The sequence below is a fragment of the Emticicia aquatica genome (genome assembly GCF_923079645.1).
Classification (GTDB): Bacteria; Bacteroidota; Bacteroidia; order Cytophagales; family Spirosomataceae; genus Emticicia; species Emticicia aquatica.
In genome coordinates, this window is the sequence record NZ_CAKLPY010000001.1 from 519,045 (window position 1) to 749,730 (window position 230,686).

The following is a 230,686-nucleotide window of genomic DNA, read 5'->3' on the forward strand; positions in this document are numbered from 1 at the left end:
GGTGGACTAAACATTAGTTTCTAATATTTAGCAGGTTATGTCTCATTAAATTTGAAAAAGCATAACAAGACTCTTTATTAATTTACTTAAAGCAATTTGATAAAATGAATAAAAATATAAAAAATTGGCTATTTGTTGGAGCATCTGTTGCATTGATGACAGCGTGTGATAGCCGCTTAGATGTAAAACCAACACAATCAATTGAAGAATCAACGGCACTTGCTACTTCGCAAGATGTAGAGGTAACACTCGTTGGGGCTTATGACGGACTTGCTAGTAACAACCTTTATGGTGGTGCAATCCAATATTCTGGAGATTTATTAGGGGATGAAGCCGAAGTTCGTTTTGGCGGTACATTCTCTACTTTGGACGAATTATGGCGTAAAACTATGACAACCACGAATACTCAAACACAAGCATCGTGGTTACAGGCTTACAACGCTATTAATCGTGCAAATAATGTTTTGGCTTCGCTTGATAAAGTAGAAGCGAGCAAGAAAAGCAGTATCGAAGGAGAGGCTCGTTTTATTAGAGGCTTAATCTATTTTGATTTAGTAAGACTTTGGGCTAAAGCGTGGGGCGATGGTGATAATAACACAAATTTGGGTGTGCCTTTGGTTACAACTCCTACTCGTGTAGTTGGCCCTGAAGATAACCGTTCAAGAGCAACTGTTGCTGCGGTTTATACACAAATCTTAGAAGACTTAACAAAAGCAGAAAATTTGTTAGGAAATATTACAAATGCAGGTTTTGCTTCAAAAAATGCTGCTCAAGCAATTTTAGCAAGGGTATATTTGCAACAAGGTAATTATGCTGCTGCCCGTGATGCTGCTAATAAAGTAATTGCTAGCGATCAATTTGCCTTGACAGAATCTTTTGGTGAGGCTTTTGATGATGCAACAAATGATAGCGAAATTATTTTCAAAATTATTGTTACCGACCAAGATGGTTCAAATGATTTGAATACATTTTATGCTCCATCAACTTTTCAAGGGCGTGGAGATATTCGTATCCAAGCGAAACATCTTGCACTATACTCAGCAGGCGATACACGTGGTTCTTTCTTCGTAAAGGCTTCAAATAATAATTACACGGCAAAATTCTTAGACCAATACGGAGATGTGCCAGTAATTCGATTGGCTGAAGTATATTTGATTCGTGCAGAAGCTAACCAACGTTTGGGTACAAGTGTTGGTGCAAAGCCATTGGACGATGTTAATCTTATTCGTGGAAGAGCAGGTGCAAGTGCATTAGCATCGGCTGATTTGAATGCAATTTTAGCAGAACGCAAATTAGAATTAGCATTTGAAGGCCAACAAGTGCATGATGCCAAACGTCTTAAGAAAAATGTAGGTACATTAACATTTAGCGATAATAAATTGGTTATTCCGATTCCACAACGTGAAATTGATACCAATAAATCTTTAGTTCAAAATCCAGGATATTAATAATTGGATTGATAAAAAAAGCGGCAAGTCATAATGACTTGTCGCTTTTTTGGTTTTGAGAATAAAAGCTATTTTTTGAATTTTAAAACTCTTCCATCTTTAATAACTCCTTTCCAGTTCATGCCGAAGCCAAAATCGTAACTGTTTCCTGCCAAATCTTTGTAAACATTCATATCGAAAGGCACGTCTTCTGCTTGTTTTTCTACAGTTTTCATATCAATTGGCATTTGCATTGGCAAAAGTGCGGATGGTTCTGATTTTCCTGAAATAATTTCAAAAAGAACTTGGTCTTGTACGCCAAAATTAACCAGAATAGCAGAAGCATCTTTTTCAATTTCACCAAAAACCATTGGATTTGAAGTGGTTATTGATACAATTACGGGCTTGCCTTTCATCTTTGCTTTCGTTTCAACAACCAATTGAGCATCAGTAATATTAGCTGTTTTGGTTGATTTGTTTTTATAACCACGGTCAGTAAAGTTTTCTAGTGGGTCGCCACCAGCTATACTTTTTTCACGAGCTTCGGTTGCTGTATAATCATTGTATTGTAAACTGATTGGGAAATAACCATTGCCACCTTTTTTCAAATCTTCTTTATCATAACCAATTGTAGCAGTCGGATTTAGAATAAAAACAATAGAAAAATCAGCTTCATCAGGATTTTCGGTAACATTGAAATATTTTTTTACTAAGTCTAAATTAACTGGCAAATCAGTTGAAGCAGGCGTTTCCATACCTAAGAAATTACGACTTGCTGGACTGAAACGTTTAGGAATATAAACCGTCTTTTTTGTATTAATCGGTAAAGTATTGCTTTGATTTTTAAGCATTACTACCGATTTTAATTGTGTTTCGTAACCAATTTTCATGAATTCAGGCTTACCAACTATTGTTTTTGTTTCCTCTGGATTCAAATAAGGGTTTTCAAAAACACCTACTCGGAAGATATTTTTCAATAATCGTACTGCTGATAGTTCCATTCTGGCTCTCATTTTTGCTTCTCCAAATTGCTCAACACCTTTTTTATAGGCTGCAATGATTGGTTTAGCATCATTATTTCCTCCGAATTGGTCAACGCCAGCCATTAGAATTTTATAATGACGGTCTATTTCAGATAAATTTTCGGTTCCCCAAGGGCGTCCATCCAAAAATTGGTCAAGTACTTTGTGTTCTGATGTAATACCCCAATCGGTACAAACTACGCCATCATATTTGTATTTTGTCCGTAACAAGTCATTGATAATGTATTTATTGTAGCTGTTACCTACATTTTCGCCATTTTTTATATCCTGATTCCAAGAAATGGTATAATAAGGCATAACGGCAGATGCCATTTGTGTTTTGCCTTTTAATTTGAATGCACCTTGAATAAAAGGAATCATGTGAGCATTGAAATTTTTACCAGGATAAACCGCAAATTTACCTGAGCCAAAGTGTGCATCTCGTCCACCTTCACCAGAACCACCACCTGGCCAATGTTTTACCATTGCATTGACACTTCCAAAGCCCCAACCATTGGCAATTTCTTTTTTTCCGAGTGAAGTTTGAAAACCATCGCAATAAGCTTGACCCATAGCTGCCGAAAGTAAAGGACTTTCTCCAAAAGTACCGTTAAATCTCGCCCAACGTGGTTCGGTTGCAATATCAACTTGTGGCGAAAGGGCTGTTGTAATACCCAAAGCTCGGTATTCGGCAGCGGCAACTTGTCCAAATTTTTGAATCAAAGAAGGGTCGAAAGTGGCAGCCATTCCTAGCGAACTAGGCCACATTGAAATCTCTCCACCTGCAGCGGCATCATATTCGGCTTTTGATTTTGTTGCATGGCGTGGGTCTGTGCTATTATTGGCAGGAATCCCGAAACCGACGCTTTCACAAAAAGCTTGTAATTTATTGTTCCATTGAGCTGCAATTTCGGGTGTTTGAACTGTCGTAATCAATACATGGCGAAGATTATCTTCTTTAAGAAATTTTTTCTGCTGGTCGGTCAAATCACTTGGGTCAGTTTCTCCTGGCTTAAATGGTTTTCCATTGTATGTACCAGCAAAATAACCACCTGCTCTTGCTGGAATGGATTGGTGAGCAGAATAAAGCATCAAACCTGCAATTTCTTCAACACTAAGTTTAGTAGCCAAATCTTTGGCTCGTAAGTCGGCTGGTAACCGCCAATCCTCAAACTTATCAAGTTTACCGTTTTTATTCAAATCTTTGAAGGCAAATCCATTGATTGTTAGCAATTTAATGCCAGATATTGGTGAATAACCGAGGGTTTGACCTCCTTGATTTTCGACGAGATTAAAAGTTCCTTTAGGCGTTTCACTCCATTTTTTTTGGGCAAAAGCAAGCGTTCCTAAAAAATATAGAAAGCTAAATGCTATAAATGTTTTTTTCATTGTTTTAATTTATTTGTTCAAAACCTATTTTATATGAAATTATACTTTTTTGGGTGATTGAGTATGTAGTTTCGAGATAAAAAAAAGCCCAAAAACAGCCAAAGAAGCTGCAACCCAAAGAAAAGCCGAAGGGTCGATTTTATCAGAAAGAATACCAGCAATAGCTGGAATAAGTACACCTCCAACAATTTCGGCAATAGCAGTGATAAGACCGATTGCTTTGGCTTTTAAATGGTCAGGAACAGATTCAGAAGGCACAACAGCGGCTACAATAGGCAACAATCCCATCATGAAATAAGTAAGAAACATCGCTGGAAGATGAACTACCGTTCCTGCTAAATAATAAACTGCGAAAGGATAAAATATACCTATTATCATAAAAATATTTAATACTTTTTTACGTCCGATTTTATCTGAAAGTGCTGGAACAAAAATTGAAGACAAAAGCCCCGAAACACCCAAAAGTCCCATCGTTTTTCCCATTTCATCGGCTGACATACCTTGAGTATTAACAAAATAATTTGAAATAAAAGGCAAAGTGGCAAACCACCAACCAAAAACACAACAAGCTGCTCCAATGCCCCATTTAATATTATTGTATTGTAAAAGTTCTGTAAAATTAGTGGTTGATTGTTCTTTAGAAACTGTACTTTCTGCTGTTGATTTTTTTATAAATTTCCATGCTAATAAACCAAGCACTAAACCTGGAATACCAGCCACGAAAAAGGCATTTCTCCAACCGATATTTTCAGCAATTTGTACCAAAACTACAGGAGCTAATATTGACCCAAACAAAGCTGAACCAAAAGCTTGCAAGATACCTGCATTCAAACCCAATCGATTGGGAGAAGATTCTCTTTCAACGAAATTTTGAGCCAATGGAATGATAGGCCCTTCTGAGAAACCCATTACGAGTCTTGCAAAGAGCAAAGTAGCAAATGAAACAGCCCAACCAGATCCAACTGAGCAGAGTGAAAATGTAAAAACAGCGGCAATGAAAACCAATTTTTTTCTATTATTAGTTTCAGCCCAAGCAGTTGAAAAATAGCTCGAAAATGCCCAAGCTAATGATAATGCACCTGCCAAAAGCCCGATTTGGGTATTATTTAAGTTTAAATCTTTGGCTACGTAAGGCATCAAAAAATTGAGTGCTAAACGGTCGAAAAATAAACAGCCGAATGTGAGTGCCATAAGTAGCACGATGCCATTTTCGTAGGTGAAAAATCCTTTTTTCATGTTTGATTAGGTTTAGGGTTATGGTTGATTATAAAGGAGGTTTAGTTAGCTGTTTTATATTGTAATACACCGTCAATTCTCTTCACACTCAAATCCATGAAAGGATTATATTTTGTGTTTTTTACAACTTTATATAGGTCAAATAGTTGAGGTAAAAACAAGCCCCAATTGCTTATTTCTGTACCTGCATGTTTTGCCCAAATCATTCCTTGTTCGTGATTTTCAGATTTTTTCCAACCAAAAGCGTTAGATTTTCCAATCACACCTACTGAATTAGAATTTTGTACATCACTTTGCCACTGATGTATTCGATAGCCAAGGGGCTCTTTCACATGCAAGCTTCCTTCGCCAAAACCCAAGCCCGCCACAATGATACAATGGTCATATTCGATATATTGCTTTATGGCATCGGGAACTGAATTAAAATCTTCAAAGCGAATATACAAATTTTGTCGTTTTCCGTCCGACCATGTTTGTGGAGCAATATGAACTGCTCCAATTAAATTTCCGTGTTTGGGTGGAATTACCCATTGCAGCGGTTCATGTTCTTCTGGATGCCAAAGTAAAAATCCTTTTTCCATATTTGACCAAAACCAATCTATCATTTCTGGGGAAACGTTTTTATGTTGCCAGTCGAGGTGCGTACCATTTTGGTCTTGACTTATGCTATATTGCATTATTATCTTATTCTTGAGTTAGAATTACAGGCCTTTATTTGCTTGGATTATCTGCTGATATTCATAATAACTTAGCTTTGGCGTGCGTTCTTGTGTTGCAAAATCGACATAAATTAATCCTAAACGTTTAGTATAACCAGCTACCCATTCAAAATTATCCCAACCACTCCAAACTACATATCCATTCAAATTTGCTCCTTCTTTTTTTGCTTTTAATGCCCATTCCACATGGCGTTTGATGTAGTCTGCACGCATCGGGTCATTGATTTTATTATCGACTTTTACATCCTCAGAAACATAACCAGTGCCATTTTCGGTGATAAAAACCTTCGGATTTCCATATTGGTTTTTTAAACGCATCAATATTTTGTACAAATATTCAGGTCTTACTGGCCCTATATTCGATTTCACAGCATCAGGATTATTGTCCAACCATTTTAATGACATCGGTGTATCTTCGCCTTTTACGATGGAAGGAGCATAAAAGTTTACGCCTAAAAAATCAGGTTTATTAGCTGCAATAAATGCCATATCTTGTGCAGTTGCTTTGAAACTTGGATTATATTTTTTGAGCGAATCTAATGCTATTTTTGGATATTTTCCTTTGTAAAGTGGGTCTAAAAAAAGGTCATTTATCAAAATATCTTGAAACTTTGCCGCTTTTACATCGGCTGATTTTTTTTCATCCCAAGGAGCAGCTGGATTTAGATTTAGGACTATTCCAATTTCACCATTAAGTTTCAAATCGTGGTAAAACTTTATAACAGTTGCATTTGTCATCATTTGTCGATGTGCTTTTTGCATCTGACTCATATAATATTCTTTTGCAGGTAATTTGTTTTCCTGAGCATTTAGCATATTTTCTACAAGAAAAAACTCAATATAAGGTTCATTAAAAGTGATAAACTTCTTCACTTTATGTCCATATCGCTTGATAACAGTTGTGGCATAATGAATGTACCAGTTTGCCATTTCAGGATTACCCCAACCACTTTTTTGTAATAATACAGCAGGATAATCGAAATGGTAAATTGTAACCAATGGTTCGATACCCGCAGCCAATAAATCGTCTATCAGTACATCATAATGTTTGAGAGCTACTTCATTAACAGCACCAGTTCCATCAGGAATAATGCGACTCCAATCTAATGAAAAGCGGTAAGCATTTATACCTAATTCTTTCATTAACTGAATATCCTTGAGGTATTGCGTACGGTCGTACATATTAATAGAAACATTGCCAGTTTGTTTTTCGCCAATCGTAAATTGAGTTATTCCTACTTTATTAGTCAGAAAATCCCATTTGGATTCTCCTTTGCCATCAGTCTGATATGCACCCTCAACTTGATAAGCAGCCGTTGCAACACCCCACAAAAATGGTTGTTTCTTTTGTTGTGCCATTAGTGTTTGTAAGAAACACAGCGAAACGAAGGTTAAAATGAAGTTTTTCATTGTTTTTCTAGAAAATATTTACTATTGAATATTGATAGTCATTTAACAGTAAATAGAGGCAACTTTCAAAGCTGTCTCCGTTTACTGTTATAATGAACTAGAAAATATAATTTAAAGTCAAAAACACTCTTTTGTTAAAGTGTATTCTGATGAATCTTGGAAAGCAAATTTCAGATTAATTTCATTAACTTATGAATCAAAAAAAAGCCAATTTGATTCAAAATCAATCATTGTGAATTTGCTATTTTATTTAGTACAAATTATTCTAAAAGTTTTAATTGATTTAAGTAGAAAATAAAAGGCAAGCCATCAAATATTTGATAGCCAGCCTTTTTTGAATATGGTTGTTATTTTACTTCAAAGCTATATTCACCCGAAGCCAAAGTCATTTTTACTTGACCATCTTCAAGCAAAATATTACTTATACCATTAGTAGGCGTAAGTGTTTTGCCATTTTCTTTGACTTGAACAATGGTTTTTGCTGGCAAATATAATGTAGCCATAGTATTGGCAGGAATTGTAGTTTTATAAATCAACTTTGCACCTTCATAACGCCATTCACTTGCTATTTTTCCATAAACCGACTCGTAGAATCCTTTTGCCCAAGTCATCACTTTGTCGGGGTCAGGAGTAGGTTTTAAGATAAAATGTTTGAAAGCGGCTTTTTCGGGACTTCTTTGAATGCCCAAAGAATAATTATACATCCATGATGAAACTGCCCCAAAAGAATAATGATTGAACGAATTCATACTATTATTTCCACCAAAGCCATTTTCAACAGTATAAGAGTTGAGGCGTTCCCAAATTGAAGTTGCTCCATTAACTACCGAATATAACCACGAAGGGTAACTTTTTTGTTGTAAAAGTCGGTAAGCATTCGCATGATTGCCATTTTGAGAAAGTGCGTCCGAAATAGAAGCTGTACCAATAAAACCAGTCATTAATGAATATTCTGGTCGTTCAACACCTTCATCGTCTTTGTTTTTTCGTAAAATAGTTTCATTCAAATTTTTAATCGCAAAAGGCTTATTTTCTTCATTAAATAAACCCAAAGCCAATGGAATAGCGTAAGAAGCCTGTGTGTCAATCAATTGGCCTTTATCCGTTTTAACTGCTACTTGACGTTCACTTGGAGGACCCATTCGAGCTGCAACAATGCCTGATTTGATGGTTTTGTGCGTTGTTTTATCAACGTAAACTTCGTTAAAAGTTTTCTTAATTTCAGCGTATTTTGCTTTGAAAGCGGCTGCATCTTCGGTTTTATTTAGAAGCGAGGCAACTTTGTTCATAATTTCCAAATCATAAGCAAAATAGGACATCCAAAATAAAGTATTATCATTTTTATTGCCTTCTGGACTCAACCAATCGCCCAAAGGTCCTTCGTTCAAAATACCATTTGTTTTATCAATTTTAGTTTCTAAAAATGCAATGTATCGTTTCATAGCATCATAATGTTCTTTCAATAACTGCAAATCTCCGTATTGTTGATAGGTTTCCCACGCCACCACAATACCCGCACTTCCCCAAAGTGTACCACCGAAACCACCACCCATCGGAGCCACATCGGTAAATCTACCACTTTCGGCTTGAACATCTCTCATGCCCAAAAGGTGTCTTCTAAGAAACAAATCAGCATTGGTAAGATAAGTTGCTGATTTTGAAAAAACCGAAATATCACCACTCCAACCCATGCGTTCGTTACGAGCAGGAGTATCGGTTGGAATAGAAAGAAAATTACTTCGCAACGACCAAGTGATATTGCTCCAAAGTTTATTAACCAAATCATTTGATGTTTCGTAGGCCGAACTTAATTCTGTTACCGAACTGATAACTAATCCTTTCACATCAGATGTCGGAATAGCCTCGTCGATTCCTGTAATTTCCAAATAGCGATAGCCATGAAAAGTAAATCGTGGTTGAATCGTTTCGTCGCCACCTTTCAAAATATAAATATCTTGTGTGAGAGCCGCTCTGATATTTTCAATCATAATCATGCCTACATTGGCACTATATTCTTTCAAATCAGGATATTTTACTTCGGCATAACGCATCGTAATTACTTGACCTTTTTTGCCATTTTTAATGAATATTTGAGGCACACCAACCATATTTTGAGCCATATCATACACAAAAACTTTTGGACGTACTTCTTCAACTTTTTGGGCAATCATTGTTTTTACGATGGTGGCATTGTTGCCCATTTGACCAATGATTTTGAAGTCTTTGTAATCTAAAGTCGATTTTCTGCCCATAAAATCTGTGAAAGTTCCTTGATACGATGTGCCTTCCAATGGTACTTCAACAGCGGCTTTCCAGGTGTTTTGATTATATTCGGCAGTTGCCCAACCTTTAATTAAGTCCTCTTTGGTAGCATCATAAACTTCACCTTGAAAATAACTGCCATATCGAATCGGACCATCATTGAAAAACTTCCAGTCCGTAGGGTTCGATGTGATAACTTGCTCTGAATCATCAGAATACGTAATGACCAATTTACTCAAAAGTGATTGTCTGTCGCCAAAATAATTCCAACTTTCACCGCTATACGTTATGTTTCCACTCCACCATCCTTCACTCAGCCAAGCTCCAATGGCATTTTTTTCGCCCCTTTTCAATGCACCAGTTACATCGTAAGTCTGATACATGTGATTTTTATTGTATTGCGTTAAACCTGGGTTGAAATAGTCATTACTCACCCGTGTACCGTTGAGATACATTTCATAAATGCCTCTAGCAGTAACGTATAAACGAGCATTTTTGATTGGTTTTGCTTGAGTTGAAAAAGTTGTTCGGAGCATTGGGGCAGCATTTTTGCTCGGATTTGCTAAAATTAATGCTCCGCCTTTGATTGAATAACTACCGTTTTCAATGGTTAATTTATCTGATTTGAAAATGCCTGAATAATTATTATTAGATAATTTTTCAGTAAATAAGGTATTGGATGGAAAACGAAAATTTTTGATTACTACATCCGAAAAATAAGCAATTTGGTTATTGTTTGTTTGAAAACCAATGTCAGCGAGCATTGGAAAACTGATAAAATTATTGCCACTACCAACTGGATTTAGATTGAATCCACGAGGTGCAAATGGTGAAGTATTGCTTTCAGTTTTTTCTTTAAGTTTGTTTTCGGCTTTATTTCCGTCAACAAAAACCTCAAATATGCCAAAATTACATTCTACAAAAAAAAGATGTTTTTCGAACTTATTTGCTTGATTAATGAGCGTTTTTGAAATTTCAAGGCTTTTGATTGGAGTTTCTTTGCTATCATTTTTATCATAGCCTACGCGATAAATATTTAATTTTGCAACGCCATCGTTAGCGTCAGAAACGTTTGAAATATCCAGTTCAAATGCCACATAACTTTGGTTGGTTGTATTTTCTACTCCTTGAATATTCAAATCTTTATCTAATAAACGATAATCGTTTCCGCCAAAAACAAAAGCAGCTTTGGTTGAGTTGGAGGCTTTGTCGAGCTGGATGCCATATTGAAATTTATAAACAGATAAATAATGCGAATAAAAAACCAAGTCATCATCACCGCCACCAATCCACTTTGCACCTGACCAAGCTGATAAATCGGGATTTGGATTCATTAAACCTGTTTCAAACCAAGAAGTACTTGACGTAACATTTTTGGTATTATCCCAAACGATTACTTCCCAAGTATAACGAGTAGTTGCTTTTAGTGGAATTCCTGCGTATTCGATGCCGTGTGAAAGATCGGAATTTACTTTTTTTGAATCCCAAAAGATTTGATTTTTAGCGTCAGTAACGATTATTTCATAGGCAATTTGGGAGTATCCTCGTTTGGCATCGGATGCAATCATTTGCCAACTAAAATGAGGATTTGTGATATCAATTCCCAATGGTTTTTCCTGATAATCTACTTTCAGATTTTCGAGAGAAATATTGGCAAATACATTGCTAATGATTGAGAATAGCAGCAAAAATGTAGGCCAGAATCTTTTGTGACTAAGCATTGATTTTTTAGGTAAAGGTTAAATATGAATCCATAAAGATAGTAATCCTATGTTAAGAAACCTTCCTGTACAATCTTGTCTTTGGAAAATCTTATTTTTGAAACGGTATCTCTATGTATTAATTACAAAATGGTTTAATTTAGGGTTGTTGCAAATTTTTAAAAATTTGATTAGTATGACTGCGAACAAAATTGCCGATGGTAGCATCAAATGGTATCATCAAAAAGGAGCTTAATGATTAAAATATATAACTTTTTGAGAGAATAATTAAAAAATATCTATGTGGAGGAAATGTAGGTTTTGTAAATTTTAAGAGAGGAACATTGTTTTTTTGATAGTTCTAATATGAAAAACCGCTTATTTTTTGCAATTTTCAACTGTAAAAGCAAAATTCATAAAATATTCATCTAAACCTAAATACTATGGAAAATCAATCTATTTCAAAAGGTCGTTTGTACACTTCGTATGGTCTACAAGGTATCTTATCAGTTATGTTTCTTATGGGAGCCGCCAACAATCTTTTACAAACTGAAATGGCAGTAAAAGGAGCTACCGATTTTGGCTATCCAGAATCTTCGGTCTTATACCTTGGTATCATTTTATTGGTTTTTGTATTACTATTTGCTTACCCTAAAACCAGCATTTTAGGTGCATCATTGCTAACTGCGTGGATGGGTGGAGCAGTTGCTACCCATGTTATTCACAAAGATTCTTTAGGAATGATTTCAGCTCCAATTGTATTTGGTATTTTGATATGGGTAAGTATTTGGTTGCGAGATGACCAATTACAAGGACTGTTTCCGACGAAAAAGTAATATTTGGAGAATTAAAATCGAGAACCATTTTCGGTTCTCGATTTTTTTAAACTTATGATTTAGGCTGTTCGGACATAAATGGCTGATTATAATACCTTTTACCAGTAGTTTTAAATAAAGCATTAGCAACCGCCCCAAAAACTGGTGGAAATGGTGGTTCGCCAAGTCCAGTAGGGTCGATGTCATTTTCTACGAAATGAACATCAATTTTTTGTGGAGCTTCGTTATGACGAATCATTCGATAATTATGGAAGTTATTTTGCTCGGCTGCACCATCTTTGTGCGTTAAAGCTCCATAAAACGACTGGCCGATTCCATCAACTACTGCACCTTGCACCATATTTCGGGCCGCATCTGGGTTTACAACTACACCACAATCAACTGCTGAAGTTACTGATTCTACATACGGTTGTCCGTCTCTCATAACCATATCAACTACATGACCAGCATAAGAAGCATGGCAGAAATAAGCTGCTACGCCACGTTTTTTGCCAGCATTTTCTGGTTTTCCCCAACCAGATTTTTCTTTCAACAATTCTAAAACGCCAATATATCTACTTGCATCATAATCGTTGTTTTTTCCAACTGGATTTTCTTTAGCTCTTTTCAACAAATCAAGACGGAAGGCTATTGGGTCTTTACCCATTGCTTCGGCAACTTCGTCCAAAAACGATTGCTCTGCTGCTGCATTGAAGTTTGAACGTGGAGCTCTAAAAGCACCGATTGTAATGTTTGATGGAATTTCCCAACCATCGGCTAAATAATTATCAACTGCACCCGCAGGGAAACGATTGGCATGAACAGGGTTTTCTGGAATACCGCCACCAGTTACATGAAAGCCAATCAGATTTTTGTTGGCATCGAGAGCCGCTCGGTAAGTTGCAGTATACATTGGGCGATAAATCCCGTAAGTCATATCGTCTTCACGGGTATAAATCAATTTTACAGGAGCTTTGAGTTTTTGTGAGATACGAGCAGCCTCATAGACATACGACCCATAAGCTCTACGACCAAAACCACCACCCATGCGGGTCATTTGAATTTCGATTTTATCAGCAGGAAGATTCAATAATTTTGCAAGCGTTGGTTCCATCCAACCTGGTGCTTGCAATGGTCCAGCCACTAAGGCTTTGTCATCTTGCACGTGAGCAAAAAAATTCATTGGCTCCATTGTATTATGTGCCAAAAATGGAGCATTATATGTACGTTCGATAATCTGAGTAGCGTTTTTGAAAGCTGATTCTGGGTCACCGTCTTTTCTTAATTGTGTGGCTGGTTTTTTAGCATATTCAGCCATCATTTCAAATTGGCGACTAGTTGTTTCTAATCTACCAGGAACAGTTATTTCTCTTTTTCCACCTCTACCGTTCATCGTATCTTTTACGTCGCCAGCAGCTTCCCATTGTATGTTAAGTTTCTTTCGAGCATTCATTACTTCCCAAGTAGAATTACCGACAACAGCAATCATTTCATTGAAAGCACGTGTATCGAAACCACCTTGCTCGAAACCATCATCGTAGAGTTTGAAGCTAAAAATATCTTTAATTCCAGACATTTTTTTTGCTTCGGTGGCATCAAAAGATTTTAATTTCATGCCAAATGCAGGTGGATGCTGAATCATGGCAATCAACATACCGTCAACACGATAATCCATTCCAAAAAGTGGCTTGCCCGTAACAACTTTTACTCCTTCTGTATTTTTCTTTGAATTTCTTACAATCGAAAAATCTTTAGGAGCTTTCAATTTTACATCTTTTGGAACTGCGATGGTAGCAGCTTTGGCAGCCATTTCACCATATCTAGCCGATTTTCCGCTTGAATGAGATAAAATACCCGCTTTTGTTGTGATTTCAGATGTAGGAACGCCCCAAGTTTGTGCTGCTGCTTCGATGAGCATTTGACGAGCCGCTGCCCCAGCATTTCTCAAAGGCTTCCAGTACATTCTTACTGAATTACTTCCACCTGTAAATTGTGGGCCATATTTCACATTATCGTGCGTACCCATTTCTACCACCACATTTTTCCAGTCGCAATCCAATTCTTCTGCCACCATCATTGGTAGAGAAGTCATTACATTTTGTCCAAATTCTGGGTTTGGAACTAAAATTTTAATTACATTATCAGGTGTAATTTTGATATAGGCTGTCAATTCAGACCATTGTTCAGGAAAGCTTAATTGGGCTACTTTCTCAGCAGCTTTTGCTTCCGAAAACCAACTGAAACTTAGCAACATTCCGCCACCTGCCAAAGCCGAAGATTTCAGGAATGAGCGTCTATTATATGTTTTTGTATTTTCCATTTTTCAAGCTTTTTAGAAGATTACTTTTTAGCCGCCGTTTTGATAGCTTCTTTAATTCTTAGATAAGTCCCACAGCGGCAAATATTGCCACTCATGTAAGCATCAATTTCTTCATCGGTCGGATTTGGATTGCTTTTGAGTAAAGCTGATGCAGACATGATTTGTCCTGATTGACAATAGCCACATTGAGCCACATCGTGTTCGAGCCATGCTTTCTGCACTGGGTGGTCAGCTTTTGCTGAAAGTCCTTCGATTGTTGTAATACTTGATTTTCCAACTGCTGAAACGGGTAAACTGCAAGAACGCACCGCATTTCCATCAAGATGAACTGTACATGCACCACACATAGCCATTCCGCAGCCAAATTTGGTTCCTGGCAAATTGAGGTGGTCGCGTAAAACCCAAAGAATGGGCGTTGATGGGTCAACATCTATTTGTTGCGTTTTCCCATTGATTTTTAAAGAATATTTTGCCATAGTATTGTATTTACTTCATTTAAAATTTAACAAAAATATATAAATAAATCAGTAAAAAATAATGCTTTTCAAATGAAAACTTACGAAAATCAAACAATTTGTCAACTACAAACTTTCGCCAAAAGGCTGATTGTAAAGACGTTTACCAGTTGCTTTATAAAGTGCATTCGCCAAAGCTGCATAAACTGGCGGATAAGCTGGCTCGCCCATACCAGTTGGGTCAATGGTATTTTCTACAAAATGTATTTCTATCTGTTTTGGTGCTTCGTTGTGGCGAATCATGCGATAATTGTGGAAATTATTGACATCTGGAACGCCCTTTGTGAAAGACATTTTGCCGTACATGGCTGCTCCAAGTGCATCAACAATGCCTCCTTCTGCCATGTTTTTGGCGGCTGTTGGATTTACAACGATGCCACAATCTATGGCACACCAAACTTTGTTGATGATTGGCGAGCCTTCTTTCATTTCCAAGTCAAGTATATGGGCCGCATACGAATCATGGCAGAAATAGGCAGAAAAACCCAATTTTTTGCTCGTTTTAATGCTTTCCCAATTTGATTTTTCTTTGACCAATTCCAGCACTTTTGCAAAGCGTTCTGGTTCATAATCATTGTTTTTACCGACTGGATTTTCTTTGGCACGTTTCAGTAAATCTAATCTGAAAGTGATTGGGTCTTTGCCTACGGCTTCAGCAATTTCATCAAGAAAAGATTGCTCGGCGGCAGCCATAAAATTTGAATGTGGGGCTCTATATGAGCCAACGGTTATGTTGGTGTCAATCATAAAATCTTCTGCCAAATAATTATCAATTGCTCCTGCTGGGAAGCGATTTGCCGCCAATGGCGACTGTGGCATTCCGCCCACTTTTACATGAAAACCTATCAGATTATTATTGACATCGAGTGCAGCACGATATTTTGCTGAATATGAAGGACGATAAATTCCTGCTGTCATATCGTCTTCACGGGTATAAATGAGTTTTACGGGTGCTTTTACTTTTTGCGAAACCAAAGCCGCCTCAATCAACCAATGAGCATAAGAACGACGACCAAAACCACCACCCAAACGTGTCATTTTTATATCAATTTTCTCCAGAGGCATTCCCAAACGAGCCGAAAGAGCTTGTTCGGTAAATTCGGGTTTTTGGAGTGGACCTGAAAGTTCGGCTTTTTCATCGGTCACATGAGCAAAGAAATTCATGGGTTCCATGCAATTATGAGCCAAAAACGGCACATTGTAGGTACGCTCAATAACTTTTGTTGCATTTTTGAAAGCCGTTTCAATATCGCCATCTTTTCGGCGAACGGTGCCACCTTGAGCCATTCGTTCTGCAAATTTGGTGGCATGGTCGGCCGAATTTTCTAAACCTGCAGGTATGTTTAGCACAGTTTTTCGACCCATCATATTTCTATTTTCAGCATAAGCCTCTGCTTCTTGCCAGTCTATTTTTAAGGCTTTTTTAGCTTGCATTACTTCCCAAGTGCTGTTGCCCACAATCGCAACCACTTCATTAAATTGGTTGGTGTCAAAAAACGTTCTTTCGTAGCCATCGTTGAATATTTTTATATGAAAAACATCTTTAATACCTTTCATTTTTTTGATGGCTGCATCGTTTTGTATTGCCTTAAATTTCAATCCCATTGCAGGCGGATGCACAATCATGGCTATCAACATTCCTTCTTTTCGGGTATCAATTCCAAAGAGAGGTTTGCCAGTTACTATTTTCTCTAAATCAACATTGCGTTTGCTTTTTCCTATGATTTTGAAATCCTTGACGTTTTTCAGTTTTACGTCTTTCGGAACAGGAATCTGTGCTGCGGCGGTTGCCATATCGCCATATTTGGCTGATTTCCCAGAGTTTTTATGGTACAAAACACCCAATTCGGTGCTTATTTCTTCAACAGGTACATTCCATGTTTTGGCAGCGGCTTCACGTAGCATTTGGCGTGCGGTTGCACCTGCTGTGCGAAGGCTTTGCCAACCTTGATGAATCGCTTGACTGCCTCCGATAAATTGTCGAGTAAAATGTTTGGTATCTAAATCTGCTTGTTCAATGATAATTTTAGAAAAATCAACATCCAATTCTTCTGCCACAATCATCGGCATCGAGGTTTTCACACCTTGTCCACCTTCGGGATTGGGCGACATGATTTTAATGATATTATCAGCCGTAATTTTTACAAAACCATTTATTTCGTTGAAATCGAGAGGTAAATTAGTAATTTGGGTGGCTTCAAGCGGCTTTCCAAGCGGCTTGAAACTTGACAAAAAACTAATACCAAGCATAAATCCTCCGCCCGAAAGAGCTGATGCTTTTAGAAATGAACGACGGCTTTGGGTCTGCATATTTTTTGATTTTGAAATCAAATTTACAATTAATTATTCAATCAATTTCATTGATACATAACAAATAAGTAATCTACTTATAATCAACGATTTAATAAAGAAAAACAACTCATTTTTTACTCATTACCAATTTCCACATAAACAAATATAGCCATAAATGGTTTTCGTTTGGTTTAATTATTTACCCATCCATATTCACTCATCCATTTTACAATAGCTGGGTCACGGTGGCTAAAAAGCAAACTTTGCTTGGTATCTAAAATTTGGATAGCCTGCATATCTTCATCAGATAGCTTAAAATCAAAAATATTAATATTTTCAAGCATCCTTTCTTTATGTGCTGACTTAGGAATGGCAACCACGCCTCTTTGTGTCAACCAACGCAAGATAACTTGTGCAACTGTTTTATTATACTTTATAGCAATAGCTGAAAGGACTTCATTGGTAAAAACACCATTCATTCCTTCGGCAAATGGCCCCCAAGCTTGAATTTGTACATTATTGTCTTGTAAAAACTGATGGGTTTCGTGCTGCTGATGAAATGGGTGAGTTTCGATTTGATTAACTGCTGGCGTAAAACTACTATTAACAATTAAGTCCATCAATCTATCAGGTAAAAAGTTACAAACTCCAATTGCTCTAATTTTTCCTGCATTGTATAGCTCCTGCATCGCACGCCAAGAGCCGAATATATCGCCAAAGGGTTGGTGAATTAAATACAGGTCAATATAATCAAGTTGTAGAGCATCAATAGATTTTTGAAAAGCAGCCATTGTCTTTTCGTAACCCGCTTCTTTACTCCCAAATTTGGTTGTTATAAACAATTCTTCACGAGGGATACCACTTTTTTTAATCGCATTTCCAACTGCTTGCTCGTTTCCATAAAGTTCAGCGGTATCAAATAAACGATAACCTGCTTCAATTGCATTGATAACGGCTTCCTCACATTCTTCACCCATCAACATCATAACGCCAAACCCCAGAATTGGCATTTCAACGCCGTTGTTTAATATTACTTTTTCCATTATTTTATGCCACTATTTTTAATTTTATATTCTTTCAGATTGTCAATTATTTAGTTTGGTCCCATTAGTTTTGAAAATGAAAGTGAACCCATTTTCCATTCATTTCCAACCTTAACATAAACTTCTGTAACCATAAATGGATTACTCACTTCAGTATTGGCAACAACTGCAAAAAGTGTAATTCTATTTAATAAAATAACCGTATTTTCGATAATTATTGGCGTGAAAACCTCGTGAATATCGGCTTTTTTGTAGTGAATGAAACCTGTTTTAATAATTTCTAACTCACGTTCTTTGCCCCAAGAGCCGCCCATGTGAACAAACATTGATTGGTCGTCGAACAGTTTTCCGAGTTTATCTACATCTTTATCTGCCATCCATTGCCATTTATCTTTTGAAAGGGTTTTGATTTCTTCGGCAACCGTATTTTGGGCAAAAGTATTCATTGAAAATAAAATAAAAGTTAAGATTCCAAAAATTGATTTTTTCATTTTTGTATTATTAAAAAGGTATAATTATTTCTTTATCTGATGCGTATCTCTCACGCTACTGAAAGTCAAAGCCAGCATTTTCCAATCTTTCTTTTGTTTTTGATAGACTTCTGTTACTGTAAATTCAGTTTTGGCTTCATTACCTCTTACCATAGCTATGAGTGTAATTCTGTTCCAAACGATAGCAGTTTTCCCAGAAACTTCTATTGCCGAATCATGCACTTTTGCTTCTTTGTACCAAATGCTTCCAGTTTTGATAATTTCGAGTTCTTCGTCAGTTTTCCATGTGCCGCTCATGTGAACAAACTTAGCTTTGGCATCAAATAAATCTTTGAGTTTATCTACGTTTTTATCTGCCATCCATTGCCATTTATCTTTGGATAATTGCAAAACGGTTTCTGCATCTTTTGATGATTGAGCAAAAGCTGAAATAGAACAAATAAGAAATAAAGCTAAAATTTTGATGTTTGTTTTCATTTTTAGTAATGTTTTTGTTTTATTGAAGCACAAATTTCGATGAACTTTCTTGCTTTGATAGTATAAAAATTACTGCTTTTTCTACCATTTTTACTGTTATGAAAAAAGACTACCAAAGAACTATTAAATTTGTTTCGAGATTCTACTATTAACAGGGGTTTTCAACAAAAACTAATATGGAAAAAATTGTAAGCTTAGATAATGTCAGCGAGTACAACGCTGCTAATAACCATAAAACGCTACACCCATTGGTGAGTGTACTTGATTATTCAAAAGCTAATCCGAGAGAATGGGGCGATGCAGATACAATTAGATTTCAGCATGGTTTGTATAGTATTATCTTAAAAGATGTAAAGTGTGGCGATATGCGATATGGTCGTCATTATTATGATTATCAGGCTGGTACGCTGGTATTTGTTGCACCTAATCAGTTTACAATCATTGATAACCCTAAGGTAATTTACCAACCATCGGGCTACGGTTTGGTTTTGCATCCTGATTTTTTAATTGGAACACATCTGGGAAAAGTGATACATACCTATAAGTTTTTTGAATATCAAACGCATGAAGCACTGCACCTTTCAGATGACGAAAGACAACTTATTTTAGATTGTTTTGCCAAAATAGAATTTGAACTAAAACAACCTATCGACAAACACAGTAAAAAATTGATAGCGAGCAATATGGAGTTGTTTTTAGATTATTGCCAACGCTTCTACGACCGTCAGTTCATTACAAGAGATGTAGCTCACAAAGGTATTTTAGAGAAATTTGAAGGTTTGTTGAATACCTATTTTGCATCAGATAAGCCACATATCATTGGTTTGCCTTCGGTGGCTTATTTTGCTGATGAACTCCATTTATCGGCTAACTATTTTGGCGATTTAATAAAAAAAGAAACAGGGCAATCGGCAAAGGATTACATTCAAAACAAAACCATTGAGGTAGCAAAAAATATGGTGTTTGAAGGCGATAAAACTGTTAATGAAATTGCTTATGAGTTAGGTTTTAAATATCCGCAGCATTTCACGAGGCTGTTTAAAGAAAAAGTAGGCTATACGCCAAGTGAATTTAAAAATTTGAACTAGATATGCAAATAGTGAAACTAAACAACGGCATCGAAATGCCAATTCTGGGCTTTGGTGTATTTCAAATTCCAGATGCCAACGAATGTGAGAAATGCGTAATTGATGCTATTGAAGTGGGTTATCGACTTATTGATACTGCTGCATCTTATCAGAATGAGCAAGCGGTAGGCGATGCCATCAAAAAAAGTGGAGTTAAGAGAGAAGAACTTTTCATCACAACCAAGCTTTGGGTACAAGATACTGGTTATGAAAATACGAAAGCAGCATTCCAAAAATCGCTCGACCGCCTACAACTCGAATACTTGGATTTATATCTGATTCATCAACCTTATGGCGATATTTTCGGTTCTTGGCGAGCAATGGAAGAATTTTATGAAGCTGGAAAAGTAAGAGCGATTGGTGTTTCAAATTTTCAGCCTGACCGTGTGATAGACTTGATGATGTTTAATAAAATAGTTCCTGCCGTCAATCAAGTAGAAACACATCCGTTCAATCAACAAATTGATAATCAGGCATTTCTACAAGAAAACGATATTCAAATCGAATCTTGGGGGCCATTTGCAGAAGGGAAAAACGATATATTCAAGAATGAATTATTGGTATCGTTGGCAAGAAAATACAATAAAAGTGTCGCTCAAATTATTTTGAGATGGCTTATTCAGCGTGGTGTTGTTGTTATTCCAAAATCGGTTCGTATAGAGAGAATGAAAGAAAATTTTAACATTTTTGACTTTAAACTCAATACTGAAGATATAGAAAACATTAAAACCCTTGATACGAAAACAAGTCTTTTTTTTGACCACAGAAATCCTGAAATTATTAAGTGGATGGCAACTAGGAAGTTGGAGATTTGATAGGTTTTCTTCTTAATATCAAGTATTTTTTACTTAATATTCCCTCCTACACTCAAGCCACTTGGAACTGTTTTTGGTATTGACCTGTCAAATTTTTCATCTGTTAAAGCATCAATAAACGCCATAATCGCAGTCCGTGAATTATTATTAGGTCTTAAAATTGTGGCGAGAGGGTCGATTTTAGTATTTGGAACATTTGGGTTTTGTGACTTTGAATTTAAAATTAAATTGTAAAAGTCAAAAACTTGGTCTAATGTTTTGAAAACCCCACTGTGCATATAAGGTGCAGTCAATTTGACATTTCTTAAGCTCATGGTACGAAAAGCATAAGTGCCTTTGCTGCCATTATCAGACTCACTTGCTTTTGGATTATCAGGTACAGAAAGTACATGTAATTGATAATCAGAAAACATATTGCCAGTATGGCATCGCCCACAACCATTTATCTGAAAAAAGCTCATACCTTGAATCTGTAAATCTGTCATGGCACTTGTTTCGCCACGCATATAACGGTCGTAAGGAGCATTCATTGCTACCAACGAACGTTCAAAAGCAGCAATAGCCTTAGCTAGATTTGCAGATGTAATGGGTTGTGGCTGTCCACCAAAAATTGTTGCAAACAAAGCTTGATATTCTTTAATATTTCTTAATCGTGCGAGAACACTATCTATTGCAACTTCTTCTGAATAAATATCAGCACGCATTTCTACCGCAGATTTGATAGGTATTAATGCTTGTTCTTCCAAACTTTTGGCTCTTGAATCCCAAAACATAGGTGCATTGGCGGAATCATACTTGCCATTTGCATCCATACCATTAAAAGCCGTATTGAGAATGGTCTGAGATTTTCTTTTAGTAAATGAAGATATTAAAAATTTTCTATTTGGACCTAAGCCAATTCCATCAACACCTATTGATAAATCACGGCCATCGGCGTAAGCAAAATCAGGATGATGGCAAGTTGCACAAGCAACATCTTTTTTTCCTGATAATATTGGGTCATAAAAAAGCAATTTCCCCAAATACTGAATCGTAATGGGTATCTCTTTATCAATATTATCGTTAATTGTTTGCTGAATTAATACTTGTTCCTCTTTTTTACAAGCAAAAAAAGCCGAAAACGAAAAGCTAATTAAAGCAAAAACTAAAAGCTTTTTTTTCATAAGTAGTTAAAATAATCGGCAATTTGTTTTTTTTATCTTTATGGATATGTTACAAATTTATTAAATTGACATCAAAGGAAAAATTAACTTTTGAAGATTTTCTATATTAAAAATGCAATATTTGGGCGAGGGTTGAATTAGAAAATGCCACGAATTTTACTAGAATTCGTGGCATTTTTCCATAAAAAACTTACTTAATTGACTGAGAAGCCATCTATTCCATTAAAGAAACGGGTTTGCCGTTTAGTCTTACATAAGAACCATCAAAATCTTTAAATACTTGATTGGCGTGTGAGTATATCCAAGACCAATGCCCATTGAAATAATAGCTTTCGCCACCAAACATACCCGATAAATCAGTAACATGGTCGAAAAAACTAAAATACACATTTTTTGCACCAGCTTTTTTCAGTCTTTCATAAACAGGAACTGCCGTTAATAATGGGTCGGTAACTTTATCGTCTTTGGCTTGGATAAACCAAATCGGCACATTTTTTATGCTATTTATCTGAGCATCTGTTATGTATTGCGATTGATAAGCCAAAGCACTGATATAACCTGCTGCAAAATACTTTGGCTCTTTCAGAATCAATTTCAATGACATATAACCTCCGTTAGAACAACCGCCAATGTAAATTCGCTTGGTGTCAATCATTGGGTTTTTGCTTACATAATCTTTTATTAATTTCATAAGTCCCACATTATAAACATCTTCGCCATTTCCTGACTGCGTTTTGCCATCTTTATCGTGCATCCACGCACCAGGTGTTTGTGGTACAAGTACATAAGCTGCTCCAAAATATTTTTGAATATCAGGCGAAGCATAATTAAAAGCTTTGTTACCAAGCATTGCAATGCTAGGGTCGGTGCCACCCTCACCACCTCCATGGAGCCAAATAATAAGCGGCAGTTTTTTACTATTATTTTTTGGTGAATAACTGGCGTAAGTCAAATTCTTGCCAGCTTCGTATTCATATTTTCCTGTTAAATCAAATTCATCAGCCAAAGGCATCATGCGGTTTTTCTCTTTGTTCCACACTTGGTTGGTTTTGGTGTTTGTAACAGTTACTTTGTAATCTACCCATTGATTGCCACGACAAGCTGCTTTTTGAGAATATTGAAATGCTGAACAAATTGGCGAATTAGGTGCCACGTACAATACCAAAGTAACAAAAGAGCCTTCTTCAACTCTATTGCCCTTATTATCAGATACATACGCAAAAACAACGGTTCTATTTCCTTTGGCAAAAGCAGCAGGAATTTCAGCACATTTATGGCTTCTCTCAGCCATTACGTTGTAATCTTGCATCTCAACTGTTTTGGTTGGAGCATCTAAACCAACGATAACTTTATTGACCATTGGCCCCCAATCGAAACCTTCAATCACTAAGGTATATTCGGGATTGGCTGTATTATTTGAATACGCAAATTGGCAAATACCCAAAGCAAAAAGCAATAGGGTTAAGAATTTTGTAAATCTCATGTTTATTATATTGTTAAGGTTTTTTATGCAAAATACGTTTATTAATGGTTATAGCCAAAGAAAATCATGTACTAAATTGAAAAGATGATTTCAACATAAATTGGAATTTATTTCGAAAATAAATTCATTGTTTTTTTCTAAAATTATATCACCAAACAGATAAGTTTGATATTGTGAAAATTTATAAAAAAACTTGCTCAAATGTTTGAAAAACTTTTGAGCAAGTTGAGAACAAAATTAATCAAAGTCCTGTCGATTTTTCCATTGCCTCTGTATATCTCGTTCCTATCACTTTCACAGCTTCTGAAGCTGCTGTTAATTCAGTTAATTCTGAATCTGTGAAAGAAATATTTATTGCTCCATTGTTTTCTGTCAGTCGATGCAGTTTAGTTGTGCCAGGAATCGGTACAATCCATGGTTTTTGAGCCAATACCCAAGCCAAGGCAATTTGTGCATTTGTGGCATTTTTTTCGTGGGCAAAATGTTCAATAACATTTAGAAGGGCCTTATTAGATACACGAGCTTCTTCTGTGTATCTTGGCAAAATGTTTCGAATATCACCTTCGGCAAACTTAGTAGTTTCATCGATTTTTCCTGCCAAAAAACCTTTTCCGAGCGGACTAAAAGGTACAAAACCAATTCCCAATTCTTCTATTGTAGGAATAATTTCGGTTTCGTGTTGGCGTGTCCAAAGTGAGTATTCACTCTGTAATGCAGTTACGGGCTGAACAGCATGTGCTTTACGAATCGTACTTGCACCTGCTTCCGAAAGTCCAAAATGTTTTACTTTCCCTTCTTGAATCAAATCCTTTACTGTTCCAGCCACATCTTCTATTGGCACATTTGGGTCAACACGATGTTGGTAAAACAAATCTATGACATCAATTTTAAGTCGTTTCATCGATTCTTCGGCCACTTTTCTGATATTTTCAGGGCGACTGTTTACGCCTACCATTTTTCCATCTTGCAAATTAAAGCCAAATTTGGTCGCTATTACAATCGGAAGACCATTCGCCTTTCCTTTGAAAGGAGCTAAAGCTTCGCCGACTAATTCTTCATTAGTATAAGGGCCATATACTTCTGCTGTATCAAAAAAAGTAACGCCTTGCTCAACGGCAGCACGAATAACTTTTATCATTTCACTTTTTTCTCCAGCGGGGCCATAGCCAAAACTCATACCCATGCAACCTAGCCCAAGGGACGATACTTCTAAGTTTTTTCCTAATATTCTCGTTTTCATTGATGTCATTTTTAGTTTTTATTTTGATAAATATCAAGCATTCCGAAACTTTACAGGACTTTTTTCAGTATGCTTTTTAAAGAAATTATTAAAATGTGTAACTTCAGTAAATCCCAAAGCATAAGCAATTTCGGCAACATTCCATTTACTATGTTGAAGCATTATTTTTGCCTCTTGCAAAATCCTTTCAGCAATAATTTGGGTGGTAGTTTTTAGCGTGCTTACTTTAACTGCTCTGTTAAGATGATTGACATGCACATTCAATTGATTTGCAAAATCGGAAGCCGAACGCAGACTAATATTGGGATGATTTTCATCAATTGGAAATTGACGTTCTAAAAGTTCCAAAAAAAGCGTAGAAATTCGCTGAGAGGCATTTATCTGTTGTTTATCAAAAGTTGTAGAAGGCTGCATTTTCATAGCAAAATGAAGGAGTTCAAAAACTGTATTTCGCAGCACATCATATTTGTGAATATATTCTGAATTGATTTCTTCAAACATTTTTTTATAAATGCCACTAATAAATTCAGCTTGTTCGTCCGACAACTCAAATACATGGTTACCATTTGGTTGAAATACTGAATATTGGTTCAAATCACCGAATTTATGAAAAAAATGCTGGTTGAAGATACAATAACAACCTGTTTGGATTTTTTCTAAGTTCTCACATTTGTATGGAATCTGCGGATTTGAGAAAAATAGTGCCTGTTTTTTTACTGAAAATACTCGGTCTGCATAACACAAGTCAATTTCTCCAACGACGAGCATTATTTTAAAGAAATCTCTTCGTTTATAAGGAAGAGATTTCGTTTTTCCAGGTTCAATTGGCTCATGCTTAAATACATTGAAATGCCCGATTTCATTTTTAATGTTTTCAGGAATCCAATCGAATTTTCTTTTATAAAAATCCTCTAATGATTCTATTTTCTCCATATTCTTGTGAAGGGTGAAATTAACTTATCAAAGTTACAAAATTCAAATATTGTATTGCTAGTTAATAAGAATAAATTAAACTCACGTTCCAAACAAAATCTTTACTAGGAATAGTTGACTGTATTTTTTTATTAACAATAGATTGTATCGCTAAAGGCAGTTTTTTCTTTGTCAACGTAAATGCGGATGTAACATAATAGCCATGATTTGTGTCCATTTGTAAATAATATATCTGTGGAGAAACCCTCAAAGAAATGTCATTGGCTATTTTTATATTTGAGAAATTTCCACTCAGAGCCACAAAATTTGTATTTTTAGTAGCGTCTGCTAAGCCTCTAGAATATAAATAATAGATACCAACACTTACATTTTTTGAAAGTAAATAAGTAGGAGAAATCTCACTTGCCCAAAAACGTCGAACCGTAATCAAATCTTTTGCTACGCCATTGACAGTTGCCGCAGTATTCCCGAAAACCGTTGATGGGTGAGCTCCCACGCCAATTTTGAGCTTTTTATTATCAACTAACTTATATCGCAACCAAAAAATAAAAGACCAAGGTTTAAAATCTTGTATGGCAAACCTAAATTGTGGCTCAAAACTGAAGCGTTTTTTGCGTATAGTTAAATCAAAAATAGTGGCGGGTTTACCTAGCATAAAAGTAGGAATAACCGAAATGCCATTGTTTGTAGCGGTGAAAGCTCCAGAAACAGTAGTTTTATATTTTAGACTATCGTTTTTTTGCGAAAAGCCCGTTGTTGATAAAAACAGAAAAAATATGGCGAACAAATTAATTTGGAGAATTTTCGAAATCATAATAAAAGGAATATGTTAATAATATGAATTAAATTTCACGATGCAAAATTATGGGAAGTGTCGCTAATACTTTAACAAAATTCAAATTATTTATTACGAAATTCAAACAATTACTTTTTAGTTATTAAGTAATTTATATATTTTCCTGCAATTAAAATTTAGTGGTTTATTTGGTGTTGAACAAAGTTTTAATTACTTCAGTAGATAAATTTTGGCGTTAGTTATATTGCCTTGTTTTTTGCCCTTTGTTTGGATATTTTTGCAAACCTATTTTTTGAAATTTACCGCATTTTATACCTTCGACCCATAAAACGAAACCCTTTTCTGATGAAAAATAAACTTCAAACATTCTTACTTATTTCAGTTTTAATTATCCTCCCTTTTTGTGGAAGTGGACAAAATAATAATCCATATTTAATAAAAAAAGGTACTGCCACACAATTGATTGTTGATAATAAACCATTTATTATTCTTGGAGGCGAATTGGGCAATTCTACTGCTACAACCGCACAAAATATGCAAAATGTGTGGCCGAAACTCAAATCTATGAATCTAAATACGGTACTTATGCCAGTTTATTGGGAATTAATAGAGCCGCAAGAAGGAAAATTTGATTTTTCGTTGTACCAAGAACTGATAACGGATGCACGAAAAAACGATATGAAAATAGTGCTTCTTTGGTTCGGAAGTTGGAAAAATAGTATGAGCAGCCACGCTCCTGCATGGGTAAAACTTAATCAAGAGAGGTTTCCAAGGGTGAAAGACAACACAGCTAGAAGTCAAGAAATATTGAGTTCGTTTAGCGAAAATGTATTAGAGTCCGATAAGCGTGCTTTTGAAAATCTGATGTCTTTCATCAAAGATTTTGATAGTAAAAACCACACCGTTATTATGGTGCAAGTAGAAAATGAGATTGGTATGCTACCTTCAGCGAGAGATTATCAATCGTTGGCGGAGGAAGCTTTTAAAAAGCCAATCCCAGATGATTTGATGAATTATTTGCAACAAAATAAAGAAAAGCTCGTGCCAGAATTCCTGCAAATTTGGAAGGCAAATGGATTGAAAACAAAAGGAAATTGGGAAGAGGTTTTTGGCAAAAGTTTACAAACAGATGAGATTTTTATGGCGTATTTCTACGCAAAATTTTCTAACAAAATAGCCGAAGCTGGCAAAAAAAAATATATTTTACCGATGTTTGTCAATGCTGCTCTTAACCGAATAGGAAGAGAACCTGGCAATTATCCAAGTGCTGGGCCGTTACCGCATTTGATGGATGTTTGGAAAGCCGCAGGTACTTCGGTAGATTTTCTTTCACCCGATTTTTATAACCCCGATTTTAAACATTGGTGCGACCTTTATACTCGTCAAGATGATGTATTATTTGTTCCCGAACACGTTTTTGATAATACGGTTGCTGCCAAAGCACTTTTTACGATTGCCAATTATGAAGGCATCGGATTTTCACCTTTTTCGATTGAATCAACTCAAAAACCTGAAGACGAACCTATAGGTAAAATGTATGGATTAATCAAAGAATTGAGTCAGTTGATAACTACTAACCAAGGTCAAGCCAAAATCAAAGGCGTTTTATTAAGTAAAGGTGACGCCGAAACAGTCATTAGAATGGGTAAATATGAGCTTTCTTGCAAACATGATTATACATTAAGTTGGACTCCAGGAGCTAAAACCGACACTTGGCCTTTGGGGAGTGCCATAATTATTCAAACGGCAGAAGATGAGTTTTTTGTGGCAGGAACTGGCGTAGTTATTACTTTCAAACACCGTGAAAACAAAGACCTAAACGTGGGATTATTAAAGGTTGATGAAGGTAATTTTGAAAATAATGTTTGGAAAGTAAAACGACACCTCAATGGCGACCAAACCCATCAAGGTCGCCATGTGAATATTGCAACAAATCAGATAAGTGTTCAAAGAGTAGAATTATATTTATATAAATAATTTTTATTATGAAGCAGTTTATTGCAGTGTATTTTCTACTTATTTCTCTTTATTCAAATGCTCAAATTCGCTTACCAAAGTTGATTAGCGATGGACTTATTTTGCAAAGAGAAACGCCATTGAAGGTTTGGGGTTGGGCTTCGGCAAATGAAGATATTAAATTGGTTTTTGATGGAAAAACTTTTCATACTAAAGCTAATGCTAAAGGTGATTGGTCTATTAAATTGCCTGCACATGTTCAAGGTGGCCCTTTTGAACTAGATTTTACGGCAAGCAATGTGGTAAAAGTAAAAGATGTTTGGTTTGGAGATGTTTGGCTTTGTAGCGGGCAATCGAATATGGAGTTGATGATGGAGCGTGTAAAAGACAAATATCCCACTGTTGTCGCTAATGCAAATAATCCAAAGATTCGACAATTTACGGTGCCTGATGTATATGATTTCAATGAAAAAAGAAACGATTTTGTTGGCGGCCAATGGGTTTCGGTAAATCCTAAAACCATTTATTCTTTTTCGGCTGTTGCCTATTTTTTTGCGAATGAATTGTATCATAAATATCAAATTCCGATTGGTATCATCAACGCAGCCTTAGGCGGTTCGCCAATTCAGGCCTGGATTAGCGAAGAGTCTTTGAAGCAATTTCCAACGCATTATGAAGAAGGTTTGAAATTTCGTGATAAAAATCTTATCGAACAAATAGAAGCTAGCAACCGAAAAATTAATGCTGATTGGTACGGATTACTTAATAAATCTGATGAAGGCTTGAAAAATAATTGGTACAGTACCAAGCTTGATGATGAAAATTGGGGGAAAATGGAAATTCCAAATTATTGGTCAGATGTTGATGCGACAATCAAAACAGGGTCAGTATGGTTTAGAAAAAACTTTGATTTATCTAATTCACAAGCAAAACAAACTGCCCGTTTATTTTTGGGAAGAATTGTCGATGCAGATTCTGTTTTTATCAATGATAAATTTATTGGCACAACTAGCTATCAATATCCACCAAGAAAATACCAGATTCCGAGTGGAGTTTTGAAAGAAAAAGGCAATACAATCAGTGTTAGAATAATCAATAGTTTAGGCAAAGGAGGTTTTGTGTCTGATAAACCTTATCAACTTATTTTTCCTGATGATACTGTATCGCTCAAAGGAACTTGGAAATATAAAGTAGGTACACAAGTACAATCTATTGCCGAGCAAACTACTATCAGATGGAAACCGATGGGGCTATATAATGCCATGATTGCTCCGCTGACTAATTTTACAATTAAAGGAGCGTTGTGGTATCAAGGCGAATCGAACACTGATAATCCTGAAGATTATAATAAACTTTTACCGACTTTGATAAAAGATTGGAGAAATCAATGGAAGCAGGGAAGTTTTCCGTTTTTATATGTTCAATTAGCTAATTATTTAGAGAAAAAAGAACAGCCATCAGAAAGTAATTGGGCGGTTTTGAGGCAGGCACAATTAGAGTCTCTTTCAGAACCCAATACGGGTATGGCGGTAATTGCTGATTTAGGAGAATGGAATGATATTCATCCACACAATAAAGAAGATGTTGGGAAAAGACTAGCATTATTGGCTAAAAAAATGGCTTACCACGAAAATAAGCTTGCATTTTCAGGACCAATTATTCGTGCTGCTCAATTAAAAAATAATCAAATAATACTTAGTTTTACTGAAGTTGGTGGAGGATTGATTGCAAAAAATGGACAAGAATTAGCCCATTTTTCGGTAGCTGGTGAAGATAAAAAATTTATTTGGGCAAAAGCTAAAATTAAAGGAAACAAGGTTGTCGTTTGGAGTGATGATGTAAAAACACCAAGTTATGTGCGTTATGGCTGGGCTGATAATCCTGAAAAAGCCAATTTGTACAATAAAACTATGTTACCTGCATCGCCTTTTGAAATAAAAGTAGAGAAATAGTAATACTATGGTTCGTTCTTTTAAAGCAATGCAGTTATAAAAGAAGATTTATCGTCCTTTATAACTGCATAAAAACTTTTTATTTTACTAAATAAATCTTTACGTCTCCTATTAAACCCGAAGGTAGTAGGGGTGAGTTTGCCTGATAAAAAGGCATTGTCGTAAAAGTAGTTTTTGTTTTTATGTTGGGTTGAGCATCGCCAATGAGTCGATTTACCCATAAATTGGTCACATTTACTTGAATCGTATTCTCACCAGATTTTACGGCTTCTGTAATATTTATTTTGAATGGAGTTTTCCAAACAACACCCATATTTTTGCCATTCACAATTACTTCAGCGATATTTTTTACATTGCCTAAATCAATCTCATATTTAGCTGATTTATCAATCGAAGCTATTTTTAATGTGTTTTCGTAAGTGGCAGTTCCTGAGAAATATTTAACGTCAACATCAGCATTATCAGACCAAGACGTTAATTTGTCAAAAACAACATTTTTATCATTGAAATGCACTTTCCAAGGACTTGCTATCTGAGCTAACGTCGTTTCTTTTTTTATTGGTTTCTCATAATTAACTAGTGCATTTTTTGTAGTATTGAAAACGATAAAAAACGCATCCCAAGACTCAAATGTTAGAGGAATGATTGTTCTTCCATTTTTGATTTGATAAGCAACTTTTTCGGTTTTCCCTGTAATAGGATTCCATAATTCGGGAGTTTTGCCAGAAATATTAAAACTAACTTCTGAACTAGTTTGTTTTTCGCTTCGGTTGTTTAACCAATAAATATCTTGCTCGGAAGTTTGACGATGGCGATAAAGAATTTTTGAAGTAGCATTTTTAATGATAACATCTTCATTTATTTTTAAGGCTTTCAAGGCATCAGATATTGAGCCTTTCAGAACTTTTGAATTATTCCAAATTTCGTTGACAATTTCTTGAAATTCCACTGGATTATCGCCCAAACTTGGCGATTGTTCGGGTTTTGAACCAGCAACTTTTGCTCCTTCTTTTACAAGTGTTTGTATTCTTTTCAAAACTGGTAAAGTCATGTATTTTGTCGTTTCATCCAAAACTAACAGGCGGTAAGAATTTCCACTTTTAGCAATTAATTGGCCATTTTTAACTTGAATAGCATTGATTAAAGCCGATGAATTGACAAAATCGAACTCAAACCCTGCTGGGATATTTGGTAGTTGTTCACGGCAAACCCAAGTGATATTGGTATTTTCACCATATAGATAAAGAATATCCGCCACGTTTTTGCCTTGTTGAAGCATATATGAACTTCTACCCAAATAACTCATCCAAGCTTTTGCTCCAGCTTCCGCCCAAGTTTCTTGACGAGTAAAATATTGACCGAATGGACCAAGTGAAAAACCTGGTTTTTTATCGTCAAGTGGTTGATGAACCGACGTATGAATCACAAAACGATTTAACCCAGAAGCCATCTCCAAATCGGCTGTGCGTTTTAGTTTTTCTGGATGCCAAGAAAAAGCATTTTGAATAGCCGTCATTGATTCGGCTGCTACAATGTTTTGTCCATAAATATTTGCAACTGATGCTGCTTCACGAATATCAGCTTCACTACGTACTTCTTCGTCATTTCCGCCTGCTAAACTTCCTGGTGTCCACATTGCTGACATCGGAATTTCAGCATTGCGTTTAACATCCATACCATCGGCTAAGTAGATACGCCCGCCTTCGTGCGACTCGGTATAGCGTTTCATTCCTCTTTTGTGTAGTTCTTCTCCAATGAGGTCATAATGGTTTTCTGCAATCATTTCTCCAATAGTTTTTCTGAAATCCCACAAAAACTTTTCACTCGCTTCAAGGCTTTTCACAACTCTACCTGTTAATACAGGAATCCAAACTTTAATATCATACCCACGACGTTTTTGAAATTCAGCAGGGAAATCTTTCGTCCAGTTCATGTGTCCAGCTTCGTAACTATCCAAAACCATATATTGAAGTCCTTTAGCCCCCATCAAACCGCCTGTTGCATCTTTATACATATCAAGATAAGTATTGATGTATCTTCGTACAGCCGCTTTATCAAGTTTATCAACTTCAAGACCTGTAGCTTCTGGAGAAGCTGGGTGATTTTGACGACCTGTAAGCGAATACCCTAAACGAACAACCATCCAATCTCCAGCGGGAACATCCCATTCGATATTACCATCGGCATTCATTTTTTCGCTTAAATCAACAATATCTTGTGTCGGTATAGCGTCAATATCTTCACTTCCGCCTAGTTTCCCTTCTTCTTTCCAAGCCGAAAAACCTGCTTTGTCTTCCGCTTGGTCAATACGTGAAGTGTTGAAAAGTACAAACTCTGAAATGTTTGTACCACTTGGCTTAGGTATTTCGGTCATTCCCATCATGGCAGCAATTGGACTGATTGTAGCAGGAAGTGTTTCAAAACATATTCTCCAATATTTAGCAGTAGTTGCAGGAATTGCAGTTGTAATAAATGGCAATGTGCTATTGGAAACCTTAGCAACGGTTTTAAAATTTACACCGTCATCACTCACTTTTAGGCTACGATTAGTAGGACCTCCGTTAAATTCTGCTAATTCACCAGCTTCGCCCATACCTACTGCAAATGCCTTGAAGGTTTGAGGAGAATCAAACTCATATTGTATCCACATATCTTTGCCAACTTCCATTGGCGGTAAAAAATACGTTTTACTTATATCATGGTTGAGCATCACTTTTGTGTCAAAATCGCCACCACTTTTGGTGAATTTTGGGTTTAAATCCATCAGATGTTTTTCATTTGATGGCAATTTATAGGCTATCACCATTGCATCAGCAGCATATTGTGGTTTTGGGCCAATAAAACCGCCCATTACACCACCCGCTGATGTTGTTGCATCTTGGTACTTTCCAATAACATCGGGCAATTTGGGTAACTGAATGATTTGCTTTTTTCCACCCGAAATCAATGCTTCTGTCCAAACATATTTTTTCATGGCATCTTCTGGTTTTACCCATGGACCGCCTGTTACACTCCAACCAGGAGAACCAGCAATGGCCATTTCAAGTCCTTTTTTATCAGCTAATTCGGTGGTAAACTTAAAGGCATCTTTCCAATCAGGTTGCATAAACACCAATTTTTTTGGTACAACAACAGGCGTAAAAAGATTAGCGTCGAAGTTCTGAAATCCACCAATACCAACTCGATTCATCCATTCAAGATCTTTTTGAATACCATCTTTGGTAATATTCCCATTCATCCAATGCCACCAAACCCGTGGTTTTGCCGAATTTGGCGGATTCTGAAAACTGTTCTGTAAATCGGTTTGAGCTTGGCTATTTATCAAACTAGCTATTGATATAGCGAAACTTAGACCGATGGCTTTTAAATATTTTTTCATTTTAATACATAATAGGGGGTTAAATAATGAAATCTTTATTTTACAACTGATAATCTATTTCTAGGAAATCTTCAATATCTTTTTGCCAAAAATTATCTATAAAAGCAATGTGTTCGGGGTGATTTGAATAAAAATCGTATTGTTCTTGTGTATCAAACTCCATCGAAATGCCATATTCAAACTTATTTTTTAAACTAATCTGCTTTAAAACTTCAAATTTTTGAACATTTGGAATTGCTGCGAGCTTATCAACAGCATCGAAAAATGCTTGTTTGCTAGTTTCACTTATTTGGTCTTTAAATTTTAGAATTACAGCGTGTCGTATCATGTTATTTATATGTTTAAATCAATAAGGGGAAACTCCCACCGAAACCCATCCGCCATCAACCACTAGGTTTTGTCCCATGATTTGTCTGGATAATGGCGAAACCAGAAACAAAGCAGCATTGGCAATATCGTTGATGGTGGATGGTCGACCTGATGGCGTAATTCGAGACCAAGTTTCGATATATTCAGTATCTTCGAGTGTGCGTTCGGTTAAAGTTGCTCCTGGTACAACCGTATTTATATTGATGTTGTGCGGTGCTAAATCAACGATCAAATTTTTTGCTAATTGGTCGATAGCGGCTTTCGTCATGCCATAAGCGGCCAAGTTGAGATGTGCTGCATGAGCCGTTACCGACGAAGTCAGTAAAATACTTCCTCCATTACCCTGAGAAACCATTTGTTTGGTAACAGCTTGCGTCAGAAAAAAAGTGCCGAAAAGATTTATTTGTAATAGTTTTTGCATTGATTCGGGTTGATATTCCCAAAAATTACCAAAGGTTGTAACGCCTGCATTGGCAACCAAAATATCTAATTTTCCGAAGGTATTTACTGTAAACTTGACAATTCCTTTGATGATTTCCATTTCTGAAATATCTCCAATAAAAGTTTCACATAAACCACCTTGTTCTCTAATTTTCAGGCCTGCCGATTGAGCTAAATCACCACTAATATCATTTAAAACGACTTTTGCTCCTTGTAAAGCTAATTGACGAGCCACTTCAAAGCCAATGCCTACGCCTGCTCCTGTAACGATGGCTACTTGATTATCGAAAAGTTTATTTTGCATCATAATAAATTGAGATTATACTTTATTTTCTTGCGAATTTATTCATATCTCATTTCATTTTACTACTTCATTCAAAAAATCAATCACTTTTATTCTTATCTCTTCTACATATTATATTTTCCCAAAAAGAGCAGCTTCTTTTACAATCGATAATTGTCGTACAAAAACGAAACTGCTTAGTTATAATCTTGTAAGATGGCAGTAAAAATGGTATTTTGTGTAAAATCACAATAAATTGGAGCTATGGCAAAACCGTTATTAGCCAATTTATCATTGTCCATCCAACCGACACTTTGAATAATAGCTATGAGGTGGATGCCGCCCGAAAGCACTTTTTCTTTGGCATTTGCAGGCAGATAAATATCAAGCAAATAATTTTTGAGTGTATCTTTATTATACGGAATATTGCCATGAATAACCGTGCCTTTTGGTAATCTTCCATGCATAGGACTTGCAGTTGGTATTTGGGCAACACATAAATGCAAGGCGAAGATGAGGCGTAGTTGGTTCATTGATAATATTTAGTTTATGAGGCTAAAATTTATTAAAAAAATGAAATAGAAAGGCAGGGAACTCTACCTTTCTATTTGGTATTGTCTATGATGGAATATTAAAACTTATAACTAATAGTCAAGAAATATGCTCTTGGAGGCAAACTTAAAGTCGAATAAACTGCATTCGGGTTTGCTTCAAGTCTAGCTTTTGTAAATCCTTGACGGTCGAGAGCTGCCGGGAAACCACCAGGTGCCGACCATCCCATAATTCCGTTTTGATTAAATAAGTTATTTATATTAGCTTGCAATTGCAATTTAGAGCTAATGTTATATCCTACGTTCAAATTTGTTTGGTTAAATGCAGGTAATGAAAACGCATTTGGAACATTGGCTGCACGCTTACCCATGTAAGAAAAATCAATAGACGAATAAAATTTTCCTTTATTATAAGTAGGAGATAATCTGAAAATAGTTCTGGCATTATTATCGGTTTCGTTGCCTGAAAAATCTTGAATTTTATCATCTGCTTTACCATTATTACCCACTATCCAAGTTTGGAAAACAGTAGCTGTTGACTGTTGGAAAGTGGCAACCGCACGCACACTAAATTCTTTGGAGAAGTTATGATTTGCTTCGATTTCGATTCCTTTTGTCGTTATTTTATTATATAACACAGGTAGTGCATAAGTTGAAGCTAAATCAGCCGTTTCTTGACCAATTGTTTGCTGTGGTACGTTGCTCAAAATACTGAAAAATGGCGTTACAAACAAATTAGTATTACCCGATTTTAATTTATATCCCACCTCTATTTGTTGTACTTTTTGGGCAATTGGATTCAAATTTGCTACCCCAAATGCTGTATTAACGTTAATAAACATATCTAAATCTGGAGCTTTGCTACCTTGTGAAAAACGTGCATAAATTGCCTGATTATCAGAATATTTATAGTTCAAACCTGCTGAAAATGAAAATGTACTTACTTTCTTGTCTTTATAAGCGTACGTAGCCGTGATTTTACCCGAATTATTATCATATAAAGTTAACGGGTTTCCATCAAAACCGCCTGTAGTCGAAGCAACGGTGCTTGCCACTTGGTTTGTACCATTATAACCTACGTTTTCATAGCGAAGCCCCCAATCAAAGTTAATTTTTGAGTTGATAGACCAGTTATGCCCGAAGAATATAGCAGTTTGCTTTTGAGTAGCATCTTGAATATTAACAGGAGCAGAACTTCCTGCACCACCAATTACTCCATCAGTATTAGTAACTTGATAGGTTTTGCCATCAAAACCATTTAAGGTGATTTTTGTAAGTGTTGGATAAGGAGAAGTCATTTGAGTAAAGGCAATTCCAGCACCAGTCGAGTTTAGTCGATTTAATGAAGAGTTTGCATAAAACATACCTGCCGTAAAACTCATGTTTTTAAGTTTCTTTGAAATTGTAAATTGATCAATCAACTCTTTCATGTTGTTTTCCATAAAGAAACATGGATTAAAGAACAAAGAGTTTTTCTGAATGGAAGTACCAGGAAAGTTACTGCCTTGATCGATAAAATTGAATCCAGCAAAATTTCCATTGATTATATTTGGTGCTTGTGTGATTTTACCGAATTGTGTACCAGTTGATTGGTCCATGAAATTATAAGTTCCAAACTGTCCCAAAAGTCCAGGAATTGCGTAAAATACCAGCCCATCCGCTGCAAAAGGATACGCTACGGCTGTTGTATTCCAAGCTGCATTTTTGCTCGAATAACGTATTTTATTATCAATCGTCCAACCATCACCAAAGGTTTGCTCCCAGTTTAAACCCATTGCATTATCCTTTGAGTGTATTTTGTCACGAGAATCATAGTGCTTTTTTACACCAGTATCATTGACCGTAAAGTCTGAAACTACCGATGGAATCAAAACAGAATTTGTTTGTTCAACACCCGCTGGTAATTGTGGATTAGTGAAACCAATTGTTGGCAAAAACTCAAACCAAGCATTGTGGTCATTTAGCACTTTAGCATATAATTTTATACTGCCAGTTTTATAAGTTTTCACAATATTGGCCTTTAATTGTCCACCATTATTCATTGGGTAGCCTGGGTATCTTGCCCCATCTGATTGACGGTAAAAACCACCAATATTATAAGTGATAGACTTATCTTTGCCCAATGGTCCTCCGAAGTTTACATCAGTACGGTAAAATGGATTTTTGCCATTTCCCTCTAAACCTACTTTTGCACGTACTTCTCCTGCAAAAGTTTGGCCACCCGTTTTCGATACATAATTAAAAATTCCACCTGGTGCGTTATTTCCTAAAATTGAGGCAGTTCCACCCCTAACCGCTTCTAATTTACCTAAAGTAGCATCAGTACGTAAAAAATAATCGGGCCCATAATTGCCATAAGTAGCATTCGTAACAGGCAAACCATCTTCTTGCATTGAAACATAATAATAACCCGAAGCACCATCATTTGACCCCACCGAAACCCCACGAGAATAAACCGTATTACGAATTTCACCTAATGATGAATTGACAAAAACACCTGGGATATTTTTTAATAAATCGGCAGCACTATTTACGGCAATTCTATCTATTTGTTTTGTATTTAAAGTCGAAATCGCAACGGATGACTCCATACGAGTACGCTTATCGAAAACCCCTGTTACAACCACTTCATCTAGAGTTTCGGCATCTTCTTCTAAACTTACGTTGATTGTTGTTTGACCACCAACAGAAACTTCTTTGGTTTTATAACCCAAAAAACTAAATATCAAAATAGATTTTGTATCGGGAACATCAATCGAATAATTACCGTTTGCATCACTTACTGTACCTTTTTTTGTGCCTTTTATCATAATACCAACGCCAGGAAGTGCTTCTCCCTTTTCGGCAGAAACTTTGCCTTCAATGCTTATTTCTGCCGATACTACGTTTGGGAAATTTTTTATACTTATTGGTTCTAAAGTTGATACATTTTTTGTTAAAACAATGTATTTTCCTGAAACTTCATAGTTAATTTGAAGTGGTCTTAATACTTTATTTAATGTTGTTTCGAGCGTTTCTTCCTTGACCGATAAGGTAACCTTATCAGTTGAGGTTATCATTTGTGGTACAAAACTAAATTTTACGTTAGCCGTTTTTTCAATTTTTGAAAGCACATCCTTGAGTTCTTGATTACTTACTTGAATCGTAACTCGACGATTCAATAGTTCTTGACCAAAGGTATCTTTGGCGATACTTAAACCAAAAGTTAGCATCACAAGAAATATTGGAAGGCACGAGATTTTCATAATCGTCCACAATGTTTTGACAAATAGTTGATTTTTTTTCATAGATTTGAATTGTTTTTATTAGTTAATAATAGGGAATTGGTAAAGACAGACCCGAATATCTTTGCAAGAGAGTTTTCGGGGGAAATTTTAGGTTTAGTCGGTAATGTTGCAAGCATTGCCGACTTTTTTTATGCTTATTTTAATACTTTAATAACTGATGTTTAACATCCTCGTCCATTGATAACGATTTGACTATCAATTACTTGGTAAGTTGCACCGATGGTTTTACAAATGATTTTTAATTTTTCAAAAAGGTCTTCATCTTCCAATCCTACTGTTAAAGAGCAGCCCTTAAAAACTTCTTCATCAAACACAATATCAACGCCATAAGCGTCTTCTAGCAAGCTGAAAACGTTTTTGATTGGTGTGTTTTCAAAAGTAAAATCATATTTTTTTGGTGATGAATCGACTAAAACTGGGTTTTCAACAAGCGATTTATTAAGTCTTTCTTCATTTCGTAAATAAATAGCCTCTTGGTTAGGCGTAAGCACAAGTCCCGAAAGTGTTTGGTTTTGTTTTTCTTCAATCAAATCAAATTCATATTTGGGGAAAACGGAAACCCGTCCTGTACGAACCGAAACCGTTATGTTTTTATCATTTTCGTAGGCTTTTATTCGGAAACTCGTTCCTAAAACCTTTGTTACGATTTCATTGGCAAACACCAAAAAGGGCTTTTCAGGATTTTTTGTAATATCGAAAAAAGCTTCTCCTTTCAAGTATACGATTCGTGTCTGAGCATTAAAATCTTGAGAATAACGTAAACGACTATTTCGTTCTAAACTTACCACACTTCCATCGCTTAAATGAATTCGCATTACTTTTCCAGTATTATTAACTTCCTCAATATCTTGTATTTGAGCGTTTTTGCTCATAGATCGCAAGACTAAATTGGTCGAATCATTAGAAAAAAATTGGTAAATAAACCAACAACCTATTAATAATGCCACTGATGCAGCAACCCTAAGAATGTTGAATCTGAAACGCAAAATTTTTGATTTTTTTGGTAAACTTGTCTGAATGTTTTTCCAAATAATATCTGCCGTTTGTGTGTCGTTGGTGGTTTTTTGTGATTCTCTTAAATCAAGAATCAATTGTTTGGCAATGAAGACTTTATTGGTCTGATTGGGAAAATTGACGAGGTAGTTTTTCCAGAAAATACTATCGACAGAATCAGGATGAAGCACCCAATTTTTGAATGAATCGTCCGATAAAAAATCTTCAATTTCAAAAGTAGAATAATCGCCTGTCATTAGATAAAAAGTTTTCTTTATTACCTAATGGAAGGAAACTATTATTTTAATCCTATTTTTTTGAAAAATTTTTATAAAAATTTAAAACCAATTAAAAATAAATGGAAGAAAGATTGAGTATTTGATATTTTCTTTCAAAAATTTAAGAGAAGAATAAAGTAATTTACAAGCAGATTGATAGTTCAAATCCATCATTTGGGCAATTTCTTCGTTAGAAAAATCATGAAAATAACGCAGATTGATGGCTTCCTGTTGGCGTTTGGTAAGCTGAGAAATAGCAGTTTTTAATTGTTCGATATGCTGTACTTGTGTTTCATTTTCGAGCATTTGATACTCAAAAGATTGTTCAAACAATAATTCATAAGTATCATCAATTGAGTCAAAATGTTCATGTTGAAGAAGCTGTGTGAGTTTGTTTCTTAATGCCCGAAATAAATAAAATTTAATCGAATCGGTTTCGCTTAATCTTTGGCGGCTGTTCCAGAGTTCAACAAATAAGTCTTGAATTGCATCTTGAATCAATTGTCGATTGGATGTTATTTTATAGCCATAATTGATTAATGCTTGAATATAATTTTGATAAATCTCACCAAAAGCATGCTCATTTCCAGCCTTAAAAGCCTTCCAAAGCAAGGTTTCATCAATTCCTGTTTTATGTTTAATTGTGAAATTCATTCATTTTGATCTTTTAATTGCAATATTTCAATAAAAAACATTGTAAAAATAATACTTGCTATTTTAAGTATGTGAATCAAAAATAAACTAATACTATTCAAAATCAATACTTTATGAGGTACTCTTTTGGAGTCGTTCCTGTTTGATTTTTAAAAAATCTCGCAAAATTACTAGGTGTTTGATTACAGAGTTTTACGGCTATTTCGGCAACTTGTAAATTTGAATATTTTAGTAATGTTTTGGCTTCCAAAATTAACATTTCGTTGAGTAAATCTTGTGCTGTTTTATCAATACTATTTTTTACACATTTATTCAAATAATTGGGCGAAATATGCAAAATTTCGGCATATTCGGTGATACTTTGTTTCTGATAAATATTTTGTGCTAAAGCATTTTTATACTGTTCGGTTACTTGAAAAAATGCGTTTTTGGTCTTTTTGGTTTGGTGTGGTATTTCCTTTTTGATTTCCTCAAAAAGTGTTAATAAATAGGCTGCTGTAAGGTTGGTATCAATGTCATTTTGGTCTTCATAAAGAGATAATAATCGTTCAAAAATACATTCAATTTGTTTTTGAGTATTTGGTGAAAGTTGGATTATTGGATTTGATTGAAATTGAAAAAAAGAAAAGTGTTCATTGAGGTAATTTTTAGGCAAAAACTGAAATATTTTTTCATCAAAATGACAGAAAAAACCTTCAATATCTGGACTCATCATTTCATGTTGTGTAATCTGATAGGCAGGTAAAAAGAAAATGGTCGATTTGCCAAATTCATAACTATTGAGTCCTTTGCTACGTTTAGTTGATCCTTTTTTTAAATACAAAAAATCAAAAATTGTTTTGCGGTGAGGCGGCAACGGAAACTTGATTTTATGTACAAAGTCTTCTAAGCGATTGACATGAAAAAACTGGTGTTTTGTATTTGAAATGACAGGCTGCCAATCAATCGAATGTGAATGGAAACCTGTCATTTCTGAAGGTTGAAGGGTAGGTATTTTTTCTGCTTGACTCATTTTAACGTAGGTCAGTGGTTTCAAAAATTCTATGAAATTTACCAATTCTTCTTATTCAATAATTGCTACGGCTCTTGTCCATCCTGCACTTGCACCTTTGATTTTTGCAGGAAAACAAGCTACTTTAAACCCAAAAGGAGGCAATTGCTCCAAATTAGCTAATTTTTCAATCTGACAATATTCTTTTTCAATACCTACATAATGTGCTTGCCAAATAACGCCGTCTCTCGGATTAGCTTTATAATCTGCAGCTTGAATGTGCAGTGGAATATCCCAACCCCAGCCATCTGTTCCCATGACTTTGATGCCTTGGTCGATGAGCCAATGCGTTGCTTTTGCCGAAGCTCCTACGTGAATTTTTACAAAATCATCATCATGAATCCTTTTGTCAGCATCACAACGAATCAAGACAATATCGAAGGGTTTTAAAGTATAATTAATGGCCGCTAATTTTTCTATCAAATCTTCGGGTTCAAACATGTAGCCGTCAGGTTTATCGGTAAAATCCAAAACAACGCCATCGTGAAAAAACCAATCCAAAGGCATTTCATCAATCGTGCGAGAAGGTTTTCCTTCGCAAGTTGGATAATAATGGTACGGTGCGTCTACGTGCGTTCCGCAGTGACTTGTTACTGTCAAAAATTCGCCAGCAGGGCCATTTCCATTAATAAAAACTTCTCCTGCAATGCCTTCAAAGAGTTTTCCTCCCATTTTTTTTGCTCCTTCTTTGTGGTCTTCATACACAATTTTAGTTGGAAGCGGTTCTTTTATTTCCTCTGAAATTGTTACAGATAAATCTATTATTTTCATATAATCGTTCTCCTTATAATAAGGTTTTTTTTAATTTTTAGTGCTTATTATTATTTATTACTTTAAAAGTCTTCCACCATCAACAGTAATAATATTTCCAGTAGAAAAAGTAAGTTGAGTCGCTACCGAAAATACCGCATTTGCTACATCTTTTCCTAAAGCAAACCGCTGAAGAGGCGTATTATCCATTTGATTTTTCAAGAAAACGGGGTCAAAATTCTTGGTATATTCGCCTTCCACAAAACCTGGTGAAACCGACACAACCCTAATTTTTGGGGCTAAAGCTCGACCAAGCGACCGAGTCATTGAATCAATAGCGGCTTTTGAGGCACAATAAGCTACATTCGACCCGATGCCATAAATACCTGCAATCGAAGAAATATTTACAATGAGAGCGGTCTCTTCACTTGATTTAGTCAATAAATCTTTGAAAGCACGTGTCATGGCAAACGTTCCACGAAAATTTGTTTGCATGATTTTGTCAATCCATTCGTCGGTCAAAGCATCCAAATTATCGTGCGGAACGGGTGTTGTGATGCCTGCATTATTAACTAAAACATCTATTTTTCCATACTTTTTTGTAACAAACTCTTGCAATTCGGCAACTTTTTGAGCGTCGGTTGTTGGTGCATGAAAAATTGAATGATTGCCATTGGGTAATTTTTTCAAAAGCTCTTCGGCTTTTTGTGCATTTGAATTGTAAGTAATGATTACATCATAACCATTTTGTGCAAATTTTTGGCAAATGGCCGAGCCAATTTCGCCTGCACCACCCGTAACTAATACAGTTTTCATATCGTTTTTTTATAGCGTCTTACTCTTATATCTGCTTGTTCTTTATGCCCAGCAAAATTTTCAATGGCACAAAGTCTTGAGCAATATTCACCAATTAATGCACTAGCTTCGGGTGTTCTGACTTCTTGATAAGTGCAGGTCTTCATGAATTTCCCAACCCATAAACCGCCCGTATATTTAGCACCGTGCTTGGTTGGAAGCGTATGATTTGTGCCAATAACTTTATCGCCATAAGCCACGTTAGTGTATTTTCCGAGAAATAATGCTCCAAAATTGGTCATTTTTTCAAGAAAATAACGAGGATTGGCCGTCATTACCTGTACGTGTTCGCTAGCAATCAAGTCAGCTTCAGCAACCATTTCGTCGATACTGTCAACCAAAATAACTTGTCCATAATCTCTCCAAGAAACACTGGCAATATCTGCAGTTGGTAAAACCGTTAATTGACGCTCTACTTCTTTGATAGTTTCGTAAGCTAGCTGCTCCGAATTTGTCAACAAAATAGCAGGTGAAGTTGGGCCGTGTTCTGCTTGTCCAAGTAAATCAGTTGCACAAATTTCAGCGTCGCTTGTATCGTCGGCAATAACTAAGGTTTCAGTTGGCCCAGCCAGTAAATCAATACCAATTTTGCCAAATAATTGTCTTTTAGCTTCCGCAACGTAGGCATTTCCAGGGCCAACAATCATATCAACCGATTCAATTGTTTCTGTTCCCAAAGCCATTGCTGCAATGGCTTGTACGCCACCAAGCAAGTAAATTTCGTCCGCTCCCGCCAAGTGCATGGCTGCAACTGTTGCCGCTGGAATTTCTCCTTTAATGGGCGGCGTACAAGCAATCACTCGTTTTACACCTGCAACTTTGGCGGTTAAGACGCTCATGTGAGCAGAAGCAACCATCGGATATCGACCTCCTGGCACATAACAGCCGACACTATTTACGGGAATATTGCGATGACCCAAGAAAACACCAGGAAGAGTTTCAACTTCAATATCTTTTAGAGCATTTTTTTGATGCGTGGCAAAATTTCTTATTTGCGTTTGGGCAAACTTAATGTCTTCAATGACTTGTTCGGGCAGAGTATTGATGATTGATTCAATTTGTTCATTGGATAATTTAAAGCTTTCGGGCGACCAATTGTCCAATTTTTCTGAAATTGACCTTACGGCAGCATCGCCACCCATCTTAATTTCGTTCAAAAGGTTTTCAACAGTTTCTCTAACTTTCTTGTCGTTCGATTCGGCTTCAAACAAAGCAATTGCTTCTTTTATGATACGTTTCATTGTAGTAAATCAAATTAAATTAAAATGTTCGGCAACAGGTGGATTTTGGAAAAAAGGCGACAAAATAGCCCTCCACTCAATAAATAAAGGTGATTGGCGAAAGCCAATTGTGTGGTCTTCGAGTGTTTCCCAATAAATAAAAACATTAAATTTGGTTGACACTTCAATACATTGGTGTAATTCGACGCTAATAAAGCCTTTCGACTGTGAAACGACGAGTTTAGCTGCTTGAAAAGCCTCTTTTAAAGCTTCTTGGCTTCCTTCTTTGATATCTAAAGTTGCAATTTCTAAAATCATAATTCTTGGTTATCAATTTATTTACTTGCAAAAATCATTTTTTTTAATAAAAAAGTCCAATATTTGTTTCTTGAGTTTTTAATAAGAAATAATTATTGGAAATTGTGAAAAATGTAGAATCAAGCGTTTTAACTTAGAAAAGTATCTTAAAAAGCTGTTTAGAATCAAATGATTTGATGATGATTTTGAGATATTTTTGTTTAGTTTGTCGATAATATTTCAAATGATTCAAAGAGAGAGGCGAACCGAATTTGTCGATAAAAACTGCCGAGTTATCGACAAACTGAAAGAATTAAACCCATCGGTCGAGTATTTTAATGGATGTGTATAATTACTAAAAAACATTCATTCTCAATAACTAATTTTGGCGTTATAAAACAACAATTAGTTACTGAACAAATACTAAAATGATAAAATTGATTTTCACGCTACCACTATTATTGTTGAGTCTTTGGGCAAATTTTAGCTCAATAAAAACGACTCATCAACCTGCTGAAATGACTCTTTGCGTGTCAATGCCAAATGAGGAGGCAAATCAAAATCTAAGAAAAATTTTGGATAATGATTTTAATTCGTTTGAAAATGACTCTACAAAAGCTTATACAATGCCCTTGCTTACTCAAACACCAAAAGGCGATTTAATGCTTTCTTGGACCGAAAAAGATGAACAAGGAAATACTTCTTTTTGTGTGGCTTTTTCGAGTGATAAAGGTAAATCTTTCGCAGAAAAGAAAACTATTTATTCAGGAAAAGGCATATCCAATAGCAGAATGATGCGTGCCAAAGTGCTTGCAAAAAAAGATGGTAGTTTGGTTGCAGTTTTCTCAAATCGCTCAGATGCTGCCCCAAGCCAATCGGGGAGGGGTAGTTCTCGTTCGGCAGATATTGTTTATTGTGTTTCAAAAGATGGCGGTTCAACTTGGACAAGTCCAAAATCAGTTGATGCCGACCCAACTCAAGGAATTGTTAGAGGTTTTTTTGATGCCGCTTTGATGGCTAATGATGAAGTAGCCGTGGCATATCTGAAAGATGTAGCCAATAGCAAAAAGTTTGAAGAAAGGGATTTACGACTTGTAATTACTAAAAATGGTGTGTTTCAACCTGAAAGAGTAATTGACCCAGTGGTCTGTGACTGTTGCCCAATAAGCCTTTTATTAGATGCAAATGGTGCGTTGAATGTGTATTATCGTGATAATAACGACAACATTCGTGATATGGCAAAAATGACTTCAACAGACAATGCTGAAACATTTTCAAAACCGCAAATTTTACACAACGACCAATGGAAAATTAATGGTTGCCCACACAGCGGTGCAATTTCGAGTACCTACGGCAAAAGTGCATTAATTGTATGGTTTTCGGGGGCAGAAACAGAATCAGGATTGAGATTAGTTACGCAAGAAGGCAAAAAACTTTTTGTTCTGAGCGACGTTTCTGCAAAAAATGCGTATCTATTGGAAGCACCAAAAGCCTCAGTTATGCTATGGGAACAAAACAAAGGCGAAAACAATGTTTCTCAAATTGCATTCAGAAAAATCAATAATGATAAAGTTTCGGAAACAAATTGGGTAAACGGCTCTAGCAATGGTACAAACTCGTCTGGCTTAGTGATTGATAATCAGTTACTTATAGCGTATGAAGTGAAGCAGGCAAACAAAAAAAATAGCATCAAAATAAGTACAGTTACTTTATAATTTTTATTAAACCCTTAATTTTATCTTTCTAATCATGAAAAAAACTAGTTTAATTTTTGCATTTATTTTCATTTCAAGTCTTTCTTTTGCCCAATGGTCAATCGACAAAGGTCACACAAAATTTGCATTCATCGCCGAGCATCATGGTTTATCGGAAGTGGATGGCTATTTTAAGAAATTTGATGGTAAAATAACGACTGCAAAAGATGATTTATCAGATGCTGTTTTTGAAATTTCAATAGAGTCAGCAAGTATTAATACTGACCTCGAAATGCGTGATAATCATCTCAAAAGTGAAGATATGTTTAATGTAGAAAAATTTCCTGCCATTACTTTTAAAAGCACTTCTTTTACTAAAATAGCTGGAAATAAATATAAAATGCTTGGAGATATGACTATCAAAGGTGTAACGAAACCAATCACGTTAGATGTAACGATGAACGGCCCAATGGCTCATCCAGACCCAAGAAACAAAACTCCACAAATAGGAATTAAAGCAACAACAACAATCAAAAGAAGTGATTTTGGTATTGGTGGAAAATTAGCAACCGTGATGGTTGGAGACGAAATTGCGATTCGTGCGACTGGCGAATTTCAGAAGAAATAATTTTAAGTTTTTTAAGATTTTTTGCCGTCGATGTATTCTTCAAAATACATCGACGGCAATTTTTTAGAAAAATAAGTCATTACAAATCTTTCACCAATGTAGTTAATGCTTGGATTGTTGGCGTGCTTGTACTTGTTTTGTAGCAAATGGCTTGTTTGATTGATACTTCTTTGTATGGCGAACCGTCGACATTAACGATTTCTTTGCAAACCACACCTTGTACACGGCTGGCGTCATAAAACGATGGCACAAAGGCTATTCCAACGCCCAAACTCACCAAGCCGCCCAATAATTCAATCGATGAAACTTCTTGAACGATGAATGATTCTCGGCTAAAACCTGCATTTTTACACATTCGTTCGATGTCTTCAAAAACGGTATGAATAGATTTATTGATTTCAATCCATTTTTCGTTTTTGAGTTGTTCTAATCGAAGATTTTCTTCTTTTGCCAATGGGTGGTTTTCGGAAAGCATGACTTTTAAATAACCAGTTTTGAAAGGTGTTTCGGTCAATTGGTTGTATTTTAATGGTAAAAGTGTAATTCCGATGTCAATTGTTTCATCGAAAAGTCCATCTTGAACAGCCAAAAATGTGGGTAATTCAACTAGTTTTAATTCAATATCAGGAAAGTTCTCTGAAAAAATCCTGATAATTTCCAAAATTCGGGTTCTAATCATCATTCGATAAACACCCAATTTTATTACTTTTTGCTGTAATCCTATTCTTCGAGCAGTTTCGATAGCTTTGTCGGCAAGTTGTAAAATATTTTTTGCTTCAATTAAAAATACGCTCCCTGCTTCGGTCAATTCAACTTTCCGCTGCTGTGTGCGTTTCACTCGACTAAACAATTCAATACCGATTTCATCTTCCAATAAATGTATCTGCTGACTTAAAGCGGGTTGCGAAACGTACAGTTTCTCGGAAGCCCTTCCAAAGTGCAATTCGTCTGCCACGCCAACAAAATACTTTAATTGTCTTAATTCCATTCTTCAATAAGTTTTTCTAATGACAATATTAAAAATAAATATTAGATAAAATAAAGAATATTTTAGATTTTTGAGGGAAATATATTTTTTTGGAATGAAAGTAATTATTGTTGGTGGTGGAATTGGCGGACTCACAACCGCTCTTTGCTTACATAAAATCGGAATTGAAGTCAAAGTTTTTGAATCAGTTAGCGAAATAAAGCCTTTGGGGGTTGGTATCAACTTACTTCCGCATTGCGTTAGGGTACTTACAAATTTAGGTTTAGAGCCTAAAATTGGGAAAATAGCAGTAGAAACACAAGATTTAGTGTATTTTGATAAATTTGGAAAGAAATTTTGGGAAGAACCTCGTGGACGATTTGCTGGCTACAAATGGCAACAATTTTCGATTCATCGTGGCGAATTTCAAATGCTTTTGTTTGAAGAAACCCAAAAAATTATTGGAGAAGAAAATATCAAAACAAGTCACCACTTACAAAGTTTTGAGCAAATTGGCGAAAAAGTTGTAGCTCATTTTACAAATAAAAATGCTGATAATCAAATATTTACGGAAGAGGGCGATTTTTTAATTGGAGCTGATGGTATCAATTCGGTGGTTAGAAAACAATTGTATCCAAATGAAGGTCCACCAAAATTTTCACAAAATGTGCTTTATCGTGGTACGTCATTGATGAAACCGTTCCTTACTGGTGCATCAATGGCAATGATTGGGCATTTACGCCAAAAAATGGTTGTCTATCCAATTGGGCCAAAATTAGATGAGAATGGGGATCAATTGATTAATTGGGTTGGCAATTTGAAAGAAAATGACCGGATGGGTTTTCTTGAAAGAGATTGGAATAAACGTTCGGATAAGAAAAGATTATTGGAAATTTACAAAAAATGGCAATTCGATTGGCTCAATGTGCATGATATGATTGATAAATCGGAAGCAATTTATGAGTTTCCGATGTCAGACCGTGACCCATTGCCACAATGGACTTTCGGAAGAGTAACACTTTTGGGTGATGCCGCACATCCCATGTATCCAATCGGTTCAAATGGTGCTTCTCAGGCTATTTTAGATGCAGATGCACTCGTAAATGCCATTGTGGAGGAAGCAGATATTGATGCAGCTTTGCTACGATATGATAAAGAAAGAGTGCCAGCTACGGCAAAAGTTGTTTTACAAAATCGACAAAAAGGCCCAGATGAAATCATGGATTTGATGGAAGACCGTTTCCCAGAAGGATTTACTGAAGACCAAATTCCGCACCAAGAATTAGAAACAATCATGAGCAGATATAAACAAATTGCTGGTTTTGACGTGCAATCGCTCAATCAGAAAAATTAAGTTTTTTGATTGAGCGAACAACATATTAGAAAAAAATAATTTAATTGCTCAATCAAGTAACATAAATTTTCAAGTCAACCTAGTTCTATATGAAAAAATTATTTTTATTCTCAGCCTTATTATTTTCAATGAATCTTTATGCCCAAAGTACAACTGAGGCAGTAGCACCCGCTTTAGAATTTGTTTGTGAACTAAAAGTAAAGCTAAAAGCTCCTTTTGTAGTTGGCGAAACTCCGCACGGTCTTCGCAGAATTATTCCGATTGTTGGTGGCTCTTTTGAAGGCCCAAAAATGAAAGGTGAAATTTTGGATGGTGGAGCAGATTGGCAAATTGTCAGAAAAGATGGTGTTGCCGAATTGGAGGCTCATTACCAAATTAAAACCGACGATGGCGTAATTATTTATATCAAAAATACAGGTTTGCGAGTTGCAACGCCCGAAGTTGCCGCTCGAATCGGTAGAGGAGAAATTGTTTCTGCCAATGAATATTATTTCAGAGCAGTACCAAAATTTGAAGCACCTGCAGGAAAATACGAGTGGATGAATAATGCCATTTTTATCTGTAAAGGCATCAGAAATCCTGATAATGTAACAATTCAAGTCTGGAAAGTGCTTTAATATTCGTTCCAAAATACTATTCAACCCTAAACTTATGAATTTAAAAACGTCTTGGTACGCTGTCTTTATTCTGACGCTTGCCAATATTTCGTCATTTATTGACCGTCAAATATTGAGTTTATTGGTAAAGCCAATAAAAAGAGATTTACATCTGAGCGACACCGAAATGAGCCTTTTAATGGGGCTAAGTTTTGCAATTTTTTATACACTTTTTGGAATGTTTATTGGTCGTTTAGCCGACCGAAAAAGCAGAAGAAACATTATAATGGTAGGTATAACTGTTTGGTCAGCAATGACTTCGCTTTGTGCGGGAGCAGTTTCATATTTCCAGTTTTTTATGGCTCGAATGGGCGTTGGCGTTGGCGAATCAACACTTTCACCGTCGGCATATTCGATGATTGCCGATATGTTTCCTAAAAATCGTTTGGCTACTGCTATGAGTGTTTTTTCGATGGGAGTGTTTTTGGGTTCGGGCTTGGCAACACTCATTGGTTCGGGAATCGTGGCCAGTTTACCAACCGAAGGAATGGTTACTGTACCGATTTTAGGCGAAATTTTCCCATGGCAATTAATTTTCTTGTACGTAGGCTTACCAGGATTAGTCATCGCACTTTTACTTTTCACAATCAAAGAGCCAACCCGCAAAAATATGCTCCAAGTAGATGGCAATTCGGTTAAACTTTCGCTATCAGAATCATTAAAAATTATTTTTAAATACAAAAAAGCCTATTTATTAATTTGTTTTACCATTGCTTTTCAAGCCTTAATTAATTACGGTTGCAATGCTTGGGTTCCAACTTTTGTCGCCCGAACGTATGGCTGGGAAGTACCTCGAGCGGGGGCTTTTTATGGAGCCGTTGTAGTTATTTCTTCGGTTTTGGGTGTCATGTTTGGCGGTTGGTATGCCGATAAACTAACAAAAGAAGGTAAAACTGACGGACGTTTAAGGGTAGGAGTTTTGAGCGGATTTTTGGCTCTCATTTCTTGTTTTATTCCACTTTTACCTAAGGCAGAATTGGTTTTAATAGCGATTTCAGTGCCAGTTTTTGCATTATCCGCTCCGTTTGGAGCAGCCACAGCCGCTTTACAAGAAATTATGCCTAATCAAGTGAGAGCTCTGGCGTCTTCTATTTTACTTTTTATCATCAATTTAATTGGTATTGGTTTGGGGCCAACTTCGGTAGCATTATTTACTGATTTTGTTTTCAAAGACGAAAATATGATTCGATATTCATTGGTGTTGCTTTACATTATTGGTGGTGGATTAGCATTTCTACTAAGTTATTTGTCTTTGAAACCCTACCGAAATGCCATTGAAGATATGAAACAAAATACCATTTCACTTTAAATTACACTTTTAAAACTCAAATGAAAACTCCTGCATCACTAATAGTTGAACAAAAAGACGAGATTCTTTTGGTTAAAATCAATCGCCCAGAAAAAAGAAATGCTATCAATGACGAACTCGTTTTGGGTATTGAATCCGTTTTTTCGACGATTCCAGCAGGTGTGAAATGTGCAATTATTTATGGTGAAGGACAACATTTTAGTGCTGGACTTGACCTTTCTGAATTGAAAGAAAGAAATATTATTGAAGGTTTGCATCACTCACGAATGTGGCATCGAGCTTTAGAAAAAATACAATTCGGAACTGTACCAGTAGTGGCGGTGCTGCACGGTGCTTGCGTGGGTGGTGGTTTGGAAATTGCTTCGGCTTGTCATATTCGTGTGGCTGAACAGAGTACTTTTTATGCTTTACCAGAAGGACAAAGAGGGATTTTTGTGGGTGGTGGTGCGTCAGTACGATTACCAAAATTGATTGGAATGGCTCGTATGGCCGATATGATGTTTACAGGAAGAGTTATTTCGGCAGAAGAAGGAATCTTGATGGGCTTTTCTCAATATTTGGCTTCGGAAGGAAATGGTTTGGAAAAAGGTATTGAATTAGCAAAAAAAATCGCTCAAAATGCAGAAACTACTAACTATGCTTTGATGCATGTTTTACCAAGAATTGTTGACTCAGGTCAAACAGAAGGCTTAATGATGGAATCTTTAATAGCCACCATTTCATCGTCATCTCCAGAAGCAAAAAAACGACTCAACGATTTTTTGGAAGGTAGAGCGAAAAAAGTTGGCGAGTAAATTTGACCTATGTTGACTAAAATAAGCAACCAAACCAAAATTAAAAATAAGGATGTTCAAAAATACACATTTCGGCCCAATTTCTACAAAAAAAACTGTTCGTGCAGACGGGTCGATTTTGCTTAAACTAGAACAACAATTAGGCGATTTTCCTGAAAAAATAACTGAAAAATTAATTTATTGGGCTGAACAAACACCCGACAAAATATTCATTGCTCGACGAAATAAAATAGATGAATCTTGGGAAACATTAACGTATAAAGAGACATTGAGTAAAGTAAAAAAGATTGCTCAATATTTGCTTAATCTTAACTTTTCGAGCGAAGAAACACTCGTTATTTTATCTGATAATAGCGTTGAACACGCATTGTTGGCTTTGGCAGCTCTCCATGTGGGAATTCCTTATACACCGATTTCGCCTCCATATTCGTTGGTTTCAAATGATTTTGGCAAGTTGAAACATTGTTTGGAATTGATGACGCCAAAGGTTGTTTTTGCTCAAAATGGAAAAATGTATGCCAAAGCACTTCATCTTGCCAAAGAATTATTTCCAAATATAACAATCGTAACAGTTGAAGAAAGTATCGAAACAGATTTTTTGGAATTATTAAATTTTGAAGCAAGCAATGAAGTTGATATTGCTTTTTCAAAAATTACGGGCGAAAACGTTGCGAAAATTTTATTCACTTCGGGTTCAACAGGTTTGCCAAAAGGTGTAATTAATACGCATCAAATGTGGTGTGCAAATTTACAGCAAATCACACAGGTTTTTCCGTTTATGCAGCATAAACCGCCAGTTTTTATTGATTGGTTGCCGTGGAATCATACTTTTGGTGGGAATCATAATTTTGGATTGACACTTTATAATGGTGGTTCACTTTATATAGACGAAGGAAAGCCGACGACCAATGGCATTGAAATGACCGTTCAGAATTTAAGAGAAATTGCTCCAACGGCTTATTTTAATGTACCAAAAGGTTTTGAAATGTTGATTCCTTATTTAGAACGAGAGCCAGCGTTAAGGCAAAATTTCTTCAAGAATCTAAATATATTCTTTTATGCAGGAGCTAGTTTGGCTCAACCAGTTTGGAATCGTTTAGAAGAGTTGGCAATGGAAACCATTGGTGAAAAAGTGCCTATCATTACGGGTTTAGGCTGTACAGAATCAGGCCCTTCTGCGATGTTTGCGAGTTGGGGAGGTAGTTTTTCGGGGCTTTTGGGCGTTCCTGTGGCAGGAATGGAAGTGAAATTAGTGCCAGATGGAGACAAAATGGAGGCTCGTTATAAAGCTCCAAATGTAACAAAAGGCTATTGGAGAAATGAAGAAGCAACGGCCAAATCATTCGATGATGAAGGCTATTATAAAACGGGCGATGCCGTAAAATTTGTCGATGAAAATGAGCCAAGTAAAGGTTTAGTGTTTGATGGTAGAATTGCTGAAGATTTTAAGCTTTCAACAGGAACATGGGTAAATGTAGGTGTTTTGAAAGCAAAAATTATTTCGGCAGGCTCGCCAATTGTACAAGATGTGGTGATTGCAGGCTTGGATAAAGAATATATTGGTGCAATTTTGTTTTTAAATGCTGATGCTTGTCGAAATTTGATTGGCGAAAATCTGAACAATAAAGAAGCTTTTTTACACCCAAAAGTAAAAGTTTTTTTGGATGAAATGCTTGAAAAATTTAATGCTAATTCAACAGGGAGTTCGACTCGAATTGCGAAAATAATTATTGCAACAGAGCCGCCATCAATAGATTTAGGAGAAATTACAGATAAAGGTTCGCTCAACCAAAGAGCAGTTTTGAAACATCGAGCTGCTTTAGTTGAACAACTTTATTCATAAACATATCAAAACTATGATAATTGAAAATAAGACATTTTTGGTAACTGGTGGAGCATCAGGTTTAGGCTTTGCAACTGCGAAAATGATTGTTGATAATGGCGGGAATGCAGTTATTTTAGATGTTAATGCCGAAGCAGGAGAAAAAGCCGAAGTTGAATTGGGGCAAAAGGTGAAGTTTGTAAAGACTGATGTGGCAAACGAAGCACAAGTGCAACACGCAATAGACATAACCATAAGCCATTTTGCAGGAATTCATGGTGTTGCTAATTGTGCTGGTGTTGGGCCTGCTATGAGAGTTGTAGGTAAGAACGGACCACATTCATTAGATTTTTTCTCAAAAGTTATTAATATTAACCTTATCGGTACTTTCAATGTGATTCGATTGGCTACAAACGTTATGCAAAACAATCAACCAAATGAAAGCGGAGAAAAAGGTGTAATTATCAATACAGCATCAGTTGCGGCATACGATGGTCAAATCGGACAAGCGGCTTATTCGGCTTCAAAAGGTGGAATCGTAGCAATGACTTTACCAATTTCAAGAGAATTAGCTCGCATGGGAATCAGAGTAATGACGATTGCACCAGGTATTTTTGAAACACCACTTTTGGCATCATTACCGCAAGAAGCCCAAGATTCACTCGGTCAACAAGTGCCTTTTCCACCTCGTTTGGGAAAACCATTTGAATATGCAAATTTAGTAAAACACATCATCGAAAACGTGATGCTCAACGGCGAAGTAATTAGGCTAGATGGAGCAATTAGAATGAATGCGAAATGATTACAATGAATCATTAGTAGTGTTTTACATTGTTTTTAATTGAGTTAATAAAAATCTTTTCACCCTTTATAATTAAAAATATGAAACTCCCTTTTCGTGCCGACCACGTTGGTAGCTTATTAAGAACGCCAGAAGTAAAAGAAAATCGTTTGAAATGGAAAAACGGTTTAATTTCTGCCGAAGAACTACGTGAAATTGAAAACATTGGCATTGCCGAAACAGTAAAAAAACTCGAATCTACGGGAATGAAATCAATCACAGATGGAGAATTTCGCCGTGATTACTTCCACCTTGATTTCTTGAAAGAATTAGATGGCGTAACCGTCACTGGAGGGATTGATGCAAACCCAAATGCAAAAGCTGCTGAAGATGGTTTTACTCCACCAAAATTGAGTGTAACTGGCAAACTAAAACACGTAAAAGATATTCAAGTGGCTGATTTTAACTTCCTAAAATCGGTCGTAACCCAAACGCCAAAAGTTTCTATTCCATCGCCTACAATGGTACATTTTAGAGGTGGACGAAAGTCAATTGATATAAATTCTTATCCTGATATGGATGAGTTTTTTCACGATTTATCGAAAGCATATCGTGAAGAAATTGACCATTTATACCAAAATGGCCTACGTTATTTGCAATTAGATGATACAAACTTGGCTTATTTATGTGACCCCAAAATGCGTGCTGCTGCCATTGAACGAGGCGAAGACCCGAACGAATTGCCAAAAACTTATGCTGCTCTAATCAATTCGGTTATTGATGGACGTCCGAAAGATTTAACAGTTGGGATTCACTTGTGTCGAGGTAATTATCGCAGCACTTGGTTTGCCGAAGGTGGTTACGAACCTGTGGCCGAAATATTGTTTAATTCAATCAATGTTGATGCCTATTTCTTGGAATATGACGATGAGCGTTCGGGTGATTTTGCTCCACTTCGCTTTGTTCCTAACAATAAAAGAGTGGTTTTAGGTATTATTTCTTCTAAAAAAAGAGAATTAGAAAATATTGATGATTTGTGTAAACGTATTGATGAAGCTGCACAATATATGCCACTTGAAAATATGTGCGTAAGTCCACAATGTGGCTTTTCTTCGACTCACCACGGAAATGATTTGACGCATGATGACCAATGGCGTAAAATGGAATTGGTTGTAAATACTGCGATTAAAGTTTGGGGAGAATCTTAAAAAAATCAAAATGAAAAAAATCTTATTTTCGATTTTATTGATTTCCTCATTGAGTTCATTTGCCCAAAACAAGGAAATTGATGCCAACAAAACGGCTATTGAATCTTCAAAATATTGGTTAGATATTGATTATGTAGGCGATGGCATTGTTGGCCATCGCTTAGACATTCATCTGCCTAAGCATGGGCAAGAACCTTTTCCAATTGTAGTGTCGATTTATGGAAGTGCTTTTTTCTCAAACTCTTCCAAAGGTAATACTTTTAAAGATGGACTTGGACAAAAATTATTGGAAAATGGTTTTGCGGTGGTAAGCATCAATCATCGTTCGAGTAGTGATGCAATTTTTCCTGCAACAATTCAAGATGTAAAAGCAGCGATTCGTTTTATCAGAGCAAATAGTGCCAAATTTTCGTTGGATAACTCGTTTATTGGCATCACAGGATGGTCTTCTGGAGGTCATTTATCGGCTCTCACTGGTACAACAAATTCGACTAAAACTGATAAAATTAATGGTTTGTCGGTCGATATTGAAGGTAATGTAGGAACTTTTACTCAAACCAGTAGCCATGTAAATGCTGTAGTTGATTGGTTTGGGCCAACAGATTTTTTGCTCATGGATAAGTGTGGTAGTAGCATGAAACACGATGATGTAAAATCGCCCGAATCATCATTGATTGGTGGAGCAATTCAAGAAAATAAAGAGAAAACATCATTGGCAAATCCGATTTCTTATGTCAATAAAAACAACCCGCCTTTTTTAATTTTTCATGGCGATAAAGACCCACTTGTGCCACATTGCCAAAGTGAAAAGTTATACGAAAAACTTCAAAAAGAAGGCGTAAAAAGTGAATTAGTGATTATACCAAATGGCGGTCATGGGCCTGGCGTTTTGATTGATAAATACTTTGAACAAATGATAGTTTTTTTCAAGGAAAACTTAAAATTGATTAAAAAATAATGTAATCTCAATAATGAAAAAATACCTTGTTTTTCTATTCTTTTCGTTTTTGTATAACCTCACTTTTGGGCAAGATTCTTCCAAAGACAAGCTGCTTTTTGGCGTTGCATATTATGATGAATATATGCCTTATGAACGTCTCGAAAAAGATGTGGCAATGATGAAAGAAGCTGGAATCAACGTAGTCAGAATAGCAGAATCTACTTGGAGTACCGTTGAACCACAAGATAATGTATTTAATTTTGTTCATATTGACCGAGTGCTTGATGCCATGCACAAAGCCAATATCAAGGTCATTATTGGAACACCCACTTACGCAGTTCCGACATGGTTGGTCAAAAAATATCCTGAAGTTTTGGCAACAACGTCAAGAGGGAAAAACCAATATGGCGTTCGTCAAAATATGGATATTACGAACGAACACTTCCGTTTTCATGCCGAGCGAGTGATTCGTAAAATCATGGAACATGTCAAAAATCATCCTGCAATAATTGGTTATCAAGTTGATAATGAAACCAAACATTACAATACCGCTGGTGATAATGTGCAGCAAGCATTTGTGTTGTATATGAAGGAAAAATTCAAAACTTTAGATGCAATCAATAAAGCATTTGGCTTAGATTATTGGAGCAATCGAATCAATAATTGGGATGATTTTCCTTCGACAAATGGCTCAATAAATGCTAGTTTGAATGCCGAATTTTCTAAGTTTCAGCGAAAATTAGTGACCGATTATTTAGCTTGGCAAACCAAAATAGTGAAAGAATATGCGAAACCTAATCAATTTGTAACACAAAATTTTGATTTAGAATGGCGTGGATATTCGTTCGGAATTCAACCCGATGTTAATCATTTTGATGCATCAAAAGCTTTAGATGTTGCAGGAATTGATATTTATCATCCGACGCAAGATAATTTGACAGGCATCGAAATTTCGTTAGGAGGAGATATTACTCGCTCAATGAAAGGAGGAAAAAACTATTTTGTGATTGAAACCGAAGCACAAGGTTTTCCACAGTGGGTTCCGTATCCAAATCAGTTGCGTTTACAAGCATTTAGTCATTTGGCTTCGGGAGCAAATATGTTGGAATATTGGCATTGGCACTCGATTCATAACTCGGCAGAAACTTATTGGAAAGGGCTTTTAAGTCACGATTTTGAACCTAATCCAACATATAACGAAGCCAAAACGATTGGTAAAGATTTTGAAAGATTGAGTAATAAACTCGTCAATTTGAAGAAAAAAAATGATGTTGCAGTGCTTTTCAGCAATGAAGCTCTTACTGCATTTAATGCTTTTAGTTTTGGTTGGGGTGCTAGAGAAAATTACAATGATATTTTACGACCGTACTATGATGCTCTTTACAAAATGAATGTCGGAACGGATTTTATTGACCCATCGGTGAAGGATTTTAGCCAATATAAACTCATTGTTGTACCCGCACTTTACGCCGCTTCGGATGAGTTACTTAATAAATTAAATGCTTTTGTGAAAAATGGTGGACACGTGATTTATACTTTTAAAAGTGGTTTTTCCGATGAAAATGTGAAGGTAAGAAGCAGCATTCAACCAGGAATTATCAACGAAGCGTGTGGGATTTCTTACAGCCAATTTACCATTCCAAAGGATGTTTCTTTAAAAGGAAATCCTTACCATGTGGATGAAAATCAAAATAAAGTTCACACTTGGATGGAGCTAATCACACCCACAACAGCTAAAGTTTTGGCATATTACGACCATGAAGCTTGGGGAAATTATGCTGCAATCACCCAAAATCAATTCGGAAAAGGTTTGGCAACTTATGTCGGATGTATGACAAGTGCTGCATTGACCGAAAAAATTGTAAAAGATGCTTTACAAAAAGCTGATTTATGGAAAACAGACCAAGCTTTATCGTTTCCGATTATTACTAAAACTGGTATCAACCAACAAGGTAAGTCTATCCGTTATTTTTTCAATTATTCGGCCGTACCCCAACAGATTAAATATACTTTCGGAAAAAGTACTGAATTATTATCAAATCAAGATTTTTCAGGTAGTAATACGATAAATATTGAAGCGTGGGGTGTGAAAATTTTTGAAGAAAACTAATCTGAATATCAGCCGAATACGAATAAAAAGTTGTCAAATTAGATTTTGAAATCAGTCATCATTAGTGTACCAAAAACAACAAAAATAATGAAAAAACTTATTCTATTTTTTGTATTATTGTGCTTAGGAAAAACTTCTTTTGCCCAATCAGGCAAAATTGTAAGCTTTATTTTAAACTCAAAAGCCCTACAAAATACTGGTGGTGAAAACCCTAATCGTAAAGTTTCGGTTTATCTTCCACCCAATTACGAAACGAGCAATGAACGTTTTCCTGTCATTTACTATTTGCATGGTTTTATGGGAAAAGACAGTATTTTTCCACAAATGAAAAATATTTTAGATGCAGGAATCAGCAAGCAAAAAATTCGACCATTTATCTTCGTTCAAGCTGACCAATACACACTTTTTGAAGGAAGTTTTTATTCAAACTCCTCATTAACTGGAAATTGGGACGAGTTTGAAAGCAAAGAATTGGTGGAACATATAGACAAAAATTACCGAACGATTGCCACTCGTGAAAGCCGTGGTATTGCGGGGCATTCGATGGGTGGTTATGGAGCTTTTAAAATCGGGATGCTTCATCCAGAAGTTTTCAGCAGTATTTATGCATTAAGTCCAGGTTTATTGGCGATGGTGAAAGAATTTGGCCCTAATAGTAATTCCTATCGAGAAGTACAAAATGTCAAAACTCATGAAGATTTAAAGAAAACCTATTATCCAAAAGTGCTAGTTGCGGTGGCACGTGCCTGGTCACCAAATCCTAATAAACCACCGTTTTTCTGTGATTTTCCATTTAGTTATGAAGGTGATAAAATGATTGTAAATCAGTCAGTTTTGGATAAATGGGAGGCAAATATGCCAGTTTATATGGTTGATAAGTATGCCGAAAATCTTCGAAAAATGACTGCCATAAAGCTTGATTGGGGTAGAAATGATTCGCCACGTTTTCCTGTACAAATCGGAATGTTGAGTCAAAGATTAGAAAATTTAGGCATCAATCATTTTTCTGAAGAATACATCGGTGACCACGGCAATAAAATTTGGACGAACGACGGTCGAGTTTTAAATGATTTATTGCCATTTTTTAATGATTATTTAAAATTTTAGTCAAACAAGTTTTTATATTCAACCCTAAAATTAAATTCCAATGTCAATCAAAAACTTTTATTTGATATGCTTATTTGCTTGCCTTTTTGTTAGCTTCAACTCTAATGCTTCAACGGTCGATAGTTTGGACATTCCGAGTGTAGCGATGAATAAAGCTTATAAAGCAGCAGTGGTTTTACCCGCTTCATACGCAAAAAATCAGGCTTCTTATCCAGTTTTATACCTACTTCATGGAGGAGGGGGGCATTTTCGTGATTGGCTTTCTTCTACACCCGACAAAAATCTTGTAAAAAACCTTGCTGATAAATACAATTTAATAATTGTAATGCCTGAAGGAGAAACCTTTGGTTGGTATATGGACAGCCCTTTCGACCAAAATAATAAGTTTGAAACATACATTACAAAGGAAGTCATTCAAAAAATTGATGCTACTTACAGAACCGTGAAGAGCAATAAAGGAAGAGTAATTACTGGACTTTCGATGGGTGGACACGGAGCAATGTATCTTTCAACTCGTCACCCTGATTTATTTGGTGCTGCAGGAACAATGAGCGGAGCAATGGACATGAATTATACCAAATTTAAAGTTAACGCAGATTTCACGAAGTCATTGAAAGACCGTTTTGAAAAACTTTTAGGCACTTCTGATGTTTCGCAGGAGGTTTATGTGAAAAATTCCATTGTAAATATGGTTGATGCTATCAAGAAAAACGCCATGCCAATAATTATTGATTGCGGCGTAGATGATTTCCTGATTGATGCTAATCGAGAACTACATAGCCGATTACTTTACAACAACATTGCTCATGATTATACTGAAAGACCAGGAGCTCATACTTGGCCATATTGGGAAAATTCGCTTCCATATCATGTGCTTTTCTTCCATAATGTATTGAAAAAGAATGGTGTAACAGTAGAATAAACCTTTTTAACCTAACAAAGATGAAAAAGATAATCTTGAGTTTTCTTGCAATTAGCTTAGTTGCGGTTGGATTTTTTGCTTTCAAACCAAAGCATCATGCAACGAAACGCCCAAATATTGTCTTTATCATGTCGGATGACCATGCTTATCAAGCAATTTCGGCTTATGATACAAGGCTTACACAAACCCCAAATATTGACCGAATTGCAAAAGAAGGGATTTTATTTACGAATGCATGCGTAACAAATTCGATTTGTGCCCCGTCAAGAGCGGTTATTTTGACAGGAAAACATAGTCATCTCAATGGTAAAATTGACAATTATTTTCCTTTTGATACTACTAATATTACTTTTCCTCAGATACTTCAAAAGAATGGTTATCAGACAGCCATGTTTGGGAAACTGCATTTTGGTAATAATCCGAAGGGATTTGATGAATTTCAGATTTTACCCGACCAAGGAGATTATTATAACCCTGATATTATCACTAAAAAAGAAGGGAAAAAGAAACTTACAGGTTATGTAACTGACCTTATTACTGATATTACGCTCAATTGGTTGAAGAATGAGCGAGAGGAAGAAAAACCTTTCTTTTTAGCTTATTTACACAAAGCTCCTCACCGTGAATGGTTGCCCGCCGAACGACATTTTAAAGAATATTTGAAGAAAACCTTTCCAGAACCAAGCACCTTATTTGACAACTATGAAGGTCGAGGAAGAGCTTCCAAAGAAGCTGAAATGAATTTGCTTACACACATGAACTGGGCAGGAGATTCTAAGATTTTTCCTGAAAATATGGATAAATTAGGTATTAAAGAATCACATCCTTATGATAAACGAAACTATAACTATACTGTTGGCAGAATGAATGCCGAACAACGTAAAGTTTGGGATGAGGCCTATGGAAAAATGAATGAAGAATTCATGGCAAAATTTCCAACAATGACCGAAAAAGAAAAAATGCAGTGGCGTTATCAACGTTATATGCAAGATTATTTAGGTAGTATAGCTTCGGTTGATGAAGGTGTAGGAAAAGTATTAGATTTCTTGAAAAAAAATAATTTAGAAGAAAATACAATCGTGGTTTATACTTCTGACCAAGGATTTTATTTGGGCGAACACGGTTGGTTTGATAAACGATTTATATTCGATGAATCATTCAAAACACCGCTTTTGGTTCGCTGGCCTAATGTGATAAAAGCAGGCACAAAAAACTCAAAAATGGTTCAAAACCTTGATTTTGCTCAAACTTTTCTTGAAGCGGCGGGTATCAAACCTCCATCTGATATGCAAGGAGAAAGCTTAATTCCGATTTTTAAAGGACAAGATAATCATTTTAGAGATGCCGCTTACTACCATTATTACGAATATCCGAGTGTTCACATGGTGAAACGTCATTATGGTATTGTCACAGAAAAATACAAATTGGTGCATTTTTATTATGATGTGGATGAATGGGAATTATATGACCGAATGAATGACAAAAACGAAATGAAAAACGTTTATAACGACCCAAAATATGCCAAAGTAAAAGCTGAATTACACCAAAAACTGGCGGCACTTCGAATAAAATATAAAGACTCCGAAAAACTTGATAAAATGTACATTGAAAAATACGATGAGTTGTTGAAAGCAGGAAAAATATTTCGATGAAATTAAATGAGAATAAAGATGCCCTAATGTAGATTTCTAAATTAGTCTTTATCAGTGTTCTAATAAAACAAAACAATATGTTATCACTTTTAGGTTTCGCTACTATTTTAATATTCTTGGTTTTGATAATGACTAAAAAGCTGTCAGTCATAACAGCTTTGGTTATTACACCACTTGTTTTTGGGCTTTTGGCTGGTTTCAATCCAAAAGAACTGGGTGAATTTGCCATAACGGGTATCAAACAAGTAGCTCCAACTGGCATTTTACTCATGTTTGCAGTGCTGTATTTTGCTACAATGCTCGATGCTGGTTTGTTTGATCCAGTGGTTGCGGCCATCATTAAATCTGTAAAAGGAGACCCTTTGAAAGTTATCGTTGGAACAGCAATTTTGACGATGATTGTGCATTTAGATGGCGATGGAACAGCTACCTTTATGATTGTGCTTTCGGCATTTTTACCAATCTATAAACAATTGAAAATCAATCGTTTGGTACTATCAGGAATCGTTGCTTTGAGTGTTGGACCGATGCACTTAGTACCTTGGTCGGGAACATCGGCAAGAGCCATTTCAACTTTAAAATCTGATGCCGTTCATATTTTTAACCCAAATATTCCAGCCATTATTGGTGGTGTTTTATGGGTGTTGTTTGTAGCATATGTTTTTGGCAAAAAAGAAAGAAAACGACTCGGGATAATTGATTTTCAATACAATCATAAAGAGAATTTAACAGAAGAACAAAGCCTTTTGAGACGACCTAAATTGCTGTGGTTCAATGCTTTATTGACTATTTTTTTAATAATCGTCTTAATGAAAGGTTGGATTCCTGCCCCAGTATTATTTGTATTGGCAAGCATGGTTGCTCTGCTTATAAATTATCCAAAACTTGCCGAGCAACAAAAAGTTTTGAAAAATCATGGAACAAATATTTTTATGGTTTCGAGTATGATTTTTGCAGCAGGAATTTTTTCAGGAATCCTCACTGGTTCAAAAATGATTGAAGAAATGGCTAACACTTTAGTAGCTTTAATTCCTTCAAATCATGCCAATCTTTTACCGACACTTACGGCAATTACAAGCTTACCTGCCAGTATATTATTTACACCAGATGCTTATTATTTTGGCGTTGTTCCGATTTTGAGCCAAACTGCTACGCAATTTGGCATTGACCCATTAGAAATTGGTCGAGCTGCTTTATTAGGACAAATGACCGTAGGTTTTCCTATCAGTCCACTTACAGCTTCTACGTTTTTGTTGGTCGGATTAGCCGAAGTTGATTTGGGTGAGCATCAGCGATTTATTTTTAGATGGGCTTGGGGAACGACGATTGTAATGACAATTGGGGCATTATTAACGGGGTCAATTCACTTGTAAAATGAAACAAAAAATAAGAATCGGTTGTGGAGCAGGCTTTTCGGGTGATAGAATTGAACCTGCAATGATACTTGCCGAAAAGGGGAATATAGATTATTTGGTTTTGGAATGCTTAGCGGAACGAACCATTGCATTGGCTCAAAAACGTAAAATGCAAGACCCAAACAAAGGTTATGACCCTCTTTTAGAAAAAAGAATGAGTAAGCTTTTGCCTTTGCTGGTCAAAAATAATATTCGCCTAATTACGAATATGGGTGCTGCAAATCCAATTGCTGGAGCAAAGAAAGTGCTTGAGATTTCTCAAAAATTAGGTCTTAAAGTTAAAATTGCCGCAATTACTGGCGATGATTTGAGCGATGAACTCCGTCATTCCAATCATTCATATAAAATTCTTGAAAATGAAAAGTTTCTGAGTGATTATGAGGTACTTTCTGCCAATGCTTACATTGGTGTTGATGGAATTTTAGAAGCCCTACAATCGGAAGCCCAAATAATTATTACTGGTCGAGTTGCAGACCCATCACTTTTTCTTGCTCCGATGATTCATGAATTTGCTTGGAAATCCAATGATTTACTTGGAAAAGGAACAGTTATTGGTCATTTACTAGAGTGTGCAGGACAGATTACGGGCGGTTATTTTGCCGACCCAATTAAAAAACCTGTACCAGATTTGGCTCATTTGGGGCATCCTTTTGCAGATGTTTTTTCGGATGGAACAGCTATTATTAGTAAAGTTGATGGTACAGGAGGTCAAGTAAATTTGGCTACCGTGAAGGAACAATTATTATACGAGGTTATTAATCCCAATGAGTATTTTACGCCCGATGTGATTGCCGATTTTACCACTGTGTATTTAAAGGATTTGGGAAATAATCAAGTACAAATTTTTGGTGGAACTGGCAAAGAAAAACCAACTACTTACAAAGTGAGTGTTGGTTATAAAGCATTTTATTTGGGCGAAGGAGAAATTTCTTATGCAGGACAAAATGCCGTTGAAAGAGCAAAATTGGCAGGAGAGATTATTGAAGAAAGATTAAAAAACGTAGTCAATGAAATAAAAATAGATTACGTTGGTCTTCAATCTGTGCATAGAACCAATTTTGAAAATCAATCAGTTCCTTACGAAATTAGGCTCAGAGTTGCTGCAAAAACCGATTCAGCAGAAGTTGCTGCTATAGTTGGTGAAGAAGTTGAAGCACTTTATACAAATGGTCCAGCAGGTGGGGGTGGTGTGAGGAAATATGTCAATGAAGTCATCGGAATTGTGTCAGTATTGGTTGATAGACAGAACGTTAGTCCTGAAATTACGTTTTTTGAATCTTAAAATTAAAGCAATGAAATTATACGATTTAGCACATAGTCGAGCAGGCGATAAAGGAAATATCTCAACGCTATCATTGATTCCGTATGATGAAAATGATTATGAAAAACTTTGTTTGGAAGTTACCGTTGACAAAGTAAAAACACACTTGAAAGATATTGTATCGGGTGAAATTGTGCGTTATGAAATGCCAAATATTGCTTCTTTATTGTTTGTCTGTCAAAATGCTTTGATGAGTGGCGTAACAACATCTTTAGCTGTCGATACGCATGGAAAAGCTCTGAGTTATGCTTTACTAGAAATGGAACTTTAAAACTATTATACTATGAAAAAAACGTTAATCTTATGCTTGTTTAGTTTTTCTATTTTTGCCCAAAACGTTTCTAAAATAGATTCTGGAGCAATAAATGGAGCAAATTATCGCATTCTTTTTCCTGAAAATTGGAAAGGAAAATTAATAATGTACGCACATGGCTACGAATTTATGGGTTCAAAACCACTCCAAAGTCAAAACCCAGAATTCATCAAAAGAATGTCTCCTTTTTTAGATAGAGGCTTTGCTGTGGCTGCCTCAGATTATGCCTATCAAGGTTTTGCTTTGCCTCAAGGTGTTGACGATACGGAAGCATTACGCCAATATTTCGTGAATAAATATGGTAAACCAGATTCAACTTTTATGGTAGGACATTCGATGGGTGGTGGAATTTCGTTGGCTACACTCGAAAATTTTGGGACAAATTATCATGGAGCTTTGCCTTTGTGTCCGTTAGCGAGCCGACCTTATTTACAATGCCGCAAAGAATTTGATATTTATGCTACTTTCAACGGCTTATTTACAGGAATAGTCCCTTCGCTCAAGGATATTTTTGATTTATCGAAGCCTTTTCAAGCTCAAAATGCTCGAACGATGCTTTCAAGAGCTAGAGAAATTAAAAAAGCAGTTTATGCCAAAGATTCAATCTTGGCAATCGCTTTCGCTAAACGTTTCGATTTAAAAGTAGATGATTTGCCTTTTTCATTATTTTTCAATGAAAATGTTTTGCGAGATATTGCTCAAAAAGCACACGGAAATCCATTCGATAATACCAATACTTTATATGCAGGTTTTCCAGATAATTTGCTTGTAAATCAAAAAGCCGAACGCTTGGCAGCAACTGTAAATCCTGATGTGATTTTCAAAAAGTATGACCGAACTGGTAATATCGACAAGCCAACAGTGGTTATGCACACCATTTATGACCAATTGATTCCTGCCAATTATGCCATTGTCAATTTTGAAAACATGGTGCATCAGCAAGGAAAAGACCAGTTTTATACAGTAAAATATACCAACGGACAAGGGCATTGTAATTTTACAAATCAACAAACTGCTAAGGCTTTTGATGAGTTGAGAACTTGGGTGAAAACAGGCGTAAAAGCCAAAGCTGGGTATTTGGAGTAACGAGTTTTAAATTCAAATGAAAAACTAGAATTGAGTGGGATAATTTGATTTTGAACTTGATTTTATAAATAACTATGATTGATATACAAAAAATAACAGCCATCGACGTACACACACATGCTGAGGTTTCGTGTTGCCAACCGCACGACGATTATCGCTCAGAATTTGATGTGGCTTTTGCAAAATATTTCAAATCGGATAAACGTCCAACGATTCAAGAAACTGCCGATTTTTACCGTGAAAATAATTTGGCATTTGTCATGTTTACTGTCGATTCAGAGCATGAAGTGGGCAAAAAACGGATTCCAAACATAGAAGTTGCCGAAGCCGCTCTGAAAAATGATGATGTAATGATTGCTTTTGCGAGCATTGACCCACACAAAGGCCGAATGGGAGCGAGAGAAGCCCGTGACTTAATTGAAAATTATGGCGTGAAAGGCTTTAAATTTCATCCAACAGTACAAGGTTTTTACCCTTATGATAAAATGGCCTATCATCTTTATGAAGTCATAGCGGAGTATAAATTGCCAATGTTGTTTCATTCGGGTCATTCGGGCTTTGGTTCAGGTGTTCGTGGCGGCGGTGGTTTGCGTTTGGAGTATTCAAATCCTATGCACCTCGATGATGTAGCGATTGATTTTCCTGATTGCCCAATAATTATTGCTCATCCGAGTTGGCCTTGGCAAGATGAAGCTCTTTCGGTGGCTATGCATAAACCCAATGTTTATATTGATTTGAGCGGCTGGTCGCCTAAATATTTTCCAAAACAATTGGTACAATATGCCAACACAATGCTAAAAAACAGGGTTCTTTTTGGAACAGATTTTCCATTGATTACGCCAGAAAGATGGATGAAAGATTTTGAAGAAGCAGGTTTTAAAGAAGAAGTGAAACCTTTAATTTTGAAAGAAAATGCCATTAAAATGCTAGGTTTGAAGTAGAATCTTTATTTTTTTCTAAATTCACTCGGTGAAAAACCTGTTTGCTTTTTGAAAAGTCGGGTGAAATACGCTGGGTCTTTGAAGTCAAGAAAGTAAGAAATTTCAGCAATTGAATGCGTTGTATTTTTGAGGTATTTTTTTGCTTCACCAATGAGGTATTCATGAACTATCTGTAAGGCGGATTTTTTTACTAAAGTTTGACAAATACGATTCAAATGAACCGCCGTAATATTTAATTCTTTGGCATAATCATGCATTGATTTTGATTCATGCAATGACTTTTTGATGTTTTTTTGGAATGACTGGAAATAAGCCAAAGTTCGGTTATCAGATTTAGAAATTTGGATATTATCCTGCATTCCAATCCGATATAGTTTTAGAAAAAGTAGTTGAAAAAGCGATTGCAAATACAGTTGTTTTTCAAAATTTTGGCCTGAAATTTCTTTTATTATTTGGGAATTTATTTGTTGAATTTCGTCAAAATCTTCACGGTTTGGTTCAAAAGTAAAACTTTTTAAATGATTAAGTTCGAGTAAAATATGCGGAGAATTTCTGAAAATATTTTCCAAAAAAGATTCTGTAAAAGTAATCACATCGCCACAAATATTAGATTGAAAAACAAATCCATGAAGCGTATTTGTCGGAATGACTAAAATTGAAGGAGCATTAAGAGCGATTTTTTTATGCTCCGAAATAAGTAAACCTTCTCCCGAAGAAAAAATAAAAATTTGAATTAAATCAGTATGTAGATGTTCGGTTATTTCCCAATCGTACAATTTACTCCTTACTTCTAAGGTTTCGTGGTGAATAAATTCGCTTAAAAATGCCTGGTGATTATCACCATATAAACCTTTGAAATTGACGAGATTTCTATTCATTTATGTTTTAAAAATGCAACTTATACTTGAATTTTAAGCCAAATATTGACAAAATGTTTGATTTGTGCAAGTTTATTTTTTATTAATCCAATAGTTTGTTCGGATACACAGCTACATTTGTGAAGCATTTATTCAAACCTTTTTATTAAACAATGAGCAATATCATATACAATCTTTTCGACAGAGAAGTACATCCTCCGTACTTATCACCTGAGTATAAATCAACAATTTTGAGAGCTCCAACAATGCCTCTTATTCCGCTTAAACAATCACTTTCGGAACTTTCTGGACCTATTTTTGGCGATTTTAATTTAGGAGAATTTGATAATGACCTCACAAAAAATGCACTAAAAAATGGGGAACCTTTAGGGGAAAGAATTGTGGTTCACGGAAAAGTGATGGATGAAAATGGTCGACCAATTCCGCATACATTAATAGAAATTTGGCAAGCGAATGCCGCAGGAAGATATATCCATAAAGTTGACCAACACGCTGCTCCACTTGACCCTAATTTTTTAGGAGCTGGGCGTTGCATGACAGACAAAGATGGAAATTATAAGTTTTATACCATCAAACCAGGAGCTTATCCGTGGGGAAATCATCCAAATGCTTGGCGTCCAAATCATATTCATTTTTCACTTTTTGGATCAAATATTACTAATCGATTGGTTACACAAATGTATTTTCCTGGTGACCCATTGTTGCAATATGACCCAATTTTCTTGGGTGTTCCACCAAAAGGAAGAGAATTATTGATTTCAAGCTTCGATTTAAGTATTACCGAACCAAGTTTTGCTCTCGGTTATAGATTTGATTTTGTTTTAAGAGGAAATAATGCCACTCCTTTTGAAAATTTATGATTGAAATAATTTGAGCCAAATCACCAAAAAAGTACAAATCGTTCATCATTGATAATTTATAATTAAGATGTTACAAACCCCTTCACAAACAGTCGGCCCTTATTTTGCTTATGGTCTTACGCCTGAGCAGTATTTATATGATTTTAAAAGTTTGGTTGGAAATAGATTGGTTAGCCCACTCGAACACCCAAATGCGATAACGATTTCTGGAAAAGTTTTTGACGGAGAACACAATGTTATACCTGATGCAATGCTTGAAATTTGGCAAAATGATGGCAATAATCAACTTTTTGGCAGATTCGGGACAGGTACTGATGCCGAAAATCGTTTTGTTTTTCATACCGTAAAACCCACTTCTGTCGATGCACAAGCTCCGTATCTTACGGTCATATTATTTATGCGTGGGCAACTGATTCATTCTTACACACGTATTTATTTTTCTGATGAAAGTGAATTAAATGAAAAAGATGAAGTGTTAAATTCAATTCCAAAAGAAAGACGAAATACGCTTATTGCACAGAAAAAAAGCTTAACTTATGAGTTTAATATTTATATGCAAGGCGAAAACGAAACTGTGTTTTTTGAAATATGAGTCTTTATTCAGAATTATTTTACTCAAAAGCCATCAATGAGCTATTTTCCGACCAGAATTTAGTTGCTCAAATGTTGCAATTTGAAGCCGTTTTGGCAGTTTCTCAAGCCAAAGAGGGAATTATTCCTCCATCTATGGCAGAGATAATTGGCCATTGCTGCGAACCCGAATTGATTGATTTTGAAAAACTCCGAACAGCTATTAAATTGAGTGGTAATGCGGCCATTCCATTGGTAAAACAATTAACCGAAATCATTAAAAATAAAGATACCGAAGCAGCAAAGTATGTGCATTTTGGAGCAACCAGCCAAGATGTAGTTGATACTGCGATAGTATTACAAATCAAAGATTTCATGGATTGGCTTGAAGAAAAAATAATACTGTTAGAACACCAATTAATAGCCATTACAAAAAAACATCGCAACACTGTGATGATTGGCAGAACGCTACTTCAGCAAGCAAAACCAATTACGTTTGGCTTAAAAACTGCTCTTTATTTAGAATCCATTACTCGCTCAAAAGAACGTATTTTGGAAGTAAAAAAGCGAGTTTTGGTTATCCAATTAGCTGGTGCGGTTGGTAGTCAAAATCAAAATATTTCAACTGCTGTTAAACGTCAATTTGCCCAAATTTTAGATTTAAATTACGCTCATTCGTGGCATACGAATCGTGATAATTTTGCCGAATTTGCAGCTTTTTTAGGTGTTTTGGTAGGAAATTTAGGCAAAATAGCCAAAGATATTTCACTATTAATGCAAACAGAAGTTGGAGAGGTTTTCGAGGGTGCATCTGAAGGGAAAGGCGGTTCGAGTACAATGCCTCACAAGCGAAATCCTGTAACATCAACAGCTATTTTGGCAAATGCAAGTCGAGTGCCAAACTTGGTTGCAACAATGCTTACGACTATGCCGCAAGAGCATGAACGTTCGGTTGGACTTTGGCATGCTGAATGGGAAGTTTTGACTGAAATAATGCTTTTAACTGCGGGGACAGTTGAACGAAGTATTGAATTGATTGAAAGCTTAGAATTGGATAAAACCAAGATGTTGCAAAACCTAGAATTGACTAAAGGCTTAATTTATGCCGAAAATGTTTCGCTAGAATTAGCTAAAAAAATAGGTAAATCAGATGCCCATGAATTGGTAGAAAAAGCCTGTAAATTAGCTATTTCCGCAGATAAACATTTGAAGGAAGTTTTGCAAGATTTGAAAGTTGATTTACCAAATATTGATGAACTTTTCAATCCTGAAAATTCAATCGGTTTGAGCTTAGAAATAATAGATGAGATTTTGGATAAAATTTCTTAAAAAGAATATCGTGTTCAAATAATTGCATAAATGATACAGACAAATTACAAAATTCAAGGAACTCCCAACAGCCCTGTTTTGGTTTTTTCAAACTCACTTGGTTCAGAAATGTTAATGTGGGATGAATTGATTCCATATTTACTGCCATATTTTAGGGTTTTACAATATGATACTCGTGGACATGGCGGAACTGAAAAAACACCAGAACCTTATACAATTGCTTTATTAGGCAATGATTTGCTGGAATTATTGGACTCATTGCAAATCCAAGAATTTTATTTTTGTGGATTATCAATGGGTGGTTTAATCGGGCAATGGCTTGGGGTTCATCATTCCGACCGACTTAAAAAGTTGATTATCAGCAATACTGGGGCAAAAATTGGTAATGACGAGCGTTGGAATGGACGTATCGAGACTATCAATAAAAATGGAATGCAAGCCATTGTGGATGATACAATAGAACGCTGGTTTACCGAAAGTTTCCGAAAAAATAATGAAAAAAGAGTAGCCGAAACTAAAGCTATGTTTCTTCGGAGCGATGTTTTAGGTTATTCAAATTGTTGTGCGGCCATTCGTGATGCCGACTTTAGAGAAGATTTATCAAAAATATCTGCTGAAACATTGGTTATTACTGGCGATGAAGACCCTGTTACAAATGTCGAGCAAGCAACATTTTTAGTGAAGAACATTCCTAATGCTACACTAGAAATTCTTCCTGCAAGACATTTATCTAGTACTGAATTACCTAAAAAATTTAGTGAAACGCTCATTAATTTTATTGCTGGAAATACCACTTTTGATAAAGGAATGCACGTTCGACGGAGTGTTTTGGGTGATGCCCACGTCAATAGAGCAAATGCAAATATCAACGAGTTTAACGCTGAATTTCAGCAGTTTATTACCAATTATGCTTGGGGAGAAATTTGGACTCGTGCGGGTTTATCAAAACATAATCGAAGCTTGATAACAATTGCTATGTTAATTGCTCTTAACCGAAAAACTGAATTGAAAATGCACATCAAAGCTGCTTTTAACAATGGCGTGACCATTGACGAAATCAAGGAGATTTTCATGCAGTCAGCACTTTATTGTGGTTTGCCTGCTGCAAATGAGGCTTTTCACAGTGCAGAAGAAGTATTTATTGAAATGGGAATAAAATAGACAATGAAAAATATAAAAACACAAGTCGGGATTATTGGAGCAGGCCCTGCGGGACTAACCCTTGCTCATTGGTTGAAACAGCATGGAATCGAGTCAGTAATTCTTGAAAATCGTAGTCGAGAATATGCTCAATCGAGGGTTAGAGCGGGTTTGCTCGAACAAAACACAGTTGATATTTATAAGAAATTAGGTCTAGCAGATAGGCTTGTTAAAGAAGGACAAGAACATCATGGCGTATATTTAAACTTTGATGGAAAAAGAATTCGGGTTCCTTTTGGCGAATTGACAGGCGGTAGAAATATCACTATTTATGGACAACAGGAAGTCGTAAAAGACCTGACGGAAGCTTGGTTGGCAGGCGGAGGAGAATTGTACTTTGAGGCAGAAGCCAAACAAATTGAAGGTTTTGAAGGCGAGAATCCAAAAATTCATTTTGAATATGCAGGCGAAAAAGGCATTTTAACTTGTGATTTTGTGGCAGCTTGCGATGGTTTTCATGGCATTGGGCGGAAGACTTTACCCAAAAATTCATTCAATGAGTTTTCAATTACTTATCCATTTAGTTGGTTGGGTATATTGGCAAATGTTGCACCTTCATCCGAAGAATTGATTTATGCCTACCATGAAAATGGCTTTGCTTTGCACAGTTTACGTTCGGATAAAGTGAGTCGTCTTTATATTCAAGTCGATAACGATGACCATATTGATAATTGGTCGGATGAGAGAATTTGGGAGGAACTATCAATTCGTTTAGGTACAAAAGGCTGGAAATTAAATTCAGGGCCAATTTTTGAAAAAAGCATTACACCAATGCGTAGCTTTTTTACGGATAATATGCAATCAGGCAGGTTGTTTTTAGCTGGAGACGCTGCTCATATCGTTCCACCAACTGGGGGAAAAGGTTTGAATTTGGCTGTTGCTGACGTGAAACATTTGGTTGATGGCTTTGTGGATTTTTATAAAAATAATTCAATGCAAAGCTTGGATAATTATTCTGCAATTGCTTTGAAACGTATTTGGAGAGCCCAAGATTTTTCAAACTTTATGACCACTTTGTTTCATAAACAAGATGAACATGGGTCTTTTACTTATCATCTTCAAAAAGCAAAATTTGATTATATTAGTTTTTCAAAAGTGTATGCAACAACTATCGCCGAAAATTATGTCGGATTACCATTTGAAACTTTTGAATAACCAATTTTAAAATAATTATAGCCACAAAATCAGGTAATAACTTTTGATTTTGTGGCTTACGCATTCAATCTTATCAAATAATAAATGAAACAAGTTCCTATAATTGATTTACATACGGCTGCCAAAATGGTAAAAGAAGGCGATACCTTACTACAAGGTGGCTTCGGGATGACTGGAAATCCTGTGCATTTGATGCATGCTTTGGCAGAAATTGGTACAAAAAATTTAACTTTTATTGGTAATAATACTGGCGAACCTGGATTAGGCGGCGACCGATTGCTTGCCAATGGTCAATTAAAAAAAATTATTGGTTCATTTTTTACGAGTAATCCAAATGCCGTAAAAGCTGTTCAAGCAGGTTTGGTTGAATCAGAACTATTGCCACAAGGAACGCTCGCCGAAGCGATTAGGGCAGGTGGTGCTGGAATTGGCGGTTTTTATACGCCAACTTCGGCAGGAACGCTCATTGCTGCAGGGCGTGAAACTAAAATTATTGACGGAGAAGAACAGGTTTTCATCAAAGGAATCAGAGGAAATGTAGCTTTTATTCGTGCTTGGAAAGCTGATACAGCAGGAAACTTGCAATACCGAATGACCGAAAATAATTTCAATAAAGCAATGGCAACGGCAGCCGATTTAGTTATCGCTGAAGTGGAAGAAATTGTTCCAGTTGGCGAAATCGCTCCCGAATTTATTCATACGCAAGGTTGTTACGTTGATTACTTGGTTGAAGCCAAAATCACACTTGCCGATTTAGGTACTTCTGCTTCGGTTTCTTCTTCCAAAAAAGTTGATGAAAGTCGCATGAATATGGCCCGACGAGCTTTGTCTGAATTGAAAAAAGGAGATGTGGTAAATTTAGGTATCGGTATTCCAACTTTAGTTGCTGATTTGATTACCGATAAACACGGAATTATCTTGCATACTGAAAATGGCATGCTCGGAGTAGGCCCCGTTCCGATTGATGGTGGCGGAGCAATGGATTATCCAGTAAATGCTGGTAAAATTCCAGTTACAGCATTAAAAGGAAGTAGCTATTTTGATAGTGCAGATTCGTTTGCAATGATTCGTGGCGGACATATTGATGTTGCAATTATGGGTGGTTTGGAAGTCGATGAAGCAGGAAATCTTGCCAATTGGGCTGTTCCTGGAAAACCACTTTTGGGTGTCGGCGGTGCGATGGATTTGGCGAAAGGAGCAAAGAGATTGATTATCACAATGACTCATTCAAATCCTGATGGTTCATCAAAAATAGTTCCAACTTGTACTTTGCCTTTAACAGCTAAAGGCGTAGTTGATATGGTTATTACTGAATTGGCAGTTTTTGCTTTTCCTGAAGGAAAATTAACGCTTATCGGATTGATGCCAAACGTAACTATCGAAGAAGTAAGAGCAAAAACAAGTGCAAGTTTTGATGAAAAAATCAACTATTAAAAGCCATATTTGTAGATAAAATATTTCAGTCTTATGCTAAAAATAGTCAAAAACGCCACAAAATATTTGCCAAATCAGGCCATTATTTCAGATGGTAAATCATATACTTTTCAAGAATTACTCCATTATTCCGAGCAATTTGCATCATTATTACTCGAAAACGCCAGCGATTTAAACGAAACTCGTGTGGCATTTATGGTTTCACCAGGTTTTGATTATGTAAGTGTTCAATGGGGAATTTGGCGAGCGGGTGGTGTGGCTGTACCTTTGTGTATTACGTATCCGTTGCCGTCTTTACAATATGTGATTGAAGACACGGATGCCCAAATTGTTATTGCTGGAGAAGAATATGCTTCAATTTTAGCACCTTTGGCGGCCGAAAAAGGTTTTCGATTTATCTTGCTGAAAAACATTGATAGCAATGAAATCAATTTAAAAAAGTTGCCTAATCTTTTATCAGAAAGGCGAGCAATGATACTTTATACAAGTGGCACGACCAATCTTCCCAAAGGCGTTGTTACCACACACGAAAATATTGAGGCCCAAATTTCGACGTTGGTTAAATCATGGCATTGGTCAGCCCAAGACCATATTTTATGTGTTTTGCCACTTCATCATGTTCACGGAATCATTAACGTAATTTTGTGTGCTTTGTGGTCGGGTGCAACGGTTGAGTTTTTGCCATCGTATTCGGCTGAAGGAGTTTTTTCTGCTTTTCAAAAAGGAGAAATCAATGTTTTTATGGCTGTTCCGACCATTTATTTTAAATTGATTGCTTATTGGGAAAGTTTACCGATTGACCAGCAAAAACAAATTTCAGAAACTCTTTCAAAATTTCGTTTGATGGTTTCGGGTTCGGCTGCATTACCTGTTTCGGTGATGGAAAAATGGAAAAACATCAGTTCTCACACACTTCTCGAACGCTACGGAATGACTGAAATTGGTATGGGAATTAGTAATCCTTACAATGAGGAAAGAAAAGCTGGTTATATTGGCAAACCACTTTCGGGCGTAAAAGTAAGGTTAGTTGATGAAAATAACCAAGTTGTTAAACGCGGTCAAGCGGGTGAAATACAAATAAAAGGTAAAAATGTTTTTCTTGAATATTGGAATAAGCCCGAAGCAACTCAAAAGACATTTACTGATGATGGTTGGTTTAAAACAGGAGATATTGCTGTTGTTGAAAAGGGGTATTATAGAATTTTAGGGCGAGATTCGATTGATATAATTAAATCTGGAGGCTATAAGATTTCAGCCTTAGAAATTGAAGAAATTTTACGAACGCACCCAATAATCAATGATTGTAGCGTGGTTGGTATTCCAAATGAAGAATGGGGCGAGTTAGTTGCTGCGGTTCTAATCGTAAACGATAACGGTTTAGATTTAAAAGAATTAAATACTTGGATGCGTGAAAAAATGCCCGCTTACAAAACACCTAGACAATACAAAATTATTGAAGAACTCCCACGTAATGCTATGGGAAAAGTGACTAAAAACGATTTGAAAAAGTTTTTCTAGACAAATTTAACTATTCATAAATCTTAACCTTAATTCAAAACATGATAATCTATGGAGTGGCAATATTGGCCTTTTGCTATGTGGTTGGTCAAATTTTTGGTGAATTTCTCGGTAAAATCATCGGAGTTGAAGCAAATGTTGGCGGCGTTGGATTTGCCATGTTATTGCTGATTTTACTCAATGATTGGCTCAATAAAAAAGGATATTTAGACAAAAATACCGAAAATGGAATCCAATTTTGGAGTCAGATGTATATTCCGATTGTTGTAGCAATGTCGGCTACTCAGAATGTAAAAGTGGCAATTTCAAGCGGTTTGATTGCACTTTTTGCTGGTATTGTTCCTGTCATTATTTGTATTGTTGCCATCCCCTTTTTAGCTAAATTATCCAAAAACACTCAATTAGATTAACATGGAAATCATTACAAAATTTCTCGAAAAGAATGGGTTAGTCTTTGCTTTTTTGGTAGTTGGACTGATAATTTATTTGTCGGGAATTATTTCTGAAAAATTAACCAATAAAAAAATACCCGGTTCTGCAATAGCCATCATTGCGGGATTAGTTTTGGCTTATATGGGCGGAATATATTCTGGTGGTGAAAAAGGTATTTCAGACATAAAAATTTTCTCAGGATTTGCCTCAATGGGAGGTTCTATGCTCCGTGATTTTGCCATCGTTTCTACTGCAATGGGAGCTAGCTTTTTGGTTATGAAACGCACAGGTTGGGTAGGAGCATTGTCTCTTTTCCTTGGAATCATCCTTTCATTTTTAGGAGGTGTAATAGTAGCTTTAATTTGGGGTTACACAGATGCGATTAGTTTGACCACAATAGGAGCGGGGGCTTGTACTTACATTGTAGGACCAGTTACTGGAGCTGCCATTGGAGCAAGTTCCGACGTAATTGCATTGAGTATTGCAGCGGGCGTAGTAAAAGCCGTTGTTGTAACCATTGGAACGCCATTTATTGCCAAATATATTGGACTCAATAATCCGTATACAGCTATGGTTTTTGGCGGTTTAATGGGAACAACTAGTGGTGTGACGGCGGGTTTGGCTGCAACCGACCCAAAATTAGTACCTTATGGAGCATTAACTGCTACTTTTTACACAGGTTTGGGCTGTTTATCCTGCCCATCAATTTTGTTTTTAATAATGAAATTGTTTTTTGTTTAAGTGTAATTTATTAATGTAAAACACGAATTTTAATGAATCAATCATATATAATTGATGCAATCAGAACGCCCATCGGTAGTTTTGGTGGAAGTTTATCAACGGTTAGAGCAGATGATTTGGCAGCTTTGTCAATACAAGAATTAGTTAAAAGAAATCCTACTATTCCGACTGAAATGATTGATGAAGTCATTTTAGGTAATCATAATCAAGCTGGCGAAGATAACCGTAATGTGGCTCGTATGGCATCTTTATTGGCAGGTTTGCCTTTTAGTGTTCCTGCCCAAACGGTCAATCGACTTTGTGCATCAGGTATGTCGGCAGTGATTGATGCTTCTCGTTGCATAATGGTTGGAGATGCCGAAATTATGATTGCAGGCGGAATGGAACACATGACGCGTAGTCCGTGGGTGATTTCCAAAACCTCAAAACCATTTGGCAATGATGCTCAAATGTACGATTCTAGTTTTGGATGGCGATTTATTAATCCCAAAATGCAAGCCAAATATGGTACTGATGCCATGGGAATGACCGCCGAAAATTTGGTAGAAATGTACAAAATCAGCCGTGAAGACCAAGATTTATTTGCGTTTCGTTCGCACCAAAAAGCAACTATTGCCCAGCAATCAGGGCGGTTTGCTGAAGAAATCGTAGGTGTGGAAATTTCATTGAAAAAAGGCGAAACATCTATTTTTGATAAAGATGAATTTATCAAACCAAATACAACTTTAGAGAAATTAGGCACTCTAAAAGCAGTATTCAAAAAAGAAGGTGGAAGTGTAACCGCAGGAAATGCTTCAGGACTAAACGATGGTTCGGCAGCGATGTATTTAGCATCAGAAAATGCCATAAAATCATATAATCTAAAGCCAAAAGCACGTATTGTGGCGTCGGCAGTCATAGGTGTTGAACCAAGAATTATGGGAATTGGCCCTGTTGGAGCAACACAAAAAGCTCTAAAAAAAGCAGGATTGAGTTTGAATGACATGGATGTTATCGAATTTAATGAAGCATTTGCTGCTCAATGTTTGGCTGTAACTAGAAATTTGGGCTTAGACGATAATGATGCTAGAGTAAACCCAAATGGAGGAGCAATCGCCTTAGGGCATCCGCTCGGAATGTCAGGAACGAGAATTATTCAGTCGGCTGCACTAGAGCTACAAAAGCAAAATAAACGATATGCATTGGCTTCCATGTGTATTGGTGTTGGCATGGGTTATGCCGTTATTATTGAGAAAGTGTAAGGCATAATGAAGGCCTAAGAAGAGGATAATTAACTTATTTACCAAATATGTTGATTATCCTCTTTTTTTAATAAAAATAATATTACTTTTTTTAATTTTATACCATTGAGCAAGATTCTGAGCGATATGGAAAAAAAAGTAAATAATAAAAAAAACATTTTGATTGTTGGTCGAGATAATTGGCACAAAGATTTTTCGATGAATCAGATGTTATTTTCGTACTTCAAAAAGGGAAATCATTCGATTGTTTGGGAAGATGCTGCATTAAACTGGATAAGTGCAGTACGGGATATTGAAGAAAAACTCCCTTGGCTGCCAAATTTTATAAAGAAAATCAATCTCCGAATTATTCAAATATCCTACGGAATTAGTCATTGGAATTATTTTGATTATCTGTTTAAAAGAAGGAAAAATCTAAAAAATGACTCCATCGAATGGCGTTGTGAATGTTTGAGGAACACCATTCTTGAACTTGGCAATAAAAAAGAATTAATCATTATTTCTCGTTCCTCTGGTGGAAGAATTTCTTCTTTTATTGCCGATGAATTGAAAATCAAACATTTAATCTGCCTTGCGTATCCATTCAAACACCCCGAAATGGACGAAGACCCTGAGCGTTATTTGCATTTACAGAACTTAAAAACACCATTTTTGATTATTCAGGGAATTAATGATGAATACGGAGGAATTGAAGCAAAAGAAAAATATATATGTAGTCCAAATATTGAATTTTTATTTGTTAACACCAATCACGATTTTAATTTATCGCTCGAAGACCAAGAAAAAATACTCAACAAAATCAGCGAAATTGTAGATAAATAATCATAAAAAAAGCTCTTAAATCATTGATTTAAGAGCTTTAACGTACCCGGAGCCGACAAATGAAATCTATTACTAAATAACTATCTATCAACAAGTTAATTAAAAGAACTTCTTCATGTAAGCAAATATGTTAGTAAACTACAAAATTGATAAAAAGACAACTTGTTTTAAAATAAGAACAATTATTCTACAATATCTAAATATGGATATAAAACAGGATGAATTTTAAAACGTCGATTTTGCAGCCTTGAATTCAATACTTTATTCTTTCTATCAAGGTCAAACTCAAATTCAAATTCAAAGTTATCAATATTAGTTTCACGCCCTAAAATTGAAAGAGATACCAAATGGTCTATAAATCGCTCTACATAATTCAAGTCTTTACTATCAATTTTGGCTTCAGATAAAAAGTTTAGTATTTCATCAAATGTTATAATTTGTTTAGAACCTGCAAAGCCATACATAAAGTCTTCCATTTGTTTAAATGTTATTCCATTCTCCACAATTAAGGAACTAAATACCCAAGTTGAATACTCTTTATAAGCTTTTATAAAATCATCAGGTGTTACTTTTTCATGACCTCTGACAATAGCCGTAGAAAGTGCAGTTTTGAAGAAGTATATAATGTCCCGAGGTCTTGGTAAAACTCGAGAAATAATAAAATCTTTTATCTTTTCTCCATTTACTTCATCTGCCAAATATTTATGCCATAAATCACTACTATCCTTATTGTTAATTACTGAAAATCTTTCCTCTATAATTCTAAAGAATACCTCATAATCATTCCATCTTAGCCAAATTGGATTAATTTTATCAGGTTCTGGAGCATGCTGAATAATATTACTGTAAATATCACTTCTTAAAAAAAGTGTTAGATTAAATTTTAAATTTTTATGCTTTTGTTTAATTATAAATATATCACCTACTATTCTTTCTACTGAATTAATTAACCCAAAAATGATTCTTCCAATAATAGAAATTTTATTATCTTTTTTCCAAGATTTATCAAGATTATCAATTAAAACGATAATGGTTTCATCCTTATCAATAACATTTGCAAAATATTGTTTTAGGCTATAAACTGTGTCTAAATGTAACGCTTCTGTTATTTTAGCTTTATATTCATTTTGAGATAATCCATTCCCAATCTTTTCCTTTATTTTATCAATACAGTTTTCCAATCTTGTTGAAATATCATCAAAGTAAAGTTCTTTATTACTATTTATATAACTTCTAAATTCTTCTTGTTGCCGTGTGACAGCGGGTTTTGGTTTATTGGAAATATTTTCAAAAACTTTTTTTGCTATCTCAGAAATAACTAAAAATTTCCATATTGCTTCTACCAAAAAATTCTTTTCATATTCACCATTAATTTGTTCTATTAAGCTTACCAAACCATCAATTTCAAAATTTAATGGCTTTATTACACAAATAATATTTTTCTTATCACGAGAGTACTTATCTTTTAAATAGTATAAAGTTGCAGATTTTCCAGCTCCCTTTCTTCCAACAACAATATTTACGTTATTATTCAAAAGCTGAGAGTAAAAAAGTGTTTCTATAAAATATTCATATAAATCCTCTATTTCATTCTCTGCAATAAAATCACCAAATCTTATATTTTGAAATTCTGTTCTAATTTTTGATTTCTTAGCAAGAATGTTTTTGGTTGTTAGAATCTCAATAATATTATCTGAAATTTTATTAACGAATGGGCTTATAATGTTTTCACACTTTTGAGGATTAGAATATTTTTGTAAAATTTCACGATAATCAATAGGAGTATTATATGGTTCTTCACAAATCATTAATATATCTAAATTCAGGCCATGTCCAATACCTGCAATAAATGCCGACTTTGAATTTTGTATCTCAAATCCACTTCTTGAAGTTGCCATAAATTCACAAAGAATAGCTTGAACGCTTGAAATTTCTTCAATATACCAACTTAAAGGTTGCACTTTAACTTCTTGTGCGTCATCTATTGTCACAGGAATTCTTTTATCTCTAATAGTATTTGAAACTATTTTGGTGCTATCTGTTAAATATTTTGATTTTAGATATAGAAGTGCCTTTCTTTCTGTTGATTTTGCAAATCGTTTAATTATAGTATCATACAGCCCTTCATCAAAATATCTTGATGAAGCAAACTTATAAAAACCTTCGATAATTGAACTGCTATTTTGATAATCGTTGTACCCTAAATCTGTGAGTAAATTTAACTCGTTATACCTTCTGTATGATTCTATCATGGAGGTATCAAAAACAATAAACATGGGTTTGTTCTTTGCTAAAGCATATCCCATTTCAAATAAAACATTATCATTAATTCCAGTAATATCAGCACAAAAAAAGTCTGCATCCTCAATCTCTTTTAATATTTCTAAGCTAATAAGTCTGCCATTGACAGACATGGAAGTCCAAGATTTTATATAATAATCCTCACTCTTATTTATTTCACTAATTGCAATTTCGATTGCTTGTCCACAAGAAGAAGGATATGATGAGTATGCAAAAAAGCCTTTTTTCATCTGAATATTATTAAAGTTGAGAGTTTTTATAAATTAATTGAAAGACAATATTGAAACTTTTTGATAGGGTTAAATATAAATATCCTCAGTAAAGAAAAATCACTTCATACTTTTTCGGATAGTAGTTTTTGACCTTCATTTGACATTTTTTATTTATTAAAAACTTGAATTTTTATTGAGTAGTATAGTTCTTAGTACCAATCATATCAAAGCTTTTCAAGCAAATCAAATTTTAGGAATTTTCGGCAACTTAGGGACTTTCAAATCATCCATTCCTTCCTTTTTCAATCTTTTATTTTCCTCCATAATCATATCGTTAGCATATTTGGTAACTACCTCCAATGAACTGTGTAGAATTTCTATAATACGTTTTTTCTCCTCTAACTCCATTTCTAAATCTGTAATCCTTTTCGCTTCTTCCATTGATTCTTCACTGCCAATTAAATGCGATAATGAAACACCTAAAACCTGAGCAATTTCTTCAAGCCTTTCAATAGTTGCTTTTGAATTACCCTTCTCTAATTGAAAATAACTTGATGGTGAAATATTAAGACTTTCAGCCATGTCAGCCATACTAAATCTATTTAATTCTCTTAAAGCTTTAATATTCTTATATACCCGATGCGTACTCATATTTTAACAAAATTTAGTTAATCAAAATAAATCATTTTAAAATATATAACAAAACATTTGATATTATAAAATACTTTATTCTATTTTGTGATATAAATTATTCTATAAAACAAAATAAAATATTCTATGGCAGCTAATTCAATATCACAAAACAGAATAGGCGAACAAATTCGACTAAAATTTGGCAAGGAAACCCCTGTTTTAACAGAGGATATTTATAAGAAAGTTTTAGGGATACCCAAAAAGACATTTAGAAAATATGTAAACAATGAATTACAACCAAGAATAGATGAATTACAAAGGATTTCATTTTGGATTGGAGTTAGTGCCAAAGACCTTTTTTAAGAATTGTACTTAGAAACAAAAAAGCCCTTTCCTATTGCAGTAGGTCGGGGCTTTTGAACTTAAATTTTAACTTTAAACATTCAAATATATGGATAATCCATTTATAATCAATCAAGTATCATATCTCCAATGGATACGTCGTCAGTCAGAAAGTAAAAGCGGTGAAGTTGCTGTTTATATTACTGTCACCTGTAACGGTCAAAAGGCACAGTTTAATTCTTTTGTAAAAGGTCAAGAAAAGCAATGGAACGCCAAGAAGAAGTGTTTTAATGGCGTTGAAAACGAGCCAATTAACGCCAAACTAAGGTTAATAACTTCGACCTTACAACAAATCGAACTCCAACTATCTGCGAGTAACCAAGAAGTAACAGCCAAAACAATCATTGAAGCCTACAAAAGTAAGTTAGAAAGTAAAGTTGTGAAAGCTGATAAAACCCCTCTATTCTCGAAGGTTTTAGATGCGTATTTACAACGCCAAAACGAGTATGGAAGTAAGCACCAAACTAAAAAGAATCATAATACTTACCGTAGGCATTTAATTGCCTTTCTGAAGCAATCTAAGAAAGAAAATATTAGATGTCAAGATTTTGACTATGATTTAGCTGAAGAATTTAAGCTATTCATGTTTAGAAACAAAAGTGGTAATAATCACACAAGTCGTGTTCTTGGACTTGTGAAAAGAGTATTAGATTTCGCTATTATCAAAAAATATATCCCTAACAACCAACTCACAGCCCTACGCCTAAAGTTTGATGAAAGAATCAATACTACATCGTTGGATATTGAACATTTAGAACGCCTACAAAACCACACATTTACACCAAGATTAGAAAAGATAGTAGATATGTTTCTCTTTATGTGTGGCACAGGAATCGACCATTGTGACTACGCACGACTAACAAATGATAATTACTACTTAGAAAACGGTAGGCATTTTATTAAGCAAGAAAGGCAAAAATCGGGTTCGGAAGCCGATGCCTTAATGCTAAATTTTGCCATTAAGATTTTGGACAAATACAAAAGCATTAACGACCTCCCAAAGTGTAGTTTGACCGAACTAAACCGAGAACTTAAAGAAGCTGCAAAAATTGTCGGTATCTACATTCGTCTAACCTCCAAAATAGCCCGAAAAACCTATGCCAATCACTTGGCAAATATTTCGGGTTTCTCCGATGAAAACATTGCCTATTTCATGGGTCACAAAACTACAAAACATCTAAAACACTATCGAAAGATAAAGAAAAATAGGGTATTTAACGAACTTTCAAAAATTGATAACAATCTACTCTAAGTCTTTAAAATAATGGAAAAAGAAAGAAATAGTTTCCATCTAAAGGCATGAGAATTTAAACATAAAATCAATCTTTTATACATAAAATATTACCACTATGATAAGCAAGATAAATGCAACCGATATAGAGCCGAATGAGCAAAATTTTATCCATTTGGTAGATAAATATAATCTTTTAGCAGAAGCATATAGAAATGCGGTTTTGAGTGCATCTGTATCGTATGAATTATATGAAAATTCATACCTCGAAGAAAGCCATATAAGGGAAGAAAACGCACGTTTGCACGTCCAGTTAAAAAATATGGCAAAGATAGAATCTATTGAATTTAACTCATAAAACAAAACAAAGCCCTATTCTATGGCGTGAATAGGGCTACTAACCAAATAAAATACTCCACCTGTAAGACGTCTTTCTGATATAAATATATGAAAAATATTGAAGAAAACCAAACAATTATTAACAAAGAAGAATTGGCAAAACGCTTCATTCGTGTAGGCGATGAATATATGAAAGAAGTATTTGTACCCGATAAAGACGGCAAATTACACCGTAGCTATGTAAAAAGAGATAAAGGAACGGTGCAAGATGATTTGGGCAAAAACAGCGACTTTTTTAAGTCAATTAAGAAATATGAAGGATTTTGTCTTGTGCCTTCACATATACGCTACCAACAGGTAGTGCAAGGTTTTTTTAATGAATATTACAAGATTTCACACGAACCCAAAGAAGGCAAGTTTGATGCGATATTAGACTACCTAAATCATGTATTTGGAAATAAAATAGACTTTATTTTAGATTATCTACAAATACTCTATGTAAAACCAACACAACGACTGCCAATATTATTACTTGAGTCAAAAGAGCGAGGGACGGGCAAAAGTACCTTTGGGAACTTGCTTAAATTAATGTTTCAAGATAATACCGCCAAACTTGGAAACGCTGAATTAGAAAGCGATTTCAATGCTATTTGGGTCAAAAGATTAGCCATTATTGTAGATGAAACCTCTTTAGAAAAGAATGGCATAATGCAAATGCTTAAACGCTTCAGTACAGAAACAGGCAAGATAACCGCCAACGAAAAGAACAAAGCCCAAAAGCAAATTGACTTTTTCGGCAAATTCATCTTTTTAAGCAACGAAGAAGGCAAAGCACTACCAATAGAAAAAGGTGAAACAAGATTTGCAGTTTTTAAAGTACCAACATTCGAGGAAAAAGGAATAAAAGAAAACACAAACATTGAGGTGGATTTTATGAATGAAATACCTGCTTTTCTCCATTTCTTAGCAAACCGCAAATTGGTATATGAAGAAGCTGGAAGAATGTATTTTGCACTCGAAGCATACCACACCGAACAACTCCAATATTATTTCGATAATAGCCTAACCGCCACAGGTAAAGCCATAAGAGAACTAATGATAGATTCATTTAACTACTTCGATGAAGAAAACGAACTTAGGTATTCTGTAAGTAACCTATATGACGAACTTGAAGACCGATTTAGGTTTTTAGACCGTTCAAAAATCAAACGCTCACTAATCGAAGAATTTGGACTAACAGAGCAAAAGAAAAACCGATATTCTTTCCATAGCCTAAAGCGAGCCGAAAGAACTAAAGAAGGTAATTTCTTCCCCGAAAACGAAAATAATTGGCATTTTATTTTCAAAAGACAGGCTTTTGTTAAATCCTAATTCTTCAAAAAATACAATCGTGTTTTTTGAATATGCCTAAAAACCCCTGTTTTGTTCCAAAATAAAAACCACTTGGAACACCTTTGGAACAAGAAAAAGTTAAGAAAATGAATGGTTTATATTTTTCTTAAAATCTTGGAACATTGGAACAAATAAGAATAAGTATTTAATAATCAATTATTTATAGTGTTCCAAATATGTTCCAAAAGTGTTCCAAAGTTCCAAAAAAAACGCAAAAAAGGGCTTTGTTCCAAATGTTCCAAAAAAACAGCTATATCACGCCAAAACGCATTGGTAGTACAATTTTTACCGCTAAAAGAAAAAGATAATGTTCATCAATAAAGCAGACATCGAAGAAGTAAAGCAATATTCTATTATTGACTATCTAAATAGCAATGGAATACAGCCATTTAAAGAAGTTGGTAAGCAAATGGTGTATTATTCACCATTAACAAACGAGAAAACAGCATCGTTTTTGGTCGAACCAAACAAGAATGTATTCAATGATTATTCAAGCGGTCAAAAAGGTGATATAATTCGATTAGTTGAACTAATTGAACAAATACCTTTCATTGAAGCAGTCAAACGAATACAGAGCCTAAAAAGCACCTGTTTTGCACCTAATAGCAACGTTACAGAGACGTATCAGAGACGTGAAAACAACGTTTCTGATTTATCTTTTTCTTTTAGCGGTAATAACACTATCAAGGAATCAAAGATTGAAATAAAGAGCGTTCAACCAATTACAAACCCTTCATTGATTCAATATGTAGAACAACGAGGAATCAATATAGATTTAGGTAAAATCTATTTGAAGGAGATACACTTCAGCAATAACGGAAAAAGGTATTTTGCGGTAGGCTTTCAAAATAATAGTGGTGGTTATGAATTGAGGAATGCCTTGAAGTTTAAAGCCAAGACCGCTAACGGAATAACCCTATTTGATAAAGGCACAAAAACAGTCAATTTATTTGAAGGTTTCTTCGATTTTCTTTCAGCACTTCAGTACTATAATACCAAAGCATTTAATAACACTACTATTGTACTTAATACTAATAACAATCTACAATTATTCTTAAATACCCTAACCGATAATCAAATTATCAATTCTTTTCTTGATAACGATAAAAGCGGTCAATCTACTGTAAATCAATTGATTAACAAAGGTCATAAGGTAGTAAATCAGTCTCAAAAGCTATACCCAAACAGTAAAGATTTTAATGATTATCTGTTAGGAAAAACCATAGAAACCGTTTAACGGATTTCATACCAATATCAAACGTATTTTTAACTATTATCAAACCAATAAATTCCAATGGAAAAGAAAAAATGTAAACAATGTGGCAAAAATTTTGAAGCTAAAAGAAGTGATTCTCTTTATTGCTCAAACACCTGTAAGCAACAGGCACACCACAAAAGAGCGACTGAAAAAAGTCCTTCACCAAATAAAGACCAAGAAATGACCGTATTTTATTTAGATGAATATCAACGGTTAGATTGGGAAAACTTCGATATAATCACTTTTTGTTTTTTAAGGAGAAATTTAAAAGGTAATGTTTCTCAAGATGAAATTAACCATTACATAAATGCTGTTGTATGGGACGATACCGATTGGAGAGTAAAGTATGATGCCATAAGACGAACTAAAGCATTTGCCGATTTTCAAGAAAGGTTTTTAAGTGGTGAGATTCAGGTTATAACCAAAAAGGAAGCTGAATTAGAGGCTTAAAATCTGTGTTACTAACGCTATTACTAACAATTCTGATTTTTGAGAAATAAAAAAACCGTAATTGCTTAATTATCAGCATATTACGGTTTTTTTTGATACTTAGAGTACCCGGAGCCGGAGTCGAACCGGCACGAGTGTAACCTCATTGGTGTTTGAGACCAACGCGTCTACCAATTCCGCCATCCGGGCAAATCGCTTTGGGACTGCAAAGGTAGAGTTTTATTTTTAAAATCCAAAATTCAACATTCAAAAATTTAAAAATATTTTCTACTTTTTTGTTATTGTAACTAAACGATTAGCTTTTAGATTGATTATCAAATGATTATGGTTTTTCAGACCTAAAAGCTAATCGTTATAGCAATCAAATTAGATTCTAATGATTTCTGCACCAATCGCATTTAATCGTTTGTCAATATCTTGATAGCCACGGTCAATTTGCTCGATATTATCAATCACACTTGTTCCAGTAGCAGACATGGCGGCAATCAATAATGAAACTCCCGCACGAATGTCAGGTGATGTCATACGAATGCCTCTAAGGTTATGTTCACGATTCAAACCGATTACATTGGCACGATGCGGGTCGCATAAAATGATTTGAGCACCCATGTCAATTAATTTATCAACAAAGAACAAGCGACTTTCAAACATTTTTTGATGAATCAAAACCGCACCTTTTGCTTGTATCGCTGTTACTAAAATAATTGAAATTAAATCAGGCGTAAAACCAGGCCAAGGAGCATCATAAATTGTGAGAATGGAACCATCAATTAGAGAACTAATTTCGTAATGTTTCTGAGCTGGAATATGTATATCGTCACCACGGAATTCCATTTGAATCCCTAATTTTTTGAATACATCTGGAATAATTCCTAATTCAGCAATTTGACAATTTTTTATGGTAATCTCAGATTGTGTCATTGCAGCCAAACCTATGAAACTTCCAATTTCAATCATGTCTGGTAACATCGTATGCTCACATCCGTGCAATTCAGTTACTCCCTCAATTGTGAGTAGATTAGAGCCAACTCCTGAGATTTTTGCTCCCATGCGATTAAGCATTTTGCAAAGCTGCTGAAGGTAAGGCTCACACGCTGCATTGTAAATAGTAGTATTACCTTCGGCCATTACGGCTGCCATCAAAACGTTGGCTGTACCCGTTACCGAAATTTCATCCATCCACACATAAGCACCTTTTAGTTTAGAGCCGTCAACTGTATAAAATGCATCGTTTTGGTCATAGAGAAATTCTGCACCTAATTTCTGAAAACCAGTAAAATGGGTATCTAAAGGACGACGACCGATTTTATCTCCACCAGGTCGAGGAGCTTTTCCTTTACCAAAGCGAGCCAACATTGGGCCTAAAAGCATAATTGAGCCACGCAAAGAAGCAGCTTTCTCTTTATATTCGTCGGTTTCAAAGTATTCAAAATTTACTTCATCTGCCTGAAAACGATATGACCCTTCCCCAACTTTACTGCGGCGAATGCCCATATCTTCTAGTAATTCCATGAGTTTATTTACATCACGGATATTCGGAATATTATGAATCGTAACGGGTTCTTTTGTCATCAAAACAGCACACAAAATTTGTAATGCTTCGTTTTTAGCTCCTTGCGGAACAATCTCGCCTTTTAGCTTTTTTCCTCCAGTTATTTTAAAAGATGCCATTTTTTAGAATTAAGAATATAGAATGAGCAATGTAGCATAAGAAATTATCAAAAATAATATTTTCAATACGCTCTTATTAGCAATTGAACTTGGTGTTTATCTTGGTCTTCGTTTATTATTATTGTTGTTATTTCTATCGTTACGGTCATTATTTGATTTATAATTTCCGCTACCAAAATTTTTATTTCGGTCGTTTCTATCACCACGATTTCTATCACGGTTATCACGGTCGCCACCTCGATTGTCTCTAAATTGACCGCCTTGTGGTTGGTTTTGTTGTGAACGTTGACGATTACTACTGCCATCTCTAGGAGATGATTCCATCAAACCATCACGACGAAGGTCATCAATTTCTTTTTGCAATTTAAAACCCGAAAGCTCCAAAATCTGCTGTAAACAGTCATTGGTTTCGATAGTATCTTTATTCCAAACTTGATAAAAGCTTTTCATCAAACGAACCATATACGACACAAATGCCTTGCGTTCATCATAATCTTGCGTTATCATGGCTTTTACTACCAACAGCTCTAAGTTTCGACCGTAAAGGCGGTGTTTAAGTTGCTGTTGATTGTAAGGAACTGTCATTGGTTTTTTACCCAAAATCTCTTTTGGTGGCGGTGGAAAAGGACTATCTACATCCAAATCAAAATTGGCGATGATATAAAGGTCATCCCAAAGTTTTTTTGAATAGTCAATCCCTTCACGCATATTTGGGTGAATTTGACGCATCAACTCAATCAAAATATGGGCGTATCTTGTGCGTTGTTCACGGTCAGGCAGACTAACGATATAGTCGGTCAATTTTTGAATGTTACTTCCGTATTCTTTCACAGTATATGATTAGTGAATTTGTGATTTTGAAATTTTGTAGCAAAGCAAACTTTCTCCAAGCCGATTGCTGAAATAATATTTATAGTAGATAACAATTTAGCATACGTTTAATAAATAAGCAGCCAAATTTTTAAAAATCTAAGGATACTTACCCTTTTAAATCTAACAAATTTATTAATCGTGTTGTAAACATAAGCAAAAGTAACAAAAAATAACCTTTGGGTTAAATTTTTCTCTAATTTTGAACAAAATTTCAAAAAAAGTATTTCGATGCACTTCAAAAAAGCTGCTTTTTGTCTAATAATCTATGCTTTCCTGAGTGGGTGTAGCAAAAAAGTAACCCAACAAGTTGTTTCAAAACCTACTGGCCCGAAGCGTGAGTTTCGAGCAGTTTGGGTGGCTACTATTGATAATATTGATTGGCCTTCTCGCAAAGGACTTAGTTCGGAAAGCCAGCAACAAGATTTTAGAAATATATTAGATAAACAAAAAAGCTTCGGAATGAACGCCGTTTTAGTGCAAGTTCGTGCTGCTGCTGATGCCTTTTATGCCAGAAGTAAAGAACCGTGGTCGGAGTGGCTCACGGGCGAACAAGGCAAAGCTCCCAATCCATATTACGACCCAATGACTTTTATGATTCAAGAATCGCACCAACGAGGCATGGAGTTTCATGCTTGGTTAAATATGAATCGTGGAGCTCATAAAGTATCAAAAAGTATCATCAACGACCACATAACCAAAACCAAACCTGAATGGTTTATAACTTATGATGGATATAAATTATTTAATTTGGGTATTCCTGAAGTAAGAAATTATATCACCGATATTGTGGTAAATATTGTAAAAAATTATGATATTGATGGTATTCATTTCGATGATTATTTTTATCCGTATTCGGTGCCAAATGAGAAACTCCATGATGAAAACACCTTCAAAAAATACAATACTGGATTTAAAAATATTGAAGATTGGCGAAGAAATAACGTTGATTTAGTAGTAAAAAATGTTAGTGATGCCATCAAAAAAGAAAAACCTAAAGTAAAATTCGGTATCAGTCCTTCGAGTGTTTGGCGGAATGCTTCTACTGACCCGAGTGGTTCTGCTTCACAAGGCGGACAGCCATCATACGATAATTTGTATGCAGATACTCGAAAATGGGTAAAGGAAGGTTGGTTGGATTACATTACGCCACAGATTTATTTTAGCTTTGAATTTGATAAAGTACCTTATAAAACTATGACTGATTGGTGGACTAAAAATTCTTTTGGTCGTCATTTGTATATTGGTCATGGTGTTTATCGAGTTAAAGCAGGAAGTAAAGAAATTGGTTGGGAAAAAGCCAATCAGATTCCTCGTCAAATTCGTTATAATCGAACTAAACCGCAGATTTCTGGAAGCATTTTTTTTAGTTCAAAACCTTTGATTAATAATGAATTATCGGTTGGAGACTCGCTAAAAAAGCTTTATTATTATCCAGCTTTAACTCCCACAATGCCGTGGAAAGATAAAATTCCACCGAATGCTCCACAAAATCTTAAAATCAGAAAAATGCCTGATTTGGGCGTTTCTATTTCTTGGGAATTACCATCAAATCCTCCCAAAGATGGCGATGAAGTAAGTGCTTTTGTGGTGTATCGTTTTGAAGAAGACGAGCCAATTAATCTCGAAAATCCTGCTCGAATTTTACAGATTGTACGCAACGAAGGCCTTTTAACTTGTATAGATAAAAATCGTAACCAAGAGAAAACATACGTTTATGTTGTTACTGCTCTCGACCGTCTTCAAAATGAAAGCGTTATGAGTAATACCGTAAAGTTTTAGTAAATTTCGGTATCTTATTCAGGTTTTCTTTTACTCCAAAAACTTGCTAAAAGTGAGCCATTTATGTTCATAATCGGGCCAAAAAGGGCAGGAGCAATGCCTACTGTGGCTAATTTTCCCATTGCTTTGGCTAAACCTGAAGCCAATCCAGCGTTTTGTAAGCCTACTTCAATAGCAACCGTTCTACAATCTTGCTCAGGTAATCTGAATAATTTTGCTGCCCAATATCCTAGTGTGAAACCACCAAGATTATGAATCAAAGTGGCGAAAACTAAGGCTAAACCAACAGTTTGTAATGATTTTTGACCTGTTGCGGTAATAATTACAATAATTAATGCAATTCCAACCATCGAAATAATTGGTAAAACTTTTTGCAACCAAGCCGCTCGTCCTTTTAAAAGTTTGGTAAGTAAAAAACCAATTCCAATGGGAACGATTATCATTTTTGAAATATCAATGGTCATGCTCCAAAAATCAATTTCGATGAATTGACCGCCAAGCATTTTCATCAAAAAAGGTGTTAGAATTGGAGCCAAAAGTGTTGCAAACGAAGTAATTGTGATTGAAAGAGCAACATTTGCTTTTGCAATGTATGACATTACATTTGATGCTAATCCGCTTGGCGAACAACCAACTAAGATAATTCCAGCGGCAATTTCTGGAGGAAAAACAAAAGTTTTGGCAATCACAAAGCCTAAGAATGGCATAATAGTAAATTGACAAATTAAGCCAACAACTACTGCTTTTGGCATTTTGATAACTCCAATAAAATCGTCATAACTCATGGTTGTTCCCATGCCAAACATGATGATTTGTAGTAATGGAATAATCAATTCTTTGAGTTGAAAATGTCCAATCGAAATGAAATATTGTGGAAAAAAATAGGCAATCGTAGCAGCAACGAAAATAGAAAGTGTATAAAGATAATTTTTCATGAGTAAGGTTATAGAGGTTGAATAAGGGTTAAATTAAGCCTTTGGATGAGCTTGTTGGTAAACCTTCTTTAATTTTTCAATAGAATTATGCGTATAAACTTGCGTTGCAGCTAGACTAGAATGCCCTAATAAATCTTTAATGGCATTCAAATCTGCTCCTCGATTGAGTAAATGTGTTGCAAAAGTATGCCGCAATATGTGCGGACTGCGTTGCTCAAGCGATGTTACCAAAGATAAATATTTTTTTACCAAACGTTGAATAAACATTGGGTAGGCTTGTGTGCCATTATCGGTCAAAATTAGGTAAGTGTTAGTTGTATCGTCTATGATATCAGTTCGTAGGGCTAGGTATTTTTTAATGACTTCAACCAAAGTTCGATTGACAGGAATTAGGCGGTGTTTGTTTCTTTTCCCTAATACAGTCAAGATATTATTGTAAAGATTAAGGTCAGTTATTTTTAAACCAATCAATTCGGACAAACGCATTCCCGTTCCATAAAGTAGCTCAATGACCAGTTTATCTCTTAAACCTGAAAAATCATCTGAAAACTCCATGCCATCAAGCAGGTTTTCCATTGGTTTTTCTTCTACATATTTGGGGAGTGTTTTGTCGGTTTTCAATGCTTTTATTTTGAGCATTGGGTCGGTTATGATGGCTTTATGACGAAGAAGGAAATTATAAAAAGTACGTAATGTAGCTATTTTTCGATTGATACTTCGGTTTTCAATTTGTTCTTCAACCAAAGCTACAATCCAAGAGCGAATCATCTGAAAATCAGCTTTTTCTGGTTTTTCGAGTTCGTATTGAAAAAGTAGGAATGCTGAAAATTGTTTCAAATCATTTTCATAAGCCGTAACTGTATGATGACTGAGACGTTTTTCGAATTTGATATGTTGTAAAAAAAAAGTAACCATATTCAGTGAAATTTATCAATGGGCGGTTTAACGCTTCATAATTACCCAAAATGATAATTACTTCATGATAATATTCAGCGAATATGGTTCAAAATATAATAGATTGCAATATTTGTTCAAAACAATTTACATTGCTTTATCCAATATTACATTTCTTCGTTGCTTCTCAATTTACCCACATAGGTAGCGTGAATAACTTCGTTACGACGAGCTACTGATGGTTTTTCAAATGCTTGACGCTTGCGTAGTTGACGCAATACACCCGTTTTCTCAAATTTCTTCTTGAAACGTTTCAAAGCTTTATCAATAGATTCGTTTTCTTTTACGTTGATTATTAACATATAAATACACCTCCTTTTGTTTGGGGTTGCAAAATTCGTAAATTTTATTTAAAAAAACAAAGTTTATGACTAAATCCTGATAAGATTTATCAAACATTGCAGGAAAATAGGCGAATTGGAGACTTTAATGGATATTTGCAAAAACATTTATAAAAACTCATGCGAACCGCAATTATTGATTTAGGTACAAATACATTTCATTTATTGATTGTTGAAGGAGAAAAAGTGCTTTTTAAAGAATCAACTCCTGCTAAAATAGGGAAGGGAGGAATTAGCCAAGGCATTATTGCAGAGGAAGGAATTCAACGAGCTTTAATTGTTTTGAAACATTTTAGAGAAGTAATTGATATTCAAGAAGTTAAGTTAGAAAAAGTATTTGCTACGGGCACGAGTGCGATTCGTAATGCGACCAATAAAGATGCGTTTGTTCAACGCGTTTTGGATGAAACTGGCATAAAAATTCAAGTAATTTCGGGCGATGAAGAGGCCGAATTGATTTGTTTGGGTGTAAAAAAAGCCATGAGTATTCCCGAAACGTCGATGATTATGGATATTGGTGGAGGAAGCGTAGAGTTTATTATTTGCAACAACGAAAAGATTTTTTGGAAACAAAGCTTTGAAATTGGTGGCCAACGTTTGATGGATAAATTTATGAAATCAGACCCGATTTCGATGCGTTCGGTACAAATGATGGATGATTTTTTTCGAGAAAAACTCCTTCCATTGGCAAATGCTTGTCACCAATACGCACCCAAAGTATTAATTGGCTCATCTGGGTCGTTTGATACTTTAATTGATATGCTTTTTATGAAAGAAAAAAACTCACTTCCAGAAGCAAATGAAGTGAGTTTTGACTATTCAATACCCGAATTTTATCGGGCTTATGATGAGTTAATTTTTAAAAATCATGCCGAACGAATGGCAATTCCAGGAATGATTGAATTGCGTGTCGATATGATAGTGGTGGCGATGTGTTTGATACGATTTATTATTCAAACGCTTGAAATTCAGCAAATTAGAGTTTCAAGCTACGCCTTGAAAGAAGGTGTAATGGCAAAGTTTTCTGCTTGAGTTTCAACCTTTTTACTGTCCAAGTGATTTAGTTTTGGTAAATGAAAAAGGAATACATATCTCAGTTTTACATGCACAAACTTGCATTGTTAGCCCGACTGTTACATCCTGATAGCAATCGTTACTATTGTATATTCTAACGGTATAAAATTGCACGTTTGTACTTGGATTAGCCAAACTATTACTTAAAACGCCATTAATTGGAATGGCCGCAGCGACACTCGGCGTTGCGGTTAGGCTATTAAATGTATTTCCTTCAGAAAATTGATATTTTACGCCATTTAATACATTCGAGACGCTTATTTTAGCATTATTATTAGCAATTCCAACATTGCAAGTGGCCATTGTTGTAGTTACAATAAAACTAGGTTTTGTGGTATCTCCAACTATAATTGCCGCAGTTGCAGTGCCAATACAATTTTTCAAATCTTTAACAGTAATTGTGTAAGTTCCTTTATTGAGATTATTAAAACTGTTAGACGATTGAAAATTCGTGCCGTCAATTGTGTATTGATAACTTGGTGTTCCACCAGTTGCCACAACCGAAATAGTTCCTTTCGGGTTAATACAGTCAATCATTGTTGCAACCGCACCAATATTTATTTTTGATGGCTGGGTTAAAGTTGTTGTTGCTGTACTTATACAACCATTTCCATCATAAGTAGTAATTGTGTACGAACCAGCAGTTAAACCACTAAATAAGCCATCTGTTTGTATGTTATTTTGATTTATTTTGAATGTGTAATTTGGTGTTCCTCCTGTTGCTGTTGTGAGAATTTGCCCATCATTTCCTCCTTCACAAGTAATATTTACAGTAGAAATTGTTGTGCTTAAAAAATTACTTGGCTCATTAACAGTTACCACAAGTGAGGACGTACAACCACCCGCATCTTTTATCGAAACGGAATACGAATCACTGGTTAAATCACGAAAAACATTATCTGATTGAAAAAGACCGCCATTTAATTTGTATTGATAAGGAGTCAACCCCCCAGAACCAACAATACTGATTGTACCCGTATTACCATCTTTGCAGATAACATCGGTAACATCAACTTGAGCCGTAACTGTATCAAATTTTGCAATAATGAGCGAGGCAACTGCTTTACAACCATTTGTAGCGGTAACTTCAACAGAGTAAGTTCCTGCTTCTTCGATAGTAATACTTGAAACAGTTGCTCCATTACTCCATAAGAATGTATAAGTACTGATTGGGGAAGGATTTGCCGTTAAAATTGCTTGGGTTTTTGTACAAGTTAATGTATCATCACTTGCCAAAATAGCAACTGAAGGAACGCCCGCATCAAGGATAACGGCAGCAATATCAGTTGCAGTACAACCGTTCGACGGATTAGTTACAGTTAATGTATAAGTTCCAACTTGATTAACCGTTGGTGTGGCGGAATTTTCGCCACTAACAATTCCAGTAGTATTTGAAGACCATACGTAGCTTACACCTGATGTCAGGCTGCTACCATTCAATAAAATGATCGATGTATTACAGGTCAAAATTACATCATTGCCTGCGTTTGCATTGGGTGTTTCAAGGTTGGCAGTAATATTGGTTGTTGCCGTTGCGGTACATCCGTTTTCCGACGTTACTGTAACTGTATAAATACCTGCTGCTGAAATTGTGGCACTCGCAGTCGAAGCTGTATAAGAATTAGGCCCAGACCATACATACGTGCTGCCGCCTGTTGCTGTGCGAGTTACAGTATTAATTGTACAATTTAGGTTTTCACTACCACTAATTGTAGGAGTTGGTGGTGTCTGATTGATACTCACAGTGACTGCATCGGTAGCTGTACAACCTGTTGAGTTAGTTACGGTTAAAGTATAAGTTGTTGTAACACTTGGATTTGCCGTTGGATTGGCAATACTGGCGGTATTTAATCCTTCAATTGGCGACCAACTGTATCTAACACCAACAGTATTATCTGTACCGATAGTAGTTGAAGTTGTTGTACAATTTAGTATTTTATCTATTCCAGCATTGGCAATTGGGGGTGTCATTTCAACGGTTACAACCACCACATCGGTAGCGATACATTCACCTGCATTAGTTACAGTTAAAGTATATGTTGTCGTCACATTTGGGCTAGCCGTTGGGTTTGAAATATTGGGATTACTCAAACCTGTGCTTGGCGACCAACTGTAAGTATAACCTACGGTAGTTGCTGAAGTGCCAATCGTTGTTGAATTTGTAATACAATTGATTGTTTTGTCTAACCCTGCATCGGCTGTTGGTTTACAAAGAAACCCAAAATCATACGTATGGTTATTGATGCCAACACTACCTGTTTTAATCAAAATAGTTGGGATATTGCTCACCAAAAAAGCGTCATTATTATCAATAGTTGCTCCAGAATTGGTACTCGCAGCCACTTCGTTTGGAGCTATGGAAAGCCTTGTTATTGACAAACCAGCCACCGATACATCATTACCCAAAGAAGTGATTTTTATTTTGTAATCTGTATTGGGCAATAACGTGCTAGTTGTTGTAGATGAAAATAGATATTGTCCATTTGAGTCTGTGGTCGTTGAAGCCAATTCTACATCATTATTATCATAAAGTTTTACTACAACGCCTGCAATACCTGACTCATTAGGGTCTTGAATGCCATTTTCATTAATATCTTTCCAAACACGATTTCCGATTTCAATTGGAGCATCGTTGGCTACAAGTTCGAGGTCTCCGAGTCCATTTGCTTTACCAAACAAATCTGGCCCACCATCAAAATAAAATGCATACCAATTGTTGTTTAGCCCAGTTGTGGTGCTGTAGGTATTCATTCCTTGCAGATTCCAGTATGTTTGACCATAATTGATGCCAGGAAATGGGTCAAAATTGGTTGTCATAATTTGGTCAGTGCCTTTAATTAATAGAGAAGAGCCTTCTCCACTTTCTTCTGAAGCATCTCCCGAAATATCCGCAAAAAACTCATAACCTGTTGTGCTACAACCAGTTCCTCCTTCAAGCACAAAACCTGAAGAAGTATTACAAGCTTTCAATATTTCTCCGTATGCTTGAACAGTACGAATTTGTGTATTTCCAGTCAATGGCTTTCGATTTGCAGCACCAATTTGATGAGCGTGTCTATCCATGATTGAGAGATACATTGTTCCATATTGGTCAAAATCAATATCCGATAAAATGGGTTGTGAATAACGCAAAAAACCTCCAACCTCTACTACAGGTGGTTGTTCGTAAATAGTATTCCAATAATGAAATTTGGCTAAACTCGTAAAAGTTCCTCGTCGTGCATTTGGGTCAAAAACCATTTTTTGAGTAAAACCTGCACTTGGGTTTGTTGGGTCAAATTCTAGTACATAACATTTTAAATCAGCATCAACCTTTGAAATACTAGCATCATCTGTAACTCCTAAATAGCCTTTTCCATTATTAAATGCGAGTGCAAAAGGTCTTAATACTCCTTTTGTACTTGTAGGCATATTCGGGATATTATCAATTTTATATTCGTTAATAGCACCTGGTAATGTATTTCCTGAAATATCAATAGTAATGATTGAACGAGTAAAGAGATTGATGGCAAACAAAGTTTTTCCATCGGGAGCAACATCCATATCGCCGTATGCAACTTTTCCAACTTTTCCGTAGGCATCAATATCAATTGTAGCTTGGGTTTTATTTGGGTTTAGTACGTAATCACTTTCGGGAGTTCCGCAAGTTCCACTTCGACAGACTGTTCCAAAATCCATCGGAACGACGCCATTATTAGGTATTACACCATTCAAATTGAATTTTGTAACAAATGTAGCAGGAGTTGTATTGTAATCTAACACATAGATATAGCCTGGACCATCCAAAATTCCAACGTGTCTTTTTAAGAAAGTTGAAAAAAACATCCGCTTTTTCCCTCTTTGATAAGCTAATCCATAAACAGAGCCAACTTGCGAAATTTTTGCATCAACTTGCGGCAATGGTCCCGTTCCTTGTACATTCAAATAATTTTTGTACATCGCATTTAAACCCGTACTATTGTAGCGAACCGATACAATGGCTGCATCATTTGAGGCATTTCCAGTTGATGTTCCTCCTACAAAACACGTTGTAGCAATGTAAGGATTAGCATCAGTAAAATCTAATGGATTATGTAAACCGAAATCTGCCGAACAAGTGGCTTCTTTAATTATTTGAACGGATGTTTGTGAACTACTCCCAATTGGGCTAGACTCGAATGTAGGATGAGAAGTTTTCCAAGAAAATTCAATTTTTACTGGAAAAACAGGAGCTGAAACATTCCAATTACCTGCTTCATCAGTAATTCTATTAGAAACAGTTCCATTGTTATCTGTAATTTTTACTGCCACACCACTTATACCAGGCTCATTTGAAGCTTTTGAACCATAAATGCCTGTAAAAGTGCCATTCATTGGTAAATCCATGAATACTTTGCCACCTATATCTCCTGCCATACATTGAGCTTGTGTATGTTGAGATATGAGAAGTAAAGATATAACCGTAAAAAAAAGAATTAAGTAAATGCTATATCTTTCATTGACATCTATTTCTTTTGAAGCACTCATTTTACAATAATTTTATATTTTTTTATGGGGAAACACAGTTAATTAGCTATTTACAAATAATATGCCATAATAAACGTAAGGTGTAAATTTCCTTGTAAAATGATTTGTTTATTTCCCATTAAAGCCTAAAAAAAAGCACTACTTTCTAAAAAGTAGTGCTTTTTTAAACTAATAAAACGATTGATTTTACATTTCTTTAATACGAATTTTTCGGAATGAAACTGGGTCACCGTGGTCTTGTAAGCCAATTCTTCCTTTGCTGTATTTACCAAATCCTTCCCAACCTTTAAATTTGCTATTGTTTACCATATTAGTCCAATCTGCTCCTTCAGATTTGAAACTTTCTGCTTTCACGCCGTTTTGCCAAACGCTAACTTCTCCATGATTTTTGATGATTTTGACTGCATTCCACTCACCCGCAGGTTTAGAAACTGAAGCCGATGGAATCATATCATACAAAGAACCTGCTTTACGATTGCCATTTTTTCCTTCTTTTGCATCAGGATGACGCTCATTATCAAGTATTTGAATTTCGGGTCCAGTCAAATACGGAACACTATATTTTGCGTCTTCGTGTACGCCAAAGAAAATACCGCTATTACTTCCTTCTGCTATTTTCCATTCTAATTCAAGCACAAAGTTTTCATATTCTTTATCAGTTACGAGGTCATCGCCGTGTTTTTCACCTTTTGCTTTTCCTGTAAAGTTTATAGCACCGTTTGCTATTTTCCATTTATCAGTGATTGGCTGCCCAGCTTTGTTGTAAACGTGCCAGTTTGTAAATGTTTTTCCGTCGAATAATATTTCCCACTTACTCTTTTTTTGAGCAAAACTTACAGAAGTAATAAATAAGATAAGGGCGAGGATTTTTGAAATTGTTTTCATTTTTGAATGATTGAGGTTGATTTATTTGAAACAAGGAGGAAATCTACGAATGCAAATTACAGAAATTTGAATAAGATATTTGTTGAAGAGAGAAAAAATCGACAAACAGGAATGTATTAGGGACATAAATTTTATGTCCCTAATACACTTATCTTAACGATTAAATTCCCAAAACTCTACGGTTTACAGCTTCGTCAGCACCAGTCGCAGCAAAATCATCAAATGCACGCGTAGCTACTTGAATGATGTGATTTTGAATAAATGGTGCTCCTTCGGCTGCCCCTTGTTCAGAAGATTTTACGCAACATTCCCATTCCAAAACAGCCCAAGAATCGTAATCATATTGTGATAATTTGCTAAAAATACTCTTGAAATCTACTTGACCATCGCCCAATGAACGGAATCGGCCTGCACGATTTGCCCAACCCGAATAACCACTATAAACACCTTGTTTGCCTGATGGGTTAAATTCTGCATCTTTCACATGGAAAGCCTTGATTCGGTCGTGGTATAAATCTATAAATGCCAAATAATCAAGGTGTTGGAGTATAAAGTGACTTGGGTCGTAGTTGATACAAGCCCGTGAATGTCCACCCAAATAATCAACAAACATTTCGAAAGTTGTACCATCGAACAAATCTTCGCCAGGGTGAAGTTCGTAGCAATAGTCAACGCCACATTCGTCGTAATAATCCAAAATTGGTTTCCAACGATTAGCTAATTCTTGAAAAGCTGTTTCAATCAAACCGCTTGGGCGTTGTGGCCAAGGGTATAAAAATGGCCAAGCTAACGCTCCCGAAAAACCAACGTGAGAAGTCAAACCAAGATTTTGAGAAGCTTTCGCTCCCCATCTCAATTGCTGTTCTGCCCATTGACGGCGAGCAGGCTCATTTCCGTGTACAGCGGCTGGAGCAAAGGCATCGTACATAGTATTATAAGCAGGATGCGAAGCAATTAATTGACCTTGAAGGTGTGTTGATAACTCCGTGATTTCTAAGCCTTTATCTTTTAATTTGCCTTTCAACTCATCACAATAAGTTTGACTTTCGGCAGCTTTTTGTAGGTCAATTACTCTGCTATCCCACGAATTAAGTTGAATGCCTTTATAACCTAAATTTGCCATGTAATCGGCAATTGTATCTAACGAATTGAATGGTGCTTCATCACCCATAAATTGAGCAAGAAAAATTGCTGGCCCTTTGATTGTTTTCATAACCCAAGCCCCAAAAGGGGAATTTTTGTTTTGTTGAAAATTTAAAAATAATCCTTCCGTTTTATAATAAAGACTTCAATGCGTCATAAAATCATTTAGCTTTTTATGACTTGAATTTTACCCATTTATCGCTGCTTTTACCTGATTCGATGACGGTTTCAACGAATTGCATTCCTCTGATTCCATCCTCAATTGTTGGAAAATCTAAATCAATTTCTGTAGGCTCTTCGCCATTCATTCTTTTTCTTACGGTGCGAGCAAAACTTTTGTAAATATTGGCAAATGCTTCTAAGTATCCTTCAGGATGCCCTGCTGGTAAACGAATGCCAGCTTTGGCGGCATCGCATAAATTGCCAACCGATGGGCGGTAAGTACGAGATTCGCCTTGTGTGCGGTGATAAAGTGAGTTTGGTTCCATTTGAAACCATTGTAAACTGCCTAATTCGCCTGAAATACGGATATTTAAGTTGTTTTCGTCACCGTTACAAATTTGGCTACAATGTAAAATCCCTTTCGCTCCACTATCAAAACGGAGTAAAACATTTGCGTCATCATCAAGTAAACGTCCTTCAACAAACGTACTAACATCAGCACACATTTCGGTAATTTTTAAACCTGTAATATATTCAGCTAAATTTTCAGCGTGCGTGCCGATATCACCAACTGCACCCGCAATACCTGAGCGTGTAGGGTCCGTTCTCCACTCAGCTTGTTTATAGCCTTTCTTTTCTTCCAAGAATGACAACCAACCTTGTGGATATTCAACTATTACTTTACGAATTTTACCCAAAGCTCCGCTTTGAACCAAATGACGGGCTTGCTTCACCATTGGATAGCCCGTATAATTGTGCGTAAGGGCAAATGTTAGTCCAGTTTTTTCAACCAGTTCTTTAAGTTCTTGGGCTTCTTCGAGTGTAAATGTTACGGGTTTATCGCAAATTACGTGAAAACCGTTTTCTAGAGCCATTTTTGCTGGAGCAAAGTGCATGTGATTTGGTGTAACGATTGAAATCGCATCCATGCGGTCTTCACGGAGTTTTTCTTGCTGAATCATTTCGATGAAATCACCGTAGCAACGGTCGGAAGAAATCATCAAGTCTTCACCCGATGCTTTTGATTTTTCGGGAGTCGAGCTGAAAGCTCCACACACCAATTCGATTTCGCCATCAATGGCAGCTGCTGTACGATGAACGGCACCAATAAATGCCCCACGTCCACCACCAACCATACCTATACGGATTTTACGAGCCATAGTTTAATTATAGGATTGAATTAATAATTTTTTTTAATTGAGATGACACAAGAAATAGTAAAATCATAATAAACTTTACATTCACTTCTGCCAACGTTAGAAATTGACTATATTTTAATTAAAAGGCAATTTACGTAAAACATCACATTCTAGTTAATTGTACTGCCAAATTTCTGAAAAAGTGTCTAAACAACAATTAAAAATAGGATTTTCTTTTGGGAAAATTTTAAATATCCTATTTTTACGGTTCAATTTATTCAAAACCCTTAAAACCTCTTAAATTATGGTTAATCAAAATCGTCTTTTTCTTGGAAGTTGTTTTGCTCTCATCACAACAGCTTTTTCATTTAGTATCCGTGCGGGTATTCTTCCTCAATTGGGTACAGAGTTTAATTTAACAGCCGAGCAACTTGGTTTTATCAATTCAATGTGGTTTTTAGGTTTTCCAATTGCGATGATTGTTGGCGGACTTGTTTATCACACAGTTGGACCTAAAAAAATCATGATGATAGCCTTTGTATGTCATGCTTTGGGTATTCTTTTAACTATTTATCCTCAAACTTTAGGTGGTTATACTGGTCTTTTGGTTTCTACTTTCTTGATTGGAATCGGTAATGGCTGTACAGAAGCTGCTTGTAACCCAATGATTGCTGATGCTTATTCTGGTTCACAAATGAGCAAAATGTTGAATCGTTTTCACATGTGGTTTCCAGGCGGAATCGTGGTTGGTAGTTTATTATCGAAATTTATGACGGATGCAGGCTTAGGCTGGCAGCCACAAATTTGGTTGATTTTAGTGCCTACATTAATTTATGCGTATTTGTTTTGGGGACAAGAGTTTCCGAAACCAAAAACAGAAGGCGTTACTTCAATTGGCGAGAACCTAAAAGCAATGGCTACTCCGCTTTATATTTTTATGTTTGCTTGTATGGCACTTACGGCTATCACTGAGTTTGGACCACAACAATGGACAGGTCTAATTATGAGCAAATCAGGTGCTAGCCCAATGCTTATTTTGGCATTAGTAACTGGATTAATGGCAGTAATTAGATATTTTGCAGGTCCAATTGTAGAAAAACTTGACCAAACAGGTGTTTTGTTAGGTTCTGCAATTTTAGCAGCAATCGGTATTTATCTTTTCAGTACTCAAACTGGTGGGATGGCTTATGTGGCTGCCATTTTCTTTGCATTGGGTGTTGCATTATTTTGGCCAAATATGATTGGTTTTATTGCCGAAAAAGTACCTTTAAGTGGTGCATTAGGCATGTCAATTTTGGGTGGCGTTGGAATGTTCTCAACCTCAATTTTCCAACCAATCATTGGTAAATGGATTGATACTGCAAAAGCAGAACAAACTGCCGCAGGTCTTACTGGCGATGCCATGGAATTGGCTGCTGGACAAGCAACGCTTAGTACAATGGTGTTGTTTCCTGCGACCTTAATTGTAGCATTCATTATTCTTTTTTTCTGGCAAAAAAGAAAATCAGCACAAGCATAAATCTCAAAGTTGTAAAAAAGCCCCGTTAATTTATTTTAACGGGGCTTTTTTATGCAAAAAAATCCCCTTTCTCAAATGAGATAGGGGATAATGATACTAACTTTCTCTATTAATTATGATAATGTCTTGTTGATGAACTGTACTAATATTTTAATGATTAAATATCTTTTCAATTCTAGTACAAATAAAAATATTATTTTTATAATATGCACTATATTAGAAAAAATATTTCTTAATAAATTGACATATAGATAAATTAATAATTATTTCTTTTGAAGTTTTGTATTAAATTTGGGAAATGAAATCAACAAACTATACTAAACAATAGGATTTATTAATGTTAAAAATTTCTACACCTGGAAGAATTTGTCTTTTTGGCGAACATCAAGATTATTTGGGCTTACCAGTAATTGCTGCGGCAATCTCTCGACGTGTTGATATGTCAGGAAATCATCGTGCCGACAAGCAAATAATTATTCATTTGCCCGATATTGATGCGGAACTAAGGATGGAGGTTTCAGAGGAAAGAATGCTTTATGTGCAGAAACGAGACTATTTCAGAAGTGGGTATAATGTATTGATTGATAAGGGTTTAACCTTTTCAAAAGGTATTGAATGCACCGTTCATGGTAATATTCCAATTAATTCGGGTACTTCAAGTTCGTCTGCTTTATTAGTAACTTGGATACATTTTTTATCTAAAATGGCAGATATTCCTACAGATTTTACTTCAAAGGAATTAGGTGAAATGGCTTTTCAAGCTGAAGTTGTAGAATTTGGCGAACCTGGTGGCATGATGGACCATCTGTCAACGGCAATTGGGAAAGCAGTTTATCTTGAATTTGAACCAAAAACTACTGCTCAAACACTCGAACCAAATGTTGGTAGCTTTGTTTTGGCAGATTCTTGTGAACCAAAAGACACAATAGGAGTATTAAAACGTGCTAAATTTGCTCGGTTGGAACTAATTGATAGAATCAAAAATTATTTACCAACCTTTTCATTGCACGATTTTGATTCAAATGAAAAGGAAAAACTCAAGGATTTTTTGAGTGAAGATGATTATACTTTATTGGTAGGAACACTTCGTAACCGTGATATTTTGAGAGAAGCTTTGACTCTTTTCGAGAATAATTTAATGACTGATGAGCTTTTAGGAAACCTTTTGCTTGAACATCACCAAATTTTACGAGATGTATTGCAAATTTCTACACCAAAAATTGAAAAAATGCTCAATGCCGCTATGGAAGCGGGTGCTTTAGGTGGGAAAATTAACGGCTCAGGGGGCGGTGGCTGTATGTTTGTATATGCTCCAAATGACCCTGAAAAGGTAGCGTCTGCTATTGAAAAAGTAGGAGGTAAAAGCTATGTGATTAAAATAGATGAAGGAACAAAGTCATTTTAATGTAGAGATACAATCCTTTGAATCTCTACATTAAAAAAACAATACGTTTAAACTTCTTCAAATAAATGCTCCAAAACAAACGCAAAAGTGCCTAAAAAACCAGCCGATTCGCCCAAATGAGAAGTATTGACTGATAATTTTGTTTTAAATTCGCTCAAACAATATTTATTAATTGCTTGCTCAATCGGTATTGTAATGAATTTATCAGCTTTTGCCAAAAGTCCATCAACTAAAATCAATTCTGGATTAAATAAATGAACAGCAATCGACAAAGCCTTGCCAAGTTCGGTTCCAATTTCGTTGAGTAAGTCAATGCAAAGCTCGTCACCCGAATGGGTTGCCGCAATAATCATGTCTTCGTTTACTGACTCAATGTCGCCTTTTGTAAGCTGAATTATTTTTGAAACTCGGCCATTATTAAGTTCTTCTTTTACTCTTTTTATCAAAACTTGAGCAGTAGCAACGGTTTCTAGGCAACCAATCTTTCCACATGAACAAAGTTCGCCAGCACCACGCACTTGAATATGTCCGAGTTCGCCCGTAAAACCTGATGTTCCATTGAAAACTTCACCATCTATCAAAATACCTAAACCAACTCCCCAATCAATATTGATGGCGAGTACATTGCTGTGTCCGTGTGCCAAACCAAAGCGTTTTTCGCCCAAAGCAATGGCTTTTGCATCATTAAGTGTAAAAGATGGAACTTTAAAATGCTCACTCAATAAAACATTTATTGCTTTTCCTTCGCTGGTCGGATACGAAAAATTGTAGCCAGTTTCTTTGTCAATCAAACCAGGCATACAAATGCCGATTCCAATGATTTTTTCAGTAGAAATATGTTCTTTTTTGAGGAATTCGACTGTTTTTTCTAGAATAAAATTACCATAAGTAGGGTTATTTTCAATTTGTAATTTGAATTTTAGCTTACCACAAACTTCATTTTTGAGGTTATATAAAATGATGACACTTTCAAATTTATTGATTAACCACGTCAGTACAAATCCATGATTAGCATTGAGGCCGTACAAAACTGGTTTACGTCCCGATTTTGAATTGCCTGTTCCGACTTCAATTAGCCAGCCTTCTTGCATTAATTCAATAAAAAGAACATTGACCGAAGGCGGACTCGAATGAAGCGTTTTACTTAAATCAATGATAGTATTCGGGCCATTAAGGTATAATTCTTTTAAAAGTTGTTGCTTTAATTTATTTTTTTTTATTTCTACAACAGATTCTTTGGTTTCTAGCATATTTAATAAAAGTTTTTATTTAACAAATATAAGTCTTTTTTAAGAAATGATTTAATTAAAATTTTATTTATTATAATTGACTAAAATAAAAAATATTTTTTCAAAAACAATTATTTTTTTATATTAAAAATAATTGTTTTGATACCCAGTTTAAAGTATAGTGCATGAAAGTTTGTTAATCTTTTCGGGCATTTATTTAGAATTGAAACTCAGCGTAATTTTTACTAAATTGCCTAATCAATAAACTTAAAACCTACATTTCTGACCAAACATGAAAAAATTATTAATTGTCTTACTACTTTGTTCGTTTTCCTCTTTTTCACAAGAAAACGATTCGCTCATCATCCGAAAAATTTTTGATGAAGTCTTATCAAAAGGTGAAGCTTACAAAACATTGACACATTTGAGTAAGAAAATTGGGCCAAGACTAAGTGGCTCTGAAGGAGCTGCCAAATCGGTGCTGTTTACAAAAAAAGTAATGGAAGATTACCAATTTGATAAGGTTTTCTTGCAAGATGTAATGGTGCCGCATTGGGTGCGTGGCAAGAAAGAAGAAGCGTTTATTGAAGTGGGTAAACAAAAAATAATTGTACCAATTGCTGCTTTAGGAGGTTCAGTAGCAACGGCTACAACAGGTGTGAAAGCGGAAGTAATTGAAGTGAAAAACTTTGAAGAATTGAAAATGCTCGGTACTGAAAAAGTTAAAGGTAAAATTGTGTTATATAATCGTCCGATGGATGCTACAAAAATCAATACTTTTGAAGCTTACGGTGGAGCGGTAAATCAGCGTGGAGGTGGTGCTTCTGAGGCTGCAAAATATGGTGCAGTTGGAGCAATTGTTCGTTCGATGACAACCTTAAATGATGATAATCCTCACACTGGTGGGATGCGTTATGCAACGGGAGTTCCTATGATTCCGACGGCAGCTATTAGTACAAATGGAGCAAATTTGTTGAGCAAAATGTTGAAAGAAAACCCAAAATTGCAGTTTTATTTCAAGCAAAATTGTGAAACTTTACCCGATGCTCCTTCTCATAATGTGGTTGGAGAAATTAAAGGTACAGAAAAACCAGAAGAAATTATCGTTGTTGGAGGTCACCTTGATTCGTGGGATTTGGCTGAAGGTGCTCAAGATGACGGTGCTGGTTGTGTACAATCAATTGAAGTTTTGCGTGCGTTGAAAGCCTTGGGAATTAAACCAAAACGAACAATCAGAGTGGTGATGTTTATGAATGAAGAAAACGGTTTGCGTGGTGGTACAAAATATGCTGATTTGGCTAAACAAAACAATGAAAAACACATTGCGGCTATCGAATCTGATAATGGTGGATTTACGCCTAGAGGTTTCGGAATGGTTGGAACCGATACGCAAATTGCAAAAATAGTTGCTTATAAAAATCTTTTGGCAGCTTATGGTTTGAACGAAATTTCTAAAGGTGGTGGCGGTGCTGATATTGGCCCGTTGGGTCAACAGGGCACATTGTTGATTGGTTTTAAGCCTGATTCTCAGCGTTATTTTGATTTTCATCATGCAAAAAGTGACACGCTCGAAGCTGTTAATGAAAGAGAATTAAATCTAGGAGCAGCATCAATGGCAGCGTTAGTTTATCTAATTGACAAGTACGGTTTGTAGAAATTTTTGAATGACGAATGAAAAGAGTGATTTTTTTATTCGTCATTCAAAAATCAAAGAATATCTGCTTAAAGATACCCTTCAACGCCTAATCCAAATAGTGCAAAATCATATTTTACAGGGTCTATTGGGTCGATTTGTTTAAGGTTTTGTGTTAATTCTACGGCAGTTTGCCAGTCTGTTTTTGGTCGAGTAATTAAACCCAATTTACGAGCAACTCGCTCAACATGAACATCGCAGGGACAAACCAACTGCGATGTTTTTATATTATTCCAAATGCCAAAATCAACACCTTTGTTATCTTTTCTAACCATCCATCTCAAAAACATATTGATGCGTTTGCAAGACGAATTCCTTGCAGGAGTTGCTACGTGTTTGTGTGTACGAATCGGATAATCATCAAGACTGAAAAATATTTGCTGAAAATTTTCTAGTCCAATCTTAACATCTTCATTGTCAGTCGTTAGTCCAACTAAAAAAGCATTTTCTAACGAGTCATTTTTGGTATAAAAATCCTTAAAAAACTCAATAAAATAAAGCGTATCAGTTGCATTAAAAGTACGATGCTTGAAATTAAGAAAACGTTTTAGGTCGGAATCTTGGTGATTTTTGATAAAATCGAATGGAGCATTGTCCATCAAATTTATCAGTTCATTACATTTATTGATAATAGTTTTTCGTTGTCCCCAAGCGAGAGTAGCAGCAATAAATCCTGTAATTTCGATGTCTTGTTTTAAACTAAATTGGTGAGGAATACTGATTGGGTCGTTCGGAATAAAATTAGGTTGATTAAACAACTCATATTTTTCATTGAGTAAATCAATAACTATTTGGGACATATTAAGAAGATTTTATTTTTTTTAAAATCCAAACAATAATGTTTGAAATCCAAGAAAAAACAGCCAAAATAGCTGTAAAAAGAAACCCAAAAACAGTAATAAAAGGGTACAAAATAGAGAAAATAACTGTCCAGATTTTTGACTTAGTTTGCATAAAACAAATACTATTAGCGATGTGCTTTGGGTTTTAAAAACAACGGTATGACCAAATTTGCTAACTAAAAGCAAATGCTAATAGATAAGTAACAATATCTAGTTTAACTTAAAACTGAAGTCTCAGTTTACTTAATTACTGATACTATAACTAAGGTCCGCTCTGATTCTTTTGTCTTTTGGGGATAATTTTTCAAAGGCTTTGGGTGAAATCTTGATGATAACATCGCCAGAAACATTCAGTTTTCCTATAACTTTTACCCAAACACTTTGTCCATTAGCTTGATTAGCAACCTTAATAAGTGTGCCAACAGGAGCTGTGCGGTGAAGTGCCAAAAACTTGTTAGTAGTAGCACCTGCTTCAATTATTTCGGCAATACCTTGTTCTGAAAATTTCTTTCCACCAGGGGCATTGGGTACAACTGTTGGTGGCTGATTATTAATTACTTTATTAAAAATTGGTTGTTCTTTTTCTTTGCCGACATCGCCTGCTGGCCCTTGAATTAGTAAAGTTTTTGACTTTAAAGTGTCTTTTTTTGTAGGTTTATCGACGAAATTTGCAGGTTTTTCAACCAACAATATCTGATTAATGCTTAGTGCATCATTGCTTAAATTATTCCATTCTTTTATTTGAAAAACCTTAACATTATAAAGTTTTGCTACTGTAAAGAGATTTTGACCCACTAAAACCGTATGGGTTTTACCTTTTAATGGCGTTTTTAAAGGAATATTTTTCTTCACTAAAACTTCTTTTGATGAATCTGTTTTAGTTATTTTTTCTGTTCGTTTAATTTCTTTAGGTGTTGCTTCAGGAACATCAACTATTTCGATACCATTTTCATCAATATTCTTTTTATCACTTTGCTTTTGAGTTGGAATAATCTCAACAATTGGAGCCTTTTCTGTACTTTTCTTATTTGCGAAAGGTATTTCAATTATTTGTTTTGGCGTAATTGGACCCTCTTTTTTGAAAGTAGGATTTGCTGCCAAAAAATCTTTTTCTGCACAGTTATATCTTTTTAAAATAGCATAAAGAGTTTCACCTTTTTCAACTTTATGTTGAACCAAAACTTGGCCATTTCTTCTATTCACCCCAAGAGAATCGAGTGTTGTACCAAAAGCATTGGTCGAGAAAATTATAAAAACTACCGCTGAGCAAACTAATCTGAACATATAAGCCTAATTAACGTAATTAATAGAAGTGTTGTAAAACGTTTGTTATGAAAAAAAGAGTTACTAATCAAACATTTTGTTGCAATAAAAATGTTTGAAAACATTGATTTTTCTTCAAAATCCTCGCATATTTATCTCAATTCCACACAAATTTAATGATTCTGTGATAGATTAACGCATATATTTTTTTTTTGGTGTAAATTCGCCCCGTTCAAGCAACAAAACCTATGAAAATTCTCGGAATTATTCCAGCAAGATTTGCTTCGAGTCGCTTTCCTGGAAAGCCTTTGGCTGATATTGGAGGGAAAAGCATGATTCAGCGAGTGTATGAGCAAGCACTAAAAGCAAGTAGCTTAAATAGAGTGGTGGTAGCAACCGATGACCCCCGAATTTTAGACCACGTAATTTCATTCGGAGGTGATGCATACATGACTGCAGAAAATCACCCAAGTGGTACTGACCGTTGTTTTGAGGCATTTCAGAAGGCGGGCGGAGCAAGCAAATACGATTATGTAGTTAATATTCAAGGAGATGAACCTTTTATTGACCCTGAAATAATTGACCAGATGTCGAAATTACTTGATTTTAAAACTGAAATCGCAACGGCAGTTAAGAAAATAAGTGATTATAAAACTCTTTTTGACCCCAATGTGGTAAAAGCAGTGTTGACGATGAGAAAGCAATGTCTGTATTTTAGTCGCCAAACTGTGCCTTATGTTCGTGGTTTTGAGCCTGAAACTTGGCTCGAACACGCTGAGTTTCATAAACATATTGGACTGTATGCTTATCGAAGTGATGTTTTGGAGCAAATTTCTCATCTTCCACCATCACCACTTGAAAACACCGAAAAACTCGAGCAGTTGCGTTGGTTGGGCTACGGGTATAAAATTTATGCAATCGTTACGTCCTACGAAAGTATTGGTGTTGATACGCCTGAAGATTTAGAAAAATTGAACAGTCAGACGTTTTGATGATTTTTTAATTATTTTCTTATCGGTGGTGTTTCTTAATATATTGAGAATTTTTAGGAACACCACCGATAGCTAAACTTTTCACTTCCACAAAAACAACAAACACCGTTATTCTCCGTTAGAGTAAGATATTATGCAATTCCCCCTTTTCAATAAACATATTCTCAAAACACAATCTTATGCGATATAACATTCTTTGGGCCGACGACGAAATTGATTTATTAAAACCATATATTATTTTTTTACAGACCAAAGGCTATGATGTTACGCCTGTTCCAAGTGGAGCTGACGCTCTTGACAAGGTTGAATCTGAGAGGTTTGATGTGGTGTTTTTAGATGAAATGATGCCTGGAATGACAGGTTTGGAAACTCTTTCAAAAATTAAAGTTTTGAAACCAAATTTACCTGTTGTGATGATTACAAAATCAGAAGAGGAGCGAATTATGGAAGATGCGATTGGCTCGCAAATTGCCGATTATTTGATAAAACCAATCAATCCGAACCAAATTTTACTATCTGTAAAGAAAATCCTTGATAATAAACGCCTTATTTCGGAGAAAACAAACCTCGGTTATCAGCAAGATTTTCGTAACCTTGCTATGCAATATAACGACAGAATTGGTCACGAAGAATGGTCTGAAATTTATAAGAAATTGATTTTTTGGGAATTGCAACTCGACAAATCTGACGATAAAAGTATGGAAGAAGTATTTGGTATGCAAAAAGCTGAAGCAAATTCAAATTTCTGTAAATTTATTGAAGAAAACTACGAAGATTGGCTTTCTGACCCAAAAGTTGATAAACCATTATTATCTCATCAATTGATGAAAACGAAGGTTTTTCCGTTAGTTAAAAATGAATCGCCTCTTTTCTTTTTATTGATTGATAATTTGCGTTATGACCAATGGAAAGTAATTGAAGAAGTAATATCAGATTATTTTAATGTTGAAGAAGAAAGCGATTATTACGCCATTTTACCAACTGCAACTTCTTATGCCAGAAATGCTATTTTTTCGGGAATGATGCCTTCTGATATGGCAAAATTTCATCCTGATTTATGGGTAAATGACGAAGGCGAAAATGAAGATGCGTTGAACAATAACGAAGCCGAATTTCTTAAACGACAGATTGATAAAAACCGATTGAAGATTAGTTTTTCATACAATAAAATTCTGAATACGAATCAAGGTAAAACGTTGGTTGATAATTTTAATAATTTACTCAAAAATCAACTAAATGTGGTTGTGTATAATTTCGTTGATATGCTTTCTCATTCTCGTACTGAGATGGGCATGATTAAAGAATTAGCACCCGACGAATCGGCTTATCGCTCCATTACAAAATCTTGGCTTGAACACTCGCCATTGTTAGATCTATTGAAGAAAATATCAGAGAAAAAAGGTCGTTTGGTCATCACTACCGACCACGGAATGATTCGAGTAAAGCACCCTAAACGTATCGTCGGTGATAGAAATGTAAATACAAATTTAAGATATAAACAAGGTAAAAACCTTAATCTTGATGATAAAAATGACCACATTTTGGTGGTAAGAAAGCCAGAAACTTTTATGCTTCCAAAGCCTAATATTTCGACGGCTTATTTTTTTACAATGGAAGATTATTTCTTTGCTTATCCAAACAATTATAATCATTATGTAAGTCACTATCGTGATACATTTCAGCATGGAGGTGTTTCAATTGAAGAGATGATTGTGCCGTTTGTGTATCTAACGGCGAAGTAAGATTGACCAGTAAATTTTTATGAGAAGGTTTTTAATTGTATTTTTCTTTACTAATCTATTGGTAATCAGGGTGTTGGCTCAAGATAAAACTCCAAAATATCTCGAAGACCAATATTCATGGTACTTGTCGCTTAATTTAGGAAATGCCCTTGGGAAATACCATGATATATTAAAAGAAAGTGAAAAAGCAGGAATAAAAGGAGGAATCGTAATCGGTGGCTTGATGAATCCTTACAAAAGAAAACACCCATCAACTGTATTTTATGGAGCAGAATTTGGCTATCAGTCAGAAGGTAGAGATGGGGTTACATTGACGAATGCCGAAGGTGATTTTTATGTTTCAAATAATGCTTTTTGGTTGAATGGTTTAGCTCGTTATCGACCTGTTTTATGGAGTTCAAAATTCAATCCTTATGCCGATGCTTTCTTTGGAGCAAAACTCATTAAAACCAGCGTTGTGGAGCAGCTTGGTCAAGATGAAACGCAAGTTTTGGATGGAATTGCTCGAATTGTTCCGAATTATGGGCTTGGAGTTGGGTTGGGGATAAAATTATTTGGGCAACTTAAAAATAATTATCTTGATATTGGCGTGTACTACCAGCAAGCTGATGCAACGAAGATTGTTAAACGAAATTCGGTAAATATCAATAGTGATTACCGAGTTTCGTTTAAACAAGTTTTGACAAATACTAATCAGATTGTAATAAAAATTGGAATAACAGGTTTTCTTTAAAATCAGATTTTTACTCGCAAAATATTCATTTCTTCTTCGGAAAATTGCATATTTAATCTTTGTAAGTCTTTGTAATTTAGCACTTGTCCATCTTGTCGTACTTGTGCAATTTTTGCAAAATCTATAGACTCAATTAACCAGCATTCATCTTGAACTTTGCTGGTTGAGATAATTCCTTCTTCTGGTAAATCTTTATCGGGAGTTGTATAAAATGCCCCGAAACCATAGTTTATATCAACTGCAGGCGACCATGAAGCATTTCCAATCGTTTGAGAAACAACAACAAAACACTGATTTTCCAAGGCTCTTGCTCTCGCTCCAATATGCACACGGGTTGCACCTCGAATAGTTTCTGTACAACTCGGCGATAAAATTAATGAAGCACCTGCTTCGCAAAGTTTTTGTGAACCAATCGGAAACTCAACATCATAACAAATCTGAATGCCAAAACTACCCCATTGTGTTTCAAATAATGTCAATTGTTTTGGTGCTGAATGAATGCCCCATTCCTCGTTTTCAAACCGAGTCATAAATAATTTATCTTGATAACCGACGAGGCCTTTTTCGGCAAAAACATACGCTCGATTATAAATTTTATCGCCATCAATGACGGGAAAACTAGGAGCTACGATGATAACTTGATATTTTCGAGCGAGGTCGGCAAAAGTTTCGCAAAAATCATTTTTGAAGTTATCAAGTTCACGCACTTGCCAACGAATATCAGCCATTATTTCATCAGAAAATAAACTTACTAATTCCATCGAACCATATTCTGGAAAAAGTAATATTTGAGCATCTTGTCGAAAAGCTTTAATAACCCATTGTTCGATATGCAACCGCCAGTGGTCAAGACTTTTATGCTTAGTTATTGGATATTGAGCTGAGGCAACAGTTAGTTTCATAGTAGTTTGTAGAAGAATTTAGGCAAAAATCAGCGAATATTTTTAGTCCAATAAATCATGTCTTTTTCGGTTGCAATACTTTCACCGATGTCGAGCCATTCAAACTGACTTTTTAATTGAGCATTTTTTTGATAGCCTCTTTTTATCCAAAACTCATCTAATGGTTGATAATTTTCTGGTCGCATCGGATGATTTTCTGGACGAACGACCGAACAAAAACACGTCATTTTGCATTGCTTAAAACCATGAGCATAGTTTTCTCTTTCGTCAAAAAAACGATGCCCTAAACCTAAACCTCGGTATTTGGATAAAAGAATGCTTTCACCAAAATAAAAAACAGTATTTATATCAATATTTGCTTTTAAAAAAGGCTTTTTTACTTCATCAGTTTCATCAATGAGCGGGATACAAGTAGTTGCTCCAACCATTTTTTTGTCATCATAAACGGCAAATAAAAAGGCATTTTTTGAAGCTGCATACACTTTTAAATAGTCTTTTTCGTAAGCAACCGATCCTTCATAAAGATACGGAAAAGCTTTAAAGACTTCAATCCTTAGTTGTGCCAAATCATCGAAAACTGATGCAATTTCTTGACCAGTTTTTTTAATAAACGTTAGCTGATTCATCTTATTCAGAAACTAATTTTATCCAAAGTGGAAGGTTGTAATAAGTTGTGACTCTTGTTATTTTTCCTTCTTTGACTTCCAAAAATGCTCCTGCTGGCAATACATATTTTTGTCCGTGAGCGGCGGGTGATTCGTCGTCGCCTTTTTTATAAATGCCATTTACTACAAATTCAGCCGCAACACGAGTATTGTTTGGTTCGCCCAAAATCACGATTTCAGTAAGCGTTTCTTCATAACATTCGTCCATCATTTGAAGAAAAGCTGTAAATTTTTCAATGCCTATTCTCTCTTCTCCTTGATTGGGTTGATGTTTAATTTCGGGGTGCAAAAGAGCCAACATACCATTCCAATCTTTATTATTGAAGCAATTGTAGTAGTTTTTTACAGTTTCTTGGGCTAGCATTTTTTATGAAGGTTGAAATTGATGATTGAATTGTTTTTAATAGTAAATCTGCAATATATGTTTTTATTAACTTTTTAGCAAACTTCAGCTTCAGCCAAAACTTTAAAGCTATAAGCCAAGCCCATGGCAACGCTATTGAAATTATCTCCCGATTTAATTTTTTCATTGCCAAAACGTTTCACAAATATATTGTTCAATGGCCGTACCATCGAAGTTCCGCCAGTCATAAAAACTACGTCCACATCGTCATTATTTATTTGATTTTTATCCAAGAATTCTTGCAAATAATTTTCTATTTTCTCTAAATTTTTGTCAATAATAGTTTCTTCAAATTCTTGAATTGAAATAGGCTCATTGATTTCGATTTCACTTTCATTAAATTCAAAAATAGCGTCATCCACTTTAGTTAAATCAATTTTTACTTTTTCAATTTGCTTAAAAAGTACATAACCAAGATTATGCTCAATAAGCGTTTGAAGGTTTTTAACTCGATAATCTTTTCCTGAAAAATTATACGATTTGGCAATGCTTAATTTCATACGAAGCGAGTCCAAAAAGTTCATTTTTTCCCAAGAACAAATACTATGAAAATACGAAAGTGGTAAATCAATAGGCTTTCCAGGAGTGAATTCTTCTTTAACTCCTCTACCAAAATGCGGCGTTCCTTTGTTCCACATAATATCCGAATCGAAACTATCGCCACCGATATAAATTCCACCTTGAGCCAACATATCAGCTTTTCTATCAGCCTGATTGATGGCTTCTGGATTGAGTCGCATCAATGAAAAATCGGAAGTACCGCCACCAAAATCAGCTACCAAAACCAACTCTTGATTTTTTATTTGTCGTTCATAAGTAAATGCAGCACCAATGGGTTCCATTTGAAAATAAAACTCTTCAAAACCAGCAATTTTAGCAGCTTTTGAAAGTCTTTCTTGAGCCAAAGCATCTTTTTCAGGATTTTCATCGAACACAACAGGACGACCAATTACAGCTGTAGTGATGTTTTCGCCTGTAAAAGCATCAGCTAATTTCTTCAAATGAACCAAAATTAGGGCTACTAAATCTTCAGCACGATAACTTTTTGAACCGATTCGTGTATCTATAAAACTTTTGTTTGGCAAAACTTTTTTGATTGATTTCATGAATCGCCCACGCATACGATTTTGAACGTACAGCGAAATGGCATCGTTTCCAACAGTCGGAATAACAGGTTCTTTTGGATTGACTGGTTCTGGAAAAAAGAGGAGTGAAGGGATTGTAAAAAGTTTAACTAAATTATTATTTTCTGCGTCTAAGATTGCCAATGCTGAATTTGTTGTACCAAAGTCAATTCCGTAAATATATTTGCTCATGCTCAAATTTTAGTGTGATTATTATAACAGAAAACTCGTAAAATGGAGTTTCTTCGGATTTTTATAAAACGAATAAATACTTTTATTTCTAGTGAAATGGTCACAATAAACTAATCATAAGTATTTATGACTTCTGATTTTTGTAGGAGAATGAATAAAATTTTAGAAAAATAGTCTAAAGACTATCGGACAAGTCTCGTAATTGCCCTTTGTCACAATAAAGTGTACGGTGCGGATAACGTTCGATTAACTCAAAATCGTGGGTTGCCATCAGTACGGCAGTGTTTGATTTTTTATTAATATCAAGGAAAAGTTTCAGAATATCAACTGACATTTCAGGGTCGAGATTTCCTGTGGGTTCATCAGCAAGAATAATATCGGGCTTATTGAGTAAAGCTCGTGCAATTCCAACTCTTTGTTGTTCCCCACCAGAGAGTTGATGTGGCATTTTTTCGAGGATATGTGGTAAATTGACTAAATTTAGAACCTCTAAAATACGTTCATTCATTTCATTTTTATCAGTTAAACCCATTGCTTTTAGATAAAAACGAAGATTTTTGTCAATATTTCTATCACTTAACAACTGAAAATCTTGAAAAACAATGCCAATGTTACGTCTTAAATAAGGTATTTGTGAACGTTTTAAGGCATGAAGTTCAAATCCACCCACAATTCCAGTACCTTTTTCGAGCCAAAGGTCAGCGTAAAGTGTTTGTAATAAAGAAGATTTTCCACTACCCGTTCGACCAATCAAATACACAAATTCTCCATTTTTGATACTAAAATTCACATCAGACAAGACTAATTGTTCTCGTTGATAAATGAAAGCATTTTGAAGTGAAATGACCGAACGATTCATAATTATCAATTATGAATTAAGCATGATGATTAAAACTAGATTTTAATCATCATGCTTAATTTAACATTAAATTTATTTGTTGTTTACTTTTGCGTAATCAGCTAAGAATTTAGCCAAACCGCTATCAGTTAATGGATGATTGACCAATGCAAGAATTGCAGAAAGTGGGCCAGTCATTACATCTGCTCCAATTTTTGCACATTGAATAATGTGTAATGGATGACGAACTGAAGCAGCTAAGATTTGTGTTTCGTAACCGTAGTTATCATAGATAGTACGAATATCTTCAATCAAAATCATGCCGTCAGATGAAATATCATCCAAACGACCTACGAACGGAGATACATAAGTAGCACCAGCTTTTGCTGCCAATAGAGCCTGACCCGCTGAAAATACTAATGTACAATTGGTTTTAATGCCTCTTTCTGAAAAGTATTTGATAGCTTTGATACCATCTTTTATCATCGGTACTTTTACTACGATTTGCTCGTCAATTTCAGCTAATTCCTCTCCTTCAGCAATCATTTCGTTGAAAGTTGTTGAAATAACTTCGGCACTTACATCGCCATCAACAATATCGCAGATTGCCTTATAATGACGCATAACATTGTTTTTTCCAGCAATGCCTTCTTTTGCCATTAGAGAAGGGTTGGTTGTTACACCATCAAGTATGCCTAAATCTTGTGCTTCTTGAATATCTTTGAGGGAGGCGGTATCAATAAAAAATTTCATGGGAAATAATTAGTGAATATAAAAGAATGATTAAAAAACTGAGATACTGAACGTATATGTTAGTTGGGCGAATGCCATCGAATCAAAAAAAAAGGCAAATTCACCGCTCAACCACAGTACCCTTGCTTCGGTCAAGACCTGGGGGATTCAGCAGGAGCTGGTAATTTGCCGACACAAAGGTAAGGAAATTTTCATCTGTCTGCAAACGTTTTTTATATATTAAAGTTATTAGTTTTTAGAAAAAAACAATAATAAAGCTTTAATGAATTGATAATCAATGAGTTATTGTAAGAAAAATAGATAATTTTAAAAATAAGAATAGATATCATATTTTTAATTTGACCTTAATTGTAATTTTGAGTTCTTTTGAATGATATTCCTAACCAAAACATATTAAGTCATGTTTCAAAAAATAATTCTTTGGTTTTTTATTGTTGTATTTTTTGCATTTGCATTGGTGCAGTACAATGACCCCGACCCATATATTTGGATTCCTACTTATTTAATTCCCACCTATTTATGTTATTATAAATTGAAAGGTAAGGGCGAAAAAATCATGTATTTTAGTGTTGGGTTATTATTTTTAATGTGGGCAATTAATCAATTTCCTCCAGCTTGGGAAGGCGTTTTGCTTAATCAAGGTATGAAAACAGTTAATATCGAATTAGGTAGAGAATCGCTCGGTTTAGGCTGTTGTACAATTGGATTGTGGATTTGTGCTGCGTTGAAATAATTTGCCATCAATAAGATACGAGATAAAAAATGAATTTATCTCGTATCTTAAATCTTGATTTTAATTTAGCATTGCCATAAATTCTTCTTCTGAAATCATGGTCACGTTGAGTTTTTTGGCTTTTTCAATTTTAGACGAACCAGGTTTTTCTCCTACAATCAAAAAATCCAATTTCCCTGAAACGCCACTAACTACTTTTCCGCCGTTGGCTTCGATTTTTTGTTCGAGTGCCTCCCGTTCAAAGTTCTCAAATGTACCAGTATAAAGGAATGTTTTACCTGTAAGTTGGTCGCTTTCGATTTCTTTAATTTCATCTTGAGCTGCAAATTGCAAACCAGCCAAACGTAGTTTTTCGATAAAAATTTGATTGTCATCGTTTTGGAAATATTCTACAATACTTTGAGCAATTTTATCGCCAATTTCGGGTGCGGTGCGAAGTGTTTCGTAATCTGCATTTTTAATATTGTCGATATTTTTAAAAAAACTTGCTAATTTCTCCGCAACAGTTGCTCCGACGTAACGAATTCCAATACCGAAAAGTACTTGTTTGAATGGCACTTGCTTCGACTTTTCGATGCCCTCTAAAATATTTTGTACAGTTTTTTCTTTGAAACCAATTTTCCTGATTTTGCCCGTAACTTCGTCTTCAGTGATTTTTTCGAGTCCAAAAAGTTTTTCGTAGGTCAAATCGTATAAATCAGTTACATCTCTTACCAAGCCTTTATCGTAAAGTAATTCTATTTTTCCTTCACCCAAACTGTCAATATTCATGGCTTTTCGGTGAATAAAATGCTCTATTTTTCCACGAATTTGTGGAGGACAGCCTTTTTCATTGGGACAATAATGATTTGCTTCACCTTCTTTTCGAGTTAATTCGGCTCCACATTCAGGACAATTTGTCGGATAAACAATTTCTTGCGTATTGAACATATCGCGTTTTGATAAATCAACAGCTGTAACTTTTGGGATAATTTCGCCACCTTTTTCCACAAAAACAGTATCTCCGATTCTTAATCCAAGTCGTTCTATTTCGTTGGCATTGTGCAGTGAAGCACGCTTAACGGTTGTTCCTGAAAGATGAATGCCTTTATTATTACGTTTTTCATTATCCAATTCGGCTACTGGCGTAATTGCTCCTGTTCGTCCAACTTGATAAGTGACTGCTTTCAAAATAGCGGGTTTCGATTCGGCTTTATATTTATAGGCAATAGCCCAACGTGGACTTTTGGCAGTATAGCCTAGTTCGGCTCTTTGGGCAATCGAATTGAGTTTAATTACGATGCCATCAGTTGCTAAAGGTAAAGAAAAACGTTTTTCATCCCAAAGCTTAATATAAGCCATCACGTCTTGAATATCGCTACATTTTTGCCAAGTCGGAGATACATTAAATCCAAGATTTTTAAGTGCAATCAAGCTTTCTTCGTGTGTGCTGAAAATTTCTTCGTCTGATAAAAATTGATAAACATACGCATCAAGTCCACGGCGAGCAACTTCGGCCGAATCTTGCAATTTGAAACTTCCTGAAGCGGCGTTTCTTGCATTGGCATAACTTTCTTCGCCTGCTGCTTCAGCATCGGCGTTCATTTTTTCAAAGGAAGAATAGGGGAGAAAACCTTCGCCACGAATCTCGAAAGACAAAAGATTGGCAATTTGAGATTTTGGATTTACTTTGAGAGGAATGGTTTTGATTGTTTTTACATTATTTGTAATATCGTCGCCTCTTACGCCATCACCACGGGTTACACCACGGACAAAAATACCGTTTTCGTAGGTCATGGAAAGTGAAATTCCATCAAATTTTAATTCACAAATATATTCGTAGGCTTCGCCGTTGAGTCCTTTTCGCACCCTTTCGTCAAAGTCAATGAGTTCTTGTTCATTATAAGTATTTGCCAACGAAAGCATTGGATAACGATGCTCGACACTAGCAAAATTTTTGGTAACAGTGCCGCCAACTCGATGTGTTGGTGATTCGAGTAATTTTAAATCAGGATATTGGGTTTCGAGGTTTTCCAATTCCTTTAACATCAAATCAAAATTTTGGTCAGAAATCTCTGAGACACTATCTACATAATAGCGTTGGTTATAATAATTGAGCTTTTCTGTCAGTTCTGCTATTCTTTCGGCAGGATTCATATTAATATATATATGTGGTAAATACCCAATAATAAAGTGCAATTTATGAATATTTCATTAAAAAAGCCTGCTTTTTAGGGCAGGCTTTCAATATTTTTGGCACTAAAATGATGTTTTCTGTTCGTCTATACTTGCATGATGTCTTTTTCTTTATCGGCCATCATTTGTTCTGCTTTTTGAACAAAAGTATCAGTCATTTTCTGAACACGGTCTTCTGCTTTTTTTACTTCGTCTTCAGAGCCACCATCTTTCTGAATTTTTTTCAGTTCATCATTCGCTTCTTGACGAACTTTACGGATGTTTACACGAGCAACTTCGATTTCATTTTTGGCTTTCTTTACCAAATCTCTACGACGTTCTTCGGTCAATGGTGGAATATTTAAACGGATAATTTCACCATCATTTGCTGGTGAAAGACCAATATTAGAGTTGATGATTGCACGTTCAATATCGTTGATGAGTTTACGTTCAAACGGTTTGATTGAAAGTGTACGAGCATCGGGTGTACTGATGGATGCAACTTGGCTTAGTGGGGTCGGTGAACCATAATATTCGACCTGAATGCCATCGAGCATTTGCGTTGAGGCACGTCCAGCTCTGATTTTTGAAAGTTCAATTTGTGTATGTTTCAAGGCACGCTCCATCGTGTCTTTTGTCATATCAAGGACTAATTCTATTTCTTCCATTTTTAAATTGTTTCAGACAATAAAATGTTTTTATGTTTGATTCTATTTTTAAGTTTTCTTTTAAGTTTGATATAATCTTCGCTTTCAATATCTCTTTGATAAACTTTACTTAGTACAATTCGAGCGTTAATTTCAAAGTCTGAAAGTTCTATCTGAAATAATTGAATAACATTAAGGATTTGTTTAGCAGCGTGTTCTAAATCACTTCCTTTGAGTTCGATTAAATAAGCCTTTTTGGGTTCACCACAACTCAAAATCATGAAATCACATTTGCGTTGTTGTTCACCTTTGACTAAACATTCATCTACTCGAATCTTAACGACAAAATTACTTGATTTATTAATGTATTGGTAAGTTTTACCTTTTTCAGTACAAAAAATAGTTTTTATTTTACCGCTTTGCTCTTCACATTTACTAAATGGATTACAGTTTTCGTTAGACATTTTCATTAGCAAATTCTAAATCAAGTAGTCTATCAAAATCTTTATTTATTTCTCCTGCAACGGCATTTAATTGCTGGATTTTTATCATTTCAGCTTCATCATCATATATGTTTTTGATAATACCATTTTCTAAAAAACCTGCAAAAATTCTATCTTTATTTACCCACAATTCTCTCGGAACTATTTTTTCAACTTCTTCTGGGTTTGTTTGCCCGATTCGGTAAGCATTTATCAGAATATTTAAAGCCCCCAAAATATAATGACTATGAGTGGTGATAATTACCTGATTGCCTTCTTGATTTGCCAGTAATGAAATCAAATAAGTAATGTCTTTTTGTGCTTCTGGAAATAGGTGAGCTTCGGGCTCTTCTATTATTACAAAATTATTTTTTCGATTTAGAAAAATTTTATCGTATAAAAAAACAAGTAACCAGATAGATTCTTTTTGCCCAGATGAAGATGAAACTAAGTCAATAATAATGTCATTTTCAAGTATTATTTTGTCATTCTGACCACTGATATACTTTCCTTTGAGTATTTTTTTTTCAAAATATTTGCATAATTCCAATTCTTTTTTGGAAAACGAATTACTTCTGTTTTTGACTATATATTCAAATCCTTCAAACCCTTTTTCAAAGTTTTTTCTGTTTTTTGTTATTTCCTTCTTGAATTTACTATCAATTGATTCATTGATATCTTCAAAAAATATAGGGCCATTTACTGGTATATAAGAATTAATATTGTAAAAAGAACGATTATCAGGAAGAAAATAAACCCTTTTATAATCACCAAAAATTAATTGAAGATGTTTAATAATATTCTTACTATTAATCTTTTCATGTAATATTTCAAATGTTACTTTATCACTTGGCTCGGAGAAAGAATAGAATTCTTTAACATCAGTTATCAGTTTTTCTAATATTTTTTTGGATAAATTATCAATTTCAGTAACCTCTTTTTCAAAGTTTGAAAAAATTTTGATATATGTTTTTTCTTCAAAGTAAAATTCAATTTCAAAATGTGAATTGTTTTTTTCAATTACAGAAAAGAGTTCTCTTCTTATGTAATTGAAAAGTCCATCTAAATTGAATTCAGATTCCGTTTGCAATTCAAAATATGAAAAAAAACGAAAAATTATGGATTGAAGGTCTTTTCCAAAATAAATCAACTTTGCCAGCGTACTTTTGCCAGATGCTTGTGGGCCAAGAAAAACCATATAGTCCTTTATTTCAAGGTCTATATCTTTTAATGGGCCAAAGTTTTTGACAATAATTCGTTGCATACGCTAATAGTGATTTGTAAATTCGGCTTCGTTCAGTTACCGATTTATTAAAATAGAATTTACTCGCCAACCAAAGTTCCTACTTCTTCGCCTTGAACAACTTTAGTTAAATTACCACTTACATTCATATCAAAAACGATGATGGGCATTTTATTTTCTTTGCAAAGGGCAAATGCAGTTAAATCCATCACTTTAAGATTTTTATTTATGGCTTCATCGTAGCCAATTTTGCTGTATTTTGTAGCTGAAGGGTCTTTTTTAGGGTCAGCGGTATATACACCGTCAACACTCGTACCTTTCATCAATACATCAACGCCAAGTTCGTTGGCTCTTAAAGCTCCACCCGAATCGGTTGAGAAATATGGATTTCCAGTTCCTGCTCCTAAAATCACGATTCTTCCTTTTTCGAGGTGACGAATAGCACGACGGCGAATAAATGGCTCGGCAACTTGTTCCATTTTTATGGCTGACATCAGACGAGTATTTAAACCTGCTCTTTCTAAGGCACTTTGTACCGCCATTCCGTTAATTACGGTTGCAATCATTCCCATGTAATCGCCTTGCTCACGGTCAATTCCTGAACTTAAGCTTGCACCACGAAAAATATTTCCACCGCCAATCACGATGGCCACTTGGCAACCGAGAGCAACAACAGATTTAATTTCTTGGGCATACTGCGAAAGAATATCGGAGTTAATAATTTGGCTTTTATCGCCACCGTTGAGGGCTTCGCCACTTAATTTGAGTAGAATTCGCTTATATTTTAGTTCAGACATTGACTGTTTATTTTAAAGCAAAGTTATGTTTAAATTTTGAAGTTTTGAAAATATGTGAATAGAAATTTGATTTTTATAGCAGATTGAAATGATTGGATATGAAAAAAGACAAGGTTGACGATTCAATAAGGAAACGCATACTTGTCTTTTCTAATGTATTTATAGTCGGTTAATTATTTTATTCAAATTCCATAATTAACTGCCCTTTTTCGACGCTATCACCCGTGTTTGTTTTGATACTTTTTACTTTTCCATCACCAGCTGCTTTGATTGCATTTTCCATTTTCATGGCGACTAAAATCAGTAAAACATCTCCTTTTTTAACTTCATCACCAACTTTAACTTTCATTTCAAAAATCAAACCAGGCATTGGGGCTTTCAGATTATTGAGTTTGGCTGATGCCGTATTGTTGATGCCCATTTTTTCTAAAAGTAAATCTGTACGATTTTTTAGATTAACTATGTGAATGGTATCTTTTACTTTGATTTTGAAGATTTTCTCGGCATAATCAGCTTCTACCAATTCGGCATTATAAGATTGATTATCTTTAATAATATGAAAATGTTTATCCGAAATTTGTCGAAAATCCCATTCAAAAGGTTCTCTATTAAGTAAAATCTGCTCTTTTTCTTCTGAAATCTCAAAGCTACGGTCGTTGATGATTGCTTTTAGCATGGTTTGATAGATTATTTTTTATTTATCAAATATACGCCAACCAAAATAATTGTCATACCAAAATAATGCAAAAATGATATAGACTCACCATCAATAAAACCCATAAGCGTTGCTACGACTGGAATCAAATAGGTAACAGATGAAGCAAAAACTGGCGAAGAAATCTGTAAAACATAATTGAAAATAATAGCGGCAAGTCCCGAATTGATAGCTCCAAGTAAGATTAATAGCAACAAAGGATTAAGCGTATTTGCATTGATTCGAGAAACAAAATCGGTCGAAAAAAGAATAATTGCAGAAAGAATAGCAACCGTTATGAGCGTCCAACCACTCAATAAAATGGGGTTAATTCCACTTAAATGTTTCCCAACAATATTTACATTAAAACCATACATCAACGAAGCCAAAATGATTAATAAAGCATACGGATTATTAAAAGATAAACCATCTTTGCTTGATGAAAGTACCAAAATTAAGCTTCCTACAAAACCCAAAAATAAACCTGCAACTTGCCAACGTTTAATAATTTGTTGAAAGAAAACAGCTCCAACTATTAGTACAAATAGAGGTGTTGCAGAGTTTAAAGTGCCTGATAATGAGCTGTTTATCTTGCTTCCAGCAAATGCAAAAAGAAAAGCTGGTAAAAAATAACCAAGTAAACCTGACCACAAGAAATGCTTAGTTTTTTCTTTAGGATATTGTTTGCGAGCAGAAATTATCCAAGGTAAAAAGACAATTCCAGCAGCCATTATTCTAACAGTTGCAATCTGAATCGCAGTGAAAGAATCAAGACTTTTTTTGATAATAATGAATGAAGAGCCCCACATTATAGCTAATAAACTGAGTAAAAGCCATGAAATAAGGACTTTGTTTTCGGGATTTGAAAATGTTTTTTTGTTCACTAATGAGGTTTATTTTTAAAGTGGTTTATAATTAAAAAATGATTACTTTGGGAGTTTCATAAGTTTTAATTTTAAAGAAGGTTTAAACTTTCCCAATTAATCTACACCAGCATATTCGACTTTGATTTCTTGCTTTTCTAGTAAAAAACCATCGAAAGCAATTGAGACTTCATCCAAAATTGATGAAATTTCTTGAAAATCAAGCGAATAAACCAATCGCATTCGGTATTCTTTAAAATTAGGTAAGCCTTTAAAATAATTGCTATAATGTCTTCTCATTTCCAAAATTCCGAGTCGGTCGCCTTTCCAACGAATCGAAAATTCTAAGTGTTTGCGGGTTGCTTCAACTCTTTGAGCAATGGTTGGTGGTGGAAGTTTTTCACCTGTTTTGAAATAATGTTTTATTTCATTAAAAATCCAAGGATAACCGATAGCTGCACGGCCAATCATAATTCCATCAATACCAAAACGATTGCGGTAATCAAGGGCTTTTTCGGGCGAATCAATGTCTCCATTCCCAAAGATTGGAATTTTTATGCGAGGATTTTCTTTGATTTTTGCAATTAAAGTCCAATCTGCTTCACCTTTATACATTTGGGCTCTTGTACGTCCATGAACAGTAAGTGCTTGAATACCAACATCTTGCAAACGTTCGGCCACTTCTCCCACATTTTTTGTCTCCTCATTCCAGCCCAAACGGGTTTTTACTGTAACTGGCAAATGTGTTGCTTTTACAACAGCCGATGTCATTTCGGCCATTTTTGGAATATCTTGTAATAATGCAGCTCCAGCACCTTTACACGCCACATTTTTTACTGGACAACCATAATTTATATCAATTAAATCGGGTTTTGCGGCCGTTGCAATGCGTGAACATTCGCCCATTGTTTCGACGTCACTTCCGAAAAGTTGGATTCCAATGGGACGTTCGTATTCAAAAATGTCTAATTTTTGAATACTTTTAGCCGCATTTCTAATCAATCCTTCTGAAGAAATAAATTCAGTGTACATCAAATCAGCTCCGTTTTCTTTGCAAACTAATCGAAACGGTGGGTCACTCACATCTTCCATCGGTGCGAGCAAAAGCGGGAAATCTCCCAATTCTATATTACCTATTTTTACCAATGTTCTATTTTTTTAGGTTTCAGGAATCAGGTTTTCGCGATTAAATAGTTGTTTTACTACTACAATAACTACAAAAATTACCTAATAATTCCCGTTAACTGATACATACAGAGCTTATCTTATCAAGCCAAAAAGCAGTTGAAATATTGCTAATGCAGGAAATCTTAGATAATTTTACTGCAAAATTACGAAAAAACTTATGAAACTTTTTGATTCTCGTGAAAACCCAGCTTTGTCTTCTGTTTTGATAATTATTGGCTTATTTCTCATAAATTTCTTGTTTCTCGGAAGCATCATCCAATTGATAGCAATGGTTTCTGTAGGAGCTTCCCTAGAAAATATTATGGAAAGTGGCGGTAATTTTAATAAATTACCTAATGCTTGGCTCGGAATGATTTTAGGACAAGGATTTGGCTCTTTGGTTGGTTTTATCGGTACGGCGTGGCTTTATTGGCGAATTATCGAAAAGAAATCGTGGGAAGCTTTTAATTTTAGCAAGTTGCCACATATTCAAGTTTTTGGAATGGTAATTTTGATTGAAATTACTTTTATGGGTTTCAATGGTTTTTTGCAAGAAATCAATCAAGGCATTGTTTTTCCAGAAGTATTGAAAGGATTGGAAGAAGTTTTGAAAGGAATGGAAGATAAGTTGGCTGAAACTACCAAGTTTTTTACAGATTTTACTTCGTTTTGGCAATTTTTGGTAGCATTTATAGTAATTGCAGTTATTGCAGGAATTGGTGAAGAATTGGTTTTTCGAGGACTGATTATGCGAAAAATTTTACTTGGCACAAACAATCCACACATAGCAATTTGGGTATCAGCTCTTATTTTTGCGGCCATTCATTTTCAGTTTTATGGTATTCTTCCTCGTATGATGTTGGGCGTTTTATTTGGTTATTTTTATTTCTGGACGGGCAACATTTGGGTACCAATTTTTGCACATATTTTCAATAATGGTTTGGCTGTTACGATTATGTATTTGCATAATATTGGTATCGTTAAGACCGATTTAGAAAGCATGGACAATGTACCGCTAACAATCATTGGTTTTTCATTGCTTGCAACTATTGGCTTATTGTTTTTGTTGAGAAATTATACACTTCAAAACAAACAATAAATTAATCAAATTAGGAATTTAGAAGAGAGGTTTGGATGGAAGAACAGTCGAAATTTAAGCAATGGTTTAAGCGGCTCGGATGGGCTGGTTTTCTATTTTTTTTGATAAAAGGTTTACTATGGTTGATAATTCCGTATTTGATTACGAAAGGAATCATTAACAAATAAATTTTGATACCGTTACTTCTTCTCGAGCAACGGTATCAAAAAAAATCAATATCCTACACTTGTATTATCTGCTCTTGGGTCAGAGGCTCCTTCGAGTGTTCCGTCTGGCCGTAGCATGATGCAGTCCATTCTTCCCAATGTACCTTTTTGTGCGTCAATAATATAACCTCTTGATTTTAAGGCGTTTAATGTTTTTTCTGTAAAAGCATTAGGTTCATAAACAGTGCGGTCTGGTAACCATTGGTGATGAAATTTCAACGCATTTACGGCTTGCTGCATAGTCATTCCGTGTTCGATTACATTCAAAATTGTTTGATAAACAGAAGTAATAATTGTTGATCCTCCTGGAGTACCAATCGCCATGAAGAATTTTCCGTCTTTTTCTACAATCGTTGGTGTCATCGAAGAAAGCATTCTTTTTTCAGGTTGAATTTCATTGGCCTTATTACCAATCAAACCAAACATATTAGGAACTCCAGCCTTTATACTGAAATCGTCCATTTCGTTATTCATCAAAAAACCGCCACCTGAAACAACAACTTTGCTACCATAACCTCCGTTGAGTGTTGTTGTAATAGAAACGGCATTGCCTTCTTTGTCAACTACCGAATAATGTGTTGTTTCATTAGATTCATAGCCTGGAACTGCTCCACCATCTATTACTTTACTGTCGGTTGCTTTGGCAAAATTAAAATCTGACCAGCGTTTTTTGAGATAATCTCTACTCATTAATTCTTTCATCGGTACTTTTACATAATCCATGTCGCCCAACCATTTGGCACGGTCGGCGTACACACGTCGTTCGGCTTCAATCATCACTTGTACGGTCGAATCCGAATTAAAGCCCCATTTACGTAAAGGATACTGCTCGACACTTCTTAACAATTGAACCAACGCCACTCCTCCACTCGATGAAGGAGGCATAGTAATAATTTTGTAGTGCTTATAATCAGCCGAAATAGGTTCACGCCAAGCTGAATGATATTTTTTAAGGTCTTCGTGCGAAATTATCCCCCCACCTTTTTTCATTTCTTTGACTAAAAGATTGGCAACCTCGCCTTCATAAAAACCATTTCTACCTTTTTGTTGAATCGATCGTAACGTTTTTCCTAAATCTTTTTGAACCAGCCAATCACCTTTTATCCAATCACGATTATCAGGATTCATAAAATAAGGCGTATTTTCACCGTTGATTTTCTTGAAAGTTTGTTTGTTATTATTCAAACCAAGAGCTTCTCTCTCGGTTAAAACAACGCCATTTTCAGCCAAATCAATGGCAGGTTGAAGAACTTTTTCCCAAGATAATTTTCCAAATTTTTTGTGAATTTCAACCATTCCATCCACTGCTCCTGGCACACCACTGGCCAAATGACCAAGCAAACTTAATCCTTGAATAACATCGCCTTTTGCATCCAAATACATATCTCGATTGGCTTTCAAAGGAGCTTTTTCGCGGAAATCTAATGTGTAAGCTTTGCCATTTTTATCACGAATAACAGCAAAACCGCCGCCACCCAAATTTCCTGCAAAAGGAAAAACTACTGCTAAAGCAAAATGTGTAGCCACGGCCGCATCAATGGCATTGCCGCCCATTTTCATTATTTCAACACCAACTTTTGATGCTTCTGGGTGAGCAGAAGCCACCATTCCATTTTGACCAATGACACCTTTTTTATCAGAGAAAAAAGTTTTTTGATTAGGGTTTTCTTCAAAAAGCACAAACAAATCTTTTGCATCACTTGAAGTGCCATCAGTTTGAGTCGGTTTATTTTTGCAAGAAAAAGCAAATAAAAATAAGAGTAAACCAATAATGTAAACGTTTCTTTTCATGTTTGTCGATGTTTTTTAGGTAAGTCAAATAAGCGATTGTAAGCGTGTTCACCCCACATATCCTTGAAATCTGCCGTTAAATTAATAAAAACTACTGATTAGAGAAATTCATTTCCGAAAGTAATTTTAGCGGACTATTTTCGTGAAAATTATTATTATCAAATAAACTGTCCGAATGGACTTCTAGTATGAAAATCCTTCTTTTGATATTTGAAAGTTTTCGCTTTGCGATGCAAGCTTTACGAGAAAATATTTTGCGTACGGTTTTGTCGCTTTTGGGAGTAACAATCGGTATTTTTTCAATTATTGGCGTTTATACAATGGTTGATTCGCTAGAATCTAATATCAAAGGCAGTTTAAGCTCGATAGGAACTAATGTAATTTACGTTCAAAAATGGCCTTGGTTTTTTGGCGGTGGCGATTATCCGTGGTGGAGATATTTCCGTCGTCCTGAACCAAAATATGAAGAGTTTAAGTATTTGAAAGAAAATCTTGAAAATGCTCAAGCTGTAGCAATGATGGATTTTGCTGGCAATGTTTCTTGTAAAAAAGGAAATAACAGTATTGAAGCCCTTTGTCAAGGAATAACTTATGATTTTACGGAAATTACGGAAGTTCCGATTGTTAACGGTCGTTATTTTGCTCCACAAGAAGTTGAATCTGGCAGAAATGTAGGTATTTTAGGTGCTGAAATTGCAGATGCACTATTTCCTAGTTCAGACCCAATTGGACAAACTTTCAAGATGAAAGGACAAAATATAACGGTTATTGGCGTGCAAGAACGAAAAGGTAAGCAAATTGCTGATTTTGGTGGTGAACCCGACCAAAAGGTATTTATTCCATTTTTGTCGCACAAACGGATTTTTTCTTCAGGAGAACCCTACGGCGATATTGTTCTAAAAGGAATGGATAACGACGAAGGTTTGTTTGAATTAGAAGGAGAGGCAACGGGACTTTTGCGAACCAAACGTGGCTTGCGACCAGCAGAAGAAGATAGTTTTGCTTTGAACCGACCAGAGGCAGCCGCAGCGGCACTTGGACAATTATTTGGAACAATTCGTACAAGTGGATTTTTTATCGGACTATTTTCTTTACTCATTGGCGGCTTTGGAATTGCCAATATTATGTTTGTTTCGGTAAAAGAACGAACAAATATTATTGGTATTCAGAAATCATTAGGAGCAAAAAACTTCTTTATTCTTTTCCAGTTTCTCTTTGAATCAATTTTTCTTTGTTTAATTGGTGGTTTTTTTGGAATCTTGCTTGTCTATATTTTAAGTTTTTTACCACTTGGCTCGCTAGATATTATATTAAGTTCGGGAAATATTTTGTTCGGAGTTTTTATTGCAAGCTTCATCGGAATCATTTCTGGAATTATCCCTGCTTGGCAAGCGGCTAGACTTGATCCCGTAATTGCCATTAGAAGTAAATAAAATGATAAAATAATAGAATGTTAGAGCAATAGAATGATTAATTTTGGGCAATGAAACAATGAGCTAATTTTTGTTAGCTCATTGTTTCATTTTTCATTCAAATTTTTTTTCAATGCCCATTATTCTTAGTATAGAAACTTCAACGAAAGGTTGTTCGGCTGCAATTCACCAAGATGGCAAATTACTGTCTATCAGTGAGTTATCTCATGAAAAGTCGTCTTCTGGTATGCTCACTACGCTGATTAACCATGTTGTTAAAGTAGCAAGTTTGACTTTTCAAAATTTAGATGCAATTGCAGTTGCCAAAGGCCCAGGTTCTTATACAGGTTTACGCATTGGTGTTTCAACTGCAAAAGGTTTATGTTTTACACTCGAAAAACCTCTGATTGCAGTTAATACTTTAGAGTCAATGGCTTTAGGTTTATCTCATTTTGATTCCTCATATTTGCTTTGCCCAATGCTTGATGCCCGACGAATGGAAGTTTATTGTGCTGTTTATCAATCAGTTACCTTGAACGAAGTTGAACCTACGCAAGCAAAAATTATTGATGAAACTTCTTTTTCAGATTTATTGCAAAATAATAAAATTATCTTCTTTGGAGATGGTGCCGAAAAATGTAAAGCAACATTAGGAGTCAATCCTAACGTGATTTTTCTGAATGGAAATCAGTATCCTTCGGCAAAATATGTTGGAATATTGGCTACAAAAGCCTTTGGAATGAATCAATTTGAAAACGTAGCCGATTTTGAGCCATATTATTTGAAAGAATTTATGACTACTACGCCTAAGAAAAAATAAACAAATCTTTTTTATACTTTAAATTATAAACTTGACGATAGTCATAAATTATTAAAAATCAGTGTAATAACTTTCGGCATTATTAGCAAAATCCTTATAATAATGCCTACTTACCCTAAAAATTTATCAACTGCTACGGATACGATTGGTATCTCAACAAACATTATTTGGTGGAATAGAATCGCCTTATTTGTTGTGTTCTTTTGGTTTGGTTTTTTGAAAATCATTCATATTTCTCCCGCCGAAGGTTTGGTTACTCGTTTGCATGAAGCAACAATTTCTCCGTTTATCTCGATAGAAAAATTCTTGGTTTTGTTAGGAGTTATTGAGTGTGCCATTGGCGTTTTGTGGCTATTACCAAAATTAACTAAAGTTGCATTTTGGCTTTTTATTCTTCAAATGTTTACAACGTTTTTGCCTTTACTTTTTTTACCGAAAGATACTTGGCAAAATATGATGGTTTTGACACTAACTGGACAATATATTATAAAGAATGTAGTGTTAATTGCTAGTGCATTAACGATTTATAAAACAGTTTTAGAATAAATGTCAAAAATAATTTAGCGTTTTCAATTGATTAGATGAATAAGTTTAGGTTTACAAATGATAAAAAACTCGCATCGTTGGTGCGAGTTTTTTTTGTTAACATATATTTTATGGCATTATTTTAAAGATTTCTTAGTGTTTTTGCTCGTTTATCTTCTCCATCATGACTCCAGCCAGGTGCATAAAAAATATATCTTAGTTTATCTGACCACATTTTTGCACGTTTTACATCATGCCAGATTGAACGATATTCGTGCGTTGCAACATTGACAAGGTTATAAGTTTCGATATTTGTAGTAAGGCCATAAACTGGTTTTTCGGTATCTTTTTCTTCCGAGAAAGTTCCAAAAATTTTATCCCAAATAATCAAAACTCCAGCGTGATTGCAGTCTAAATACTGAATATTCGAAGCATGATGTACACGATGATGTGAAGGTGTATTGAAAATCATTTCGTACCAATTTGGTAATTTATTGATAAGTTCGGTATGGACGAAAAATTGATAAATCAAGTTCATTCCAATCATCATAAAAATCATTAATGGGTCAAAACCTAACAGCGGAATCCAAAGCCAAAAGAAATATTTATGGATTCGCTCACCAACACCTTGCCTTAAAGCTGTACCCAGATTATATTTTATGGAAGAATGATGTGGCACGTGTCCCGCCCAAAAGAGTCGAACTTCATGGTTGAGTCGATGAAACCAATAATAGGCAAAATCATCAAGAAAAAACAGAATAATCCATGCCCACCACTGACGTTCTACAATATTCTTTAATGGACTAATTTCGTGTAAATAATAAAAAGCTAAAAATGCCGCAACTTTTGGAAAAAACTCTACGATGCCAGACAAAACTCCCATCGAAATTGACACGAGCATATCTTTGGTTTTATAGAAATCAGTATGTTCGTCTTTACCAATATACCATTCAACAAGCATTGAAAAAAGAAAGATTGGAATAGCGAAAGGAACAGCTTTATCATGTTGAAGCTGAGTTAAAATTGCTTGAAAATCCATAAAATTATGAAAGGTTTTGTTGAAATTCTTATGAAAAAAGTAAGCCATAAATGACCATTCCTGACATAATTGCAACCACTAACCAGCCAATTATTTGTAGAAATAAAGCGTGTTTGTAAGTGCCAATGAGTCGAGGTTTTCTGCTTGCAACCAAAATTATTGATAAAGCAATTGGTAGAATAAAACCATTTAAAGTTCCAACAAATACCAAAGTTTTGACTGGTTTTCCAATAAAAACAAAGATAATGGTAGAAAAAACAATAAAACCAATAATAATTTGGCGATTATATTTTTCAAAATTTGGGTGAAAAGTTCGTAAGAATGAAACCGAAGTATAAGCCGCACCAACAACCGAAGTTATGGCAGCACACCAAATGACAATTCCAAAAATTTTGTAACCAATATCACCCGCAGCACTTTGAAAAACAGAAGCAGGAGGATTTTCTTTATTGAGTACAAAACCTGTTACAACAACTCCTAACGAAGCTAAAAAAAGTAAATATCGAACGATAGCCGTAACCAAAATTCCTGTGGTTGCACTTCGATTAATTTGTGCAAGATTTTCTTCTCCACTGATGCCGGCATCAATGAGCCGATGCACGCCTGCAAATGTGATGTAACCGCCAACCGTTCCGCCAACGAGTGTAACAGTTGCCCAAGCATCAAATTTTAGTGGAATGATTGTTCGATGAAAAGCGTCTAAAATAGGTGGTTGAGAGACGAAAACAACGTAGAGAATCAAAAAAATCATTAGAAATCCGAGAATTTTGGCAAAATTATCCATTGCTTTTCCTGCTTCTTTCGACGAAAAAATACCAATCGCAATGATAGAACTAATTACCGCACCGATTTTTACATCAATTCCAAAAAGCACTTCAAATCCTAAACCTGCTCCAGCAACATTGCCAATATTGAATGCCAAACCGCCAATGACAATTAAAAATGCTAAAAGATAACCAAGTCCAGGGAGAAGCTCATTGGCTAAATCTTGAGCTGTTTTTTTGCTGACCGAAACAACTCGCCAAATATTGAGTTGTGTACCGATATCCAACAATATTGAGAGTAAAATCACAAAGCCGAAACTAGCAGCTAGTTGTTGGGTAAAAACAGTTGTTTGTGTCAAGAAACCAGGTCCGATGGCAGAAGTTGCCATCAAGAAGGCTGCACCAATAACGGCTGATGTATATTTTTTTGTAGGCATAGTTTATAGTTTAGGAATGGCAATTTACAAAAAAGCGTCTGAAAAATACTTTTCAGACGCTTTTTGATTTTATTTGAATTTTTTAATTCATTAATTCTCCGCATAAGCCTCAACTGGCTCGCAAGCACAAATCAAATTTCTATCTCCATAGGCTGAGTCAATACGGCTAACTGTTGCCCAGAATTTATTGGCTTTTACGTAAGGGAGTGGATAGGCCGCTTTTTCTCTTGAATAGGCTTTTGTCCAGTTTTCTACCAAAACAACTGCCGTTGTATGTGGAGCATTTTTTAGAACATTATCTGATTTATCAACATTTCCTGCTTCTATTTCTCGGATTTCTTCACGAATATTCAACAAAGCATCACAAAAGCGGTCAAGTTCAGCTTTTGATTCTGATTCGGTTGGTTCAATCATTAAAGTTCCAGCAACTGGGAATGAAAGGGTAGGGGCGTGGAAGTTATAATCCATTAATCGCTTCGCAACATCTTCTGCTTCAACGCCTGCTGATGCTTTGAATGGACGTAAATCAACAATCATTTCGTGAGCACAACGACCACTAGCTGCTGTGTAAAGAATTTGATATTCTTTTTCCAATCGAGCTTTGATATAATTAGCATTCAAAATAGCATTTTTTGTGGCATTTTTTAAGCCATCTCCACCCATCATAGCAATATAAGCATACGAAATGGTGAGGATACTTGCACTTCCGTAAGGTGCGGCCGAAATTCCGTGAATACCTGATTTTCCACCCATATCAACTATGGCATTGGTTGGTAAAAACTCAGCCAAATGTTGTGCAACACCAATTGGCCCCATACCTGGGCCACCACCACCGTGAGGAATACAGAAGGTTTTGTGTAAATTAAGGTGGCAAACATCAGCTCCGATTGTGGCAGGTGAAGTCAAACCAACTTGGGCATTCATGTTTGCACCGTCCATGTAAACTTGTCCGCCATGTTCGTGAATCAAACTACAAATTTCTTTGATAGATTCCTCAAAAACACCATGTGTAGATGGATAAGTTACCATTAAACAAGCCAAATTTGCAGAATATTGTTCGGCTTTTGCTCTTAAGTCTGCTACGTCAATATTTCCTTTTTCATCGCATTTACTTACCACTACTTTCATGCCCGCCATTACGGCTGATGCAGGGTTTGTACCATGAGCAGATGACGGAATCAAAGCAATATTTCGGTGAGAATCACCTCGACTTTCGTGGTAAGCACGAATAACCATTAAACCAGCATATTCGCCTTGAGCCCCCGAATTTGGTTGTAATGACATTTGGGCAAATCCTGTTACTTCACAAAGCCAAGCATTCAAATCGCTGAATAATTGTTGATAACCTTCAGTTTGATTTTTTGGAGCGAAAGGATGAATATTGCCAAATTCTGGCCAAGTTACTGGAATCATTTCGGCCGTTGCATTGAGTTTCATTGTGCAACTTCCCAACGAAATCATTGAATGAACCAATGACAAATCTTTATTTTCCAATGATTTTAAATAACGCAACATTTCGTGTTCGGTATGATAACTACTGAAAACAGGGTGCGTCATAAAATCAGAAGTACGATTTAAACCTGGTGCAAAACCAACTTCAATTTCAGATTTAAGGTTAATTATCGTGTTTTTACCATTAGCTTCAGCAAAAATAGACAGCAATTGCTCAACGTCTTTAATGGTTTTTCTTTCATCAAAAGATACACCAATATTTCCATTAGCGAAGTAACGAAGATTTACTTCGTGTTTTGCGGCAATTGATTGAATTTTGGTAGAATCTTCAGTATGAATCGTGATTGTATCGAAATAGTTTTTGTTTAGCACTTGATAATCAAGTCCTTCAACTGATTCTGCAAAAAGTTTGGTTAGGCCATGAATTTTTCCTGCAATACTTTTTAAACCTTTTGGCCCGTGATAAACGCCATAAGCAGATGCCATTACAGACAATAAAACTTGAGCTGTACAAATATTTGACGTAGCTTTTTCACGACGAATGTGTTGTTCACGTGTTTGCAAGGCCATACGTAAAGCACGATTACCTTGTGCATCAACCGAAACACCAATGATACGACCTGGTATTTGACGCTTGAAAGTATCTTTTGTGGCAAAAAATGCAGCATGTGGGCCGCCATAACCCATCGGAACTCCAAGCCTTTGGGCAGAACCAACGACCACATCAGCACCCATTTCGCCAGGAGGTGTGAGTAAAGTTAAAGATAATAAATCTGCTGCAACGGCTGTGAAAATATTTAACTCGTGAGCCGCAGCAATCAAATCGGTATAATCATAAACTTCACCATTGGAAGCTGGATATTGCAATAAAATAGCGTATAAATCTTCGTTTGTTAAATCATAAGTTGAATGATTCCCAACAACCACATTAATTCCTAATGGTTTTGCACGACCGATTACTAGGTCAATTGTTTGTGGATGACAAAGTTCTGATACAAAAAATGTTTGTGCATTTTTCTTCTCAGCAGGACGAACACTATGTAGCATTGTCATGGCTTCGGCTGCAGCTGTTCCTTCGTCGAGAAGGGAAGCATTGGCAATTTCCATACCAGTTAAATCAATGACCATTGTTTGGAAATTTAATAACATTTCCAAGCGACCTTGAGCAATTTCTGCCTGATAAGGCGTATAAGCCGTGTACCAAGCTGGATTTTCAAGGATATTTCTTAAAATCACATTTGGAACAATTGTATCGTAATAACCAGTACCAATAAATGATTTGAATATTTTATTTTTCTGAGCCAAAGTTTTAAAATCAGCTAAAAAATCAACTTCCGATTTTGCAGCAGGCAAATTGAGTGGATTTTTTAAGCGTATTCCTTCGGGAACAGTTTCGTTGATGAGTGTTTCAAGCGAACTAACTCCGATTGTTTGGAGCATGATTTGGAGGTCATTTTCGCTTTTGCCGTGGTGGCGACTTTCAAAGGATTCTTGAGCAATAAGATTTACTTTCATCGGTGAAAAAGCCCCTTGCCCCGAAGGGGGATTGTTTGTTGAAATTATTCATGCTTTGGGGTAATACAAGTGCATGAAGTGTCTGTTTGGATGAGCGTGCAAATATACTAAAATTATAAATTAGTTGTTGAAACAAATTGTTAGAAATTTAGACAAATTTTATTGAATAAATTTCTAATGCAGTATATTTAATCTACAAGAATGATATATTTTAGAGAAAATATCTATTTCTTGAATCTGTTTTAGAATTATAAAATAGGTTTTGATATTTAAAAAACCTTCAAATAATATGCTTGAAATGATTAATGGAGATTTCAAGAAAACCATTGAAGAAGTTTTGAGTAATGGTAAATCATTGATTTGAAAGGAAGATTTAATAATGAAATGCCTCAAATATGGGCAAATGCAAGTATAAAGGTTGTGTTGGATGTATTAGATTGAAAGTAAAAAAATAAGGCGACAGCACTATTGATGATAGCCAGTCGCCTTATTTATAAAAAATTACGAAACGCTTTCAAACATTTTATCGTCTTGCTCGATAAAAGGTTGATTTCGCAGACGTTTGCCTGTTGCCTTAAAAATCGCATTAGCAACTGAGCCACCTGTTGGTGGAAGAGCTGGTTCGCCAAGCCCTGTTGGGTCTATGCCATTATTAACAAAAGTTACTTCTATTGCTGGAATTTCGTTCATTTTTATCAATCTAAAAGTATTGAAATTCATTTGTTCTGGTTTTCCGTCTTTAAATGTCAAATTACCATACATCGCATGCCCGATTCCATCAATAATTCCTCCCATTACTTGGTTTCTTGCTCCACTTTGATTGACAACAACTCCACAATCGACCGCTGCATATATTTTTTGCAAGACAGGTTTGCCTTTTTTCATGACTACTTCTGCTACTTGAGCAACATACGAAGCGTGTGAGAAATAAACGCTGAAACCTAAACTTACACCTTTTTTCTTTTTACCCCAACCTGATTTTTCAGCAGCTAATTCGATAACAGCCTTCATGCGGTCAATATCATATTTTATTGCTCCTGTTGGTGCTGTTTTGGCTTTTTCTAATAATTCTAATCTAAACTGAACGGCGTCTTTTCCTGCTGCAGTTGCTACTTCATCAATGAAAGATTGTTCAGCAAAAGCTAAGAAATTGGTGATTGGAGCTCGCCAAGGACCAGTCGTAATAGCTGATTTATGTTCAGAAGAATCAATCAATAAATTTGGTACAGCTCCCGCAGGGAAATTATCTTGACGAGTTGGATTTCCCGCATTAATACCCGCACCACGTAGCGAATAGCCAATCAAATTTCCTTGTTTGTCAAGAGCAGCACGGAAACGATAACGCACAGCTGGGCGATAACTTCCGCCACCCATGTCATCTTCACGTGTCCACATTACTTTTACAGGTGCTTTTATGATGCTCGAAAGTTCGGCGGCTTCCAAGACATAATCCGTTCCTAAACGACGGCCAAAGCCACCACCCATTCGGGTTAATTCGACTGTAACTTTTTCAGCAGGAATATTGAGCAATTTAGCTGTTTGATTTTGAGCATTTTGTGGCGTTTGTGTTGGGCCGACCAATTCTACACCATCTTCTCGCACATGAGCGAAGAAGTTCATAGGCTCCATCGGGTTATGTGGTAAAAATGGACATTGGTACTCGGCTTCCACAATTTTGGCGGCATCTTTGAAAGCCGTTTCTATATCACCATCCTTTCTACGAACTTCATTTTTTGTGCCATCAAGCAATTCTTTAAAAATTCTATTGTGGTCATCGCTACTTTCGAGGGTGTTGGCTTTTTCCCACTCAATTTTTACTAAATCACGGGCTTTTTTAACTTCCCAAGTTGATTTTCCGACAATAGCTACTTTATCTTTGAAAGAAACTACATCAATGATTCCTGGAGATACTTTTGCTGCTGTGGCATCAAAAGATTTTAACTTTAAACCAAATGCAGGTGGTCGTTGAATCATTGAATAAACCATTCCTTCACGATGAAAATCAATTCCAAAAAGAGATTTTCCTGTCAAAATAGCTTTATTATCTACGCCTTTGATGGTAGAACCTATAAGTTTGAAATCTTTTTTATCTTTTAATTTAACATCCGTCGGAGGTGTAATTTTGGCAGCTTCTGTTGCTAATTCTCCGTAACCTAATTTTTTGCCCGAAGCTGTGTGAATCACAAAACTTTTTTCGGTGGTACAATCACTTGCTGAAACTCCCCAACGTTTGGCGGCAGCTTCAACCAACATTTGGCGTGCCGTTGCACCAGCTTTGCGTAGGCGTTGCCATGAATGTGGAATTGAACCACTGCCACCTGCCACTTGGCGTTCAAATTTTTTGGTATCAAGTGGTGCTTGTAAAACTTTTACATTTGCCCAATCAACGTCCAATTCTTCGGCAACAATTATTGGGAAAGCTGTTTTTATTCCTTGTCCAATTTCAGGATTTGGTGAAAAAATAGTTACAATTCCATCAGTTTGGATGGATAAAAAGGCATTAAAAGCTGTATTTCCAGCTTCGGTAGAAACACCAGCCACAACTTCGGCTGCCAGAGCTTCTTGTCCAAACCAATTGAAGCCTAAAATCAATCCACTAGAAGTGAGAGCGGCTGATTTTAGAAAATCTCGTCGGCTATTATTTTTTGTCATTTGAGTAGCTGTTTTTTTGCTGTGAAGCATTTCGATAAATAAAAAATGAGTCATTCAAACATAAACCGTATTGTTTACGATTATTAGTTTTTCTACATTTTTGTAGCTGCCAATTGAACCGCCTCTTTGATTCGATGATATGTTCCGCAACGACAAATATTACTTGACATCGCCGCTTCAATTTCTTCTAAATTTGGTTTTGCATTCTTTTTCAAGAAAGCGGCAGCAGTCATTATCTGACCTGCTTGGCAATAACCACATTGTGGCACATCAATGGTATCCCAAGCCTGTTGAACAGGATGGTCGCCATTTTCAGAAAGACCTTCAATCGTCGTAATTGTTGCATCAGCAATTGCCGAAACAGGAAGTACACAAGAGCGAGTTGCTTCGCCATTAACATGTACTGTGCATGCTCCACACTGAGCCATCCCACAACCGTATTTTGTGCCAACAAGACCGAGGTGGTCACGTAAAATCCATAACAAAGGTGTGTCTGGCGACGCTTCGGTTTTGAGGTTTTGGCCGTTAATTTTGAGATTATAATTTGCCATTATTGAATTATTTTTGAATGTCTGTATTGATAACTAAAATTAAATAAAATGTTCTTTAATTTGTGTCGAATTGATGCTTTTTTAAGAATAAATTCGACCAAAATAAGATTTTTAGCGATTTTAAGGTTTTAGCATAATCTTCCCAGTTTTTACTTTTTCTATTTCAGCTCGATTCATCAATTCTGGACGAGAACCACCGTTGACAAACATCTCGGCTTGGTCGTCATAGTGTTTGCTTAGAAAATGTCCCGATTGCCCAGTTGGAAGTACACTTCTACTGTGTTCGGTATCAGAGAAATCAATGATTCTACGTAAAGCAGGGCCATAAGTAACTTTGTAAGTTCCGCTTGAATCAACCGAAAAATCAAGATTATTGATGGTTTCTCTTCCGCCTGGAGCTGGAAGCGGCCCAACGTTAAAGTATTTTCCAACGACAGGCAAAATTCCGAGCGGATGATTATGTGTAAGGGTATGAACTTTTTTCCATTTCCAAGCTGTCATATCATTTCCGAGTTGTTTTTCGAGACTGGCCAATGCTTCATTCATTGAATTCGTCAATATTTCTGTTCGAGTTTCCTTATTTTTTGTCGAAATATTGTCCCACCATGGTGAAGCATCATTTCGCATGAAAGAAGCCATATTTCGCTTGAAATTTGAATTATGTTCAAAAGCCTTGAAAACTTCATTCCCTAGTTCGTCTTTTATGGTATTGACAAAAAAATGATAAAGAAAACGATAATAAATAGTTGGTTCAACGTCGTCCAAGTGGTGCGAGCCATCCCATTTGGCAAGTTTTTCTAAACCAATTTTTGCTGACGGACTTAATTTATTTTTATCAATGACTGGCAAAATATCTTTCAAAAGCCCAGTAAATGATGATGATGTTACGTCGTTGATAACTTTTCTGACACTTTCTTCCGTCCAATCTTTTTTGTCGGTAAATATTAATTGTTCAATTCTACTCGCCCGATTTCCTGGTACATAATAACCTGGTACTAAACCATTACCCATATCGGCAGGTTGATTATTTGCGGTATAAAGAACACCTTTTTTAGGATTTAAAATTTGCGGATTCAACGAAAAATCATACCAGCCTTGTGGGTCGTCATTACCTGTTGAACCATCTAAAATTAGCATTGGATTAACTTTAGCAGGGCGTTTGGGTAGTTTGCCAGCCGCCCACCAAGCAATATTCCCTTCGGTATCTCCCCACATAATATTTAAGCCAGGAGAAGTGAGTTTACTGACAACTTTACCAACTTCTAAAGCATTTTTTGCGTGAGCCATTTCATAAAAAACTTCTAAATGATAGCTCGGAAATTGATTAAAAACCCACCATAATGCAATTGGGTCTTTTTGGTCGGCCATTTTATCAAAACTATCGTTCATCAAAATACCGTGGCGAGAAGTTTTTACTGCAATTTTTACATCAGCTTTATCTTTTACCTTGATGATTTCTTCTCTAACTTTTAAGTTTTCCCAATGGTCTTTGTACCAAACTTGGTTGGTATTAGCTGGATTTGCTTTTTCACGAAAAAAATCAACATCGTCATTTTCAAACATTGTTAAACCCCAACCGCCATATTGTGAGTGTCCCAATGCTCCAACAGGTGTTCCTGCAAGAAAATTACCATAAAACTTAAAATTAGGACATTCTAAATGTGCTTCGTACCAAACCGATGGTTGCGAAAATGCAATATGCGTATCATTTGATAAAATGGGTTTGCCTGATTTGGTTTTTGAGCCAGCAATTACCCAACCATTTGAGCCATGATAAGGGGGAAATGGAGAGTTTGTTTCAATATCCGTAAGCTGATTTGCCATGCTTGCCAAAGCTATAGAAGAGGAGGCAACAGATTCTTGTGCTTGGGTCGGAATTTTAGGTTCATTTGTGGGCCAAGCAGACATGACGTCTTTTAAGTAATCTGGTCCAAATTTATTTTGAATCATCGTAGAAATGGCTTCCGAACGAAAGGCTTCAGCGAATGTAAATCCCATATAGCCCATAATTATTTGCATATCGGCCATTTCAAAAGGTGTTTTCTTGATGCCAACTACCGAAAATTCAACGGGAGTTTTACCGTTTTGTATGTATTCATTGACTCCTTTTAGATACGATTGGGCAGCTTTTACAAAAGGAGCGTCAGGGTTTTTCATTAAAACCGAATCAATTGTCCATTTTGCATGCTCGTGGAAACTGAGTGTACGGAAAAATTTATCGGAAGGAAGTGCTTTTTCTCCAAAAAGCTCAGATAAGCGACCATCAGCCAAGCGACGAATCAGCTCCATTTGAAAAAGACGGTCTTGGGCATGAACATAGCCAAATGCTTGGAATAAATCTTCTTCGTTTTGGGCATAAATGTGTGGCACGCCAAAATCGTCATAAATAACTTCAACAGGTGCTTTCAAGCCCTTTAATTGAAGTTCGGCATTCAAATCAGGTTTGGTGCTTTGTAGCCAGAAAAAAACACTAATTGCTGCAACGGCCAGAAGTATGAAAAGGCCAAGCAGCGTTTTTTTGATGATTTTCATTCAATTTAGTTTTTAGAGTTGAAGAACTGCGGATTACCGCTTCAAATGTAAAAATAAAAAGAATAAATTGAAGTTTCTGGCTTTATTGTAGAACAATTCTCTGAATTTTTAAATATTAATAATTCCGAGAATTGTTATTGCTTAATCATCTTTCAAAACATAGCCCATACCAGTTTTGGTATGGATGAGTTTTGGTTCAAAATCTTTGTCGATTTTTTTTCGGAGAAAATTAATATAAACTTCAATCACATTAAGGCTATTTTCGGCGTTGTTGCCTTCCCAAATTTTTTCGGCAATTTCGGCTTTTGAAACAACCTTTCCTTTATTTCGGATAAGGTATTCGAGTAACGAAAATTCTTTTGGCGTAAGGTCGATATGTTTACCTTGGCGAGACGCCATTTTACTTTCTAGATTTATTTCGAGGTCTGCAATGCGTAATAGATTAGCATTGTTTTCATTTTCTGCATAGGCTCGTTTCAAGAAAACATTTACACGAGCAATCAATTCTCGGTATTCAAATGGTTTCACGATATAATCATCCGCACCTTTTTCAAAACCAATGATTTTATCATCAGTTTCGCCTAAAGCAGTTAGCATTATTATAGGAATTTGACTATCTTTTTCCCTGATTTTAGAGCAAACTTCATAACCATTCATTTGCGGAAGATTTACATCCAACAAAATCAAGTCAAACTTACCACTTAATGCAAAGCGAAGACCAATTTGCCCGTCGAAAGCAACTTCTGTATGAAAATCTTTCTCTGATAATCCTTTTACAAGATTTTCCGCCAAGCGTTGGTCATCTTCAATGATGAGTATTTTTTTCTTTTCCATATTTTGGTAAGATGTGTGATACGAGAAATTTTAGTTATTAGAAAACTTTCAGTCATCTTATCTTGATTCGCTCATCTTGTATCTAAAATTCTGTAAAAACCATGCAATTCCGATAACTAAAAAACAACCAATTGGATTAAACCAAAGATAAGCAATCCATTCGGTTTTTAATATTACTTGTGGAATTCCGATTCCTAAAATAATTGCTTGGCTGATTACCGCTGCCCAAAAAGTAGCATTTCCACCAATATTTTTAAAGTAAAAAGCAACTAAAAATACGCCTAAAATGATTCCGTAAAATAATGAACCAAGTACATTGACCACTTCAATCATGTTGCCGAGTTGGTTGGCGTATTGTGCAACAAATATACAAAAAAGCCCCCATAAAACGGTCGAAACTTTTGAGGCGTTCAATTCGGCTCTTTCGCTAGGTGGAGTTTTACTAAATCTACTATAAACATCAACCACCGAAGTTGCAGCCAGTGAGTTATAGGCCGAGGCAATAGAACCCATAGAAGCCGCAAAAATTACGGCTATTAATAGCCCGATAAGTCCATGTGGAAGATGGTCTAAAACGAATCTCAAAAATACAAAATCACGGTCGTTTGTACTAGCCGATGGATTATTTTTCTTGATTAAATCAACAACTTCTCCTTTTAAGCCTTTGGCAATAGAATCAGATTGAACTAAGCTATTTTTATAGATTTCTAATTGCTCATTGTTAAGATTAGCCGATACAATTAGTAAGTTTTTTCTTTTTTCTGAAACTTCGTTGTAGCGTTTTTCTAAGCTTTCAAATTGTGATGAGTATTGACTCGTTCGTAATTTATCGGTTTCAACTTTATTAAAAAAAATGGGTGAAGCATTGAATTGATAAAACACAAAAACGAGTACACCAACGAGCAATATCAAAAACTGCATTGGGATTTTCAATAAGCCATTCATTACCAAACCAAGGCGGCTTTGGGTGATTGATTCGCCAGTCAAATAGCGACCAACTTGCGATTGGTCAGTGCCAAAATAGGAGAGTTGTAGGAAAAAACCACCGATAAGCCCCGACCATAAATTATAGCGGTCTTTTGGATTAAAATCGAAACTTACGACTTTGGTATGACTGGCTTTTCCTGCAATTTTTAGGGCTTTTACAAGACCAATATCAGGCGGAAGCATCATTACTACAATGACACCAGCCAAAACCATTGCCACCGTAATGACAATCATCTGTTGGAGATGTGTATAAGAAATGGCCTTTGTTCCACCCACTACGGTGTAAGTAAGCACCATTCCACCCATCAAAATATTTGTCCAAAAAATATCCCAACCAAAAATTGTTGAAATAATTATTGAAGGAGCATAAATTGAAATTCCTGTTGAAAGCCCTCGTTGAATCAAAAAAAGAAAAGCGGTGAAAACTCTTACTTTTCCATCGAAGCGTTTTTCTAGATATTCGTAAGCAGTATAAACTTTCAGTCGATGAAAAATTGGGATAAAAGTAACACACAAAACAATCATAGCAAGCGGAAGTCCAAAGTAGAATTGTACAAATCGCATTCCGTCATCAAAGCCTTGTCCTGTTGTTGAAAGAAAAGTAATGGCACTTGCTTGCGTGGCCATTACAGAAAGTCCCACGTGATACCAAGGAAGTGATTGATTACCAAGTAGATATCCGTCTATGTTTTTGTCCTTGTGATTTTTATAAACACCATAAACGATAATAAAAAGCAGCGTAAAAGTAAGTAAGGTCCAGTCGAGGTTTGTCATGCAAAGTATAGGGTGAAAGCGTAGAAAAGTACAATTAATAAAACTAAAGTGCCAACTACTAGCGTATATACGTTACGCCAAGTTCCTAAAATTGGTGGCGAGTCAGTTTCTGCCTCTGATGGGCTGTTTATGTCATTGTTTTTCATGTCTTTTGTTTGGGTTATATTTACTTAGGGTTTGTTATTTTTTGTCAAAAACAGCTATAAGTTCTTTTGCTCGGCTGATTAGGCTACTTGATGGATAACCTTGAATAAACTCATTAAGGGCTTGTTTATAAGCGTCTTTCTGCTCGGTTTTAGCAAATAAAAATATGCGTAACATCGCAAATTTATCTTCGATACTTGTACCTGTATAAGTAATTAGGCCATCTTCAGCCATTTTCATAGCCGATTCGTAGCTTTCATTGGCGTACAAATTAAATGCTTGTGAGTAAACTACACTTGCTTTGGATTCTGTATCACCTGTAATTTGAACATTTCCACGTAATAATTGACGAGCATAAGTCGATGCAGGATATTTGCTAATCAATGCTTTGCGATATGGACTTGTGGCTTGGTTTTCGGACAATAATGTTAATAAATAAAGTACTTCAACTTCATGGACTGTATTTGGAAATTTATTGAGCAAAGTCAAAAATGTTTCGGTGGCATTTTGCGGCTCATTAAACTGAAACTTATAAATCTTTCCAAGCTGATAATAAGCCTCTTCTTGCTTACGTTTGGATGCAACTAATTTCTCGGGACTAGTTGGAATTTTCTCATAAAAAGCCTTTTTCTTACTTTCGAGTGCTAAATTATCTTTCTCTTCTTGCTGTTTCTTTATTTCTTCGGCACTTAATTTAGGTGTTTGTTGTTTGGTTGTAGCAGATTCTTGCCCAACAACTCCTCGCTCAACTTTAAAACTTATCGAACCCGCTTCTTTGTCTTTTCTTCGCCAATTATCATCTAAAGGTCGGCTTCCCCAAATTTGTTGAAAATCACTTTTATTGCGAGAAATCACCAATGGGTCATACAAAGCCCAACGTTTAAATTCAGGGTCTTTGTCTGAAAGACGGTCAACAGCAACAGAATTTTGTGAAATAATTTTCTTCGCCATTTCTTGCAACTGCTTGTCTTCGTCCTCTTTTTGTTTAATCACTCGCTCCAAAGTTTTATCCAATGCCGCAGGATTCATGGCAGCCAAATGCTGCAAGCTATCTTCAACAATGATTACTTTTTGATATTTTACAAAATCGCCCAACGAAATTGCTCTTTTTGCAATTCGTTCATAATCGGTCGATGTTTTAGGCAAAGCAGTCAATGTACTATCGTAATACATACTAGCTACGTCATATTTAAGCAATTGGTTGTAATGAAGTTCTGCCAATTCTAAATATGTATAAGCATTTTGTGTACTATTTCCTTTTGAGTTTCGGAGCGAGGCATTGAAATATTCGATGGCTTTAGGATAATTTTGTTTTTTCACCTCCAAACTTCCCATCGTAAAGAAAATCTTATCTTTCAAATCAGCATTTTTGCGGTCAATGAGCATTTTCTTGAAATTCTCTTGCACAGCGGCGGTACTTCCACGTTGCGAAGCGGCTTCATCAAGTAATGTATTCATACGGGCATAAAACTCCATGTCATAATTTGGCCGATTACTAGCCACTGCTTTGAAATGTGGTAAAGCTTTGGCGGGTTCGTTAAGCATATCGAACATTTGACCAACTGCAAAATGCACTCTTGCTGTTTGCTCACTTCTCGATATTAATTTAAGAGCTTCTTCGCCAATTGCTGCCGAAATGGCATATTCTTCTCTTTTTTGATGCAAATATGCTTTGGTTAAATAGAAATCCCTTGTATTTTCTTTATTCAAATCGAGTGTTCTTAAAACATCAGAAACTTTCAGGGCTGTGTCATAATCTTTTTGCTCGGTATATGCTCGCATGAGCCAAACTAAGGCTGAATGTTTTCCATTTTCGTCACTTGAAGTGGTATTGATAAACTTGAAAATTTCGATAGCATTGAGATAATCTTCTTTCAAAAGACGAGCTTTTCCGAGTAGAATATATGCTTCAGCTAAGTATTTAGAGTTAGAATGGCGTTCGGCAATCAACGAGGTTTTTTCAATTACTTCTTTCAGATTTGTTGCAACTGCCTGACTTTTAACCGAATCGATAGGTACGAAAATGGTCATTAAGGCACTATAATTTTCTTCACGCTTTTCAAACAAGTCTTTGTCGGCTTGTCTCATATTTTCACGAGCAATAATAAGCGAGTTGAAACGGGCATTGGTATTATGCCACGCCTTGCTCGTTGGTGAATTACTAAACTGCGAACAGGCAGTAGTTAGCAAAGAAAATGCTATAAGTATGGATAGTTTCTGCACCTAGATATTTAAGATTTGAGGGGTACTTTTACTTTTTAACGGCTTTTTTTCTAAAAAATTATCCAATTTAATGCCAAAAATAGATTCTGGATGTGAGAATTGGTTGATGTGTTTCTTTTTACACGATTATTTTTTTGAAAATGTAATAACGCTCATCTGAAATCTACGAAATTGGCAAGCGTTTACCCTCGGCTGCTCGAATCGTATTTTCGTAACCTAATTGAAATACTTCTTTGGCTTTTGCTATACTTAGTCCATTATAATTATAAATTTCTTTTGGTTCAACCGCAATATCACAACGTTTTAGTTTTTCTCCAGCATTGTTTCTAATGGCCAAATAAAGGCTTTTCATTAAAATATCCTTTGCTGAATTGATGGCCATATTGTTGCTTACAGGAGTTACATTTACGCCGATGACAAAATCACAAGTACTTTCTAGTGGTTCAATCGGAAGATTATTGATAATTCCACCATCAACTAAAACCCGGTCTTGAAACTTGACTGGCTCGAAAATGCCAGGAATACTGCAAGAAGCCAAAATCGGTTTGATTAATTCTCCTTCATTGAAATAAACGGCTTCTCCCTTTTCGATGTCGGTCGCACAAACGATTAGCGGAGTTTTAAGTTTTTCAAAAGAATTATGAGGAATATATTTCAAGAAAATTTCTTCCACCTTTTCCATTTTGAATAAGCCGAAACGGTTGAAAGCAAATTTTAATGAGTTTAAAACACCCAAAGATTGAATGGTTTCAAAAATAAAATCTGGCGAATAACCTGCCGCAGTTAATGCTCCAATCAATGACCCAGCACTTGTTCCCGCAATTAATGTTGGTTTGATTCCTAACTCTCCAAGTGCTTTTAATGCTCCTAAATGAGCAAATCCTCTGCTTCCTCCACCAGACAATGCAATTCCTATTTTCATAACTCCAAAACCCAAAAGGGACTTTTCTAATTTGTGAATTTATTTATAAAACCTTGATTAAATTTGCTCAAAATCAGCCACTCGAAACCCCTTTTCTGTCAATTGTATTGTAGCCGCTTCGTGCGTTGGGTCATGGTCAAACACGATTGTCCAATTATTATCAACGGCTTGTTTCAATAACGCTTCTTTTTCACTCATTGTTTGAAGTGGACGTACATCGTACCCCATCACATAAGGAACAGGAATATGTGCATGAGATGGAACGGTATCAGCAATAAATAAATACGTTTTTTCACCATGTTTTATTTTGGGCATAATCATTTTTTCGGTATGCCCGTCGGCATAAAGTAAACTGATATTTTCTCCGAAAGGAGCTTCAATTTTATCAACAAAATGTAACGCCCCAGATTCTTGCATCGGTAAGATGTTTTCTTTCAAAAAAGTAGCTTTTTCACGTGGATTTGGTTTCATGGCTGATTCCCAATGTTCCGAATGTGTCCAATATTTTGCATTCGGAAACACTAATTCTAATCTATCTTTTGTCGAATTCCATTGAACACTTCCGCCACAATGGTCGAAATGTAAATGCGTAGAAAGTACATCTGTAATTTCATTGGGAGAATATCCTGCTTTTTTGATTGATTTTATCAAATCTCCTTCTCCATGCCGATAATAAAAACCTTGCCAACGAGCATCTTGTTTTTCGCCCATACCGCTATCAATCAATATCAATTGTTTACCTGTATCAACCAATAAACAACGCATGGCCCAACTACACAGGTTATTTTCGTCAGCTGGCATTTGTTTATTCCAAATGGTTTTTGGCACAACGCCAAACATCGCTCCACCGTCTAATTTGAAATGTCCTGCATCAATTACATGAATTTGCATAAATTTTGCTAATTGTTTCTTAAATTTCGGTCAGTATTTAGGTTTTTTGCTTTATTCTAGGCAAAAGTACATCACAAATGTATTGAATATTCACTCAATTTCATTGTAGGATTGTTTCATTCAAATTTTCTAACATTTTTTTAATGCAGATACGGACAAAAATAGCGATACAATTTACGATAATCATTGCTTCGATTTTGATAATTTTTTCGTTAGCAATCTATTATACGTCAGAAAATTTCAGGAAACAAGAATTTTATAAACGTTTGAATGATAGAGCTATTCAAACGGCAAAATTGCTGAAAACATTAAAAATTACGGAAAAAGATAAAAAGAAACTTCGTGATGCCAACAAAACAATTTTGACCAAACTCAATGCTGAAAAAGTGTTGATGTTTAACGAAAAAGATGAGTTGGTTTATGCCAGTTACGAAGCTGATTCGATATTGTTTAATCCTGAGTTTTTAACCAAAGTTCGGAAGAGAAAAAACGTTGAAACAAGCGATTGGGAAAATCAGGTCATTGGCACAATGTATGAAGATGAAGAAGGGAAATCGTATGTTGTGATTGCTTCTGCAAGTGATACTTATGGAAAAGAAAAATTGCAAAATATTCTGAATACGCTGATTATTAGTTTTGTGATTGGTATTTCGTTAACCGTTTTTCTTGGGATAATATTTGCAGGACAGTCATTGAAACCAATTGCCGAAATCAACAAAGAAATTACTAATATTACGGCCTATAATTTAAAACAAAAGCTTAATACTGGAAATAATAAAGATGAAATTGCTCACCTTGCCCTCAATTTTAATCAGATGTTGGAGCGATTGGAGCGGTCGTTTGAATTACAAAAAAGTTTTGTCTCCAATGCTTCGCACGAATTGCGAACACCTTTAGCGGCTATAAAATCTGAGATACAAATTGCCTTAGAAAATAACCGCTCAACTGATGAGTATAAAGTTATTTTGCGTTCGTTGTTAACTGATAATCAGCGACTTATACAGTTGACAAACGGGCTTTTGCAATTGGCAAAATCTGAGAATAAGGATAATAGTTTAATCCTAAAATCAACACGTGTAGATGAATTATTGTTTAAAGCTCAAGAAGAGGTTTTGAGCCAAAACAATAATTATAAGATTATGATTGATTTTGATGATATTCCTGATGATGATGGTTGGGTGAGTACAAACGGAAATGAAGCATTGTTACTTACGGTTTTTACTAATTTACTCGAAAATGCTTGTAAATATTCGCCCAAACACGAAGCCGAAGCCAAAATTCGTTTTAATGAAAAACACTGCATCGTTGCCGTTAAAGATAACGGAATTGGTATTCCTCAAAGCGAACTTAGTAAGATTTTTGAGCCATTTTATCGTACGCAAAATGCTTCTACTTACCGAGGGTATGGAATTGGATTATCAGTTTGCCGTAGAATAATTGATATGCATCAAGGTAAAATTGAAGTAACAAGCGAGGAAGGGAAAGGCAGTACTTTTGAGGTGACATTACCACATTTATAAACATAAAAATGAAATATTTATACCTTAATATACTTGTTTTTTTGTCATTTTTTGGCTTTTCAGCTCCAACTCCTTCTGTCAAATTTATTAAAAACGAAGGCCAGTGGGAAAATACTATTTTGTTCAAAGCTGATATTCTTGGTGGTTATTTATTGGTCAAAAACACTGGAATACAATATGTGTTTTACGACACTCAGGCGTTGGCGATGATTCATGCAGGAAGTTTAGACGCAAAATCGGGTCGAAAAACAATTGAACCCATCAAGGCCCATGCTTATGAAATGCTTTTTGAAGAAGCCAATTCAAATCCAAATGTTGAAACAAATGCAAAAAATGCTGCTTCGTACAATTACTTTATTGGCAATGACCCTACAAAATGGAAACAAAATGTAGCTGCTTTTGATGAAATTTACTTACGAGATATTTATCCAAATATTGATTTTAAATTATACAGTTTTGACCAATCTTTAAAATATGAATACATCGCTAAACCTCATGCTGATGTATCAAAGATAAAGATGAAATATGTTGGGTTGGATGAAATTAATATTGATAATGAACAAATTAGCTACAAAACTTCAGTCAATTTTGTAAAAGAATTTGAACCGTATTCTTTTCAAACTGTCAACGGAAAAATAATTGATATAAAATCAAAATTTCGGGTAAATAACAATCAAGTTCGGTTTGATTTTCCTGAAAATTATGACCATTCAAAAAGCCTTATCATTGACCCAGAATTGGTTTTTTCGACTTATTCGGGGTCAAAATCTGATAATTGGGCTCAAACAGCAACTTATGATGCTCACGGAAATTTATTTGCTGGCGGTTCGGTTTTTGGCAGCGATTTTCCTGTTACCAATGGTGCTTTTCAAGTAAAAGGAAGTTCAACCACTTCAACAGGTTCGGAAAATGTTTCGGGTTATGGCGTGACTGATATTGTGATTATGAAATTTAGTTCGGATGGTTCACAATTGTTATATTCCACTTTTTTGGGCGGCAATGCTTCCGAAGTTCCCCACAGTTTGGTCACTAATTCAAAAGGAGAATTGGTCATTTTTGGCACAACTTCTTCAACAAACTTTCCGACCAATAGTTCCTCTTACCAAAAAACTTTTGCTGGTGGAAGTCTAATAGGCATATATTCTTCTTTTTCTGGTCCAGACCAAGACCCAAATTTTACTGGAATCGGATTTGAGCATGGAACTGACATTTTTGTTGCAGTTTTAAGTGCAGATGGTAAAAGCTTAGTTGGTAGTTCGTACATCGGAGGAAAAGCTAACGATGGCTTTAATGACACAAGGGCTTTGAATATTAAAAATTATGGAGACGAATTTCGGGGTGAAGTGGTGGTTGATAAAGATGATAATATTTACTTTGCGTCAATCACGGCTTCCATTGATTTTCCGCTTGTAAAACAATCTCAAGGAGTGAAAGGAGCAGGTTTTGATGGTGTAATTTGTAAGCTTAATCGAACTTGCTCAGAACTGTTACTAAGTACATATTTGGGAGGAAATAATTTTGATGCTGCCTATGGAATCAAGGTTTCACAAGAAGGAAAAATATTTGTTTGCGGACAAACTTTTAGTGCAAATCTGGCAGTAAAAGAAGGCAGTTTTAATAAAAACTATGGTGGAAGTGGCGATGGTTTTATAGCTAAATTTAGTGCAGAAGGCAGCATCGAACAAATGACTTATGTGGGAACAAATGAAGCCGACGTAAATTTCTTGATGGATATTGATAATGATGGCAATGTATATGTTTTTGGCTTGACTTTAGGAGATTATCCAGTCTCGGATGATGTTTATCGCAATGCTAAAAGCGGTCAATTTATTCATTGTTTTGACAAGAATTTAAGCAAAAGTATTTTTTCAACGATAGTTGGAGCGGGTAGAGGAATTGGAAAAATAGATATTGTACCAACTGCATTTTTAGTCAATGATTGTGGCAATATTTATCTTTCGGGTTGGGGAGGAAAAGTGAATGCCTCTGTTGGGCGAAATCTTAACCGAAATAGTAGTACAGTTGGTTTGCCTATTACGAATGATGCTTATCAAAACACCACTACGGGCAGCAATTATTATTTTATGATTCTTGAAAAAGGAGCCAAATCACTGCTTTATGCTACGTTTTTTGGTTCTGCAGCTCCTCCAACTCCAGAGGGTGAAGTGGGAGACCACGTTGATGGCGGCACTTGTCGATTTGATAAAAATGGTATTATTTACCACACAGCATGCTCGTGTTTGCCTCGACAAGGGCAGATTGTATCTACTTTTCCAACTAAAAATGCGTACCAATCAAAAAATTTAAGCCCAAATTGTAACATGGCGGCTTTTAAGTTTAGTATTGATGCGTTAAAAGCCGATTTTGAAATAAAAAATGAAGCTAATCGGGTGGTTACTGAAGTATGTTTTCCTGCAAAAGTAAATTTTAATAATTTGAGTGTTGGAGCGAAAACGTATGAATGGGAGTTCAATGGAAAGATAATTTCAAGACTAAAAGATGTCGCATTTAATTTTACAACTCCTGGCGAATACATTGTAAAACTTAGAATTTTTAATAAAATCACCTGCCGAACTACTGATTCAACTACAAAAAAAATATTGGTGAAAGGATTTGTTGCCAAAATTAGTCGTGATACACTCGTTTGTCCAGATTCTCCTGTACAATTATTGGCTGAAGGTGGCGAAAAATATACTTGGTCGCCTGCAACTGATTTGAGCAACACAACAATTTCAAATCCGATTGCGAAGCCAAAATCTACAACTAAATATACGGTTATGCTTGAAAAAGAAGGCTGTTCTGTTTCAAAAGATGTTACGATTAAAGTTGAAGATAATAAAACGGATTTTCAAGCAAACGGTGGAAAAGAAATTTGTCAAGGCCAAAGTATTACATTAACCGCAGTTGGCAAGGCTACGAGTTTTACGTGGTCTGGTTTAAATATGAAAGATACAGTTGCAATACAAATTGTTGTAAAGCCTTTACAGACAAGTACTTACACCGTTAAAGGTGAATATCCTGATGGTTGTAAACCCAATAGGAGTGTTACGGTTGTGATTGATAATTCGTTCAAACCTGACTTTGATTACATCGTTACACAAGATTGTGATAAGCCATATCAACTAACTTTTATAAATAAATCAACAAACGCAAGAACTTTTGTTTGGGATTTAGGAAATAAAGATTCTCTGAAAGTTGCCGTTCCCGAAAATTACCGATTTCAACAAGCAGGCGTTTATACAGTTACATTAAAAGCCTATAATAGCATTGGATGTGAATTGTCAACAACAAAAAGTATTGATATTCCTGAAAATGATGGAAAAGTTCCGAATGTAATTACGCCCAATAATGATGGAAAAAATGATAACTTTGCAACAGGTTTTAAAAATGCTAATCTTGATATTTACAACCGTTTTGGTAAGCTGATTTTTAACTCAAAAAGCTATCAAAATGATTGGGGAAAAGATGTTTCAGCAGGAACTTATTACTATGTTCTAACAACATCAGATGGATTGGATTGTAAAGGTTGGGTGACGGTAATAGATTAAAGCCTAAATTTATTTATATTTTGTATTACTCATCATAAAATTAATATCAACAAAATGAAAAAAACGATAGCACTTCTCGCAATTATTTTTGCAGTAAACATTTCTTTCGGACAAAAATATGATAGTTTTGGCGAAAAAATCAAGCCAAATGGAGCAATTACCACAAACGAATTAGTAAAAAAAGCAACAGAAAAAGGGAAAGTTGAAGCGAAGGTATCGGGTGTTGTAGAGTCTGTTTGTCAGGTAAAAGGTTGTTGGATGAAAGTGAAATTAGAAGATGGACAAACCATGCGTGTAACTTTTAAAGATTATGGCTTTTTTGTTCCAAAAGATATTGCAGGAAAAACAATCGTTTTTGAAGGAAATGCCGCAACCAAAACTACTTCAGTTGATGAACTTCGCCACTATGCCGTAGACGCAGGAAAAAGCAAAGATGATGTAGCCAAAATTACCGAACCGAAAACCGAATTGACTTTTGAAGCTAACGGTGTTTTAGTACCAAAAAATTGATTTTTAAAGAAGAGAAATAAAACAACCATCAAAGGTCTTCTTCAAAGAAGACCTTTTTTATTGAATGTCTCAACAAAACATCTTTTTAGCTATTTCTAATACAATGTTTTCAAAAAAAACTTATTTTTAGGCATTGATATTATTTCGTACATCTTCCTAAACAAAAAAAACTAAATGAAAAAAACTTACCTTTTAACCCTTTCTCTTGGGTTGTCATTTGCATCATTTGCCCAACGAACACTTATTCATTGCGGTACTTTGATTGATGGAATTAGCAATGCCCCAAAATCTCAAATGACAATCATTGTTGAGAAAAATCGTATCACTGATGTACAAAGTGGTTATTCAACTGCTCAAGCTAGCGACAAAGTTTTGGATATGAAAAACAAGACTGTTACCCCAGGTTGGATTGATATGCATGTACACATCGAAAGTGAAACTAGCAAAGACCAATACCTCAAACGCATGAGTTATAATATGGCTGATATTTCATTTGAGGCTCAAAAACACGCTAATACGACTTTAATGGCTGGATTTACAACCGTACGTGATTGCGGCGGAAGTGGTGTAAATATTTCATTGCGTAATGCAATTAATAAAGGATTGGTAATTGGTCCAAGAATATTTACTTCAGGAAAAACGATTGCTACAACTGGTGGACACGGTGACCCAACAAACGGAATAAATTCAAAATATACTGTACCAGATGAAGTAACTGACGGTGTAGTAAATAGCCCAGAAGAAGGCCGTCAAGCTGTGCGTCAGCGTTATAAAGATGGAGCAGATTGTATAAAAATTACTGCAACTGGGGGTGTTTTGAGTGTTGCGAAAAACGGAAAAGGGCCACAATTCACCGAAAGTGAAATCGAAGCAATTGTTTCAACGGCTAAAGATTATGGTTTTATTGTTGCCGCTCATGCTCATGGAGCTGAAGGTATGAAACGTGCAATTCGAGCTGGTGTTACAACTATCGAACATGGTTCTTTCATGGATGATGAGGCGATTGAGCTATTTAAAAAATACGGAACTTATTACGTCCCAACTATCATTGCAGGAAAATCAGTATTAGATTCAGTAAAAGTTCCGGGATATTATCATCCCTTGGTTGTGCCAAAAATACTAGAAACTGGAAAACAAACGGCAATAACTTTTGCAAAAGCATACAAAGCAGGTGTAAATGTTGCGTTCGGAACTGACGCTGGGGTTTTTCCGCATGGTTACAACGCCAAAGAATTTCAATATATGGTTGAAGGTGGAATGCCAATGATGGAAGCAATCAAATCTGCAACGATTGTCAATGCAGGAATTTTGGGTATGAAAGATGACCTTGGCTCGATTGAAAAAGGTAAAATTGCTGATATCGTTGCCATTGATGGCGACCCACTTCAAGATTCAAAAGCCATGATGAATGTGGTGCTTGTAATGAAAGAAGGGAAAATTTATAAGCAGAAATAGTTTGGTAAATATCAAAAGTGGCACATTTATAACAAAATGTGCCGCTTTTGCATTTAATTTTTAAAATTATTTTGGCATCGTTGGACGAACCTCAATTTTACTTGGAAGCGTACGTGCAGGCATTTTAATTAAATCAGAAACGATTTGTCCAATATCTTCTGGTTGAATTTTCCACGCATCTTTTTCATTTGGTTCATGATTATTAAAATGAGTCGCCACCGAACCAGGCATAATTGTTGAAACCTTAATGCCTTCATTTCTCAAATCAAGCATAACCGCCTGCGTGAAACCTACCAAGCCAAATTTACTTGCATTATAACCACTCGCACTTGCAAAGAAGTTTGTACCAGCTAAACTTGCAATACTAATAAAATAGCCTTTAGTTGTTTTTAGTGCCTCCAAAGATGCTTTTATACTATTAAAAACGCCCGTTAGGTTTATATCAATCATTTCGTGCCATTGTTCAGCCGAAAGTGTTTGAATAGGTGCGAAGTGCCCAACACCAGCATTTGCAACAAAATAATCAAGTCTTCCCCAAGAATTTAAGACCGTATCAACAGCATTTTGTTGAGATTCAAAATTTCGTACATCCGACTCAATTCCAAGAGCGAAGCCTTCTTTTATTTTATTTAATTCTGTTGCAGCTTCATCGGCTGCTGCTTTTGAACGACTCGTGATAGCAACTTTTATCCCTTCTTTAATCAATGTTTCGGCAACGCCGTAACCGATTCCTTTTGAACCACCAGTGATGAGGGCTGTTTTTATTTCTGACATTTTTTGTATAGTTTATTCAATGAAACATCAAATAACAAAAGATAGTTTACGATAAATAAGAAAGAATAAAAACTTAGTTTTTTTGTTTTAAGGGCTTTAATAAATATTCTAAACCATTGACTTTAATTTCATACATTGTTGCCATGAGCATTCCTAATTTCCCTTCTGGAAAACCTTTGTTTTGGTACCAAATCAAATAATATTCAGGTAAATCACAAATCAATGTGCCTTTATATTTGCCAAATGGCATCGGAATTTTGACTAAATCTTGGAGTATTTGTGAATTCATTTTATGTTTTTTATCAAAGAACTAATGCTTCAAAAAGACAATTGAGGGTTTCTTGAGCGTTTTTACAATAACCTGGATGAGTTTTTGAAGTCTGAACAATCGTACTACGAGTAGCCGTAAGCCAACGAAAACGAGAAGCAATGGGTAATGTTCCAATTGGGCCACCATCTTTTCCTCCAACACAAATTTTTTCCCAAGTTTGAAGATATTTTTCTAACTCTTCAAAGTCAAGTTCTGTACCAAAAATACTTAGACGCTGTTTATCTAACATGTATTTTGCCTGTAAAAAACCTTGTTTTTTGCAATAGAGAATAATGCCAACGTTCAGAAACTCTTCACGCTCAACCTTTGGCACAACCCTAATTACGGCATACTCATATAGTTGATTTTCTTGCATTTTCAATGTCATTTATTACAAAATCAATCATTTTTACTCTTGTTTCGATAAACTGAGCATATACTTGACGCCGTTCTTCAGGCGAATCTGCCACCGAATAATCACTCAACCATTCATCAGGAATCAAGTTTACAACATCATTGATGCGTTTGTGTGTAAGAGTAGCACAAAATTCATCAGCAATATTACTTATTTCGGTTGCTTGTTGTAGCAAAACATGGTCTTTTATGGCCGTAAATGCTCGTTTCGATTGTTCTTCCCAGTTTTCCCAAGAGTGGTGAAAATAAAGTGAAGCACCGTGGTCAATCAACCATAATTCTTTATGCCACATGAGCATATTTGTATTGCGAGGTGTGCGGTCAACATTGGTCAGAATATAATCAAGCAAAACGATTTTTGAAGCAATTGTTGGTTCAATTTTTTTGACAATCGGGTCGTAAGTTATCGAGCCAGAAAGATAATGAACGCCCAAATTTAACCCAACACTCGCTTGAAGCAAATCTTGGATTTCTTCATCTGGTTCGGTTTTACTGAAAGAATCATCAAGCGTTGCAAAAACAATTTCGGGCATTTTCAAACCTAAAGCACGAGCCAATTCACCGCCAATCAATTCGGCAATAAGTGCTTTTACACCTTGCCCAGCACCACGAAATTTAAGTACATATAAAAAACCATCATCAGCCTCGACAATGGCGGGCAGCGAACCACCTTCTCGCAAAGGGGTTACGTAGCGAGTGATATTTACGGTTCGGAGTTGAGGCATCGTGATGTTTAAAGAATTTTGATGACAGCAAAATTACACCATTTTTTGATAGAGAAGTTGAATATTTACGATTTAGTCACGCTAAAGAAAATGAAGTATATTTGTCAATAATGCTATCAAAATTAATTTATAAATTTAACCTCTATCTTTTTTTGAAAATAATAATTTATGAAAAAAGTCATTGGCTTACTATTCATTTTTCTGAGTTTTTCGGCTCAAACTTTGGCACAACAATCTATAAATAAAGACTTTAAAGAATCAAAATGGCATGGATTTATACGACATGACTTTACTTTTGATGGTCGAAATGTAAGCGTAATTATACCCAATAAGTCACTTTCTAGTAATCCTTGGGTTTGGAAAGCTCAGTTTCTTGATTGGCACACTGATGCTGATAGCATACTGATTGCTCAAGGTTTTTACCTTGTTTTTGTCAATGCAGATAATCAATATGGTAGTCCTAAAGCAGTGGCAATTTGGAATAAATTCTACGATTTTATCACTCAAAAATATAATCTTCAAAAGAAAGTTGCATTAGAAGGAGTGAGCAGAGGAGGGCTTTATGTTTATAATTGGGCGAAGCAAAATCCTGAAAAAGTGGCTTGTATCTATGCCGAAGCTCCTGTTTGTGATTTTAAAAGTTGGCCAGCAGGTTTTGGCAAAGGAATAGGTAGTAAAACGGATTGGGAATTACTGAAAAAAGAATATGGTTTTGCAAATGACAATGAAGCTAAACTTTTTTTGAATAACCCAATTGATAGTTTGGAAGCATTAGCAAAGGCAAAAGTGCCAGTTTTACATACTATTGGACTAAATGATGAAATCGTGCCTGTTGATGAAAATACATTTTTGTTAATAAATAAATATATTCGACTTGGCGGAATTGCCACTGTAATTCCTTGTACAAAAGGAAAACATACATTAAATGGGCATCATTTCGACATAGAAACGCCACAAATAGTTGCTGATTTTATTAAATACAATTCCATTAATAACAATGTTTTAAGTTCCTCAGATTTTCATCAGCTACGCAAAGGTTTACCAAATTGCAAAATCAGTTTTACCCAAAATAAACAAAGCCGTGTAGCCTTTTTAGGTGGTTCAATAACTTACAATCATGGTTGGAGAGATAGTGTTTCGGTCTATCTTACAAAGCGATTTAAAGAAACAACTTTCGATTTTATAACAGCAGGTATTCCTTCATTTGGTAGTGTTCCTGATGCTTTTAGGCTTGAAAGAGATGTGATTTCAAAGGGGAAAATTGATTTATTATTTGTAGAAGCAGCCGTTAATGACCAAACTAACGGCACAAATGCTGAAGAACAAGTAATGGCAATGGAGGGAATTGTGCGACAAATAAGAAAAATAAATCCAGCCGTCGAAATAGTATTTATGCACTTTGTTGACCCTGAAAAAATGGCTCAATATAATAACGGCGTAGTGCCAGAAGTGATAGCAAATCATGAAAAAGTGGCAAGCCATTACCAAAGTCCATCAATAAATTTGGCTAAAGAAGTAACAGAAAGGATTAATAATAAGGAGTTTACGTGGGAAAATGATTTTAAAAATCTGCATCCTTCACCTTTTGGTCAAGGAGTTTATGCAAAGTCAATTATAACGTTATTAGAGAAAACATTTGCAGGGCACACAGATGCAGATGATAAAATTATCAATTATTCTTTGCCAGAAAAACTTAATCAGTTTTCGTATGAAAACGGATATTTTTTAGCCAATTCTCTAGCAAAAATTGATAAAAATTGGTCAATTATTGAAAAATGGAACCCGAATGATGGCACAGGCACTCGGAACGATTTTGTGGATGTACCAATGTTGGTTTGCGATAAAATTGGTGGTAAATTGCATTTAAAATTTAAAGGAAATGTAATTGGCGTGGCTGTTGCAGCGGGCAAAGATGCAGGAATAATTGAATATCGAGTAGATGGTAAAAACTGGAAAAAGTACGATTTATTTACGCAATGGAGCAAATCGCTACATTTACCGTGGTTTTGTACGCTCGAAAATACATTGACTGGTGATGAACATACGTTAGAAATCAGGATTTCAGCCGAAAAAAATGCTCAAAGCCTCGGCAATACCTATCGAATCCGTTATTTTTATGTCAATGGGAAATGATTATTTGGGAAGAAAACTTATTTCTCCCCAAAAATACTATTCCAAATAATACCATATACCTCAGTCGCTAAAATCTCTTCCGATTGTGTCTGATTGCATATCAACACCGGGTAAAATTCTTTACCAATATCAAGTGTTCCGTGTGAACCTTTGATGAGCGTTGCATCCAACGGAATTACGTCCATTCTGTATCTAAAACCGAGCAATTTTCGAGCTAATTTATAAGCTGCACGCAATTTTATCAAAGGATTTTTAGGATTCATAAACATTTCAACAGGGTCATAGCCTGGTTTATTATGAATATCTACGCAGCGAGCAAAATCAGGAGCGAGGTCATCATCAAACCAATAATAGTAGGTAAACCAGCTATCGGCTTTTGCCATCAAAACCAAATCACCAGCACGTTCGTGGTTAATTTTGTGTTCACGTTTTTCGGTTTCGTCCATTATCAAATCAATTCCTTCGACTTTCGATAAAATGCCCTTGATTCGTTCTTTTTGAGTCAAATCATTGATATAAATATGTGCAATTTGGTGGTCAGCGGCTGCAAAAGCTTTCGAAGCACCACCGTCTAGCAATTCGTGTTTGTTTTCAACTCTTACTGAAAGCAAACCGTTTTCACGTAAAATTCGATTAATATGAATTGGTCGATTGACATTATTGATACCATATTCTGAAAGCAAAATCACAAGTGAATTTTTCTGCTCATAATAGGTAACTAACTCTTCTACCAAAGCATCAATTTCGTGTAAATCTTTGCTTATTTTGCTAAAATCAACCCCAAATTTTTGCAAACAATAATCTAAATGTGGCAAATAAATGAGCGTAAGCGTCGGGTCATTTTCTTTGTCAACTTCGATTGAAGCATCGGCAATCCATTTCGAACAATCAATACTCGTATTTGGCCCCCAAAATTTGAATAAAGGAAATGTGCCAAATTTTGCTTGTAATTTATCTCGCAAATCAGCAGGATAAGTGTAACAATCGGGCATTTTTACACCATCTGAATGATATTGTGGTCGTGGAGTAGCAGAAAAATCGGCCGTTGAATACATATTATACCACCAAAACATTTTAGAACTCGTAAAATTAGGGTTTTTACGTTTGGCTGCTTCCCATATTTTTTCAGCATGAACAAGCTTGTTCGATTGCTTCCAAAATTTCATTTCGTTGGCTTCACGGTCATACCAGCCATTGCCCACAATACCGTGTTCGTCTGGATTTTTACCTGTTATATAACAACTTTGAGACGTTGTTGTAACCGCAGGAAAAGCAGGTTTTATATGAGTAAGTTTATTTTTAGCAATGTATTTTTGCAAGAAAGGCGTATGTTCTCCAATCACACTTGTACTTAGCCCAACAATATTTATTACTACTGTTTTTTGCATTTGAAAGATGTTTTACACAATTATAAAACTCAGATTTTACATTTTAAAGAAGCCCTTTTACCCAATTAATTTCACGAATAATGGATTCATTTAATGGAGCTTGAAACTCAGTTGGTAATACGCCCCAAGTGTAAGTTTCAATTTCGAGATGATTTGTAAAAGGCTTATTTTTATGCACATTAATGGTATCTACAATATCAGATTGAGTGGAACTCAGCACACCGTAATTTTCTAGGAATAAAGGTACATGGAAATGTACTCGCCATGAACGAATAGTATCATCAAAATTAGTGATAGCTTCAGTCAAATCTGGAAATTTTAGTAAACTTCCATCTTTTCTTTGAGCCACAACTTGGTGTAAATATGTTGGTTCGTTGTACTGAGCAATTACTTTGAGTTTCTCTTCAGCATTGCTCGAAAAATCTACTTTTAAAGCTGAACTGATTTGTATTTTTCCAACTTTTAAGCCATCCTTTTCTAATTTATGAATTACTGTCTGTGGAGCTTCAAAACCTACCGCAAAGTGGCAAACATCATAACATAATTGAATGTGTTTTTTGATTGCATCAATGGCTTTTTCGCTCGAAAAACCTTTTCTTTTAAGTTGTTCAACGCCAATTGGAATCAAATAATTATTGTACCAATCAATGAATTCTTGCGAGTTTTCGAGAATGCCATCGGGTTCTGGTTCAATATCAAGATGAAGTATTTTACCAGTTGTCGCTTCTAAATCAATTAAGGCTTCAACAACTAAAATAATATTTTTTGTAGCAATTTCGGTTGTTTCTTTAAGTTTTTCTGGAGTTTTCCACCAAAAACGGTAGGAGAGAGGTGACGTAGAAATTCCACCTTCAGTCAAATCACTTGGTAAAAGTTGAGCCAATAAACCAAACATTCTGATGGTATAATCAGTGCGTTCGGTGGTTGTCCAATCAGGAGCGTGAACTTGGTCTTTTACTACTACATTGTGAAACCCTCCGTACGGAAAACCATTCATTGTAAAAACATAACAATTGTTGGAATCAAGCCAGTTTTTAAATTCATCGAAATTAGATTTTTCCGATAAATCAATACTTGCTTGATTGGCTAATCGTAAGCCTATTCCCATCTTTTCTTGTGGAGAAATTGTTGCTTTTATTTCAGGAATACTACTTTTTAAAACCGAAAAATGTGCTGACCATTCTTCGCCAGGATGAATATTGCTGCAATAACTTAGGTGTCCGTATGGCGTTTGCATTTTTAGTCGAGGGTTAATTTTAATTGGTCAACGGCAAGTTTCATTAGTTCAAAATCAACTTCATGGATTTCTTTTCCTTTGCCCAATTTTTCTAAAATTGTTATGGTTAATTGTCCTCCCAAATGTTCTCTAAATTCATTTAAACCTTCCCATAAATTTAGTTTATTGTTTTCGCCGAGTTTTTCGTGGTAAAGAGTAAATCCAAGATTTTTGAGTAAATTGATAATTCTATCAACTTCGGTTTGTGAAATTAATCCCAAAAGCTGCGAATAAATCGAATCAAGAGCAATTCCAATTGCTACTGCTTCACCATGACGAATTTCAAAATTTGTCAAATATTCTAATTTGTGAGCCGCCCAATGACCAAAATCTAAAGGTCGAGCCGAGCCCATTTCAAAAGGGTCTCCACTTGAGATATGATTGGTATGTAATGCTGCTGAACGGAAAATTTGTTCGTTCATTACTGTCATGTCTCGCTTCGCCATTGCCGCTGAATTTTCTTCCAGCCATTCAAAAAATGGTAAATCTTTTATCAAAGCCACTTTTACAGCTTCCGAAATACCCGAACGCCAATCTCTATCAGAAAGTGACGTTAGAAAATTTGAATCATTAAAAACTGCTACTGGAGGAGAAAAAGTGCCTAAGAAATTCTTTTTTCCTAAGAAATTTACACCATTTTTTACGCCAACTCCTGAGTCGTTTTGAGAAAGAACAGTAGTCGGGATTCTGATATGTTTTACGCCACGATGAGCGATGCAAGAAGCATAACCCACCATATCCAAAAATGCCCCACCACCTATTGCCGCCACAAAAGAGTGCCGGTCGATACCGTATTTATTGATAGCAAGTAAGGTTTGGTCTAAATAAGTTGTGTCATTTTTGACGAGCTCTCCACCAGGCATAACTAAGATTTTGTCAACTAAGCTGATTTGGGTATTTTCGTTAAAATATAACTGAATTGTATGAATGAGCGATGGATGTTTTTCTGCAACACCTGCATCAATCAAAAATAATATTTTCTTTTGAAAACGAGTATCGCCAAAGTTAGCTAAAAAGTTACTAAACTCTTGATTATCAGGAGAAAAAAGGTTTTTTGTGAAAACTATATTAAACGAATAAGGTACTTGAAACGATTGCTGGATAATGTTCATTATAAGGGTTGAATCTAAAAAATATTTAATATTGTCGTTTTGAAATGTTACGTAACAGCAAAAAATTTAGCTAATTTCATGGAAATGGGTAATAAAAATAAAATCGGAATTGCCAGAATAATATTACCTGACACACTTACCCAAGCAGCGTCCATCACGATGAGCGATAGCACACCAGCTTTTACAGCTTTACCTATATTTGACCCAATCGGATTTGAAATAGCATTTATTAGTGGCTTAAAAATCAAGAAAACATGCAAAGATACAAATGCGGCAGTAATCAAAACATTGTCAAGTTGGTATGCAATCAATAATTGGCAGCTACTTACAATTATATAAAGAATAGCAGCGAAGTAAAGAGTATATTTATTGCCTCCATGAACTTCTCCTCGGCTAATCATCGTGATGGCGGCAATGTAGCAAATGGGTAAAATACTCAGCCACCACCATTGTAAAATTGAGTTTTCGATGATACTCATTCCTAAAATTAAGTTACCTCCTCTGCATAGACCCATATTAATTGGTCCAAAAAACGAATGATGCTTGCCAAATTTATCATAAACTAATGCACAAATTGCCACTAACAAAGCAACTAAACTACTCATCAAGCTATTTGCCATCGCTGCAAATACACCGAAAGTTAGTAGTAATAAACCAAAATTTATTGCGTTTTGTTTGCTTACTTTTCCACTTGGAATAACTCTTTCTGGACGTTCAACTTTGTCTAATTCTAAATCAAAAATATCATTAAAAACAATGCCGCCAGCGTATAAACCAATCGTTGAAAGACATAAAAAAAACACATTAGTTGGATTTATGGTTTCCATCGAAAAAGAAAAAGTTGCAATGGCAACTCCTGCCAAAATATCAGCAATTGCTGTGATAATATTAGCAGGGCGAGTGAGTTGTAAGTAGGCTCTTATATTCAATTTGATAATTAATTAGCTAATGAAAATAGAATTTTTATCAACCCTAGGAATTTGTCCACCACGCAAAACTGTGTTTCCATTAAATTTCAAACTTTGGTCGATAACCAATGGTGATTCAAAATCAGCCACATTTATTTGTCCACTTTGAGCAAAAGCATCAATGGCATTTTGATAGGTAACCAATCGAATGTCTTCATCAGAAATGCCTTTTATTTTCATCAAAGCCGCTGTTTTCGGAACGGCTAGCGGGTCGCTAATGCCCCAATCTGCCGCCGAATTTATCATGATTCTTTCTGAGCCATATTTTTTCACAAGTTCGACCATACGTTCGTTACCCATTTTTGTGAATGGATAAATCGTAAAAGCTGCCCAAAAACCTTGGTCAAGTACGCTTTCAACAGTTTCTTCGTTATTATGGTCAATAATAACCATACTTGGGTCGATTCCGTGTTCTAAAGCAATTGACATACTTAGTTCAGTTCCTTTCTTTTTATCACGATGTGGCGTGTGAACTTGTACTGGTAAACCTGCATCTTTTGATAATTCTAATTGTAAGCGATAATATTTTTCTTCTGCAGCTGTTTGGTCGTCAAAACCGATTTCACCAACACCAACAACTCCTTCTTTGTACAAAAACAAAGGTAATATTTCCATTACTTGTTCGGCCAAAGCTTCATTGTTTGCTTCACGCGAATTTAAACCAATCGTACAATAATGTTTGATTCCAAACTGAGACGAACGGAAACGCTCCCAACCAACCAAACTACTAAAATAATCTTTGAAAGAAGCTAAACCCGTGCGAGGTTGGCCCAACCAAAAAGCAGGCTCAATGATGGCAACAACGCCCGCATCAATCAACGATGTATAATCGTCAGTTGTGCGAGAAGTCATATGAATATGTGGGTCAAAGAATTTCATATCTTTGATGTAATCCATGTAATTTGCCTGCACTGTTTTTGATAATTCATGTTCTTCGGCAGTACCTTCAAAATGTGAAGGATTTTGTGATATTTCAGAATGTTTTTGACACATTTTATTTATTCAATCTAAAGTTTCTAAGTACACTATTTATTTTAGGCTTCGAGGGTTTGCCAAGTAATTTGTTCGTTTTGAACACTTTGGTAAAGTTCAAAATACTTTTTTAGCTCCTCTTTAGCAGCGAGGAAATCAGTTTCGTTACAAACTAAAGCCGCAGCAATGTTATCATTTGAATTTTGAGATAAAAATAAGGTACAAATATCACTCAAAATCATGTCATTCATAAACCTACTTACCAAACGCCAAGCTTGTGCAGGAATTGTGCGACCAGCAGCCCAACGCTCATGTGCAAGATATGAAATGGAGTTAGCCAACTCTTGATTTGCTCGTTCGTTCAAGCCTTGAATTCGGTGAATAGATTTATCATTGAAGATACATTTCAAAACCAATTGATTCCATGCTAATTCCGAAAAATGCTGTTTTGGATAAGGATTCTGAAAAGCAATAGCATCGAAAATCAACCCATTATTCGACCTTACTGCATCCGTTGCACGCAACATCCAATAATCTGGAAATACCAAAAAAGGTAGGGAAGATATCAATGCAACGGCCTCATTATTTTCGGCAGTTTCAAACAGTGTATCAATAGTTTTGGTATAAGCTTCCTTATCGGTACTATTTAAAAGCGTTAGTAAATAAAGTCGCACCAATCTATCCAACGGCCACTCGTTAATGCAAACATCATTAATAATATCGGTAGATTGAATGGGATTTTTACTAATAAAGCGTGGCGTAGCAACAAACGCAGTTTGTAGCGTTTGTAAATTTCCATTGATTTTTGCTTCAATCCAGCTTATTTCTTTTGGCGAAGCATATTGTTTTATTTTTTCGAATAATTGTATTGAAAAACTCATTGTTTGGTTAGGCGATAGATTACGATTTAAATAATCGTAAATAATTAAAAATGTTTTTATCTATGCAATGAGATTCATCACTTTCCGATACAAAACTTGCTAAAAATATTTGCTAGTAAATCATCAGACGTAATACTTCCTGTTATTTCACCTAAATGATGCAATGAAAGTCGAATATCTTGTGCCAAAAAATCACCTGTTATTCCTAAATCTAAGCCATTCAAAACTTCTCCTAATGCCTCGTTTGCTTTTACCAGATGCTCATAATGCCTAAGATTTGTCAACATTGTATCTGCTTGTTTTTTTACTCTAGCTTTGGCCACAATTGCCGATTTTAATTCTCCAATGCCGATGTTATTTTTTGCCGAAATATTTAATCCTTCAAAGTTCGTTGTTTGACCAATTAAATCAATTTTGTTTCGCACATTAATAATTTTTGATTCATCAAAGTCAGCAATAAAATCACTATTAATGTCTTGATTATCAGTGAGTAAAAGTACAATTTCTGCCCGACGCATGGCTTCTTTTGACCGTTCGATTCCGATTGATTCAACAACATCTTTCGTAGCTCTTATTCCTGCGGTATCAATAAATCTGAATTTAATTCCATCCATAAAAAGTACATCTTCAATCACATCACGGGTTGTTCCTGCAATTTCAGTAACGATGGCTTTTTCTTCATTCAGTAAAACGTTCAATAACGTAGATTTTCCTGCATTTGGGGGGCCGATGATTGCCACAGGAATACCTTCTTTTATGACATTTCCTGCATCAAAAGAATCAGTCAATATTTTCAGAAAATTTTGAATTTTCAATATTAACGATTTTAAATCATCTCTTTCTGCAAATTCCACATCTTCTTCGCCAAAATCGAGTTCAAGTTCTACCAAACTAGCAAAATGAATGAGTTCGTCTCGCAAAACTTTTAATTGATTCGAGAACCCCCCTCGCATTAAATTCATCGCAGTTTTGTGAGCTGCTTCCGAATCAGCCGCAATCAAATCAGCCACAGCTTCTGCTTGTACTAAGTCAAATTGTCCATTCAAAAAAGCTCGTTGCGTAAACTCTCCTGCTTGTGCCATTCGACAACCGTTTTGCAATAAAAGCTTCAGAATATACCTAATTATATAATCGCTTCCATGACACGAAATTTCTACTACGTCTTCTTTTGTGAAACTTTTGGGTGTTTTGAAGACCGCCACCAAAACTTCATCCACAATTACAGCTCCGTCTCGAATCGTTCCAAAGTGAATCGTATGCGAATCGACTTTATTCAAATCTTTTCCTTTGAAAATTTTATTGACGATTTCAAAAGTGCGTTCGCCCGAAATACGGATAACACCGATTGCTCCAATTCCTTGGGGAGTTGCCAACGCACAAATTGTATCTAATTGAATCATTTTTCTTTATTACGCTCAAAACTTTGGACTTCAAACTTTGAACATTACATCTTTAATTACTTATTTTTGCAAATCTACCAACTAAAATTTTAAAATCAGACAATGTAGATAATCCGTCGATAATTTATCCAAAACAATCGACTTAAAGCCATTGATTTTCGACTATTGATTATGATAAAAGCTAAATACTTGTGGTACATTAATGTACTTTTATTTTTGGTGGCGATATTTATAATGTATAATATTTGGTTCGCACCTCGCCGAGATGCTTGGAGTTATGTACCTGATAACGCTTTTTTGGTGGTCGAAAGTTCAGAAATTCAGCAGTCACTTTTCAATAAAAACACTCCTGATGCAACGCAATTATCCGACGTTCCAATCTTCTACGATGCTCTTTCGCAGTTGAGAAATATTGTAGGAAGCGTCGAAAATGAAGAGATTGCCAAAAAATTTATTGAAAAAAAATTAATTACATATTCTCTTCATCGAGAAAACAAAAAAAATCTGGAGTACATTGTTTATATCCCTGCGGGAGCTTTCGGGGATGCAAGCTTTTTGAATAGCTTAACTTTACCCGATGCTACCAAACGAAAAGTGTATGGACGAAACTATAAAGGCCTCAGAATCAACGAATTATATAATAACAATAGCCGACTTTTATTTAATTTTTTTATTCACGATGACTTTTTGATTTGCAGTGGCTCAAAAATTTTACTTGAAGAAGTCGTTAACCGCATCAAATCTGGCGTTTCAATCGAAAGAGTTCCTTTCAAAGAAAGTCGAAAAGGGACTGCTCATATCTATTTTAAAAGTAGAAGTTTGCAGGATGTAGCCGATATTCTTCCTTCGCAATTATCACCAAACCTCATTGAGTTTTTTGGCAATATTACGCCTAGAAACCCCGACATAGTGTTTGAAAATCAAAAAAAGCCAAATCTAATTTCTGCGTATATCTATTCTAAAGGGACAAATAATATTCCTTTTCTAGGTATTTTTAGGCATCAAAAACCACAACCTTTTGCTTGTACAGATCTGATTCCCGAAAATACTGCCATTACTTTTCGGATGAGTTTTAAAAACAAATTGTTGCTCGCCCAAGATTTCAATAATTATATGCGAAGCAACGAACAAGAACTTTTGGCCGAAAAAGATAGCGTAAATCGACTTTTAAATGCTAATCTTAATAGTTTTTATGGCATATTAAAAGATGAAGTAGTGCTTTGTGAAATGGAAACTTCAGCCGATGAACCTTCTAAAAAGATATTATTAATCAAAACTGAAGATTCAGCCGAGGCTCTCAATCTTTTTGATGATTTGGCAAGCAGTGCCGAAAAAATTTCAAGCTATTTTAAACCAGTTCCTTTTACGTACCTCAATAATTATGTCCGAAAAATCGAAGTAAGCCAACTTCCTGCAATGCTTTTCGGTTCAATTTTTCGAGGATTTTCCGATTGTTATTACACTCAAAAAGACGATTATATTATTCTTGCAAGCGATGACGATGCAATGCGAGAATACCTGAATAGCTTAAATATGGGGCAAACTTGGGCTAAATCAAGTATTTATCGAGATTTTATAAAAAAATTAAGCCCACAAGCACAAGTAACGGCAATAATTAGTCCACAGAGAATTTGGAATAATATCTACTTTTCATTACCCAAAAAATGGCAAGAATCAACCATCAAACACGAAACTCGAGCCAAAGACTTACGTTTTATTGCGATTGAAAATTTTATTATAAACAACACTTTTGGGACAAAGTTTTTAATTGAAAAAGTGCCACCAACACAAAAAGAGAAATTAATCAATAAATTGTTTTTGCAAGATAGCATTGCCGTTTCGATGCCGCTCGTAGGCATTCCGAATATTATCAAGAATCCTATCAATTCGGCAGATGAAATTATTATACAACAAGCTGATAATCAAATGATTCTATTGGGGAATAATGCAAAAGAAATCAGCAAAACAGCAATCAATCAACCAATTAATAGTAAATATTTGCTGCCAACCGATTATTTCCAAGATGGATTATTGCATTATGTAACTACAACGCCTGATAATTTGATTGTTCTTAGTCGAAATAACAAAGATGGGCTTGCTGCCAACTCGCCTAACCTGTCAATAGAAGGTGAAATAAAAGCTTTAGCGACAAGCGAAACTAAAATTTACGTTGCTGATGCTTCAGGAAATATTTATATTATTAATGAAGAAACTCAGAAAATAACACGAATAAAAACGCCAATACTTCTTCGGAATATTGTGCAGATTCAGCCAGTAAAATTTAAGAATAATACATATTTAGCTGTTTTGCAACGTGACGGGACTTTGAGTGTAGTTTATGAACAAGGGCCAAATCTAAGTGGATTTCCAAAAGTGCCAATAACTGCTCGACCAGTGGGGATGATTGTGGAGGAAAATTCTGAAAAAAATTCAATAATAACAATTTTATCAGAATTGGGTGAAATCAAAAAAATTGATATGAATGGAAATATTTTGAATAATGCTACAATCCAGCTAGATAGACCAGATAAAGGAACTGTTTTTGAACTTATTTTTGACCAAAATCACAAAGACTGGTTTATCGTGCGTCGAACACCGACTTCTCTTTTCCTATTAAATAAACAAGGGCAATCTGTGATAAAAATTGAAAGTACTAACTTCATGAAATCACAATTGAAGTATTTCGACTTGGGTAATGATTTAAGAGTAATCGCTGTATTCGATGAAAAAAACAATACTTTTTTTGATTTGAAAGGCAAAACACTTGGCGATAAACCATTGCCAGCCAGTGCTTTACCAGCAATATCTTATGCTGAAGCGTACAATAAAATATTTATTTATAACCCAAATAAAACCAAATTTGAAGTGTGGTCAGTGAAATTAAAATAATTTACAAATATTTTTACTCAATATTTGCATCTAATAAAATAAAATTCTACCTTTGCACTCTCATTAAGAAACGGAGTATTCTTCTGTGGTTAAATGAAGTCTCGAATCATTCGGGAAACCAGTTTGACTATTGACCTGTTGAGTTAACAAATTTATGGTTTCGATTACGAAACAACTATTTGAATACACTCATTTGAAAACGGTCTCCGAAAGCTATTGAAATTTACAGGTATCATTGCAAGGCAACAAGGAATTATCCTGCACCTTTTTTAGACCTTACCCAAGTGGTTTGCAATGTAAAGTTTAAGTTGGTTTTTGCCAACCTCTGAAAAAAGTAAATAAATTATTGTCCTAAATTTGTAAACCTGCAAAATTTTAACGACTTTTGCACCCCAGTTTAGAATTACTCTGGAGAAATTGAAGGTTTAGGTTATATTAGCAAAATAAAGCGTAAAATACCATGTCTGGAATTATTGGAAAGAAGGTTGGAATGACAACTATCTTCAACGCAGAAGGTCAAGCAGTACCTTGTACATTGATAGAAGCAGGTCCTTGTGTTGTAACTCAAGTTCGTACCGAAGAGAAAGATGGCTACTCAGCTATTCAATTAGGTTACGGTGAAAAGAAAGAAAAAAACACTAGCCGTCCGCTTGTTGGTCATTTCAAAAAAGCAGGTACAACACCGAAGCGTAAATTAATTGAATTCAAAGAATTCGAAAAGCAATATAGTCTTGGAGAAACAATCCGTGTTGAAGACGTTTTCGCTGAAGGAGATTTCTTAGACGTATCTGGAAACTCAAAAGGTCGTGGTTTTCAAGGGGTTGTAAAACGTCATGGATTTGCTGGGGTAGGTGGTCAAACTCACGGTCAGCATAACAGAGGTCGTCACCCGGGTTCAATTGGTGCTTGTTCATTCCCATCACGTGTATTCAAAGGAGTACGTATGGGTGGTCGTATGGGTAATACTCGTACTACTATTCAAAACTTGAGAGTGTTGAAAGTGATTACAGAGCAAAATCTTATTGTAGTGAATGGTTCAATTCCAGGAGCGAAAAATTCTTACATTACATTACATAAATAATTTCCTGCATCTAATTTAATAGATGATTAATAGCAGCTTTTTAAACATGCTATACAAGGACTAAAGGTCGAAGCTGAGCGACATCGAAAAAATACAGTTTAAATAAAATGAATTTACCAGTTATTAGCAAAGACGGACAAAGCACAGGTCGCACAGCAACGCTAGCTGACAGTGTTTTCGGAATTGAGCCAAATCAACATGTTGTTTACTTAGATGTAAAACATTATTTGGCTAACCAACGTCAAGGAACGCACAAAGCAAAGCAAAGAGCTGAAATTAATCGCTCTACTAAAAAAATCGTTCGTCAAAAAGGTTCAGGAGGTGCTCGTCACGGTTCTACTAAAGCTCCTATTTTTGTTGGTGGTGGTCGTGTATTCGGTCCAACTCCACGTGATTACGATTTTAAGTTGAACAAAAAAATTAAAGTGTTGGCTCGTAAGTCAGTACTTTCTTCAAGAGCTGCTGAAAATAATATTTCAATCATTGAAAATTTCACTTTCGACGCTCCAAAGACAAAATCATATTTGTCATTCCTCAAAGCATTATCATTATCTGGAAGTAAAACCCTTTTTATCATCGGGGATTACGATAGCAACGTATATTTATCAGCTCGCAATATTCCTAAAACTAAGGTTTTAAGTGCTGATGAAGTTAGTACTTATGACTTAATCAACGCTGATAAAGTATTAATTAGCGAAGGTGCATTGTCGAAAATTGAATCAATATTGAATTAAGACTTATAGTTGTGGATTATCACAACTCATAAATAATACGAAAATGAGCGTACTCAAAAGACCAATCGTTACCGAAAAATCACAAAAGCTTACTACAAAAGGTAAATTTGTGTTTGAGGTTGACATGAACGCGAATAAAATCGAAATCGCAAAAGCTGTCGAAAGAATGTACGGTGTTACTGTAACTGATGTAAACACTGTTCGTCAAATAGGCAAAAAGAAATCGAGAATGACTCGTAGTAGAGCATCATCAGGTTTGACTTCAACTTTCAAAAAAGCTGTTGTGACTTTGAAAGATGGTGATTTAATCGATTTCTACGAAAATTTGTAAGATAAACTGTCAGAAAATGACGATTTTAAAATTACAAAATTTACTAAATTAAAGTATAGCCTAAGGCTGCAAAAGATTAAGTAACAATGGGTATTAAAAAATTAAAACCAAACACACCTGGTCAGCGTCACCGCATAGCTCCTGATTTTTCAGATATTACAGCGAGCAAACCAGAGAAAAGCCTTACGACTACTATCAAGAAAACTGGTGGTAGAAATAACGAAGGACACCGTACTGCACGTTATATTGGTGGCGGTCACAAGCGTAGATATCGTCTTATTGATTTCAAAAGAAACAAATTTGACATCGCAGCGGAAGTAAAAACTATTGAATATGATCCAAACCGTACAGCACGTATTGCTTTAGTACAATATGCTGATGGAGAGAAAGCTTATATTATTGCTCCTCAAGGATTGAAAGTTGGACAGTCGATTATCGCAGGGACAAGCGTTGCACCTGAAGTTGGTAATTCTCTTCCAGTTGGAAATATGCCTCTTGGTACAATTATTCATAACATCGAATTACAACCTGGTAAAGGTGCTCAAATGGCTCGTAGTGCTGGAGCTTATGCTCAAGTATTAGCAAAAGATAGCAAATATGTTACTTTAAAGATGCCTTCAGGTGAGATGAGAATGATTCTTGCTACTTGTGTTGCAACAGTTGGTACAGTTTCAAATGCTGACCACATGAACGTAACTCTTGGTAAAGCAGGTCGTAAACGTTGGTTAGGTGTTCGTCCAAGAGTAAGAGGGGTTGCTATGAACCCAGTTGATCACCCGATGGGTGGTGGTGAAGGTCGTGCATCAGGAGGCCACCCTCGTTCTCGCAACGGCTTATTAGCTAAAGGTAAGAAAACTCGTGACAAAACTAAGCCTTCAACAAAGCTTATCATTTCAAGAAGAAGTAAATAATCATTAAGCAGTTCAAAGTTTTGAATACAAATCAGAACTCAGGACTCAGAACTCAGAACTATACAATGGCACGTTCACTTAAAAAAGGACCATATATTGATTTTCGCCTCGACAAGAAAATTGTTGACATGAATAACTCAGGCAAAAAATCAGTTATCAAAACGTGGTCACGTCGCTCAATGATTTCTCCGGATTTCATTGGTCACACCTTCGCAGTACATAATGGCAACAAATTTATTCCAGTTTATGTAACTGATAACATGGTTGGTCACAAACTTGGTGAATTTTCACCAACTCGTAACTTCCGTGGTCACGTAGCAAAGAAAGATAAAGGTAAAAGATAATAATTATAATGAAGAATGAAAGAAGATAGAATGTAGAATAGAAGAATGAATGTTTATACCAATTCATAATTCACATCTCTTAATTCTTAATTCTTAATTCTTAATTCTACATTTCAAGAATAATGGAAGCAGTAGCAAAACTTAGTGATTACCCTACCTCACCTCGTAAAGCAAGATTAGTAATTGATCTTATCAGAGGAATGAAGGTAAGTCAGGCTTTGGGCATTTTAAGCTTTCAGCCGCAACACGCCTCTCCAGTTGTGAGAAAAGTCTTATTGTCGGCAGTTGCAAACTGGCAACAAAAAAATGAAGACTTGAAAATTGAAGATGCAGATTTATTTGTTAAATCAATTTTCGTTGACGGAGGAAGAATGTTAAAACGTATGAGACCAGCTCCGCAAGGACGTGGTCACAGAATTCGTAAACGTTCACACCACCTGACAATCGTAGTTGATAGTGCAGTTTAATTAATCAAATAGCAAACGATACACTACTCGTATTGCTTTATAAAGTAAATTACCAATGGGACAAAAAGTAAATCCGGTAAGTTTTAGACTTGGCTATATTAGAGGTTGGGATTCCAACTGGTATGGCGGTAAAACTTTTGCCGAAAAACTCGTCGAGGACCAAGAAATCCGTAAATATGTTTCAGCTCGTATTCCAAAAGGTGCTATCTCGAAAGTAGTTATCGAGCGTACCTTGAAACGTATCACTCTTACAATTCATACAGCCCGTCCGGGTGTTGTTATTGGTAAAGGTGGTAACGAAGTTGACAAAATTAAGGAAGAGCTAAAAAAACTAACGAGTAAAGACGTTCAAATTAATATCTACGAAATTAAACGTCCTGAATTGGATGCAAAATTAGTAGGTGAGTCAATCGCTCAACAACTAGAAGCTCGTATTTCTTACCGTCGTGCAATGAAACAAGCAATTCAAGCAGCTGTTCGTGTAGGAGCACAAGGTATTAAAGTTAAGTTAGGTGGTCGTTTGGCTGGAGCTGAGATGGCTCGTAATGAAATGTATAAAGAAGGACGTATTCCTTTGCACACAATTCGTGCAGATATTGACTACGCAATCTCTGAAGCCCTTACTGTTTATGGTAAAATTGGTATCAAAGTTTGGGTATTCAAAGGAGAAGTTTTCGGTAAGCGTGATTTAACTCCAGCTGGTGGCGGTACAGCTCAAGCTAATGCTGAAAGAGGTGGAGATAATGCTGGCGGCCGTGGTGGACGTGATGACCGTAGAGGTGGTGGCCGTGATGGTGGTCGTGATGACCGCAGAGGCGGTGGACGTGATGATAAAGGCGGTGATAGAGGTGGACGTAACAACAATAACCGTGGTGGTGGTCCAGGCAATAATCGCAATAACAATAATAGAGGTACAGGTCCAAATAAGAGATAAGCATAGTTCTTAGTTTCAAGTTCAAATTTTCGACTTTTCGATTAATAACATTGAAACTTTTACTATTAAGAAACTTGAAACTAAGCACTTAGTGCTGAAAATATAACAGCGTTATGTTACAACCAAGAAGAACCAAATTTCGTAAGCAACAGAAAGGTAGAATAAAAGGCCTTGCAACTCGTGGACACGAGATAGCTTTCGGAACATTCGCTATCAAATCTTTAGAGCCAGGTCGTATAACCTCTCGTCAGATTGAAGCAGCACGTATCGGGGTTACCCGTGCAATGAAACGTGAAGGTCAAGTCTGGATCCGTATTTTTCCAGATAAACCTATCACCAAGAAACCTTTAGAGGTACGTATGGGTAAAGGTAAAGGAGCACCTGAATACTGGGTAGCCAGCGTAAAACCAGGTACAATTTTATTCGAAGCAACTGGTGTATCAGTTGAGGTAGCAACGGAAGCACTTCGTTTAGCTGCTCAAAAGTTACCGGTTCAAACAAAGTTTGTAGTACGTAGAGACTACCAAGAAGAAGCTGAATAATAATTAGTTTCGAGCAGGCGGATTAACGCTTATAGTACCGAGTTCAAAGTCCTTTTATTCTCGGTTCTTGTAACTCGGCACTTAGCACAAATAAAAAAATGAAACAGTCAGAAATCAAAGCATTGTCACTTGAGCAGTTAGAGCAAAACATCTCTCTTGAAAAAGATAGAATTTTAAAATTACAGTTTGCTCACGCCATTACACCCATCGAAAATCCGATGCGTATTCGTCAGTCTCGTAGATTGATAGCTCAATTGATGACCGAATTGAACGCAAGATAAATTATAGACATCCCTGATAAATCAGGAATTAAGTATCTGAACAATGGAAAGAAATCTTAGAAAAGAGCGTATCGGAACGGTAGTAAGCAACAAGATGGATAAATCTGGTGTTGTAACTGTAGTACGTAAATTGAAGCATCCGAAGTACGGAAAGTTTATGCTCAAAACCAAGAAGTTTATGTTCCATGACGAGAATAACGAAGCTGGTATCGGTGATACCGTTAAGATTCAAGAAACTCGACCATTGAGCAAAAACAAGAATTGGAGATTAGTTGAAATCGTAGAAAAAGCGAAATAATAGCTTATTCCCTCCCCCAAAGAGTGCTATTAATCATTTCCCTCATAGGGGAGTAGGGGGCTTAAAAAATTTATAAGACAATGTTACAGCAAGAATCAAGAGCAGGTGTTGCCGATAATAGTGGTGCTAAAGAAGTGCTTGTCATCCGTGTATTAGGTGGCACACGTAAACGTTATGCGTCAATCGGTGATAAAGTTGTCGTTACAGTGAAATCAGCTCTTTCATCATCAAACATGAAGAAAGGAACTGTGTCGAAGGCTGTTGTTGTGAGAACTACTAAAGAAGTTCGTCGCAAAGATGGTACTTACATTCGTTTTGAAGACAACGCAGTCGTATTATTAAACAATCAAGATGAGCCACGTGGCACACGTATTTTTGGACCTGTTGCTCGCGAATTGCGTGAGAAACAATTCATGAAAATCGTTTCTTTGGCTCCAGAAGTTCTTTAATTTGAAAGTGCTATCGTGATAGCTTCCGCTGCACGATTCTTTTAGAGATAATTTAAGTATTTTTTCTAATTTTTCAAATCTAAAAAATTTCCAAATTTTCAAATTCAAGAGTAATGGAAAGAAAATTCAATAAGCAGCAGAAGCAACACGTACGCTCAGGCGATACTGTTGAAGTAATTGCCGGTAATGCAAAAGGAAAGCGTGGAGTTATTACTGAAGTAATAGCAACTAAGCAACGTGTAGTCGTTGATGGTGTAAACATCATGAAAAAACACGTAAAACCTTCTGCTCAAACTCCTCAAGGAGAAATTCGTGAGTTTCCAGGTTCTATTCACATCAGTAATGTAATGGTTGTTGACCCATCAACAGGAAAACCAACTCGTACAGGACGTAAAGAAAATGACAAAGGAAAATTACAAAGATTTTCTAAAGAGTCGGGTAAATTTATTTAATCAATTACCATTTGATATAAGATAATACTTAATGTATTATAGTATCAATAAATATGAGGGTCGGAAATCCTCGGTAAAAAAACAATGGCACGTTTAAGAGACAAATACACACAGGATGTTGTTCCGGCTTTGAAAGAAAAGTTTGGTTATAAATCTGTGATGCAAGTTCCAGCGTTAAAGAAAATTGTAGTTAACCGTGGTGTTGGTGCTGCAACTGGAGACAAGAAATTAATTGACAGTAGTTTGGAGGAAATTACAAACATTACTGGTCAAAAAGCAGTAGCTACTCTTTCAAAGAAAGCTGTATCTAATTTTAAATTACGTGAGAACATGCCGATTGGTGTGAAAGTTACGCTTCGTGGTGATAAAATGTACGAATTCTTAGATAGATTAACTGCAATTGCACTTCCACGTGTACGTGACTTCAAAGGAATTAGCGATAAGGGTTTTGATGGTCGTGGAAACTATACCTTTGGTGTAAAAGAGCAAATTATTTTTCCTGAGATTTCAATAGATAAGATATCTAAAATACAAGGGATGGATATTACTTTTGTAACTTCAGCTGAAACTGATGCAGAAGGTTACGAGTTGTTAAAAGCAATGGGAATGCCATTTGCAAGTATTAAGAAATAATATTAAGATTTCGATATTTATAATTCAGTCATACAATGGCAAAAGAATCAATAAAAGCAAGAGATAGAAAAAAAGCGGCTTGTGTTGCTAAATATGCAGCTAAACGTGCTGCTTTGAAAGAAGCAGGAGATCTCATTGGCTTAGACAAATTACCTCGTAACGCATCACCTGTACGTTTACACAATCGTTGTCAATTGACAGGTCGTCCAAGAGGTTATATGCGTAAGTTTGGTATCAATCGTGTTACTTTCCGTGAAATGGCAAGTAAAGGTTTAATCCCAGGTGTTACTAAAGCATCTTGGTAATTTTTGATTAAATAATTATTTGAATGTCAATATTTAAAGTTGAAATTTAATTTTTTCAAGTTTCTTTGATAATTCTCTCTAATTATTTGACCAATTAGTACTATTAATAAAATTTTTTCTCTAATTTTGCAGCCCAATTGAGAAAGTCGTACTCTGCGATACTGCTCAATGTTGGCTTAGGTATCCAAAATTAAATATCAAAAATGATTACAACGGATCCAATAGCAGACTTCCTTACCAGAATCAGAAATGCCATAAAGGCACGTCATAGAGTGGTGGAAATACCTGCTTCGAACATCAAAAAAGCGATTACTCAAGTACTTTACGATAAAGGCTTTATCCAAAGTTATAAATTCGAAGAAGTTGCTCCTCAGGGTATAATCAAAATAGCATTAAAGTACAATCCAGTTACGAAACAATCTGCAATTGTAGAACTCAAAAGAGTTTCAAAACCAGGTTTACGTAAATATGCAGGTACAACTGACATTCCACGTGTTTTGAATGGTTTGGGTATCGCTATCGTTTCGACATCAAAAGGTGTTATGACTGATAAAGAAGCTCGTGCATTGAAAGTAGGTGGTGAGGTATTGTGCTACGTATATTAATATATGCTAAACATTCTTTCCCTTATCGGTTAGAATGTTTTTTAGTTGAGTAAATAATAATTTTGTTGACCGCTCTTAATAACTCGTTATTTTTAACAGAAAGTGTTATGAAGCCTTAAACTATTAATAAAAATGTCAAGAATTGGTAAAAAACCAGTTGCCCTTCCAAGTGGCGTTACAATTTCAGTAGATGCACAAAATGTAGTTACTGTAAAAGGCCCTAAGGGAACTTTAACACAAAAAGTTGATTCTGATATCATTGTTTCTATCGAAGATAGCGAACTTAAAGTAGAAAGACCAACTGAACAAAAAAGACACAAAGCTCTTCACGGTTTGTATCGTTCATTAATCAATAATATGGTTATTGGTGTTACAACTGGCTACAAGACCGATATGGAAATTGTGGGTGTGGGTTATAAAGCTTCTAATAATGGAAATGTCCTTGATTTAAGTTTAGGATATTCGCATAATGTTTACTTTGTAGTTCCTTCTGAACTAAAAGTAACTACTGCAATGGAAAAAGGTAAGAATCCGATGGTTACTCTTGAAGGTACAGACAAGCAGTTAATTGGTTTGGTAGCTTCAAAAATCAAATCGCTTCGTAAAGTTGAGCCATACAAAGGTAAAGGTATTAGATTTGTTGGTGAAGTTATACGTCGTAAGGCTGGAAAAACCTCAGGTAAGAAAAAATAATCATTAGACACAAGACCTAGGAGAAACAAGTTTAGAATATAAACTTTACTTGCTGCTCTGAAAATCTAAAAATAGCAAATACAATGTCAAGTGTAAAAACTGATAGAAGACAAAAAATTAAATGGAGTATCCGTAACAAGATTTCAGGAACAACTGAAAGACCTCGTTTATCGGTTTTCCGTTCAAATACTGCCATATATGCCCAATTAATAGATGATTCTAGAGGAGTTACTTTAGCTGCGGTTTCAACTACTGAATTAGGCTTGAAAGGCGTTAAAATTGATAACTCGAAAGAGGTAGGTAAAAAAATAGCTGAAAAAGCGACTGAAAAAGGCATTCTAGCATGCGTATTCGACCGTAATGGCTATTTGTATCATGGTAATATCAAAGCTGTGGCTGAAGGAGCCAGAGAAGGTGGTTTAAAATTCTAATCTTGAAATTCTGAATCAATGAACAAAGCAAAAGTAAACGAGGCAGAACTCAAAGAAAGAGTAGTCGCCATTAATCGTGTAGCAAAAGTAGTAAAAGGTGGTCGTCGTTTTAGTTTCTCTGCTATTGTCGTTTTAGGCGATGGTAAAGGAGTTGTAGGTCAAGGCTTAGGTAAAGCAAATGAAGTAACTGATGCAATCGCAAAAGCTATTGAAGATGCTAAGAAAAACCTTGTTACAGTGCCAATTATAAACGATACTGTTCCTCATGAAATTCACGGCAAGTTTTCAGGTGGTTTCGTATTTGTTAAACCAGCAGCACCAGGTACTGGTATTATTGCTGGTGGTGCGATGCGTGCTGTTTTAGAGGCTGCTGGAATTCATAACGTTTTGGCAAAATCTAAAGGTTCTTCGAACCCTCATAATGTTGTTAAAGCCACAATAGACGCTTTAAGTCAAATGCGTGCACCGCATACTGTTGCTTTCCAACGTAGTGTAAAAATGAATAAAGTTTTCAACGGATAATTGTTCTAAGTTTTCAATCCAAAGTATTTTTAGAGATTTACTTTTATTGATTCTTATTGCTTATAGCTAAAAAAAAAATGGCAAAAGTAAAAATTACTCAAGTGAGAAGCGTTATAGGTAGACCAGAAGTGCAAAAGCGTACAATTACTGCTTTAGGCTTAGGTAAACTCAATCGCACTGTTGAAAAAGAACTTAACCCAGCAATGCAAGGGATGATTAATGCGGTTAAACACCTATTAGTTATAGAAGAAGCGTAAGCTTTTTGTTCTTAATCAAAATTATACATTAGAAAATCTAATACTGATTTTTATCAATATTGATTTTCAGGCTAAGCCGAGTGAATCTGAAAATCAGATTTGCGTATTATTAACCGATTAAATTAATCGTATTACAATGAAATTAGAGTCATTAAAACCTGCTAAAGGTTCAGTTAAAGCAAACGATAGAGTTGGTCGTGGTCATGGTTCTGGTGGTGGTGGCACGGCTAAACGTGGTCACAAAGGAGCTAAATCTCGTTCAGGGTATAGTCAAAAACGTGGTTTTGAAGGTGGTCAAATGCCTTTACAACGTCGTGTTCCTAAGTTTGGCTTTAAAAATATCAACCGTGTTGAATATAAAGCTATTAACTTAGATACTATCCAAGCTCTTTTTGATAAAACAGGTATTTCAAATATTGATTTAGGTGTTCTATATAACAACGGTCTTATTGCAAAATCTGACTTGGTGAAAGTTTTAGGACGTGGAGAGTTAAGTGCAAGTGTTAACCTCCGTGCCAATGCTTTTTCTGCATCAGCGATTGCTGCTATTGAGAAAGTTGGAGGAACTGCTACTGTTGATGCAACATTAAACCGTGAATCAGCAGTTGTTGAAGCAACTGTAACCGAGGCTGTTGTTGAAGCTAAACCTAAAAGTGCAAAAAAAAAAGTTGAAGGTGACGATTTAAAGTTAATTGAAGGAATTGGCCCTAAAATAGCCGATTTGCTTATTAATGCTGGAATTGTTACATTTGCAGATTTAGCAGCAACCACAGCTCAAAAAGTTTCTGAAATCCTTGATGCAGCAGGTCCAAAATTTGCAATGCACACTCCTACTACTTGGCCAGCACAAGCTGAATTAGCACGTGACGGAAAGTGGAACGAACTAAAGGAATTGCAAGATAAACTCAATGCAGGTAAAGCTGAGTAATTTCACTAAAACGCCTTGTTTTTCCTAAAAAAATGGACAAATTTATTACGACACTCCGAAATATTTGGTCAATTGAGGAATTAAGAAAAAGAATTCTTCAAACAGTTTTGATTATTTTGATTTTCAGAATTGGGTCACACGTGGTTCTTCCAGGTGTTGATGTAGCAAAACTTAAAGACCTTACCCAAAGTAATGGTTTATTAGGCCTTTTAAATACGTTAGTTGGTGGTGCATTTCAGAATGCTTCAGTAATGGCTTTAGGTATTATGCCTTACATTTCTGCATCAATTGCAATACAACTACTTACGCTTGCTTTACCATATTTTAGTAAATTACAAAAAGAGGGTGAGTCTGGTCGTAGGAAGTTGAATCAAATTACTCGTTGGTTGACAATTATTGTAGCAGCGGCTCAAGCACTTACCTATGTACGTGCAACTATACCAACTGATGCAATTACAATTAATCAAGGATTGTTCTATGTTAGTTCTGTAATCCTTATTGTTTCTGGCACAGTAATGTGTATGTGGTTAGGAGAAAGAATGACAGAAAAAGGAGTTGGTAATGGGATTTCAATGATGATTATGATTGGAATTGTATCAAGATTTCCAGGTGCAATCATTGGTGAAGCACAGTCAAGAGGAGGGAATGGGCAAATTTTGTTCTTCGTATTAGAAATTGTAGCTTTATTTTTGGTAGTTCTTTTTGCAGTAGCTATTACTCAAGCAACACGTAGAATACCTGTTCAATATGCAAAGCAAATAGTAGGTAATAAAGTTGTTACTGGACAGCGTCAATACCTTCCTTTAAAGTTGAATATTGCAGGTGTAATGCCAATTATTTTTGGACAAGCATTGATGTTTATTCCTGGCTTAGTCTTAACATATTTGGCTGATAGTACCAAAAGCGATACTTTCCAAAGCTGGGCAATAATTATGAATAGTCCAACATCATGGCAGTACTGCATTATTTATGCTGTTTTGATTATTGGATTTACATTCTTTTATACTGCGATTTCGATTAACCCTAATCAAATTGCAGATGATATGAAGCGTGGCGGTGGTTTTATTCCAGGTGTAAAGCCTGGGCAACCAACATCTGATTTTGTTGCTAATATTCTTGATAGAATTACATTGCCTGGTGGTGTATTATTAGCTGTAATTGCAATTCTTCCTGCTTTTGCTGGTTTATTAGGAATGACTCAAGGTTTTGCATCTTTCTTTGGAGGTACTTCATTATTGATTTTAGTTGGTGTAGTGTTAGATACATTACAACAAATAGAAAGTTATTTGTTAATGAAGAGATATGAAGGTTTAATGCAATCGGGTAGGATACAAGGTCGTCAAGTTGCTTCAAATATTCCAGTCTAATGAGGGTTTAAAACATGAGCAAAAAAGATAAAATTATCTATCTAAAGTCTGAAGAAGAGTTAGAAATTATTAGACAGAATGGCCAAATTTTAGGTAAAGCTCATGCTGAAGTTGCTAAGTTAATAGAACCAGGTATTACAACGAAGGCTTTAGACAAAGTTGCTTATGAATTTATCAAAGATAGTGGTGCGAAGCCATCTTTTCTAGGATATAATGATTTTCCAGCTAGTTTATGTATTTCAATTAATGAAGTTGTTGTACATGGTATTCCAAGTAATCGTATCTTGAAAGACGGTGATATTATTTCTATTGACGGTGGAGTTTATAAAGATGGATTTCATGCCGATAGTGCTTACACCTATACCTTAGGAGAGATTAAAACAGAGGTACTAGATTTGTTGAAACATACTTATCGTTCGCTGTTTAAGGGTATAGAGCAAGCTCGTGTTGGAAATAGAATTGGAGATGTTAGTTTTGCTGTTCAAAATTATGCTGAAAGTTTCAATTATGGCGTAGTTAGAGAATTAGTTGGACATGGAGTTGGTAAATATTTACATGAAGCTCCTGAAGTTCCTAATTTTGGCAAACGTGGCAATGGTCCTAAGTTATTAGAAGGCATGGTTCTAGCAATAGAACCAATGATTACTTTAGGAAAAAGAGGGGTGGTTCAAGAAAATGATAATTGGACAATTCGTACCGAAGACCGAAAGCATGCAGCACATTATGAGCATACAGTTGTTGTAAGAAAAGATAGTGCAGAGATATTAACAACTTTCCAATACATAGAGGAAGTTTTAGCAAAGAAAAATTTAGTTATTGCATAGTTCAATTTAAGAATTTGGGTACAAATTAATTTGAAAATTGGATATTTAAGTACACTTTCAAGTTATTTTCATTCAAAATCGTTTTATTAAATTTAATGGCAAAACAATCAAATATCGAAGTTGACGGCATTATAACAGAAGCCCTTTCAAATGCAATGTTCCGCGTTCGTTTGGAAAATCAACATGAACTGATAGCTCACATTTCTGGTAAAATGAGAATGAATTATATTCGTATCTTACCAGGAGATAAGGTTAGACTCGAAATGTCTCCTTATGATTTGACAAAAGCTCGAATTACATATCGTTATAAATAATAATTGCTAGTTTTTTGATGCTTTAAGTTATTTTTAGTATGCGATAAGTTTTAGTATTAAAATGAAAATTTCGTAATTATAAAAAACCCCAAAATACGAAAATTTTCTTACTATAAAGTCCCCCTTTAGGGGTTAGGGGTTCATTCATTATGAAAGTAAAAGCATCAGTAAAGAAGCGTAGTGCTGAATGTAAAGTTATCCGTCGTAAGGGTAAAATTTACGTTATTAACAAAAAGAATCCTAAGTTTAAACAAAGACAAGGCTAATTTCTATGAGGATTGCAGGTGTTGATATCCCAGACAAAAAAAGAGGCGAAATCGCCCTTACGTACATCTACGGTATTGGCCGTAGTGCCTCACAAAAAATTCTAACAAAAGCTAACATCAGTTTTGATAAAAAAGCTGGCGAGTGGAATGATAGTGAAGCTAATGCCATCCGTGGTATTATTACGGAAGAAATGACAGTTGAAGGTCAGTTGCGTTCAGAAGTACAACTAGCTATCAAACGTTTGATGGACATTGGTTGTTACCGTGGCGTTCGTCACCGTAAAGGTTTACCTCTTCGTGGCCAACGAACTAAAAACAACTCACGTACCCGTAAAGGTAAGCGTAAGACAGTTGCCAACAAAAAGAAGGCTACTAAGTAACCCTTAGCTCTTAAATGAGCCAAAAGTAGGATTTTCATTTTAAGGGAGAAAATCGAACAGAGTACAGGTTTTTCTGTACTGCCAATCATTTAATAATGTTTTGTCACAATGGCACAAGCAAAAAGAAAAGATAAAGCAAAAAAAAGAATTGTTGTAGTTGAGCCAGTTGGTCAGGTACACATCAGAGCATCTTTTAACAACATCATTATTTCTGTTACTAACAGTCAAGGTCAAGTTATATCTTGGGGTTCAGCAGGTAAAATGGGTTTCAAAGGTTCAAAGAAGAATACTCCATATGCTGCACAAATGGCGGCTCAAAGTTGTGCTCAAGTAGCTTACGAAGCAGGAATGCGTAAAGCTGAAGTTTTTGTAAAAGGTCCTGGTTCTGGACGTGAGTCGGCTATCCGTACTGTACAAAATTCAGGCATTGAAGTTACAACAATTACTGACGTAACGCCACTTCCACATAATGGATGTCGTCCTCCAAAACGTAGAAGAGTATAATAAATTTCAAAAGAATGTAAACTGTAGATTAGAATTTAGTGGTTTTTCTATTAAACTAAGTCTTTAAAGCTTTCATTCTTTTGTTATAATATAATAAATTCAAATAAATCTCGTTTAACAACGGGAAAAGAAATAGAAAACAGTTTACTGTTGTTTTGAAAACCAAAATGATTGATGGTTTGGACATTGGGGCTAATCAATCTCTATTTCATTTAAAAACCAAGAAAAATGGCAAGATACACAGGTCCAAAAGTAAGGATTTCAAGAAAGTTTGGTGAACCAGTAATGGGACCAAGTAAAGCGTTAAGTAAAAAAGCTTATCCTCCAGGCCAACATGGAAAAGGTCGTAAGAGCAAAAAATCAGAATACGGTCAGCAATTAATTGAGAAGCAAAAAGTAAAATATACTTATGGTATATTAGAGCGTCAATTTGCACGTTTTTTCCACCTAGCTTCTGTTAAAGAAGGTCGTACAGGTGACAATTTATTGAAACTTTGTGAAGGTCGTTTAGACAACACAGTTTTTCGTTTAGGAATTGCTCCTACGCGTCGTGCAGCACGTCAATTAGTAACACACTGCCACATCACAGTTGATGGGACTGTATTAAATGTTCCTTCTTTGATTTTAAAACCGGGTCAAATTGTTGGTGTACGTGAAAAATCAAAAGCTCTTCTTACTATTTCTGATAGTTTGAAAGCACGTAATGCAAAACGTTACAATTGGTTAGAGTGGGATGCTACTGAAATGGTAGGTAAATTTATTAACTACCCAGAGCGTGACCAAATACCAGAAAACTTCAACGAGCAGGCAATCGTCGAGTTATATAACAAATAATATTTGTCTTGTGGTTGTGCCATTGTTGTTAAAAACAGCAGTGGCACAGCTACGTTTTTTTATTGGTGGTTTAGCTAGCCACCTTTCAGTTAACGAAAACAAACACACTGCATACGTATGTCAATATTAGCATTTCAAATGCCTGACAAGGTCGTCATGGAAAAGGCTGACGACTTCCATGGCTTTTTCGAGTTTAAACCACTCGAAAGAGGGTATGGTGTGACCATCGGAAACGCTCTTCGTCGTATTTTGTTGTCTTCTTTGGAAGGCTACGCAATTACTTCTGTAAGATTTCCGGGGGTATTACACGAATTTTCGAGCATTGATGGGGTTGTTGATGATGTAACAGAAATCATCTTAAACCTTAAAATGGTTCGTTTTAAAAAAGTTTCTGACTACGTAGATAATAAGTTTACTGTCAGAATCAAAAATCAAAGTGTTTTGACTGCGGGCGACCTTGGTAAATTTACACAAAGTTTTCAAATTCTTAATCCTGATTTGGTTATTGCTCGTTTAGATGACCAAAAAGAGTTAGAAATTGAAATCATTGTTGATAAAGGTCGTGGTTATGTAGCTGCAGACGAACAAAAACAAAATGATTTACCTATCGGTTTTATCTCTGTTGATTCGATTTTTACACCAATCAAAAATGTTAGATATAGCATTGAGAATACCCGTGTAGAGCAAAGAACCGACTACGAAAAACTTTTATTAGAAATCAAAACTGATGGTTCTATCCATCCAGAGAGAGCTTTGCAAGAAGCGGCTCATATTTTGATTCAACATTTCTTGAAGTTTACGGACGAAAATATGGTATTTGATACCAAGAAAGATGACGAAGATAACATTGTTGATGAAGAATTCTTACACATGCGTAAGTTATTGAAAACTTCATTACAAGATTTAGATTTGTCAGTTCGTGCGTACAATTGTTTGAAATCTGCTGATATTCGTACATTGGGTGATTTGGCAAGATTAGAAGTAGCTGACATGATGAAATTCCGTAACTTTGGTAAAAAATCATTGACGGAATTAGAACAATTAGTTGCTGATAAAGGCTTGCATTTCGGTATGGATGTATTGAAATATAAGTTAGACGAGGATTGATATTGAATTTGTCCTGTTTCTACTATTAGAAACAGGATTTTTTTATACCTTATCGAACCGCAGTTATCGAGTAAATTAATTAACAATCGTAATAGGTGGAACAGCTAAGACTGCGTAAGCTTTTCTGACCGTTACTTACGAAAAAATAACAATGAGACACGGAAATAAAATCAATCATTTAGGGAGAACTCATTCTCACAGAGAGGCGATGTTGCAAAACATGGCGATTTCATTAATTCAATACAAACGTATCGAAACAACTTTGGCTAAAGCTAAAGAATTGCGTAAATATGTTGAGCCTTTGATTACGAAATCGAAAAATGATAGCACTCACTCTCGTAGAACTGTGTTTTCTTATTTGCAAGACAAAGAGGCAGTTAAAACGCTTTTTGGTGAGATTGCTGAAAAAGTAGCTAATCGTAATGGTGGTTACACGCGTATTATCAAATTAGGAACACGTTTTGGCGATAATGCTGAAGTTGCATTGATTGAATTAGTTGATTATAATGAAGCTCTATTGACTTCGGTTGAAGAGAAAACTACTAAAACTCGTCGTAGTCGTCGTGGTGGTAAAAAAGCTGAAGATGCTGCTCAAACAACTGCAACTGTTGATGAATCATCAGCAGAAGTTGTTGAAGAAGTGGCTCCTGAAGAAACACCAGCTCAAGATGAAACTTCGGCAAGTGAAGAACCGAAAGCATAATAACAACTGTTATTCATTTAGGAAAGCCTCAAACGAAAGTTTGAGGCTTTTTTTATTACCATTACAACTATTATTCAGTAATTTCAGTCATAGAGTAAAAAATAGTAACGCCAACATTTATGAAAAAAAAATACTGTTATTCCATTTTTTCTTTAATAGGTCATATTGCTTTCGGGCAAATGAACGATGATATAAAATTTCAGATAAATGAGGCTCAATTTATGGTTAAAACTAGATTGAAAGAAAATAATTGTAGTGATCAAAAGCTTATTATAGTTTCGGATGATTCAAATTACATTCAAATTTCTCCAACATTTATTGAAAACGATTCATATAATTATCAGTGGTACAAGAATGGTGAATATATCTTAAATTCTTCATCATCTTCGTTTCAGGCAACTGAAACAGGGTATTATTCATTGAAACTTGTAAATAAACTAAATAACTCCTGCGAAATAAAATCTGTCAATAGTATTCCAATTTATCCGAAAGTTAATTCTTTACCAATAACATTAACTTATTCATTCGATATTCTTAGTGTCGATGCTACCTTTGCGAGTAAATTTGAATGGTATCGAGATGGAATAATAATTAATGATTTGAATAAAAATAATTTACGATTTCCGAAGAATGGTACGTACAAAGTAAGAAAATATTTACAAAATAGCAGTCTTTTTCAAGAAACTAACGAGGTTGCAATAATGCAAAATGATGTATTGACTATTGATAAAACTATATTTTTAGATGATGGTGATTATTGTAAACCAGTCCCTTTTTTAAAGGCTATTTTTAAAAAACAGGAGATTCAAACGGATTCAAAATTGAGGTTTCAGTGGTATTTGAATGGAAAAGTGATAAAAGATTCGACGCTATGCCATTTTAAACCCGTTAGCACGGGAGAATATCAGGTCGATGTTTTCTTACCAGATGAAAATAATGTTTATTTATCTGTAAAATATAAAATTGTAATTGAAGATTTCCCTAAATCGATGTCGATTGCAAAAATTGAAGATATTTGTGGTGCAAAGGCATTGCTAAAAGTGGATGATTCATTTATGCAAAGATTTACATTTCAAAGCATTGTTTGGCGAGTAAATGACCAAGAAATTCCTAATGAAACACAACCATTTTATAATGCTACAAAAAGTGGTTTTTATACTTTTTCTGTAAAGTATTTAGATAAAAATTCTAACACGAGCTGTAATTATAATTCGTTTGTAAACTTTGAAAAGAAAACAGATTTTAAACTTAACCTTGGATATGCGTATGCTGGTTCGGGATGTGTAGTGGATTCATTCAAAATATTTACTGAAAAGGATAAAAAATACTCATATCAGTGGACAAGAAATGATGTGCCGATAAAAGGTCAAATTACTAATGAATTGTTTGTTAAAGACAAAGATCGCTATAAAATATATATTAAAAGAGAAGATGGGTGTATTAATGAGACCGAAGAAATTGCCTTAAAAGGGTGTTCTTCAAATAATTCTGATAAATTTATTTTGTTAAATCCGCCCCCAATTATCGTTGATAAAACGAATTTATATACTAATGAAAAAGCTACTTTGAGACTGGAAAGCTGTTTGGATGTTAATTTACAATGGTTTAAAGATACAAAAACAATGATTGGAGCAACAGAAAATATGATTGAAGTAAGTGAAAGTGGCAATTATACCGTTCAAATTGAAAAATTTGGATGTATTTCAACATCAAATTCAATTAAAATTTATGTAGAAAATGTACTAGCTATTGGCGAAAATTTACCTGCATTTATAATAGATGTTTATCCAAATCCAACGAATGAACAATTATTTATCTCGATTCCAAATCAAATAAACGGCCACGTTCATGCCAAATTGACTGATATTTCAGGTAAATTGATTGATAAATTTGATTTTGACCAACATTCAAAATCAATTGATTTTAGAAATAGGCAAGAAGGTATTTATTTGTTGATTTTAGAAACCGAAGGAACGAGAATTGTTAAGAAAATAATTAAAAAAGATTAATACGATTACAACCATTTTTGGTTTTTGAAGTCAATGATTAAAAGAAGGAAAAAATGTATCGAATTTTATTTGTGATAGTTGTTTGGATGCTAGCTCTGTCATGCGACGTTGCAAAAGTTGATGTAATTGGGGCATTGGAATTTCATGAAGAAAATCCAACCAATACATTTTATACTTTGTTGGGTTCAAATTTGGCAATAGACCCAACATCATTTGAACAAATGAAAAGTTCTAAGTCTTTGATAGTGAGTCAATTACCTAAGAATGGAGAGGCAAAGTTTATTGAAAATGGTTTTATTTATTATCGTTTAACCAATTTAAAAGCAGCAAATGATGTGTTTACGATAACAGGAAAAACTAATGATGGAGTACAGATTAATGAAGAAATAAAAGTAAATTTTGTTAATAATCAGGCAGATTTGCCGTGTAATTCTGGTACGATTGGAGATAAGGTAAAGACAGAAATAGGAAAATCATCTGAAATTAATGTATTAGCAAATGATAAAACTTGTGGTTCAATCAGTAACAATTCGTTGATGATTGAAATTCAACCTAAGCATGGGAAAGTCGAAGTTGTTAATCAAAAAATTATTTACACACCGAATATAGATTTTATTGGAGACGATATTTTTTTCTATCGAGTTGGTATCAATAATAGAAAGAATCCTGTTGCTCCAGTTGAGATAAATGTCTCAGAATCAAGTGATTGTGTAAAAGGAATGGCAGATGATATTATTAACGTTTTGAGTTATGGTCTTGGTTCTGAATTAGTTTTGGATGTTTTACAGAATGATAAAATATGTGAATCGTATAACAACGCCACACTTAAAATTATTCAAAATCCATCAATTGGAACTATCAGAATTGATAAAAACAGTGAAAATCGTTTGGTACTATTCTATAAATCTGACTCGAAACCTCTGACTTCTCAAGTATTTGAATACGGTTTGTTTCGTACTGATAGTCAATTCATTAAAGCGAAGGTTGTCATTAATTTTAATTAATTTTTTATATAATCACATTGTATTGCTAAGATAATTACCAACTTTTTGTGCAGTCAAAAAACGACCGTGAATTATTAGAAGCGTGTCTTAGACGAGAATCTAAGGCACAAGCGGCACTTTATCATCAGTATAAAGGTCGCTTTTTTGGTATTTGCCGACGTTACGCCCAAAGCCGTGAAGATGCAGAAGATTTGCTACAGGATGCTTTCGTGAAAATATTTTTGAACCTAAATGAATTAAGAAATGCTGACCAATTAGGAGCATGGATTAGGCGAGTTGTTGTAAATGTGTGCATAGATTACTACCATAAAAAAGTGAATTTTACGAATCTTGAAGAAATTGTTGAACTGCCATCTCAGGATTGGGAAAACGATAATGTGATAAATCAGATGAGTAATCAGGAGTTATTGAGTGCTGTAAATGAATTATCAGATGGAGCAAAGATGGTTTTTAATTTATTTGTGATTGATGGATTTTCACACCAAGAAATTGCTAAAATGTTGAATATTACGGAGGGAACTTCAAAGTCTCAGTTATTTTTTGCTAAAAAAGTACTTAGAAAAAAATTAGAACAAATGGGCGTAAAGGTATAATTCGTATAAAGAATTGTAGAAAGAACAAAATTGAGAATCTGATAGAAATTTATTCTTTATGGAAAATTTTGAAGATAATATAGAAAAAGAATATCGTAGGCGTTTTCATGATTTTGAAGAAATGCCCGATGATTCTTTATGGAGCAAAATTCAAGAGAGAATTGCACCAGAGGAAGCGAATCGTCCAATTATTTTTTGGTGGAATAATTTGCAAAGAATCGGCATTGCAGCTAGTATATTATTGATGCTGTTGGTGGGTGGATACCATTATTCAACCATTTTTACCAACCAAAATATTCAAACTGAAAATAAAATTATTACTAAATCCACACAAACTGAAATCTCTAGAAAGTCTGAAAATAGTAGAACAAAATTCCCAAATATCAATAAAAAAACGAATATTGAAGATGGCCAGATTGGTCAAAATAGAGATATTTATCTAGAGAAAACACAATTAAATCTAACAAAAAATACTGATGAAAAACATTCTGAAAAAAAGAATGTAAAATTAGAACAAACTTTGGTTGGTTTATTTGTAACCAAAAGTGGTCAAAAAAAGAAGCAGCGTTATGTTGATAATGAAACTAAAGAAATACAAATTTTACCAAATGAGAATGCAGAAAACCTGCTGGTGAAAGTAGAATCAAAAATTACTTTGGCTGAAAATGCAATCCTTGAGAAGATACAATCAACAGGTAATGGTAAAATAGACAAGACTGAAATAAATCAACATATTGTGTTCTTATCGCCAAGAAAAATGGTTTTACAAGTGAATGAAAAAACATTGACAGTTCCAGAGTGGAGTAGGGATGAGGCACAAATTGCTTTTGAGCAAGAGCCTGGACGAAAACTAGTATTTATTCCACCAGCTGAAGTTTTTGCCAATGTAACGCCAATGCTTAGTTATTATGTTTTTTCACCAAATAAAAGTGATAATATTTTGGTAAAAGATTTTAATAGTTCTTCAGATAGATTAGGATTTGCAGCACAGTTTGGGTTTGTTTATCCGATACATAAAAAACTGAATCTGAGAACTGGCTTGAGCTTTATGACTGGAAAATCAAAAATTAGTTATGATTTAACAAATGATACTCAAAAAATAGTGAAAGTAATTGATGAATTGAATATTGAAATTGAGCCAACTAATCAAGTCAATACCGAGAGAAAAAACTGGAAATATGTAGAATTACAAAGTGACTTTTTGTACGAAATAAAGAAATTTCAAGCACTATCGTTGGGTTTTCGTGCAGGCATACAAACGTCAGCCTTAAATAAACCTGTTTTTAATGGTAGATTGGGTTATCGGATAAGTAAGTCAGTCAATGATCGAGTTGCGGTTTGGCTAGAGCCTTCTGTGGCGATTTCGTTATCGTCTCAAAAATCAATTGAAAACTTGTTTATTTATCATACAACTGGTTTTGGCTTAAATATGGGTGTAAGTTTGTTGAGAACTTATTAGACACAAAACCTGTAAAGTATATATATTCTTGCAGGTTTTGTGTCTAATAAGTATAATTTTTTTAATTACCTGACTTAACTCGGCTTTGTTCTGCTTCGGTTGCTGTGCTTCGACGACGAGCCGCCTTTACATTCTGATTGCCAAATTTATAAGTAAAAGTTAAACGTGCATTTCGGCTATCCCAACGGTTACGAATATCAAGTTTTACCCCTGCAAAATCAGTTTTTCCTCCCCAAAAACTTGTCAAGAAAATATCGTTGATGTTTAATTTTAAATTACCTTTTTTATTCCAAAAGCTTTTTTGTAAACCTGCATTTACGGCATACTGAGCATTTCCACGCATCATTCCATAGACATTGGGTGAGTTATACCACATAGATACTTCGGCAGATAAATCTTTGGGTAATTTCAAGCTATGACTTGTGTAAGCATTATATGCCCATTGGCCAACATTCAAATCTTGATTTAGTAATTTTCCACTGTATTTATTGTAATAAACCGAAATGTTATTTTGAGCCGTCCACCATTTAGTTATTGGAATTGGAACACTAAAGTTTATGTTAATATTTTCATACTTAGCGATATTCTCACGAGTCGCAAAAGTTATTTTTTCTGGTTCAATTCCTTGAATATTATTGTATTTCTTGATTTTTTCTAAAACTTCTGGGTCATTTATGGCATTTTTGATGACTTCAATCATGTAATCGTTTGTGATACTATAGCCAATACTTGTTACAAATGCTTGTTTGAAACTGTGCGTTATTTCAAATGAATTGGTGAACTGTGGCTTCAAATAACCATTACCTAATTGGTAAGTGTAGGGATCGAGAAAATAAATAAAAGGATTTAATGATTCATAGTCTGGACGCTCGATTCTACGGCTATATGAATAAGAAAGTTGATTGTTTTTGTTGATTGTTTGATTCAAAAATACACTTGGAAATAACTTTACATAGTTACGCTCTCTTTTTTCATCTAGTGTTACCGACTTTCCAACAGAATGCGTATGTTCCATTCGTAAACCAGTTTGCAAATTAAATTTTTCACTTAATTCTTTACTAAAATTTGCATAAGCGGCATTAATATTTTCTTCATATATGAAGTAGTTTGTACGACCTTTATCAACTAATCCATTTTGATAAAATCTGATGTCATTATCTGATTTTACCCAGCTACTTTTTGCTCCAAATTCTAATTTTGCTTTACTTTTTGGTAGTGGATGAATATAATCTGTTTTTACCGCAAAAATATTATACTTGTTTGGCGTATTGCTAGTTATATTGAGTGGTGTATTATACTCCACTTCTTTATTATCAATAAATTTATAAAATCTTGATATCATTCCTCTTTCCATTGACAAGTTTTGGTAGATAGAATAGTCAATATCGGCTGTTAATTCTTTTCCTGTTGAATCAAAAGTATGCTTGAAATTGGCATTCATCGTAATATTTTGCCAAGTCCTCAAATTGCTTGCATTCGTAACTAGACTAGAATCAGGAATATTACTACCTGCATGCTTGATGTACGTTGTGTTAATGTTGGGTGAAGTAGGCTTATTTTGCCAAGCTCCTGTGCTTCCATTTACCAAAAAACCGATGGTAGTTTTTTTAGTAGCATAAAAGTCGGAGCCGAGTTTATAACTGAAGTTTTGACTCTGATTGTAGCGATAGGCGAATTGTTCAAATATTTTTCCGCCAATTTCACGTTTTAAAACGTTATTATTAAAACGTTGATTATCCGAAAATGTGAGATTGGCAAAAGTATTAAATTTCCCTTGTCGATTATTGAGATTTAAACTTGTGTTGTATTTAGGCATAATGCCTGGTTTTACAGTTTCAATTTTACTGAAATCGCTGTTTAAACCTTTTTCTAAATATGGTGGAAAACTTGAAGAAAATCCAACAGAAACACTGCCATTTGTACCAAAGTTTTTGTTTTTCTTTGTAACAATATTAATCACTGCTTTACCAGCGGCATCATAGCGAGACGAAGGATTTGAAATAATTTCGATTTTTTCAATTTGGTCGCTATTCATGTTTTTGAGCTGATTCGTTAAATCACTCTGTGACATATACGTTGGCTTGCCATCCATCAAAACCAATACACCTTGTTTGCCTTTTACGCTGATATTATCATTATTATCGACTGTAACACCAGGCGATTTTTGTAAGACTTCTAAAACGGTATTTCCGTTCGCAACAATACTTCCTTCGACATTGACAATAAGCTTGTCGGCGGCTTGTTCGATAAATGGTTTTTTGGCTGTAACGGTTACTTCTTTTAGGTTTTGTGTATCTAAACTCAATTGAATAGCTGAAAGCTTAATTTCTAGATTTTCTTCACTTAAAATAAGTTTTGGCGAGTAGTATTTCTTGTAACCAACCATCGAAACCGAAACGATATACTGCGTTTCGTTACCAACTGCAATTTGTTCAAAGTGGAATTTACCATCTAAATCGCTTACAGCACCTTTGGTTAAAGTCGAATCTTTGGCTTTGAGTAATAAAACGTTTGCAAATGGAAGTACTTGTTTCTTTTCATCGAAAAGACTTCCTGAAATTTTTCCTTTAAACGAAACTTCAGCGTTTTGGGCAAAAGAAAGTAAACTCGCTGATGCGAGTAGCATTGTAAGTAATAGCTTTTTCATAAAAGTAATTGTTTAGTAATAGCCTTTGGTTTTTGTGTCTATTGCATGAATTTTATCAAAATGATTGATTGTTTATGTGAAATTCAATTTTTCATTTGATGCAAATACCGCTTTTGATGTTACAGTTTATTTTTCTTTTTCATAATTATAAAACAAATATATCAGTACTTTGTATTACAAGGTAACTGATATTACATAAGTGGTTTTAATTTTGTGATGAGTGGTTTTGGAGCATTTAGGAGGTGTTTTTAAAATAGATGCAACCAAGTTTAAAAGGGTTGCATCTATTTTAAAATTATTTAATATCTTCGGAAACGAATTCCAGAATATCGCCAGGTTGGCAATTGAGGACGTTACAAATAGCTTCTAACGTAGAAAAACGCATTGCTTTCGCTTTACCAGTTTTCAAAATAGAAAGGTTTGCTAACGTAATATCTACTTTTTCAGCTAATTCTGACAATGACATTTTTCGTCGAGCAAGCATCACGTCGAGGTTCACAATAATAGGCATGATTATTATTTTTTAAACTGTTAATTCGTTTTCTTCTTGTAATTCTACGCCACGTTTAAAAATCTGAGAAATAACATAGACAATTCCTGCCATAAAGAAATATTCTTCATGGTTAAATAGATTGACCAAATCTATGTCAGTTCGTTTTAAAAGATATTTGATGTAGGCATTGCCAAAATATGAAATAATCCATAAGTCAAAAAGGAAATAACTAATGTTTTGCACTTTGTTAGATACAATTTTTGTAAAAGGATTTTTCAAGTTTAGTTTGAATAAAAAATCAGATAAATAATACCAGATGTAAGCTTTTAGAGCTGACAAAATTATTATTAATGACATTACCAAATAAAAATAATTCAGATTAAATCCCCGTAATTCATGAATACTTTCATTGGCTAAATAAATTTTTTTTGCAAATGCTGGATTGTAAAAACTAATGATAAATGAAGTAAGTTGACTACCACATTCGATTGAAAATCCGATAGCACCTAAGAGAGCTAAGTATTTGATTATTTCTAAAATGGTTTTGGTTTGTGTTTTCATAATATTTATTTGTTAAACTGTTAATTCATTTTCTTCTTGTAATTCTACTCCACGCTTAAAAATCTGCGAAACTATATATACAATTCCTGCATTAAAAAGGTAAAATAGACTAACCTTGAAACCTTTTTCTACGCCTTCAATGTGCTTTGACAAATAATCAATATAACCATCAGAAATAAATTCCACAGCCCAAATACTGAGTAATAAAAAACCTATTTTTTCAAGAACATTTGCCACTTCCATCGAGAATGGTTTTTGCATATTGATTTTATAAAGTACATTTTTTACGCTTTTCCATAGTTGAATATTCAAAAAAGCCCAAGTAAGTGTAAATGAAAAAATAAATAAATAAGCTATTAAGTGCGTTTTTCTTAATTCTGCTTGATTCATGATGATGCCACTAAAATTAATTTTTGCGTCTGGCAAAATGATACTAATTACGACTGTAGCTATGGTGAGTCCAAAAATCGTAACAGAACCAACAAAGGCAATCCAAGCTACGATTCTTAATATTTTTAAGATTTTTTCAGTTTGTGTTTTCATAATATTTATGTTTTATAAGTGAATGATGGCACAAATGTAAAATTAATTTATTGATAAACAATAAATATGTATTGTTTTTTGATAAAAATATATTGATAAGCAGTTTTCTTGCATTTTAGGGATAGTTGCTGATTTATTCCTTACTGACAAAACAAATTGGAAAATTGTGTTACAAACAAAGTATATGCAAACTTAGCCCTCACAGTTTTTGTTATATTTGTAGCGATAACCAGATAGGCTAAGTTCATATTTACAAACCTGAGTATTTAATGAGCGGTGAGATTAATTCACTTATTTACTTATTTACTCAAACACTCATTATTTGATGAAACTCATAAAAGTAGCAGCAGGAACACTCAACCAAACGCCTTTGGCGTGGGAACAAAATCAAAAAAATATTATTGATTGTATCAAAGAAGCTGATAGTCAGGATATTAGCTTATTGTGTTTGCCCGAATTATGTATTACGGGTTATGGTTGTGAAGATGCTTTTTACTCATGGGATTTGGTGGAACAGGCCAAAGAAAGCCTTTTAGAAATTGTTCAGCATACCGCAGGAATGATTGTATCTGTTGGTTTGCCGATTCGATTCAACAATAAAGTGTATAATACGGCATGTTTGGTTGCCAATAAAAAAATATTGGGTTTTGTTTGTAAGCAACACTTGCCAAATTATGGCGTTTTTTACGAAGACCGCTGGTTTCATCGTTGGCAAGCGGGTGTTCGAGACGAAATTGAAATAGATGAATTCAAATATCCAATTGGAGATTTAGTTTTTGAATTGGACGGAGTTCGTATTGGTTTTGAGATTTGTGAAGATGCTTGGGTAGCAAATCGCCCTGGAAGAGCGATGTTTGATAGGGGAGTGGATATAATTTTGAATCCGAGTGCGAGTCCGTTTTCATTTTCAAAGTTTGTTACTCGTGAACGATTCGTGATTGATGGCAGTCGTTCGTTTGCATGCAGTTATATTTATACAAATCTTTTGGGAAATGAATCAGGTCGATTGATTTTTGATGGTGATGCAATGATAGCTTCGGATGGCAATTTGTTGGTTTCATCGCCAAGATTTGGTTACGGAGATTTTTACGTAACTTCAGCGGTAATTGATGTTGAAATGCCGAAAGTGAATCATTCACAAGTAAAATCTCCAATTACACAAGGAAATTGGAAAGTTCAATCACTTTTTGATTTCCCAAAAATTAAACCGATTGCACCTCAATTCCCTGAATTAGAAAAGTTTGAACGAGGTGGATTTTTAAAAGAAGAAGAATTTGCTCGTGCGGTTAGTTTAGCCCTTTTTGATTATTTACGTAAGTCTCGTTCACAAGGTTTTACAGTTTCGCTATCGGGTGGAGCAGATTCTTGTGCTTGTGTGGCTTTGTGTGGTTTGATGATTCGTTTGGCTGATGAAAGTATTGGTTTAGATGCTTTCAAGAAAAAGCTTGCTTACATCAATAAAATTCAAGATTGCACTACGGTTGAAGAAATTGCCGAAAAAATGATTCACAGCATTTATCAAGGAACAGAAAATAGCTCGACCGATACTTATGAATCGGCTGAAGGTTTGGCCAAAAATATAGGTGCAACTTTTTACAATGTCAATATAAATGGACTTGTAGAAACATATAAAGATTTGATAGAAAAGCAAATAGGTCGAGATTTAACATGGGAAAATGATGATTTGCCCTTGCAAAATATTCAAGCGAGGGTAAGAGCCCCAAGTGTTTGGCTGCTTACAAATTTGCATAATCATTTACTTTTGGCTACATCAAATCGTTCAGAAGTAGCAGTCGGTTACTGCACAATGGATGGTGATACAGCTGGAAGCATTAATCCAATTGCGGGAATTGATAAATTTTGGTTGAAAAAGTGGTTGGTTTGGCTCGAAACAATTGGTTGTGATGTAAAAGGCAAACATATCAAAATCGAAGGTTTGAATAAAGTAAATAGTCTTCAGCCAACAGCCGAACTGCGTCCGTTAGATAAAAAACAAACAGATGAAAAAGATTTGATGCCTTACGAAGTATTGAATGCTATTGAAGGTGTAGCAATTCGAGATAAAAAACCACCTTTAGAATGTTTGTTATTCATGGAAGCTCAATATGAAGGACGATTTGACCAACAAACTTTGGCGGGTTGGGTTGAACGTTTTTTCAGACTTTGGAGCAGAAACCAATGGAAACGTGAGCGATATGCACCAAGTTTTCATTTAGATAGTTATAATCTTGACCCTCGTGGCTGGTGTCGATTCCCAATTTTATCAGGTGGATTTGAAAAAGAACTAGCCGATATGCGAGAATATATTGAAAAAGGTGATAGAAAGAAGTCTAGAGGTAGAATTGGGTTTTAATAAAGAAGCAGTCGTTTAAACCAAAACGACTGCTTCTTTATTTTACATCTTCACAAACTCCACGCGTCTATTTTCAGCTTTTCCTTCAAAAGTTGTATTTGAGGTAATGGGTTTTGTCTCACCATAGCCTTTTGTTGTGAGTCGATTGCTATCAATTCCCATTGAAACCAACTGGTTTTTTACGGCTATGGCTCGAGCTTCTGAAAGTTTCAAGTTACTAGCATCATCGCCGTCTGTATCTGTATGTCCACTAATTTCTATTTTTAAGTTTGTATTGTCCTTTAAAATCTTAGCTATTGAATTGATTTCTCCCATCGAAGCAGGTTTAATCGTCGATTTGTTTACATCAAAATTAATTCCATGCGAAACATATTTTCCATCAGTGAAAGCCTTGCCAATCATATTCATATCTCCTCCTGCCGCTAATTTAAAATTCTTAAACATCATATTCATTCCATCACTGGCATCGCCTGTAACAATTAGCATATTTGCTTTAAAACTCACTTCAGGTACAACCAAAACTCGATATTGGTCACAATAAATTTTGATTTGGCCACCTTTTACAGCAATGGCTACGTGATGCCATTTATTAAAATACGCATCATTTACCAAACTTTTGGGGAGTTCTCCTGTTAGCCTTCCATCGGGGGTTGAACAAATCCATTGGCTGTTATTGGTAATAATTTGAACTGAGCAATCTTCACCATTTTTAAAGCAAATACTTACCCCATTATTTGAATCATAAGCAGCATCAAGCCAAGTATCAAACTCAATCGTAAATTCTTTAGGTAAGTAGTTCGGTGTCTTCACTCTTGGCAAAAGGGCCGTATAATATTTTGTAATAAAAAAGGCTTTTTCGTCTTCTGCAATATTTACAACAGCTTGACCTCCGTTGAGTTTCCAGTGTGTGCTAAATTCTCCAGTTTGAGAATCTGAAAAATCATCTGTAAAAATGATTTTATCACCAGCTATAAAATCATAGTTTTGATATGCTTTGATGTCTTGGGCGAAGCACGCACTCACTAAATGGAAGCTGAGTATTAAAATTGAAATTTTTTTCATGATACTTTGAGTATAATTTATTGAGAGTTAAATCCGAATTCAGTTCGCTTTCATGGCTTTAAATTTTCCTTGCAATTGGCCTCGCACAACGTGACCATTACCATCGTCCGAAAAAATGGCGGTGTTGAATTTGCCTTCAATGGTTTTTCCATCATCTTTTGTAATCGTTATATTTCCTGTGCAGTTATAAATTTCATTGTCTGAATAGGCATCACGACTACATCCACAACCTTTTTGCATAAAGCTCATAACTATTCCAGCGTTTCCTCCATTTTGTGAAACTGCCAAAGGGAAGCTACCTACGCCTTTTCCTTTATAAGATATTCCCAATATTCCAGCATTAGGAATCGCCTCTTTATTACCACCATCAATGCCCTCAAGGGTTAATCCAGAAAATGTTATGGCCGAACTATTTTCACTAAAATTATAGATATAAGTAGCATTATTTGTAAGAGCATTGAGGTCAAATCCCTTTGATTTTGCAACGTCATAGGCCATTTGAGGTACATTTCCTTTCGATAAGCCCGCTATTCCACCATTACTCGTATTTGTAAATTTAGCATTGATGATACCAATAGCAGGAATGTTGAGCGTAAACGAACTTTCGTTTTCTACGAAGAAAATAGTTTTCAATAATTGTACTTTTGGAAGATTCGGACTATTCGGATTTAAATCAACTGAAACAACCATTTTGCCAGTTGATGGCTTGCTTTTGGGAGCGGTGTAACTGATAGTATTTTTATCTATTTCGACAATATTTCCTCCACCTTCTACTATTCTCCAATTGGTAGTTGTATATGGATTTTCCTCACCAAGTGGTAAATCTAGGTATTGAAACTCTTTGTGTAGGGGTGGCGTTTCATTATTTGGATCGATATTCGGAATTTTGATTAATTGAATCTTTAGCATACTGCTTTCGGCAGACTCTAAAAGGTCTTTATCGGCATATAAGTACAGTTTAGAGCCTTTTCCAGCAATAGCCTCGTCCCATTGCTGTTTACTCCAGCCTACGGGAGCTTGTGCATTAATATGCTTTAAGTCTGCAAAGATGCTAACGAGTAGTATTAAAATAAGTTTTTTCATAGTTTTAAGATTGAAATATATAAATTTTTAATACCTGTCTTCTTTTCGGTGAACTTTAAATCTCCCTTTTATTTGGGCATTGGGGCGTTTTTTTTGCTCATTATCAAGCGGTAAATTTATTTTGTAACCTACTGTCACTTCGCCTTCAAATGTGCCTTCGATAAATCCGCCAACAACATCATATCTCGAAACATTAACTTTCATTTCATTGGCATCGAAACTATATTCACAACCATCCCAACAATTAATTCCACCCGTAAATGATGTTTTTTCTGCACCTTGAAAAACCTCAAATTCTCCTGTTTTTCTGATAAACGGAATCGTAATATCAAGAAAGCCTGTTTTGTTTTTTGTCGTAAAATCATCGTCTTCTTGAATCAGAATTCTTGTCATAGCATTATCGGTAATGGCTGGATTCGGATGATTATTGAGCAGGTATCCAAACTCACCATCTTTAGAATGTTTTAACTTAAAAGTTCGATTGTTAAAATCTCCACCATTGAGTGTAAATTCAATTTCATTGTTCCCTTCCAATGGTTTAGCTAGTGGTTTTTCTTTTATAATCGACTGATTATTAGTTGGTTGGGTAATTTTGTTTTGCCCAACTAAAGCTTGTATTGCTTTTAAATCGGTGTTTTTTAGAAAGTAATCAACGACGGAAGGTGAACCTGTACAATCTAAATGGATCGTCTGAATTTGAGTCATTGGAACGCCCTTATTAATCGAAGTTTCTACTACATAATTCCTTCGATTCTCTTCTAAACTTTCATGTTTACTTATTTTCCAGCCATTTCCCATGAAGTATTTGGCTTCAAACGGACCTACCAAGCTTATATTAAATGGTGAGACGACTTTTATTTGTAGATTTTCGGCTTCAAATTCTGTAAAAAAAGAGTTGACCGTAACAACGATTTCGCACTCAGTTTCTGCCATCATTTTCTGAATGCCAAGTATATCAACAGCAACTTTCTTCCACTTTTCACGTTCTTGCTCACTTACGTTTTTTCGTTTATAATTAATTTTAAATTGATGTGTAAACGGGCTATTGGCAGCCTCCCCGCCATTATGAAACCACGTAATTCCATCAGTTTTTAATTCGTCTTCTATTTCCCAATTTTCTAAATCGTGTGGGAAAGCCTTTTTGATAATATTTTTTACTCTTTCGTCCTCATTTGTCTCCGAAACCAATGCAGGGCGACCTTCTTGTGCTGAAGTTTTGTTAAGAAACACAATAAAAAATATGATAGATAAGATAGTTTTCATAGTAATTTAGGAGCTATATTTATAATTTCATCGCTTTGGCTAATGCCTTCACTGCATCAATATTTGGTTGATTGGCACCATTTATATCAATGATTATTTTGTCGTCAATAGCCATTGAAGCAGTTGCTATCTTTGTGTTTTTCATAAATGTGATACTTCCTTTTGCTCTCCCGACTATAATTTTTTCGTAAAAATAGCCGCCAACCGAAGGGTCATCTCCTTGGTCATTTCCTCCTACACTCACAATGGTTGGATTGCCTTTGGTGTATTCAGTCAGAGTAATGGTAATTGTCAATTTCTGATTACTATATTTTTGTGAACAAGTATTCATTGGTGGCACACCAGCCATATTTAGGGAGTTGCAATCTGCTTTACCAACAGGTTTATAACCCATTGTTTCAGGTGGGAATTTATTTGATAATTGTGCAAAGCCTAAGTGGCTAAGAATCATTGAAATAGTTGTAAAAAGGAGCTTTTTCATGTCTATTCTTCAATATATTGTTCATTTTTCTTAAACATTGTTTTATTGCAAACCAAAGTGGCTTCTATCTTTACACCGTCACTTGTTTCTCCAACAATATGAGCATCGTAGCTTTTACCATGTTTGGTCAGTGTACAAATGCCTTTTCCCAATTTTTTTGTAAAGCCGATCCCGCTGTTTCTTCCATCAATTTCATACTTTTTGCCAACTAAGATTTTTCCGAAAGCAACTTTAACATAAAAGGTATTTGTACCTTTTAAGGCAGCATCTTTATCATCAATGATTAATTGGAGGCTTGAAAATTCATTGTCTTTAGCACCTTTTTGGGAAAATTGATTACCAAAAGATTTTTCACCAGTTAGTCCACAACTACAAGTAGTTTTTTCCGAATTAGTGGTATATTTCCCTGCATTTGCACCACCAGTCATAATCAGTCTAATACTTGAATTTTGTGCGTTTGCGATGAATGAAAAAAAAAGCAGGGCGATAAAATGGAGTATTTTCATGGTTGATTCGATTATTTTTATTGATGGGTCAAAATTATAAGTTGAAAAATTATTTTTTTTCCACCAAAAGGGGGAATTTTAATAGTTTATAAAGCAGTACCTTTGAAACATTATTCAGAAGCAGAATCTTGACACTATGAAGCTGATAGACAGAGTTTTATGTATCTTTATTATTTCGTTTTTGTGCTTTCAATCAATGGCACAAACGGGCGAATTAGCTCCGCTTCTCGAAAAACTAAAATCCCCAAAACAAGATACAAATCGAGTAAAATTGTTAAATAAAATTGGAGATGAATATGCTTATAATGATATAAAAACTGCCCGAAAATATTACCTCGAAGGCTACGAATTGAGCAAGAAATTGTCTTTTTTACGTGGAATTGTACGATACTTTTCAAGTGAAGGAGAATTGTTAAATCTAGAAGGGAAATATGACCAAACATTACTTTTGTTGCGGGAAGGAGTGAGGCTTAGTATCGAAAAAAAGGATAAAATGCGTGAAGGTATTATGTACGAAAACATGGGAAACACTTTTGCCTTAATGCCAAAACTCGATTCTGCAACAACCTATTATTTCAAAGCATTACCTATTTTTGAATCTTTTCGAGATAGCATAAAGACAGCCAATGTTTATAATGACTTGAGTTCAGTTTTTACTCAAACTGATAAACAAGAAACTGCTCTTAAATACATTAATCAAGCGATTTCAATAAGTCGAAAATTTGAAGATGGATTTTATCTGAGTCATTTAATAAACAAAGAGGGTATTTTGTGGAAACTTAAACGGAGAAAAGAAGCTGAAACCGTTAATAATCAAATCATTGCGTTGGCAAATAAACTTAATGATACTATTGCAATGGCCGATGCATTACAGAATTTTTGTGACCACGATGTTGAAACCCAACATTCTGAAAACCTACTGAAACATGCTACTGAACTGGCTAAATTGAGTCCACAACTTCAATCGGCCGAACGAACTTCTTTGGCTGATTATTGGCTTTCAGTGGCTTATTACTATAATCATAATTACGCAACAGCTCTCAATTATATTAAAAAAGCGGTCGAAAAAGACGAAAAACTAAAGAATATCAACCATTTACAACTATATTATATCCAATATGCTAAACTGCTTTTAGTCAATAATCAAGACCCAATTTTGGCTGAAAAATACAATAATTTAGCTGATTCACTGCGTAATATTAGCTTAAACAATGCTATTATGAAAAACACTAAAGAACTCGAAACTAAATATGAAACCGAAAAAAAGGAAGTTGCTTTGAAACAACTTTCAGATGAAAATCAATACAGAAAGCGATTGATTAGCTTGCTTATTTTTTCGGTCTTTGTTTTGGTTGGGGCATTAATATTCTTTGGCTTGTGGATACATAACCGCAATCGCATAAGGAAGCAGGAACAGATTTTACATGAACAGAAACTACGACAGCTTGAAAATGAAAAACGGTTATTGGCTAGTCGAGCAGTATTACAAGGACAAGATGAAGAACGAAGCCGATTGGCAAAAGATTTGCATGATGGGCTTGGCGGGATATTATCAAGTGTTAAATATTCATTTCTTACTATGAAACAGTCATTTATACTTCAAGAAGAACACGCTTTGGCATTTGAAAAAAGTATGAATTTATTGGATTCGTCTCTTGCAGAGTTGAGGCGAGTATCGCACAATATGATGCCAGAAAGTTTAGTTAAATTAGGTATTCAAGATGCTTTGAGAGATTATATTCATACAATTTCTGAAAATATTAGTATCAAATTTACTTATCAAAGTTTTGGATTAGATACAGTTCTTTTAGAAAATATTTATAAAACTACAATTTTTCGGGTAATTCAGGAATTAACAACTAATGTAATTCGACATTCAAAGGCTACCGAAGCGATGGTACAAGTAATGATAGAAAATAACCAAATCAATATTACAATCGAAGATAATGGAATTGGTTTCGACCCTAAAGAAGTAAATAAATCCAAAAGCATGGGTATTCTGAATCTATATCACCGAATAGAGTACCTTAAAGGCAAAGTTGATTTACAGACCAAAACCAACGAAGGTTGCTCATATTATATTGAAATACCGATTCAAAATATATGATTTATAAGGTCATTTTTAGTAAATTATTATACAATAAATGAGGTTAAGCGTATGATTGAAATATTTTTGGTTGAAGACCATCCGCTTGTTACAGAAGGTATAAAAGCAATTTTTGAGCGTCAAAAAGACCTCAATTGCTCAAATTATTTTGATAATGGTAAAGATTTACTAACGAAACTCAATTATATTCAACCCGATGTGATTGTATTGGATATAAATTTGCCAGACATTAATGGAATTGACCTCTGTAAAATGATCAAGGAAAAATTCTCAAATATTCATGTAATCGCATTAAGTATTAATAATGAAAAAGGTATCATTAAAAAAATGCTTGAAAACGGTGCGAGTGGTTATATATTAAAAGATGCTGCTCAGTATGAAATTGTTGATGCTATCAGAACAGTTGTTCAAAGAAAAAACTATTTTAGTCTCTCTGCTTCAACAACGCTCAAAAAGCCTGACGAAAAAGTGTTGCCTTCACTTACACGTAGAGAAAAAGAAATATTAGTGAAAATTGCAGATGGTTTAACTAACCAGCAAATTGCCGATTTACTTTTTGTTGATGTCAGTACTGTGAGTAGCCATCGAAAAAATATGCTTGCTAAATATGATGTCCAGAATACTGCTCAATTGATTAAGTTAGCTATTACAGAGAAATTAATTTAAGGTAAAAATAAAAAAGCGTGCATCTCATTAGAAATGCACGCTTTTTTTATATCAAACAAAAGTCTTACGCTTCAGCAACAACGCTAACAGCAACTTTGTGTTTAACTTCTTTGTGAAGGTCAAGAATCGCTGAGAAATCACCAATGAATTTCACATCATCCATCGCAATTTTCTTGCGGTCGATATCGAATCCTTTTTCTTTCAAGTAATCAGAGATTTGAGTGTTAGTCACACGTCCAAAAATTTTACCGCTTTCGCCAGTTTTCATTGGAATAGTGATAACCATTTCTCCGATTTGTTCTGCCATTGTTAAAGCAGCAGTCTTGATTTTTTCTGCTTTGTGAGCAGCTTGTTTAAGATTTTCAGCTAAAATCTTACGGTTTGATTCAGTAGCTAACTGAGCAAAACCTTGTGGAATTAGATAATTACGACCGTATCCTGGTTTTACAGAAATCAAATCGTTTTTATATCCAAGACCAGCAATATCAGTTTTTAATATTATGTCCATTTCAATTATGAATTATAAATTATGAATTATGAATTTAAAATTAAGAATGATGAGCCACCGTGTGATTCAAAATTCAGAACTCAAAACTCAGAACTATTTCAAACCGTCAGCTACGAATGGCATCAAAGCTAAGTGTCTTGCACGTTTGATTGCTACCGATACTTTACGTTGAAATTTAAGGCTATTGCCTGAAAGACGACGAGGAAGGATTTTTCCTTGCTCATTCACAAACTTCAACAAAAAGTTTGCATCTTTATAATCTACATATTTAATACCTGCTTTTTTGAAACGGCAGTATTTTTTGCGAGCCTGGTCTTTTCTGTCCACAGGGTCGTTTACGAGTGACATTGCGTTGTTTCTCATCTTAGTTTTGTGTTTCGGTTGATGCTTCCGCTTTTGGAGCTGATTCTACATTTTTTCTACCAATTAAGCCTTTGCTACGGCGTTCGCTATAATCAATGGCATATTTGTCTAATTTCGTAGTCAAATAACGCATCACACGCTCATCACGTTTGTACTCAGTTTCTAAAGTTGCAACAGTTGTTGGAGCAGCTTTGAATTGAACTAATTGATAATACCCCGTATTCTTGTGCTGAATAGTGTAGGCCAATTTACGAAGTCCCCAATGTTCTTCGTGAACGATTTCTGCACCTGAATCAGTCAATGTTTTTTTGAATTTTTCGACAGCTTCCTTTATCTGAGTTTCAGATAAAACGGGAGTTAGGATGAAAACTGTCTCATACTGGTTTTGAAACATACTAAAAACAGTGTTAAATGATAAAATTTATTTTTCTCAAAATGAGGGTGCAAAGGTACTGATAATAATATGAAATGAAAAATGTAGAGAAGAAAAATTAATATTTTCTTTTAAAATAATTTCTTTTTGAAAATAATTAGTGCTTTTTACTCAATTATTACCTTTTGGAAGGTCTTTGATTTGTATAAATGTACCGTTGTCAAAATTAATTTTGAAACAAAATGTGTTGATTCCATTCGTAACGACTACAAAAGGACATTTCATCGTAAGGTTATATCGAGAGGCTTGCTCAACAACTGCTTGATTGATTGGAACATCGAAAGCTTTGCATTCTACCAACAAAAATGGACTTCCATCTTTATCAAAAACCACAATATCGGTGCGTTTTTGCAAGCGATTGTAAGCTAATCCGCCTTCAAGGCGAAGAAGGTTTTTTGAAAAACCGTAGTGTGTAATGAGTAAATTGATAAAATGCTGCCTGACCCACTCTTCAGGAGTCAGTACCAAATATTTTTTACGTATAATATCAAAAATATAGGTTTTGCCTTCAATTTCCTTAGTTTTGTAAGTATATGAAGGAAGATTCAGATTAACCATTTCTGGATAAATTTTATATCGTAAGGAACTATTTGAAAAGTTTTTGGCTTTTAGTCTCTAATATCTTGACTTGTAGCTAAAAAACGTCAAAAAATTTTCTACTTTCAGTTTATTAAAGCATTTCACAACAAATTTACGTCATTAATATTATGCAAACAAAAGAAGACATTGTTAAAAACTGGTTGCCACGCTACACTGGTACACCACTCGAAGAGTTTAGACCATATATATTGCTCACAAATTTTGGAAATTACGTTGAGTTATTCGCTCAAAAATATAATGTCGAAATAAAAGGAAAAGACCGTGCAATGCAGACGGCTTCTGCTGGAAATATTACAATCATTAATTTTGGAATGGGAAGTGCAGTCGCTGCCACTGTGATGGATTTACTTTCGGCAGTTTCCCCAAAAGCGGTTCTTTTTCTCGGAAAATGTGGAGGATTAAAAAAATCAACCCAATTAGGAGATTTGATTTTGCCAATTGCAGCAATCAGAGGCGATGGCACAAGCAATGATTATGCTCGTCCTGAGATTCCTGCTTTACCGTCGTTTCGTTTGCAAAGAGCAGTGAGTTCGATGATTAAAAAACATGAACTAGACTATCAAACTGGTACTGTTTATACAACAAATCGCCGAGTTTGGGAGCATGATGCTACATTTAAAGATTATTTGCGTGAACTTAGAGCCATGGCAATTGATATGGAGACGGCCACTATTTTTATAGTTGGTTTTGTAAATGCCATTCCGCATGGTGCGTTACTACTTGTTTCAGATAATCCGATGACGCCAGATGGCGTAAAAACAGAGGAAAGTGATAAGAAAGTAACAGGTAATTTCGTAGAAAAACATTTACAAATCGGCATTGATTCTTTGGATGAATTAGCAAATTCGGGCGAATCAGTCAAACATTTAAGATTTGAGTAAAATTTTTGAAGTCATTTGTTGCCATTTCTGAATGATAGCATGAGTATAGATTAAAATAAAAATACATCAACAAATTTTATGAAGAAAGTTATATTTGGAATAAGCGTTTTTCTTTTTTTATATTTAAGTTTCTCACTATCAACTTCTTACGCACAACGAAAATTTACACTTTCGGGAGTAATTAGACAAAGTAGCAACGATAAACCTATGCCACGAGCGGCCATTTATGTCGATGAAACAGGCTATGGTTCATTGTCGGATACGCTTGGACGGTATCAACTTTTAGTTCCTAAAGGCACTTTCAATATAACGGTTTCTTATCAAGGTTTTTTTACAAAACATCAAAGGGTCGATATTGAAAACAACCTGCACATGGATATTATTATGGATGAAAAAGCCAGCGATTTAGACGAAGTGGTGATTTCGGCTAATAGTGCCTCGCAAAACGTCAAAAGGTTAGAAACAGGTGTAACGAATTTGAGCATTAAAAATATCAAGAAACTACCCACACTTTTGGGTGAATTAGACATTATCAAAAGTCTGTTTTCGCTTCCTGGTGTTGCGAGCGTGGGAGAGGGGGCTTCGGGTTTTAATGTAAGAGGAGGAAATATTGACCAAAATCTTATCCTAATGGATAATGCTCCTGTTTTTAATGCTTCGCACTTGATGGGTTTTTTCTCTGTTTTTAATCCTGATGCATTGCGAGATATGAATTTTTATAGAGGAGGAATTCCTGCTCAATATGGCGGACGAACTGCATCTGTGCTAAATATTAATTTAAAAGATGCCAATGCACAGCAGTTTGCTGGTCAAGGTGGCGTTGGTTTAGTTAGTAGCAGACTCATGCTTGAAGGTCCGATTATTAGAGATAAAAATAAGGATTCACGGATGTCATTTTTTGTGGCAAGTCGGTATTCTTATGTTGGTTATTTGTTTAAACTTTTGCCTCAACAAAATATTAAAAACACGAAAGCTGATTTTTATGATGTAACAGCAAAAGTGGAGTTTCGCCCCACAAAAAAAGATAAAATCGCTCTTACTGGTTTTACGGGTTTTGACAAATTTAAGGTGGCAGGAGATTCATTAGCCAATTTGGAAGTAAATGCGTCTTCATCGCTTTTCAATTGGCGTACAACCAACGCCACCCTTGCTTGGGTTCATTCTTATAATGCCAAATTAAATTCAAAAATTTCAGGAATTTATAGCCGATACGACGCTAATATTATCAATCCAGATTCGGCTTTGGCTTTTAAATTGGAATCTAATATTATTTATAAAAACCTGAAACTAGATTTTAATTATTTGCCTTCCGAAACACAAAAAATTGACTTTGGTTTCAGCACGATTGATTATCAGATTCAACCAGGCAAATTGAGCCCTCAAAACATCGCCTCACAAATAAATCCAATTACGCTTCGCAATGAAAATGCCATAGAATCAGCCATTTATCTCAATGACGAATATGAAATCAATAAGAAGTTTTCGGTTTTGGTTGGTCTTCGATATTCTTATTTTATGAATCGTGGAACAGGCTATATTTATAATTATCAAGCTGGATTGCCTAAAAGTATTGAAACATTGACAGATTCAACATTTTATGCTAATGGAAAAATAACGCAGGCGTATGGTGGTTTTGAACCACGTTTTTCGGCGAAATATTCACTTAATGAAAATGCTTCCATCAAGTTGAGTTTGAACCGAATGAGACAATATATTCAGCTAATTTCAAATACTACGGCAGCTTTGCCAACTGCTCGTTGGAAATCAGCCGATAAATATGTAAAACCCCAAATTGCTGACCAAATTTCAATCGGTTATTTTCAGAATTTATCGGATAATAAAATAGAAGCTTCGATTGAATTTTTCTACAAAAATCTCACCAACGTGGCTGATTATAAAGATGGAGCTAATTTGTTATTGGATAATTTTCCTGAAGCGTCTATTCTTCAAGGAACGGGGCGTGCATACGGTGCAGAATTTTATATCAAGAAAAATATTGGCCTTCTAACGGGCTGGATGAGCTATACATATTCTCAAACGCAATTTTTAGTGAAAGGACAGTTTGAAGAAGAAACTATTAATAATGGACAATATTTCTCTCCAAATTATAATAAACCGCATATTTTAAATTTTATTGGAAGTTATCAAGCAACGAAACGAATATCGTTTTCTACTAATTTTACTTTTAGTACTGGCCGCCCAATAACTTATCCATCTGCTAAATTTTATGTTGGTGGATTAGTCGTTCCGTATTTTGCTAATCGAAATCAGGCTAATATTCCGAATTATGTTCGATTAGATTTAGCCATGAATATTGACGCTGACCCATACAAGATAAAACGATTTAAAGGCAGTTGGAATTTTTCGATTTATAATGTTCTTAATACTCGAAATGCTTATTCTGTTTTTTTTAGAACCAAAACTAGATATGCACAATATTATAATCGGGTTGATATTTATAAATTATCAATTTTAGGCTCAATGATTCCTTCGATTTCGTACAATTTTAAATTTTAGAAAGCTATTACCCGAATATACTAATGAAATTTTTAACACAATTTTTTATTGCAATTTTTAGTGTTTGTCTCATCGCTTGTGTCGATGTTTTTGACCCCAAGTTGAAAGGAGGCATTCCGTCAATAGTTTTTGAAGGAACTTTAACCGACCAACCAGGCCCGCATTATTTTGTTTTAAGTTTTTCGGCAGGTTATAACAGCTCGGAAAGTGTTTTTGATAAATATGTAAATGCGGCGAAAGTTTGGATAACCGACTCAAAAAATATTCATACTGATTTAATTGACTTAAATCGAGGGCAATTTAGCACCCCTGATGGTTTTCGTGGGCAAATTGGAAATGCTTACACGTTACACGTTCGCACAAGCGATGGAGTTGAATATGCAAGTAATGCAGAAACGATGCGTTTTTCTCCACCAATTGAAAAAGTTTATACTGAATACAAACCAATTACAACGCCTCGCCCACAATACCGCGGAACTTTTAATGTATTTCTTGATATAAAAGACCCAGTTTCAGAAGGAGATTATTATCGTTGGACTTGGAAAAACTATCAAAAAGCCAATTATTGCGAAGTTTATACTGTTCCTCGCACAGACCCACCACAAAGATTTTTCAGAAAATGCTGCGATGATTGTTGGAATATTACCCAATGTTTAGGTTGTGTAAATGTTGCTTCAGATAAACTGGTTAATGGAAGAACTTTGGCCAAACAAAATATCGGACAGATTCCATACGATGACACATCTCCATATTATATTTTGGTCGAACAAATGAGTTTATCAAAGGAGGCTTACTTATTTTGGTCAAATGTAAAGGCTCAAGCCAATAATTCAGGTGGAATTTTTGATACTGCCCCAGCAACTATTCGAGGCAATATCAAAAATCTCACAGATGCTAGCAAACCAATGCTCGGTTATTTTCAAGTATCGGCAGTGAAGCAAAAAGCGGTTTTTATCCAAAGAAATAACATTAGTTTACCACCCTATAGTACAGGTTTGATAAGCTATCCTTTTGATGTTGAATGTGCAGTTTGTAATGAAAGTCCGTATCGAACAGCTCGTCGACCATTAGACTGGAAAGACTAATTGCTACCAAATGATTTGGCTTTTCTTCTCGAAACAACAATTTTATCGCCCGTTGTGAGGTGAGCAAAATGCTCTTCTCCGTGCCGTTCAATATGCTTGAGATACTGAAGGTTTAGCATGAATTTTCGGTGAATACGGGCAAATTTTCCTTTTGCTAAAAGTTGTGATTCATGGATTTTAAGTGTTCGAGATGAAATCACTTTTTTACCGCAACGTAGATGAAATTCTGTGTAGTTTTCAAGACTACTCAAATAAACTACTTCGTCAGGACGGATACAGGTTTTTCCGTGGTCAAACCAAATAAGTTGAGGGTCGCAAAAACTGGGTTTAGTAAAAAAAGTTTTCATGGCTTTTAGAGATTATTGAGATCTCAAATTTGCAAAGAAACCTTTCATAATGATAGGTGTATTTATTATTTGGTTGTTTTGGTGGATATTTGGTAGGTTTGACTTATTATTTGGCAGGAATAAAAGTTGAGCAAAGTATTTTTACTCAGTCGGAATACGTATAATCACTTTTGTGCCTTCTGCTTCTTGATTGCTCGTTTTTTTATCTACAATTTTTATATTAATCAGAAAATCATTCGTTTTACCCAACAAGCTAATTCGTTCATCATTGATACTCATGCCCATTGATTGGTGTTTCGGTGTGTTTTTACGTAGTAATGATGCTTTTTCTCGACCAATTCCATTGTCATCAATGATAATTATGATTTGTCTTGATGGTGTTATTTGCTTTGAAATACTCAAAGTTAAGGTTCGGACTCCTTCCTTATTCATCAATCCGTGTTTAATTGCATTTTCAATGTAAGGTTGTAAGAGCATTGGCGGAATCATGATTTCATCTGTATCAATACCCACCTCAATTTGATAAATAAACTTAAAATCATCGTTAAAACGGCGTTGTTCAAGGCTTACGTATAGTAAAGTTGTTTCAAGTTCGTTACACAACGAAATAAGCTGTTCTTTTGAATATTGAAGAATAGAACGCATCAAGGTTGAAAAATCGGTTAAATATTCAGAAGCTTCCGTTGAACGATGCGTCAAAATATAGCTTTTAATCGAATTTAAACTATTAAACACAAAATGCGGATTTATTTGAGAGCGTAACATACGGAGTTCCGACTCCATAATTGATTTATACAACGATTTTTGTTCCTTCTGAATCGTGTAACTTCTGATACCAATAGCAATCGAAAAGAAGAAAATTTCCATCAAAGTTCCCACAACAAACAAAATACTAGGGTCAACACGAAACAATACAAACGAAATATTATTCGTATAATGCGTCATAAAACCAGCGAAGCCGCCAATCATTAGGAAAGTACTGCCAATCTGAATATTTCGTACAATCCGACCTTTTGTCTGAAATATCATGATTAATAATCCAACATTAAGGAATGGGAAAATATCTTGGAAAGTCCAATAAATACTTGTACTCCAATCTAAGCGTTTGAACACAAATAAAATGATAATATCGGCCAATAAAATAGCACTTAAAGAGATAATTACCGAACGAAAAACAGTGGCAATTGTAGGAGATTTCTTCTTGAGTTCAAGAAATTCAAAAATAAATAAGAAATAAAAAATATGCGTTAAAAAAACATAAATATTACTGTTTCCAGTAAATTTTAAAAAAGTTAAGTAGCTGAAAACCAGATGAGTATAAGGAGAATGCTCATATTCCCAGAGATTAAATAAGCCAATCGAAATGGTATAAAAAGCATAATATAAATAATATATTTGGCGGTCTAGCAAGTAAAAAATAATTACAAATAAAGCCACAAAAAATAATATTGGAATTATCAATCCATAAGCAATTAAAAAAACATATTCGTCATAAAAAGCTTTTACTTTATGATAATTTTCCCACTGATAACTAACCAAAAGTGGTCGAATATTAAAGTCAACTCTAGGATAATCATTTATTTTAGCAAAAAAAACATAAACTTGATTAGGTAAAAAACGAACGGGTATATATTGGTCATCAGAGCGAAATAGCCGTTGGTTTGGCAATAATTTTTCATTTGTTTCGCTGACTTTCACGAGACGATTTTTGTGCAATTGAAACAATTGCGTAGATTGGTGTAAACCAGTCGTAAATAATAAATCAAGTGTATCAGAAGTAGGGTTTTTGATGATAAATTTCAACCAAAAATCATAACGATAAGCACTTTCCAAACTTTTCGGGATTTTTATTTGCTGAATCGGCGAAAATGGCTGTTGAAGTATTGCCTGTAAAGGTATTTTAGCAGACGAATCGACCAAAAGTAAACTTTGAGAGCTACAATCTAAAAAACCGCTTTTTTCGAGTTTTGTAGAAATATTTATTTGAGAAAAGGCAGAATTATTTGCTAAAACGATAAATAATATAAATAACAACAAAGATTTCTTGCTAAATTTTCGACTAAAAATTGAAAATTTAGATGTGATAAAATGATTGATATTTTGATGGTTATTTTTCAAAATACTAAATCGGCAAAGTGATTTCTACTTTTGTTCCTTCTGAATTTCCGTTTGTTGATTTTTTATCAATTACATTTATCGAAATATGTAAATCGTTGGTAACGCCCAAAAGCTGCAATCGTTCGTTGTTTATATGCATGCCCATTGCTTGGTTTTTGAGTGAATTTTGTTGATTTGAAAATGCTTGTTCACGACCAATGCCATTGTCATCAATCGTTATGACAATTTCTTCTTCATTTTTTTTTCTAATGCTCAAACCTAAAATTCGGTCGCTATTTTTGCTCATTAAACCATGTTTGATGGCATTTTCAAGATATGGTTGTAGCAACATAGGTGGTGTTAAGATTTCTTCAGAATTAATGTTTTGGTCAATGAAATAGGTAAATGTAAAACCGTCTTCAAAGCGTAGATTTTCTAGTTTTATGTAAAGTAAAGCTGTTTGTAGTTCGTCGTTTAGTGAAATAAATTTTTCTTTCGATTGTTGTAAAATGGCTCGCATTAAAGTCGAAAAATCGGTCAAATATTCGGCTGCTTCTAATTGCCGATGTTTCAGAATATATCCTTTGATTGAATTTAAGCTGTTAAACACAAAATGGGGATTAATTTGAGCACGTAAAGTGCGTAATTCAGACTCTTTTACCGAGCGAATCAAGTGATTTCTATTTCTTTGAGAAAGCCAAGTTTTGTAGCCCAAAGCCATTGAAAAGCAAAAAATCTCAATCAAAACACCATAATTTAATGGAAAACTTGGCGAAAGTCTCATAATTACATTATCAGCAGGTTTTATGAGCAGTAATTGTTCGAGAAAACCAGAAATTGCTCCAAGAATTAACGCGGTACTACCAATCTGAATATATCTTAGAAATGGTCCTTTCAATAAATATAATTGAATTGTACCATAAATTCCCATGGAAGCAATAAGTGGTTGTGTTAAAATCCAGATTTTGCCGCCAAGCGAATAATCTTTCAAAACAAAACTGACAAAAGTGTCAATTATCAAGAGACTTCCGAGTAAATATTTGACGTAAAATATGATATTTCTACTAAATTTTGGAGCTATTTTATGTAATTCAAGAAAGTCATTGATAAATAAAAAATAAAAAATATTGGTAATAATCAGATACGTATTGTTGTTTCCTGAAAACTTGAGAGCAGGAATATAACTAAAAATAAGAACGATATACGGCGAATGTTCAATGGCCCAAAACGCAAATAATAAGAGAAAAAACAAATAAAAACCGTAGTAGAGATAGTATTTTTTCTTCTCTGTAAAAAACAAAATAAACATATAAGTGGCAATAAAAAGCAAGATTGAAATGTAAATGCCATCATTTACGAGATAGATGTATTCGTCATAAAATGCCCGAATTTTGTCGGCATATTCGTATGAATAACTAACAAATCTTGATTTGAGATTGAAGTAAAGTTGTGGATGCTCAGTAACTTTTATGAGGAGTTCGTAAGTTTGTTTTGCTTCAAAACTCAAAGGTAAATATTGTTCGTCGAATCGGTAAGGTCGTTGATGAGGAAGCAAGTATTGGTTGGTTAGTTGAAGGCTTCTGTATTGTCCATTTATTTTTCTGAAAACCTCAATACTTTTATGTACTCCTGAATTAAACAAAAGATTTATGGTCGAATCGCTTGGATTGATAATGGTAACTTTTAACCAAAAATTAAAATGGCTATATTCTGTCGAAATTTGCTGAAACTTAAATTTTGATAAAGGAATAAAAGTTGCTTTGTGAATCTTTTTCAGAGAGATTTTTCCAGTCGAATCAATGAAAAGAGTTGTATTATTCGCTCCGTCTATTTGTCCTTCATAATTGAGGTTTTGCGAAAGAATTATTGGTTCAGTTTCTTGGGCAAAACTGGCACGAAATTCCATGAATAGGAAAGCGATAAATAGTAATAAAAAACGCAAAATATCAATTTTGGTTTAAGGTGAATTATTGGAAAACTAACGTACCAAATCCATTAATTTTATTCGATTAGCTCTCGAAACCTGCAAAGTTGCCCCATTGGTCATTACTACGTAACCGCCTTCACCCTTAACATATTTTTTTATATAAGCCATATTGACTAAATACGATTGATGAATACGAATAAATGGGTGATTCGATAAAAGTGATTCTAAATCTTTGAGGGTACGAGAAATCAAGATTTTTTCTTTATTGAGCATATAAATTCGTGAGTAATTTCCGTCAGCTTCGGCATAAATAATATCTGTTATGGAGATAAATTCTAAGCCTTCGGGTGTCGGAACTGCAACATTTGGTTTATGATGAATGCCCCCCCTCATATTGGCCAAAAGGAGTTCCAAATTTTGCATATCTACTTGTTTATGTTGCTTTTGTCGAACCTTATCGACAGCTCGTGTCAACTTATCTTTTGAAACAGGTTTAAGCAAATAATCAATTGCACAAAACTCAAAGGCCGTAAGTGCAAATGCATCATAAGCGGTACAGAAAATGACTTCAAAGTTTATTTTTGGAATTTTCAATAGCAAATCAAAACCATTGATTTGTGGCATACTTATATCCAAAAAAATCATATCAGGAACGAGTGTTTCTAAAACTTCAAGGGCTTTTTCGGCAGATTGGCATTTGGCCAAAACTTTAACATCGGGGCAGTAAGTTTGAAGTTCGATTTCGAGTGTATCTAAGCAACCTTTCTCGTCATCAATTAAAATCGCGGTTAGCATAACTAAAGTATTTTCTGAAAAGTGAAGCTACAAAAAAAACTTGAAAAGATTGCTATCTATAGAAATTAAGCAAACTTTTTTGGTAGATAAACAGTTATAAAAGTATTAGAAATTGCAAAAAAATACAGTAATTTGGGAATGGTTGATTAAATTATTGTTGCCTTGACAAATATTTTTCTGCAAGCGATAATTTTTGCTCTTTTTTTATTAATATTGTCCTTGAATTAACAGAATAATTCATCAGCAGATTTCAGTAATACAAAATAATCTTAATGTTTCTTATGGCTGGCACAGCAGAAATAATACTTGACGGTAAATCGTACCAATATCCTACCATTGAAGGTACAGAAGGTGAAAAAGCAATTGATATTGCCAAACTTCGTGACGAAACAGGCTACATAACGATTGATAGCGGTTACAAAAATACAGGTGCAACAAAAAGTGCCATTACGTTTTTAGATGGCGAATTAGGGATTCTTCACTATCGTGGTTATTCTATTGAAGATCTTGCCGAAAAAGCTAACTTTTTAGAAGTTGCTTATTTACTTATTTATGGAGAATTGCCAACTAGCGAGCAGTACAATAAGTTTGAACATGATATTCGTACGCACACCATTGTGAACGAAGATATGCGTAGAATTTTCAACGGTTTTCCAGTAAATGCTCATCCAATGGGCGTTATGTCATCATTAGTAAGTGCGATGAGTGGTTTTTATCCTGACTCGTACGATGATAAAGCTCCAGACCGTACTGAAACTCATATCATTCGTTTGTTGGCGAAATTCCCAACTTTGGCAACTTGGTGTTATAAAAAATCACACGGACATCCAATAAATTACCCAAAAAACTCATTAGACTATTGTTCTAATTTCTTGCACATGATGTTTTCATTGCCAGTGGAAGATTATCATGTTGACCCAGTAGTTTCAGCAGCCTTGAACAAATTATTGATTCTTCATGCTGACCACGAGCAAAACTGTTCTACTTCAACTGTTCGTTTGGTAGGTTCGTCAAAAGCAAATATTTACTCATCGATTTCGGCAGGAATTTCGGCACTTTGGGGGCCATTGCATGGTGGAGCAAACCAAGAAGTAATTGAAATGCTAGAAGAAATCAAAGCTGATGGCGGAGATGTAATGAAGTTTGTAAATAAAGCGAAAGATAAAAATTCTGGTTTCCGTTTAATGGGCTTTGGCCACAGAGTATATAAAAACTTTGACCCTCGTGCCAAAATTATCAAAAAAGCAGCCGACGATATTTTAGAGAAATTGGGCGTAAACGACCCAGTTCTTGAAATTGCTAAAGGATTGGAAGAAGCCGCTTTACACGATGATTATTTCGTTTCAAGAAAATTATATCCAAACGTTGATTTCTATTCAGGTATCATTTATCGTGCATTAGGAATTCCGACAAACATGTTTACAGTAATGTTTGCATTGGGTCGTCTTCCTGGTTGGATTGGACAGTGGAAAGAAATGAGAGCTAACAAAGAACCAATCGGTCGCCCTCGCCAAATTTATACAGGTGCAACTTTACGCCCGTTTGTACCGATTGAAAATCGTTAATTATTCAGAATCTTGAATATAGATATTAAAAAAGGAAGCAGTAATGCTTCCTTTTTTAATATAAAATAACCTATTTCCTAGATAGAATTTTCTGCATATATTTTCCCAGAATATCAAATTCCAAATTAATAATGCTACCAACTTTTAATTGATGAAAATTAGTATGTTCCCAAGTGTAAGGAATGATAGCCACACTAAATCCGTTATCTTTTGAGTTAACAACCGTCAAACTTACACCATTGATACAAATCGAACCCTTTTCAACGGTAATATTATTGTTTGAACCATCGTATTCAAATGAAATTAACCAACTTCCATTTTGGTCTTCAATAGCAGTGCAAATGCCTGTTTGGTCAACATGTCCCTGCACAATATGACCATCAAAACGTCCATTTGCCGGCATACAACGCTCCAAGTTTACTTTATCACCAATATTAAGTTTGCCCAAATTGGTCTTTTTCAATGTTTCATCAATAGCAGTTACGCTATATTGATTGGGAGTTGAATTCTGCACAACTGTTAAACAAACGCCATTATGAGACACACTTTGGTCAATTTTTAACTCGTTTGCAATTGCCGATTCAAATGTAAAAGTTAGATTTGTGCCTTCTGCTTTAATTTCCACTACTTGGGCCAATGCCTCTACGATTCCAGTAAACATATTTTTTATTTTTTAAAGGTGCGAATAACGGAAATTCTTTGGAGAAAAGAATAGTTTTTGTGTATTTTTACTAAATAGTATTGATTTCAACTTTGTTTACAAGTTTTGATAAATCTGTCAAAACATTATTTATTGAGAGATGTTTAAAAACAAAATTTTCTTGTTAGTAATGATTCTAGGCATCATCGGAATCATGTTTTATTCATTGAGTGGTTCGGAAAGTTATGCAGAAACTGTTCAGAAACAAAGAGATGTTTTCTTGCACAATTTGATGGATGAAAAGGATTCGCCAATTGCTTCTTTAAAAGATTTTTCGGGAATAAAATATTTTGATGCCGATACAAAGTTTATTGTGAATGCCGATTTTCAAGCAATTAATTCGTCCGAGCAAGGCATGATTTTGATGACTGATAGTACACAAAGTGAAATCAAGAAAGCTGGGAAAGCTATTTTTTCGATAAATGGAAAAACTTTTACTGTGAGCCTTTTCGATGAAGGAGAGAAGTTTTTGTTGCCATTTCGAGATTTAACAAGTGGAAAAGAAACTTATGGCGGTGGACGATTCATTAATATTCCGAAGGATAAATTAATCGATAATACGATAGAAATTGATTTTAATAGTGCTCATAATTTTTATTGTGCATATAATGAGAGTTATATCTGTCCAATTCCACCAAAAGAAAATTTTATTGATGCCGAAATTAATGCTGGAGAAAAGAGGTATAAAGAGTAGTTTTTATTAGAAGATGTTTTTATGGTAAATTCAATAAGACTTTTATTGTCTTAATTTCTCAGTTTATCCGCTGTCAAATCGATTTCATCAATTTTTATCACAAAAATAAATTTCATCAAACCAAAACCTTAGAAATCAATGCAAAAACACTTCATTAAAATTTTAATTTTATTAACATTCAGTTCATTTGCTTTCTCACAGGAACTAAAAACGATTGAAGCCTACACGGCTGGAATGGAAAAAAAAGAAGGCTTTCTAAATTTCTATTGGAATGCCAAAGAAGGAAAGATTTGGCTAGAAATTGACAAATTCGATACTGAACTTTTGTATTATCCATCGTTGGCACAGGGTGTTGGTTCAAATGATATTGGTTTAGACCGTGGTCGTTTGGGTCAGGAACACGTAGTGAAATTTCAACGCTTGGGCAATAAAATATTGATGATTGAACCGAATTATGCTTATCGAGCCATTTCAAATGACCCTTTAGAAAAACGTGCGGTGGACGAATCCTTTGCAAAGTCTGTTCATTTTGGTTTTGAAATTAAAGCTGAAAGTAATGGCAAAGTTTTGGTTGATTTAACGCCTTTTTTGTTGCAAGATGCTGTTGGGGCAGTGCAAGATATTGCCCGAACGAAGCAAGGAAATTATCGTTTTGATGTTTCTCGAAGTGCAGTTTATTTACCGCATTCAAAAAGTTTTCCAAAAAATACTGAGTTTGAAACCATCATTACTTTGACAGGTGAAAATGCTGGACAATATTTACGTGAAGTTGTGCCAACGCCTTCGATCGTGACGATGCACCAGCATCATTCTTTTGTAGAATTACCTGATTTGTCAAAAAATGAATTTAAAGCAAGAGAATTTGACCCACGAATTGGCTACGGAGGTATCGAATATTTTGATTATGCAACTCCAATCAGTGAGCCAATTATGAAGCGTTACATTTCTCGCCACCGTTTGAAGAAAAAAGACCCAACTTCGATGGTGAGTGAAGCAGTTCAACCCATTGTTTATTATATGGACCCTGGTGCACCCGAACCCATTCGTTCGGCTTTGATGGAAGGGGCTTCTTGGTGGAATCAAGCCTATGAAGCGGCTGGATATAAAGATGCTTTTCAGGTGAAATTACTCCCTGTGGATGCAGACCCAATGGATATTCGTTATAATCTCATTCAATGGGTGCATAGAAGTACTCGTGGCTGGTCGTATGGTGCGAGTATTATTGACCCACGCACAGGTGAAATCTTGAAAGGAAAAGTAACATTAGGCTCATTACGGGTGCGTCAAGATTTTTTAATTGCTCAAGGTTTTCTTGGAGATTATGAAACCGATTCATCGAAAGTAAAAGAAATAACTCAGATGTCAATCGACCGATTGAAGCAACTAGCTGCTCATGAAGTAGGACACACATTGGGCTTACCCCATAATTATATTTCTAGCATTGCAGGTCGGGCTTCCGTGATGGATTATCCGCATCCTTTGGTTGATTATGCCAATGGAAAATTCGACCTTTCACGTGCTTATGCAATGGGAATTGGAGATTATGACAAAGCTTCAATTATTTGGGGATACCAAGATTTTCCTGCAAATACCAACGAAAAAGCCGAATTAGAAAAAATTGTTCAAAATACTCTTCGCAAAGGTTTACGTTTTTTGACCGACCAAGATGCTCGTCCAGAAGGCTCGGTGAGTCCTACTACACACTTATGGGATAATGGAGCTGACCCAATTGATGAGCTTAAAAGAGTCATAGGATTACGTAAAATTGCATTGAAAAACTTTACTGAGAAGAAAATCACTAAAGCTACGCCAATGGCCAATTTGGAAGAAGTTTTAGTTCCAATGTATATGTATCATCGTTTTCAAACAGAAGCTACGGCAAAAGTTTTGGGTGGTGCTGATTATAATTTCGCCTTACGTGGTGATGGTCAAATGGTTTATGAACCAGTACCTGCGATAAAACAAAGAGAAGCTTTTAATGCATTGATGAGTACACTTTCTCCCGAATTTTTAGCTGTTCCAGAACATATTCTGAAAATGATTCCGCCACGTGCATTTAGATATGATGCTAATCCGAGGGAAACTTTCAAACGACATACTGGATTAGGGTTCGACCCGCTTGCCCCTGCTGAAGCATCGGCAGGTTTGACTTTAAGACTGATTTTAAATCCAGAGAGAAGTTCAAGATTAGTGAGCCAAAGAGTGTTAAAAGCCGATTTGCCGACATTTTCTGAAATTACCAAAGAAATGAATAAGAAGCTTTGGAAAAAGCCAGCGATGGTTGATAATATGAGTTATTACGCACAAATCGACCGCATGGTAGCGATGCAATATCTTGACCATTTGATGAAATTAGCTAACAATAAAGAAACCACTGCTGAAGTACGCATGAACGCGTATGCTGCCATTGATGATATAAAATCTTGGGTTACAAGTAAACTATTCGATGGTGGAGGTTTTGCTCGACTTACTTTATTGAAAATCAAACAATTTGAAGAAAATCCTGAAGCCACGATTTCATCAAATGCCCTCACGCCGCCAGATGGCCAGCCAATTGACTCAGGTTATGATTGGTTAGAGGCAGATTGTGATTGGAAATAAATAATCATAAAAAAAGCGTTCCATTTTTGGAACGCTTTTTTTATGCTAAAAATCTACTTAATATCTTTCCGTGCAATTAGGCCGACTTCTTCCCAAGTTAAAGAAAAACTAATCGGGCCAAGAGCGTATGCGGCTGCTTCATAAGGATTATACAAGAATGTTAAACCTGTTTTGGTAATGGCAATATTTGCGGGTAAAAAGAATGGATTTCCCCAGAAATAGTCAGATTTGTTAAACTCAAAATCATTGTCTTTAGCAAATTGTTTCTGCGTTACTTCGAACTTCATTTCTGCCAATTTTTTGAGAGCAGTTGTATCCGAAACAATATCTGTCAATTTGAGTAAATCGCCAGTTTTAGCATTGAAATTCAAATAAGAAGTGTTAGAATTGCCATGAGCTCCACCTGTAAATGAAGTAACGTTATAATAAATTGAAATGACTTTTGGTGAAATCAAAAGTGTGTCACCAAAACCATAATAATCCCAACCCATTGATGGTAAATCAGCGTTTTCGGCTGTGTAAGTTTCGTATTCTTTGATAAAACCTTGAGCAAGTGTTTCTACTGAAGCCGTTTTTGTGGTTTTAACAGTATCATCCATACTAAACATTTCATTTTTTACTAATTGCTCTATTTGTGCATTTATTTTTGCGATAACAGTTTCATCGCCACCAGTTAATTTTGGGTATTTTATCGAAATACTTGTGATAGAAGTATCGCCTTCTGCTGAAATTTTTGGAGCTGTTTTGAGATTATAAGTAACGCTATCAACGCTAATCACAGCAGCATCTGTTGTTTGTGATTCTTTACTACTTTGGCAAGCCACAAAAGCAGTTGAACATAAAAATAATAGAAGAATGTTTTTCATTAGCAATTTTTTTAGTGGTTTAAAACCCAAAGTTATTATCTTTATTTATATGAGCATATTTTTTGAGAATAAATGCTCTTTTTTTTGAAAAAAAGCGTTTCAAATTGATTTGAAATGCTTTTACCGATGTAAGATTTATTTAGAAAATCATTCAGGCGTATTGTATAATTCAACTTTTGAAATGACTGGCTTAGCGAAAGATTCATCGAAGAAAATTCTTAATTCTTTGGCAGTAGTTTTTTGACAATAAACAATGCGTTTGCTACCAATTGTACTTGCCGAAATCACGTTTTTCCATTCGCCATTAACTTTTGCTTGAAGTGTAAATTTTTTCACTCTTTGTCCATATCGAATATCTTCTTGCACCACAAAACAGTTGAAAGTTTGGGGTTTTGCCAGCACAATATTATACGTATCTTTGCTAAAATCCTTTGTGAAAGAGCCAGCAGGCATTAAATTATTTTTGAAATATTCATTTCTTAAATTCTTGAAATTCATCAAAGCTTTTTCATCGTTTTCATGAATCAAACCACGGTTATCAACAGGAATATTGAGCAGAAGATTAGAACCACGACCAACCGATTTATTCCAAATATTCATTAAATCTTTATCAGTTTTTACTTTATTATCTTCATTTTTGTGGTAAAACCAACCTGGACGTATCGAAACATCGCATTCAGCAGGAATCCAATGCGTACCATGTTCGTCACCAACATTGAGATGCTCTGGCTTATTATAAGCAGGAAAAAGTTGGTTTCCATTGATGGTTGCCCAACAAGTTTCGCCTGCAAATCCATTTTCATTACCAACCCAACGAATATCTGGACCAGCATCACTAAAAATCAATGCATGTGGTTGATTTGCTTTTACTGTTTTATTAAAAAGCGGAAAATCATAAACTTGTTTTTTGCCGTTTGGTCCTTCGCCATTTGCTCCATCAAACCAAACTTCAAATAAATCTCCATATTGGGTTGTTACTTCTTTGAGCATATTTACGTAAACTTGGTTATATTCGGGCGTACCGTATGCAGGATGATTTCTATCCCATGGTGAAATATAAATGCCCATTTTTAAACCAAATTCCTTACAAGCTGCCGATAATTCCTTCAAAACGTCTCCTTTTCCATTTTTCCATTTGGATTCTCGAACTGTATGTGTTGAATATTTACTCGGATACAACGCAAATCCATCATGGTGTTTAGCTGTGATAATAATTCCTTTCATGCCAGCCGCTTTACAAATTCTGGCCCATTGACGGCAATCTAATTGTGTTGGATTGAAAATTTCCTCTTTTTCCGTACCATCTCCCCATTCTTTATCAGTGAAAGCATTTGGACCGAAATGAATAAAAGCATAATATTCCAATTGATGCCATTTTAATTGGTCGGCCGAAGGAATTGCTCCATAAGGTTTAGGTGTTTGTGCAAAAAGGACATTTGCAAAAAGTAGAAAAAGGAAGGTTTTTTTCATGAGTATTTTGATAGAATAGCGTTTTTGTTTACAAAAATAGGAAATGCAATTAATAATGTAATAATATTATCTTAATTCAATTTGATATTGTGGTACGCAATAGATATATATCTTTGTTG

General features: G+C 35.2%; 208 protein-coding genes, 1 tRNA gene and 1 pseudogene (1 of these 210 running past the window's edge). 107 read left to right on the top strand and 103 right to left on the bottom strand.

Going from position 1 to position 230,686, the window contains the following annotated elements; all coding sequences use genetic code 11:
- Both MJQ71_RS02220 and MJQ71_RS02225 read left to right on the top strand, forming a co-directional pair.
- On the top strand, positions 1-24 hold the final stretch of the coding sequence (locus MJQ71_RS02220; RefSeq protein WP_238804089.1) for a SusC/RagA family TonB-linked outer membrane protein. It extends 3,054 nt beyond the left edge of the window; only the last 24 of its 3,078 coding nucleotides appear in the window; its start codon lies off the left edge, out of view; the stop codon is at positions 22-24.
- 80 nt (positions 25-104) lie between these two features.
- Entirely contained in the window at positions 105-1,448 is a 1,344-nt protein-coding gene (locus MJQ71_RS02225) for a RagB/SusD family nutrient uptake outer membrane protein (protein ID WP_238804090.1), read from the top strand.
- 68 nt (positions 1,449-1,516) lie between these two features.
- Here MJQ71_RS02225 and MJQ71_RS02230 read toward each other — a convergent pair whose 3' ends face one another.
- The 5 genes from MJQ71_RS02230 to MJQ71_RS02250 all read right to left on the bottom strand — a co-directional run bounded on the left by MJQ71_RS02230 (position 1,517) and on the right by MJQ71_RS02250 (position 11,186).
- On the bottom strand, positions 1,517-3,838 hold the full coding sequence (locus MJQ71_RS02230; RefSeq protein ID WP_238804091.1) for a glycoside hydrolase family 3 protein: 2,322 nt from the start codon (positions 3,836-3,838) through the stop codon (positions 1,517-1,519).
- 39 nt (positions 3,839-3,877) lie between these two features.
- Positions 3,878-5,074, bottom strand: coding sequence for an MFS transporter (locus MJQ71_RS02235; RefSeq protein WP_238804092.1), 1,197 nt, complete (start codon positions 5,072-5,074; stop codon positions 3,878-3,880).
- Positions 5,075-5,115: 41 nt separating this feature from the next.
- The gene (locus tag MJQ71_RS02240) at positions 5,116-5,751 is read right to left on the bottom strand and encodes a hypothetical protein (protein WP_238804093.1); all 636 of its coding nucleotides are present in this window, start codon (positions 5,749-5,751) and stop codon (positions 5,116-5,118) included.
- Positions 5,752-5,775: 24 nt separating this feature from the next.
- A complete protein-coding gene (locus MJQ71_RS02245) occupies positions 5,776-7,203 on the bottom strand; it encodes a glycoside hydrolase family 1 protein (RefSeq protein WP_238804094.1) in 1,428 nt (475 codons plus the stop codon).
- A gap of 347 nt (positions 7,204-7,550) precedes the next feature.
- Entirely contained in the window at positions 7,551-11,186 is a 3,636-nt protein-coding gene (locus tag MJQ71_RS02250; RefSeq protein ID WP_238804095.1) for an alpha-L-rhamnosidase, read from the bottom strand.
- Positions 11,187-11,235: 49 nt separating this feature from the next.
- Between MJQ71_RS02250 and MJQ71_RS02255 the strand changes: the two genes are divergently transcribed.
- Positions 11,236-11,421: a hypothetical protein gene (locus tag MJQ71_RS02255; RefSeq protein WP_238804096.1), complete on the top strand. Its 186-nt coding sequence runs from the start codon at positions 11,236-11,238 to the stop codon at positions 11,419-11,421.
- Between the two features lie 187 nt (positions 11,422-11,608).
- Positions 11,609-12,001 (top strand): DoxX family protein, encoded by a 393-nt coding sequence (locus MJQ71_RS02260; protein ID WP_238804097.1) that lies wholly within the window; start codon positions 11,609-11,611, stop codon positions 11,999-12,001.
- Positions 12,002-12,053: 52 nt separating this feature from the next.
- On the opposite strand, the gene MJQ71_RS02265 is transcribed toward MJQ71_RS02260, so the two are convergent.
- The 6 genes from MJQ71_RS02265 to MJQ71_RS02290 form a co-directional block, all read right to left on the bottom strand.
- On the bottom strand, positions 12,054-14,300 hold the full coding sequence (locus MJQ71_RS02265) for a xanthine dehydrogenase family protein molybdopterin-binding subunit (protein ID WP_238804098.1): 2,247 nt from the start codon (positions 14,298-14,300) through the stop codon (positions 12,054-12,056).
- 20 nt (positions 14,301-14,320) lie between these two features.
- Positions 14,321-14,776, bottom strand: a complete 456-nt coding sequence (locus MJQ71_RS02270; protein ID WP_238804099.1) for a (2Fe-2S)-binding protein — start codon at positions 14,774-14,776, stop codon at positions 14,321-14,323.
- A gap of 105 nt (positions 14,777-14,881) precedes the next feature.
- Positions 14,882-17,125: a xanthine dehydrogenase family protein molybdopterin-binding subunit gene (locus tag MJQ71_RS02275; RefSeq protein ID WP_238804100.1), complete on the bottom strand. Its 2,244-nt coding sequence runs from the start codon at positions 17,123-17,125 to the stop codon at positions 14,882-14,884.
- 173 nt (positions 17,126-17,298) lie between these two features.
- Complete coding sequence (locus tag MJQ71_RS02280; protein WP_238804101.1) at positions 17,299-18,150, bottom strand: aldo/keto reductase; 852 nt, start codon at positions 18,148-18,150, stop codon at positions 17,299-17,301.
- A 50-nt stretch (positions 18,151-18,200) separates the two neighbouring features.
- Positions 18,201-18,641: a nuclear transport factor 2 family protein gene (locus MJQ71_RS02285; RefSeq protein ID WP_238804102.1), complete on the bottom strand. Its 441-nt coding sequence runs from the start codon at positions 18,639-18,641 to the stop codon at positions 18,201-18,203.
- Positions 18,642-18,665: 24 nt separating this feature from the next.
- Positions 18,666-19,118, bottom strand: a complete 453-nt coding sequence (locus MJQ71_RS02290; protein WP_238804103.1) for a nuclear transport factor 2 family protein — start codon at positions 19,116-19,118, stop codon at positions 18,666-18,668.
- Positions 19,119-19,294: 176 nt separating this feature from the next.
- Between MJQ71_RS02290 and MJQ71_RS02295 the strand changes: the two genes are divergently transcribed.
- Together MJQ71_RS02295 and MJQ71_RS02300 are read left to right on the top strand one after the other, a co-directional pair.
- The gene (locus tag MJQ71_RS02295; RefSeq protein WP_238804104.1) at positions 19,295-20,206 is read left to right on the top strand and encodes a helix-turn-helix domain-containing protein; all 912 of its coding nucleotides are present in this window, start codon (positions 19,295-19,297) and stop codon (positions 20,204-20,206) included.
- 2 nt (positions 20,207-20,208) lie between these two features.
- The gene (locus tag MJQ71_RS02300) at positions 20,209-21,060 is read left to right on the top strand and encodes an aldo/keto reductase (RefSeq protein WP_238804105.1); all 852 of its coding nucleotides are present in this window, start codon (positions 20,209-20,211) and stop codon (positions 21,058-21,060) included.
- A gap of 29 nt (positions 21,061-21,089) precedes the next feature.
- Here MJQ71_RS02300 and MJQ71_RS02305 read toward each other — a convergent pair whose 3' ends face one another.
- The 5 genes from MJQ71_RS02305 to MJQ71_RS02325 all read right to left on the bottom strand — a co-directional run bounded on the left by MJQ71_RS02305 (position 21,090) and on the right by MJQ71_RS02325 (position 26,666).
- On the bottom strand, positions 21,090-22,223 hold the full coding sequence (locus MJQ71_RS02305) for a cytochrome-c peroxidase (protein ID WP_238804106.1): 1,134 nt from the start codon (positions 22,221-22,223) through the stop codon (positions 21,090-21,092).
- Between the two features lie 214 nt (positions 22,224-22,437).
- The gene (locus MJQ71_RS02310; protein ID WP_238804107.1) at positions 22,438-23,706 is read right to left on the bottom strand and encodes a prolyl oligopeptidase family serine peptidase; all 1,269 of its coding nucleotides are present in this window, start codon (positions 23,704-23,706) and stop codon (positions 22,438-22,440) included.
- A 241-nt stretch (positions 23,707-23,947) separates the two neighbouring features.
- Positions 23,948-24,946 carry an aldo/keto reductase gene (locus MJQ71_RS02315; RefSeq protein WP_238804108.1) on the bottom strand — a complete coding sequence of 333 codons (999 nt, stop codon included), beginning with the start codon at positions 24,944-24,946 and terminating at the stop codon, positions 23,948-23,950.
- 33 nt (positions 24,947-24,979) lie between these two features.
- The gene (locus MJQ71_RS02320; RefSeq protein ID WP_238804109.1) at positions 24,980-25,879 is read right to left on the bottom strand and encodes a helix-turn-helix domain-containing protein; all 900 of its coding nucleotides are present in this window, start codon (positions 25,877-25,879) and stop codon (positions 24,980-24,982) included.
- A 61-nt stretch (positions 25,880-25,940) separates the two neighbouring features.
- Positions 25,941-26,666, bottom strand: a complete 726-nt coding sequence (locus MJQ71_RS02325; protein ID WP_238804110.1) for a hypothetical protein — start codon at positions 26,664-26,666, stop codon at positions 25,941-25,943.
- Between the two features lie 354 nt (positions 26,667-27,020).
- Here MJQ71_RS02325 and MJQ71_RS02330 point away from each other — a divergent pair, with 354 nt between their 5' ends.
- Both MJQ71_RS02330 and MJQ71_RS02335 read left to right on the top strand, forming a co-directional pair.
- A complete protein-coding gene (locus tag MJQ71_RS02330) occupies positions 27,021-28,652 on the top strand; it encodes a GH35 family beta-galactosidase (protein WP_238804111.1) in 1,632 nt (543 codons plus the stop codon).
- A gap of 8 nt (positions 28,653-28,660) precedes the next feature.
- The gene (locus tag MJQ71_RS02335) at positions 28,661-30,583 is read left to right on the top strand and encodes a sialate O-acetylesterase (RefSeq protein WP_238804112.1); all 1,923 of its coding nucleotides are present in this window, start codon (positions 28,661-28,663) and stop codon (positions 30,581-30,583) included.
- A 79-nt stretch (positions 30,584-30,662) separates the two neighbouring features.
- Here MJQ71_RS02335 and MJQ71_RS02340 read toward each other — a convergent pair whose 3' ends face one another.
- The 5 genes from MJQ71_RS02340 to MJQ71_RS02360 form a co-directional block, all read right to left on the bottom strand.
- Positions 30,663-33,962: a glycosyl hydrolase gene (locus MJQ71_RS02340; RefSeq protein ID WP_238804113.1), complete on the bottom strand. Its 3,300-nt coding sequence runs from the start codon at positions 33,960-33,962 to the stop codon at positions 30,663-30,665.
- Positions 33,963-34,002: 40 nt separating this feature from the next.
- Entirely contained in the window at positions 34,003-34,290 is a 288-nt protein-coding gene (locus tag MJQ71_RS02345; RefSeq protein WP_238804114.1) for a Dabb family protein, read from the bottom strand.
- Positions 34,291-34,308: 18 nt separating this feature from the next.
- Positions 34,309-35,076, bottom strand: a complete 768-nt coding sequence (locus MJQ71_RS02350) for an SDR family NAD(P)-dependent oxidoreductase (RefSeq protein ID WP_238804115.1) — start codon at positions 35,074-35,076, stop codon at positions 34,309-34,311.
- A gap of 176 nt (positions 35,077-35,252) precedes the next feature.
- On the bottom strand, positions 35,253-35,588 hold the full coding sequence (locus MJQ71_RS02355; RefSeq protein WP_238804116.1) for a hypothetical protein: 336 nt from the start codon (positions 35,586-35,588) through the stop codon (positions 35,253-35,255).
- 98 nt (positions 35,589-35,686) lie between these two features.
- Complete coding sequence (locus MJQ71_RS02360; RefSeq protein WP_238804117.1) at positions 35,687-38,893, bottom strand: TonB-dependent receptor domain-containing protein; 3,207 nt, start codon at positions 38,891-38,893, stop codon at positions 35,687-35,689.
- A gap of 36 nt (positions 38,894-38,929) precedes the next feature.
- On the opposite strand from MJQ71_RS02360, the gene MJQ71_RS20855 reads away from it, so the two are divergent.
- Positions 38,930-39,058, top strand: coding sequence for a hypothetical protein (locus MJQ71_RS20855; RefSeq protein ID WP_290370153.1), 129 nt, complete (start codon positions 38,930-38,932; stop codon positions 39,056-39,058).
- Here the strand turns inward: MJQ71_RS20855 and MJQ71_RS02365 are convergent.
- The 7 genes from MJQ71_RS02365 to MJQ71_RS02395 all read right to left on the bottom strand — a co-directional run bounded on the left by MJQ71_RS02365 (position 39,055) and on the right by MJQ71_RS02395 (position 45,012).
- The gene (locus MJQ71_RS02365; RefSeq protein WP_238804118.1) at positions 39,055-40,143 is read right to left on the bottom strand and encodes a FecR family protein; all 1,089 of its coding nucleotides are present in this window, start codon (positions 40,141-40,143) and stop codon (positions 39,055-39,057) included. The genes MJQ71_RS20855 and MJQ71_RS02365 overlap by 4 nt on opposite strands.
- A gap of 81 nt (positions 40,144-40,224) precedes the next feature.
- Positions 40,225-40,818: an RNA polymerase sigma factor gene (locus tag MJQ71_RS02370; RefSeq protein ID WP_238804119.1), complete on the bottom strand. Its 594-nt coding sequence runs from the start codon at positions 40,816-40,818 to the stop codon at positions 40,225-40,227.
- 103 nt (positions 40,819-40,921) lie between these two features.
- Positions 40,922-41,830 carry a helix-turn-helix domain-containing protein gene (locus MJQ71_RS02375; protein WP_238804120.1) on the bottom strand — a complete coding sequence of 303 codons (909 nt, stop codon included), beginning with the start codon at positions 41,828-41,830 and terminating at the stop codon, positions 40,922-40,924.
- Between the two features lie 51 nt (positions 41,831-41,881).
- A complete protein-coding gene (locus MJQ71_RS02380; protein ID WP_238804121.1) occupies positions 41,882-42,640 on the bottom strand; it encodes a cyclase family protein in 759 nt (252 codons plus the stop codon).
- Between the two features lie 57 nt (positions 42,641-42,697).
- The gene (locus MJQ71_RS02385) at positions 42,698-43,435 is read right to left on the bottom strand and encodes an SDR family NAD(P)-dependent oxidoreductase (protein WP_238804122.1); all 738 of its coding nucleotides are present in this window, start codon (positions 43,433-43,435) and stop codon (positions 42,698-42,700) included.
- Complete coding sequence (hisD, locus tag MJQ71_RS02390) at positions 43,432-44,715, bottom strand: histidinol dehydrogenase (RefSeq protein WP_238804123.1); 1,284 nt, start codon at positions 44,713-44,715, stop codon at positions 43,432-43,434. Before hisD ends, MJQ71_RS02385 begins: the two co-directional genes overlap by 4 nt.
- A gap of 9 nt (positions 44,716-44,724) precedes the next feature.
- Positions 44,725-45,012: an antibiotic biosynthesis monooxygenase family protein gene (locus tag MJQ71_RS02395; protein WP_238804124.1), complete on the bottom strand. Its 288-nt coding sequence runs from the start codon at positions 45,010-45,012 to the stop codon at positions 44,725-44,727.
- Between the two features lie 407 nt (positions 45,013-45,419).
- On the opposite strand from MJQ71_RS02395, the gene MJQ71_RS02400 reads away from it, so the two are divergent.
- Together MJQ71_RS02400 and MJQ71_RS02405 are read left to right on the top strand one after the other, a co-directional pair.
- On the top strand, positions 45,420-46,706 hold the full coding sequence (locus MJQ71_RS02400; protein WP_238804125.1) for a sialidase family protein: 1,287 nt from the start codon (positions 45,420-45,422) through the stop codon (positions 46,704-46,706).
- A gap of 34 nt (positions 46,707-46,740) precedes the next feature.
- A complete protein-coding gene (locus MJQ71_RS02405) occupies positions 46,741-47,313 on the top strand; it encodes a YceI family protein (RefSeq protein ID WP_238804126.1) in 573 nt (190 codons plus the stop codon).
- A gap of 79 nt (positions 47,314-47,392) precedes the next feature.
- Here the strand turns inward: MJQ71_RS02405 and MJQ71_RS02410 are convergent, their stop codons facing one another.
- Complete coding sequence (locus MJQ71_RS02410) at positions 47,393-48,301, bottom strand: LysR family transcriptional regulator (protein ID WP_238804127.1); 909 nt, start codon at positions 48,299-48,301, stop codon at positions 47,393-47,395.
- A gap of 94 nt (positions 48,302-48,395) precedes the next feature.
- Here MJQ71_RS02410 and MJQ71_RS02415 point away from each other — a divergent pair, with 94 nt between their 5' ends.
- From MJQ71_RS02415 to MJQ71_RS02495, 17 genes are all read left to right on the top strand, one after another.
- Positions 48,396-49,634 (top strand): flavin-dependent oxidoreductase, encoded by a 1,239-nt coding sequence (locus MJQ71_RS02415; protein ID WP_238804128.1) that lies wholly within the window; start codon positions 48,396-48,398, stop codon positions 49,632-49,634.
- An 89-nt stretch (positions 49,635-49,723) separates the two neighbouring features.
- Complete coding sequence (locus tag MJQ71_RS02420) at positions 49,724-50,251, top strand: DUF3237 domain-containing protein (RefSeq protein WP_238804129.1); 528 nt, start codon at positions 49,724-49,726, stop codon at positions 50,249-50,251.
- A 34-nt stretch (positions 50,252-50,285) separates the two neighbouring features.
- A complete protein-coding gene (locus MJQ71_RS02425) occupies positions 50,286-51,599 on the top strand; it encodes a spinster family MFS transporter (protein WP_238804130.1) in 1,314 nt (437 codons plus the stop codon).
- 20 nt (positions 51,600-51,619) lie between these two features.
- A complete protein-coding gene (locus tag MJQ71_RS02430) occupies positions 51,620-52,393 on the top strand; it encodes a crotonase/enoyl-CoA hydratase family protein (RefSeq protein ID WP_238804131.1) in 774 nt (257 codons plus the stop codon).
- 52 nt (positions 52,394-52,445) lie between these two features.
- Positions 52,446-54,236 (top strand): feruloyl-CoA synthase, encoded by a 1,791-nt coding sequence (locus MJQ71_RS02435; RefSeq protein WP_238804132.1) that lies wholly within the window; start codon positions 52,446-52,448, stop codon positions 54,234-54,236.
- 13 nt (positions 54,237-54,249) lie between these two features.
- Positions 54,250-55,017 carry a 3-hydroxyacyl-CoA dehydrogenase gene (locus MJQ71_RS02440; protein ID WP_238804133.1) on the top strand — a complete coding sequence of 256 codons (768 nt, stop codon included), beginning with the start codon at positions 54,250-54,252 and terminating at the stop codon, positions 55,015-55,017.
- Between the two features lie 80 nt (positions 55,018-55,097).
- Positions 55,098-56,204 (top strand): 5-methyltetrahydropteroyltriglutamate--homocysteine S-methyltransferase, encoded by a 1,107-nt coding sequence (locus MJQ71_RS02445; protein ID WP_238804134.1) that lies wholly within the window; start codon positions 55,098-55,100, stop codon positions 56,202-56,204.
- Positions 56,205-56,214: 10 nt separating this feature from the next.
- Positions 56,215-57,162 carry an alpha/beta hydrolase gene (locus MJQ71_RS02450; RefSeq protein WP_238804135.1) on the top strand — a complete coding sequence of 316 codons (948 nt, stop codon included), beginning with the start codon at positions 56,215-56,217 and terminating at the stop codon, positions 57,160-57,162.
- 13 nt (positions 57,163-57,175) lie between these two features.
- Entirely contained in the window at positions 57,176-59,254 is a 2,079-nt protein-coding gene (locus tag MJQ71_RS02455; protein ID WP_238804136.1) for a beta-galactosidase, read from the top strand.
- 87 nt (positions 59,255-59,341) lie between these two features.
- Positions 59,342-60,361, top strand: a complete 1,020-nt coding sequence (locus MJQ71_RS02460; protein ID WP_238804137.1) for an alpha/beta hydrolase — start codon at positions 59,342-59,344, stop codon at positions 60,359-60,361.
- 40 nt (positions 60,362-60,401) lie between these two features.
- Positions 60,402-61,283, top strand: a complete 882-nt coding sequence (locus MJQ71_RS02465) for an alpha/beta hydrolase (protein WP_238804138.1) — start codon at positions 60,402-60,404, stop codon at positions 61,281-61,283.
- Between the two features lie 20 nt (positions 61,284-61,303).
- The gene (locus tag MJQ71_RS02470) at positions 61,304-62,935 is read left to right on the top strand and encodes a sulfatase family protein (RefSeq protein ID WP_238804139.1); all 1,632 of its coding nucleotides are present in this window, start codon (positions 61,304-61,306) and stop codon (positions 62,933-62,935) included.
- A 77-nt stretch (positions 62,936-63,012) separates the two neighbouring features.
- A complete protein-coding gene (locus MJQ71_RS02475; RefSeq protein ID WP_238804140.1) occupies positions 63,013-64,308 on the top strand; it encodes a CitMHS family transporter in 1,296 nt (431 codons plus the stop codon).
- A 1-nt stretch (position 64,309) separates the two neighbouring features.
- Positions 64,310-65,632 carry an acyclic terpene utilization AtuA family protein gene (locus MJQ71_RS02480; RefSeq protein WP_238804141.1) on the top strand — a complete coding sequence of 441 codons (1,323 nt, stop codon included), beginning with the start codon at positions 64,310-64,312 and terminating at the stop codon, positions 65,630-65,632.
- 10 nt (positions 65,633-65,642) lie between these two features.
- Positions 65,643-65,942, top strand: coding sequence for an AtuA-related protein (locus tag MJQ71_RS02485; protein ID WP_238804142.1), 300 nt, complete (start codon positions 65,643-65,645; stop codon positions 65,940-65,942).
- Between the two features lie 12 nt (positions 65,943-65,954).
- On the top strand, positions 65,955-67,070 hold the full coding sequence (locus MJQ71_RS02490) for an alpha/beta hydrolase (protein ID WP_238804143.1): 1,116 nt from the start codon (positions 65,955-65,957) through the stop codon (positions 67,068-67,070).
- A 74-nt stretch (positions 67,071-67,144) separates the two neighbouring features.
- Positions 67,145-68,011 (top strand): amidohydrolase family protein, encoded by an 867-nt coding sequence (locus MJQ71_RS02495; protein WP_238804144.1) that lies wholly within the window; start codon positions 67,145-67,147, stop codon positions 68,009-68,011.
- Between the two features lie 5 nt (positions 68,012-68,016).
- On the opposite strand, the gene MJQ71_RS02500 is transcribed toward MJQ71_RS02495, so the two are convergent.
- Positions 68,017-68,889 carry a helix-turn-helix domain-containing protein gene (locus tag MJQ71_RS02500; protein ID WP_238804145.1) on the bottom strand — a complete coding sequence of 291 codons (873 nt, stop codon included), beginning with the start codon at positions 68,887-68,889 and terminating at the stop codon, positions 68,017-68,019.
- Between the two features lie 152 nt (positions 68,890-69,041).
- On the opposite strand from MJQ71_RS02500, the gene pcaH reads away from it, so the two are divergent.
- From pcaH to MJQ71_RS02555, 11 genes are all read left to right on the top strand, one after another.
- Positions 69,042-69,749 carry a protocatechuate 3,4-dioxygenase subunit beta gene (pcaH, locus tag MJQ71_RS02505; protein ID WP_238804147.1) on the top strand — a complete coding sequence of 236 codons (708 nt, stop codon included), beginning with the start codon at positions 69,042-69,044 and terminating at the stop codon, positions 69,747-69,749.
- A gap of 67 nt (positions 69,750-69,816) precedes the next feature.
- Positions 69,817-70,341 (top strand): protocatechuate 3,4-dioxygenase subunit alpha, encoded by a 525-nt coding sequence (gene pcaG / locus MJQ71_RS02510; protein ID WP_238804148.1) that lies wholly within the window; start codon positions 69,817-69,819, stop codon positions 70,339-70,341.
- The gene (gene pcaB / locus MJQ71_RS02515; protein WP_238804149.1) at positions 70,338-71,648 is read left to right on the top strand and encodes a 3-carboxy-cis,cis-muconate cycloisomerase; all 1,311 of its coding nucleotides are present in this window, start codon (positions 70,338-70,340) and stop codon (positions 71,646-71,648) included. Before pcaG ends, pcaB begins: the two co-directional genes overlap by 4 nt.
- A 30-nt stretch (positions 71,649-71,678) precedes the next feature.
- Positions 71,679-72,809 carry a bifunctional 3-oxoadipate enol-lactonase/4-carboxymuconolactone decarboxylase PcaDC gene (gene pcaDC / locus MJQ71_RS02520; protein WP_238804150.1) on the top strand — a complete coding sequence of 377 codons (1,131 nt, stop codon included), beginning with the start codon at positions 71,679-71,681 and terminating at the stop codon, positions 72,807-72,809.
- Positions 72,810-72,812: 3 nt separating this feature from the next.
- A complete protein-coding gene (locus tag MJQ71_RS02525; RefSeq protein WP_238804151.1) occupies positions 72,813-74,003 on the top strand; it encodes a 4-hydroxybenzoate 3-monooxygenase in 1,191 nt (396 codons plus the stop codon).
- Between the two features lie 84 nt (positions 74,004-74,087).
- Positions 74,088-75,437, top strand: coding sequence for a 3-oxoacid CoA-transferase (locus MJQ71_RS02530; RefSeq protein ID WP_238804152.1), 1,350 nt, complete (start codon positions 74,088-74,090; stop codon positions 75,435-75,437).
- A gap of 33 nt (positions 75,438-75,470) precedes the next feature.
- Positions 75,471-76,955, top strand: a complete 1,485-nt coding sequence (locus MJQ71_RS02535; protein WP_238804153.1) for an acyl-CoA synthetase — start codon at positions 75,471-75,473, stop codon at positions 76,953-76,955.
- A 41-nt stretch (positions 76,956-76,996) separates the two neighbouring features.
- A complete protein-coding gene (gene madL, locus MJQ71_RS02540) occupies positions 76,997-77,365 on the top strand; it encodes a malonate transporter subunit MadL (RefSeq protein ID WP_238804154.1) in 369 nt (122 codons plus the stop codon).
- 1 nt (position 77,366) lies between these two features.
- A complete protein-coding gene (gene madM, locus MJQ71_RS02545; protein ID WP_238804155.1) occupies positions 77,367-78,128 on the top strand; it encodes a malonate transporter subunit MadM in 762 nt (253 codons plus the stop codon).
- Between the two features lie 32 nt (positions 78,129-78,160).
- Positions 78,161-79,369: a 3-oxoadipyl-CoA thiolase gene (gene pcaF, locus MJQ71_RS02550; RefSeq protein ID WP_238804156.1), complete on the top strand. Its 1,209-nt coding sequence runs from the start codon at positions 78,161-78,163 to the stop codon at positions 79,367-79,369.
- Between the two features lie 126 nt (positions 79,370-79,495).
- Positions 79,496-80,191: an alpha/beta family hydrolase gene (locus tag MJQ71_RS02555; protein ID WP_238804157.1), complete on the top strand. Its 696-nt coding sequence runs from the start codon at positions 79,496-79,498 to the stop codon at positions 80,189-80,191.
- A gap of 182 nt (positions 80,192-80,373) precedes the next feature.
- Here the strand turns inward: MJQ71_RS02555 and MJQ71_RS02560 are convergent, their stop codons facing one another.
- Positions 80,374-82,722 (bottom strand): P-loop ATPase, Sll1717 family, encoded by a 2,349-nt coding sequence (locus tag MJQ71_RS02560; protein WP_238804158.1) that lies wholly within the window; start codon positions 82,720-82,722, stop codon positions 80,374-80,376.
- 225 nt (positions 82,723-82,947) lie between these two features.
- On the bottom strand, positions 82,948-83,355 hold the full coding sequence (locus MJQ71_RS02565; protein WP_238804159.1) for a helix-turn-helix domain-containing protein: 408 nt from the start codon (positions 83,353-83,355) through the stop codon (positions 82,948-82,950).
- Between the two features lie 126 nt (positions 83,356-83,481).
- Here MJQ71_RS02565 and MJQ71_RS02570 point away from each other — a divergent pair, with 126 nt between their 5' ends.
- The 6 genes from MJQ71_RS02570 (at position 83,482) to MJQ71_RS02595 (ending at position 88,409) form a co-directional block, all read left to right on the top strand.
- Positions 83,482-83,700 (top strand): hypothetical protein, encoded by a 219-nt coding sequence (locus MJQ71_RS02570; RefSeq protein WP_238804160.1) that lies wholly within the window; start codon positions 83,482-83,484, stop codon positions 83,698-83,700.
- An 88-nt stretch (positions 83,701-83,788) separates the two neighbouring features.
- Positions 83,789-84,991, top strand: coding sequence for a phage integrase SAM-like domain-containing protein (locus MJQ71_RS02575; protein WP_238804161.1), 1,203 nt, complete (start codon positions 83,789-83,791; stop codon positions 84,989-84,991).
- A gap of 97 nt (positions 84,992-85,088) precedes the next feature.
- The gene (locus tag MJQ71_RS02580; RefSeq protein ID WP_238804162.1) at positions 85,089-85,328 is read left to right on the top strand and encodes a hypothetical protein; all 240 of its coding nucleotides are present in this window, start codon (positions 85,089-85,091) and stop codon (positions 85,326-85,328) included.
- Between the two features lie 89 nt (positions 85,329-85,417).
- Positions 85,418-86,680, top strand: coding sequence for a primase-helicase family protein (locus MJQ71_RS02585; protein WP_238804163.1), 1,263 nt, complete (start codon positions 85,418-85,420; stop codon positions 86,678-86,680).
- Between the two features lie 328 nt (positions 86,681-87,008).
- Entirely contained in the window at positions 87,009-87,938 is a 930-nt protein-coding gene (locus tag MJQ71_RS02590; RefSeq protein ID WP_238804164.1) for a DUF8464 domain-containing protein, read from the top strand.
- A 57-nt stretch (positions 87,939-87,995) separates the two neighbouring features.
- The gene (locus tag MJQ71_RS02595) at positions 87,996-88,409 is read left to right on the top strand and encodes a hypothetical protein (protein ID WP_238804165.1); all 414 of its coding nucleotides are present in this window, start codon (positions 87,996-87,998) and stop codon (positions 88,407-88,409) included.
- Between the two features lie 105 nt (positions 88,410-88,514).
- On the opposite strand, the gene MJQ71_RS02600 is transcribed toward MJQ71_RS02595, so the two are convergent.
- From MJQ71_RS02600 to MJQ71_RS02610, 3 genes are all read right to left on the bottom strand, one after another.
- Positions 88,515-88,598, bottom strand: a tRNA-Leu gene (locus tag MJQ71_RS02600).
- Between the two features lie 177 nt (positions 88,599-88,775).
- Positions 88,776-90,080 carry a UDP-N-acetylglucosamine 1-carboxyvinyltransferase gene (murA, locus tag MJQ71_RS02605; RefSeq protein WP_238804166.1) on the bottom strand — a complete coding sequence of 435 codons (1,305 nt, stop codon included), beginning with the start codon at positions 90,078-90,080 and terminating at the stop codon, positions 88,776-88,778.
- A 96-nt stretch (positions 90,081-90,176) separates the two neighbouring features.
- Positions 90,177-90,911, bottom strand: coding sequence for a DUF4290 domain-containing protein (locus MJQ71_RS02610; RefSeq protein ID WP_238804167.1), 735 nt, complete (start codon positions 90,909-90,911; stop codon positions 90,177-90,179).
- A 270-nt stretch (positions 90,912-91,181) separates the two neighbouring features.
- Here MJQ71_RS02610 and MJQ71_RS02615 point away from each other — a divergent pair, with 270 nt between their 5' ends.
- Positions 91,182-92,732 (top strand): glycoside hydrolase family 10-like protein, encoded by a 1,551-nt coding sequence (locus MJQ71_RS02615; protein WP_238804168.1) that lies wholly within the window; start codon positions 91,182-91,184, stop codon positions 92,730-92,732.
- Positions 92,733-92,746: 14 nt separating this feature from the next.
- Here MJQ71_RS02615 and MJQ71_RS02620 read toward each other — a convergent pair whose 3' ends face one another.
- The 3 genes from MJQ71_RS02620 to rpsU form a co-directional block, all read right to left on the bottom strand.
- Positions 92,747-93,667 (bottom strand): bile acid:sodium symporter family protein, encoded by a 921-nt coding sequence (locus tag MJQ71_RS02620; protein ID WP_238804169.1) that lies wholly within the window; start codon positions 93,665-93,667, stop codon positions 92,747-92,749.
- Between the two features lie 33 nt (positions 93,668-93,700).
- Positions 93,701-94,582, bottom strand: coding sequence for a phage lytic cycle repressor MrpR family protein (locus tag MJQ71_RS02625; RefSeq protein WP_238804170.1), 882 nt, complete (start codon positions 94,580-94,582; stop codon positions 93,701-93,703).
- Between the two features lie 146 nt (positions 94,583-94,728).
- On the bottom strand, positions 94,729-94,923 hold the full coding sequence (gene rpsU, locus MJQ71_RS02630) for a 30S ribosomal protein S21 (protein ID WP_238804171.1): 195 nt from the start codon (positions 94,921-94,923) through the stop codon (positions 94,729-94,731).
- Positions 94,924-95,082: 159 nt separating this feature from the next.
- Here rpsU and MJQ71_RS02635 point away from each other — a divergent pair, with 159 nt between their 5' ends.
- Complete coding sequence (locus MJQ71_RS02635; RefSeq protein WP_238804172.1) at positions 95,083-95,994, top strand: Ppx/GppA phosphatase family protein; 912 nt, start codon at positions 95,083-95,085, stop codon at positions 95,992-95,994.
- A gap of 12 nt (positions 95,995-96,006) precedes the next feature.
- On the opposite strand, the gene MJQ71_RS02640 is transcribed toward MJQ71_RS02635, so the two are convergent.
- The 4 genes from MJQ71_RS02640 to MJQ71_RS02655 all read right to left on the bottom strand — a co-directional run bounded on the left by MJQ71_RS02640 (position 96,007) and on the right by MJQ71_RS02655 (position 103,892).
- The gene (locus MJQ71_RS02640) at positions 96,007-100,542 is read right to left on the bottom strand and encodes an SdrD B-like domain-containing protein (RefSeq protein ID WP_238804173.1); all 4,536 of its coding nucleotides are present in this window, start codon (positions 100,540-100,542) and stop codon (positions 96,007-96,009) included.
- Between the two features lie 186 nt (positions 100,543-100,728).
- Positions 100,729-101,427 (bottom strand): 3-keto-disaccharide hydrolase, encoded by a 699-nt coding sequence (locus MJQ71_RS02645; protein ID WP_238804174.1) that lies wholly within the window; start codon positions 101,425-101,427, stop codon positions 100,729-100,731.
- Between the two features lie 160 nt (positions 101,428-101,587).
- Positions 101,588-102,640 carry a sugar phosphate isomerase/epimerase family protein gene (locus MJQ71_RS02650; RefSeq protein WP_238804175.1) on the bottom strand — a complete coding sequence of 351 codons (1,053 nt, stop codon included), beginning with the start codon at positions 102,638-102,640 and terminating at the stop codon, positions 101,588-101,590.
- Between the two features lie 103 nt (positions 102,641-102,743).
- Positions 102,744-103,892, bottom strand: a complete 1,149-nt coding sequence (locus tag MJQ71_RS02655) for a Gfo/Idh/MocA family protein (protein ID WP_238804176.1) — start codon at positions 103,890-103,892, stop codon at positions 102,744-102,746.
- A 283-nt stretch (positions 103,893-104,175) separates the two neighbouring features.
- On the opposite strand from MJQ71_RS02655, the gene MJQ71_RS02660 reads away from it, so the two are divergent.
- Positions 104,176-105,390, top strand: coding sequence for an MFS transporter (locus MJQ71_RS02660; RefSeq protein ID WP_238804177.1), 1,215 nt, complete (start codon positions 104,176-104,178; stop codon positions 105,388-105,390).
- Between the two features lie 337 nt (positions 105,391-105,727).
- Complete coding sequence (locus MJQ71_RS02665) at positions 105,728-106,795, top strand: mevalonate kinase family protein (RefSeq protein WP_238804178.1); 1,068 nt, start codon at positions 105,728-105,730, stop codon at positions 106,793-106,795.
- Between the two features lie 47 nt (positions 106,796-106,842).
- On the opposite strand, the gene MJQ71_RS02670 is transcribed toward MJQ71_RS02665, so the two are convergent.
- Positions 106,843-108,045: an ROK family protein gene (locus MJQ71_RS02670; protein WP_238804179.1), complete on the bottom strand. Its 1,203-nt coding sequence runs from the start codon at positions 108,043-108,045 to the stop codon at positions 106,843-106,845.
- A 271-nt stretch (positions 108,046-108,316) separates the two neighbouring features.
- Here MJQ71_RS02670 and MJQ71_RS02675 point away from each other — a divergent pair, with 271 nt between their 5' ends.
- Entirely contained in the window at positions 108,317-109,678 is a 1,362-nt protein-coding gene (locus MJQ71_RS02675; RefSeq protein ID WP_238804180.1) for a M20/M25/M40 family metallo-hydrolase, read from the top strand.
- 68 nt (positions 109,679-109,746) lie between these two features.
- Here MJQ71_RS02675 and MJQ71_RS02680 read toward each other — a convergent pair whose 3' ends face one another.
- Both MJQ71_RS02680 and MJQ71_RS02685 read right to left on the bottom strand, forming a co-directional pair.
- Positions 109,747-110,517 carry a TIGR02757 family protein gene (locus tag MJQ71_RS02680; protein WP_238804181.1) on the bottom strand — a complete coding sequence of 257 codons (771 nt, stop codon included), beginning with the start codon at positions 110,515-110,517 and terminating at the stop codon, positions 109,747-109,749.
- A 285-nt stretch (positions 110,518-110,802) separates the two neighbouring features.
- Positions 110,803-111,843 carry a LysM peptidoglycan-binding domain-containing protein gene (locus MJQ71_RS02685; protein ID WP_238804182.1) on the bottom strand — a complete coding sequence of 347 codons (1,041 nt, stop codon included), beginning with the start codon at positions 111,841-111,843 and terminating at the stop codon, positions 110,803-110,805.
- A 227-nt stretch (positions 111,844-112,070) separates the two neighbouring features.
- On the opposite strand from MJQ71_RS02685, the gene kdsB reads away from it, so the two are divergent.
- The 3 genes from kdsB to MJQ71_RS02700 all read left to right on the top strand — a co-directional run bounded on the left by kdsB (position 112,071) and on the right by MJQ71_RS02700 (position 115,289).
- Positions 112,071-112,814, top strand: coding sequence for a 3-deoxy-manno-octulosonate cytidylyltransferase (kdsB, locus tag MJQ71_RS02690; protein WP_238804183.1), 744 nt, complete (start codon positions 112,071-112,073; stop codon positions 112,812-112,814).
- Between the two features lie 179 nt (positions 112,815-112,993).
- Complete coding sequence (gene porX, locus MJQ71_RS02695) at positions 112,994-114,556, top strand: T9SS response regulator signal transducer PorX (RefSeq protein ID WP_238804184.1); 1,563 nt, start codon at positions 112,994-112,996, stop codon at positions 114,554-114,556.
- A gap of 19 nt (positions 114,557-114,575) precedes the next feature.
- Positions 114,576-115,289 (top strand): hypothetical protein, encoded by a 714-nt coding sequence (locus MJQ71_RS02700; RefSeq protein WP_238804185.1) that lies wholly within the window; start codon positions 114,576-114,578, stop codon positions 115,287-115,289.
- 2 nt (positions 115,290-115,291) lie between these two features.
- Here the strand turns inward: MJQ71_RS02700 and MJQ71_RS02705 are convergent, their stop codons facing one another.
- The 6 genes from MJQ71_RS02705 to fsa all read right to left on the bottom strand — a co-directional run bounded on the left by MJQ71_RS02705 (position 115,292) and on the right by fsa (position 120,166).
- A complete protein-coding gene (locus tag MJQ71_RS02705) occupies positions 115,292-116,191 on the bottom strand; it encodes a carbon-nitrogen hydrolase family protein (RefSeq protein ID WP_238804186.1) in 900 nt (299 codons plus the stop codon).
- A 29-nt stretch (positions 116,192-116,220) separates the two neighbouring features.
- On the bottom strand, positions 116,221-116,817 hold the full coding sequence (locus MJQ71_RS02710) for a GNAT family N-acetyltransferase (RefSeq protein ID WP_238804187.1): 597 nt from the start codon (positions 116,815-116,817) through the stop codon (positions 116,221-116,223).
- A gap of 1 nt (position 116,818) precedes the next feature.
- Positions 116,819-117,220 (bottom strand): nuclear transport factor 2 family protein, encoded by a 402-nt coding sequence (locus MJQ71_RS02715; RefSeq protein WP_238804188.1) that lies wholly within the window; start codon positions 117,218-117,220, stop codon positions 116,819-116,821.
- Positions 117,221-117,294: 74 nt separating this feature from the next.
- On the bottom strand, positions 117,295-118,575 hold the full coding sequence (locus MJQ71_RS02720; RefSeq protein ID WP_238804189.1) for an Hsp70 family protein: 1,281 nt from the start codon (positions 118,573-118,575) through the stop codon (positions 117,295-117,297).
- Between the two features lie 175 nt (positions 118,576-118,750).
- Complete coding sequence (locus MJQ71_RS02725) at positions 118,751-119,434, bottom strand: cell division ATP-binding protein FtsE (protein WP_238804191.1); 684 nt, start codon at positions 119,432-119,434, stop codon at positions 118,751-118,753.
- Positions 119,435-119,506: 72 nt separating this feature from the next.
- The gene (gene fsa, locus MJQ71_RS02730) at positions 119,507-120,166 is read right to left on the bottom strand and encodes a fructose-6-phosphate aldolase (protein ID WP_238804192.1); all 660 of its coding nucleotides are present in this window, start codon (positions 120,164-120,166) and stop codon (positions 119,507-119,509) included.
- Between the two features lie 400 nt (positions 120,167-120,566).
- On the opposite strand from fsa, the gene MJQ71_RS02735 reads away from it, so the two are divergent.
- Positions 120,567-120,899, top strand: a complete 333-nt coding sequence (locus MJQ71_RS02735; RefSeq protein ID WP_238804193.1) for a transmembrane 220 family protein — start codon at positions 120,567-120,569, stop codon at positions 120,897-120,899.
- A gap of 60 nt (positions 120,900-120,959) precedes the next feature.
- Here the strand turns inward: MJQ71_RS02735 and ligA are convergent, their stop codons facing one another.
- The 8 genes from ligA to dusB all read right to left on the bottom strand — a co-directional run bounded on the left by ligA (position 120,960) and on the right by dusB (position 128,925).
- A complete protein-coding gene (gene ligA / locus MJQ71_RS02740) occupies positions 120,960-123,035 on the bottom strand; it encodes an NAD-dependent DNA ligase LigA (protein WP_238804194.1) in 2,076 nt (691 codons plus the stop codon).
- Positions 123,036-123,160: 125 nt separating this feature from the next.
- A complete protein-coding gene (gene frr, locus MJQ71_RS02745) occupies positions 123,161-123,721 on the bottom strand; it encodes a ribosome recycling factor (RefSeq protein WP_238804195.1) in 561 nt (186 codons plus the stop codon).
- 2 nt (positions 123,722-123,723) lie between these two features.
- Positions 123,724-124,164: a hypothetical protein gene (locus MJQ71_RS02750; protein ID WP_238804196.1), complete on the bottom strand. Its 441-nt coding sequence runs from the start codon at positions 124,162-124,164 to the stop codon at positions 123,724-123,726.
- A complete protein-coding gene (locus MJQ71_RS02755; protein WP_238804197.1) occupies positions 124,157-125,446 on the bottom strand; it encodes an AAA family ATPase in 1,290 nt (429 codons plus the stop codon). The genes MJQ71_RS02750 and MJQ71_RS02755 overlap by 8 nt, the downstream gene beginning before the upstream one ends.
- A 59-nt stretch (positions 125,447-125,505) precedes the next feature.
- On the bottom strand, positions 125,506-126,222 hold the full coding sequence (gene pyrH, locus MJQ71_RS02760; protein WP_238804198.1) for a UMP kinase: 717 nt from the start codon (positions 126,220-126,222) through the stop codon (positions 125,506-125,508).
- A 178-nt stretch (positions 126,223-126,400) separates the two neighbouring features.
- The gene (locus tag MJQ71_RS02765; protein ID WP_238804201.1) at positions 126,401-126,898 is read right to left on the bottom strand and encodes an acyl-CoA carboxylase biotin carboxyl carrier protein subunit; all 498 of its coding nucleotides are present in this window, start codon (positions 126,896-126,898) and stop codon (positions 126,401-126,403) included.
- An 11-nt stretch (positions 126,899-126,909) separates the two neighbouring features.
- Positions 126,910-127,800, bottom strand: coding sequence for a DMT family transporter (locus MJQ71_RS02770; RefSeq protein WP_238804203.1), 891 nt, complete (start codon positions 127,798-127,800; stop codon positions 126,910-126,912).
- 96 nt (positions 127,801-127,896) lie between these two features.
- Complete coding sequence (dusB, locus tag MJQ71_RS02775) at positions 127,897-128,925, bottom strand: tRNA dihydrouridine synthase DusB (RefSeq protein ID WP_238804206.1); 1,029 nt, start codon at positions 128,923-128,925, stop codon at positions 127,897-127,899.
- 199 nt (positions 128,926-129,124) lie between these two features.
- On the opposite strand from dusB, the gene MJQ71_RS02780 reads away from it, so the two are divergent.
- The gene (locus MJQ71_RS02780) at positions 129,125-130,045 is read left to right on the top strand and encodes a CPBP family intramembrane glutamic endopeptidase (protein WP_238804207.1); all 921 of its coding nucleotides are present in this window, start codon (positions 129,125-129,127) and stop codon (positions 130,043-130,045) included.
- Between the two features lie 212 nt (positions 130,046-130,257).
- Here MJQ71_RS02780 and ggt read toward each other — a convergent pair whose 3' ends face one another.
- Positions 130,258-132,042: a gamma-glutamyltransferase gene (ggt, locus tag MJQ71_RS02785; protein ID WP_238804210.1), complete on the bottom strand. Its 1,785-nt coding sequence runs from the start codon at positions 132,040-132,042 to the stop codon at positions 130,258-130,260.
- Between the two features lie 188 nt (positions 132,043-132,230).
- Here ggt and MJQ71_RS02790 point away from each other — a divergent pair, with 188 nt between their 5' ends.
- The 3 genes from MJQ71_RS02790 (at position 132,231) to MJQ71_RS02800 (ending at position 134,820) form a co-directional block, all read left to right on the top strand.
- Positions 132,231-133,475: an ABC transporter permease gene (locus MJQ71_RS02790; RefSeq protein ID WP_238804212.1), complete on the top strand. Its 1,245-nt coding sequence runs from the start codon at positions 132,231-132,233 to the stop codon at positions 133,473-133,475.
- 112 nt (positions 133,476-133,587) lie between these two features.
- The gene (tsaB, locus tag MJQ71_RS02795) at positions 133,588-134,274 is read left to right on the top strand and encodes a tRNA (adenosine(37)-N6)-threonylcarbamoyltransferase complex dimerization subunit type 1 TsaB (protein WP_238804214.1); all 687 of its coding nucleotides are present in this window, start codon (positions 133,588-133,590) and stop codon (positions 134,272-134,274) included.
- Positions 134,275-134,376: 102 nt separating this feature from the next.
- On the top strand, positions 134,377-134,820 hold the full coding sequence (locus MJQ71_RS02800; RefSeq protein ID WP_238804217.1) for a hypothetical protein: 444 nt from the start codon (positions 134,377-134,379) through the stop codon (positions 134,818-134,820).
- 121 nt (positions 134,821-134,941) lie between these two features.
- On the opposite strand, the gene MJQ71_RS02805 is transcribed toward MJQ71_RS02800, so the two are convergent.
- The 12 genes from MJQ71_RS02805 to MJQ71_RS02860 form a co-directional block, all read right to left on the bottom strand.
- On the bottom strand, positions 134,942-135,838 hold the full coding sequence (locus tag MJQ71_RS02805) for a sterol desaturase family protein (RefSeq protein ID WP_238804218.1): 897 nt from the start codon (positions 135,836-135,838) through the stop codon (positions 134,942-134,944).
- A 28-nt stretch (positions 135,839-135,866) separates the two neighbouring features.
- Complete coding sequence (locus tag MJQ71_RS02810) at positions 135,867-137,039, bottom strand: NRAMP family divalent metal transporter (RefSeq protein WP_238804221.1); 1,173 nt, start codon at positions 137,037-137,039, stop codon at positions 135,867-135,869.
- A gap of 90 nt (positions 137,040-137,129) precedes the next feature.
- Positions 137,130-140,006, bottom strand: coding sequence for an aminomethyl-transferring glycine dehydrogenase (gene gcvP, locus MJQ71_RS02815; protein WP_238804222.1), 2,877 nt, complete (start codon positions 140,004-140,006; stop codon positions 137,130-137,132).
- A gap of 501 nt (positions 140,007-140,507) precedes the next feature.
- Complete coding sequence (locus MJQ71_RS02820) at positions 140,508-142,658, bottom strand: xanthine dehydrogenase family protein molybdopterin-binding subunit (protein ID WP_238804224.1); 2,151 nt, start codon at positions 142,656-142,658, stop codon at positions 140,508-140,510.
- 92 nt (positions 142,659-142,750) lie between these two features.
- On the bottom strand, positions 142,751-143,209 hold the full coding sequence (locus MJQ71_RS02825) for a (2Fe-2S)-binding protein (RefSeq protein WP_238804226.1): 459 nt from the start codon (positions 143,207-143,209) through the stop codon (positions 142,751-142,753).
- A 120-nt stretch (positions 143,210-143,329) separates the two neighbouring features.
- Positions 143,330-145,741: a penicillin acylase family protein gene (locus MJQ71_RS02830; RefSeq protein ID WP_238804227.1), complete on the bottom strand. Its 2,412-nt coding sequence runs from the start codon at positions 145,739-145,741 to the stop codon at positions 143,330-143,332.
- A gap of 141 nt (positions 145,742-145,882) precedes the next feature.
- On the bottom strand, positions 145,883-146,575 hold the full coding sequence (locus MJQ71_RS02835) for a response regulator transcription factor (RefSeq protein WP_238804228.1): 693 nt from the start codon (positions 146,573-146,575) through the stop codon (positions 145,883-145,885).
- Between the two features lie 57 nt (positions 146,576-146,632).
- Complete coding sequence (locus tag MJQ71_RS02840; protein WP_238804230.1) at positions 146,633-148,336, bottom strand: sodium:solute symporter family protein; 1,704 nt, start codon at positions 148,334-148,336, stop codon at positions 146,633-146,635.
- Positions 148,333-148,482 (bottom strand): hypothetical protein, encoded by a 150-nt coding sequence (locus tag MJQ71_RS02845; RefSeq protein ID WP_238804232.1) that lies wholly within the window; start codon positions 148,480-148,482, stop codon positions 148,333-148,335. The genes MJQ71_RS02840 and MJQ71_RS02845 overlap by 4 nt, the downstream gene beginning before the upstream one ends.
- A 34-nt stretch (positions 148,483-148,516) precedes the next feature.
- Entirely contained in the window at positions 148,517-150,703 is a 2,187-nt protein-coding gene (porW, locus tag MJQ71_RS02850; RefSeq protein ID WP_238804234.1) for a type IX secretion system periplasmic lipoprotein PorW/SprE, read from the bottom strand.
- A 163-nt stretch (positions 150,704-150,866) separates the two neighbouring features.
- The gene (locus MJQ71_RS02855; protein ID WP_238804235.1) at positions 150,867-151,625 is read right to left on the bottom strand and encodes a patatin-like phospholipase family protein; all 759 of its coding nucleotides are present in this window, start codon (positions 151,623-151,625) and stop codon (positions 150,867-150,869) included.
- 57 nt (positions 151,626-151,682) lie between these two features.
- Positions 151,683-152,516, bottom strand: coding sequence for an MBL fold metallo-hydrolase (locus MJQ71_RS02860; protein WP_238804236.1), 834 nt, complete (start codon positions 152,514-152,516; stop codon positions 151,683-151,685).
- 143 nt (positions 152,517-152,659) lie between these two features.
- Here MJQ71_RS02860 and MJQ71_RS02865 point away from each other — a divergent pair, with 143 nt between their 5' ends.
- The 4 genes from MJQ71_RS02865 to MJQ71_RS02880 all read left to right on the top strand — a co-directional run bounded on the left by MJQ71_RS02865 (position 152,660) and on the right by MJQ71_RS02880 (position 159,549).
- Entirely contained in the window at positions 152,660-154,036 is a 1,377-nt protein-coding gene (locus MJQ71_RS02865; RefSeq protein ID WP_238804238.1) for a HAMP domain-containing sensor histidine kinase, read from the top strand.
- A gap of 8 nt (positions 154,037-154,044) precedes the next feature.
- Positions 154,045-157,584, top strand: a complete 3,540-nt coding sequence (locus MJQ71_RS02870) for a DUF7948 domain-containing protein (protein WP_238804240.1) — start codon at positions 154,045-154,047, stop codon at positions 157,582-157,584.
- A 54-nt stretch (positions 157,585-157,638) separates the two neighbouring features.
- Positions 157,639-158,094, top strand: coding sequence for a DUF4920 domain-containing protein (locus tag MJQ71_RS02875; RefSeq protein WP_238804241.1), 456 nt, complete (start codon positions 157,639-157,641; stop codon positions 158,092-158,094).
- 174 nt (positions 158,095-158,268) lie between these two features.
- Positions 158,269-159,549, top strand: a complete 1,281-nt coding sequence (locus MJQ71_RS02880) for an amidohydrolase family protein (protein ID WP_238804242.1) — start codon at positions 158,269-158,271, stop codon at positions 159,547-159,549.
- A 66-nt stretch (positions 159,550-159,615) separates the two neighbouring features.
- On the opposite strand, the gene MJQ71_RS02885 is transcribed toward MJQ71_RS02880, so the two are convergent.
- The 4 genes from MJQ71_RS02885 to MJQ71_RS02900 all read right to left on the bottom strand — a co-directional run bounded on the left by MJQ71_RS02885 (position 159,616) and on the right by MJQ71_RS02900 (position 161,772).
- Positions 159,616-160,323 carry an SDR family oxidoreductase gene (locus MJQ71_RS02885; protein ID WP_238804243.1) on the bottom strand — a complete coding sequence of 236 codons (708 nt, stop codon included), beginning with the start codon at positions 160,321-160,323 and terminating at the stop codon, positions 159,616-159,618.
- 73 nt (positions 160,324-160,396) lie between these two features.
- Entirely contained in the window at positions 160,397-160,612 is a 216-nt protein-coding gene (locus MJQ71_RS02890) for a DUF3820 family protein (RefSeq protein WP_238804244.1), read from the bottom strand.
- A 13-nt stretch (positions 160,613-160,625) separates the two neighbouring features.
- Positions 160,626-161,009, bottom strand: a complete 384-nt coding sequence (locus MJQ71_RS02895) for a DUF3037 domain-containing protein (RefSeq protein WP_238804245.1) — start codon at positions 161,007-161,009, stop codon at positions 160,626-160,628.
- Complete coding sequence (locus tag MJQ71_RS02900; protein ID WP_238804246.1) at positions 160,987-161,772, bottom strand: HipA family kinase; 786 nt, start codon at positions 161,770-161,772, stop codon at positions 160,987-160,989. Before MJQ71_RS02900 ends, MJQ71_RS02895 begins: the two co-directional genes overlap by 23 nt.
- A 168-nt stretch (positions 161,773-161,940) precedes the next feature.
- On the opposite strand from MJQ71_RS02900, the gene MJQ71_RS02905 reads away from it, so the two are divergent.
- The gene (locus tag MJQ71_RS02905) at positions 161,941-163,905 is read left to right on the top strand and encodes an SGNH/GDSL hydrolase family protein (protein ID WP_238804247.1); all 1,965 of its coding nucleotides are present in this window, start codon (positions 161,941-161,943) and stop codon (positions 163,903-163,905) included.
- 17 nt (positions 163,906-163,922) lie between these two features.
- On the opposite strand, the gene MJQ71_RS02910 is transcribed toward MJQ71_RS02905, so the two are convergent.
- The 7 genes from MJQ71_RS02910 to mnmE all read right to left on the bottom strand — a co-directional run bounded on the left by MJQ71_RS02910 (position 163,923) and on the right by mnmE (position 171,902).
- Positions 163,923-165,293, bottom strand: a complete 1,371-nt coding sequence (locus MJQ71_RS02910) for an alkaline phosphatase family protein (RefSeq protein ID WP_238804249.1) — start codon at positions 165,291-165,293, stop codon at positions 163,923-163,925.
- Between the two features lie 43 nt (positions 165,294-165,336).
- Positions 165,337-166,530, bottom strand: a complete 1,194-nt coding sequence (gene eboE / locus MJQ71_RS02915; protein WP_238804251.1) for a metabolite traffic protein EboE — start codon at positions 166,528-166,530, stop codon at positions 165,337-165,339.
- Positions 166,531-166,532: 2 nt separating this feature from the next.
- Positions 166,533-167,681, bottom strand: a complete 1,149-nt coding sequence (locus tag MJQ71_RS02920; protein ID WP_238804254.1) for a 3-dehydroquinate synthase — start codon at positions 167,679-167,681, stop codon at positions 166,533-166,535.
- Between the two features lie 47 nt (positions 167,682-167,728).
- Positions 167,729-168,610, bottom strand: a complete 882-nt coding sequence (gene eboC, locus MJQ71_RS02925) for a UbiA-like protein EboC (RefSeq protein ID WP_238804256.1) — start codon at positions 168,608-168,610, stop codon at positions 167,729-167,731.
- A gap of 12 nt (positions 168,611-168,622) precedes the next feature.
- Positions 168,623-169,642, bottom strand: coding sequence for a TatD family hydrolase (locus MJQ71_RS02930; RefSeq protein WP_238804259.1), 1,020 nt, complete (start codon positions 169,640-169,642; stop codon positions 168,623-168,625).
- Between the two features lie 41 nt (positions 169,643-169,683).
- A complete protein-coding gene (locus tag MJQ71_RS02935; protein WP_238804261.1) occupies positions 169,684-170,502 on the bottom strand; it encodes an EboA domain-containing protein in 819 nt (272 codons plus the stop codon).
- 77 nt (positions 170,503-170,579) lie between these two features.
- Positions 170,580-171,902 (bottom strand): tRNA uridine-5-carboxymethylaminomethyl(34) synthesis GTPase MnmE, encoded by a 1,323-nt coding sequence (gene mnmE, locus MJQ71_RS02940; protein WP_238804264.1) that lies wholly within the window; start codon positions 171,900-171,902, stop codon positions 170,580-170,582.
- Between the two features lie 171 nt (positions 171,903-172,073).
- Between mnmE and MJQ71_RS02945 the strand changes: the two genes are divergently transcribed.
- From MJQ71_RS02945 to MJQ71_RS03110, 35 genes and pseudogenes are all read left to right on the top strand, one after another.
- Entirely contained in the window at positions 172,074-174,791 is a 2,718-nt protein-coding gene (locus MJQ71_RS02945) for a hypothetical protein (RefSeq protein WP_238804266.1), read from the top strand.
- 460 nt (positions 174,792-175,251) lie between these two features.
- On the top strand, positions 175,252-175,872 hold the full coding sequence (gene rplC, locus MJQ71_RS02950; RefSeq protein WP_238804269.1) for a 50S ribosomal protein L3: 621 nt from the start codon (positions 175,252-175,254) through the stop codon (positions 175,870-175,872).
- A gap of 107 nt (positions 175,873-175,979) precedes the next feature.
- Positions 175,980-176,606 carry a 50S ribosomal protein L4 gene (gene rplD, locus MJQ71_RS02955; protein ID WP_238804271.1) on the top strand — a complete coding sequence of 209 codons (627 nt, stop codon included), beginning with the start codon at positions 175,980-175,982 and terminating at the stop codon, positions 176,604-176,606.
- Positions 176,607-176,649: 43 nt separating this feature from the next.
- A complete protein-coding gene (rplW, locus tag MJQ71_RS02960) occupies positions 176,650-176,937 on the top strand; it encodes a 50S ribosomal protein L23 (RefSeq protein ID WP_238804273.1) in 288 nt (95 codons plus the stop codon).
- 86 nt (positions 176,938-177,023) lie between these two features.
- Positions 177,024-177,848: a 50S ribosomal protein L2 gene (rplB, locus tag MJQ71_RS02965; protein WP_238804275.1), complete on the top strand. Its 825-nt coding sequence runs from the start codon at positions 177,024-177,026 to the stop codon at positions 177,846-177,848.
- Positions 177,849-177,913: 65 nt separating this feature from the next.
- A complete protein-coding gene (gene rpsS, locus MJQ71_RS02970) occupies positions 177,914-178,192 on the top strand; it encodes a 30S ribosomal protein S19 (RefSeq protein WP_238804278.1) in 279 nt (92 codons plus the stop codon).
- Positions 178,193-178,314: 122 nt separating this feature from the next.
- Entirely contained in the window at positions 178,315-178,659 is a 345-nt protein-coding gene (gene rplV, locus MJQ71_RS02975; protein ID WP_238804289.1) for a 50S ribosomal protein L22, read from the top strand.
- A gap of 55 nt (positions 178,660-178,714) precedes the next feature.
- Entirely contained in the window at positions 178,715-179,593 is an 879-nt protein-coding gene (rpsC, locus tag MJQ71_RS02980) for a 30S ribosomal protein S3 (RefSeq protein WP_238804291.1), read from the top strand.
- Positions 179,594-179,706: 113 nt separating this feature from the next.
- Positions 179,707-180,135, top strand: a complete 429-nt coding sequence (gene rplP, locus MJQ71_RS02985; RefSeq protein WP_238804294.1) for a 50S ribosomal protein L16 — start codon at positions 179,707-179,709, stop codon at positions 180,133-180,135.
- A gap of 98 nt (positions 180,136-180,233) precedes the next feature.
- A complete protein-coding gene (gene rpmC, locus MJQ71_RS02990) occupies positions 180,234-180,416 on the top strand; it encodes a 50S ribosomal protein L29 (protein ID WP_238804296.1) in 183 nt (60 codons plus the stop codon).
- A 43-nt stretch (positions 180,417-180,459) separates the two neighbouring features.
- On the top strand, positions 180,460-180,714 hold the full coding sequence (gene rpsQ / locus MJQ71_RS02995; protein ID WP_238804305.1) for a 30S ribosomal protein S17: 255 nt from the start codon (positions 180,460-180,462) through the stop codon (positions 180,712-180,714).
- A gap of 80 nt (positions 180,715-180,794) precedes the next feature.
- Positions 180,795-181,163, top strand: a complete 369-nt coding sequence (gene rplN, locus MJQ71_RS03000) for a 50S ribosomal protein L14 (protein WP_015027362.1) — start codon at positions 180,795-180,797, stop codon at positions 181,161-181,163.
- A gap of 113 nt (positions 181,164-181,276) precedes the next feature.
- The gene (gene rplX, locus MJQ71_RS03005) at positions 181,277-181,615 is read left to right on the top strand and encodes a 50S ribosomal protein L24 (RefSeq protein ID WP_238804307.1); all 339 of its coding nucleotides are present in this window, start codon (positions 181,277-181,279) and stop codon (positions 181,613-181,615) included.
- An 84-nt stretch (positions 181,616-181,699) separates the two neighbouring features.
- Positions 181,700-182,248: a 50S ribosomal protein L5 gene (gene rplE / locus MJQ71_RS03010; protein WP_238804309.1), complete on the top strand. Its 549-nt coding sequence runs from the start codon at positions 181,700-181,702 to the stop codon at positions 182,246-182,248.
- Positions 182,249-182,283: 35 nt separating this feature from the next.
- Positions 182,284-182,553, top strand: a complete 270-nt coding sequence (rpsN, locus tag MJQ71_RS03015; protein WP_238804312.1) for a 30S ribosomal protein S14 — start codon at positions 182,284-182,286, stop codon at positions 182,551-182,553.
- A 203-nt stretch (positions 182,554-182,756) separates the two neighbouring features.
- Positions 182,757-183,158, top strand: a complete 402-nt coding sequence (gene rpsH / locus MJQ71_RS03020) for a 30S ribosomal protein S8 (protein WP_238804314.1) — start codon at positions 182,757-182,759, stop codon at positions 183,156-183,158.
- Between the two features lie 132 nt (positions 183,159-183,290).
- Complete coding sequence (gene rplF / locus MJQ71_RS03025; RefSeq protein ID WP_238804317.1) at positions 183,291-183,851, top strand: 50S ribosomal protein L6; 561 nt, start codon at positions 183,291-183,293, stop codon at positions 183,849-183,851.
- Between the two features lie 83 nt (positions 183,852-183,934).
- Positions 183,935-184,282, top strand: coding sequence for a 50S ribosomal protein L18 (gene rplR / locus MJQ71_RS03030; RefSeq protein WP_238804319.1), 348 nt, complete (start codon positions 183,935-183,937; stop codon positions 184,280-184,282).
- A gap of 18 nt (positions 184,283-184,300) precedes the next feature.
- The gene (gene rpsE, locus MJQ71_RS03035) at positions 184,301-184,804 is read left to right on the top strand and encodes a 30S ribosomal protein S5 (RefSeq protein WP_238804321.1); all 504 of its coding nucleotides are present in this window, start codon (positions 184,301-184,303) and stop codon (positions 184,802-184,804) included.
- A gap of 77 nt (positions 184,805-184,881) precedes the next feature.
- Positions 184,882-185,061, top strand: coding sequence for a 50S ribosomal protein L30 (gene rpmD, locus MJQ71_RS03040; RefSeq protein WP_238804323.1), 180 nt, complete (start codon positions 184,882-184,884; stop codon positions 185,059-185,061).
- Positions 185,062-185,197: 136 nt separating this feature from the next.
- A pseudogene (rplO, locus tag MJQ71_RS03045) lies at positions 185,198-185,635 on the top strand (50S ribosomal protein L15); the annotation flags it as partial.
- 117 nt (positions 185,636-185,752) lie between these two features.
- A complete protein-coding gene (locus tag MJQ71_RS20860) occupies positions 185,753-185,989 on the top strand; it encodes a helix-hairpin-helix domain-containing protein (protein WP_290370170.1) in 237 nt (78 codons plus the stop codon).
- Positions 185,990-186,021: 32 nt separating this feature from the next.
- A complete protein-coding gene (gene secY / locus MJQ71_RS03050) occupies positions 186,022-187,356 on the top strand; it encodes a preprotein translocase subunit SecY (RefSeq protein WP_238804330.1) in 1,335 nt (444 codons plus the stop codon).
- A 14-nt stretch (positions 187,357-187,370) separates the two neighbouring features.
- On the top strand, positions 187,371-188,180 hold the full coding sequence (gene map, locus MJQ71_RS03055) for a type I methionyl aminopeptidase (protein ID WP_238804332.1): 810 nt from the start codon (positions 187,371-187,373) through the stop codon (positions 188,178-188,180).
- 95 nt (positions 188,181-188,275) lie between these two features.
- A complete protein-coding gene (infA, locus tag MJQ71_RS03060) occupies positions 188,276-188,494 on the top strand; it encodes a translation initiation factor IF-1 (protein WP_188763499.1) in 219 nt (72 codons plus the stop codon).
- Positions 188,495-188,643: 149 nt separating this feature from the next.
- Positions 188,644-188,760 carry a 50S ribosomal protein L36 gene (gene rpmJ / locus MJQ71_RS03065; RefSeq protein WP_015027349.1) on the top strand — a complete coding sequence of 39 codons (117 nt, stop codon included), beginning with the start codon at positions 188,644-188,646 and terminating at the stop codon, positions 188,758-188,760.
- 5 nt (positions 188,761-188,765) lie between these two features.
- The gene (rpsM, locus tag MJQ71_RS03070) at positions 188,766-189,140 is read left to right on the top strand and encodes a 30S ribosomal protein S13 (RefSeq protein ID WP_188763497.1); all 375 of its coding nucleotides are present in this window, start codon (positions 188,766-188,768) and stop codon (positions 189,138-189,140) included.
- 108 nt (positions 189,141-189,248) lie between these two features.
- Positions 189,249-189,644 carry a 30S ribosomal protein S11 gene (gene rpsK, locus MJQ71_RS03075; protein ID WP_238804334.1) on the top strand — a complete coding sequence of 132 codons (396 nt, stop codon included), beginning with the start codon at positions 189,249-189,251 and terminating at the stop codon, positions 189,642-189,644.
- 228 nt (positions 189,645-189,872) lie between these two features.
- Positions 189,873-190,478 (top strand): 30S ribosomal protein S4, encoded by a 606-nt coding sequence (gene rpsD, locus MJQ71_RS03080; RefSeq protein ID WP_238804336.1) that lies wholly within the window; start codon positions 189,873-189,875, stop codon positions 190,476-190,478.
- A 117-nt stretch (positions 190,479-190,595) separates the two neighbouring features.
- Positions 190,596-191,585: a DNA-directed RNA polymerase subunit alpha gene (locus MJQ71_RS03085; RefSeq protein ID WP_238804339.1), complete on the top strand. Its 990-nt coding sequence runs from the start codon at positions 190,596-190,598 to the stop codon at positions 191,583-191,585.
- A gap of 151 nt (positions 191,586-191,736) precedes the next feature.
- Complete coding sequence (rplQ, locus tag MJQ71_RS03090; RefSeq protein WP_238804341.1) at positions 191,737-192,288, top strand: 50S ribosomal protein L17; 552 nt, start codon at positions 191,737-191,739, stop codon at positions 192,286-192,288.
- A 119-nt stretch (positions 192,289-192,407) separates the two neighbouring features.
- Complete coding sequence (locus MJQ71_RS03095) at positions 192,408-194,297, top strand: T9SS type A sorting domain-containing protein (protein ID WP_238804343.1); 1,890 nt, start codon at positions 192,408-192,410, stop codon at positions 194,295-194,297.
- A gap of 53 nt (positions 194,298-194,350) precedes the next feature.
- Complete coding sequence (locus MJQ71_RS03100; RefSeq protein WP_238804345.1) at positions 194,351-195,301, top strand: Ig-like domain-containing protein; 951 nt, start codon at positions 194,351-194,353, stop codon at positions 195,299-195,301.
- A gap of 47 nt (positions 195,302-195,348) precedes the next feature.
- Positions 195,349-195,894 carry an RNA polymerase sigma factor gene (locus tag MJQ71_RS03105; RefSeq protein ID WP_238804347.1) on the top strand — a complete coding sequence of 182 codons (546 nt, stop codon included), beginning with the start codon at positions 195,349-195,351 and terminating at the stop codon, positions 195,892-195,894.
- Between the two features lie 58 nt (positions 195,895-195,952).
- On the top strand, positions 195,953-197,353 hold the full coding sequence (locus MJQ71_RS03110) for a hypothetical protein (protein WP_238804349.1): 1,401 nt from the start codon (positions 195,953-195,955) through the stop codon (positions 197,351-197,353).
- Positions 197,354-197,414: 61 nt separating this feature from the next.
- Here MJQ71_RS03110 and MJQ71_RS03115 read toward each other — a convergent pair whose 3' ends face one another.
- The 4 genes from MJQ71_RS03115 to MJQ71_RS03130 all read right to left on the bottom strand — a co-directional run bounded on the left by MJQ71_RS03115 (position 197,415) and on the right by MJQ71_RS03130 (position 201,597).
- Positions 197,415-200,000, bottom strand: coding sequence for a TonB-dependent receptor (locus MJQ71_RS03115; protein ID WP_238804351.1), 2,586 nt, complete (start codon positions 199,998-200,000; stop codon positions 197,415-197,417).
- Between the two features lie 295 nt (positions 200,001-200,295).
- Positions 200,296-200,511, bottom strand: a complete 216-nt coding sequence (locus MJQ71_RS03120) for a helix-turn-helix domain-containing protein (RefSeq protein ID WP_238804353.1) — start codon at positions 200,509-200,511, stop codon at positions 200,296-200,298.
- Between the two features lie 12 nt (positions 200,512-200,523).
- Positions 200,524-201,054, bottom strand: a complete 531-nt coding sequence (locus MJQ71_RS03125; protein ID WP_238804355.1) for a DUF2975 domain-containing protein — start codon at positions 201,052-201,054, stop codon at positions 200,524-200,526.
- A gap of 12 nt (positions 201,055-201,066) precedes the next feature.
- A complete protein-coding gene (locus tag MJQ71_RS03130; protein WP_238804357.1) occupies positions 201,067-201,597 on the bottom strand; it encodes a DUF2975 domain-containing protein in 531 nt (176 codons plus the stop codon).
- 325 nt (positions 201,598-201,922) lie between these two features.
- Between MJQ71_RS03130 and nadE the strand changes: the two genes are divergently transcribed.
- Positions 201,923-203,950: an NAD(+) synthase gene (gene nadE, locus MJQ71_RS03135; RefSeq protein WP_238804359.1), complete on the top strand. Its 2,028-nt coding sequence runs from the start codon at positions 201,923-201,925 to the stop codon at positions 203,948-203,950.
- Positions 203,951-203,992: 42 nt separating this feature from the next.
- Here the strand turns inward: nadE and MJQ71_RS03140 are convergent, their stop codons facing one another.
- Genes MJQ71_RS03140 through MJQ71_RS03160 form a run of 5 tightly spaced genes read right to left on the bottom strand, consistent with a single transcriptional unit; the run spans position 203,993 to position 208,345 of the window.
- Positions 203,993-205,012, bottom strand: coding sequence for an OmpA family protein (locus MJQ71_RS03140; RefSeq protein WP_238804361.1), 1,020 nt, complete (start codon positions 205,010-205,012; stop codon positions 203,993-203,995).
- A gap of 39 nt (positions 205,013-205,051) precedes the next feature.
- On the bottom strand, positions 205,052-206,095 hold the full coding sequence (locus MJQ71_RS03145) for a hypothetical protein (RefSeq protein WP_238804363.1): 1,044 nt from the start codon (positions 206,093-206,095) through the stop codon (positions 205,052-205,054).
- A 27-nt stretch (positions 206,096-206,122) separates the two neighbouring features.
- Positions 206,123-207,358 (bottom strand): hypothetical protein, encoded by a 1,236-nt coding sequence (locus MJQ71_RS03150; RefSeq protein WP_238804365.1) that lies wholly within the window; start codon positions 207,356-207,358, stop codon positions 206,123-206,125.
- A 19-nt stretch (positions 207,359-207,377) separates the two neighbouring features.
- Positions 207,378-207,839, bottom strand: a complete 462-nt coding sequence (locus MJQ71_RS03155; protein ID WP_238804367.1) for a hypothetical protein — start codon at positions 207,837-207,839, stop codon at positions 207,378-207,380.
- Positions 207,840-207,841: 2 nt separating this feature from the next.
- On the bottom strand, positions 207,842-208,345 hold the full coding sequence (locus tag MJQ71_RS03160; protein ID WP_238804369.1) for a hypothetical protein: 504 nt from the start codon (positions 208,343-208,345) through the stop codon (positions 207,842-207,844).
- Between the two features lie 196 nt (positions 208,346-208,541).
- Between MJQ71_RS03160 and MJQ71_RS03165 the strand changes: the two genes are divergently transcribed.
- Together MJQ71_RS03165 and MJQ71_RS03170 are read left to right on the top strand one after the other, a co-directional pair.
- A complete protein-coding gene (locus tag MJQ71_RS03165; RefSeq protein WP_238804371.1) occupies positions 208,542-210,452 on the top strand; it encodes an ATP-binding protein in 1,911 nt (636 codons plus the stop codon).
- A 51-nt stretch (positions 210,453-210,503) separates the two neighbouring features.
- Entirely contained in the window at positions 210,504-211,118 is a 615-nt protein-coding gene (locus MJQ71_RS03170) for a response regulator (RefSeq protein WP_238804373.1), read from the top strand.
- A gap of 64 nt (positions 211,119-211,182) precedes the next feature.
- Here MJQ71_RS03170 and rplI read toward each other — a convergent pair whose 3' ends face one another.
- The 4 genes from rplI to MJQ71_RS03190 form a co-directional block, all read right to left on the bottom strand.
- Complete coding sequence (gene rplI, locus MJQ71_RS03175; RefSeq protein WP_238804375.1) at positions 211,183-211,626, bottom strand: 50S ribosomal protein L9; 444 nt, start codon at positions 211,624-211,626, stop codon at positions 211,183-211,185.
- A gap of 93 nt (positions 211,627-211,719) precedes the next feature.
- A complete protein-coding gene (rpsR, locus tag MJQ71_RS03180) occupies positions 211,720-211,974 on the bottom strand; it encodes a 30S ribosomal protein S18 (protein ID WP_238806397.1) in 255 nt (84 codons plus the stop codon).
- Positions 211,975-211,990: 16 nt separating this feature from the next.
- Entirely contained in the window at positions 211,991-212,383 is a 393-nt protein-coding gene (gene rpsF / locus MJQ71_RS03185) for a 30S ribosomal protein S6 (protein WP_238804378.1), read from the bottom strand.
- Positions 212,384-212,533: 150 nt separating this feature from the next.
- A complete protein-coding gene (locus MJQ71_RS03190; RefSeq protein ID WP_238804380.1) occupies positions 212,534-212,980 on the bottom strand; it encodes a type I restriction enzyme HsdR N-terminal domain-containing protein in 447 nt (148 codons plus the stop codon).
- A gap of 149 nt (positions 212,981-213,129) precedes the next feature.
- Here MJQ71_RS03190 and MJQ71_RS03195 point away from each other — a divergent pair, with 149 nt between their 5' ends.
- From MJQ71_RS03195 to MJQ71_RS03205, 3 genes are all read left to right on the top strand, one after another.
- Positions 213,130-213,903 (top strand): AMP nucleosidase, encoded by a 774-nt coding sequence (locus MJQ71_RS03195; protein ID WP_238804382.1) that lies wholly within the window; start codon positions 213,130-213,132, stop codon positions 213,901-213,903.
- A gap of 78 nt (positions 213,904-213,981) precedes the next feature.
- Positions 213,982-216,420, top strand: a complete 2,439-nt coding sequence (locus tag MJQ71_RS03200) for a TonB-dependent receptor (protein ID WP_238804383.1) — start codon at positions 213,982-213,984, stop codon at positions 216,418-216,420.
- A gap of 23 nt (positions 216,421-216,443) precedes the next feature.
- The gene (locus MJQ71_RS03205; RefSeq protein ID WP_238804384.1) at positions 216,444-217,505 is read left to right on the top strand and encodes a DUF4249 domain-containing protein; all 1,062 of its coding nucleotides are present in this window, start codon (positions 216,444-216,446) and stop codon (positions 217,503-217,505) included.
- Here the strand turns inward: MJQ71_RS03205 and MJQ71_RS03210 are convergent.
- From MJQ71_RS03210 to MJQ71_RS03225, 4 genes are all read right to left on the bottom strand, one after another.
- Positions 217,502-217,852, bottom strand: coding sequence for a LytR/AlgR family response regulator transcription factor (locus MJQ71_RS03210; RefSeq protein WP_238804385.1), 351 nt, complete (start codon positions 217,850-217,852; stop codon positions 217,502-217,504). The two genes, MJQ71_RS03205 and MJQ71_RS03210, sit on opposite strands and share 4 nt — an antisense overlap.
- A 141-nt stretch (positions 217,853-217,993) precedes the next feature.
- Positions 217,994-219,886 (bottom strand): histidine kinase, encoded by a 1,893-nt coding sequence (locus tag MJQ71_RS03215; protein WP_238804386.1) that lies wholly within the window; start codon positions 219,884-219,886, stop codon positions 217,994-217,996.
- Positions 219,887-219,974: 88 nt separating this feature from the next.
- Positions 219,975-221,855: a histidine kinase gene (locus MJQ71_RS03220; protein ID WP_238804387.1), complete on the bottom strand. Its 1,881-nt coding sequence runs from the start codon at positions 221,853-221,855 to the stop codon at positions 219,975-219,977.
- 72 nt (positions 221,856-221,927) lie between these two features.
- On the bottom strand, positions 221,928-222,671 hold the full coding sequence (locus MJQ71_RS03225; RefSeq protein WP_238804388.1) for a LytR/AlgR family response regulator transcription factor: 744 nt from the start codon (positions 222,669-222,671) through the stop codon (positions 221,928-221,930).
- Positions 222,672-222,952: 281 nt separating this feature from the next.
- Between MJQ71_RS03225 and MJQ71_RS03230 the strand changes: the two genes are divergently transcribed.
- Positions 222,953-224,236, top strand: a complete 1,284-nt coding sequence (locus MJQ71_RS03230; protein ID WP_238804392.1) for a citrate synthase — start codon at positions 222,953-222,955, stop codon at positions 224,234-224,236.
- Between the two features lie 70 nt (positions 224,237-224,306).
- Here the strand turns inward: MJQ71_RS03230 and MJQ71_RS03235 are convergent, their stop codons facing one another.
- The gene (locus tag MJQ71_RS03235) at positions 224,307-224,897 is read right to left on the bottom strand and encodes a riboflavin synthase (RefSeq protein ID WP_238804393.1); all 591 of its coding nucleotides are present in this window, start codon (positions 224,895-224,897) and stop codon (positions 224,307-224,309) included.
- 139 nt (positions 224,898-225,036) lie between these two features.
- Here MJQ71_RS03235 and MJQ71_RS03240 point away from each other — a divergent pair, with 139 nt between their 5' ends.
- Together MJQ71_RS03240 and MJQ71_RS03245 are read left to right on the top strand one after the other, a co-directional pair.
- Positions 225,037-225,630 (top strand): DUF1684 domain-containing protein, encoded by a 594-nt coding sequence (locus tag MJQ71_RS03240; protein WP_238804394.1) that lies wholly within the window; start codon positions 225,037-225,039, stop codon positions 225,628-225,630.
- Positions 225,631-225,768: 138 nt separating this feature from the next.
- Positions 225,769-228,231: a zinc-dependent metalloprotease gene (locus MJQ71_RS03245; protein ID WP_238804395.1), complete on the top strand. Its 2,463-nt coding sequence runs from the start codon at positions 225,769-225,771 to the stop codon at positions 228,229-228,231.
- Between the two features lie 53 nt (positions 228,232-228,284).
- Here MJQ71_RS03245 and MJQ71_RS03250 read toward each other — a convergent pair whose 3' ends face one another.
- Together MJQ71_RS03250 and MJQ71_RS03255 are read right to left on the bottom strand one after the other, a co-directional pair.
- Positions 228,285-229,097 (bottom strand): DUF3298 and DUF4163 domain-containing protein, encoded by an 813-nt coding sequence (locus tag MJQ71_RS03250; protein WP_238804396.1) that lies wholly within the window; start codon positions 229,095-229,097, stop codon positions 228,285-228,287.
- Between the two features lie 147 nt (positions 229,098-229,244).
- Positions 229,245-230,567, bottom strand: a complete 1,323-nt coding sequence (locus MJQ71_RS03255) for an alpha-L-fucosidase (RefSeq protein ID WP_238804397.1) — start codon at positions 230,565-230,567, stop codon at positions 229,245-229,247.
- Between the last annotated feature and the right edge of the window lie 119 nt (positions 230,568-230,686).

Bases quoted from the DNA above. Each gene is read 5' to 3' on its own strand.
- MJQ71_RS02225 (WP_238804090.1), top strand. From the start codon at position 105: ATGAATAAAAATATAAAAAATTGGCTATTTGTTGGAGCATCTGTTGCA.
- MJQ71_RS02230 (WP_238804091.1), bottom strand. From the start codon at position 3,838: ATGAAAAAAACATTTATAGCATTTAGCTTTCTATATTTTTTAGGAACG.
- MJQ71_RS02235 (WP_238804092.1), bottom strand. From the start codon at position 5,074: ATGAAAAAAGGATTTTTCACCTACGAAAATGGCATCGTGCTACTTATG.
- MJQ71_RS02240 (WP_238804093.1), bottom strand. From the start codon at position 5,751: ATGCAATATAGCATAAGTCAAGACCAAAATGGTACGCACCTCGACTGG.
- MJQ71_RS02245 (WP_238804094.1), bottom strand. From the start codon at position 7,203: ATGAAAAACTTCATTTTAACCTTCGTTTCGCTGTGTTTCTTACAAACA.
- MJQ71_RS02250 (WP_238804095.1), bottom strand. From the start codon at position 11,186: ATGCTTAGTCACAAAAGATTCTGGCCTACATTTTTGCTGCTATTCTCA.
- MJQ71_RS02255 (WP_238804096.1), top strand. From the start codon at position 11,236: ATGTTAAGAAACCTTCCTGTACAATCTTGTCTTTGGAAAATCTTATTT.
- MJQ71_RS02260 (WP_238804097.1), top strand. From the start codon at position 11,609: ATGGAAAATCAATCTATTTCAAAAGGTCGTTTGTACACTTCGTATGGT.
- MJQ71_RS02265 (WP_238804098.1), bottom strand. From the start codon at position 14,300: ATGGAAAATACAAAAACATATAATAGACGCTCATTCCTGAAATCTTCG.
- MJQ71_RS02270 (WP_238804099.1), bottom strand. From the start codon at position 14,776: ATGGCAAAATATTCTTTAAAAATCAATGGGAAAACGCAACAAATAGAT.
- MJQ71_RS02275 (WP_238804100.1), bottom strand. From the start codon at position 17,125: ATGCAGACCCAAAGCCGTCGTTCATTTCTAAAAGCATCAGCTCTTTCG.
- MJQ71_RS02280 (WP_238804101.1), bottom strand. From the start codon at position 18,150: ATGGAAAAAGTAATATTAAACAACGGCGTTGAAATGCCAATTCTGGGG.
- MJQ71_RS02285 (WP_238804102.1), bottom strand. From the start codon at position 18,641: ATGAAAAAATCAATTTTTGGAATCTTAACTTTTATTTTATTTTCAATG.
- MJQ71_RS02290 (WP_238804103.1), bottom strand. From the start codon at position 19,118: ATGAAAACAAACATCAAAATTTTAGCTTTATTTCTTATTTGTTCTATT.
- MJQ71_RS02295 (WP_238804104.1), top strand. From the start codon at position 19,295: ATGGAAAAAATTGTAAGCTTAGATAATGTCAGCGAGTACAACGCTGCT.
- MJQ71_RS02300 (WP_238804105.1), top strand. From the start codon at position 20,209: ATGCAAATAGTGAAACTAAACAACGGCATCGAAATGCCAATTCTGGGC.
- MJQ71_RS02305 (WP_238804106.1), bottom strand. From the start codon at position 22,223: ATGAAAAAAAAGCTTTTAGTTTTTGCTTTAATTAGCTTTTCGTTTTCG.
- MJQ71_RS02310 (WP_238804107.1), bottom strand. From the start codon at position 23,706: ATGAGATTTACAAAATTCTTAACCCTATTGCTTTTTGCTTTGGGTATT.
- MJQ71_RS02315 (WP_238804108.1), bottom strand. From the start codon at position 24,946: ATGAAAACGAGAATATTAGGAAAAAACTTAGAAGTATCGTCCCTTGGG.
- MJQ71_RS02320 (WP_238804109.1), bottom strand. From the start codon at position 25,879: ATGGAGAAAATAGAATCATTAGAGGATTTTTATAAAAGAAAATTCGAT.
- MJQ71_RS02330 (WP_238804111.1), top strand. From the start codon at position 27,021: ATGAAAAATAAACTTCAAACATTCTTACTTATTTCAGTTTTAATTATC.
- MJQ71_RS02335 (WP_238804112.1), top strand. From the start codon at position 28,661: ATGAAGCAGTTTATTGCAGTGTATTTTCTACTTATTTCTCTTTATTCA.
- MJQ71_RS02340 (WP_238804113.1), bottom strand. From the start codon at position 33,962: ATGAAAAAATATTTAAAAGCCATCGGTCTAAGTTTCGCTATATCAATA.
- MJQ71_RS02345 (WP_238804114.1), bottom strand. From the start codon at position 34,290: ATGATACGACACGCTGTAATTCTAAAATTTAAAGACCAAATAAGTGAA.
- MJQ71_RS02350 (WP_238804115.1), bottom strand. From the start codon at position 35,076: ATGCAAAATAAACTTTTCGATAATCAAGTAGCCATCGTTACAGGAGCA.
- MJQ71_RS02355 (WP_238804116.1), bottom strand. From the start codon at position 35,588: ATGAACCAACTACGCCTCATCTTCGCCTTGCATTTATGTGTTGCCCAA.
- MJQ71_RS02360 (WP_238804117.1), bottom strand. From the start codon at position 38,893: ATGAAAAAAAATCAACTATTTGTCAAAACATTGTGGACGATTATGAAA.
- MJQ71_RS02365 (WP_238804118.1), bottom strand. From the start codon at position 40,143: ATGACAGGCGATTATTCTACTTTTGAAATTGAAGATTTTTTATCGGAC.
- MJQ71_RS02370 (WP_238804119.1), bottom strand. From the start codon at position 40,818: ATGAATTTCACAATTAAACATAAAACAGGAATTGATGAAACCTTGCTT.
- MJQ71_RS02375 (WP_238804120.1), bottom strand. From the start codon at position 41,830: ATGAGTCAAGCAGAAAAAATACCTACCCTTCAACCTTCAGAAATGACA.
- MJQ71_RS02380 (WP_238804121.1), bottom strand. From the start codon at position 42,640: ATGAAAATAATAGATTTATCTGTAACAATTTCAGAGGAAATAAAAGAA.
- MJQ71_RS02385 (WP_238804122.1), bottom strand. From the start codon at position 43,435: ATGAAAACTGTATTAGTTACGGGTGGTGCAGGCGAAATTGGCTCGGCC.
- hisD (WP_238804123.1), bottom strand. From the start codon at position 44,715: ATGAAACGTATCATAAAAGAAGCAATTGCTTTGTTTGAAGCCGAATCG.
- MJQ71_RS02395 (WP_238804124.1), bottom strand. From the start codon at position 45,012: ATGATTTTAGAAATTGCAACTTTAGATATCAAAGAAGGAAGCCAAGAA.
- MJQ71_RS02400 (WP_238804125.1), top strand. From the start codon at position 45,420: ATGATAAAATTGATTTTCACGCTACCACTATTATTGTTGAGTCTTTGG.
- MJQ71_RS02405 (WP_238804126.1), top strand. From the start codon at position 46,741: ATGAAAAAAACTAGTTTAATTTTTGCATTTATTTTCATTTCAAGTCTT.
- MJQ71_RS02410 (WP_238804127.1), bottom strand. From the start codon at position 48,301: ATGGAATTAAGACAATTAAAGTATTTTGTTGGCGTGGCAGACGAATTG.
- MJQ71_RS02415 (WP_238804128.1), top strand. From the start codon at position 48,396: ATGAAAGTAATTATTGTTGGTGGTGGAATTGGCGGACTCACAACCGCT.
- MJQ71_RS02420 (WP_238804129.1), top strand. From the start codon at position 49,724: ATGAAAAAATTATTTTTATTCTCAGCCTTATTATTTTCAATGAATCTT.
- MJQ71_RS02425 (WP_238804130.1), top strand. From the start codon at position 50,286: ATGAATTTAAAAACGTCTTGGTACGCTGTCTTTATTCTGACGCTTGCC.
- MJQ71_RS02430 (WP_238804131.1), top strand. From the start codon at position 51,620: ATGAAAACTCCTGCATCACTAATAGTTGAACAAAAAGACGAGATTCTT.
- MJQ71_RS02435 (WP_238804132.1), top strand. From the start codon at position 52,446: ATGTTCAAAAATACACATTTCGGCCCAATTTCTACAAAAAAAACTGTT.
- MJQ71_RS02440 (WP_238804133.1), top strand. From the start codon at position 54,250: ATGATAATTGAAAATAAGACATTTTTGGTAACTGGTGGAGCATCAGGT.
- MJQ71_RS02445 (WP_238804134.1), top strand. From the start codon at position 55,098: ATGAAACTCCCTTTTCGTGCCGACCACGTTGGTAGCTTATTAAGAACG.
- MJQ71_RS02450 (WP_238804135.1), top strand. From the start codon at position 56,215: ATGAAAAAAATCTTATTTTCGATTTTATTGATTTCCTCATTGAGTTCA.
- MJQ71_RS02455 (WP_238804136.1), top strand. From the start codon at position 57,176: ATGAAAAAATACCTTGTTTTTCTATTCTTTTCGTTTTTGTATAACCTC.
- MJQ71_RS02460 (WP_238804137.1), top strand. From the start codon at position 59,342: ATGAAAAAACTTATTCTATTTTTTGTATTATTGTGCTTAGGAAAAACT.
- MJQ71_RS02465 (WP_238804138.1), top strand. From the start codon at position 60,402: ATGTCAATCAAAAACTTTTATTTGATATGCTTATTTGCTTGCCTTTTT.
- MJQ71_RS02470 (WP_238804139.1), top strand. From the start codon at position 61,304: ATGAAAAAGATAATCTTGAGTTTTCTTGCAATTAGCTTAGTTGCGGTT.
- MJQ71_RS02475 (WP_238804140.1), top strand. From the start codon at position 63,013: ATGTTATCACTTTTAGGTTTCGCTACTATTTTAATATTCTTGGTTTTG.
- MJQ71_RS02480 (WP_238804141.1), top strand. From the start codon at position 64,310: ATGAAACAAAAAATAAGAATCGGTTGTGGAGCAGGCTTTTCGGGTGAT.
- MJQ71_RS02485 (WP_238804142.1), top strand. From the start codon at position 65,643: ATGAAATTATACGATTTAGCACATAGTCGAGCAGGCGATAAAGGAAAT.
- MJQ71_RS02490 (WP_238804143.1), top strand. From the start codon at position 65,955: ATGAAAAAAACGTTAATCTTATGCTTGTTTAGTTTTTCTATTTTTGCC.
- MJQ71_RS02495 (WP_238804144.1), top strand. From the start codon at position 67,145: ATGATTGATATACAAAAAATAACAGCCATCGACGTACACACACATGCT.
- MJQ71_RS02500 (WP_238804145.1), bottom strand. From the start codon at position 68,889: ATGAATAGAAATCTCGTCAATTTCAAAGGTTTATATGGTGATAATCAC.
- pcaH (WP_238804147.1), top strand. From the start codon at position 69,042: ATGAGCAATATCATATACAATCTTTTCGACAGAGAAGTACATCCTCCG.
- pcaG (WP_238804148.1), top strand. From the start codon at position 69,817: ATGTTACAAACCCCTTCACAAACAGTCGGCCCTTATTTTGCTTATGGT.
- pcaB (WP_238804149.1), top strand. From the start codon at position 70,338: ATGAGTCTTTATTCAGAATTATTTTACTCAAAAGCCATCAATGAGCTA.
- pcaDC (WP_238804150.1), top strand. From the start codon at position 71,679: ATGATACAGACAAATTACAAAATTCAAGGAACTCCCAACAGCCCTGTT.
- MJQ71_RS02525 (WP_238804151.1), top strand. From the start codon at position 72,813: ATGAAAAATATAAAAACACAAGTCGGGATTATTGGAGCAGGCCCTGCG.
- MJQ71_RS02530 (WP_238804152.1), top strand. From the start codon at position 74,088: ATGAAACAAGTTCCTATAATTGATTTACATACGGCTGCCAAAATGGTA.
- MJQ71_RS02535 (WP_238804153.1), top strand. From the start codon at position 75,471: ATGCTAAAAATAGTCAAAAACGCCACAAAATATTTGCCAAATCAGGCC.
- madL (WP_238804154.1), top strand. From the start codon at position 76,997: ATGATAATCTATGGAGTGGCAATATTGGCCTTTTGCTATGTGGTTGGT.
- madM (WP_238804155.1), top strand. From the start codon at position 77,367: ATGGAAATCATTACAAAATTTCTCGAAAAGAATGGGTTAGTCTTTGCT.
- pcaF (WP_238804156.1), top strand. From the start codon at position 78,161: ATGAATCAATCATATATAATTGATGCAATCAGAACGCCCATCGGTAGT.
- MJQ71_RS02555 (WP_238804157.1), top strand. From the start codon at position 79,496: ATGGAAAAAAAAGTAAATAATAAAAAAAACATTTTGATTGTTGGTCGA.
- MJQ71_RS02560 (WP_238804158.1), bottom strand. From the start codon at position 82,722: ATGAAAAAAGGCTTTTTTGCATACTCATCATATCCTTCTTCTTGTGGA.
- MJQ71_RS02565 (WP_238804159.1), bottom strand. From the start codon at position 83,355: ATGAGTACGCATCGGGTATATAAGAATATTAAAGCTTTAAGAGAATTA.
- MJQ71_RS02570 (WP_238804160.1), top strand. From the start codon at position 83,482: ATGGCAGCTAATTCAATATCACAAAACAGAATAGGCGAACAAATTCGA.
- MJQ71_RS02575 (WP_238804161.1), top strand. From the start codon at position 83,789: ATGGATAATCCATTTATAATCAATCAAGTATCATATCTCCAATGGATA.
- MJQ71_RS02580 (WP_238804162.1), top strand. From the start codon at position 85,089: ATGATAAGCAAGATAAATGCAACCGATATAGAGCCGAATGAGCAAAAT.
- MJQ71_RS02585 (WP_238804163.1), top strand. From the start codon at position 85,418: ATGAAAAATATTGAAGAAAACCAAACAATTATTAACAAAGAAGAATTG.
- MJQ71_RS02590 (WP_238804164.1), top strand. From the start codon at position 87,009: ATGTTCATCAATAAAGCAGACATCGAAGAAGTAAAGCAATATTCTATT.
- MJQ71_RS02595 (WP_238804165.1), top strand. From the start codon at position 87,996: ATGGAAAAGAAAAAATGTAAACAATGTGGCAAAAATTTTGAAGCTAAA.
- murA (WP_238804166.1), bottom strand. From the start codon at position 90,080: ATGGCATCTTTTAAAATAACTGGAGGAAAAAAGCTAAAAGGCGAGATT.
- MJQ71_RS02615 (WP_238804168.1), top strand. From the start codon at position 91,182: ATGCACTTCAAAAAAGCTGCTTTTTGTCTAATAATCTATGCTTTCCTG.
- MJQ71_RS02620 (WP_238804169.1), bottom strand. From the start codon at position 93,667: ATGAAAAATTATCTTTATACACTTTCTATTTTCGTTGCTGCTACGATT.
- MJQ71_RS02625 (WP_238804170.1), bottom strand. From the start codon at position 94,582: ATGGTTACTTTTTTTTTACAACATATCAAATTCGAAAAACGTCTCAGT.
- rpsU (WP_238804171.1), bottom strand. From the start codon at position 94,923: ATGTTAATAATCAACGTAAAAGAAAACGAATCTATTGATAAAGCTTTG.
- MJQ71_RS02635 (WP_238804172.1), top strand. From the start codon at position 95,083: ATGCGAACCGCAATTATTGATTTAGGTACAAATACATTTCATTTATTG.
- MJQ71_RS02640 (WP_238804173.1), bottom strand. From the start codon at position 100,542: ATGAGTGCTTCAAAAGAAATAGATGTCAATGAAAGATATAGCATTTAC.
- MJQ71_RS02645 (WP_238804174.1), bottom strand. From the start codon at position 101,427: ATGAAAACAATTTCAAAAATCCTCGCCCTTATCTTATTTATTACTTCT.
- MJQ71_RS02650 (WP_238804175.1), bottom strand. From the start codon at position 102,640: ATGAAAACAATCAAAGGGCCAGCAATTTTTCTTGCTCAATTTATGGGT.
- MJQ71_RS02655 (WP_238804176.1), bottom strand. From the start codon at position 103,892: ATGGCTCGTAAAATCCGTATAGGTATGGTTGGTGGTGGACGTGGGGCA.
- MJQ71_RS02660 (WP_238804177.1), top strand. From the start codon at position 104,176: ATGGTTAATCAAAATCGTCTTTTTCTTGGAAGTTGTTTTGCTCTCATC.
- MJQ71_RS02665 (WP_238804178.1), top strand. From the start codon at position 105,728: ATGTTAAAAATTTCTACACCTGGAAGAATTTGTCTTTTTGGCGAACAT.
- MJQ71_RS02670 (WP_238804179.1), bottom strand. From the start codon at position 108,045: ATGCTAGAAACCAAAGAATCTGTTGTAGAAATAAAAAAAAATAAATTA.
- MJQ71_RS02675 (WP_238804180.1), top strand. From the start codon at position 108,317: ATGAAAAAATTATTAATTGTCTTACTACTTTGTTCGTTTTCCTCTTTT.
- MJQ71_RS02680 (WP_238804181.1), bottom strand. From the start codon at position 110,517: ATGTCCCAAATAGTTATTGATTTACTCAATGAAAAATATGAGTTGTTT.
- MJQ71_RS02685 (WP_238804182.1), bottom strand. From the start codon at position 111,843: ATGTTCAGATTAGTTTGCTCAGCGGTAGTTTTTATAATTTTCTCGACC.
- kdsB (WP_238804183.1), top strand. From the start codon at position 112,071: ATGAAAATTCTCGGAATTATTCCAGCAAGATTTGCTTCGAGTCGCTTT.
- porX (WP_238804184.1), top strand. From the start codon at position 112,994: ATGCGATATAACATTCTTTGGGCCGACGACGAAATTGATTTATTAAAA.
- MJQ71_RS02700 (WP_238804185.1), top strand. From the start codon at position 114,576: ATGAGAAGGTTTTTAATTGTATTTTTCTTTACTAATCTATTGGTAATC.
- MJQ71_RS02705 (WP_238804186.1), bottom strand. From the start codon at position 116,191: ATGAAACTAACTGTTGCCTCAGCTCAATATCCAATAACTAAGCATAAA.
- MJQ71_RS02710 (WP_238804187.1), bottom strand. From the start codon at position 116,817: ATGAATCAGCTAACGTTTATTAAAAAAACTGGTCAAGAAATTGCATCA.
- MJQ71_RS02715 (WP_238804188.1), bottom strand. From the start codon at position 117,220: ATGCTAGCCCAAGAAACTGTAAAAAACTACTACAATTGCTTCAATAAT.
- MJQ71_RS02720 (WP_238804189.1), bottom strand. From the start codon at position 118,575: ATGAGCAAATATATTTACGGAATTGACTTTGGTACAACAAATTCAGCA.
- MJQ71_RS02725 (WP_238804191.1), bottom strand. From the start codon at position 119,434: ATGAATCGTTCGGTCATTTCACTTCAAAATGCTTTCATTTATCAACGA.
- fsa (WP_238804192.1), bottom strand. From the start codon at position 120,166: ATGAAATTTTTTATTGATACCGCCTCCCTCAAAGATATTCAAGAAGCA.
- MJQ71_RS02735 (WP_238804193.1), top strand. From the start codon at position 120,567: ATGTTTCAAAAAATAATTCTTTGGTTTTTTATTGTTGTATTTTTTGCA.
- ligA (WP_238804194.1), bottom strand. From the start codon at position 123,035: ATGAATCCTGCCGAAAGAATAGCAGAACTGACAGAAAAGCTCAATTAT.
- frr (WP_238804195.1), bottom strand. From the start codon at position 123,721: ATGGAAGAAATAGAATTAGTCCTTGATATGACAAAAGACACGATGGAG.
- MJQ71_RS02750 (WP_238804196.1), bottom strand. From the start codon at position 124,164: ATGTCTAACGAAAACTGTAATCCATTTAGTAAATGTGAAGAGCAAAGC.
- MJQ71_RS02755 (WP_238804197.1), bottom strand. From the start codon at position 125,446: ATGCAACGAATTATTGTCAAAAACTTTGGCCCATTAAAAGATATAGAC.
- pyrH (WP_238804198.1), bottom strand. From the start codon at position 126,222: ATGTCTGAACTAAAATATAAGCGAATTCTACTCAAATTAAGTGGCGAA.
- MJQ71_RS02765 (WP_238804201.1), bottom strand. From the start codon at position 126,898: ATGCTAAAAGCAATCATCAACGACCGTAGCTTTGAGATTTCAGAAGAA.
- MJQ71_RS02780 (WP_238804207.1), top strand. From the start codon at position 129,125: ATGAAACTTTTTGATTCTCGTGAAAACCCAGCTTTGTCTTCTGTTTTG.
- ggt (WP_238804210.1), bottom strand. From the start codon at position 132,042: ATGAAAAGAAACGTTTACATTATTGGTTTACTCTTATTTTTATTTGCT.
- MJQ71_RS02790 (WP_238804212.1), top strand. From the start codon at position 132,231: ATGAAAATCCTTCTTTTGATATTTGAAAGTTTTCGCTTTGCGATGCAA.
- tsaB (WP_238804214.1), top strand. From the start codon at position 133,588: ATGCCCATTATTCTTAGTATAGAAACTTCAACGAAAGGTTGTTCGGCT.
- MJQ71_RS02800 (WP_238804217.1), top strand. From the start codon at position 134,377: ATGCCTACTTACCCTAAAAATTTATCAACTGCTACGGATACGATTGGT.
- MJQ71_RS02805 (WP_238804218.1), bottom strand. From the start codon at position 135,838: ATGGATTTTCAAGCAATTTTAACTCAGCTTCAACATGATAAAGCTGTT.
- MJQ71_RS02810 (WP_238804221.1), bottom strand. From the start codon at position 137,039: ATGCCTACAAAAAAATATACATCAGCCGTTATTGGTGCAGCCTTCTTG.
- gcvP (WP_238804222.1), bottom strand. From the start codon at position 140,006: ATGAAAGTAAATCTTATTGCTCAAGAATCCTTTGAAAGTCGCCACCAC.
- MJQ71_RS02820 (WP_238804224.1), bottom strand. From the start codon at position 142,658: ATGACAAAAAATAATAGCCGACGAGATTTTCTAAAATCAGCCGCTCTC.
- MJQ71_RS02825 (WP_238804226.1), bottom strand. From the start codon at position 143,209: ATGGCAAATTATAATCTCAAAATTAACGGCCAAAACCTCAAAACCGAA.
- MJQ71_RS02830 (WP_238804227.1), bottom strand. From the start codon at position 145,741: ATGAAAATCATCAAAAAAACGCTGCTTGGCCTTTTCATACTTCTGGCC.
- MJQ71_RS02835 (WP_238804228.1), bottom strand. From the start codon at position 146,575: ATGGAAAAGAAAAAAATACTCATCATTGAAGATGACCAACGCTTGGCG.
- MJQ71_RS02840 (WP_238804230.1), bottom strand. From the start codon at position 148,336: ATGACAAACCTCGACTGGACCTTACTTACTTTTACGCTGCTTTTTATT.
- MJQ71_RS02845 (WP_238804232.1), bottom strand. From the start codon at position 148,482: ATGAAAAACAATGACATAAACAGCCCATCAGAGGCAGAAACTGACTCG.
- MJQ71_RS02855 (WP_238804235.1), bottom strand. From the start codon at position 151,625: ATGAAAATAGGAATTGCATTGTCTGGTGGAGGAAGCAGAGGATTTGCT.
- MJQ71_RS02860 (WP_238804236.1), bottom strand. From the start codon at position 152,516: ATGCAAATTCATGTAATTGATGCAGGACATTTCAAATTAGACGGTGGA.
- MJQ71_RS02865 (WP_238804238.1), top strand. From the start codon at position 152,660: ATGCAGATACGGACAAAAATAGCGATACAATTTACGATAATCATTGCT.
- MJQ71_RS02870 (WP_238804240.1), top strand. From the start codon at position 154,045: ATGAAATATTTATACCTTAATATACTTGTTTTTTTGTCATTTTTTGGC.
- MJQ71_RS02875 (WP_238804241.1), top strand. From the start codon at position 157,639: ATGAAAAAAACGATAGCACTTCTCGCAATTATTTTTGCAGTAAACATT.
- MJQ71_RS02880 (WP_238804242.1), top strand. From the start codon at position 158,269: ATGAAAAAAACTTACCTTTTAACCCTTTCTCTTGGGTTGTCATTTGCA.
- MJQ71_RS02885 (WP_238804243.1), bottom strand. From the start codon at position 160,323: ATGTCAGAAATAAAAACAGCCCTCATCACTGGTGGTTCAAAAGGAATC.
- MJQ71_RS02890 (WP_238804244.1), bottom strand. From the start codon at position 160,612: ATGAATTCACAAATACTCCAAGATTTAGTCAAAATTCCGATGCCATTT.
- MJQ71_RS02895 (WP_238804245.1), bottom strand. From the start codon at position 161,009: ATGCAAGAAAATCAACTATATGAGTATGCCGTAATTAGGGTTGTGCCA.
- MJQ71_RS02900 (WP_238804246.1), bottom strand. From the start codon at position 161,772: ATGCCTCAACTCCGAACCGTAAATATCACTCGCTACGTAACCCCTTTG.
- MJQ71_RS02905 (WP_238804247.1), top strand. From the start codon at position 161,941: ATGAAAAAAGTCATTGGCTTACTATTCATTTTTCTGAGTTTTTCGGCT.
- MJQ71_RS02910 (WP_238804249.1), bottom strand. From the start codon at position 165,293: ATGCAAAAAACAGTAGTAATAAATATTGTTGGGCTAAGTACAAGTGTG.
- eboE (WP_238804251.1), bottom strand. From the start codon at position 166,530: ATGCAAACGCCATACGGACACCTAAGTTATTGCAGCAATATTCATCCT.
- MJQ71_RS02920 (WP_238804254.1), bottom strand. From the start codon at position 167,681: ATGAACATTATCCAGCAATCGTTTCAAGTACCTTATTCGTTTAATATA.
- MJQ71_RS02930 (WP_238804259.1), bottom strand. From the start codon at position 169,642: ATGTGTCAAAAACATTCTGAAATATCACAAAATCCTTCACATTTTGAA.
- MJQ71_RS02935 (WP_238804261.1), bottom strand. From the start codon at position 170,502: ATGAGTTTTTCAATACAATTATTCGAAAAAATAAAACAATATGCTTCG.
- mnmE (WP_238804264.1), bottom strand. From the start codon at position 171,902: ATGATTCAATTAGATACAATTTGTGCGTTGGCAACTCCCCAAGGAATT.
- MJQ71_RS02945 (WP_238804266.1), top strand. From the start codon at position 172,074: ATGATAAAAGCTAAATACTTGTGGTACATTAATGTACTTTTATTTTTG.
- rplC (WP_238804269.1), top strand. From the start codon at position 175,252: ATGTCTGGAATTATTGGAAAGAAGGTTGGAATGACAACTATCTTCAAC.
- rplD (WP_238804271.1), top strand. From the start codon at position 175,980: ATGAATTTACCAGTTATTAGCAAAGACGGACAAAGCACAGGTCGCACA.
- rplW (WP_238804273.1), top strand. From the start codon at position 176,650: ATGAGCGTACTCAAAAGACCAATCGTTACCGAAAAATCACAAAAGCTT.
- rplB (WP_238804275.1), top strand. From the start codon at position 177,024: ATGGGTATTAAAAAATTAAAACCAAACACACCTGGTCAGCGTCACCGC.
- rpsS (WP_238804278.1), top strand. From the start codon at position 177,914: ATGGCACGTTCACTTAAAAAAGGACCATATATTGATTTTCGCCTCGAC.
- rplV (WP_238804289.1), top strand. From the start codon at position 178,315: ATGGAAGCAGTAGCAAAACTTAGTGATTACCCTACCTCACCTCGTAAA.
- rpsC (WP_238804291.1), top strand. From the start codon at position 178,715: ATGGGACAAAAAGTAAATCCGGTAAGTTTTAGACTTGGCTATATTAGA.
- rplP (WP_238804294.1), top strand. From the start codon at position 179,707: ATGTTACAACCAAGAAGAACCAAATTTCGTAAGCAACAGAAAGGTAGA.
- rpmC (WP_238804296.1), top strand. From the start codon at position 180,234: ATGAAACAGTCAGAAATCAAAGCATTGTCACTTGAGCAGTTAGAGCAA.
- rpsQ (WP_238804305.1), top strand. From the start codon at position 180,460: ATGGAAAGAAATCTTAGAAAAGAGCGTATCGGAACGGTAGTAAGCAAC.
- rplN (WP_015027362.1), top strand. From the start codon at position 180,795: ATGTTACAGCAAGAATCAAGAGCAGGTGTTGCCGATAATAGTGGTGCT.
- rplX (WP_238804307.1), top strand. From the start codon at position 181,277: ATGGAAAGAAAATTCAATAAGCAGCAGAAGCAACACGTACGCTCAGGC.
- rplE (WP_238804309.1), top strand. From the start codon at position 181,700: ATGGCACGTTTAAGAGACAAATACACACAGGATGTTGTTCCGGCTTTG.
- rpsN (WP_238804312.1), top strand. From the start codon at position 182,284: ATGGCAAAAGAATCAATAAAAGCAAGAGATAGAAAAAAAGCGGCTTGT.
- rpsH (WP_238804314.1), top strand. From the start codon at position 182,757: ATGATTACAACGGATCCAATAGCAGACTTCCTTACCAGAATCAGAAAT.
- rplF (WP_238804317.1), top strand. From the start codon at position 183,291: ATGTCAAGAATTGGTAAAAAACCAGTTGCCCTTCCAAGTGGCGTTACA.
- rplR (WP_238804319.1), top strand. From the start codon at position 183,935: ATGTCAAGTGTAAAAACTGATAGAAGACAAAAAATTAAATGGAGTATC.
- rpsE (WP_238804321.1), top strand. From the start codon at position 184,301: ATGAACAAAGCAAAAGTAAACGAGGCAGAACTCAAAGAAAGAGTAGTC.
- rpmD (WP_238804323.1), top strand. From the start codon at position 184,882: ATGGCAAAAGTAAAAATTACTCAAGTGAGAAGCGTTATAGGTAGACCA.
- secY (WP_238804330.1), top strand. From the start codon at position 186,022: ATGGACAAATTTATTACGACACTCCGAAATATTTGGTCAATTGAGGAA.
- map (WP_238804332.1), top strand. From the start codon at position 187,371: ATGAGCAAAAAAGATAAAATTATCTATCTAAAGTCTGAAGAAGAGTTA.
- infA (WP_188763499.1), top strand. From the start codon at position 188,276: ATGGCAAAACAATCAAATATCGAAGTTGACGGCATTATAACAGAAGCC.
- rpmJ (WP_015027349.1), top strand. From the start codon at position 188,644: ATGAAAGTAAAAGCATCAGTAAAGAAGCGTAGTGCTGAATGTAAAGTT.
- rpsM (WP_188763497.1), top strand. From the start codon at position 188,766: ATGAGGATTGCAGGTGTTGATATCCCAGACAAAAAAAGAGGCGAAATC.
- rpsK (WP_238804334.1), top strand. From the start codon at position 189,249: ATGGCACAAGCAAAAAGAAAAGATAAAGCAAAAAAAAGAATTGTTGTA.
- rpsD (WP_238804336.1), top strand. From the start codon at position 189,873: ATGGCAAGATACACAGGTCCAAAAGTAAGGATTTCAAGAAAGTTTGGT.
- MJQ71_RS03085 (WP_238804339.1), top strand. From the start codon at position 190,596: ATGTCAATATTAGCATTTCAAATGCCTGACAAGGTCGTCATGGAAAAG.
- rplQ (WP_238804341.1), top strand. From the start codon at position 191,737: ATGAGACACGGAAATAAAATCAATCATTTAGGGAGAACTCATTCTCAC.
- MJQ71_RS03095 (WP_238804343.1), top strand. From the start codon at position 192,408: ATGAAAAAAAAATACTGTTATTCCATTTTTTCTTTAATAGGTCATATT.
- MJQ71_RS03100 (WP_238804345.1), top strand. From the start codon at position 194,351: ATGTATCGAATTTTATTTGTGATAGTTGTTTGGATGCTAGCTCTGTCA.
- MJQ71_RS03110 (WP_238804349.1), top strand. From the start codon at position 195,953: ATGGAAAATTTTGAAGATAATATAGAAAAAGAATATCGTAGGCGTTTT.
- MJQ71_RS03115 (WP_238804351.1), bottom strand. From the start codon at position 200,000: ATGAAAAAGCTATTACTTACAATGCTACTCGCATCAGCGAGTTTACTT.
- MJQ71_RS03120 (WP_238804353.1), bottom strand. From the start codon at position 200,511: ATGCCTATTATTGTGAACCTCGACGTGATGCTTGCTCGACGAAAAATG.
- MJQ71_RS03125 (WP_238804355.1), bottom strand. From the start codon at position 201,054: ATGAAAACACAAACCAAAACCATTTTAGAAATAATCAAATACTTAGCT.
- MJQ71_RS03130 (WP_238804357.1), bottom strand. From the start codon at position 201,597: ATGAAAACACAAACTGAAAAAATCTTAAAAATATTAAGAATCGTAGCT.
- nadE (WP_238804359.1), top strand. From the start codon at position 201,923: ATGAAACTCATAAAAGTAGCAGCAGGAACACTCAACCAAACGCCTTTG.
- MJQ71_RS03140 (WP_238804361.1), bottom strand. From the start codon at position 205,012: ATGAAAAAAATTTCAATTTTAATACTCAGCTTCCATTTAGTGAGTGCG.
- MJQ71_RS03145 (WP_238804363.1), bottom strand. From the start codon at position 206,095: ATGAAAAAACTTATTTTAATACTACTCGTTAGCATCTTTGCAGACTTA.
- MJQ71_RS03150 (WP_238804365.1), bottom strand. From the start codon at position 207,358: ATGAAAACTATCTTATCTATCATATTTTTTATTGTGTTTCTTAACAAA.
- MJQ71_RS03155 (WP_238804367.1), bottom strand. From the start codon at position 207,839: ATGAAAAAGCTCCTTTTTACAACTATTTCAATGATTCTTAGCCACTTA.
- MJQ71_RS03160 (WP_238804369.1), bottom strand. From the start codon at position 208,345: ATGAAAATACTCCATTTTATCGCCCTGCTTTTTTTTTCATTCATCGCA.
- MJQ71_RS03165 (WP_238804371.1), top strand. From the start codon at position 208,542: ATGGCACAAACGGGCGAATTAGCTCCGCTTCTCGAAAAACTAAAATCC.
- MJQ71_RS03170 (WP_238804373.1), top strand. From the start codon at position 210,504: ATGATTGAAATATTTTTGGTTGAAGACCATCCGCTTGTTACAGAAGGT.
- rplI (WP_238804375.1), bottom strand. From the start codon at position 211,626: ATGGACATAATATTAAAAACTGATATTGCTGGTCTTGGATATAAAAAC.
- rpsR (WP_238806397.1), bottom strand. From the start codon at position 211,974: ATGTCACTCGTAAACGACCCTGTGGACAGAAAAGACCAGGCTCGCAAA.
- rpsF (WP_238804378.1), bottom strand. From the start codon at position 212,383: ATGTTTCAAAACCAGTATGAGACAGTTTTCATCCTAACTCCCGTTTTA.
- MJQ71_RS03190 (WP_238804380.1), bottom strand. From the start codon at position 212,980: ATGGTTAATCTGAATCTTCCTTCATATACTTACAAAACTAAGGAAATT.
- MJQ71_RS03195 (WP_238804382.1), top strand. From the start codon at position 213,130: ATGCAAACAAAAGAAGACATTGTTAAAAACTGGTTGCCACGCTACACT.
- MJQ71_RS03200 (WP_238804383.1), top strand. From the start codon at position 213,982: ATGAAGAAAGTTATATTTGGAATAAGCGTTTTTCTTTTTTTATATTTA.
- MJQ71_RS03205 (WP_238804384.1), top strand. From the start codon at position 216,444: ATGAAATTTTTAACACAATTTTTTATTGCAATTTTTAGTGTTTGTCTC.
- MJQ71_RS03210 (WP_238804385.1), bottom strand. From the start codon at position 217,852: ATGAAAACTTTTTTTACTAAACCCAGTTTTTGCGACCCTCAACTTATT.
- MJQ71_RS03220 (WP_238804387.1), bottom strand. From the start codon at position 221,855: ATGGAATTTCGTGCCAGTTTTGCCCAAGAAACTGAACCAATAATTCTT.
- MJQ71_RS03225 (WP_238804388.1), bottom strand. From the start codon at position 222,671: ATGCTAACCGCGATTTTAATTGATGACGAGAAAGGTTGCTTAGATACA.
- MJQ71_RS03230 (WP_238804392.1), top strand. From the start codon at position 222,953: ATGGCTGGCACAGCAGAAATAATACTTGACGGTAAATCGTACCAATAT.
- MJQ71_RS03235 (WP_238804393.1), bottom strand. From the start codon at position 224,897: ATGTTTACTGGAATCGTAGAGGCATTGGCCCAAGTAGTGGAAATTAAA.
- MJQ71_RS03240 (WP_238804394.1), top strand. From the start codon at position 225,037: ATGTTTAAAAACAAAATTTTCTTGTTAGTAATGATTCTAGGCATCATC.
- MJQ71_RS03245 (WP_238804395.1), top strand. From the start codon at position 225,769: ATGCAAAAACACTTCATTAAAATTTTAATTTTATTAACATTCAGTTCA.
- MJQ71_RS03250 (WP_238804396.1), bottom strand. From the start codon at position 229,097: ATGAAAAACATTCTTCTATTATTTTTATGTTCAACTGCTTTTGTGGCT.
- MJQ71_RS03255 (WP_238804397.1), bottom strand. From the start codon at position 230,567: ATGAAAAAAACCTTCCTTTTTCTACTTTTTGCAAATGTCCTTTTTGCA.